At 63.2% G+C, this 224,041-nt stretch carries 226 protein-coding genes, 2 tRNA genes and 1 riboswitch (2 of these 229 only partly in view); of the genes, 105 read left to right on the plus strand and 123 right to left on the minus strand.

Features of this window, described 5'->3' with window-relative positions; genetic code table 11:
* Positions 1–968 carry the 3' portion of an ABC transporter ATP-binding protein gene (locus A4R29_RS25670; protein WP_013529417.1) on the plus strand. 115 nt of this gene lie to the left of the window's left edge, so the window shows 968 of its 1,083 coding nt (coding positions 116–1,083); its start codon lies beyond the left edge, outside the window; the stop codon is at positions 966–968.
* A gap of 36 nt (positions 969–1,004) precedes the next feature.
* Here the strand turns inward: A4R29_RS25670 and A4R29_RS25675 are convergent, their stop codons facing one another.
* The 4 genes from A4R29_RS25675 to ugpB all read right to left on the minus strand — a co-directional run bounded on the left by A4R29_RS25675 (position 1,005) and on the right by ugpB (position 5,320).
* Positions 1,005–2,066, minus strand: a complete 1,062-nt coding sequence (locus tag A4R29_RS25675; protein ID WP_013529416.1) for a sn-glycerol-3-phosphate import ATP-binding protein UgpC — start codon at positions 2,064–2,066, stop codon at positions 1,005–1,007.
* 7 nt (positions 2,067–2,073) lie between these two features.
* Entirely contained in the window at positions 2,074–2,922 is an 849-nt protein-coding gene (ugpE, locus tag A4R29_RS25680; RefSeq protein ID WP_013529415.1) for a sn-glycerol-3-phosphate ABC transporter permease UgpE, read from the minus strand.
* 9 nt (positions 2,923–2,931) lie between these two features.
* On the minus strand, positions 2,932–3,852 hold the full coding sequence (gene ugpA / locus A4R29_RS25685) for a sn-glycerol-3-phosphate ABC transporter permease UgpA (protein ID WP_050580468.1): 921 nt from the start codon (positions 3,850–3,852) through the stop codon (positions 2,932–2,934).
* A gap of 157 nt (positions 3,853–4,009) precedes the next feature.
* Entirely contained in the window at positions 4,010–5,320 is a 1,311-nt protein-coding gene (ugpB, locus tag A4R29_RS25690) for a sn-glycerol-3-phosphate ABC transporter substrate-binding protein UgpB (protein ID WP_063173148.1), read from the minus strand.
* Between the two features lie 361 nt (positions 5,321–5,681).
* On the opposite strand from ugpB, the gene A4R29_RS25695 reads away from it, so the two are divergent.
* Positions 5,682–8,114, plus strand: coding sequence for a sensor domain-containing diguanylate cyclase (locus A4R29_RS25695; RefSeq protein WP_063173149.1), 2,433 nt, complete (start codon positions 5,682–5,684; stop codon positions 8,112–8,114).
* A gap of 1 nt (position 8,115) precedes the next feature.
* Here the strand turns inward: A4R29_RS25695 and tlpA are convergent, their stop codons facing one another.
* Positions 8,116–8,805, minus strand: a complete 690-nt coding sequence (gene tlpA, locus A4R29_RS25700; protein ID WP_063173150.1) for a thiol:disulfide interchange protein TlpA — start codon at positions 8,803–8,805, stop codon at positions 8,116–8,118.
* Positions 8,806–8,840: 35 nt separating this feature from the next.
* On the opposite strand from tlpA, the gene argH reads away from it, so the two are divergent.
* The 6 genes from argH (at position 8,841) to A4R29_RS25730 (ending at position 16,218) form a co-directional block, all read left to right on the plus strand.
* Positions 8,841–10,241: an argininosuccinate lyase gene (gene argH, locus A4R29_RS25705; RefSeq protein ID WP_013529410.1), complete on the plus strand. Its 1,401-nt coding sequence runs from the start codon at positions 8,841–8,843 to the stop codon at positions 10,239–10,241.
* Positions 10,242–10,392: 151 nt separating this feature from the next.
* Entirely contained in the window at positions 10,393–10,599 is a 207-nt protein-coding gene (locus A4R29_RS25710) for a lipoprotein (protein ID WP_013529409.1), read from the plus strand.
* Positions 10,600–10,661: 62 nt separating this feature from the next.
* Positions 10,662–11,930, plus strand: a complete 1,269-nt coding sequence (gene lysA / locus A4R29_RS25715) for a diaminopimelate decarboxylase (protein WP_013529408.1) — start codon at positions 10,662–10,664, stop codon at positions 11,928–11,930.
* A gap of 39 nt (positions 11,931–11,969) precedes the next feature.
* Positions 11,970–12,911: a threonine/serine dehydratase gene (locus tag A4R29_RS25720; protein WP_027162900.1), complete on the plus strand. Its 942-nt coding sequence runs from the start codon at positions 11,970–11,972 to the stop codon at positions 12,909–12,911.
* A 237-nt stretch (positions 12,912–13,148) separates the two neighbouring features.
* Complete coding sequence (locus A4R29_RS25725; RefSeq protein ID WP_027162901.1) at positions 13,149–15,734, plus strand: TIGR02302 family protein; 2,586 nt, start codon at positions 13,149–13,151, stop codon at positions 15,732–15,734.
* Between the two features lie 112 nt (positions 15,735–15,846).
* Positions 15,847–16,218 (plus strand): glyoxalase superfamily protein, encoded by a 372-nt coding sequence (locus A4R29_RS25730; protein ID WP_027162902.1) that lies wholly within the window; start codon positions 15,847–15,849, stop codon positions 16,216–16,218.
* Here A4R29_RS25730 and A4R29_RS25735 read toward each other — a convergent pair.
* Complete coding sequence (locus A4R29_RS25735) at positions 16,197–17,078, minus strand: LysR family transcriptional regulator (protein ID WP_024503767.1); 882 nt, start codon at positions 17,076–17,078, stop codon at positions 16,197–16,199. The genes A4R29_RS25730 and A4R29_RS25735 overlap by 22 nt on opposite strands.
* Positions 17,079–17,300: 222 nt before the next feature.
* On the opposite strand from A4R29_RS25735, the gene A4R29_RS25740 reads away from it, so the two are divergent.
* A complete protein-coding gene (locus A4R29_RS25740; protein WP_063173806.1) occupies positions 17,301–18,248 on the plus strand; it encodes a DMT family transporter in 948 nt (315 codons plus the stop codon).
* Here the strand turns inward: A4R29_RS25740 and A4R29_RS25745 are convergent, their stop codons facing one another.
* From A4R29_RS25745 to A4R29_RS25755, 3 genes are all read right to left on the minus strand, one after another.
* On the minus strand, positions 18,249–18,620 hold the full coding sequence (locus tag A4R29_RS25745; protein WP_024503765.1) for a response regulator: 372 nt from the start codon (positions 18,618–18,620) through the stop codon (positions 18,249–18,251).
* A gap of 74 nt (positions 18,621–18,694) precedes the next feature.
* Entirely contained in the window at positions 18,695–19,237 is a 543-nt protein-coding gene (gene hpt, locus A4R29_RS25750; RefSeq protein WP_013529401.1) for a hypoxanthine phosphoribosyltransferase, read from the minus strand.
* 182 nt (positions 19,238–19,419) lie between these two features.
* The gene (locus A4R29_RS25755; RefSeq protein ID WP_063173151.1) at positions 19,420–20,064 is read right to left on the minus strand and encodes a hypothetical protein; all 645 of its coding nucleotides are present in this window, start codon (positions 20,062–20,064) and stop codon (positions 19,420–19,422) included.
* Between the two features lie 192 nt (positions 20,065–20,256).
* Between A4R29_RS25755 and ftsE the strand changes: the two genes are divergently transcribed.
* The 3 genes from ftsE to A4R29_RS25770 all read left to right on the plus strand — a co-directional run bounded on the left by ftsE (position 20,257) and on the right by A4R29_RS25770 (position 22,763).
* Positions 20,257–20,916 (plus strand): cell division ATP-binding protein FtsE, encoded by a 660-nt coding sequence (gene ftsE, locus A4R29_RS25760; protein WP_010911739.1) that lies wholly within the window; start codon positions 20,257–20,259, stop codon positions 20,914–20,916.
* Entirely contained in the window at positions 20,909–21,904 is a 996-nt protein-coding gene (locus A4R29_RS25765) for a cell division protein FtsX (protein ID WP_063173152.1), read from the plus strand. The genes ftsE and A4R29_RS25765 overlap by 8 nt, the downstream gene beginning before the upstream one ends.
* Positions 21,905–22,037: 133 nt before the next feature.
* Positions 22,038–22,763, plus strand: coding sequence for a YdcF family protein (locus tag A4R29_RS25770; protein WP_063173153.1), 726 nt, complete (start codon positions 22,038–22,040; stop codon positions 22,761–22,763).
* Here the strand turns inward: A4R29_RS25770 and A4R29_RS25775 are convergent, their stop codons facing one another.
* Both A4R29_RS25775 and A4R29_RS25780 read right to left on the minus strand, forming a co-directional pair.
* Positions 22,764–23,396 (minus strand): pyridoxamine 5'-phosphate oxidase family protein, encoded by a 633-nt coding sequence (locus A4R29_RS25775; RefSeq protein WP_063173154.1) that lies wholly within the window; start codon positions 23,394–23,396, stop codon positions 22,764–22,766. It lies immediately after the preceding gene.
* A gap of 24 nt (positions 23,397–23,420) precedes the next feature.
* A complete protein-coding gene (locus A4R29_RS25780; protein ID WP_063173155.1) occupies positions 23,421–23,891 on the minus strand; it encodes a nuclear transport factor 2 family protein in 471 nt (156 codons plus the stop codon).
* Between the two features lie 119 nt (positions 23,892–24,010).
* Between A4R29_RS25780 and A4R29_RS25785 the strand changes: the two genes are divergently transcribed.
* Positions 24,011–24,913 carry a LysR family transcriptional regulator gene (locus tag A4R29_RS25785; protein WP_063169094.1) on the plus strand — a complete coding sequence of 301 codons (903 nt, stop codon included), beginning with the start codon at positions 24,011–24,013 and terminating at the stop codon, positions 24,911–24,913.
* Positions 24,914–25,032: 119 nt separating this feature from the next.
* The gene (locus A4R29_RS25790) at positions 25,033–25,833 is read left to right on the plus strand and encodes a lysophospholipid acyltransferase family protein (protein WP_013529394.1); all 801 of its coding nucleotides are present in this window, start codon (positions 25,033–25,035) and stop codon (positions 25,831–25,833) included.
* Positions 25,834–25,858: 25 nt separating this feature from the next.
* On the opposite strand, the gene A4R29_RS25795 is transcribed toward A4R29_RS25790, so the two are convergent.
* The 3 genes from A4R29_RS25795 to A4R29_RS25805 all read right to left on the minus strand — a co-directional run bounded on the left by A4R29_RS25795 (position 25,859) and on the right by A4R29_RS25805 (position 28,165).
* Positions 25,859–26,485 carry a LysE family translocator gene (locus A4R29_RS25795; protein ID WP_063173156.1) on the minus strand — a complete coding sequence of 209 codons (627 nt, stop codon included), beginning with the start codon at positions 26,483–26,485 and terminating at the stop codon, positions 25,859–25,861.
* A gap of 90 nt (positions 26,486–26,575) precedes the next feature.
* The gene (locus A4R29_RS25800; protein WP_013529392.1) at positions 26,576–27,523 is read right to left on the minus strand and encodes an aldo/keto reductase; all 948 of its coding nucleotides are present in this window, start codon (positions 27,521–27,523) and stop codon (positions 26,576–26,578) included.
* Positions 27,524–27,643: 120 nt separating this feature from the next.
* On the minus strand, positions 27,644–28,165 hold the full coding sequence (locus tag A4R29_RS25805) for a gamma-glutamylcyclotransferase (RefSeq protein ID WP_013529391.1): 522 nt from the start codon (positions 28,163–28,165) through the stop codon (positions 27,644–27,646).
* 142 nt (positions 28,166–28,307) lie between these two features.
* On the opposite strand from A4R29_RS25805, the gene A4R29_RS25810 reads away from it, so the two are divergent.
* Positions 28,308–29,306: a DUF2125 domain-containing protein gene (locus A4R29_RS25810; protein WP_063173157.1), complete on the plus strand. Its 999-nt coding sequence runs from the start codon at positions 28,308–28,310 to the stop codon at positions 29,304–29,306.
* Between the two features lie 7 nt (positions 29,307–29,313).
* Positions 29,314–30,237 (plus strand): sugar kinase, encoded by a 924-nt coding sequence (locus A4R29_RS25815; protein WP_063173158.1) that lies wholly within the window; start codon positions 29,314–29,316, stop codon positions 30,235–30,237.
* Positions 30,238–30,244: 7 nt separating this feature from the next.
* Here A4R29_RS25815 and A4R29_RS25820 read toward each other — a convergent pair whose 3' ends face one another.
* Positions 30,245–31,180, minus strand: a complete 936-nt coding sequence (locus tag A4R29_RS25820; RefSeq protein WP_027162911.1) for a prephenate/arogenate dehydrogenase family protein — start codon at positions 31,178–31,180, stop codon at positions 30,245–30,247.
* 5 nt (positions 31,181–31,185) lie between these two features.
* Positions 31,186–32,295 (minus strand): histidinol-phosphate transaminase, encoded by a 1,110-nt coding sequence (gene hisC / locus A4R29_RS25825; protein ID WP_063173159.1) that lies wholly within the window; start codon positions 32,293–32,295, stop codon positions 31,186–31,188.
* 137 nt (positions 32,296–32,432) lie between these two features.
* A riboswitch (SAM riboswitch) is annotated at positions 32,433–32,510 on the plus strand.
* 114 nt (positions 32,511–32,624) lie between these two features.
* Here hisC and metX point away from each other — a divergent pair.
* The 4 genes from metX to A4R29_RS25840 all read left to right on the plus strand — a co-directional run bounded on the left by metX (position 32,625) and on the right by A4R29_RS25840 (position 35,618).
* On the plus strand, positions 32,625–33,794 hold the full coding sequence (gene metX, locus A4R29_RS25830) for a homoserine O-acetyltransferase MetX (protein ID WP_013529386.1): 1,170 nt from the start codon (positions 32,625–32,627) through the stop codon (positions 33,792–33,794).
* A gap of 58 nt (positions 33,795–33,852) precedes the next feature.
* Positions 33,853–34,467 carry a methionine biosynthesis protein MetW gene (gene metW, locus A4R29_RS25835; RefSeq protein WP_013529385.1) on the plus strand — a complete coding sequence of 205 codons (615 nt, stop codon included), beginning with the start codon at positions 33,853–33,855 and terminating at the stop codon, positions 34,465–34,467.
* 159 nt (positions 34,468–34,626) lie between these two features.
* Entirely contained in the window at positions 34,627–34,905 is a 279-nt protein-coding gene (locus tag A4R29_RS35145) for a hypothetical protein (protein ID WP_244506866.1), read from the plus strand.
* Positions 34,906–34,916: 11 nt separating this feature from the next.
* Positions 34,917–35,618, plus strand: coding sequence for a glycosyltransferase (locus A4R29_RS25840; protein WP_244506867.1), 702 nt, complete (start codon positions 34,917–34,919; stop codon positions 35,616–35,618).
* 30 nt (positions 35,619–35,648) lie between these two features.
* Here the strand turns inward: A4R29_RS25840 and A4R29_RS25845 are convergent, their stop codons facing one another.
* Positions 35,649–35,999, minus strand: coding sequence for a DUF1330 domain-containing protein (locus tag A4R29_RS25845; RefSeq protein WP_063173160.1), 351 nt, complete (start codon positions 35,997–35,999; stop codon positions 35,649–35,651).
* Between the two features lie 369 nt (positions 36,000–36,368).
* On the opposite strand from A4R29_RS25845, the gene A4R29_RS25850 reads away from it, so the two are divergent.
* Entirely contained in the window at positions 36,369–37,301 is a 933-nt protein-coding gene (locus A4R29_RS25850; RefSeq protein ID WP_013529382.1) for a glycosyltransferase family 2 protein, read from the plus strand.
* Between the two features lie 71 nt (positions 37,302–37,372).
* On the opposite strand, the gene A4R29_RS25855 is transcribed toward A4R29_RS25850, so the two are convergent.
* From A4R29_RS25855 to A4R29_RS25865, 3 genes are all read right to left on the minus strand, one after another.
* The gene (locus A4R29_RS25855) at positions 37,373–38,176 is read right to left on the minus strand and encodes a DUF1194 domain-containing protein (protein WP_063173807.1); all 804 of its coding nucleotides are present in this window, start codon (positions 38,174–38,176) and stop codon (positions 37,373–37,375) included.
* 83 nt (positions 38,177–38,259) lie between these two features.
* Entirely contained in the window at positions 38,260–40,086 is a 1,827-nt protein-coding gene (locus tag A4R29_RS25860) for an ABC transporter ATP-binding protein/permease (protein ID WP_063173161.1), read from the minus strand.
* A 132-nt stretch (positions 40,087–40,218) separates the two neighbouring features.
* Complete coding sequence (locus A4R29_RS25865) at positions 40,219–41,001, minus strand: class I SAM-dependent methyltransferase (RefSeq protein WP_013529379.1); 783 nt, start codon at positions 40,999–41,001, stop codon at positions 40,219–40,221.
* Between the two features lie 137 nt (positions 41,002–41,138).
* Here A4R29_RS25865 and gloB point away from each other — a divergent pair, with 137 nt between their 5' ends.
* On the plus strand, positions 41,139–41,906 hold the full coding sequence (gene gloB, locus A4R29_RS25870; RefSeq protein WP_063173162.1) for a hydroxyacylglutathione hydrolase: 768 nt from the start codon (positions 41,139–41,141) through the stop codon (positions 41,904–41,906).
* A 22-nt stretch (positions 41,907–41,928) separates the two neighbouring features.
* Entirely contained in the window at positions 41,929–42,357 is a 429-nt protein-coding gene (locus tag A4R29_RS25875; protein ID WP_063173163.1) for a cupin domain-containing protein, read from the plus strand.
* A 1-nt stretch (position 42,358) separates the two neighbouring features.
* On the opposite strand, the gene A4R29_RS25880 is transcribed toward A4R29_RS25875, so the two are convergent.
* From A4R29_RS25880 to A4R29_RS25890, 3 genes are read right to left on the minus strand one after another with little or no spacing between them, the layout of a single operon-like run.
* Positions 42,359–43,045, minus strand: coding sequence for a lysoplasmalogenase (locus tag A4R29_RS25880; RefSeq protein ID WP_024503745.1), 687 nt, complete (start codon positions 43,043–43,045; stop codon positions 42,359–42,361).
* Complete coding sequence (gene yddG / locus A4R29_RS25885) at positions 43,042–43,953, minus strand: aromatic amino acid exporter YddG (protein ID WP_063173164.1); 912 nt, start codon at positions 43,951–43,953, stop codon at positions 43,042–43,044. The genes A4R29_RS25880 and yddG overlap by 4 nt, the downstream gene beginning before the upstream one ends.
* A 34-nt stretch (positions 43,954–43,987) precedes the next feature.
* Entirely contained in the window at positions 43,988–44,776 is a 789-nt protein-coding gene (locus tag A4R29_RS25890; protein WP_063169105.1) for a DUF3108 domain-containing protein, read from the minus strand.
* 257 nt (positions 44,777–45,033) lie between these two features.
* On the opposite strand from A4R29_RS25890, the gene rpmB reads away from it, so the two are divergent.
* The 3 genes from rpmB to A4R29_RS25905 all read left to right on the plus strand — a co-directional run bounded on the left by rpmB (position 45,034) and on the right by A4R29_RS25905 (position 46,926).
* Complete coding sequence (gene rpmB / locus A4R29_RS25895; protein WP_013529373.1) at positions 45,034–45,330, plus strand: 50S ribosomal protein L28; 297 nt, start codon at positions 45,034–45,036, stop codon at positions 45,328–45,330.
* 184 nt (positions 45,331–45,514) lie between these two features.
* On the plus strand, positions 45,515–46,195 hold the full coding sequence (locus tag A4R29_RS25900) for a queuosine precursor transporter (RefSeq protein ID WP_063173165.1): 681 nt from the start codon (positions 45,515–45,517) through the stop codon (positions 46,193–46,195).
* A 59-nt stretch (positions 46,196–46,254) separates the two neighbouring features.
* On the plus strand, positions 46,255–46,926 hold the full coding sequence (locus A4R29_RS25905) for a spermidine synthase family protein (protein ID WP_063173166.1): 672 nt from the start codon (positions 46,255–46,257) through the stop codon (positions 46,924–46,926).
* 11 nt (positions 46,927–46,937) lie between these two features.
* Here A4R29_RS25905 and A4R29_RS25910 read toward each other — a convergent pair whose 3' ends face one another.
* The 4 genes from A4R29_RS25910 to A4R29_RS25925 form a co-directional block, all read right to left on the minus strand.
* Complete coding sequence (locus tag A4R29_RS25910; protein ID WP_063173167.1) at positions 46,938–47,966, minus strand: esterase-like activity of phytase family protein; 1,029 nt, start codon at positions 47,964–47,966, stop codon at positions 46,938–46,940.
* Complete coding sequence (cobT, locus tag A4R29_RS25915; protein ID WP_013529369.1) at positions 47,963–49,864, minus strand: cobaltochelatase subunit CobT; 1,902 nt, start codon at positions 49,862–49,864, stop codon at positions 47,963–47,965. Before cobT ends, A4R29_RS25910 begins: the two co-directional genes overlap by 4 nt.
* 11 nt (positions 49,865–49,875) lie before the next feature.
* Positions 49,876–50,862, minus strand: coding sequence for a cobaltochelatase subunit CobS (gene cobS, locus A4R29_RS25920; protein WP_013529367.1), 987 nt, complete (start codon positions 50,860–50,862; stop codon positions 49,876–49,878).
* A gap of 123 nt (positions 50,863–50,985) precedes the next feature.
* Positions 50,986–51,615 (minus strand): J domain-containing protein, encoded by a 630-nt coding sequence (locus A4R29_RS25925; RefSeq protein ID WP_013529366.1) that lies wholly within the window; start codon positions 51,613–51,615, stop codon positions 50,986–50,988.
* A 181-nt stretch (positions 51,616–51,796) separates the two neighbouring features.
* Between A4R29_RS25925 and A4R29_RS25930 the strand changes: the two genes are divergently transcribed.
* A complete protein-coding gene (locus A4R29_RS25930; protein ID WP_013529365.1) occupies positions 51,797–52,099 on the plus strand; it encodes a BolA family protein in 303 nt (100 codons plus the stop codon).
* Between the two features lie 15 nt (positions 52,100–52,114).
* On the opposite strand, the gene A4R29_RS25935 is transcribed toward A4R29_RS25930, so the two are convergent.
* Together A4R29_RS25935 and A4R29_RS25940 are read right to left on the minus strand one after the other, a co-directional pair.
* Positions 52,115–53,668 carry an acetolactate synthase large subunit gene (locus A4R29_RS25935; RefSeq protein WP_063173168.1) on the minus strand — a complete coding sequence of 518 codons (1,554 nt, stop codon included), beginning with the start codon at positions 53,666–53,668 and terminating at the stop codon, positions 52,115–52,117.
* 98 nt (positions 53,669–53,766) lie between these two features.
* Entirely contained in the window at positions 53,767–54,573 is an 807-nt protein-coding gene (locus tag A4R29_RS25940) for an alpha/beta hydrolase (RefSeq protein WP_063173808.1), read from the minus strand.
* A gap of 245 nt (positions 54,574–54,818) precedes the next feature.
* Here A4R29_RS25940 and A4R29_RS25945 point away from each other — a divergent pair, with 245 nt between their 5' ends.
* The 3 genes from A4R29_RS25945 to A4R29_RS25955 are packed head-to-tail and all read left to right on the plus strand — an operon-like array spanning position 54,819 to position 59,647.
* A complete protein-coding gene (locus A4R29_RS25945) occupies positions 54,819–56,768 on the plus strand; it encodes a PrkA family serine protein kinase (protein WP_063173809.1) in 1,950 nt (649 codons plus the stop codon).
* 17 nt (positions 56,769–56,785) lie between these two features.
* Complete coding sequence (locus A4R29_RS25950) at positions 56,786–58,096, plus strand: YeaH/YhbH family protein (RefSeq protein WP_063173169.1); 1,311 nt, start codon at positions 56,786–56,788, stop codon at positions 58,094–58,096.
* 9 nt (positions 58,097–58,105) lie between these two features.
* A complete protein-coding gene (locus A4R29_RS25955; RefSeq protein WP_024503737.1) occupies positions 58,106–59,647 on the plus strand; it encodes a SpoVR family protein in 1,542 nt (513 codons plus the stop codon).
* A gap of 24 nt (positions 59,648–59,671) precedes the next feature.
* On the opposite strand, the gene A4R29_RS25960 is transcribed toward A4R29_RS25955, so the two are convergent.
* The 3 genes from A4R29_RS25960 to A4R29_RS25970 are packed head-to-tail and all read right to left on the minus strand — an operon-like array spanning position 59,672 to position 62,306.
* The gene (locus tag A4R29_RS25960; protein ID WP_013529359.1) at positions 59,672–60,565 is read right to left on the minus strand and encodes an HlyC/CorC family transporter; all 894 of its coding nucleotides are present in this window, start codon (positions 60,563–60,565) and stop codon (positions 59,672–59,674) included.
* On the minus strand, positions 60,562–61,698 hold the full coding sequence (gene aroB, locus A4R29_RS25965; protein WP_063173170.1) for a 3-dehydroquinate synthase: 1,137 nt from the start codon (positions 61,696–61,698) through the stop codon (positions 60,562–60,564). Before aroB ends, A4R29_RS25960 begins: the two co-directional genes overlap by 4 nt.
* The gene (locus A4R29_RS25970; RefSeq protein WP_024503735.1) at positions 61,695–62,306 is read right to left on the minus strand and encodes a shikimate kinase; all 612 of its coding nucleotides are present in this window, start codon (positions 62,304–62,306) and stop codon (positions 61,695–61,697) included. The genes aroB and A4R29_RS25970 overlap by 4 nt, the downstream gene beginning before the upstream one ends.
* Before the next feature lie 209 nt (positions 62,307–62,515).
* Here A4R29_RS25970 and A4R29_RS25975 point away from each other — a divergent pair, with 209 nt between their 5' ends.
* From A4R29_RS25975 to A4R29_RS25995, 5 genes are all read left to right on the plus strand, one after another.
* On the plus strand, positions 62,516–62,668 hold the full coding sequence (locus A4R29_RS25975; RefSeq protein WP_013529356.1) for a hypothetical protein: 153 nt from the start codon (positions 62,516–62,518) through the stop codon (positions 62,666–62,668).
* Positions 62,669–63,586, plus strand: a complete 918-nt coding sequence (locus A4R29_RS25980; protein ID WP_063173171.1) for a site-specific tyrosine recombinase XerD — start codon at positions 62,669–62,671, stop codon at positions 63,584–63,586.
* 99 nt (positions 63,587–63,685) lie between these two features.
* Entirely contained in the window at positions 63,686–64,636 is a 951-nt protein-coding gene (locus A4R29_RS25985) for an acetyl-CoA carboxylase carboxyltransferase subunit alpha (RefSeq protein WP_063173172.1), read from the plus strand.
* Positions 64,637–64,853: 217 nt separating this feature from the next.
* Positions 64,854–66,152 (plus strand): L,D-transpeptidase family protein, encoded by a 1,299-nt coding sequence (locus A4R29_RS25990; protein WP_013529353.1) that lies wholly within the window; start codon positions 64,854–64,856, stop codon positions 66,150–66,152.
* An 8-nt stretch (positions 66,153–66,160) separates the two neighbouring features.
* Positions 66,161–66,397: a sulfurtransferase TusA family protein gene (locus A4R29_RS25995; RefSeq protein WP_024503732.1), complete on the plus strand. Its 237-nt coding sequence runs from the start codon at positions 66,161–66,163 to the stop codon at positions 66,395–66,397.
* A gap of 10 nt (positions 66,398–66,407) precedes the next feature.
* Here the strand turns inward: A4R29_RS25995 and A4R29_RS26000 are convergent, their stop codons facing one another.
* Both A4R29_RS26000 and A4R29_RS26005 read right to left on the minus strand, forming a co-directional pair.
* A complete protein-coding gene (locus A4R29_RS26000; RefSeq protein WP_027162928.1) occupies positions 66,408–67,517 on the minus strand; it encodes a CobW family GTP-binding protein in 1,110 nt (369 codons plus the stop codon).
* A gap of 3 nt (positions 67,518–67,520) precedes the next feature.
* Positions 67,521–68,684, minus strand: coding sequence for a D-alanyl-D-alanine carboxypeptidase family protein (locus tag A4R29_RS26005; RefSeq protein WP_013529350.1), 1,164 nt, complete (start codon positions 68,682–68,684; stop codon positions 67,521–67,523).
* Positions 68,685–68,897: 213 nt separating this feature from the next.
* Between A4R29_RS26005 and A4R29_RS26010 the strand changes: the two genes are divergently transcribed.
* The 3 genes from A4R29_RS26010 to A4R29_RS35150 all read left to right on the plus strand — a co-directional run bounded on the left by A4R29_RS26010 (position 68,898) and on the right by A4R29_RS35150 (position 72,685).
* Entirely contained in the window at positions 68,898–70,061 is a 1,164-nt protein-coding gene (locus A4R29_RS26010; RefSeq protein WP_063173173.1) for a M20 aminoacylase family protein, read from the plus strand.
* A gap of 83 nt (positions 70,062–70,144) precedes the next feature.
* Positions 70,145–70,221: transfer RNA gene (locus tag A4R29_RS26015), tRNA-Arg, on the plus strand.
* Positions 70,222–70,756: 535 nt separating this feature from the next.
* Complete coding sequence (locus tag A4R29_RS35150; protein WP_244506868.1) at positions 70,757–72,685, plus strand: coiled-coil domain-containing protein; 1,929 nt, start codon at positions 70,757–70,759, stop codon at positions 72,683–72,685.
* Between the two features lie 151 nt (positions 72,686–72,836).
* Here A4R29_RS35150 and A4R29_RS33395 read toward each other — a convergent pair whose 3' ends face one another.
* The 8 genes from A4R29_RS33395 to A4R29_RS26060 all read right to left on the minus strand — a co-directional run bounded on the left by A4R29_RS33395 (position 72,837) and on the right by A4R29_RS26060 (position 81,288).
* A complete protein-coding gene (locus A4R29_RS33395; protein WP_082827496.1) occupies positions 72,837–73,490 on the minus strand; it encodes a hypothetical protein in 654 nt (217 codons plus the stop codon).
* A gap of 449 nt (positions 73,491–73,939) precedes the next feature.
* Positions 73,940–74,293 carry a cupin domain-containing protein gene (locus A4R29_RS26030; protein ID WP_024503728.1) on the minus strand — a complete coding sequence of 118 codons (354 nt, stop codon included), beginning with the start codon at positions 74,291–74,293 and terminating at the stop codon, positions 73,940–73,942.
* A gap of 333 nt (positions 74,294–74,626) precedes the next feature.
* Positions 74,627–75,520 carry a sugar phosphate isomerase/epimerase family protein gene (locus tag A4R29_RS26035; protein WP_063173811.1) on the minus strand — a complete coding sequence of 298 codons (894 nt, stop codon included), beginning with the start codon at positions 75,518–75,520 and terminating at the stop codon, positions 74,627–74,629.
* A 64-nt stretch (positions 75,521–75,584) separates the two neighbouring features.
* Entirely contained in the window at positions 75,585–76,523 is a 939-nt protein-coding gene (locus A4R29_RS26040; RefSeq protein WP_013529341.1) for an ABC transporter substrate-binding protein, read from the minus strand.
* Between the two features lie 76 nt (positions 76,524–76,599).
* Complete coding sequence (locus A4R29_RS26045; protein WP_013529340.1) at positions 76,600–77,598, minus strand: ABC transporter permease subunit; 999 nt, start codon at positions 77,596–77,598, stop codon at positions 76,600–76,602.
* Positions 77,595–79,139: a sugar ABC transporter ATP-binding protein gene (locus A4R29_RS26050; RefSeq protein ID WP_063173175.1), complete on the minus strand. Its 1,545-nt coding sequence runs from the start codon at positions 79,137–79,139 to the stop codon at positions 77,595–77,597. Before A4R29_RS26050 ends, A4R29_RS26045 begins: the two co-directional genes overlap by 4 nt.
* Entirely contained in the window at positions 79,136–80,515 is a 1,380-nt protein-coding gene (locus A4R29_RS26055) for an acetate and sugar kinases/Hsc70/actin family protein (RefSeq protein WP_063173176.1), read from the minus strand. Before A4R29_RS26055 ends, A4R29_RS26050 begins: the two co-directional genes overlap by 4 nt.
* Positions 80,512–81,288 (minus strand): DeoR/GlpR family DNA-binding transcription regulator, encoded by a 777-nt coding sequence (locus A4R29_RS26060; RefSeq protein ID WP_013529337.1) that lies wholly within the window; start codon positions 81,286–81,288, stop codon positions 80,512–80,514. Before A4R29_RS26060 ends, A4R29_RS26055 begins: the two co-directional genes overlap by 4 nt.
* A 192-nt stretch (positions 81,289–81,480) precedes the next feature.
* Between A4R29_RS26060 and A4R29_RS26065 the strand changes: the two genes are divergently transcribed.
* The 3 genes from A4R29_RS26065 to A4R29_RS26075 are packed head-to-tail and all read left to right on the plus strand — an operon-like array spanning position 81,481 to position 84,654.
* The gene (locus tag A4R29_RS26065) at positions 81,481–82,524 is read left to right on the plus strand and encodes a class II aldolase/adducin family protein (RefSeq protein WP_027162934.1); all 1,044 of its coding nucleotides are present in this window, start codon (positions 81,481–81,483) and stop codon (positions 82,522–82,524) included.
* Positions 82,525–82,531: 7 nt separating this feature from the next.
* Positions 82,532–83,806: an FGGY-family carbohydrate kinase gene (locus A4R29_RS26070; protein WP_063173812.1), complete on the plus strand. Its 1,275-nt coding sequence runs from the start codon at positions 82,532–82,534 to the stop codon at positions 83,804–83,806.
* Positions 83,803–84,654 carry a TIGR01459 family HAD-type hydrolase gene (locus A4R29_RS26075; RefSeq protein WP_063173177.1) on the plus strand — a complete coding sequence of 284 codons (852 nt, stop codon included), beginning with the start codon at positions 83,803–83,805 and terminating at the stop codon, positions 84,652–84,654. The genes A4R29_RS26070 and A4R29_RS26075 overlap by 4 nt, the downstream gene beginning before the upstream one ends.
* On the opposite strand, the gene A4R29_RS26080 is transcribed toward A4R29_RS26075, so the two are convergent.
* A complete protein-coding gene (locus A4R29_RS26080; protein WP_063173178.1) occupies positions 84,641–85,651 on the minus strand; it encodes a sugar-binding transcriptional regulator in 1,011 nt (336 codons plus the stop codon). The genes A4R29_RS26075 and A4R29_RS26080 overlap by 14 nt on opposite strands.
* Before the next feature lie 155 nt (positions 85,652–85,806).
* On the opposite strand from A4R29_RS26080, the gene A4R29_RS26085 reads away from it, so the two are divergent.
* Complete coding sequence (locus tag A4R29_RS26085) at positions 85,807–86,604, plus strand: hypothetical protein (protein WP_063173179.1); 798 nt, start codon at positions 85,807–85,809, stop codon at positions 86,602–86,604.
* 14 nt (positions 86,605–86,618) lie between these two features.
* Here A4R29_RS26085 and ptsP read toward each other — a convergent pair whose 3' ends face one another.
* The 5 genes from ptsP to A4R29_RS26110 all read right to left on the minus strand — a co-directional run bounded on the left by ptsP (position 86,619) and on the right by A4R29_RS26110 (position 91,449).
* Positions 86,619–88,598, minus strand: a complete 1,980-nt coding sequence (gene ptsP, locus A4R29_RS26090; protein ID WP_063173180.1) for a phosphoenolpyruvate--protein phosphotransferase — start codon at positions 88,596–88,598, stop codon at positions 86,619–86,621.
* Between the two features lie 56 nt (positions 88,599–88,654).
* Complete coding sequence (locus A4R29_RS26095; RefSeq protein ID WP_013529330.1) at positions 88,655–89,035, minus strand: PTS glucitol/sorbitol transporter subunit IIA; 381 nt, start codon at positions 89,033–89,035, stop codon at positions 88,655–88,657.
* 108 nt (positions 89,036–89,143) lie between these two features.
* A complete protein-coding gene (gene srlE / locus A4R29_RS26100; RefSeq protein WP_024503717.1) occupies positions 89,144–90,145 on the minus strand; it encodes a PTS glucitol/sorbitol transporter subunit IIB in 1,002 nt (333 codons plus the stop codon).
* 16 nt (positions 90,146–90,161) lie between these two features.
* Positions 90,162–90,923, minus strand: coding sequence for a PTS glucitol/sorbitol transporter subunit IIC (gene srlA, locus A4R29_RS26105; RefSeq protein WP_013529328.1), 762 nt, complete (start codon positions 90,921–90,923; stop codon positions 90,162–90,164).
* 88 nt (positions 90,924–91,011) lie between these two features.
* Complete coding sequence (locus tag A4R29_RS26110; protein WP_013529327.1) at positions 91,012–91,449, minus strand: transcriptional regulator GutM; 438 nt, start codon at positions 91,447–91,449, stop codon at positions 91,012–91,014.
* A 196-nt stretch (positions 91,450–91,645) separates the two neighbouring features.
* Here A4R29_RS26110 and A4R29_RS26115 point away from each other — a divergent pair, with 196 nt between their 5' ends.
* The gene (locus A4R29_RS26115; protein WP_027162939.1) at positions 91,646–92,287 is read left to right on the plus strand and encodes a hypothetical protein; all 642 of its coding nucleotides are present in this window, start codon (positions 91,646–91,648) and stop codon (positions 92,285–92,287) included.
* Between the two features lie 94 nt (positions 92,288–92,381).
* On the plus strand, positions 92,382–93,056 hold the full coding sequence (locus A4R29_RS26120; protein ID WP_013529325.1) for an HAD family hydrolase: 675 nt from the start codon (positions 92,382–92,384) through the stop codon (positions 93,054–93,056).
* Here A4R29_RS26120 and A4R29_RS26125 read toward each other — a convergent pair.
* From A4R29_RS26125 to A4R29_RS26150, 6 genes are all read right to left on the minus strand, one after another.
* Positions 93,053–94,216 (minus strand): DUF930 domain-containing protein, encoded by a 1,164-nt coding sequence (locus A4R29_RS26125; RefSeq protein WP_063173181.1) that lies wholly within the window; start codon positions 94,214–94,216, stop codon positions 93,053–93,055. The two genes, A4R29_RS26120 and A4R29_RS26125, sit on opposite strands and share 4 nt — an antisense overlap.
* 108 nt (positions 94,217–94,324) lie before the next feature.
* Entirely contained in the window at positions 94,325–95,083 is a 759-nt protein-coding gene (locus A4R29_RS26130) for a 5'/3'-nucleotidase SurE (RefSeq protein ID WP_024503713.1), read from the minus strand.
* Complete coding sequence (locus tag A4R29_RS26135) at positions 95,080–96,246, minus strand: MBL fold metallo-hydrolase (RefSeq protein WP_063173182.1); 1,167 nt, start codon at positions 96,244–96,246, stop codon at positions 95,080–95,082. The genes A4R29_RS26130 and A4R29_RS26135 overlap by 4 nt, the downstream gene beginning before the upstream one ends.
* A complete protein-coding gene (locus A4R29_RS26140; RefSeq protein WP_063173183.1) occupies positions 96,246–97,325 on the minus strand; it encodes an ABC transporter ATP-binding protein in 1,080 nt (359 codons plus the stop codon). Before A4R29_RS26140 ends, A4R29_RS26135 begins: the two co-directional genes overlap by 1 nt.
* On the minus strand, positions 97,313–99,016 hold the full coding sequence (locus A4R29_RS26145) for an ABC transporter permease (RefSeq protein ID WP_063173184.1): 1,704 nt from the start codon (positions 99,014–99,016) through the stop codon (positions 97,313–97,315). The genes A4R29_RS26140 and A4R29_RS26145 overlap by 13 nt, the downstream gene beginning before the upstream one ends.
* Positions 99,017–99,108: 92 nt before the next feature.
* Positions 99,109–100,095, minus strand: coding sequence for an ABC transporter substrate-binding protein (locus tag A4R29_RS26150; RefSeq protein WP_013529319.1), 987 nt, complete (start codon positions 100,093–100,095; stop codon positions 99,109–99,111).
* A 258-nt stretch (positions 100,096–100,353) separates the two neighbouring features.
* Here A4R29_RS26150 and A4R29_RS26155 point away from each other — a divergent pair, with 258 nt between their 5' ends.
* Complete coding sequence (locus A4R29_RS26155; RefSeq protein ID WP_027162947.1) at positions 100,354–101,325, plus strand: sugar-binding transcriptional regulator; 972 nt, start codon at positions 100,354–100,356, stop codon at positions 101,323–101,325.
* Here A4R29_RS26155 and A4R29_RS26160 read toward each other — a convergent pair.
* From A4R29_RS26160 to A4R29_RS26185, 6 genes are all read right to left on the minus strand, one after another.
* Positions 101,322–101,690 carry a hypothetical protein gene (locus A4R29_RS26160; RefSeq protein WP_027162948.1) on the minus strand — a complete coding sequence of 123 codons (369 nt, stop codon included), beginning with the start codon at positions 101,688–101,690 and terminating at the stop codon, positions 101,322–101,324. The two genes, A4R29_RS26155 and A4R29_RS26160, sit on opposite strands and share 4 nt — an antisense overlap.
* Positions 101,691–101,804: 114 nt before the next feature.
* Positions 101,805–103,202 (minus strand): pyruvate dehydrogenase complex dihydrolipoamide acetyltransferase, encoded by a 1,398-nt coding sequence (locus A4R29_RS26165; RefSeq protein WP_063173185.1) that lies wholly within the window; start codon positions 103,200–103,202, stop codon positions 101,805–101,807.
* A gap of 3 nt (positions 103,203–103,205) precedes the next feature.
* Positions 103,206–104,204, minus strand: coding sequence for an alpha-ketoacid dehydrogenase subunit beta (locus tag A4R29_RS26170; protein WP_027163140.1), 999 nt, complete (start codon positions 104,202–104,204; stop codon positions 103,206–103,208).
* Positions 104,204–105,232 (minus strand): thiamine pyrophosphate-dependent dehydrogenase E1 component subunit alpha, encoded by a 1,029-nt coding sequence (locus A4R29_RS26175; RefSeq protein ID WP_027163141.1) that lies wholly within the window; start codon positions 105,230–105,232, stop codon positions 104,204–104,206. The genes A4R29_RS26170 and A4R29_RS26175 overlap by 1 nt, the downstream gene beginning before the upstream one ends.
* Positions 105,233–105,234: 2 nt before the next feature.
* On the minus strand, positions 105,235–106,563 hold the full coding sequence (locus A4R29_RS26180) for an NAD(P)H-dependent oxidoreductase (protein ID WP_024503031.1): 1,329 nt from the start codon (positions 106,561–106,563) through the stop codon (positions 105,235–105,237).
* A gap of 459 nt (positions 106,564–107,022) precedes the next feature.
* Positions 107,023–107,811 carry a 3-hydroxybutyrate dehydrogenase gene (locus tag A4R29_RS26185; protein ID WP_027163142.1) on the minus strand — a complete coding sequence of 263 codons (789 nt, stop codon included), beginning with the start codon at positions 107,809–107,811 and terminating at the stop codon, positions 107,023–107,025.
* A gap of 223 nt (positions 107,812–108,034) precedes the next feature.
* Between A4R29_RS26185 and A4R29_RS26190 the strand changes: the two genes are divergently transcribed.
* Positions 108,035–108,781: an acetoacetate decarboxylase gene (locus tag A4R29_RS26190; RefSeq protein WP_027163143.1), complete on the plus strand. Its 747-nt coding sequence runs from the start codon at positions 108,035–108,037 to the stop codon at positions 108,779–108,781.
* A gap of 47 nt (positions 108,782–108,828) precedes the next feature.
* The gene (locus tag A4R29_RS26195) at positions 108,829–109,989 is read left to right on the plus strand and encodes a patatin-like phospholipase family protein (protein ID WP_024503027.1); all 1,161 of its coding nucleotides are present in this window, start codon (positions 108,829–108,831) and stop codon (positions 109,987–109,989) included.
* 428 nt (positions 109,990–110,417) lie between these two features.
* Here the strand turns inward: A4R29_RS26195 and A4R29_RS26200 are convergent, their stop codons facing one another.
* Both A4R29_RS26200 and A4R29_RS26205 read right to left on the minus strand, forming a co-directional pair.
* Complete coding sequence (locus A4R29_RS26200) at positions 110,418–112,019, minus strand: inorganic phosphate transporter (RefSeq protein WP_013529309.1); 1,602 nt, start codon at positions 112,017–112,019, stop codon at positions 110,418–110,420.
* A gap of 124 nt (positions 112,020–112,143) precedes the next feature.
* A complete protein-coding gene (locus A4R29_RS26205) occupies positions 112,144–112,677 on the minus strand; it encodes a TetR/AcrR family transcriptional regulator (RefSeq protein ID WP_024503025.1) in 534 nt (177 codons plus the stop codon).
* A 145-nt stretch (positions 112,678–112,822) separates the two neighbouring features.
* Here A4R29_RS26205 and A4R29_RS26210 point away from each other — a divergent pair, with 145 nt between their 5' ends.
* Together A4R29_RS26210 and A4R29_RS26215 are read left to right on the plus strand one after the other, a co-directional pair.
* Positions 112,823–114,154 carry an efflux RND transporter periplasmic adaptor subunit gene (locus A4R29_RS26210; RefSeq protein ID WP_027163144.1) on the plus strand — a complete coding sequence of 444 codons (1,332 nt, stop codon included), beginning with the start codon at positions 112,823–112,825 and terminating at the stop codon, positions 114,152–114,154.
* Positions 114,151–117,234 carry an efflux RND transporter permease subunit gene (locus A4R29_RS26215; RefSeq protein WP_013529306.1) on the plus strand — a complete coding sequence of 1,028 codons (3,084 nt, stop codon included), beginning with the start codon at positions 114,151–114,153 and terminating at the stop codon, positions 117,232–117,234. The genes A4R29_RS26210 and A4R29_RS26215 overlap by 4 nt, the downstream gene beginning before the upstream one ends.
* A 199-nt stretch (positions 117,235–117,433) precedes the next feature.
* Here the strand turns inward: A4R29_RS26215 and A4R29_RS26220 are convergent, their stop codons facing one another.
* Positions 117,434–117,889, minus strand: a complete 456-nt coding sequence (locus A4R29_RS26220) for a L,D-transpeptidase (protein ID WP_013529305.1) — start codon at positions 117,887–117,889, stop codon at positions 117,434–117,436.
* Between the two features lie 353 nt (positions 117,890–118,242).
* Between A4R29_RS26220 and A4R29_RS26225 the strand changes: the two genes are divergently transcribed.
* Entirely contained in the window at positions 118,243–118,575 is a 333-nt protein-coding gene (locus tag A4R29_RS26225; protein ID WP_063173186.1) for a hypothetical protein, read from the plus strand.
* A 37-nt stretch (positions 118,576–118,612) separates the two neighbouring features.
* Complete coding sequence (locus tag A4R29_RS33400; protein ID WP_013529303.1) at positions 118,613–118,780, plus strand: hypothetical protein; 168 nt, start codon at positions 118,613–118,615, stop codon at positions 118,778–118,780.
* A 72-nt stretch (positions 118,781–118,852) separates the two neighbouring features.
* Here A4R29_RS33400 and A4R29_RS26230 read toward each other — a convergent pair whose 3' ends face one another.
* The gene (locus A4R29_RS26230; protein WP_013529302.1) at positions 118,853–119,554 is read right to left on the minus strand and encodes a response regulator transcription factor; all 702 of its coding nucleotides are present in this window, start codon (positions 119,552–119,554) and stop codon (positions 118,853–118,855) included.
* A gap of 46 nt (positions 119,555–119,600) precedes the next feature.
* Here A4R29_RS26230 and A4R29_RS26235 point away from each other — a divergent pair, with 46 nt between their 5' ends.
* Together A4R29_RS26235 and A4R29_RS26240 are read left to right on the plus strand one after the other, a co-directional pair.
* A complete protein-coding gene (locus A4R29_RS26235) occupies positions 119,601–120,374 on the plus strand; it encodes a response regulator (protein WP_174299078.1) in 774 nt (257 codons plus the stop codon).
* A 67-nt stretch (positions 120,375–120,441) separates the two neighbouring features.
* A complete protein-coding gene (locus A4R29_RS26240) occupies positions 120,442–122,529 on the plus strand; it encodes a sensor histidine kinase (protein WP_063173187.1) in 2,088 nt (695 codons plus the stop codon).
* A gap of 113 nt (positions 122,530–122,642) precedes the next feature.
* Here A4R29_RS26240 and A4R29_RS26245 read toward each other — a convergent pair whose 3' ends face one another.
* The 6 genes from A4R29_RS26245 to A4R29_RS26270 all read right to left on the minus strand — a co-directional run bounded on the left by A4R29_RS26245 (position 122,643) and on the right by A4R29_RS26270 (position 127,732).
* The gene (locus tag A4R29_RS26245) at positions 122,643–123,053 is read right to left on the minus strand and encodes a hypothetical protein (RefSeq protein ID WP_063173188.1); all 411 of its coding nucleotides are present in this window, start codon (positions 123,051–123,053) and stop codon (positions 122,643–122,645) included.
* 211 nt (positions 123,054–123,264) lie between these two features.
* Complete coding sequence (locus A4R29_RS26250) at positions 123,265–124,575, minus strand: flavin monoamine oxidase family protein (RefSeq protein ID WP_063173189.1); 1,311 nt, start codon at positions 124,573–124,575, stop codon at positions 123,265–123,267.
* Positions 124,576–124,673: 98 nt separating this feature from the next.
* Complete coding sequence (locus A4R29_RS26255) at positions 124,674–125,732, minus strand: dipeptidase (protein WP_013529297.1); 1,059 nt, start codon at positions 125,730–125,732, stop codon at positions 124,674–124,676.
* A 140-nt stretch (positions 125,733–125,872) separates the two neighbouring features.
* Entirely contained in the window at positions 125,873–126,172 is a 300-nt protein-coding gene (locus A4R29_RS26260; RefSeq protein ID WP_013529296.1) for a GNAT family N-acetyltransferase, read from the minus strand.
* A gap of 2 nt (positions 126,173–126,174) precedes the next feature.
* Positions 126,175–126,795, minus strand: a complete 621-nt coding sequence (locus A4R29_RS26265; protein ID WP_027163149.1) for an alpha/beta hydrolase — start codon at positions 126,793–126,795, stop codon at positions 126,175–126,177.
* 4 nt (positions 126,796–126,799) lie between these two features.
* On the minus strand, positions 126,800–127,732 hold the full coding sequence (locus tag A4R29_RS26270; protein WP_063173190.1) for a VOC family protein: 933 nt from the start codon (positions 127,730–127,732) through the stop codon (positions 126,800–126,802).
* A gap of 227 nt (positions 127,733–127,959) precedes the next feature.
* On the opposite strand from A4R29_RS26270, the gene A4R29_RS26275 reads away from it, so the two are divergent.
* Positions 127,960–129,531 (plus strand): alkaline phosphatase family protein, encoded by a 1,572-nt coding sequence (locus A4R29_RS26275; RefSeq protein ID WP_063173191.1) that lies wholly within the window; start codon positions 127,960–127,962, stop codon positions 129,529–129,531.
* 51 nt (positions 129,532–129,582) lie between these two features.
* Here the strand turns inward: A4R29_RS26275 and A4R29_RS26280 are convergent, their stop codons facing one another.
* Positions 129,583–130,902: a PRC-barrel domain-containing protein gene (locus A4R29_RS26280; protein ID WP_063169140.1), complete on the minus strand. Its 1,320-nt coding sequence runs from the start codon at positions 130,900–130,902 to the stop codon at positions 129,583–129,585.
* 251 nt (positions 130,903–131,153) lie between these two features.
* Between A4R29_RS26280 and A4R29_RS26285 the strand changes: the two genes are divergently transcribed.
* Positions 131,154–132,074, plus strand: a complete 921-nt coding sequence (locus A4R29_RS26285) for a diacylglycerol/lipid kinase family protein (RefSeq protein WP_063173814.1) — start codon at positions 131,154–131,156, stop codon at positions 132,072–132,074.
* 29 nt (positions 132,075–132,103) lie between these two features.
* Here A4R29_RS26285 and A4R29_RS26290 read toward each other — a convergent pair whose 3' ends face one another.
* Positions 132,104–132,307, minus strand: coding sequence for a hypothetical protein (locus A4R29_RS26290; RefSeq protein ID WP_013529290.1), 204 nt, complete (start codon positions 132,305–132,307; stop codon positions 132,104–132,106).
* A 206-nt stretch (positions 132,308–132,513) separates the two neighbouring features.
* Here A4R29_RS26290 and A4R29_RS26295 point away from each other — a divergent pair, with 206 nt between their 5' ends.
* The gene (locus tag A4R29_RS26295) at positions 132,514–133,989 is read left to right on the plus strand and encodes a sensor histidine kinase (RefSeq protein WP_063173815.1); all 1,476 of its coding nucleotides are present in this window, start codon (positions 132,514–132,516) and stop codon (positions 133,987–133,989) included.
* A gap of 13 nt (positions 133,990–134,002) precedes the next feature.
* Here the strand turns inward: A4R29_RS26295 and A4R29_RS26300 are convergent, their stop codons facing one another.
* The 3 genes from A4R29_RS26300 to A4R29_RS26310 all read right to left on the minus strand — a co-directional run bounded on the left by A4R29_RS26300 (position 134,003) and on the right by A4R29_RS26310 (position 135,689).
* On the minus strand, positions 134,003–134,461 hold the full coding sequence (locus A4R29_RS26300; RefSeq protein ID WP_063173192.1) for a hypothetical protein: 459 nt from the start codon (positions 134,459–134,461) through the stop codon (positions 134,003–134,005).
* Between the two features lie 11 nt (positions 134,462–134,472).
* A complete protein-coding gene (locus A4R29_RS26305) occupies positions 134,473–134,799 on the minus strand; it encodes an ElaB/YgaM/YqjD family protein (RefSeq protein WP_013529287.1) in 327 nt (108 codons plus the stop codon).
* A 128-nt stretch (positions 134,800–134,927) separates the two neighbouring features.
* Entirely contained in the window at positions 134,928–135,689 is a 762-nt protein-coding gene (locus A4R29_RS26310; RefSeq protein ID WP_063173193.1) for a Crp/Fnr family transcriptional regulator, read from the minus strand.
* A 227-nt stretch (positions 135,690–135,916) separates the two neighbouring features.
* On the opposite strand from A4R29_RS26310, the gene A4R29_RS26315 reads away from it, so the two are divergent.
* Positions 135,917–136,228: a response regulator gene (locus tag A4R29_RS26315; RefSeq protein ID WP_050580453.1), complete on the plus strand. Its 312-nt coding sequence runs from the start codon at positions 135,917–135,919 to the stop codon at positions 136,226–136,228.
* Between the two features lie 13 nt (positions 136,229–136,241).
* On the opposite strand, the gene A4R29_RS26320 is transcribed toward A4R29_RS26315, so the two are convergent.
* Together A4R29_RS26320 and A4R29_RS26325 are read right to left on the minus strand one after the other, a co-directional pair.
* Positions 136,242–136,793, minus strand: coding sequence for an RNA polymerase sigma factor (locus A4R29_RS26320; protein WP_013529285.1), 552 nt, complete (start codon positions 136,791–136,793; stop codon positions 136,242–136,244).
* A gap of 3 nt (positions 136,794–136,796) precedes the next feature.
* Positions 136,797–137,000 (minus strand): NepR family anti-sigma factor, encoded by a 204-nt coding sequence (locus tag A4R29_RS26325; RefSeq protein WP_032809255.1) that lies wholly within the window; start codon positions 136,998–137,000, stop codon positions 136,797–136,799.
* A gap of 213 nt (positions 137,001–137,213) precedes the next feature.
* On the opposite strand from A4R29_RS26325, the gene A4R29_RS26330 reads away from it, so the two are divergent.
* The 6 genes from A4R29_RS26330 to A4R29_RS26350 all read left to right on the plus strand — a co-directional run bounded on the left by A4R29_RS26330 (position 137,214) and on the right by A4R29_RS26350 (position 140,694).
* A complete protein-coding gene (locus tag A4R29_RS26330) occupies positions 137,214–138,008 on the plus strand; it encodes a response regulator (protein ID WP_013529283.1) in 795 nt (264 codons plus the stop codon).
* Between the two features lie 227 nt (positions 138,009–138,235).
* Positions 138,236–138,403, plus strand: coding sequence for a DUF1328 domain-containing protein (locus A4R29_RS33405; protein ID WP_013529282.1), 168 nt, complete (start codon positions 138,236–138,238; stop codon positions 138,401–138,403).
* 179 nt (positions 138,404–138,582) lie between these two features.
* Complete coding sequence (locus A4R29_RS26335) at positions 138,583–139,614, plus strand: sensor histidine kinase (RefSeq protein WP_063169141.1); 1,032 nt, start codon at positions 138,583–138,585, stop codon at positions 139,612–139,614.
* A gap of 123 nt (positions 139,615–139,737) precedes the next feature.
* Positions 139,738–139,917, plus strand: coding sequence for a hypothetical protein (locus A4R29_RS26340; RefSeq protein WP_013529280.1), 180 nt, complete (start codon positions 139,738–139,740; stop codon positions 139,915–139,917).
* A 121-nt stretch (positions 139,918–140,038) separates the two neighbouring features.
* Positions 140,039–140,365 carry a hypothetical protein gene (locus tag A4R29_RS26345; RefSeq protein WP_063173194.1) on the plus strand — a complete coding sequence of 109 codons (327 nt, stop codon included), beginning with the start codon at positions 140,039–140,041 and terminating at the stop codon, positions 140,363–140,365.
* An 83-nt stretch (positions 140,366–140,448) separates the two neighbouring features.
* Positions 140,449–140,694 (plus strand): YMGG-like glycine zipper-containing protein, encoded by a 246-nt coding sequence (locus A4R29_RS26350; protein ID WP_013529278.1) that lies wholly within the window; start codon positions 140,449–140,451, stop codon positions 140,692–140,694.
* Positions 140,695–140,789: 95 nt separating this feature from the next.
* On the opposite strand, the gene A4R29_RS26355 is transcribed toward A4R29_RS26350, so the two are convergent.
* The 4 genes from A4R29_RS26355 to xylF form a co-directional block, all read right to left on the minus strand.
* Positions 140,790–142,418 carry a CHASE domain-containing protein gene (locus A4R29_RS26355; RefSeq protein ID WP_063173195.1) on the minus strand — a complete coding sequence of 543 codons (1,629 nt, stop codon included), beginning with the start codon at positions 142,416–142,418 and terminating at the stop codon, positions 140,790–140,792.
* A gap of 127 nt (positions 142,419–142,545) precedes the next feature.
* Positions 142,546–143,346 (minus strand): ATP-binding cassette domain-containing protein, encoded by an 801-nt coding sequence (locus A4R29_RS26360; RefSeq protein WP_013529276.1) that lies wholly within the window; start codon positions 143,344–143,346, stop codon positions 142,546–142,548.
* An 11-nt stretch (positions 143,347–143,357) separates the two neighbouring features.
* Complete coding sequence (locus A4R29_RS26365; RefSeq protein ID WP_013529275.1) at positions 143,358–144,710, minus strand: sugar ABC transporter permease; 1,353 nt, start codon at positions 144,708–144,710, stop codon at positions 143,358–143,360.
* Positions 144,711–144,852: 142 nt separating this feature from the next.
* Positions 144,853–145,893 carry a D-xylose ABC transporter substrate-binding protein gene (xylF, locus tag A4R29_RS26370; RefSeq protein WP_013529274.1) on the minus strand — a complete coding sequence of 347 codons (1,041 nt, stop codon included), beginning with the start codon at positions 145,891–145,893 and terminating at the stop codon, positions 144,853–144,855.
* Positions 145,894–146,162: 269 nt separating this feature from the next.
* Here xylF and A4R29_RS26375 point away from each other — a divergent pair, with 269 nt between their 5' ends.
* Entirely contained in the window at positions 146,163–147,410 is a 1,248-nt protein-coding gene (locus A4R29_RS26375) for an ROK family protein (RefSeq protein ID WP_063173196.1), read from the plus strand.
* Positions 147,411–147,426: 16 nt separating this feature from the next.
* On the opposite strand, the gene phoB is transcribed toward A4R29_RS26375, so the two are convergent.
* From phoB to A4R29_RS26410, 7 genes are all read right to left on the minus strand, one after another.
* Entirely contained in the window at positions 147,427–148,116 is a 690-nt protein-coding gene (gene phoB, locus A4R29_RS26380) for a phosphate regulon transcriptional regulator PhoB (RefSeq protein WP_010911896.1), read from the minus strand.
* A 16-nt stretch (positions 148,117–148,132) separates the two neighbouring features.
* The gene (gene phoU / locus A4R29_RS26385; RefSeq protein ID WP_013529272.1) at positions 148,133–148,840 is read right to left on the minus strand and encodes a phosphate signaling complex protein PhoU; all 708 of its coding nucleotides are present in this window, start codon (positions 148,838–148,840) and stop codon (positions 148,133–148,135) included.
* 26 nt (positions 148,841–148,866) lie between these two features.
* Positions 148,867–149,685 (minus strand): phosphate ABC transporter ATP-binding protein PstB, encoded by an 819-nt coding sequence (pstB, locus tag A4R29_RS26390; protein WP_013529271.1) that lies wholly within the window; start codon positions 149,683–149,685, stop codon positions 148,867–148,869.
* Between the two features lie 17 nt (positions 149,686–149,702).
* Positions 149,703–151,019 (minus strand): phosphate ABC transporter permease PstA, encoded by a 1,317-nt coding sequence (gene pstA, locus A4R29_RS26395; RefSeq protein WP_063173197.1) that lies wholly within the window; start codon positions 151,017–151,019, stop codon positions 149,703–149,705.
* Positions 151,016–152,482, minus strand: coding sequence for a phosphate ABC transporter permease subunit PstC (pstC, locus tag A4R29_RS26400; protein ID WP_063173198.1), 1,467 nt, complete (start codon positions 152,480–152,482; stop codon positions 151,016–151,018). The genes pstA and pstC overlap by 4 nt, the downstream gene beginning before the upstream one ends.
* A gap of 96 nt (positions 152,483–152,578) precedes the next feature.
* Positions 152,579–153,607 carry a PstS family phosphate ABC transporter substrate-binding protein gene (locus tag A4R29_RS26405; protein ID WP_027163159.1) on the minus strand — a complete coding sequence of 343 codons (1,029 nt, stop codon included), beginning with the start codon at positions 153,605–153,607 and terminating at the stop codon, positions 152,579–152,581.
* 514 nt (positions 153,608–154,121) lie between these two features.
* Complete coding sequence (locus A4R29_RS26410) at positions 154,122–158,687, minus strand: PAS domain-containing protein (RefSeq protein WP_167355190.1); 4,566 nt, start codon at positions 158,685–158,687, stop codon at positions 154,122–154,124.
* A gap of 191 nt (positions 158,688–158,878) precedes the next feature.
* Here A4R29_RS26410 and A4R29_RS26415 point away from each other — a divergent pair, with 191 nt between their 5' ends.
* Entirely contained in the window at positions 158,879–159,229 is a 351-nt protein-coding gene (locus A4R29_RS26415; RefSeq protein ID WP_013529266.1) for a hypothetical protein, read from the plus strand.
* Positions 159,230–159,316: 87 nt separating this feature from the next.
* Here A4R29_RS26415 and A4R29_RS26420 read toward each other — a convergent pair whose 3' ends face one another.
* Complete coding sequence (locus A4R29_RS26420; protein ID WP_013529265.1) at positions 159,317–159,553, minus strand: hypothetical protein; 237 nt, start codon at positions 159,551–159,553, stop codon at positions 159,317–159,319.
* A 123-nt stretch (positions 159,554–159,676) separates the two neighbouring features.
* Entirely contained in the window at positions 159,677–160,591 is a 915-nt protein-coding gene (locus A4R29_RS26425; RefSeq protein ID WP_027163162.1) for a DUF2865 domain-containing protein, read from the minus strand.
* 306 nt (positions 160,592–160,897) lie between these two features.
* On the opposite strand from A4R29_RS26425, the gene A4R29_RS26430 reads away from it, so the two are divergent.
* Positions 160,898–161,110, plus strand: a complete 213-nt coding sequence (locus A4R29_RS26430; protein ID WP_013529263.1) for a hypothetical protein — start codon at positions 160,898–160,900, stop codon at positions 161,108–161,110.
* A gap of 15 nt (positions 161,111–161,125) precedes the next feature.
* On the opposite strand, the gene A4R29_RS26435 is transcribed toward A4R29_RS26430, so the two are convergent.
* The 7 genes from A4R29_RS26435 to A4R29_RS26465 all read right to left on the minus strand — a co-directional run bounded on the left by A4R29_RS26435 (position 161,126) and on the right by A4R29_RS26465 (position 165,039).
* The gene (locus A4R29_RS26435; RefSeq protein WP_063173200.1) at positions 161,126–161,494 is read right to left on the minus strand and encodes a hypothetical protein; all 369 of its coding nucleotides are present in this window, start codon (positions 161,492–161,494) and stop codon (positions 161,126–161,128) included.
* Positions 161,495–161,873: 379 nt separating this feature from the next.
* Complete coding sequence (locus A4R29_RS26440) at positions 161,874–162,731, minus strand: glutathione S-transferase family protein (RefSeq protein ID WP_063173201.1); 858 nt, start codon at positions 162,729–162,731, stop codon at positions 161,874–161,876.
* 22 nt (positions 162,732–162,753) lie between these two features.
* Entirely contained in the window at positions 162,754–163,335 is a 582-nt protein-coding gene (locus A4R29_RS26445; RefSeq protein WP_013529260.1) for a VOC family protein, read from the minus strand.
* 274 nt (positions 163,336–163,609) lie between these two features.
* Positions 163,610–163,786, minus strand: coding sequence for a Flp family type IVb pilin (locus A4R29_RS26450; RefSeq protein WP_013529259.1), 177 nt, complete (start codon positions 163,784–163,786; stop codon positions 163,610–163,612).
* A gap of 248 nt (positions 163,787–164,034) precedes the next feature.
* Positions 164,035–164,109 (minus strand) — tRNA-Glu (locus tag A4R29_RS26455).
* Between the two features lie 90 nt (positions 164,110–164,199).
* On the minus strand, positions 164,200–164,607 hold the full coding sequence (locus A4R29_RS26460) for a VOC family protein (protein WP_023810974.1): 408 nt from the start codon (positions 164,605–164,607) through the stop codon (positions 164,200–164,202).
* Between the two features lie 48 nt (positions 164,608–164,655).
* Entirely contained in the window at positions 164,656–165,039 is a 384-nt protein-coding gene (locus A4R29_RS26465; protein ID WP_063173202.1) for a hypothetical protein, read from the minus strand.
* Positions 165,040–165,066: 27 nt separating this feature from the next.
* Here A4R29_RS26465 and A4R29_RS26470 point away from each other — a divergent pair, with 27 nt between their 5' ends.
* Together A4R29_RS26470 and rpoH are read left to right on the plus strand one after the other, a co-directional pair.
* The gene (locus A4R29_RS26470) at positions 165,067–166,107 is read left to right on the plus strand and encodes an RluA family pseudouridine synthase (protein WP_027163164.1); all 1,041 of its coding nucleotides are present in this window, start codon (positions 165,067–165,069) and stop codon (positions 166,105–166,107) included.
* A 201-nt stretch (positions 166,108–166,308) separates the two neighbouring features.
* Entirely contained in the window at positions 166,309–167,220 is a 912-nt protein-coding gene (gene rpoH, locus A4R29_RS26475) for an RNA polymerase sigma factor RpoH (RefSeq protein ID WP_013529255.1), read from the plus strand.
* A 140-nt stretch (positions 167,221–167,360) separates the two neighbouring features.
* Here the strand turns inward: rpoH and A4R29_RS26480 are convergent, their stop codons facing one another.
* The 4 genes from A4R29_RS26480 to A4R29_RS26495 form a co-directional block, all read right to left on the minus strand.
* Positions 167,361–168,233 (minus strand): MBL fold metallo-hydrolase, encoded by an 873-nt coding sequence (locus A4R29_RS26480; protein ID WP_063173203.1) that lies wholly within the window; start codon positions 168,231–168,233, stop codon positions 167,361–167,363.
* 143 nt (positions 168,234–168,376) lie between these two features.
* Complete coding sequence (locus tag A4R29_RS26485) at positions 168,377–169,036, minus strand: peroxiredoxin (protein ID WP_063173204.1); 660 nt, start codon at positions 169,034–169,036, stop codon at positions 168,377–168,379.
* A 224-nt stretch (positions 169,037–169,260) separates the two neighbouring features.
* On the minus strand, positions 169,261–169,626 hold the full coding sequence (locus A4R29_RS26490; protein ID WP_013529252.1) for a cell division protein ZapA: 366 nt from the start codon (positions 169,624–169,626) through the stop codon (positions 169,261–169,263).
* Between the two features lie 11 nt (positions 169,627–169,637).
* Positions 169,638–169,910: a DUF4164 domain-containing protein gene (locus A4R29_RS26495; RefSeq protein WP_013529251.1), complete on the minus strand. Its 273-nt coding sequence runs from the start codon at positions 169,908–169,910 to the stop codon at positions 169,638–169,640.
* 263 nt (positions 169,911–170,173) lie between these two features.
* Here A4R29_RS26495 and tkt point away from each other — a divergent pair, with 263 nt between their 5' ends.
* The 7 genes from tkt to A4R29_RS26530 all read left to right on the plus strand — a co-directional run bounded on the left by tkt (position 170,174) and on the right by A4R29_RS26530 (position 179,639).
* Entirely contained in the window at positions 170,174–172,165 is a 1,992-nt protein-coding gene (tkt, locus tag A4R29_RS26500) for a transketolase (protein WP_063173205.1), read from the plus strand.
* Positions 172,166–172,323: 158 nt separating this feature from the next.
* On the plus strand, positions 172,324–173,334 hold the full coding sequence (gene gap, locus A4R29_RS26505) for a type I glyceraldehyde-3-phosphate dehydrogenase (RefSeq protein WP_063173206.1): 1,011 nt from the start codon (positions 172,324–172,326) through the stop codon (positions 173,332–173,334).
* 218 nt (positions 173,335–173,552) lie between these two features.
* On the plus strand, positions 173,553–175,457 hold the full coding sequence (locus A4R29_RS26510; protein WP_024502996.1) for a potassium/proton antiporter: 1,905 nt from the start codon (positions 173,553–173,555) through the stop codon (positions 175,455–175,457).
* Positions 175,458–175,602: 145 nt separating this feature from the next.
* On the plus strand, positions 175,603–176,799 hold the full coding sequence (locus A4R29_RS26515) for a phosphoglycerate kinase (RefSeq protein ID WP_013529247.1): 1,197 nt from the start codon (positions 175,603–175,605) through the stop codon (positions 176,797–176,799).
* 133 nt (positions 176,800–176,932) lie between these two features.
* Positions 176,933–177,958, plus strand: coding sequence for a class I fructose-bisphosphate aldolase (locus tag A4R29_RS26520; protein WP_063173207.1), 1,026 nt, complete (start codon positions 176,933–176,935; stop codon positions 177,956–177,958).
* A 164-nt stretch (positions 177,959–178,122) separates the two neighbouring features.
* A complete protein-coding gene (locus A4R29_RS26525; RefSeq protein WP_063173208.1) occupies positions 178,123–178,863 on the plus strand; it encodes a DUF899 domain-containing protein in 741 nt (246 codons plus the stop codon).
* 62 nt (positions 178,864–178,925) lie between these two features.
* The gene (locus tag A4R29_RS26530) at positions 178,926–179,639 is read left to right on the plus strand and encodes an SGNH/GDSL hydrolase family protein (protein WP_063173209.1); all 714 of its coding nucleotides are present in this window, start codon (positions 178,926–178,928) and stop codon (positions 179,637–179,639) included.
* A 21-nt stretch (positions 179,640–179,660) separates the two neighbouring features.
* On the opposite strand, the gene A4R29_RS26535 is transcribed toward A4R29_RS26530, so the two are convergent.
* Positions 179,661–179,822 (minus strand): hypothetical protein, encoded by a 162-nt coding sequence (locus A4R29_RS26535; protein WP_023810961.1) that lies wholly within the window; start codon positions 179,820–179,822, stop codon positions 179,661–179,663.
* 114 nt (positions 179,823–179,936) lie between these two features.
* Positions 179,937–180,884: a ring-cleaving dioxygenase gene (locus A4R29_RS26540; protein ID WP_027037111.1), complete on the minus strand. Its 948-nt coding sequence runs from the start codon at positions 180,882–180,884 to the stop codon at positions 179,937–179,939.
* Between the two features lie 310 nt (positions 180,885–181,194).
* Here A4R29_RS26540 and A4R29_RS33410 point away from each other — a divergent pair, with 310 nt between their 5' ends.
* The 4 genes from A4R29_RS33410 to A4R29_RS26555 all read left to right on the plus strand — a co-directional run bounded on the left by A4R29_RS33410 (position 181,195) and on the right by A4R29_RS26555 (position 183,365).
* Positions 181,195–181,362 (plus strand): hypothetical protein, encoded by a 168-nt coding sequence (locus A4R29_RS33410; protein WP_013529241.1) that lies wholly within the window; start codon positions 181,195–181,197, stop codon positions 181,360–181,362.
* 84 nt (positions 181,363–181,446) lie between these two features.
* On the plus strand, positions 181,447–182,037 hold the full coding sequence (locus tag A4R29_RS26545) for a DJ-1/PfpI family protein (protein WP_063173210.1): 591 nt from the start codon (positions 181,447–181,449) through the stop codon (positions 182,035–182,037).
* 75 nt (positions 182,038–182,112) lie between these two features.
* On the plus strand, positions 182,113–182,520 hold the full coding sequence (locus tag A4R29_RS26550; protein WP_063169160.1) for a hypothetical protein: 408 nt from the start codon (positions 182,113–182,115) through the stop codon (positions 182,518–182,520).
* A gap of 125 nt (positions 182,521–182,645) precedes the next feature.
* Positions 182,646–183,365 carry a helix-turn-helix transcriptional regulator gene (locus tag A4R29_RS26555; protein WP_013529238.1) on the plus strand — a complete coding sequence of 240 codons (720 nt, stop codon included), beginning with the start codon at positions 182,646–182,648 and terminating at the stop codon, positions 183,363–183,365.
* Between the two features lie 63 nt (positions 183,366–183,428).
* Here the strand turns inward: A4R29_RS26555 and A4R29_RS26560 are convergent, their stop codons facing one another.
* The 3 genes from A4R29_RS26560 to A4R29_RS26565 form a co-directional block, all read right to left on the minus strand.
* Complete coding sequence (locus A4R29_RS26560; RefSeq protein WP_013529237.1) at positions 183,429–184,124, minus strand: DUF1013 domain-containing protein; 696 nt, start codon at positions 184,122–184,124, stop codon at positions 183,429–183,431.
* A gap of 484 nt (positions 184,125–184,608) precedes the next feature.
* A complete protein-coding gene (locus A4R29_RS33415; protein ID WP_013529236.1) occupies positions 184,609–184,749 on the minus strand; it encodes a DUF1127 domain-containing protein in 141 nt (46 codons plus the stop codon).
* 161 nt (positions 184,750–184,910) lie between these two features.
* On the minus strand, positions 184,911–185,921 hold the full coding sequence (locus A4R29_RS26565) for an NAD(P)H-quinone oxidoreductase (protein WP_032808842.1): 1,011 nt from the start codon (positions 185,919–185,921) through the stop codon (positions 184,911–184,913).
* 123 nt (positions 185,922–186,044) lie between these two features.
* Between A4R29_RS26565 and A4R29_RS26570 the strand changes: the two genes are divergently transcribed.
* The 3 genes from A4R29_RS26570 (at position 186,045) to A4R29_RS26580 (ending at position 187,869) form a co-directional block, all read left to right on the plus strand.
* Entirely contained in the window at positions 186,045–186,236 is a 192-nt protein-coding gene (locus A4R29_RS26570; RefSeq protein WP_063173211.1) for a DUF1192 domain-containing protein, read from the plus strand.
* Positions 186,237–186,325: 89 nt separating this feature from the next.
* Positions 186,326–187,573: an MFS transporter gene (locus A4R29_RS26575; RefSeq protein ID WP_024502978.1), complete on the plus strand. Its 1,248-nt coding sequence runs from the start codon at positions 186,326–186,328 to the stop codon at positions 187,571–187,573.
* 32 nt (positions 187,574–187,605) lie between these two features.
* Positions 187,606–187,869, plus strand: a complete 264-nt coding sequence (locus A4R29_RS26580) for an ArsR/SmtB family transcription factor (RefSeq protein ID WP_063169162.1) — start codon at positions 187,606–187,608, stop codon at positions 187,867–187,869.
* 5 nt (positions 187,870–187,874) lie between these two features.
* Here the strand turns inward: A4R29_RS26580 and A4R29_RS26585 are convergent, their stop codons facing one another.
* Together A4R29_RS26585 and A4R29_RS26590 are read right to left on the minus strand one after the other, a co-directional pair.
* Positions 187,875–188,531 (minus strand): glutathione S-transferase family protein, encoded by a 657-nt coding sequence (locus A4R29_RS26585; protein WP_063173212.1) that lies wholly within the window; start codon positions 188,529–188,531, stop codon positions 187,875–187,877.
* 94 nt (positions 188,532–188,625) lie between these two features.
* On the minus strand, positions 188,626–189,462 hold the full coding sequence (locus tag A4R29_RS26590) for an alpha/beta fold hydrolase (RefSeq protein WP_063173213.1): 837 nt from the start codon (positions 189,460–189,462) through the stop codon (positions 188,626–188,628).
* 98 nt (positions 189,463–189,560) lie between these two features.
* On the opposite strand from A4R29_RS26590, the gene A4R29_RS26595 reads away from it, so the two are divergent.
* From A4R29_RS26595 to A4R29_RS26605, 3 genes are all read left to right on the plus strand, one after another.
* Positions 189,561–190,082, plus strand: coding sequence for a winged helix-turn-helix transcriptional regulator (locus tag A4R29_RS26595; protein WP_024502975.1), 522 nt, complete (start codon positions 189,561–189,563; stop codon positions 190,080–190,082).
* Positions 190,083–190,159: 77 nt separating this feature from the next.
* Positions 190,160–190,393 carry a hypothetical protein gene (locus A4R29_RS26600; RefSeq protein WP_013529228.1) on the plus strand — a complete coding sequence of 78 codons (234 nt, stop codon included), beginning with the start codon at positions 190,160–190,162 and terminating at the stop codon, positions 190,391–190,393.
* Positions 190,394–190,557: 164 nt separating this feature from the next.
* On the plus strand, positions 190,558–190,989 hold the full coding sequence (locus A4R29_RS26605; protein WP_013529227.1) for a GlcG/HbpS family heme-binding protein: 432 nt from the start codon (positions 190,558–190,560) through the stop codon (positions 190,987–190,989).
* Positions 190,990–191,252: 263 nt separating this feature from the next.
* Here the strand turns inward: A4R29_RS26605 and A4R29_RS26610 are convergent, their stop codons facing one another.
* From A4R29_RS26610 to A4R29_RS26620, 3 genes are all read right to left on the minus strand, one after another.
* On the minus strand, positions 191,253–191,654 hold the full coding sequence (locus A4R29_RS26610) for a hypothetical protein (protein WP_013529226.1): 402 nt from the start codon (positions 191,652–191,654) through the stop codon (positions 191,253–191,255).
* 233 nt (positions 191,655–191,887) lie between these two features.
* Positions 191,888–192,070: a 50S ribosomal protein L32 gene (gene rpmF, locus A4R29_RS26615; RefSeq protein WP_008834724.1), complete on the minus strand. Its 183-nt coding sequence runs from the start codon at positions 192,068–192,070 to the stop codon at positions 191,888–191,890.
* 140 nt (positions 192,071–192,210) lie between these two features.
* Positions 192,211–192,972 (minus strand): transglycosylase domain-containing protein, encoded by a 762-nt coding sequence (locus A4R29_RS26620; protein WP_013529225.1) that lies wholly within the window; start codon positions 192,970–192,972, stop codon positions 192,211–192,213.
* A 222-nt stretch (positions 192,973–193,194) separates the two neighbouring features.
* On the opposite strand from A4R29_RS26620, the gene A4R29_RS26625 reads away from it, so the two are divergent.
* The 3 genes from A4R29_RS26625 to A4R29_RS26635 all read left to right on the plus strand — a co-directional run bounded on the left by A4R29_RS26625 (position 193,195) and on the right by A4R29_RS26635 (position 197,519).
* Positions 193,195–194,112: a polyprenyl synthetase family protein gene (locus A4R29_RS26625; protein WP_027162476.1), complete on the plus strand. Its 918-nt coding sequence runs from the start codon at positions 193,195–193,197 to the stop codon at positions 194,110–194,112.
* Positions 194,113–194,258: 146 nt separating this feature from the next.
* Positions 194,259–195,065 carry a class I SAM-dependent methyltransferase gene (locus tag A4R29_RS26630; RefSeq protein WP_027162477.1) on the plus strand — a complete coding sequence of 269 codons (807 nt, stop codon included), beginning with the start codon at positions 194,259–194,261 and terminating at the stop codon, positions 195,063–195,065.
* Positions 195,066–195,179: 114 nt separating this feature from the next.
* Positions 195,180–197,519 carry a response regulator gene (locus tag A4R29_RS26635; RefSeq protein WP_013529222.1) on the plus strand — a complete coding sequence of 780 codons (2,340 nt, stop codon included), beginning with the start codon at positions 195,180–195,182 and terminating at the stop codon, positions 197,517–197,519.
* A 26-nt stretch (positions 197,520–197,545) separates the two neighbouring features.
* On the opposite strand, the gene A4R29_RS26640 is transcribed toward A4R29_RS26635, so the two are convergent.
* The 5 genes from A4R29_RS26640 to A4R29_RS26660 all read right to left on the minus strand — a co-directional run bounded on the left by A4R29_RS26640 (position 197,546) and on the right by A4R29_RS26660 (position 201,863).
* Positions 197,546–198,286, minus strand: coding sequence for a class I SAM-dependent methyltransferase (locus A4R29_RS26640; RefSeq protein ID WP_063173214.1), 741 nt, complete (start codon positions 198,284–198,286; stop codon positions 197,546–197,548).
* Positions 198,287–198,332: 46 nt separating this feature from the next.
* Positions 198,333–199,148 (minus strand): Stf0 family sulfotransferase, encoded by an 816-nt coding sequence (locus tag A4R29_RS26645; RefSeq protein ID WP_082827498.1) that lies wholly within the window; start codon positions 199,146–199,148, stop codon positions 198,333–198,335.
* Between the two features lie 87 nt (positions 199,149–199,235).
* A complete protein-coding gene (locus A4R29_RS26650; protein WP_013529219.1) occupies positions 199,236–200,090 on the minus strand; it encodes a lytic transglycosylase domain-containing protein in 855 nt (284 codons plus the stop codon).
* Positions 200,091–200,095: 5 nt separating this feature from the next.
* Positions 200,096–201,349, minus strand: a complete 1,254-nt coding sequence (gene ispG / locus A4R29_RS26655) for a flavodoxin-dependent (E)-4-hydroxy-3-methylbut-2-enyl-diphosphate synthase (protein ID WP_024502967.1) — start codon at positions 201,347–201,349, stop codon at positions 200,096–200,098.
* Positions 201,350–201,683: 334 nt separating this feature from the next.
* Positions 201,684–201,863 carry a YdcH family protein gene (locus tag A4R29_RS26660; RefSeq protein ID WP_013529217.1) on the minus strand — a complete coding sequence of 60 codons (180 nt, stop codon included), beginning with the start codon at positions 201,861–201,863 and terminating at the stop codon, positions 201,684–201,686.
* A gap of 239 nt (positions 201,864–202,102) precedes the next feature.
* Between A4R29_RS26660 and A4R29_RS26665 the strand changes: the two genes are divergently transcribed.
* The 9 genes from A4R29_RS26665 (at position 202,103) to A4R29_RS26705 (ending at position 210,783) form a co-directional block, all read left to right on the plus strand.
* The gene (locus tag A4R29_RS26665; RefSeq protein WP_013529216.1) at positions 202,103–202,306 is read left to right on the plus strand and encodes a YdcH family protein; all 204 of its coding nucleotides are present in this window, start codon (positions 202,103–202,105) and stop codon (positions 202,304–202,306) included.
* A gap of 394 nt (positions 202,307–202,700) precedes the next feature.
* Positions 202,701–203,690, plus strand: coding sequence for a TIM barrel protein (locus tag A4R29_RS26670; RefSeq protein WP_027162480.1), 990 nt, complete (start codon positions 202,701–202,703; stop codon positions 203,688–203,690).
* 41 nt (positions 203,691–203,731) lie between these two features.
* Complete coding sequence (locus A4R29_RS26675) at positions 203,732–204,784, plus strand: sugar ABC transporter substrate-binding protein (RefSeq protein ID WP_024502965.1); 1,053 nt, start codon at positions 203,732–203,734, stop codon at positions 204,782–204,784.
* Between the two features lie 68 nt (positions 204,785–204,852).
* Positions 204,853–206,367, plus strand: a complete 1,515-nt coding sequence (locus A4R29_RS26680; RefSeq protein ID WP_027162481.1) for a sugar ABC transporter ATP-binding protein — start codon at positions 204,853–204,855, stop codon at positions 206,365–206,367.
* A gap of 9 nt (positions 206,368–206,376) precedes the next feature.
* Positions 206,377–207,345 (plus strand): ABC transporter permease, encoded by a 969-nt coding sequence (locus tag A4R29_RS26685; RefSeq protein WP_013529212.1) that lies wholly within the window; start codon positions 206,377–206,379, stop codon positions 207,343–207,345.
* A complete protein-coding gene (locus tag A4R29_RS26690) occupies positions 207,342–208,217 on the plus strand; it encodes a MurR/RpiR family transcriptional regulator (RefSeq protein WP_063173216.1) in 876 nt (291 codons plus the stop codon). The genes A4R29_RS26685 and A4R29_RS26690 overlap by 4 nt, the downstream gene beginning before the upstream one ends.
* Positions 208,214–209,107, plus strand: coding sequence for a ribokinase (locus tag A4R29_RS26695; protein ID WP_063173217.1), 894 nt, complete (start codon positions 208,214–208,216; stop codon positions 209,105–209,107). The genes A4R29_RS26690 and A4R29_RS26695 overlap by 4 nt, the downstream gene beginning before the upstream one ends.
* 102 nt (positions 209,108–209,209) lie before the next feature.
* Positions 209,210–209,707: a 5-(carboxyamino)imidazole ribonucleotide mutase gene (gene purE, locus A4R29_RS26700; RefSeq protein ID WP_063169171.1), complete on the plus strand. Its 498-nt coding sequence runs from the start codon at positions 209,210–209,212 to the stop codon at positions 209,705–209,707.
* On the plus strand, positions 209,704–210,783 hold the full coding sequence (locus tag A4R29_RS26705; protein ID WP_063173218.1) for a 5-(carboxyamino)imidazole ribonucleotide synthase: 1,080 nt from the start codon (positions 209,704–209,706) through the stop codon (positions 210,781–210,783). Before purE ends, A4R29_RS26705 begins: the two co-directional genes overlap by 4 nt.
* A 6-nt stretch (positions 210,784–210,789) precedes the next feature.
* Here the strand turns inward: A4R29_RS26705 and A4R29_RS26710 are convergent, their stop codons facing one another.
* The gene (locus A4R29_RS26710; RefSeq protein ID WP_063173219.1) at positions 210,790–211,212 is read right to left on the minus strand and encodes a lysozyme inhibitor LprI family protein; all 423 of its coding nucleotides are present in this window, start codon (positions 211,210–211,212) and stop codon (positions 210,790–210,792) included.
* Between the two features lie 240 nt (positions 211,213–211,452).
* Here A4R29_RS26710 and ykgO point away from each other — a divergent pair, with 240 nt between their 5' ends.
* The 3 genes from ykgO to A4R29_RS26725 all read left to right on the plus strand — a co-directional run bounded on the left by ykgO (position 211,453) and on the right by A4R29_RS26725 (position 213,500).
* Positions 211,453–211,578, plus strand: coding sequence for a type B 50S ribosomal protein L36 (gene ykgO, locus A4R29_RS26715; RefSeq protein WP_006203764.1), 126 nt, complete (start codon positions 211,453–211,455; stop codon positions 211,576–211,578).
* Positions 211,579–211,690: 112 nt separating this feature from the next.
* Positions 211,691–212,296: a tetratricopeptide repeat protein gene (locus tag A4R29_RS26720; RefSeq protein WP_027162485.1), complete on the plus strand. Its 606-nt coding sequence runs from the start codon at positions 211,691–211,693 to the stop codon at positions 212,294–212,296.
* A gap of 139 nt (positions 212,297–212,435) precedes the next feature.
* Positions 212,436–213,500, plus strand: a complete 1,065-nt coding sequence (locus A4R29_RS26725; RefSeq protein ID WP_063173220.1) for an alpha/beta fold hydrolase — start codon at positions 212,436–212,438, stop codon at positions 213,498–213,500.
* A gap of 43 nt (positions 213,501–213,543) precedes the next feature.
* On the opposite strand, the gene pyk is transcribed toward A4R29_RS26725, so the two are convergent.
* Complete coding sequence (gene pyk / locus A4R29_RS26730) at positions 213,544–214,980, minus strand: pyruvate kinase (RefSeq protein ID WP_013529204.1); 1,437 nt, start codon at positions 214,978–214,980, stop codon at positions 213,544–213,546.
* Positions 214,977–215,465: a DUF1036 domain-containing protein gene (locus A4R29_RS26735; RefSeq protein WP_013529203.1), complete on the minus strand. Its 489-nt coding sequence runs from the start codon at positions 215,463–215,465 to the stop codon at positions 214,977–214,979. Before A4R29_RS26735 ends, pyk begins: the two co-directional genes overlap by 4 nt.
* A gap of 245 nt (positions 215,466–215,710) precedes the next feature.
* Between A4R29_RS26735 and A4R29_RS26740 the strand changes: the two genes are divergently transcribed.
* The 3 genes from A4R29_RS26740 (at position 215,711) to A4R29_RS26750 (ending at position 218,120) form a co-directional block, all read left to right on the plus strand.
* Positions 215,711–216,508 (plus strand): N-formylglutamate amidohydrolase, encoded by a 798-nt coding sequence (locus A4R29_RS26740; RefSeq protein ID WP_063173221.1) that lies wholly within the window; start codon positions 215,711–215,713, stop codon positions 216,506–216,508.
* 11 nt (positions 216,509–216,519) lie between these two features.
* Positions 216,520–216,828 (plus strand): DUF1244 domain-containing protein, encoded by a 309-nt coding sequence (locus A4R29_RS26745; protein ID WP_013529201.1) that lies wholly within the window; start codon positions 216,520–216,522, stop codon positions 216,826–216,828.
* Between the two features lie 116 nt (positions 216,829–216,944).
* Positions 216,945–218,120 (plus strand): MFS transporter, encoded by a 1,176-nt coding sequence (locus A4R29_RS26750; protein WP_063173222.1) that lies wholly within the window; start codon positions 216,945–216,947, stop codon positions 218,118–218,120.
* On the opposite strand, the gene A4R29_RS26755 is transcribed toward A4R29_RS26750, so the two are convergent.
* Entirely contained in the window at positions 218,084–218,992 is a 909-nt protein-coding gene (locus A4R29_RS26755; protein WP_063173223.1) for a LysR family transcriptional regulator, read from the minus strand. The two genes, A4R29_RS26750 and A4R29_RS26755, sit on opposite strands and share 37 nt — an antisense overlap.
* Positions 218,993–219,106: 114 nt before the next feature.
* Here A4R29_RS26755 and A4R29_RS26760 point away from each other — a divergent pair, with 114 nt between their 5' ends.
* Together A4R29_RS26760 and A4R29_RS26765 are read left to right on the plus strand one after the other, a co-directional pair.
* Complete coding sequence (locus A4R29_RS26760) at positions 219,107–219,316, plus strand: DUF680 domain-containing protein (protein WP_063173224.1); 210 nt, start codon at positions 219,107–219,109, stop codon at positions 219,314–219,316.
* 114 nt (positions 219,317–219,430) lie between these two features.
* Entirely contained in the window at positions 219,431–220,390 is a 960-nt protein-coding gene (locus A4R29_RS26765) for an SDR family oxidoreductase (RefSeq protein ID WP_063173225.1), read from the plus strand.
* Positions 220,391–220,447: 57 nt separating this feature from the next.
* Here the strand turns inward: A4R29_RS26765 and A4R29_RS33420 are convergent, their stop codons facing one another.
* The 3 genes from A4R29_RS33420 to A4R29_RS26775 form a co-directional block, all read right to left on the minus strand.
* Entirely contained in the window at positions 220,448–220,606 is a 159-nt protein-coding gene (locus A4R29_RS33420; protein WP_013529196.1) for a DUF3309 family protein, read from the minus strand.
* Positions 220,607–220,698: 92 nt separating this feature from the next.
* Positions 220,699–223,872, minus strand: a complete 3,174-nt coding sequence (locus tag A4R29_RS26770) for an efflux RND transporter permease subunit (RefSeq protein ID WP_063173226.1) — start codon at positions 223,870–223,872, stop codon at positions 220,699–220,701.
* Between the two features lie 80 nt (positions 223,873–223,952).
* A protein-coding gene (locus tag A4R29_RS26775) for an efflux RND transporter periplasmic adaptor subunit (protein ID WP_082827499.1) crosses the window boundary here: on the minus strand, positions 223,953–224,041 show its 3' end. 1,087 nt of this gene lie beyond the right edge of the window; only the last 89 of its 1,176 coding nucleotides appear in the window; the start codon falls outside the window, past its right edge; it ends in the stop codon at positions 223,953–223,955.

The following is a 224,041-nucleotide window of genomic DNA, read 5'->3' on the forward strand; positions in this document are numbered from 1 at the left end:
GTTGCGGAAAGACGACCCTGCTGCGGCTGATTGCCGGCTTCGAGGCTCCGGACCAGGGCCACATCACGCTCGACGGTGCCATATTGGCCAACGGCGGCGCTGCGGTGCCGGCATATCGCCGAGGCATCGGTGTGGTGGCGCAGGATGGTGCCCTGTTTCCGCATCTGACCATTGGCGACAATATCGGTTTCGGCATGGGCCGCGGCGAGGACAAGCGCGCTGAGCGCATCGTCGAGCTCGCCTATATCGTCGGGCTCGACAAGGCGATCCTCAAACGCCGCCCGCACGAGCTTTCCGGCGGCCAGCAGCAGCGTGTGGCGCTGGCCCGGGCCATGGCGATGAAGCCCAGGCTGATGCTTCTCGACGAGCCGTTCTCGGCGCTCGATACCGGCCTGCGCGCCTCGATGCGCAAGGCGGTGGCCGAACTTCTGGAGGCCGCCGGCATCACCACCATCCTGGTGACGCACGACCAGGCCGAAGCGCTGTCCTTCGCCAGCCAGGTCGCGGTGATGCGCGACGGCAAGTTCTCGCAAATCGGCACGCCGCGCGAGCTCTATCTCAAGCCGAAGGACAGGATGATCGCCGAATTCCTCGGCGACGCCATCATCCTGCCGGCCAAGATATCAAATGGCTTCGCCAACTCGCCGCTCGGCCGCATCGCGGTCGACACCCATGACAGCCGCGATATCGCCCGCATCATGCTTCGCCCGGAGCAGATCGCGCTGAAGAGAACGTCGCGCGAGGGTATGTCCGGCACCTCGGACATGCTGTTCGGCGAGGTGACGGAATCCGAATTCGCCGGCTCGATGTGCACGGTCGCGGTGCGGCTCTTGAACAATGCCGATCCGCCCGATGCGGCAGCGATCGGCAACACGCCGCTGGTCCTGCGCAAACCGGGCATGGACGCGCCGGCGGTCGGCGAGATCGTCCGGCTGACTGTATCGGGAAAGGCGCATGTCTTCGCCTGAACGCCGCGTGGGTGGAGCGTAGGCCTATCTTTCTGATTAGCCGACGCGCTTTCCGGCCTGATCGAACCAGTGCAGCTTTTCTGCCTTGGCAACCACGCGCAATTGGTTGCCAACCGTGGCGGTGGCGCGACCCGCGACCCGCACGACGATCCTGCTGCCACCTGCAGCACAGTGAAGGAAACTTTCGGCGCCTACCGGTTCGACTGCCTCGACCAGCGCCGGCAGAATGAGCGCGCCGGACGGTGCCTCGGCCCCGAAGGTGACGTCGGCATCCTCGGGGCGGAAGCCGAGCGTGACGGCGTTCGCAGGCGCAAATTCAATCGTCTTGCCATCAGCCAGCGCCGGACCAGCCGGGCCTTGCGAAAGGGGCAGGAGATTCATCGGCGGCGCGCCAATGAAGGAAGCGACGAAGGTCGAGGCCGGCCTTTCGTAGACGTCGAGCGGCGCCCCCATTTGCTCGACCAGTCCGGCATTCATGACGACGAGGATGTCGGCCAACGTCATCGCCTCGAGCTGGTCATGTGTGACATAGACCGACGTGACGCCAAGCGAGCGCTGCAGGTTCTTTATCTCGACGCGCATCTGGCCACGCAATTTGGCATCGAGATTGGAGAGCGGTTCGTCGAAAAGGAAAACCCTCGGATTGCGCACAATGGCACGACCCATGGCGACACGCTGGCGCTGGCCGCCGGAAAGCTCGCGCGGGCGGCGGTCGAGCAGCGCCGAAAGTTCCAGTATTTTCGCCGTCGCGCGGACCCGGCTGTCGATCTCATCTTTCGGCGTGCCGCGGTTGCGCAGCCCATAGGCCATGTTGTCGTAGACTTTCATATGCGGATAGAGCGCGTAGTTCTGGAACACCATGGCGATGTCACGCTCGGTCGGACCGGTTGAGTTTACGATCTTGCCGTCGATCGCAACTGTTCCCGAGGAGATGGTTTCAAGCCCGGCGATCATTCTGAGCAGCGTGGACTTGCCGCAACCCGACGGGCCGACCAGCACGCAAAGCTCCTTGTCGGGAACTGCGATTGAAACGCCCTTCACGGCCTCGAAACCGCTGGGGTAGACCTTCTTCACATCCTTCAGATCGACGGTCGCCATCAGCTTCTCACTTTTCGGAATCGACCAGGCCGCGAACGAACCAGCGTTGCATCAGCACCACGACCAGGATCGGCGGCACGATGGCCAGCATCGCTGTAACCATGACCAGGTGCCATTGCGTATCGGCATCGGCGAAGGAGACCATCTTTCTGAGCGCGATGACGATCGTGTTCATGTTGCTGCTGTTGGTGACGAGCAACGGCCACAGATACTGTGTCCAGCCATAAATGAAGAGGATGACGAACAGCGCCGCGATATTTGTCCGCGACAGCGGCAACAGGATGTCGAAGAAGAAGCGCCACGGCCCCGCACCGTCGACCCGCGCCGCCTCAACCAATTCGCCAGGAATCGTCATGAAGAACTGGCGGAACAGCAGCGTGGCGGTGGCCGAGGCGATCAGCGGGATGATCAGGCCCGCATAAGTGTCGATCATGCCGAGATCGACCATCACCTTGTAGGTTGGCAGGATGCGCACCTCGACGGGGAGCATCAGGGTGATGAAGATCAGCCAGAAGAAGGTCATGCGCAGCGGAAAGCGGAAGAACACGATCGCATAGGCAGACAGGATCGAGATGAATATCTTTCCCACCGCGATGCCGAGCGCCATGATCGTCGTGTTGAGCAGCAGCCTGCCGACGCTGACGCCGCCGATGCGGCCGACACCGCCGAACAATGCCTCGCTGTAATTGTTCCAGAACTGATCGCCGGGCAGGAGCGGCAATGGCGGCCTGAGGATCGTTTGCAGCGTCTGCGTCGAGGCAACGAACGTGTAGTAGATCGGGAAGGCGACGATCAATATGCCGAGGATCAGCATGGCGTGGGCGATGACGGTGCGGAGCGGTGACTGGCCGATCATCGCTCGCCCTCAGCCGTAATGGACTTTGCGTTCCACATAGCGGAACTGGATGGCGGTGAGCGAGATGACGATGATCATCAGGATGACCGACTGCGCCGCCGAGTCACCGAGGATCAGATTGACGAAGCCGTCATTGTAGACCTTGTAGACCAGCGTCTCAGTCGTCTTGCCCGGACCGCCCCCGGTGACGGCATGGACGATGCCGAACGTGTCGAACAGGGCATAGACGGTGTTAACGACCAGCAGGAAGAAGGTCGTCGGCGCAAGCAGCGGGAAGACGATGGTCCAGAATCGCTTGGTCTCGCCGGCGCCGTCCATGGCCGCGGCCTCGATCAAGGCTTTCGGCACCGCCTGCAGGCCGGCGACGAAGAACAGGAAATTGTAGCTGATCTGCTTCCAGGCAGCGGCGGACACCAGCAGGATCATGGCGTGGGTGCCATTGAGCAGTGGATCCCAGGCGATGCCGAAACTCCTCAGCATGTAGGCCAGCGACCCGATCGAAGGGTTGAAGAGGAACAGCCACAGCATACCGGCAATCGCCGGCGCCACCGCGTAGGGCCAGATCAAGAGCGTGCGGTAGAGACCTTTGCCGCGCACCACCTTCTCTGCCATGACCGCCAGCAGGAGCGCCACGCACATGGCGACGATAGCGGTCGCAAGGGAAAACACCACCGTGACCTTGATCGAGTTCAGGTAGGCCGGATCGGCAAGCACTTTCCTGAAATTGGCGAACCAGACGAACTTGGTCCTCAGCCCGAACGGATCCTGCCTGAGCATGGATTGGTAGAACGCCTGACCGGCCGGCCAGTAGAAAAAAACGAGCGTGATGGCCAGTTGCGGCGCCACAAGCAGGTAGGGAAGGACCTTGTTGGGGAACACGACGCGAGGGGTCACGGAGCCACTCCGAGGTGATGAGGCGGGGGGCACCATGCGGCACCCCTCTCCGCCAAGATGGCTTTGATGAGCGTTTCGGACTGGGCATCATCGACCATTGGCGAAATCGCAAAGGACGGCAAAACTCCCCTCACGAGGGGAGATGCCCGGCGGGACAGGTGGGTGCGCCGTAGAGCAAGGACCTGCGCTCGCTCTAATTCCCCAGCGCTTCCTTGATCGCGGCATTGCCACGCGTAACCGCATTGTCGAGCGCCTGCTGCGCGGTCTGCTGGCCGGCGAGCATCTTCTCGAACTCCTCGTTCTGGATATCGCGCACCTGCGGCAGATTCGGCAGACGTACGCCCTTGGAATTGTCGGTCGGCGTCTTACCCGTCATCTGCAGGATCGGGGTCTCGCGGCCGACATTCTTGTCATAGAAACCGGACTTCTTGGTCGCTTCATAAGCCGCCAGCGTTACCGGCAGATAACCCGACTTCTGGTGCAGGTATTCTTGCACCTCGGTCTTCGACAGGTAGGCGAAGAAGGCCGCGACGCCCTTGTATTCCTCATCGGATTTGTCCGCGAAAACCCACAGGCTGGCGCCACCCGGCGTCGTGTTCTGCGGCGCACCCTTGGCGTCGCTGTCATACGGCAATTGGCCAATGCCGTAATTCATGCCGGACTTGACGATATCGCCAAGTCCGCCGGACGATTCGGTCATGATCCCGCATTCGCCCGCAAGGAAGATCTGCTTGGCTTCGGAGGTGCGGCCGCCATATTTGAAGGTGCCGTCCTTGGCGAGGTCCGCCAGCGCCTGGAAATGGTTGACGAAAATCGGCGCGTTGATCTTGAGCTCGACATCGCCGCCGGCCAGACCGTTCTGCTGGGTGGCCCATGACACGTCATTCCAGGCCGCGAAATTCTCCAGATGTATCCAGGTCAGCCAGGTCGAGGTGTAGCCGCAGGCGGCCGCGCCGCTCGCCTTGATCTTCTTGGCGTCTTCCCACACTTCATTCCAGGTCTTGGGTGAGCTATCGACGTCGAGACCAGCCTTCTTGAAGATATCCTTGTTGTAATAAAGGATCGGCGAGGAGGAGTTGTAGGGGAAGGAGAGCATGGTGCCGTCCGGCTTCGAATAATAGCCGACTATGCCTGGCAGATACTGGCTCTTGTCGAAGGTCATTCCAGCGCTGGTCAACACATCGGCTGCGGGCTTGATGGCACCTTCGGCCGCCATCATCACGCCGGTGCCGACGTCGAACACCTGGATGATGTCTGGCGCCTGGCCCGCGCGGTAGGCGGCAATGCCGGCATTCAGCGTCTCGGGATACGTGCCTTTGAACACCGGAACGAGCTCATAGTCGCTCTGGCTGGCATTGAAATCTTTGGAGATCTTGTCGACGACTTCGGCATTGGCGCCAGTCATGGCGTGCCACCAACTGATCTGCGTGACGGCAAAAGCGGAGGTTGAGGAAAGCGTCATAAAGGTAGCGGCAACACCGGCCGCGAAGCCGAAGGACTTCATGTTTCATCTCCCGTTTGTCATTGGCGAAAGGGGGCACTCCCGCGAAGGCAATATGTGTCGCTCATGACAATCAGACAACGGTTTTGTTGCAGATCGACGAACTTCACCCTTTACCTGACGCAACGCTCGCCTCCGCTTGGAGGCATGGAGAGCGATACGGTTAGCCGGCTTAGCGCGACGACAAGCGCGCCAGGAAGCACCGTCGGGACTGTCAAGCTGGCTTTCGGCGCGTCAGCCCTGATTGCAGCCGCAGCAACCCGAAGAGACACGCCAAGGTTGCAGCCGACTTTATCGATCCCTCAACGGCAACGCGCTACTCAATCCTGCTGCCCTGTTTATTTCCAAAGATCAGGTGAAATAAATGCTGACGGTCTACAATTGTATCGTCAACGAACATGATCTGAGACTGGTCGCACTCGCCGCGCTGATCTGCGGAATTTCCTGCTTCTCTGCTGTCAACCTGCTTCAGCACATAAGCCGTTCCACAGATCGGAACCGGCTTGCCTGGCTGATGATCGCGGCCACTTCGACCGGCTTTGGCATCTGGGCAACGCACTTCATCGCCATGCTCGCATTCACACCGGGCATACCCAGTGCTTATGATCCGGCACTCTCCGTGCTTTCGCTCGCTGCTTCGGTCACTTTGACGGCAGCCGGCATGTGGATCGCCACCTTGCGGGATGAGTTCGACTATCATCTCGTCGGCGGCGCCGTGCTGGGCGGCGGTATCGCAGCCATGCACTACATCGGCATGGCGGCGTTCGAGGTTCAGGGCCGTATCGAGTGGAACCTCTTGCTTGTCGCCGTTTCCCTGCTGGCCGGCGTAACGCTCGCGGCGCTGGCGCTGCGTGTCGTGCAGCGCCGCCCCTCCTTGAAGGCGACATCCGGCGGCGCGGTGCTGCTGACGCTGGCGATCTGCACCCTGCATTTCATCGGTATGGGTGCCGTCTCGATCTTCCCCGATCCCTCGATCGTCATATCCGAATACACGATCGAGCCGACCTCGCAGGCTTTCGCGGCCGCCGCCGCCACACTGGTGATCCTGGTTCTGTCGGCATCGGCGCTGTGGATCGATTTGCGCTTCCGTCGCCAGAAGCTCGAGGTCGACCGCATGCACGGCCTGGCCAATGCCGCCGTGGAGGGGCTGATCGTCTGCGACGGCAACCGCATCATCAGTGCCAATGACAGCATTGCGGCACTGACGGGCATAGCAACAGCGACCCTGAACGGAATGCAGCTTGGCGATCTCTTCGGATCCGATATGTCGGGCTTCGGCGAACAGCCGCAGGAGGCCGAATTGAGCGGTCGCGATGGCACGAGCATTCCTGTCGAGCTGATCGCCAGGAGCATCGACTACTGTGGCAAACCGCACAACGTGGTCGCGGTCCGCGATATTCGCGAGCGCAAGAAGGCGGAACAGGAGATCCTGCGGCTTGCCCATTTCGATCCATTGACCGGACTGGCCAATCGCCGCAGCTTTTCCGGCCGGCTGGAGACGGAAATCGCTGCGATGGTCCGGACCAGGAAAGGCGGCCAGCTTGCGCTTCTGCTGCTTGATCTCGACCGGTTCAAGGAGGTCAACGACCTGTATGGGCACGGCGCAGGCGACGCCATGCTGCAGAAGGTTGCGCAGTGCGCGACCGGTATCCTTCGTCCAGGGCAGATGGTGGCGCGGCTGGGCGGCGATGAGTTCGCCATCATCGCGCCGAACCTGGCCGACCCGTTGGAGGCGGGCCGTATCGCCAACGCCGTGCTGACCGCCATGCGCGAGGAAAACCGGCTCTCGGTCGGCGGCGGCCTTGTGTCGGCAAGCATCGGCATTGCGCTGTATCCGTCGGATGCCGAAAACCAGGCCAGCCTGATAAGCCACGCCGATACGGCACTCTACCGGGCCAAGACCGAAGGCAAGGACACTTACCGTTATTTCGAAGCATCGATGGGGGCCGAGGCCCGCGACAAGCGCGTCATGGAGCACGAACTGCGCCAGGCGGTCGCACGCCAGGAGTTCTATCTCGTCTACCAGCCGCAGAAAGAGATCAGCAGCGGAAAGATGGTCGGCTTCGAAGCGTTGGTCCGCTGGCGGCATCCGACGCGCGGCGACGTGTCGCCGGCCATATTCATCCCGGTGGCCGAAGACAGCGGCGCCATTGGCCAGATTGGCGAATGGGTGCTGACGGCTGCCTGCGAGGAAGCCGCCCGCTGGGAAAATCCGCTGACAGTGGCCGTCAACGTTTCGGCGGTGCAGCTCCACAACACGAATTTCAGCCGCAAGGTCCACGAAACATTGCTGAATTCCGGCCTGGCGCCCGGCAGGCTCGAGCTTGAGATCACCGAGACGGCGCTTGTCAAGGACATGCCGCGGGCGCTGGCCACCTTGCGGCAGGTCAAGGCGCTGGGCGTGCGCGTGGCCATGGACGATTTTGGAACCGGCTATTCCTCGCTCTCCAACCTCCGCGCCTTCCCCTTCGACAAGATCAAGATCGATGGCTCCTTCATCAAGTCGGTCGACAAGAACGGCCAGGTCGCGGCGATCGTGCGCGCCGTCCTGGGACTTGGACGTGGTCTCGGCCTGCCGGTTCTGGCGGAGGGGGTCGAGACGCTCGGCGAACTGAAATTCCTGGACGCCGAAGCCTGCGAGATCGGCCAGGGCTATTATATCGGCAGGCCAGCTCTCATCGAAGAATTCGGCGAGCTGACCGGTGTCGTCGCACCCGCTGTCGGCAGCAAACCCGCTACCTTGCGCGACAGAAGCGTTCTGGCCTTCGCACCGGCACCTGCGCTAGCCACACGCTAGACTAGAGGCTCTCGGGCTTGAGTACCGTCTCGACCAGCCGCCTGGCGTCCGGCCCCGACCATTCGGCCGGGCCGTTCATATGGGCGATCAGGCAGCCCTCGCCGTCGACCAGCATGGTGACAGGAAGGCCTAGCGCCAGGCCGCGCTTCTTGAGGTCGTTGAACAGCGCCATCGTCGAATCCCGGTAATAGCCAAGCGTCGCGACGCCGGTATCGCTGAGGAACTTCTTCGGCTTCACATCGTCGCCGGCATCGACATTGACGGCGATCACTTGAAAGGCGTCGCTGCCCTTTTCCTTCTGCAGCGCATCGAGCGCCGGCATTTCGGCACGGCACGGCGCGCACCATGTCGCCCACAGATTGAGCAGCACCGTCTTGCCGGCATGATCGGCAATCGTCATCGGCTTGCCGTCCGGACCGTTGAAGGCAAGGCTCTTCAGGGATTGTGGCGGATCGGCCGGCAAAAGTGCCGCGACCTCACCGGTGGCCGAAGCCGCGACCTTCTTGGCGCGGTCGCTCTTGGCCGCGCAGGCCACGTCGTCCTTGCTCTCACCCACGGCAGCTTGTGCCGGTGCATTGTTGCCAGACCGGCTCTCGCTGACATATACCGCGACCGCGCCCGCCAGCGCGCCCGCCACCAAGGCGGCGAGGATCAGGCGCGGGGCCGGGAAGAATCTACTACCGTCTGCCATTTTCTCAAAACTGCTCCGAAGCACGGGTTATAGCCATGAGCGATAAGAAAACCAGCAACCAGATGTGGGGCGGACGTTTTGCCTCGGGTCCGGCCGCCATCATGGAAGCGATCAACGCGTCTATCTCCTTCGACCGCAAACTCTATGCGCAGGACATCAAAGGCTCGATCGCCCATAGCGAGATGCTGGCGCAAACGGGCATTATTTCGGCGGCCGATCAAGAAAAAATCGCTGACGGGCTGAACACGATCCTGAGAGAGATCGAGGCCGGCAGCTTCGAGTTCTCGACGCGGCTCGAAGACATCCACATGAACATCGAGGCGCGCCTTGCCGATCTGATCGGCCCGGCGGCCGGCCGCCTGCACACCGCCCGCTCGCGCAACGATCAGGTCGCGGTCGATTTGCGGCTCTGGGTCAAGGACGAGTGCTTTCGCGTCGCCGAGGCGTTGAAGGGGCTGATCAGGGCGTTGCTGGAGCGGGCCGAGGAGCATGCGGCGACCGTGATGCCGGGCTTCACCCATATGCAGGCGGCCCAGCCGGTGACCTTCGGCCATCACTGCATGGCCTATGTCGAGATGTTTTCGCGCGACCTGTCGCGTGTCCGCGATGCGATCGAACGCATGGACGAAAGCCCGCTCGGTGCCGCCGCACTTGCCGGCACCAGCTTCCCGATCGACCGCCACCGGACCGCCAAGGGGCTCGGCTTCCGCGAGCCGATGCGCAATTCGCTCGACAGCGTCTCGGATCGCGATTTCGCGCTCGAGTTCCTTGCCATGGCCGCGATCTGCGCCACGCATCTGTCGCGGCTGGCCGAAGAGATCATCATCTGGTCGACGCCGCAATTCGGCTTCGTCAGGCTGTCGGACTCGTTTTCCACCGGCTCGTCGATCATGCCGCAGAAGAAGAATCCCGATGCCGCCGAACTGGTGCGCGGCAAGACCGGCCGCGTCACCGGCCATCTGGTCGGCCTGCTGACGGTGATGAAGGGCATGCCTTTGACCTATGGCAAGGACATGCAGGAAGATAAGGAATCGGTATTCGACGCCGCCGAGACGCTCGACCTGATGCTGGCGGCGATGACCGGCATGGTCTCGGACATGACGGTCAACGCAGCCGCGATGAAGAAGGCCGCCGGCTCCGGCCACGCGACAGCAACCGACCTTGCTGACTGGCTGGTGCGCACGCTCGGCCTGCCGTTCCGAGAGGCGCATCATGTCACCGGCCGGGCGGTGGCGCTGGCCGAAGACAAGAAGGTGGGGCTGGAGAAGCTTTCGCTGGAGGATTTGCAGTCGATCGATCCCGGCATCACGGCCGACATATTCTCAGTGCTGGCGGTGCAGAACTCGGTCAAGAGCCGCACCAGTTTCGGCGGCACCGCGCCGTCGGAAGTGAGGAAGCAGATCCGCGCCTGGAAAAAGCGACTGGCGAAAGCGTAATGCCGGATGTTGCGCCAGCAATATCCCGGACATGCGACCAGCAATATCCGGACGTTGCGCCAGATATTGCGACGAGCAATATCTCGGGGTGCAATGCGCCGAGAACTCGGCTAAAAGCGGCGGCTGACAAACGTTTCGGACGGATGGATCGATGACCGGAAGCAGGATTTTGGTGACGCTGACGCTGCTGGTGGCGATCGCGGCCGTCTCGGCCTGCGGCAGGAGGGGCGGTCTCGACACGCCCTATGAGGCGGCCGTGCAGGCGCGCAAGGATGCCTCGAAGGCCCATCAGCCCGTGCCGCCGGAGCCAGAAAAACCGGTCAAGGACAAGAAGTTCATCCTCGACCCGCTGATCTAGGCCGACGAGAGCGGGGCCTTCCAACCCGATCTCATCTTGCCGCAACTTCCGGAATCACTCCCGTGAACCATTTCGACTACCGCGACGGCGTGCTCCATGCCGAGGACGTGGCGATACCAGATATCGCCGCACAGGTCGGCACGCCATTCTACTGCTACTCGACGGCCACCCTGACCAGGCACTACCGGGTGTTTGCCCAGTCCTTTGCCGGGCTCGACACGCTGGTCTGCTACGCCATGAAGGCCAATTCCAACCAGGCCGTCCTGCGGACGCTGGCGAAGCTCGGCGCCGGCGCCGACGTGGTTTCGGAAGGTGAATTGCGCCGGGCGCTGGCCGCCGGCATTCCGGCCGGCAAGATCCTGTTTTCGGGCGTCGGCAAGACTGCGCGCGAAATGGACTTTGCCCTTGCCGCCGGCATTCTCTGCTTCAACGTCGAGTCCGAGCCTGAACTTGAGCTGTTGTCGGCGCGAGCCGTTGCCCTTGGCAAGGTGGCGCCGATCTCGCTGCGCATCAATCCCGATGTCGACGCCAGGACCCACAAGAAGATCTCCACCGGCAAGGCCGAGAACAAATTCGGCATCCCGTGGCAGCGGGCGCGGCAGGTCTATGCCCGCGCGGCAACGCTTCCCGGCATCAGGATCACCGGCATCGACACCCATATCGGCAGCCAGATCACGGAGCTGCAGCCCTTCGACGACGCCTTCGCCCTGCTTGTCGATCTGGTCGGCGCGCTGCGGGCGGACGGCCATGCCATCGAGCATATCGACCTCGGCGGCGGCCTCGGCATCCCCTATCGCGTCGACAACAACCCGCCGCCGCTGCCCGATGCCTATGCCCAGATCGTCAGGAAGCATGTCACCAAGCTCGGGCTGAAGGTGATGTTCGAGCCGGGCCGGCTGATCGTAGGCAATGCCGGTATCCTCGTCTCGGAAGTGATCTTCGTAAAGGAAGGCGACGCCAAGAACTTCCTCGTCGTCGACGCCGCCATGAACGATCTCATCCGGCCGACGCTCTACGATGCCTTCCACGATATCCGTCCGGTCGTGCAGCCGCCGGCGGACACGCCGCGCATGATGGTCGACGTCGTCGGCCCGGTCTGCGAGACCGGCGATTATATCGGCCTGGACCGCGATCTGCCCAGGCTGAAGGCCGGCGACCTGATTGCCGTCTCCACCGCGGGCGCCTATGGCGCGGTGCAGGCCGGTACCTACAACACCCGCTTGCTGGTTCCGGAAGTGCTGGTCGACGGCGACCGGTTCCACGTCGTGCGCCCACGCCTGACCTATGACGACCTGATCGGGCTGGATTCCGTGCCCGACTGGCTTGCATAGAAGCGCCGGAAACACACCGACCCGTCACAGGGAGCAATCATGACGAACGGCATCACCGTCACACGCGAGCGCATTGCCGCGATGGAACCGCGCATCCGCCCCTATATCAGGCACACGCCGGTGCTGCGCGTCGACATGGCCGACTTCGATCGGCAGCCGCTGGCCGTCGACCTGAAGCTCGAATGCCTGCAGCATTCCGGCTCGTTCAAGGCGCGCGGCGCCTTCACCAACCTGCTGGAGCGTGCGGTCCCAAAGGCCGGTGTCGTCGCAGCATCGGGCGGCAACCATGGCGCGGCCGTCGCCTATGCCGCCATGCGGCTTGGCCACAAGGCGACCATCTTCGTTCCCGAAGTGAGCCCGGCGGCCAAGCTGGAACGGATCCGCTCCTATGGCGCCGAGCTGATCGTCGGCGGCGCCCGCTATGCCGAAGCGCTGGCCGCCAGCGAACGGTTCGCCGAGGAGACCGGCGCCTTGCAGATTCACGCCTTCAACCAGGAGGAAACGTTGGTCGGCCAGGGCACGCTTGGGCTCGAAATCGAGGCCGATTTGCCTCGGATCGACACGCTGCTGGTCGCTGTCGGCGGCGGCGGCCTGATCGGCGGCATCGCTGCCTGGTTCGCGGGCCGCATCCGCATCATCGCCGTCGAGCCGGAAGGAGCGCCGACGCTGCATCGCGCCTTCGAGGCCGGACACCCCGTCGATGCGCCGGCCGAGGGCATCGCCGCCGATTCGCTGGCGCCAAAGCGCGTCGGCGAAATGATGTTCCCGATCGCCGAGGCCTATGTCGAACGCTCGATCCTGGTCGGCGACGACGACATCGTCGCCGCGCAGAAGGCGCTGTGGAACCGAACCCGCATCATCTCCGAGCCGGGAGGTGCGGCCGCCTTTGCCGCGATCCTGTCGGGCCGCTATGCGCCGGCGCAGGGCGAACGGCTCGCCGTGCTGGTCTGCGGGGCGAATGCGGACCCCGCTACCTTCTAAAGGGCCTGCTGCCTTCTAAAGCGATGCAGGATGGAACTATAACGGTCCACTTCACGTTTTTTCGAACCGCCTCGCCTTTGCCGTGTTTGCTGGTATTCTTTGAGTCGTGAGGCGTCGGGCTATCTGCCCGCTCCACAGCATGATCCCGAAACATGGAATCCCTTTCGGAACAGATCATGCTCAAAGGGATAGGGCCGCATCCCGGTTTCGGGATGCCATAGGCTCAAGGAAGGGCCGATGACGCAACGACCCACCTTCAGCAGCGATCGCGGCCTCGCCGGGCGGCTGGCTTTGAGCAGGCTGGCCACGCGGGTCTCGATGGTGGTCGAGCGCGGCTGGCCGTTGCTGCTTCCCCTCGTCATCGTTGCCAGCCTGTTCCTCAGCATCTCCTGGCTCGGGCTATTCTCCCGGCTGCCGGATATGGCGCGCATCGGCCTGGTCGCTGCCTTTGCCATAGCAGCACTGGCCGCGCTTTATCCCCTGCGTTTCTTCCGCCTGCCGGGCGCCGGCGAAATCGACCGCCGCATCGAGGCAGCCAATCAACTGTTGCACAGCCCGGTGCTGGTGCAGACCGACCGGCCAAGCGGCCGGGAAAGCAGCTTCTCGCAGGCGCTATGGCGCGAACACCAGAAGCGCATGGCCGGAAAGCTCGACAACCTCGGCGCCGACCTGCCGCGCACGCGCGTGCCGGAGCGCGACCCTTGGGCCCTGCGCGCGGTAGCGGCCCTTTTGCTCGTTACCGCCTTCGCCTTCTCCTTCGGGCCGACGGGCGGCAGGATCAGCGACGGGTTCAATGCCCATGGCGCGCGCGATATCGTGCCGCCGCGCATCGACGCCTGGGTGACGCCGCCGTCCTACACCGGCAAGCCGCCGATCTTCCTGACGGCCGACGCCAACCAGGCCATCCCGACCTTTACGGTTCCCGAAGGCAGTGACGTTTCGCTGCGCGTGACGGGCGGCTCAGGCGAGGAAACGCTCGGCTACGCCGACAAGAATGGCAATTCCCGCGCCATCGACCCGGCTGCGCCGCAGGCCGCCGCCAAGCCGGCAAGCCCGGCGACGCCGTCCAAGGTGCGCCAGTTCACCAGCAAGCTGACCGGCGACGGCACGCTGACGCTGACGTCGGGCGAGGACCAGCTCGGCCGCTGGGCCTTCGCGGTCGTACCGGACAAGCCGCCGCAGATCCGCTTCGTCGGCGAGCCCAAGCGCGCCGCCAACGGCGCCTTCGAGCTCAACTACCAGATCGACGACGACTATGGCGCCGCCACCGCCAAGGCGGTGTTCGCGCTTGCCGATCCGCAGGCGCCGAATGCGCGTCCACTGTACGGTGCACCTGAAATGCCGCTGACGCTGCCGCGCCGCGGCGGCAAGTCGAACGCCGCCCGGACCTCGAAGGACCTGACCGAGCATGTCTGGGCCGGCAGCAGCATCAAGCTGACGCTGGTCGCCACCGACGATGCCGGGCACACCGCATCGAGCGAAACCAAGACGCTGCTGATGCCGGAGCGGCCTTTCGCCAATCCGCTGGCACGCGCCGTGATCGAACAGCGCCGCCTGCTGGCGCTCGACGCCAACGCCAAGCCGCGCGTGCTCGACCTGATGGACGCCATCACGCTGCGGCCGGAAGACACCTTCGACAACATGTCCCACTACCTGGCCATCATGAGCGCCCGCACCCGGCTGAAGATGGCCGACAGCGACGATCAATTGCGCAGCGAGGTCTCCTATCTCTGGGAAATCGCGCTCGGCATCGAGGAAGGCAATCTTTCGGCCGCCGAAAAGCGGCTGCGCCAGGCGCAACAGGCGCTGCAGGACGCCATCAAGAATGGCGCCAGCGACGCTGAAATCGAAAAGGCGATGAAGGAACTGCGCGAGGCGATGAACCAGTTCCTGCAGGAATTCGCGGAGCGCGCCAAGCAAAATCCCAACGCCCCGCAGATGCAGCAGAATGGCCAGGAACTGCGCCAGAGCGACATCGATCGCATGATGGACCAGATCGAGAACCTGGCGAAGTCCGGTGATCGCGACAAGGCCCAGCAATTGCTGTCGCAACTGCAGGACATGATGAACAATCTGCAGGCCGGCCGGCAGCAGCAAGGCGGCCAGCAGGACAGCGAGATGCGCCAGCAGATGGACAAGCTGGGCGAGATCCTGCGCCGTCAGCAGGAGATGATGAACGACACCTTCCGCATGGATCAGATGCAGCGCGGCGAGCGCCAGCGCGGGCAGAACCGTGACGAGCAGCTCGGCGAAGGCGGCCAGGATGAGGACAGACCCGGCGTCGGCGAAGACCGCGATCCGCTCGCCCGGCAAAAGCCGATGACGCCCCAGGAATTCGCCGATGCGCTGAAACAGCTGCAGCAGGGCCAGGGCCAGTTGCAGAGCGACCTCGAACAGCTGAAGAAGGGCCTCGAAGGCATGGGTATGGAGCCCAATGAAGGATTTGGCGAGGCCGGCAAGTCCATGGGCAATGCCGAACAGGCACTCGGCGAGGGCGAAGGCGATGCGGCCGTCGGCCATCAGGGCCGGGCGCTGGAAGCGCTGCGCAAGGGCGCCAAGGACATGATGAAGCAGATGCAGGCCATGCAGGGCGACCAGGGTGGCGGCGAGGAAGGCGGCCGCCAGCAGAACGCCGATCGCGATCCGCTCGGCCGGCCGCGCGCCAGCCAGGGTCCCGATTTCGGCGATTCGGTGAAGGTGCCCGACGAGATCGACGTGCAGCGCGCCCGCCAGATTCTGGAAGCGATCCGCAAGCGGCTCGGCAATGCGCTCAGCCCTGACATCGAACGCAGCTATCTGGAACGGCTGCTCGAGCTGAAATAGAGCAATTCCAGGAAATGTGTGAAGCGGTTTTCCGTCCGGAATTGCGAAAAAACAAGGGGATTGCCGCCCCCGTCCATCCCACCTGAAAACCCTCTCGCACGGTTGCACCACCATGCCCAGACTTGGCGCCGTCACACCCATCCTGCGCATCTTCGACATTGCCAAGGCGCGTGAATTCTATGTCGGCTTCCTCGACTTCAAGGTGCAGTGGGAACATCGCTTCGCCGACGACGCGCCGCTCTACATGGCGATCGGCCGCGACGGCTGCGTCCTGCATCTCAGCGAACATCATGGCGACGGTGCACCCGGCATCGCCGTGCGCATCGAGGTCGAGGACATCACGGCTCTTCATGGCGAGCTAACCGGCAAAAACTACCGCTTCGCCAGGCCAGGCGTGGAAGAGACGCCTTGGAAGACCCGCGAGGTATCGGTCGCCGATCCGTTCGGCAACAGGCTGCATTTCTACGAGGATGCCGCCGGCTGACTGAGCCTGTTGACGAAGGCTTCGCGGATCGCATCCTGCATGCCGTCGATCGCCTCGCCTGACGCGTTCGGGTTGCGGTGCATCACCACGTTCGAGGAATCGATGGCGCCGAATCCGTCCGCCGTGGTCAGTTCACGACAGCCGTCCGGAATGTTGCTGCGCGAGATCGGCGCGATCGCCAGTCCGGAGGTGACGGCGAGCTTGAGGCCGCCGGTGGTGTCGCTGGTATAGGCGACACGATAGGCAAGATCGCGCTGCTCCAACGATTTGATGGCGAAGTCCTTGCACCAGCCGGCCCGGTTGTAGAGCGCGATCGGCACCGGCTGTTCCTCATGCATGTGATGCAGGGACGATGTCACCCACACGGTCGGGTCGTGCATCAGCACTTCGCCGCCGGCGGGATCCTGCCATTCGAACACCACGCACAGATCCAGCTCGCCGGCAGCGAGCGCCGCCATCTGTGCCCCGGAATGGGCATAGCGCACGGTGACCTCGACCTGCGTATGACGCTTCGAGAAAGCGCCGAGCGCGCGCGACAGGATGGCGTGGCCATATTCCTCCGGAATGCCGATGCGCACCGGCCCGCCAAGCGGCGCTGCTGCCATCGATGCCGACGTCTCGTCGAGCAGCGAGACGATGCGGCGGGCGTTGACGATGAGTTCGCCGCCGCGCCGCGTCAACGCGACGCCGCGCGAACCGCGCTCGAACAGGCTGGCGCCGATCAGATCTTCGAGCTTCTTCATCTGCATCGACACCGCGGATTGGGTGCGGCCGGCCTGCTCCGCCGCCTTGGTGAAATTGCCGGTCTCGGCAATCGCCACGAAGGTGCGCAGGAGGTCGCTGTCGAGGGTCGGCCGCATGAAATCCGCCATAAGAGAATTTGATTGCTGGCATCATTCCAATTCGTTTGCAACATGTCAAACGGCGGATGATAGTCGCCTCACCCATTGGATATGCGGCTGCGAAATCAGCCGCGGACCAATCAAGAGTCCTCACTCGTGCCCGCTGCCCGAAACGGTGGCGGGTTCTTTTTACCCCGCAGGCGGCAGCTTCGGATCGTACGCGCAGGAGCCTGGATGCAGATGCAAAATCGGATGGTGGGCGGCATCCTGAGCCTGTGCCTCGGCGTGCTGGTCTTTTCGCTGCAGGATCCGCTCGTCAAAGCCGTGTCGAGCGGTTATCCAGTGACCGAGGTGATGGCGATCCGCTCGATCGTCGCTCTGCCGATCCTGATCGTTCTGGTGCATGCCGATGTCGGCTTGCGGGCGATCCTGTCGAAGCGATCCGGCATGCTGACGGTGCGCGCCTTCATCCAGTTCACCTCCTATACGATGTACTACCTGGCCATCGCCGCCTTGCCGCTTGCCGATGCGGTGGCGCTTTATTTCATGGCGCCGCTGTTCATCATGGTGCTGGCCGGGCCCTACCTTGGCGAGCGCGTCTCCTGGCAGACACTGGCAACCGTGCTGATCGGCTTGTTCGGCGTCCTCGTGATGCTGCGCCCCGGCGCAGGGCTGTTCGACTGGGCAGCGCTGCTGTCGCTGGGCTCGGCGGCGCTCTATGGTTTTTCGCAGCTGATGGCCCGCAAGATCGGCGACACCGAATCGTCCACCGTGATGGCCTTCTATCAGAACGGCGCCTATCTGGTTGGCGCCGCCGTGGTTGCCGGCGCGTTTCACCTTGCCGGCATAACCCACGCCGTCCACCCCAGCCTCGAATTCCTGGTACGGCCATGGCTTTGGCCGACGCTGCCGGATTTTCTAAAGATGGCCGCCTGCGGCTTCGTCGCCTCCGCCGGCATGATCCTGCTGTCGCAGGCTTACCGGATGGCGCCGGCCAACCGCGTTGCCACCTTCGAATATACCGGCATCCTGTGGTCGCCGCTGTGGGGTTTCCTGTTCTTCGCCGAGGTGCCGCGGTCGACGACCGTGATCGGTGCCGCCTTGATCATCGGCGCCGGCCTGCTGGCGCTCAGCACCGAACGGCGCAAGAGTACTCCACCTGTGCTCGCTGCCGCCGACCCAGCCTGATCAGGCGAAGCAGATCAGCGCCCGTTCGACACGCGAGCGGATTTCAGCCAGCGTGAAGGGCTTCTGCACGACATCGAGGATGATGCCGTTCAATTCCTCGGCGCGCTCGCGCTGGTCGGCATAGCCGGTCATCAGCACGATCTTGATGGCGGGAAACAATGCTGCCGCCGCTATCGCCATCTCGATGCCGTCCATCTCCGGCATGCGGATATCGGAGACGACGAGATCATAGCCGCCACGCGCGGCCTGGATCAGCGCAAGCCCCTGCGCGCCATCCGCCGCGATATCGATTGTGTGCCCGGCGCGTTCAAGCGCGCGGGCGGCCAGGGTGCGGACGGACTCATCGTCCTCGACGATCAGAAGCTTTGCCATGGCCGGCATATTTGGCCGCCAAAAGTTGACTTTTCCTGAAAGCGCTGAGGATCAGCAAACCTTTTTGCTGCCGCTCAGGCATCCCCTTTGACGACACCGACAAAGGGCAACTCGCGAAAGGCATGGGCTACATCCATGCCGTAGCCGACGACGAAATAGTCGGGGCAGTCGAAGCCGACATAATCGGCATTGAGTTCGGTCTGGCGGCGCATGCGCTTGTCGAGCAGCACGGCGATCGAACAGCTCTTGGCGCCCCGCGACAGCATCAGCTCCCGGGTGAAGCTCAGCGTCTTGCCCGATTCGAGAATGTCGTCGATCAGCAGCACGTCGCGGCCAGCGACCTCATTGTCGATGTCGCGCAGCACCCTCACCTCACCGCTGCTGGTGCCGGCGCCATAGCTGGAGATGAAGATGAATTCGACCTCCGGCGACAGGCCGACATCGTGCATGGCGCGGATGAGATCTGCGGCGAAGATGAACGACCCCTTCAGCACCGAGATCACCAGGAGGTCATGGTAGTCGTGTCCGGCAATCTCCTTGGCGAGTTCGAGATTGCGCCGCGCGATCGCCGATGCAGAAAACAGGACTTCGATGTCCTTGCCGCGTACAATTGGCATCTTTCGCCCCGCTGATTTTCTTGCCTAAACGCGTTCACGCCCAGCATGTGTTGAGATTCAGGTCAGGCTGAGTCGAAAACGGTGGTTTCCGAGAACCGGAGCGGAGCGTACTGAAGTACGTGAGCACCGGAAGCGCAGGAAACCGCCGTTTGCGGCCAGTCTCACCTGAATATCAGCACACGCTATTCGGCGAAGGTGACCGATACAGTTCTTACACCGTTTCTAGGCACGTCGAGCCGGCTGGCAAAGCCGAATCTTTCGCCAGAGGCCAGCGAACGGCCGGATGTCCCCAACGTATAGCGGGTGATGTGCCCGTCATTGCCGGTCACCCGGATTTCAAGCGGCGGCAGCTGCGCCGGTTTGGCGCCGTCATTGGCGGCCTCGCCATCGACGAACAGCGCAGGGTTCGGTCCGGAAGCATCGACGCGTGACGTGACGCCCGAAATGCTGAGCGCCGACGCTTGCGCGCTGGACAGGAACGGCACCTGGCGCACCAGCGCGTGCCCGCCCGAAACCCAGAAGGCGGCCAAGGCAGCGCCGATGCCGGCGATCCAGAAGATCGGCCCGCCGCGCGAGGCTGGCGGCCGCTCCGGCGGGGCTTCGGGCTTGCGCAGCATGTCCATGCCTTCGATAGATGGCATGACGATCGCACGCGGCAGCGGCGAAACGCTTTCCACGGCAGGTGCAAGGCGCGGCATCACCACGTAATCGGCATCGACGATGTCGGCGGCCGAACCGCGCATGAACCGGTCCGCCGCGGCAATTGCCGCCGGATCGGTCATGATTTCGCCGGAAACCGGGCGCGCGGTTCGATCGTCAGCCATCATGGCCCCAGCATTGCAGCACGTGTTCGCTTTTCGTTTCTTTTGCGTAAACACAAATGGTTAACGCTTCCCCACCGGAGCCCTCGTGACGAGTCGAAAGAGCCTAGGAATTAACCGCCGGTTAACCATGCCGGCCGATGGTCTTTACCCAGAACAGGCCGGCTCGCTGCCGTGCCGAATTTCAGGTCGTCGAAATTGATTCGCTTCGAAAATGTCGGCCTCCGCTATGGCATGGGTCCGGAAATCCTCCGCGACATCTCCCTGCACATTCCGGAGCGCTCCTTCCAATTCCTCAGCGGGCCTTCGGGCGCCGGCAAGACGACCTTGCTGCGCCTGCTGTTCATGTCGCTGAAGCCGACGCGCGGGCTGATCACCATCTTCGGCAAGGATCGCTCCCGCATTTCCCGCACCGAGCTGCCGCATCTCAGACGCCGGATCGGCGTGGTGTTCCAGGATTTTCGCCTGCTCGACCACATGACCACCTATGAGAACGTCGCGCTGCCGCTGCGCGTGCGCGGGCGCGAGGAGGCGAGCTACCGCACCGATGTCACCGAGCTGTTGAAGTGGGTCGGGCTGGGCGAACGCATGCATGTGCTGCCGCCGGTTCTGTCCGGTGGCGAGAAGCAGCGCGCCGCGATCGCGCGGGCGCTGATCGAGCAGCCGGAAATCCTGCTCGCCGACGAACCGACCGGCAATGTCGATCCGCCACTGGCGCGACGCCTGCTGCGGCTGTTCATCGAACTCAACCGTCTCGGCACCGCCGTGGTGATCGCCACCCACGACCTCGGCTTGATGGAGCAGGTCGACGCGCGCCGCATGATCCTGGCCGGGGGAAGGCTGGATATCTATGACTGAACTGTCCGCCGAACATTTTGTGGAAAGGGAGCAGGACGCCGAGGCGACCGAAGCAAAGCCGCGCGCCCAGCGCAGGATGGCGCCGATCGTGCCGGCGCAGAACATCGCCGGCCGGGCGCTGGTGCTGGTCATCGCCATCATGACCTTCCTGTCCTGCCTGACTTTCGGCGCGGTGACGCTGGTGCGCGACACAGCGTCCGTCTGGGAAAACCAGATTTCACGCGAGGCAACGATCCAGATCAAGCCGGTCGACGGCCTCGACATGGAAACGGCCCTTACCCAGGCCTCGCAGATCGCCGGCGAATTCCCCGGCGTCAAGGCGACCCGGATCATCGACCGCGAGGCGACCGCGCGGCTCCTTGAGCCCTGGCTGGGCTCGGGCCTCAACATCGACGAATTGCCGGTGCCGCGACTGATCATCGTCACCATCGACGAGAACAGCCCGCCCGATTTCGCCGCCATACGCGCCGCGATCACCCCGAAACTGCCGAGCGCATCGCTCGACGATCACCGCACCTGGGTCGACCGGCTGGTGGCGATGGCCCGCACCACGGTGACCATCGGCATCGCCGTGCTGGCGCTGATGCTGTCGGCGACGGTGCTGACGGTGGTGTTCGCGACGCGCGGCGCCATGGCCGGCAACGGTCACATCATCGAGGTGCTGCATTTCGTCGGCGCCGAGGCACGCTTTATCGCGCGCGAATTCCGCCGGCATTTCCTGGTCACCGGCATGAAGGGAGCGGCGGCCGGCGGTGCTGCGGCAGTGCTCGTGTTCATCGTCTTTTCCTGGTGGTCGTCGCGCAATATGGCGACGCCGCAGGCCGACCAGGCGACCGCCCTGTTCGGCAATTTCGCCATCGGTTCGGCAGGCTATCTCGGTGTCGTCTTGATGGTGCTGGTGATCGGCGGACTGACGGCGGCAACCTCGCACGCCACCGTCGTTGCCTATCTCAGCGACATCGATGTCCGCCAACCGGATGCAGGCTAATTCATGTCGCCCAAAAGTGGGAACCGGTTTTGGGACAACGACATGGATAAAACAGGGTGATCACGAATAGAGAATTCGCGTAACGCAAAGTGCGTCTTTTACCTACCCAAGGCCGCATTTCAGGATTAACCATATGGCGATGGACGCGCGGGATTCGACCGGTACGGCTGGGCAGATGCCAGTGGTGGTTGCACGTTCGCATGACCGCTGCGCTGTGAGCCGTCTAAGAGCCACGTTGCGCCTGTCCGCCCTCTCCGTCCTCATCCTCGCAACTTTGTTTGCCGGCGGTTTCGGTTGGTTCGCCAACAAGGTCAGTCACCTGACGACGCCCGCCAATCCGGCCAGGGCAGACGCGATCATCGTCTTGACCGGCGGCCAGTCCCGCCTCGATGCCGCGATGGATCTGCTGGCGTCCGGCAAGGGCGAACGGCTGCTGATCAGCGGCGTGCATCCTTCGGCCAGCCGTCGCCAGCTGCAGGCGGCAACCGGCGGCGACAAGAATCTGTTCTCCTGTTGCGTCGACATCGACCGCGCCGCGCTCGACACGATCGGCAATGCCGAGGAAAGCGCCAAATGGGTCGAGAGCCACGCCTATGGCACGGTGATCCTCGTCACCAACAATTATCATATGCCGCGCAGCCTGCTGGAAATGGGCAGGCTGCTGCATGGCGCCAAGCTCGAGCCCTATCCGGTGGTCAATTCCAACCTCGACAATGGCGGCTGGCTGACGAAGCCGCGGGCATTGCGCGTGCTGTTCACCGAATACAACAAATATCTGCTTGCGCTGGCGCGCGGCATCGTGCCTGTCAAGCCGACGCCCAACGGCATCGCGCTGGCCGAAACCGCGGCCGGCGGCTGATTATTCCCCTGCGGCCGCGCCCGAATTTCCCCTGAGCCGTGCGATCTCCTGCTCAAGGCGTTCGATGCGCTTGTCCCGCTCGCCGAGTGCCGCCGCGACGTCGGCTGCCTCGAACCGTTGCGGGATATGCTGCGGGCAATTGGCATCCCAGGCCGAGACCGTGAACAGGACGACCTGCTCGGGGCGCGCTCTGTAGTCTTGCGGCATCAGCTTCGCCATCAGTTCGGCATCGTTCTCGACGACGCGCGCGGTGCCCCAGAGCTTGATGCGCTGGCGGTGCATATAGTCGATCAGGAACAGGAACGCCCTTGGATTGTCGGCCAGATTGCCCTGCGTGATGAACTGCCGGTTGCCGGAAAAATCCGCGAAGCCGATCGTATGTTCATCCAGCACCTTGAGGAAGCCGGCCGGCCCGCCGCGATGCTGGACATAGGGCTGCCCCTCGCGGTTGGCGGTCGACAGGAAGACGCTGGTCTGCATTTCGATGAAGGCGGCAAGATCCGGGGTGATGCCGGCCTGCCAGCCGCCACGCTCCTCGACGCGGGCGTAGGACTGACGTGAGCCCTTGCGGGCCTGGATCGCCTTGACGGTCGGCGTGAAGGCGACGTCGCAGGTGACAGCATGCGCGTTCATGGAAAGCTTCCTTGCGGCAAGATGCTAAAGTCCGAGCTCCGACAGTGTCGGGTGGTCGTCCGGCCGCCGGCCGAGCGGCCAGTGATACTTACGATCGGCCTCGCCGATCGGCAGGTCGTTGATGCTGGCGATGCGCAGACGCATCAGCCCGTGTTCGTCGAATTCCCAGTTCTCGTTGCCGTAGCTGCGGAACCATGAACCGCTGTCGTCGCGCCATTCGTAGGCGAAACGCACGGCGATGCGGTTGCCGTGGAAGGCCCAGACCTCCTTGATCAGCCGGTAGTCGAGCTCACGGCTCCATTTGCGCGTCAGGAAGGCCTGGATGGCGTCGCGGCCTTGCATGAATTCGGCGCGGTTGCGCCAGCGGCTGTCCTTTGTATAGGCGAGCGCGACCCGCGCTGGATCGCGTGAATTCCAGGCATCCTCGGCCATGCGCGCCTTCTGCGCTGCGGTCTCGGCGGTAAACGGCGGCAGCGGCGGGCGGGCTTCGGACATGGCAACTCCTGTGCGAGGCCATGCTGCAGGCAGGGCCGACGGACTGGAATATAAGCCTTCCATCATTCAAAGGCAGGTGGCATATTCGTAACTTGTCCTTCCATTTTTCGGAAGAAGCTATGGATCGTCTCGAGGCCATGTCGCTCTTTGTCGCCGCGGTGGACGCCGGCAGCCTTTCCGCGGCCAGCCGCCGTTTTGGCATTCCGCTGGCGACGGTCAGCCGCAAGATTTCCGATCTCGAGCGCCATCTGAACACACGCCTCCTGAATCGTTCGACGCGACGGCTGACACCGACCGATGCCGGCCAGGCCTATCTTGCCGCCTGCCGCCGCATCCTGGACGACGTCGGCGAGGCCGAACGCACGGCCGCCGGCGAATACAGTGTTCCGACCGGCGAACTGGCCATCACCGCGCCGGTCGTCTTTGGCCGCCTGCACGTGCTGCCGGTCGTCACCGGCTTTCTCGCCGCCTATCCCGACGTGGACATCCGCCTGACATTGGCCGATCGCATAACCCAGTTGGTCGAGGACCATTTCGATCTCGCCATCCGCATCGGCCGATTGCCCGATTCGAGCCTAGTCGCCATCGGCGTCGGCGCGATCCGCCGCGTCGTCTGCGCCAGCCCGGCCTATCTGGCCGAACACGGCACGCCAACGACCCCGGAGGATCTGGAAACACACGATTGCATCACCTTCGAGGGGCTCGCCTCCGCCGCCAGTTGGAGCTTCATCAAGGGCAAGGCCGAAATCCCGGTTCGGGTCCGCTCACGGCTTCAGGTCAACACCGCCGAAGCGGCCATCGATGCCGCGATTGCCGGCGTCGGGCTGACGCGTGTGCTTTCCTACCAGATCGAAGCCGCGCTGCGGTCCGGCGCGCTGCGCGTCCTGCTGCAGGAATTCGAGCCGGCGCCATGGCCGGTAAGCCTGGTGCATGCGGGCCATGGCCTGCTGCCGGTCAAGCTGCGCGCCTTCCTCGATTTTGCCGCTCCGCGCCTGAAGGCGCGGCTGGCGCGGCTGATGTAGCGGAACCAGGCCAACCCATCGGTGGCCGTTCTTCGTCGCCACCCAAAGCGCCCTGCGGCCATTTCCTTTTTTCCCGCGCTTGGTGTAACCAACGCTCACCTCCTCACCGGGCTCCCCCAATGCTCTACATCAGATCGCTGACGTTCAATTTCGTCTTCTACGTCAACCTGATCGTCCAGATGATCCTCTGGACCCCCTACTATTTCCTGTCGCCCCGGCACCGCGCCTGGTTCGTGCCGAAATTCTGGTCGCGCACCTCGATGTGGCTTTACGAGAAGATCGCCGGAACGAAGAACGAGATCACCGGCCGGGAAAACCTGCCCGAAGGCTCCTTCATCCTGGCACCAAAGCACCAGTCGTTCTGGGACGCGATCGCCTTCTTCCCCTTCCTTCAGGACCCGCTCTACATCCTCAAGCGCGAGCTGACCTGGATCCCGTTCTTCGGCTGGTACATCATGAAGATGCGCATGATCCCGGTTCATCGCGGCAGCCGTTCGAAAGCACTGAAGGCCGTGGTCGCCGCGACCAAGGAAGAGATGGCGCGCAATCCCCGCCAGCTCATCATCTACCCCGAAGGGACAAGACGCGCGCCGGGCGACGAACCGGCCTACAAATACGGCATCGTCGAAATCTACACGCAGCTTGGTGTTCCGGTGGTGCCGGTTGCCCATGTCGCCGGCCTCTATTGGCCGCGCCGCAAATTCCTGCGCTATCCCGGCACCATCAAGGCGCGTTTCCTGCCGCCGATCCCACCGGGACTGAGCAAGGACGAATTCATGGCCCGGCTGATCGGCGAGACCGAAGCTGCCTGCGACCAGTTCCTGATGGATGCGGCGCGCGGCCCGAACCCGCCTGCCTTGCCGCCGACAGCGGTGAAAAGGCTGCAAGAGCTGGACAACGCCGCAAGAACCAAAGTCTGAACCGGAAGTCTCCGGCCGGCAGTTCTCAGCCGAACACCGCCAGCGCGGTGGTCAACGCCAGCGTCGCGGCAAAGACCAGGTTGATGATCCGCGAGGCCGCCGGCCGGCGCAGGAAGCGCGCGAACCCAGCCCCCGCGACAAGCCACAGAGCGTGGATGGCAACGATCATCGGGGCGAGAACCGCCAGCTTCAGCCATAGACCAGGCTCAGTGGCGCCCTGTTTGGACGAAGCACCGGCGAACACGGCGGCGATCGCCACATAGGCCTTTGGATTGGCGACCGCGAGAAGAAATCCAGCCAGCCATGTGGGACGCGAAGTCTCGGCGGCGCGGGCGGCCAGCGGCGGCGCCGTAGCGATCTTGAAGGCGAGATAGAGGATGTAGGCCGCGGAGGCCAAAGCCAGCAACGGCGCCAGCTTCGGCATCGAGGTGAGCACTGCCATGACCCCGGTCGCGACAACCAAAAGCACGGCGATCGTGCCCAGGATGATTCCCCAGGCATAGCCCAGGGAATGGCGCAAACCGAAGGCGGCACCAACGGCGGTGACGCTTATCGTTGCCGGCCCCGGGCTGCCCATGACGACGGCTGAGGCAAGCACGAGCGCGCACAACTGGCGCCAAAGATCCGGCTGCAAAAGAAGCGGCTCAGTCATCTCACCCTCTGTCTTGCCCCGTGCGAAGGAGGCTATGGCAAGACAAGAGGGTCGTCTTGGACGTTCGTGCGAGGAGCGGCCGCCGAAACTTCAGTCGCTCGCTTTGTCGAGTTCGGCCATGTCGGCGGCGCTCAGCTTCAGCGACGCCGCCTTGATCAGGCTGTCCATCTGCTCGGGCTTGGTGGCGCTGGCGATCGGCGCGGTGACGCCCGGCCGAGCGATCACCCAGGCAAGCGCGACTTCCGCCTGCTTGGCCGAATGCCTTGATGACACCGCGTCGAGTGCCGCAAGGATGCGCATGCCGCGCGCATTGAGATAGTCCTTCACGCCGCCGCCACGCGGGCTTTGGCCGAGATCGGCCTCGCTGCGGTATTTGCCGCTGAGGAAACCTTTGGCCAGGCTGAAATAGGTGATGACGCCGATGTCCTCGGCCACGCACAGATCGCGCAACGGCCCGTCAAAGGATGAGCGATCGTAAAGATTGTATTCCGGCTGCAGCACCTCGTAGCGCGGCAGACTGCGCAGGCTCGCCACATCGAGTGCCGCACGCAACTGGCCGGCGTCGAGGTTAGAGCACCCGGCATAGCGAATCTTGCCCTTGGCGAGCAGCTTCTCGTAGGCGCCAAGCGTTTCCTCATAGGGCGTCGCAGGATCCGGCCAATGCGACAGATAGAGATCGATGAATTCGGTCTGCAGCCGCTTCAACGATGCGTCGACGGCCTTTTCGATGTAGGCGGCGGACAGGTCCTTGTGCCCCTGTCCCATATCCGAACCGACCTTGGTGATCACCACGACCTTGTCGCGATTGCCACGGTCTTTCATCCATTTACCGATGATGGTTTCCGATTCACCGCCCTTGTGGCCTGGAACCCAGCGCGAATAGGCGTCCGCCGTATCGATGGCGTTGAGGCCGGCGCCGACGAAGCGGTCGAGCAGGTCGAACGAGGTTTTCTCGTCGGCAGTCCAGCCGAAGACGTTGCCGCCCAGAACCAGCGGCGCGATGGACAAGTCGGTGCGACCGAGACGACGTTTCTGCAAGGCGGATCTCCGGGATGATTGGGCGGGCAACTGGCGCCCGCGGGCTGAGGGTTGGAGCCTAACCTAGGTCTTGCCTGAACGAGGTCAAAGGCCTGGCGGCCTTTTTCCGCAGAGCCAGCTTCACAAAGGCGCGACCTGCAGCGCCACCTCTTCCAGCCAATGATCGCGAATGCCCAGCGCCTCGAGATGCTCCAGCGTGCTCAGCACATAGTCCTCGTTGTTGCCGGACTGGCCGACCGCACCGCGCACCACGGCCGCCGCATCTGCAGCGTCGAGCGCTCCGGCATATTGCTCGTGCTGGCGGTCGACAATGTAAACCACCGCGTCGACCGTACCGCCGCCGTCGAGGCGAACCTTGAGCAGACGCTCCAGATAGACATTGGTGACCAGCTCGCGCTCGCGCAGATAGGCCATAACCTCGTCGCGCAAGTCGCCGGGGACGCGGAATGCGAGGCCGACGCAGGACCCGCCACGATCGAGGCCGAGCACCAGCCCCGGCCGCTCGCGCGTGCCGCGATGCACGAAGGAATAGACGCACAGCGAGCGCCGGTAGCCATGCAGGCGGGCACGCTGTGTTTCGACATGCGCGAATCCCGGCCGCCAGATCAGCGAGCCATAGCCAAACACCCAAAAATCGCCCATATCGCCGCGCCTGATTGCAAAAGATGCCAACACCGCACCCGGACCGGTGTTTTTTCCGCCCGTCCCGTCTAACTATTCGTCTGTCCACCTGGCGGAATCGACTACCCGTCCGCAATACCCATGCGTTAACGAGAGCCAAAGCATGACGTCAAGTGACGAACGCCAGCCGAACAAACGTCGCCGCCTGATCTGGCTTGCAGCATTCATCGTCGTGCTGTTCGCCCTCTACAGCGGCGGCTGGTTCTATCTGGCTGACCGCGTCAGGAGCGAGGCCGACAAGGCGGTTGCCACGCTCAACAAGAATGGCGTCCAGGCCGGCTGCGCCAATCTCCAGGTCAGCGGCTATCCCTTGAGCTTTACCGTCTCCTGCGACAACCTCGCCTATGAGGACGATGCCAAGAACATTGCGGCCTCGGCCGGCAGTTTCAACGCAGCCGCCCAGATCATCCAGCCTCTGTCGCCGGTTGCCAATCTGCGCGGCCCGCTCAGGACCTCCGTGCCGGACATGGTGCCGCTGTGGATCGACTGGGACAATCTGCAGGCCAATTTCAAATTGTGGTGGCCGCTGCCGCGGCGGATTTCGCTGGAGGCAGAGGGCCTTTCCGGCCAGACCGATCCGGCCGACGATACCGATCCGGTGCAACTGTTCAGTGCCGGCAAGGCATCAGGTCAGTTGCAGCCCAACGGCGAGGATATCGACTATCTCGGCAGTTTCGGCGATCTCGAGGTCGACCCCGACGCAATTGGAGGGCGCGTGCTTCCGGCGCTCGATGCCAGCGGCGACGTGACATTGAAGAACGGCGTCGCACTGATCGGCACGCGGGTGAAGAGCCTTCGTGGCCAGGCGATCGAAATCCGCAACCTTGACCTGTCGTCGGGGACGGCGCGCATCACCGTTTCGGGACCGCTCTCGGTCGATGCCGAGGGCCTGGTCAACGCCGACCTGATGATCAGGTTGAAGGACCCGAAGGCGGTGGCGGCCATCCTCGGCACCGCCATACCCGAGCAGAAAAGCCAGATCGAGCAGGGTTTTTCTGCCCTGGCGGTGCTCGGCAACGAACCGTCCATGCCGCTGAAGGTGGTCAGGGGCAAGGCCTCGCTCGGCTTCATTCCGCTGGGCAAGATCAAGCCGGTCGAATAGCTCAGCCATGGCAAAACCCGTGAAGCTGCTGAGCGTTGGCGCTTTGACGCTGGACACCATCCTGCACGTCGAGACGCTGCCCATGCATCAGGGCAAGTTCATGGCCTCCGACGGCGTCCAGATCGCCTCGGGCATGGCCACCAGCGCCGCCTGCGCCGCCCATCGCCTGGGCGCCGAGGTATCGCTGTGGGCGAGTGCCGGCGACGATGCCGTCGCCGACCAGCTCATCGCCGGCATAGAGGCCGAAGGCGTCGATTGCACCTTCGTGCGGCGCGTCAGAGGTGCCCGCTCGGCGCTGGCCTCGATCCTGGTCGACGCGCATGGCGAGCGCATCATCGTGCCGTTCTATGACAGGCTTGCCCAGGCCGATCCCGACGTCCTGCCGGTCGCCGACCTCATGGCATTCGATGCCGTTCTGGTCGATGTCCGCTGGCCGGGTGCGGCGGCACTCGCCCTGAAGGCGGCGCGCGCCATCGGCCGTCCGGCGATCCTCGATGCCGACACCGCGCCGCTGGAGGTCCTTGAGCAGTTGTTGCCGCTCGCTACGCACATCATCGCTTCGGAGCCGGCAGCGCGCATCGTCTGCGGCCAGGCGCTCGATCCGGAAACGGCTTGCGCCGATCTCGCCAGCCGCAGCGACGCTTTTGTCGCAGTGACAGGCGGCGCGGCGGGCAGTTGGTGGCACGACCGTCGCGCTGGCTGCGTGCGCCATGTCGCGGCGCCGAAAATCAAGGCGGTCGACACGCTCGCCGCCGGCGATGTCTTTCACGGCGCCTTCGCCGTCGGGCTGGCGGAAGCCATGCCGGTCGAGCAGGCTTTGCGGTTTGCCAGTGCGGCCGCGGCGCTCAAATGCCTGCGCTTCGGCGGCAGACTTGGCGCGCCGAACCGAGCCGAGACGCTGGCCATGGTTGCGCAGACCTGGCCTGCCTGAGACAGACCTAGCCCTTCGCGGGGTGCTCGACCGCCTGACGGCCGAAATCGGGAACGTCGATGTCCTGGCCGGCTTCGATGATCGAGCGGCGCACGGCGCGGGTGCGGGTGAACAGGTCGAAGAGTTTTTCGCCGTCGCCCCAGCGGATTGCGCGCTGCAGCGAGGCCAGATCTTCCGAGAACCGCGCCAGCATTTCGAGGATGGCGTCCTTGTTGTGCAGGCAGACATCCCGCCACATGGTCGGGTCGGAGGCGGCAAGGCGGGTGAAGTCGCGGAAGCCGGAAGCCGAATATTTGATCACTTCGGATTTGGTCACCGACTGCAGATCATCGGCGGTGCCGACGATGTTGTAGGCGATGATGTGCGGCAGATGCGAGACGATGGCCAGCGTCATATCGTGATGCTGGGGATCCATCGTGTCGATGTTGGCGCCGCAGCGCCGCCAGAACTCCGACAGCCTCTCCAACGCGTCCGGGTCGGTGTCGGGCAGCGGCGTGAAGATGCACCAGCGATTGTCGAACAGGTCGGCGAAACCGGCGTCGGGGCCGGATTTTTCTGTGCCCGCCAGCGGGTGGCCGGGAATGAAATGGACACCTTCAGGCACATAAGGCTGCATTTGCGCAATGACAGACGCCTTGGTCGAGCCGACATCGGTGAGGATCGCGCCCGGCTTCAGCGCCGGCGCGATTTCCTCGGCAACCGTGCCGGACGAGCCGACCGGCACCGAAATGATGACCAGGTCGGCATCGCGGACAGCTTCTCTCGCATCGGTGCTATAGCTATCGCCCAGCCCAAGCTCCTCGGCCCGTGCCAGCGTCGCCGCACTGCGGGTCGAGATGGATACGTGGCGGGCGAGGCCCTCGCGGCGGATGACGCGGGCCAGCGACGAGCCGATCAGGCCGATGCCGACCAGCGCGATCTTTTCAAACATCGGTGATGTCATGGTTTCTAGCTTTTCAGGAATGTCGTGAGAGCGGCGACAACGCCGCGATTGGCCTCTTCGGTACCGACGGTCATGCGCAGCGCGTTGGGAAAGCCATAGCCCGAAACGCGCCGCAATATATAGCCGCGCGCCGTCAGATAGTCGTCCGCCGCCGCTGCCGAATGTTTCTGGTCCTCGGGAAAATGAATGAGGATGAAATTGCCGACGCTGGGCGTCACCCGCAACCCAAGCTTTGTGAATTCCTCACTCAGCCAGGCCAGCCAGGTCTCGTTGTGCGCCACGCTGCGCTCGACATGGGCGCGATCGCGAATGGCGGCGATGCCGGCCTCGATCGCCGTCGCATTGACGTTGAAGGGGCCGCGCACGCGGTTGATGGCGTCGACAATGTGCATCGGCCCGTACATCCAGCCGATCCGCGCCCCGCCAAGGCCGATCTTGGAGAAGGTCCGGGTCATCACCACGTTCTCTGCGCTGCCGACCAGTTCGATGCCGGCCTCATAGTCGTTGCGGCGAACATATTCGGCATAGGCCGCGTCGAGCACCAGAAGCACGTGCCTGGGCAGACCGGCATGCAGCCGGCGCACCTCCTGGAACGGCACATAGGTGCCGGTCGGATTGTTGGGATTGGCGAGGAACACGATCTTGGTACGCGGCGTGACGGCGGCCAGGATGGCGTCGATATCGGCGCGCTCGTCTGTTTCCTTGATCGTCACCGGAACGGCGCCCGCCGACTGGATGTAGATCTTGTAGACCATGAAGGCGTGCTCGGTGATGACGGCCTCGTCGCCGGGCGCCAGATAGGTCTGCGCCAGCAGGCCGAGGATCTCGTCGGAGCCGTTGGAGCAGATGATGTTCTGCGGGTTGAGGCCATGCACCTCGGCGATCGCTTCGCGCAGCCGCCTGGCGGTGCCGTCGGGATAGACGTCAAGCTTTCCGGCAATCTCGCGCGCGGCTTCGATCGCCTTCGGCGAGGGCCCGAGCGGGTTCTCGTTGGAGGACAGCTTGTGGACCTTGGCGACGCCGGCAGGCGCCGTGCTCTTGCCCGGCACATAGGCGTCTATGTCCATGATGCCCGCGCGCGGGGTTGGACGTGCCTGGTCCGGTGTCTGGCTCATGTCGCAAAATCCGTCGAGAACGCTTCCTGAGGGAAGCCGCAGCGGAAATACAAGCCGTGGCCTGCAATGTCGAGAGGCGACAGCCTCCCGCCCAAGGCAGGCCGTTGACGCCGGCGCGCCACAGCCCTAGAAGGGGAGTGAACTTCCGTGGTGATTTGGCCGGTCGGCTTGCAGCCACGTTAAACAACTTGCTAAAGGGCCGTTTGCATCCTGTAACCGGCTTTGCGACCGCAATGCCGGTTTTTTGTTGTCCGCGCCGGCCGGACACCCGTATCGGCATCGACTTTCGACGAGCGCGATGCGTGGGCTCAAAGTGTGAGATGGATGTCATGGCCGTTCTGCGTGCCCGCAAAACCAACAACGAGGTCGACCAACCGTCGAGCCCGGTTTTGCGTTTTGGATCCGACAAGCCGCTCAAGCTGGACGCCGGCACGCTGCTGTCACCGTTCCAGATCGCCTACCAGACCTACGGCACGCTGAACGATGCCCGCTCCAACGCCATCCTCGTCTGCCATGCGCTGACCGGAGACCAGCACGTCGCCAGCACCAATCCGGTGACCGGCAAGCCAGGCTGGTGGGAAGTGCTGATCGGGCCCGGCAAGATCATCGACACCAATCGTTTCTTCGTCATCTGCTCCAACGTCATCGGCGGTTGCCTTGGCTCCACCGGCCCGGCCTCGACCAATCCCGCCACCGGCAAGCCCTATGGGCTTGACCTGCCGATCATCACCATCCGCGACATGGTGCGGGCGCAGCAAATGCTGATCGACCATTTCGGCATCGAGAAACTGTTTTGCGTGCTCGGCGGCTCGATGGGCGGCATGCAGGTGCTGGAATGGGCGTCGAGCTATCCGGAGCGCGTCTTCTCGGCGCTGCCGATCGCCACCGGCGCGCGCCATTCCTCGCAGAACATCGCCTTTCATGAGGTTGGCCGGCAGGCTGTCATGGCCGATCCGGACTGGCATGGCGGCAAATATTTCGAGCACGGCAAACGCCCGGAAAAGGGCCTGGCGGTAGCCCGTATGGCCGCCCACATCACTTACCTGTCGGAAGCCGCCCTGCACCGCAAGTTCGGCCGCAATCTGCAGGATCGCGAAGCGCTGACCTTCGGCTTCGACGCCGACTTCCAGATCGAAAGCTATCTGCGCCATCAGGGCATGACCTTCGTCGATCGCTTCGACGCCAATTCCTACCTCTACATGACGCGGTCGATGGACTATTTCGACCTCGCCGCAGACCATGGCGGCCGGTTGGCCGATGCCTTCGCCGGCACGAAAACCCGCTTCTGCTTGGTGTCGTTCACCTCGGATTGGCTGTTCCCGACCGAGGAGAGCCGCTCGATCGTGCATGCGCTCAACGCCGCCGGCGCATCGGTATCCTTCGTCGAGATCGAGACCGACCGTGGCCACGACGCATTCCTGCTCGACGAGCCGGAACTGTTTGCCGCGATAAACGGCTTCATCGGCTCGGCGGCCCGAGCGAGAGGGCTGAGCGCATGACCCGGAAAAATTGCAGGCTTTTCGGATCGGGATCATGCGCCAGGCGGGAGGCGAAGCCATGAGCGTCAACCGCGACCAGCGCGTCGACCTCGAAGTCGTCGCCAACCTCATCCCGCCACAGTCGCGCGTGCTCGATGTCGGCTCGGGCGACGGCTCGCTGCTCGAACTGCTGCAGGACACCAAGCAGGTCGACGGCCGCGGACTCGAGCTGTCGCAGCGCGGCGTCAACGAATGTGTGGCGCGCGGCCTCTCGGTCATCCAGGGCGACGCTGACAAGGATCTCGAATTCTATCCCGACAAGGGCTTTGACTTCGTCGTCCTGTCGCAGACGCTGCAGGCCACCCGCAACCCGAAGCTGGTGCTCGACGAACTGCTCAGGATCGGCAACCGCGCCATCGTCTCCTTCCCCAATTTCGGCCATTGGCGTGTGCGCCTGTCGCTGTTCCTCAACGGCCGCATGCCGGTGACCAAGGACCTGCCCTATTCCTGGTACGACACGCCCAACATCCACTTCTGCACCATCCGCGATTTCGTCAATCTGTGCGACGAACTCGGCGCGACAGTCGAGAAGGCAACCGCCCTCGACGCCGCCGGCCAGAAGATCGGCTTGTCGATGCCGTGGTGGTTCTGGAATTTCTTCGGCCAGCAGGCAGTGTTCTTGCTGAAACGGTAATTTCCTCACCGATCAAAGACCCGACTCGCCAAGCAACAGTGTGTTTGGCGCCGAGCAAAGTCGCCCTGTATGACGATCGCGAACCAGTGTAAATGGCGTCGACTGTTTGACAGCGGGCTAGTGCGGCTATAGCCACACTGACGGCTCGGGGGGGCAAAAATGGTCGAAGAACGCGCAACTTATTCACTCGTCGTCGAAATGGAGAATGCAAAGTCGATCGACTGGGACGAGATCGGCGTTGGGATGAAGGCCTTGGCTCGGGAAATCTCATCGGTTTCAGCAACCGGTTCAGCGCGACCAAGGATCGTCATCTCTCACGGCGGAGCAGAGTCGGACAAAGAGGCGTTGCGTCGTGAGATTCGAATGAGGCCCCGCAGCTCGGTCAGGTTGCCGAACTCGTCTTCACAGCTTTCCCTGGTGGCCGATATTACGACCTGAAGAACAACGGTATGCTGGCATCGGACGGAGATATCGTCATCTTTCTGGATTCCGACGTGGTCGCGGAACCAGGATGGCTATCAGGACTGCTTGAACCCTTTGAAAACTCTGAAGTTATCTGCGCAAACGGATATACATACCTTTCATACGACGACTTCTTTTCAAGAACCTTTGCGTTGATCTGGTTTTTCCCGATGGCCCGTGGAGACGGTCGATTTGCCTCGAAGCGAGCGATCAACGCCAACAATGTAGCGTTTCGACGCGAGTGGATCCTCAGCCACCCTTTTCCAAAACATAACGGCTTCAAGGTTTCCTGCACTTTGCTGATGCGCGAACTGCTGCGGGAAGGCCACAAAATTCATAATGTCAACGCACGCGTTTATCACTATTCGCCGCGGGGCTGGCGGTTCTTTTACTGGCGCGCCCTGGTTACAGGTCGCGACGCCGACCGGAAGTTCGTTGCGCTCAATTCGCCGAGCCGCACGCGACGGATAGTCAAGTCCTTCAGCCGGTGGCTCACCATGTCATGGCGCACGACACGACGGATCGTAGGCCATGCCCGGGAAACCGGGATGCCGCTTTGGCAGGTTCCCTTTTCTCTGATTGTCGGTCAGGCATTTTATGGTTTGGCGTTTTGGGGCCAGTTCAGTTTCGCAACTGGCATGGTTCGCGACAAAATCGAAACGGTGCCAGACTATGTTGGGCATAGCTAGACGCTGTACCGCCATTCCTTGAACCGCAGTTCAGCGTCCAATTGATCCTTGATCCGGCGATTGCTCCAGAACATCCGTGGCCTTGTGCGGATGTTCGACGCCGTCGACGAACACCACATCGGCCTCCGAATTGTCCGTGCGCAGCGCCAGTATCGCTTGGTAGGCCGGCGAATTGTACCAGCCATGCACATGCTGCCTGTCGGGAAATTCTATGATGATCAGATGGCCAGGCCAGTCGTTCTCGATCGCCTCCACATCGCCGCCATGGACCAGAAAACGGCCGCCGAAAGGTTCCAGCGTGGCATCTATCCTATGCAGATATTCGACGATCTGCGGACCCATTGTGGCTTGGCGCATATGGGCGACGGCGTAAGCGGCCATGACTGAACTCCCTTGTCATCGAAGCCGAGTTGCCGGCCTCTGCATGGGCAATCTGACCAAAGGCCGAGCGCTAAGCGATTACGTCTGAGGTAATGGGATGTATGCTATCTGTCATGATGGGTTGCTTCCACGGTGATTCGTAATGCTATGTGCGGCGGTGCTGTTGCAATTGGAACGCTAAGAGCGGGGATTCGTTGTCTCGCCTGGATTGAGTACCGGCACGGTGGGTGACAGGGGCAGTCGTTTTTTATAGCGTCGCGCCGACTGTGATGTGGTGTAGAGAAAGGGAAGTCCAATCCATTCGACCGTTCTGAAAATCGAAAAGTCCTGGACAGACGCGCAACCCTGCGCAGGAAACAGCTGACAGACATGGCCGGGATCGATCCAGTACCTCTCATCACGGTCATTACGCCGACCCACAACCGACGCGAAACAGTGTTGCGCGCCGTGGAAAGCGTATTCTCCCAGAGCATGTCGAGGTTTGAGCACATTGTCGTCGACGATGGTTCGACCGATGGGACCGAAGCGGCGCTGGCCCGCATCCAGGACCCGCGGCTGATCTATGTCGGGGCGAAATGGCGAGGCGCCAACGCCGCCAGGAATGCCGGCATCGAGCGGGCGCGGGCACCGTTGGTGACGTTCCTCGATTCCGACGACATCTACTTGCCGCACCGGCTTGAACGAACCCTGACCTGGTTCGATGAAAATCCTGCACTGCAAGTGCTGATCAGTTCGTTCGTGTCCCTGAAGGGCAATCGCATCACAAACTGCGCCAACCCAGAGGCATTCGTGAGCCCCGCAATGCTTGAGCGGACGCTGGTTGGGCAGACCATCTTCATCGCCGGCTCCGCGATCACTGCTCGCCGTGAAGCCTTGCTGGCCATCGGCGGCTACGACAGCGACATCACCCGCATGCAGGATCGCGAATTGCTGCTGCGCCTTGCCCGGCGCTTCGGTGCGCAACTGTCCGAGGACCTCGACTGGACGAAATACAATTCGGAGAACTCGATTTCCGGCCGCCGTGACGGCTATGTCGAGGCCTATGCGAACCTGATGGGCAAACATCCTCATATTGCCCACGCCTACCCGCACATTCCGCCTTACATGATCTCGCGGCAGCTCATCGCCGATATCCTGCGAGGCAGGATACCGGAGGCATTCCAGGGCTATATGGCCAACCGATCGTCGAAAGCGCTTGGCTACTCGCTGCCGGAATTGATGCAAGGCTATGTCCATGGCCGACGCTGGCGCCGCGATCTCTCCAACGAGTTTCGCAACCAATGTGGCGCCCGGCTCGCCTGAACCCAGAGCAACTCCAGGAAAATCGTGGAACGGTTTTCCCTCCGGATTGCGTGAACCGCACTATCGAGAGCTCAGCGGTCAAGTTTGGGAAAATACGGATCCGATAAAAACCGCCTGTCCCGTTCGCCCTGCAGGCAGTCTATCGGCTTGGCCGCGTCGACGGGGGTGATTCTCGCCTTGTCCCGAATGCCGCTCACTTCGAGGATCAGCTTGCGCCGGATGGCTGTCGAAAACTCCGCGGCGGCATAGATGGGCAGCACGAAGGAACCGGGCCCGCCGGTCACGCACTGCGCGTAATACTGGTCGAGATGGCTGAAGGTGGGCGACGGGCTGATCAGGATCGGCAGGCCGTTGACGACGATGCCTTTGGCAGTCGCCGCATCACGCGTCGCGGTGACTGGCGGCCCGATATTGTTCGGTCCGTCGCCCGAAATGTCGATGACGCTACGTTCGCCCTGGAAAGACGTGCGGTCGAAAAGCTCGGCACCGAAGGCCAGCGCGCCGGAAATCGAAGTGCCGCGAAAGCTGCGGAACGGGCGCGCCGCGACCTCGTCGGCAAAGCTGTTGGCGCTCTCGGCACTATCGATGATCTGCCAGCCGATGACCGCGTCGTCGCGCACCGTGCCGGCCCACTCGAAATAGGTCAGCGCTATGCGGCCCGTGGCGCCGGCGCGGACAGCCTTGATGAAGTCGGGATGCCGCAGCGCCTCGACATAACCGGCGCGCTGCAGCGCGAACTCCTTCTCGTCCATCGACAGCGAGATGTCGACTGCCAGCACCAGCTCGACGTCGACGGCGAGCGCATCCCGCGGCGAGGCGGCGGGAGCAGCCTGGGCGCAGGCAAGACAGGCAAGCAGGCGCAGAGCATCAAGCATGGCCGTCACCAGGTTGTTCTCCCGAAGAGCTTCCCTCGCGATCACGGCAAAATAAAGCTTTGCTTCCCCGTCCGGATATCAGCTCATTTCTTGCGGCGGGCGGCGACTGGCGGCGGTTCGATCGCGCCGGCTCTGACGCGGGCGGGCTTCAGCGCTGGCGCACCGGAATCCTTGACGATCGTCAACGCGCGCGGGAAGAAGTGGTTGTTGTGCTGGCCGCGCCCGATGTTGAGGATCGCTGTCGCCGGCAAACGCTTCTCGAGCATCGACAGCACGCGTCTTAGCGATGGGCCGTCGAATGCATCCAGCGCCTCGTCGATGATCACCCATTTCGGCTGCCGCAACGCGAGCCTGGCGAAGGCCAGCGAGCGCTGTTCGTCATCGCCCAACTCATGGTCCCAACGCCCGGCGCGGTCGAGCGATGAGGATAGCCGTCCCAGACCGACCTCGGCCAGCACCGCCGAAATGTCGGCATCGTCCGCCGGCGCGGGGCCGTTCGGGTGATCGAGGACTTCGCGCAATGTGCCGACTGGAAAATAAGGCACGCGCGGCACGAATATGGGGGTTTCTCCCGGCGGCAGGCCGATCCGGCCGCTTCCCCATGGCCACAGGCCGGCAATGGCACGAAAGAACAGCGTCTTGCCCGCACCGGGATCGCCGGTGATCATGACGCGCTCGCCGGGGCGGATTTCGACATGCGGGTCGGCGAGCCTGGTGCAGCCCTCCGGCGAGGCCACTTCGAGCTTCTCGAAAGTCAGGCTGCCACTGACGTTTTGGCCGAAGGCGATGCGCTTTTCGGTGTCGTGCAGCGCATCGGTTTCATCGAGCGCGATGCGGAAATCGGCCACGCGCATCAGCGTGGCGCGCCAATCGGCAATGCTGCCGATGTTGTTAATGAACCAGCGCAAGGAGGAGTGGACCTGGTTGAATGCGCCGGCCGCCATCATCAGCCCGCCAAAGCTGATATCACCTGAGAAATAGACAGGCGAAGCAACCAGTATGGGCGCCACGACGGTGATCCAGCCATAGGTGTCGGTCACCCAGGACAGGTTGATCTGGGCGGTGTAGATGCGCCGCATGGCGCCCAGCACCGTGCCGAGATCGAGTTCGAGCCGCCGCCTGGCGTCGGCCTCGCCATGATACAACGCAATGGCATCGACATTCTCGTTGACGCGCACCATCGAGGAGCGCAGCTCGGCTTCGCGTGTATAGCGGTCGCTGTTCAGGCGGATGAGCGGCCGCCCCACCAGCCAACTCAGCCAGGAGGCGATGCCGGCGTAAAGGATGGCGGCCCAGACCATGTAGCCCGGTATGGCCAGCGAGGTCCCGCCGATGTGGAACACGAAGCCCGAGGACAGCTCCCACAGCACGCCGACGAAGGACACGAGCAGGATGCACGACTGCAGCAGGCCGACGCCGAGATCGGTTGACAGATCGGACAGATGCGCGGCGTCCTGCTGCATGCGCTGGTCGGGATTGACGCCGATGGCGCCGGCATTGGCCAGCCGGAAGGCGCGCGCCGGCCGCATCCATTGATCGATCAGATCCAGCGTCAGCGCCTCGCGCAGCTTGAGCCTGATCATCTGGTTGAGCCAGGTCTGGCCGATATTGAGCACCAGAAGTCCCCCGGCTATGGCCGCGAAGACGAGGAGCTGGTGCAAAAAGGCCGCCATGTCGCGGCGGGCAAGCGCATCGTAGAAAGGCTGGTTCCAGCGGTTGAGCAGAACCTGGCCGATCGACGTTGCGATGATCACGGCCATGATGCCGACCGATGTCCACAGCAACCATCTGCGAACCGGCGATCCCGCAAGCGCCCGCCGGATCGTCATCACCTGATCGTGCAGGCTGCTGGCCTCGACCGCCACGGCAACCGGCTGAACGGCGGCGGCATTGTCCGGTTGATCAGCCATGGCCGAGGTCCTTGCGTCAGTGCTGCAACCGGATGGAGAAACTTGACAGGCGTTCGTATGGGCTGCCGGATGGGCTGTCGGTCTGCTTGCGACAGATAGGCAGGGAAACGACGTCAGGCACGCTTGCCGCGATCACGAAGCCGTCACCCGCGCAGCCAAGGGCTTGGCATCCGCTTTGTGACGGCCAAGCCGGGTGGCGCCATGCGGCGACAGCACCGGCACGAAGACGCGGCGCGATGCGCGCTGCGCCACCGGCACGCCTTGATAGAGCCGCTTCTGCGCCTCGACCACGATGACCCCGGAAAAGATCGGCCACAGCCGCCGGCCGGCGCGCTCCAGTACATTGTGGAAGCGCATCATGAAACGGCGCCGCGATGGCGGAAAGAACAGCGCATCGGACCAGGCGGCGGGCGTGAAATTGGCCTCGCGCAGCAGTTCCGTAAGCTGGCCGCGCGAAAAGGGCCGGCCGTTGCCGAATGGGGTGTGCTCGAAGCGCGCCCAGACACCGCGCCGGTTGGGCACGACGATGACCACCCGGCCGGCCGGCGACAGCACGCGCCAGATCTCGTTCAGCGTCTCACGCGGGTTCTCGACATGTTCGAGCGAATGGACGAGCAGCATGCGGTCGATGCAGGAATCGACCAGCGGCAGTTCCTCGTCGAAGACCAGTGCCGTCGCCGTCGGCCCCGTCGCCGGCCACACCACCGCGCCTTGCGTTGCCGGCATGAAGGCGAAGACCCGCTCGGCGTCGCTGCCGAACCGCTCCAGCCACGGCAAGGTGTAGCCCAGACCAACCAGCCGCTCGTTGGGAACGGCCGCCCATATCGACGACAACGCCATGGTGATCGAACGCTCGGCGAACCGGCCGAGCGTTGTCGAATAGAACGAGCGAAGATCGACGATGTCGGAATGCATGGCAGGGATGTAGCCGTGATGTCGCCAGGTTTCAACAAAAGGCCGCGACGACCCGACATTCCGGGAATGTCATTCGACATCCGGGATGACATCGACCCGCAAGCGCCCTATGTCTGCGGCCATAACGGAGAGATGTGATGCCGGTCGAAATCGAACAGTTCATGTGCCGCAGCGACAATTTCGGCGTGCTGGTTCATGACCCCAAAAGCGGCCAGACCGCGATCATCGATGCGCCCGAGGAAGCGCCAATATTGGCCGCGATAAAGCGCACCGGCTGGACGCCGACGATGATCCTGGCCACACATCATCACATGGATCACGTTGAGGCCAATCTGGCGCTGAAGGAGCGCTTCAAGCTGCGCATCGTCGGTCCAGAGGCCGAAAAGGCCAAGATCCCCGGCATAGACGAGACCGTCGAAGACGGCTCGGTTCTCCATCTTGGCGATGAAAGGATCGAAGTCATCGCCACCCCCGGCCACACTGCCGGCCACGTTTCCTATTATTTGCCGGCCTCGAGCGTGGCGTTCACCGCCGACACGCTGTTTGCGCTGGGTTGTGGGCGGCTGTTCGAATGCAAGCCGCCGGTAATGTATGATTCGCTTAAGAAGCTGGCTGCACTTCCAGCTGAAACGGCCATCTATTGCGGCCACGAATACACGCTCTCCAACGCCCGTTTCGCGCTGACCGTCGACCCGTCCAATTCAGCATTGAAGGAACGCGCCGCCAGGATCGAAAAGCTGCGCGCCGAGAACAAGCCGACGCTGCCGACGACGATCGGCGAGGAACTGTCGACCAATCCCTTCCTGCGCTGGCACGATCCGGCGATCCGCAAGCATCTTGGGCTGGAGAAGGCTTCCGACGCCGAGGTCTTTGCCGAAATCCGCAAGCGCAAGGACAACTTCTAGAGCCCGTGATATCGTCGACGCCATGACCAGCTCCGCCGAAATCATCGCGACGCTCGGGCTGAAGCCGCATCCGGAAGGCGGCTGGTATGCCGAGACCTTTCGCGATGGCACTGGCGGCGCGCGCGGCCATTCGACCGCCATTTATTTCCTGCTTGAGGAGCATCAGGTTTCGGCCTGGCACCGGGTCAAGGACGCCGCCGAGGTCTGGCATTTCCATGCCGGCGCCCCGCTGGCACTGGCAATGTGGGAAGAAGGCAGCACCGTTGCGGAGCAGGTGCTTGGAATCGATCTCGCAGCCGGTGAGCGGCCGCAGATCATCGTGCCGGCGGGCTGGTGGCAATCGGCGCGCAGCCTCGGCGAATGGACGCTGGTCGGCTGCACCGTCGCGCCGGGCTTCGAGTTTGCCGCCTTCGAACTGGCAGCACCCGGCTGGCAGCCGAAACAACCGTAGCTCAATAAGAGCCCGGATATAGCAGGGACCCAAGCGTGATCGCGAGTTGGGCGGCGTAGTACAGCGCCCAGACGGCGAAGCGCATCCAGGCGCGGTGCGGCGAGATGGCGGCCACCAGGAATTTCTCCGTGGCGAGCAGCCCGTCGGATGCCATGAACAACAGCGCGCCGCCGATCACGGAGACGTTGCTGGTGGTCAGCGCCGAGATACCCATTGCCAGGATCGCAGCGACATAGACGGCGATCGGGATACGCAGGCCGGGACCGACGCGCCGCCACAGCGCCGCCAGCATGACGGCCGCAAACACCGCCATGGCGAGCGCGATCGCTCCGCGCCACGACTCGGCGCCAAGCACCCCCAACCCGCCACCGCTGCGCAGGAACAGCGCGACATAGACGATGTGGGCGACAAGAAAACTGGCCAGCCCGCCGAGGAAGGCCTTTTCACCGTCGCGCGACAGGAATGCGTCGCCAACGGCGCTGAGGGCGAGCGCGGCGGCGAGCAGCAGCGGGCCGCCCTGCAGCCCGGCCAGCACGGCAAGCATCGCCACGGCGAGCGTCTTTGCCGCCGAGCGGGCGAGCGTTGGTGGCATGCCAAGCGTAAAGGCGTAGATCACCGCCGCCGCCAGCGAAAAGATCAGTGTCGCATTGGCATTTGCGTCGATGCCGCCGGCAAACGGCATCGTCATGCCCCGGCCCTGCTTTGGGATGCCCTGGCTCCGCTCTCAGCCGCTGGTTTGCGCAGGAACAGCGACTTCGCTGCAAGTGCGGCCCCGCCGGTGATGAGCACGCAGGCGGCGAGGATGCGCGGCGACGGCTCGGCGACGCCGGCCGCGATCAGCACCAGCGTCGACAACAGCGGTGCGGCGTAGCTTGCAGCACCCAGCACCTGGATGTTGCCGCGCTTGACGCCGATGTCCCAGGCATAGAAGGCCGCCCCCACCGGCATCAGGCCAAGGCCGAGCACGGCCAGCCACTGGCCGGCACCGTCAGGCAGAACCGTCTGTTCCAGCGCCAGGTGGCAGGCGAGCGACAGCACCGCGGTCGCTGCGCAGAACCAGGTGACGATGCTGGTCGGCACCGACGGGAAGCGCCGCGACAACAGCGAATAGGACGACCACAGCACGGCACAAACGGCGGCCATCGCATAGCCGAAGGCGTAACGGGCGTCGAAGGCGAGGCCCCCGCCCTTGGTGACGATCAGCACGGTGCCGGCAAGGCCGAGCAGCGCGCCGACGACATGGTTCCAGGCCAGTTTTTCGCCCGGCATCAGCGCCGAGCCGAGCACGATCAGCAAAGGCCATAGATAGGCGATCAGGCTCGCCTCCACCGCCGGCGCATTGCGCAGCGCAGTGAAATAGAAAAAGTGGTAGCCGAACAGCCCGGCAATGCCGATCAGCCACACCTGCGGCGGTATCTTCTGGCTCTTGTCGGGTGCCGGCATGAACAGCCGCGCGACCAGCCCGACACCGGTGCCGATCGAGAAGGTGATCGCCGACAAGAGGAACGGCGGCACCTGGCCCGACGCATCGGTGAGCAGTGCGAGCAGCGCCCACATGGCGACCGCCGAAAAGCCGATCAGTGTTGCGCGCCCCATTCTGTCTCCAGTGGCGCGCCAATTCTGCGCCTGGCTATTGTACCGCTTCGAAACGTCCGGCGCTGATGGTCAAGGTGCCGATCTGCGTGCCCACCGTGGCATGGATCGGCGCATATACGCCGGTTTGGCCGAGCGGTGCAAACGTCACCATCATGCGGCTTTTGCTCTTGAGATAGTTGAGCGCCTTGCGGCCCTTGCGATAGCCAGCCACCGGCTCGAAGCCCATCCGGCAGGTAACCGTGTCGCCCTTGTAGCCCGGCACCGAGATCGTGCCCTTCGAAGCGTAAGTCAGCGTCAGATCGGCGCGCATCTCGCCGTCGTAGAACTTTACCGTGCGGCCGCAGACCTGGTCGAGGCTGTCGGCATGGATGACGGTGGCAGCCATCGGATCGAGCACCGATGCCAGGTCGCCGGCACCGAGCGGCACCCAACTCTTGGGGTCGCGCTTGCCCGGCGCCGGGACGACCTGCGTCGAGGTGACCCTGCCATTTGCAAAGCGGATGTCGACCACCGATGCCTTCTTGCCGGAGGTGTAATCGGCGCGGAATGCCTGCGGCACCATCCTCTTGCCCGCAATCGTGCCTTTGGACGAGATCGTGCCACGCGTGTCGTCGAACAGTTTTGCCAACCCTGCCGCGCTGACGCTGCCTTCGATCGCGTAGGCGCCGTTCTCATAACGGCTGGAAAACGTTGATTTCGCTATCGAAAGTCCAAGGAACGATACCGTATACTCGCCCTTGAACGACTGCGGCGAGGCAGCAGACGCGGCGGACGGCAAGGCTGCGGCAAGCATGGCGGCAAAGGCATGTGACGAACGAAGCATGGCGGGATCGGTCCTTGATTTTCGGCCGGAGGCGGGCAACTCCGGTCTGGCATGTCCCTATGAGACCGCTTATAGGATGAATTCCGGCCTTAATATGAAAATGCCGGGCGCGCCGTGGGCAATGCAGGAGCTTGACACCTCGGCGAAATGCAACTATGGAACGCCAACTTTTTCCATAAGGCCGCCTGACCAGAACCGCGCGCCACCCGGCGTGGGCTTGAGTGTTTGGCAGACCCCGAGAACTGAAGGTTAGAACAATGTCCCGCACCTGCGAACTCACTGCCAAGGCAGTCATGTCCGGCAACAATGTGAGCCACGCCAACAACAAGACCAAGCGTCGCTTCCTGCCGAACCTCGTCAATGTGACGCTGATTTCGGAAGCGCTGAACCAGAATGTGCGCCTGCGCATTTCGGCCAACGCACTGCGTTCGGTCGAACATCGCGGCGGTCTCGACGCCTTCCTGGCCAAGGCCGACGTCAAGGAATTGTCGCAGCGCGCCCGTCTGCTGAAGAAGCAGATCGCCAAGAAGACCGCCGAGCAGGCTGCCGCTTAAACAGTTCAAAGGCGGGGGACGACCGCCCTGGCCAACATCTTGTTGGCCTCTGGCCAACATCTTGTTGGCCTTGGAGCATCGGATCGAAGCCGCAAGGTTTTGGCAATCCGGTGCCCACATACGAAGGCGAGCATCGCCCGCATGGGCATGATGCTTGGCTGGTTCCATTACCCAGGATAAAAAAATGACTTCCTTCTCGCGGTATTTGCCCTTCGTGGCCGCCATGGCGCTTGTCGTCGTGGCATCGAACATTCTCGTGCAATTCCCGATGCAGGGCCAGATCGGGGGCCTCTCGCTGGCCGACCTTCTGACTTGGGGGGCCTTCACCTATCCCTTCTCGTTCCTGGTCACCGACCTCGCCAACCGCCGCTACGGACCCACTGTGGCGCGCCGGATCGTCCTTGTCGGCTTCATGACGGCGGTGATCTGCTCGATCCTTGTCCCGCCCTTCCTGTTCCGTCACGGCCTGATTGAATTCGAGACCGCCGCCGACCGGCTGGTGCGTATCGCGGCCGCGTCCGGAGCGGCGTTCCTTTCCGCGCAACTGCTCGATGTCACCGTGTTCAACCGGCTGCGCCGGCAGAGCTGGTGGCGGGCGCCGATCATCGGCACGCTGGTCGGGTCGGTGTTCGACACCGCCGTGTTCTTCACCGTCGCTTTCTCAGCTGCCTTTGCCTTCGCCGGACCAAACGACGGCTTTGCGTTGGAAAACGCACCCTTGATGGGCGTCTTCCATGTCGAGGCGATGCGCTGGATCTCCTGGGCGCTTGGTGATCTCTCGGTGAAGCTGATCATCGCCGTCGTCGCACTCATACCCTACCGGCTGCTCGCTGCCCGTTGGAGCCAGTCCGCGGTTGCGGCTTAAACCATGATCCCGAAAAGTGGGACCCAGTTTTCGGAAAAGATCATGGTCGGACAAAGATCATGATCCCGTGGATCCAGCTCGATTCGGCGAAGACCCCAGACGGCGGACAAGAACTTCGCCTCAAGCGGCGCGGCACCGAATTCTCGATCATGCTGGGCACCAACGAGCTCATGAACAGCCGCCTCAGCGGTTCCGAGGAAGCGCTGGCAAAACTGTCCTGCGGGCGGATTGCCGGCAATAGCCAGCCAACAATCCTGATCGGTGGGCTTGGCATGGGTTTTACCTTGCGCGCCGCGCTTGCAGAATTGGCCAATGATGCCGGAATCGTCATCGCTGAACTGGTGCCGGCCGTTGTCGCCTGGGCGCACGGTCCGATGGCCGAAATCTTTGGCGGCTGTCTCGACGATCCACGCGTCACCATCCAGGAGACCGATGTCGGGCAGCTGATACGCTCGCAGCCCGCGGCCTGGGACGCCATCCTGCTCGATGTCGACAACGGCCCGGAAGGCATCGTCCACAAATCCAACGACGCGCTCTACAGCCTGCAGGGCCTCGCAGCCGCACGCAGCGCCCTCAAGTCGGGCGGCGTGCTGGCGGTGTGGTCGCAAGGCCCCGACATCGGCTTCACGCGGCGGCTGAAGCAGGCAGGCTTCGGGGTCGAAGAGGTCAGTACGCGCGCCAACGGCAAGCGCGGCGCGCGCCATATCATCTGGATCGCCACCAAGACGTAAAGCCGGCGGGCTCAATCCTGGTGCAGGATGAATTCCAGATAGAGGTTGCGCTGCAGGATCGAGTGGTTGTCGTCGGAGATCAGCGACACCATCAGCGCGCCGTCGTCGCGGGTCCAGACGTCGAGCCCTTCCATATTGTCGATCTGGTAGCCCATGTCGGCCTCCAGCAGCACCGGCCCGTCGGCGACCGCGCCCTTCTCGACGCTTTCGCCACAGATGCGCCGCAGCCGCATCTTGACGCCCCTCGCCATCGAGAAACTGCGCTCCAGAAGCAGCAGATCCCCATCCGGCAGGAAGGCGCCGTCGGTGATGTCGAAATCGCCGTTGCGCTTGACAGTAAAGACGCCCTTGTGTGGCCCTTCGATGATGGCGGCATAGATGTTGCCGGCCTTGTCGAGGCTCTTTTCGGAGACCACGACCAGGCCGCCCTCATGCTGACCGTTGGCATTGGCGTGGGTGACGGTCTCGAAGCCGCGATTCTGGCGCAGCTCCTGGGCCGGAACGACGAAATCCAGCGGCTTGAACGGCGCCTTCATGTCGTTGGGGTCGATCTTGAACTGGGCGACGCGGTGGCTGCGCTCGAAGCCGACGGTGGCAATGCCGTCCTTGACCGCGAGGCCTTCCGCATCGACCTCCCATTTCCTGTCGATCGGCCGGCCGGTCTCGTCGACCATCTGCTGCATGCGGAAATTCTGGATGCCGGAGGGCCGCTTTTCCGCGTCGCGGACCACCGTGCCGAAGAACCAGAAGCCGGTGTCGGCAACGCCGATGAAGTCACCGCCGGCCTTCAGGAAGCGGAAGGCCGACAGCGCGCCGAAATCGCGTGTCGGCGAGGTCATCTCCAGCCCGCCGACGAATTCGAAAGGGCCGAATTGCTTGTCGGCACGGCCAATGTGAAATTCGGTGATCGGGCGGGCCGAGATTTCGACCGGTTCGACAGAACCAGAGTCGGGCGAACCGGCTGCCGCCGAAGCCACACCGGAAAGCAGGGCGATGGCGGCGAAAAGCGTCTGCTGAAAGCCGCCGCGCCTGGAGATCATCCGGCGCGCCGCATACCACCGCCGCGCCGCGTATCCTTCGCGCTTTCCTCGGCAAACAGCGAAGCCAGCTGCTCGGTCATGGCGCCAGCCAGCTCCTCGGCATCGACGATGGTGACGGCGCGGCGGTAGTAGCGCGTGACATCGTGGCCGATGCCGATGGCCAAGAGTTCCACCGGCGAACGCGTCTCGATCAGCTCGATGACGGCGCGCAGATGGCGTTCGAGATAATTGCCCGGATTGACCGACAGCGTCGAATCGTCGACCGGCGCGCCGTCCGAGATCATCATCAGGATCTTGCGCTGCTCGGGCCGGGCGATCAGCCGGTTATGCGCCCACAGCAGCGCCTCGCCGTCGATATTTTCCTTGAGCAGGCCTTCGCGCATCATCAGGCCGAGATTGCGCCGTGCCCGCCGCCACGGATGGTCGGCCGATTTGTAGATGATGTGGCGCAGATCGTTGAGCCGGCCAGGATTCGGCGGCTTGCCGTCCTTCAGCCATTTCTCGCGCGCCTGCCCGCCCTTCCACGCCCGCGTGGTGAAGCCGAGGATCTCGACCGAGACGCCGCAGCGCTCCAGCGTGCGCGCCAATATGTCGGCGCAGGTGGCGGCGACCGTGATCGGCCGGCCGCGCATCGAGCCGGAATTGTCGAGCACCAGCGTCACCACCGTGTCGCGGAACTTGGTGTCGCGCTCCTGCTTGAACGACAGCGGCTGCATCGGGTCGATGACGACCCGCACCAGCCGTGCCGGGTCGAGATAGCCCTCTTCCAGGTCGAAGTCCCAGGAGCGGTTCTGCTGCGCCATCAGCCGGCGCTGCAGGCGGTTGGCCAGCCGCCCGACGACGCCGGACAGGTTGGCGAGCTGCTTGTCGAGGAAGGCGCGCAGCCGGTCGAGCTCTTCTTCTTCGCACAGCTCCTCGGCGCCGACCGTCTCGTCGAAAGCGGTGGTGAAGACCTTGTAGTCGATCTCTTTCGGCAGATTGGTGAAGGGATTGTCGTTGCGGCGCGCTTCGCCGGGTGTTTCGGCATCGGCGTCGTCATCGTCGGACAGATCGTCGGCGGTGGCGTCGGAGGCTTCCGTCTCGGCCGACTGCTCGTCATCGGCCGAAGCTTCGGCATCCTCGGACTGCGACTGCTCGGAGCCGGAATCCTCTTCGCCGCCCTCCTCGCTCTGCTCCTCGCCTTGCGGCTGGTTGTCGTCATTGTCCTCGGAATCTTCCGTCTCCTGGTCGTCGCCGAGTTCCTCGGCCATCTCCATGGAGGCGAGCATCTCGCGCACGACCCGGGCGAACGCCTGCTGGTCGCCGAGCTTGGCCGACAATCCGTCGAGGTCGGCCTTGGCCTTCTCCTCGACCCAGGGGCGCCAGAGCTCGACCAGCCGCTCGCCGCTTTTCGGGACCGGACGGCCGGTCAGCTTCTCGCGCACCATCAGGGCAAGAGCTTCCTCGATCGGCGCGTCGGCCTTGTCCTTGATGTCGACGAGGTTGGCCTTGGCGTATTTGTCCTCCAGCATCGAACCGATATTGTCGGCGACGCCCTGCATGGCGCGAGACCCGATCGCCTCGACGCGGGCCTGCTCGACCGCGTCATAGATGGCCCGCGCCGCCTTGCCTTCCGGCGCCAGCTTGGTGTGGATGCGCACATCGTGGCAGGCGCGCTTCAGCGCCATGGAATCGCCGAGGCCGCGGGTGATCGCAATATCGGTCTTCGACGCCTTCTTCGGCAATTCGGGCAGACGCGCACGGCTGCCGGCGAGCGCCGGCCGGTCCTTGGCGAAACCGACTTCCAGTTCCTTGTCGCCGGCAATGGCGCGCATGCAGACGGTGACGGCACGCTTGAAGCTGTCGGCTTCAGACCCCGTCTTCGACTTGTTGCGCGTGTTGTCGCCCGGCCCCGCCATTGAGACTGTGCTTACCCCAGGACCACGTTGGCGGCGCTCTCGGGCAGATCCTCGCCGAAGGCGCGCTGGTAGAACTCGGCCACCACCGAGCGCTCCAGTTCGTCGCACTTGTTGAGGAAGGTCAGCCGGAACGCCATGCCGATATTGCCGAATATCTCGGCATTCTCTGCCCAGGTGATCACCGTGCGCGGGCTCATCACGGTCGACAGATCGCCGTTGATGAAGGCCGAGCGCGTCATGTCGGCGACGCGCACCATCTTGTTGACGATGTCCTTGCCCTTGCCGTCGCGATAGTGCTTGGCCTTGGCCAGCACGATGGCGACTTCATTGTCGTGCGGCAAATAATTCAGCGTGGTGACGATCGACCAGCGGTCCATCTGGGCCTGGTTGATCTGCTGGGTGCCGTGATAGAGGCCGGTGGTGTCGCCCAGGCCGACCGTGTTGGCGGTCGAGAACAACCGGAAGGCCGGATGCGGGCGGATAACCCGGCTCTGGTCGAGCAGCGTCAGCCGGCCTGACGATTCCAGCACGCGCTGGATGACGAACATCACATCCGGACGGCCGGCATCATACTCGTCGAAGCACAGCGCGACATTGTGCTGGTAGGCCCAGGGCAGGATGCCGTCGCGGAATTCGGTGATCTGCAACCCGTCCTTGACCACGATCGCGTCCTTGCCGACGAGATCGATACGGCTGACATGGCTGTCGAGGTTGACGCGCACGCAGGGCCAGTTGAGGCGGGCGGCTACCTGTTCGATATGGGTCGACTTGCCGGTACCGTGATAGCCCGACACCATGACGCGGCGGTTGTAGGCAAAGCCCGCAAGGATCGCCATCGTCGTGTTCTTGTCGAACAGATAGTCCGGGTCGATGTCGGGCACATGCTCCGATGTCACCGAATAGGCCGGCACCACCATCTTGGATTCGAAGCCGAATTTCTCCTTCACCGACACCGTCGTGTCGGGCAGGTTGGCGATGTCGCGATCGACCTTGTTCATATCTCTCAACGTCTCCACGGGCGAAACGTCTGATTTCGCCGGCAATCGATTTTGTCCGGGGGCGGTCTTAAAGCCTTTTCCAACCTTATGAAAGTTGGAAAACGACACGAACCGTATGGTCGCTCAGCACAGGCCCGCCTGTTTGAGCACGCGATAGGCTTGCAGCACATCGCGGAACCGGTCTTCCGAACCTCTGTCGCCACCATTCGCATCCGGATGGTGTAGTTTCACCAGTTCCTTATAGCGCGCCTTGATCTCCTTGCCAGTCGCCTTTGTATCAAGACCAAGCGTTTCCAGCGCCTTGGCCTCAAGCGGCTTGGCCTTGCGCTCGCGCGCCTCGCGCGGATCCTTGGGTCCCTTGAACAGGTCGAACGGGTCGCGCATGCGGTTATAGTAGCCGGCGCGGCCGGAACGCATCTGGGCCATATCGGGCGACGACCGGGTCGAGGCCCCGTTGGCGCCCATCTTCCAGGTCGGCCGGTGCCCGGTCATGGCTTCCTTCTGGAAGCGCGCGACCTCGGTGTCCGGCACGCCGGAAAAGTAGTTGAAGCCCTTGTTGTACTCGCGCACATGATCGAAGCAGAAGTGGAAATACTCACCCTCCTTCATGCGCCCGACCGGCGCACGATGGGTGCCCGCTTCCTTGCAGCCGTCCCACTGGCAGATCGGCGAGTGCGACTTCAGCTCCGCGTCCTTGTCGGGGCGGACGCGAATCTTCTCGAAATATTTGGGGTACGGCTTCATCTTACCCATTTATGGGGCGTTCGCAGATGCGAAACAAGAATTGACATTTTCGCGATCATCGCCCTAACCGCTGAATCGCGGCATAAAGCAGGCGAATGGCGGATTTTGTTGCGCGGCGGCGGCCCCTCGCGAAACCGATTTTCGGTTTCCAGGCCGAGACGCCAACGATATGTGGTGAAGGGAGATGGCGATGTCCATACAGGCGACCATGGAAGACAAGCTCAACAAGGCATTTTCGCCGGACAGGCTGGTTATCATCAACGAGAGCCATCTCCATGCCGGCCACCACCATCACGGCTCCGACCATCACGGCACTTACGACGGCACCGGCGAGACGCATTTTCGCGTCCGCGTCGTCGCTTCCGCCTTTGCCGGCATGAGCCGCATCGACCGTCACCGCGCCGTCAACGAACTGCTTGCCGACGAACTGAAGGCCGGCGTGCACGCGCTGGCGATCGAACCCGCGGCTCCCGGCGAAAAGACCCGCTGGTAGGTCGCTTCCCCGCGCTCAGAGCACCGCTTCGATGAGGAACGGCCCGCGCCGTGACAGCGCACTGTCCAGCAACGCGTCGAAGCGCTCGCACGTATCGGCGCGAGCCGCCTCCACGCCCATGCCTTTGGCCAGCGATACCCAGTCGAGCGAGGGATGGTCGAGGTCGAGCATGCGCCTGGCGTTCTCGCCGATGGCGCCGACGCCGACATTCTTCATCTCGCCATGCAGGATCGCATAGGTTCGGTTGGAAAACACGATCGTCACTACGTCGAGCTTTTCCCGCGCCTGCGTCCACAGTCCCTGCACCGTGTACATGCCGCTGCCGTCGGCTTCGAGATTGACCACCTTGCGGTCGGGACAGGCGATTGCCGCCCCGGTCGCCATCGGGATGCCGCCACCGATCGATCCGCCCGTGCCCATCATGTAGTCGTGCGGCGCGGCAAAGGCCGACAGCGCGAAGAAACGCCTGGCCGAGGTGACCGCTTCATCGCAGACGATCGCATCGGCCGGCAGTTTGCGCGCCACCGAAAGTGCGACGGCATCTTCCGTCAGCTTGCCGTTCGGCGTTGCCTCGTCGGGAAAAGCGGCCGCCAGCACCTTGTGTTGCGACGGCTTGATGCCAAGTTCGTCGCGAAGCGCCTCCAGCGCCGCATGCAGATCGTCGCCATGGGCGGCCAATGTCAGCACCTCGCAGCCTTCCCGGACAAGCCGTCCCGGTTTTCCCGGATAGGCGAAGAAGGCAACCGGCTCCTTTGCGCCGACCAGGATCAGAACATCGACGTCGCTCAGCACAGCCATCGCCGCATCGACCGGATAGGGGATGCGGGTCGGCGCGACACGCCCGCGCCCGCGTTGCATCCGTGCGATCAGAACCTCGCCGAACAGCCGGACGTCGCTGCCCGTCGAGATCTGCCCGGCGATGGCGAGCGCATCGGCGCGCGCGGCCTTTCCGCGAACGATCATGCCGGCCCGGCCCGGAGCGGCACGGATCGCCGCGGCGATCTTGCGTACCGCGTCCATATCGACGGCCGGCGTCGGCGCCAACGTCACCTTGCCGGGCAAAACCGCCTCGACTTCGCCCCAGGCGGCATCCGCCGGCAGGATCAGGGTCGCGACGCCGGGTGGTGTCAGCGAGGCGCGAAAGGCCGCTTCAGCTGCCGGCACGACATCGGCCGGACCCTTGACGCGGCCGACCCAGTTGGACATCGGCGCCGCAAGGCTCTCGATATCGCTGGTGAGTGGGGCATCGAGCGGCAGATGGTAAGAGGCGTGGTCGCCGACGATGTTGATCATCGGGCTGAAGGCACGCCGGGCATTGTGCATGTTGGCCAGCCCATTGGCCAGGCCGGGACCGGTATGCAGCAGCGTCGCGGCCGGCCGATCGGTCATCCGCGCATAGCCATCGGCGGCACCCGTCACCACGCCTTCGAACAGCCCGAGCACGCAACGCATGTTCGGCTTGCGGTCAAGCGCTGCAACGAAGTGCATTTCGGAGGTGCCGGGATTGGCGAAGCAGACCGTCACATCATTGGCCAGAAGCACGTCACACAGGACATCGGCGCCGTTCATGCAATTCCCTCCCGCTCAAGATCGCAGAGCAGTTGCACCCGCGAGCACCTGCAGCAATGTCTTGCCGCTACTTTTGATCTAATCCAGTGCCGTAAAGATCAGCCAACCGTCGATTTCAGGAATGCCAGCGCGGCCGCGGTCAGCGCGTCGCCCTCCTCGCCGAAATCGCGATTGATCGACATATGCGTATAGGCGCTGCCGTCGAACAGCGTAACCTTGGTGCCCGTCGAGCGCAGGCGCTCGGCAAAGGCCTTGGAGTCCTCGCTCCGGCCCGATGCCCGCGAATAGGCGATGAAAGTCGGCGGGTGCTTGCGGCCGTCGACATAGCTGGCCGGCGAAAGTGCCGCCCATTGCGCGGGATCGGAAAAGACGCGGGCATAGGCCCGGACCATACCGCCATTCTTGGCAAGTGCTGCAAGATCATAGGCCCTGGTGTCGTCGAGGATGAGCGCGGCTATGCCCGGCAATCCGCCGCGCATGCCGGTCAGCGCAACCAGATGGCAGCCGGCCGAATGGCCCATGCCGACGATGCGGCTGGGATCGCCGCCATGCCGGGCGATGTTGGCCCTGATGTAAGCATAGGCCTTTTCGACGTCACCAGCCTGGGTGGCGACATTGGCCTGCGGCAGCATGCGGTAATCGATGGAGACGAAGCAGAAGCCGTTGGCGAGCAGGAAGGCCGGTTTGGCGTCCACCTGACTGCGTTTGCCAAACTGCCAGGTGCCGCCATGAACGAAAAACACGACCGGCAGGCCGATTGCACCATCGGGCGCATAGATGTCGAGCTTGGCCGGCCCGTAGTCGAAGGTTTCTGGCGTGGGCCGGCGTGTTTTCCACGCGGCCGACGCTTCCAACGGCAGCATCGCCGCCATGGAGGCCATGATCAGGCTTCGTCGATCGATCATCATTGTCTCCTGGCAAGGCAAGACTGCACGCGGCCGCCCCAGCCGTCCAGTCAGGGGTTCTTCGCAACACACCCGCTACCCGCGCTGAATACCGCTCCGCAACGAGCGCCTTGATCTCGCGGAGTAGCCTCAATCCTTAAGATCGCGGCCACCTCTTCACATGAAGGGAACAAACGGTACCCCCCGGCAGTTGAATGCGAGACGAGCCGAATGGAAGCCACAGCGGCTCCGAGGGCAAAAGCATCATGCGAGAGAACCAGTCTGACGTCTTCGATCTCTTTTCGGAAATTTACACCAACGCGGCGCAGGAAGAGATCAGCATCCAGCAATATCTCCTTGCCTGCCGCGAGGACAAGTCGATGTATGCCTCGGCGCCTGAACGGATGGTCGAGGCGATCGGCGAGCCGAACCTGGTCGACACCAGCAAGGATGAGCGGCTCGGCCGTATTTTCTCCAACCGGACCCTGAAAGTGTACCCCTCCTTCGCCGATTTCTACGGCATGGAGGATACAATCGAGCGCATCGCCGGCTATTTTCGCTATGCGTCCCAGGGGCTCGAGGAGCGCAAGCAAATCCTCTATTTGCTCGGCCCGGTGGGCGGCGGCAAATCCTCCCTTGCCGAGCGGCTGAAGAAGTTGATGGAACAGCGCCCGATCTACACGCTGAAGGTCGGCAACCAGGTCAGCCCGGTTTTCGAATCGCCGCTTGGCCTTTTCCATCCCGATCGCATGGGCGACCTGCTGGAGGATAAATACGGCATTGCACGACGCCGCTTGAACGGGCTCATTTCGCCATGGGCGGCCAAGCGCCTCGACGAACTTTCCGGCGACATTTCCAAGTTCAGCGTCGTCAAGCTGATGCCGTCGCGACTGCGCCAGATCGCCATCGCCAAGACCGAGCCCGGCGACGAGAACAATCAGGACGTCTCGGCCCTGGTCGGCAAGGTGGACATCCGGCAATTGGAAAACTTCAGCCAGTCCGATCCGGACGCCTATTCCTATAGCGGTGGACTGAACCGGACCACCCAGGGCCTGCTTGAATTCGTCGAAATGTTCAAGGCGCCTATCAAGGTCCTGCATCCGCTGCTGACGGCCACCCAGGAAGGCAGCTACAACGGCACCGAAAATTTCGGCGCCTTTCCCTACCAGGGGATCATCGTGGCCCATTCCAACGAGTCGGAATGGCTGCAATTCAAGAACAACAAGAACAATGAGGCTTTCCTCGATCGCATCCTCGTCGTCAAGGTGCCGTATTGCCTGCGGATAACCGAAGAGCGGCAGATCTACGAGAAACTGTTGCGGGAGAGCGAATTGGCCGCCAGTCCCTGCGCTCCAGAGGTGCTGGACATCCTCAGCCGGTTTACCGTCTCGACCCGCTTGGCCGAGCACGACAATTCGCCGCTCTACACCAAGATGCGCGCCTATGATGGCGAGAACCTCAAGGAAGTCGACCCCAAGGCAAAGTCGGTTCAGGAATATCGGGACGCCGCCGGCGTCGATGAGGGCATGGCAGGCGTCAGCACGCGCTTTGCCTTCAAGATCCTGTCGCAGACCTTCAACTACGACACCGAAGAGGTGGCCGCCGACCCCGTGCATCTCATGTACATCCTGGAGGAGGCAATCAAGCGCGAACAGTTTCCGAAGGAGACGGAAGCCGCCTATCTGGAGTTCATCAAGTCCGAGCTGGCCGCGCGGTATGCCGAATTCATCGGCCATGAGATCCAGAAAGCCTATCTGGAATCCTACAGCGAGTACGGCCAGAACCTTTTCGACCGCTACATCGCCTATGCCGACGCCTGGATCGAAGACCAGGACTACAAGGATCCCGACACAGGCCAGATCCTCAACCGCGAGGTTTTGGACAACGAGCTTTCACAGGTCGAAAAACCGGCCGGCATCGCCAATCCCAAGGACTTCCGCAATGAGGTGGTGAAATTCACCCTGCGCGCCCGTGCAAGAAACCATGGCCGCAACCCGGCGTGGACAAGTTACGAAAAGCTGCGGGAAGTCATCGAAAAACGCATGTTCGGCCAGGTCGAGGACCTCCTGCCGGTGATCAGTTTCGGCTCCAAGCAGGACAGTGTCACGGAAAAGCGGCACAATGAATTCGTGCAGCGGATGGTCGAGCGCGGCTACACCGAGCGGCAGGTGCGTCGCCTTGTGGACTGGTACATGCGGGTGAACAGGGCGGGTTAGAGAACCCGGATGGTTCCATGCCGATCTTCATCGACCGCCGCCTGAACCCGAAAGACAAAAGCCTCGGCAATCGCCAGCGCTTCCTGCGACGCGCGCGCGAGGAATTGAAACGCAGCATACGCGATCAGATCCGCACCGGCAGGATCGCCGACGCGGATTCCGAGCATGCCGTGCGCATGCCCGAAAGAGGCACAAGCGAGCCGAGCTTCAACAACGCCCGCGACAGCGGCAGGCGCCAGCACATCTTGCCGGGCAACAGGCATTTCTCCGCTGGAGACCTGATCCCCAAACCCGGCGGGGGCGGCGGGGGAGCATCGTCGCCGGGAAACAAGGCATCTGAAGACGACTTTCGTTTCGTGCTGTCGCGCGAGGAAGTGCTCGATCTTTTCTTCGAGGATCTCGAGCTCCCGGACATGGTCAAGCTCAACCTCAAGGAGATCCTTGCCTTCAAGCCGCGCAGAGCTGGCTTCGCCGCCACAGGTTCGCCGACCAACATCAATGTTGGCCGCACGATGCGCAACAGCCACGGCCGCCGCATTGCGCTGAGGCGCCCCAAGCAGGTCGAACTGGATGCGATCCTCGAGGAGATCGCCTCGCTCGAGTCGGCGCCATCCAGCGCCGACGCGCGCCAGCGTATTGCGGCATTGCGCGAAGAGCTCGACCGGCTGGAACGCCGCCGCCGCCGGATTGCCTATGTCGATCCGGTCGACATCCGCTTCAACCGCTTCGATTCCCGGCCGGTGCCGAACGCCAATGCCGTCATGTTCTGTCTTATGGACGTGTCCGGGTCCATGGGCGAGCGCGAGAAGGATCTGGCCAAGCGCTTCTTCGTCTTGCTGCACCTGTTCTTGAAACGGCGCTACGACCGCATCGAGATTGTCTTCATCCGCCACACGCACCTGGCTCAGGAGGTCGACGAGGAAACATTTTTCTACAACACCCAAAGCGGCGGCACCGTCGTTTCCACCGCGCTGGAGGAAATGCACCGTATTATCACCAGCCGCTACCCGGCCCATGACTGGAACATCTATGCCGCCCAGGCCTCGGACGGCGACAATTTCGCCGGCGATTCGGAGCGATGCATTTCGCTGCTCAATGGCGAGCTCATGCGGCTGTGCCAGTATTTTGCGTATGTCGAGATCATCGACGAGCGTGAAGCTCATATTTTCGGCTCGACAGAAAACGGGACATCGCTGTGGCGTGCCTACAACTCCATCGACCAGAAATGGCCGAACTTCCAGATGAGCCGCATCGCCACACCCGCCGATATCTATCCGGTTTTTCGCCAGCTCTTCGGCAGGCAACCGGCCGCCCTCAAGAGGGCATGAGGGTTCCCGATGGCCAGACAAGCGAGCAAATCCAGCCTGCTTTTTTCAGGGTCCGACTGGGATTTCAAAACATTGTCGCGGGCCTATGACGCTATCGAGGCACTTGCGGTCGAAGAGCTTCATCTGGACACCTATCCCGTTCAGATGGAGATCATCTCGTCGCAGCAGATGCTCGACGCCTATTCGTCCATCGGCATGCCATTGATGTACCGTCACTGGTCTTTCGGCAAACATTTCCTCCACCAGGATCTGCTCTATCGCAAGGGCGGGCGGGGGCTTGCCTATGAACTGGTCATCAATTCCAATCCCTGCATCGTCTATCTGATGGAGGAAAACACCATGGCCCTGCAGGCCCTGGTGACGGCCCACGCAGCGCTCGGGCACAATCATTTCTTCAAGAACAATCAGCTGTTCAAACAGTGGACGGATGCGGGTGCGATCCTCAGCTACCTGGACTTCGCCAAGGGCTACATAGTCCGCTGCGAGGAGCGGCACGGCCTCGCCGCCGTCGAGGCTGTTCTCGATTCCGCCCACGCGCTGATGGATCAGGGCGTGTTTCGCTATCACCGGCCGCCGAGGTTGTCGTCGGAACGGCAACGCGAAGGAATTCGCGAGCGTCTCGAATACGAGGAGCGCTCCTACAACGACTTGTGGCGTACGCTGCCGGCCTCGCAGCAAGCGGCCAACGACAAGGGCCAGGACCCAGAGTGGAAGAAATCGCTCAATCTGCCCGAGGAAAACCTGCTCTATTTCCTGGAAAAGAACAGCCCAGTCCTGGAGCCCTGGCAGCGCGAGATCATCAGGATCGTTCGTGTTATCGCGCAATATTTTTACCCGCAACGGCAGACACAGGTGATGAACGAAGGTTGTGCCACTTTCGTGCACTATACGCTGATGAACATGCTGTTCGACCGCGGCCAGATCAGCGAAGGCGCCATGCTCGAAATCCTGCGCAATCATTCCAACGTGGTCTTCCAGCCGGCCTTCGACGATCCGCGTTTTTCAGGCATCAACCCCTATGCTCTCGGCCTCGACATGATGCAGGACATTCAGCGCATCTCGACCGAACCCACGGCCGAGGACCGCGATTGGTTCCCCGACATGGCCGGCCAGGGCAACTGGCGCGAGGTCCTGCTGGACGCCTGGGCCGAGCATCGCGACGAATCCTTCATCCGCCAGTACCTCAGCCCGGCCTTGATCCGGAAATGGCGGTTTTTTGTGCTCGGCGACGCTGCCGACCAGCCGCATTGCCTGGTCGCGTCCATCCACGATGAGCGCGGCTACGCCAAGATACGCGCCGCGCTCGCCAACAGTTATGATCTCGGCGCGAACCGGCCGGACATTCAGGTGGTGGATGTCGATCTGCTCGGCGACCGCCATTTGCGGCTGCAGCACAAGGTCAATGACGGCATCCTTCTCGAGGATGCCAGCCGCGACGCCACGCTTCGTCACATCCGCAGGCTTTGGGGTTATGAAGTCAGCCTGGCGGCCATGGATGCCGAGACCGGCGCGACGATCCACGAACGCTCGACGAGCCAGATCGCGGGATGACGGCACCCGGTCTCCCGGCGCACATCAGGCGTCGCCGGCTGGCCTGATCCTCAGCCTTGCGATCCGGTTCTTGTCGCGTTTCATGACGATGAAGCGCTTGCCGTGGAACGTAAAAGCCTGCTTCTCCTCGGGGATCGATTGCGTCTCGTGGATGACGAGGCCGGCAATGGTGGTTGCCTCCTCATCCGGCAGGTTCCAGTCGAGAGCCCGGTTGAGGTCACGGATCGGCACCGTACCGTCGACGACCACGGAGCCGTCGGCCTCCTGCTTGACGCCCTGTATGTCGACATCGTGCTCGTCGGCGATCTCGCCGACGATCTCCTCGATAATGTCCTCCAGCGTCACCAGCCCTTCGACCTCGCCATATTCGTCGACGACGACGGCGAAATGCGCCTTGCGGCGAAGGAAGGCGTTGAGCTGTTCCTGCAAGGTCGTGGTGTCGGGCACGAACCAGGGTTTCGAAGCGATCTTCATCACGTCGATCCTGGAGAAATCGTTGCCGACTTCGTTCAAGGCGCGCAGCAGATCCTTTGCATGCAGCACGCCGACGATGTTGTCGAGCGAGCCTTTCCACAGCGGCATGCGGGTGTGCGGGCTTTGCAAAATCTCGCGCACCACCGCTTCCGGCGCATTGTCGGCATTGACCGAGCGCATGTTGGTGCGGTGGACCATGATGTCGGAGACTTCGAGCTCGGCGAGATCGAACAGGCCGCCGACGCGGTCGCGATCCTCGCGCACCACCTGGCCGTCGCGGCGGAAATCGTCGACCGCGCCGCGCAATTCGTCCTGGCTGGAACGCTGCGGCTCGATGCGCGAAAGCTCGTACCCGAACATGGCAAGCAGGCGCGTGCGCACGGCAACGAGCAGCACGATGAGGATGGCAAGGACGGCGACAACGATCCAGCCGGGCTCGTTCATCTCCGGTCGCTTTCCTTTGGGTGGTTTTCCCTCAGAAACGACAGCACTTCCGATGCCGGAACATCCTTGGCAATGAAAGCCTGGCCGACGCCGCGCGTCAGGATGAAGGTCAGCGCGCCGCGCGACACCTTCTTGTCCTGGGTGATAAAGGCAAGCAGCGCCTCGGCGTCAGGCAGATCGCCCGGGATGTCGGCTATTCGCCAGGGCAGGCCGACGGCGCGCAGATGCGCCTCGACGCGCGCGGCATCGTCGGGGCTGGCCAGATTGAGCCGCGACGAGAACCGGTAGGCCAGCGCCATGCCGATGGCGACCCCTTCGCCATGGACGAGGCGGCTTCCGTCATATTGGGTGGCGGCTTCCAGCGCGTGGCCGAATGTGTGGCCGAGATTGAGCAGCGCGCGGTCGCCGGTCTCGAACTCGTCACGCGCAACCACGTCGGCCTTGGCGCGGCAGGCTTCGGCAATCGCCTGCGCCCTCTCCGGCCCGCCGGCAAAAACCTGGACCCAATTCTTTTCCAGCCAGGCGAAAAATTCCGGCCGGTCGATGAGCCCGTATTTGGCGAGCTCGGCATAGCCGGCGCGGAATTCCCGGATCGGCAGCGTGTCGAGCACCCCTGTGTCGGCCAACACCAGTTTCGGCTGATGGAAGACGCCGACAAGGTTCTTGCCGCGTGGGCTGTTGATGCCGGTCTTGCCGCCGACCGAGGAATCGACCTGCGCCAGCAGCGAGGTCGGAATCTGCACGAAATTCATGCCGCGCCGCACGATGCCGGCGGCAAAGCCGGCAAGGTCGCCGATAACGCCGCCGCCGAAGGCGATGACGATGTCGCCGCGCTCCAGTTTCGCAGCCAGCACACCGTCGACCACCTCTTCGAGATGGGCAAAACTCTTGGTCTTCTCGCCAGGCGGCAGGGTGATCACCGCAGTCTGGATGCCACCCGTTTCGAGGCCTGCCTTCAGCGCACCGAGATGCGCTGCAGCGACATTGGCGTCGGTGACGACCGCGGCGCGTGTGCCCGGCAGGCGGCGCGCAATCTCCGCACCCGCGCGGGACAACAATCCCGAGCCGATCAGAATCTCGTAGGTCCGGTCGCCAAGGCCTACTTCGACGACAACGGGTGCCTCGATGCTCACTGTTCCACCTCGCCCGTCGCAGCCGCCTGATCAATGCCGAAATGCCGGCACAGCGCGTCCACCACCTCGGTAGCGATGACTTCCTTGCGGTCGTCGCGGGTCGGCACTGTGACGTCCGATGTCGCGTAGACCGGATAGCGCTCGCCCATCAGCCGCTCCAGCACGGCGCGCGGGTCGGCGCTTTTCAGGAGCGGCCGGTTCTGTTTCTTGGCGACGCGATCCATCAGAAGGTCGAGTTCGGCCTTCAGCCACACCGAGACGCCCTGCGCTGCAATCGCCTCGCGCGTCTGCGCATTCATGAAGGCGCCGCCGCCGGTCGACAGCACCTGCGGGCCGTTTTCCAGCACGCGCAGGATGACGCGCTGCTCCAGCGCCCTGAATTCGGTCTCGCCGTAGCGCTCGAACAGTTCCGGAACGGTCATGCGCGAGACGCTTTCGATCTCCTGGTCGCTGTCTATGAAGGGCAGCGCCAGCATCGTCGCCACCTTGCGGCCGATCGCCGTCTTGCCGGCGCCCATCAGTCCGACGAAGACGACGGAACGGCTGCCCAGCCTGCCGAGCAACGCGGCGTGGTTCTCGTCTGGAGGATTTGCTGGCAGCGCGTTCATCGGATGTTTCGAAGGCCCTCTTTGCCGGCGTATCGACATGAAAAGCCCGTTTGCGTCAAGCGTGGCAAGTGCCTTGAACCCGATATGGACCGGCAGGGTCTGCATCAGAAGTTGCTAACAGGCCCAGCTTCTTCCTTGAATTGGCCGGATTGGCGTCCCATAAGGGGACAGGGTTTGGAAACGCAGAACAAGAAGACGGGCGAAAATTGATGCCGACACTGTTTCGCTTTGTCGTGGTAACGGCGATTCTGGCTGGCATTGCCTATGGTACGATGTTTGCACTGGTGATGTTCGTCGAGCCAAAGAAGGGGGAAATGAGCGTGCGCATCCCTCCGGAAAAGCTCAATCCCAAGAAAAGCTGAATGAACAGCGCGGCCCGCATCGAAGCCTTTCTGGAAATGATGAGCGCCGAGCGGGGCGCGGCCGAAAACACGCTTTCCTCCTACCGCCGCGACCTCGAGGACGCTTCCGGCGCGATCGATGGCGGGCTGGCCGGTGCCGCCGCCGCCGATATCCGCGCCTATCTCGACGACATTGCCGCCCGCGGCTTTGCCGCCACGTCGCAGGCGCGCAAACTGTCGGCGATCCGCCAGTTCTTCAAATTCCTCTACGCCGAAGGCCTGCGCGGCGATGACCCGACCGGCACGCTGGACAGCCCGAAAAAGGGCCGCCCGCTGCCCAAGACGATGAGCGAGGCCGACACCGGCCGGCTGATCGACCGTGCAGCAATTGAAGCCGGCGATGTCTCGTCGGGCGATGGGGACAGCCTGGCATCACTGCGCCTGCATGCGCTGGTCGAGGTGCTTTACGCCACCGGCCTGCGCGTTTCCGAGCTGGTCGGCTTGCCGGTGACGGTGGCGCAACGCGACGACCGCTTCTTCATGGTGCGCGGCAAGGGCGACAAGGAGCGCATGGTGCCGCTCTCCGCCAAGGCACGCGCGGCGATGAAGACCTGGCTTGCCGCCCGCGCCAAGGTGCCAGCCTTGGCCGACAGTCCGTTCCTGTTTCCGGCCGCCTCCGACAGCGGCTATCTCTCGCGCCAGGTCTTCGCGCGTGACCTGAAAGGGCTGGCGGCAAGGGCCGGCATTGCCTCGGCGAAGATCTCGCCGCACGTGCTGCGCCATGCTTTCGCCAGCCATCTCCTGCAGAACGGCGCCGATCTGCGGACCGTGCAGCAATTGCTTGGCCATGCCGACATATCGACGACACAGATTTACACCCATGTGCTGGAAGAGCGGCTGGTGCGGCTGGTCAACGATCATCATCCGCTTGCCGACTAGGCCTCATATCGCTATGTGAGGACGACATTTCACCGCCCGGAGCCTTGGATTCAAGGGTTCCGTCAGCCACTGCCTTCCGACGTATCGGTCCGCTCACGCATGTATAATTACCTCGATTTCGAAAAGCCGGTGCAGGACCTCGAGGGCAAGATCCTCGAGCTGAAGAAGCTTGCCGAGAATGGCGAGGCGGTCGATGTCGGCGACGAGATCAGCCGTCTCGAGAAGCGCTCCCGCGACGCATTGCGCGATGCCTACAAGGCGCTGACGCCTTGGCAGAAGGTGCAGGTGGCGCGCCATCCCGACAGGCCGCATTGCGTCGACTACATCAAGGGCCTGTTCACCGATTTCACGCCGCTGGCCGGCGACCGCAATTTCGGTGAGGACCAGGCGATCGTCGGCGGTTTCGCCCGTTTCCGCGGCGAACCCATTGCCATCATCGGCCAGGAAAAAGGTTCCGACACAGCCAGCCGCCTGAAGCACAATTTCGGCTCGGTTCGGCCGGAGGGCTACCGCAAGGCGGTACGGCTGATGGAACTGGCCGACCGCTTCAAGATCCCGCTCCTGACGCTGGTCGACACGGCCGGCGCCTATCCCGGAGTCAACGCCGAGGAGCGCGGCCAGGCGGAGGCTATCGCCCGTTCAACCTCGACCTGTCTCGGCCTGAAAGTACCGTCGATCTCGGTGGTCATCGGCGAAGGCGGTTCGGGCGGCGCCATTGCCATCGCCACCGCCAACCGCGTCTACATGCTCGAACACGCCATCTATTCGGTGATTTCGCCGGAAGGTGCCGCCTCGATCCTGTGGCGCGACACGACACGATCGAAGGACGCGGCGACCAACATGAAGATCACCGCGCAGGATCTTCTGGAACTGAAGATCATCGACGCCATCATCCCCGAGCCGCTCGGCGGTGCGCATCGCGGCGCCGAAACCGTGATCGCCGCGACCGGAGACCTCATCGCCAGGACGATGAAGGACTTCGCCGGCGCCAACACCGATTTCCGCGAACAGCGCCGCGAAAAATACCTGGCCATGGGCCGCAGTCTCTGACCACAGGCACCCTTGGCCGCAACAATGTGGCGGAGCGGAGCATTTTTGCCACAAAAATGCCGCTGCATTCGGCTCAATGAGACTGCCGCAGGGGGATGCGTCGGCACTTGCGGTAAGGAATTTATTAGGGTTAACGGGCTTAGGGTCCGTCGATGCGCAGTGTAGCAGCCGGGGCAGGAAACGTCCTGGCGCCAGAGAAAAGACGATATCCGTAGCCATGTTTGTCAAGCTTGCCCGCACCGGAATCCTGATCGCTGCCCTCGGCGTTGCCGGCTGCAACAATTCGTCGATGAAGGATTTTGCCCCGGAGGCCAACAAGCCGCTGCCCGACAAGATCCTCGCCGACATGAGGGCCAAGGGCATGGTCCGCACCTCGTCGGTGATGGCCCGCATCTTCAAGGAAGAAGGCAAGCTCGAGATCTGGAAGGCCAAGACCAACGGCCGCTATGACATGGTCGCCAGCTACGACATCTGCAAATGGTCGGGCAAGCTCGGGCCGAAATACACCGAAGGCGACCGCCAGGCGCCGGAAGGCTTCTACACGGTGCGCCCGGCGCAGATGAATCCGCGCTCGAACTACCATCTGTCCTTCAACATCGGCTATCCCAACGCCTATGACCGCGCCAATGGCCGCACCGGCTCCAATTTGATGGTGCACGGCGCCTGTTCGTCGTCGGGCTGCTATTCGATGACCGATGCGCAGATCGAGCAGATCTATGCCTTCGGCCGCGACGCCTTCCAGGGCGGCCAGACCGAGTTCCAGATCCAGGCGTTTCCGTTCCGCATGACCGCCGCCAACATGGCGCGCTACCGCAACGACCCGAATTACGACTTCTGGAAGATGCTCAAGGTCGGCTACGACAATTTCGAGATCACCAAGGTGCCGCCGAAGGTCGATGTCTGCGAGAAGCGTTATGTCTTCAACCAGGTAGCCGCCGACGGTCAGACATTCGATCCGACTGGCGCCTGCCCGGCGACGACGCAGCCTGATTCGCTGAAGAGCGCCTACAATTCCTACATGAGCACCTATGACGCGGCGTTCAGCGGCGCGGTCAAGGCCAGCGTGCCGGCGCCCAAGCCGACCATCGCCGGTATCAAGGAAGCCAGCATCGTCTCCGACTGGTCCAAGCGCCGCGCACGCGGCGAACGCGTACCGATCGATCCGCCGTCGCTCAACAATGACGGCTCGGTCACCGAGACGGCACGCATGGGCCGCATCGATTCGCCCGCCGGCCGCAAGATGGCGGCTCTTGACGCCGAAAAAGCTGCCAAGCAGAAGGCCGAGGAGCAGAGGCTGGCTGCCATTGAGGCGGCCAAGCAAGCCAAGGAAGCCGCCAAGGCCCAGGCTCTGGCCGAAAAGGAGGCCGAGAAGGCCGCCAAGGAGGCCCCAGTCGCCACCGCGACCATCGCGGCCCCTTCGGAAGCGGCGCCAATGGCTGAAACGCAAGCGGCGAGTGCCGACGAAAGCCGCGTGACGAAGCTGAAGAACAAGCTGCTCGGCATGTTCGGCGGTTGATATCGCCCGTGGCTGATCGCGCCGCTATTTATGACCTCAAGGGGCTGAACTGCCCCTTGCCCGTGCTCAAGGCCAAGAAGCGCCTCGCGGGGATGCAACCGGGCAGTCGGCTCTGGTTGGAGACCACAGACCCGCTCGCCGTCATCGACATTCCGGCATTCTGCTCCGAGAGCGGCCACCAGTTGATTGAAACGGCCGCGGTCTCCGGCGGCCATCGCTTCCTGGTCGAGCGCGGCGCGCCGTAATCGTTGGGGGCTACCGCCCGGCGATCGCCAGCGGATTGTTTTCCAGCGCCGCGCGGTCGGGCGTGTCAACCGACGGCCGGTCGGTGAAGGCGGCGAACAGCCTGCGGATATAATCTTCCGGCATGTCGAGCGTGATCAGCACCAGCCGCGTGCCACGCTGGCCATCCGGCCAGGACGGCAATTGCACCGGCGGATGCAGGATCTTCTGCACGCCATGGATCACCAGCGGCCGCGACGGGTCTTCCCTGAGCTCGATGACGCCCTTCATGCGCAGCAGGCGCTCGCCATGGGTCGAACGCAGCAGGTCGAGGAACATCTCGATCGCCGAAAACGGCACCGGGCCGTCATGCACCAGCGAATAGGAGCGCACGCGCTGATCGTGACGATGGCCGTGGTCATGGCCATGCTCGTGATCATGACCAGCATGATGGTGATGATCGTGCGCCGCTTCCTCGCCAAGCCAGCGCCGCACGTCGGCGGATTTGGTTGCCGGGTTGTAGAGGCCGCAATCAAACAGCGCCGCCACGCCTGTCTCCGTGTCGCCGGCATCGAGCAGTTCGGCGCCCGGATTGATCTGCCGCAGGCGCGCCCGCAGCATTTCCAGCTCATTGGGGTCGGTGGCCAGATCGGCTTTGCTGAGCACGATGCGGTCGGCGACGGCAACCTGCTTTACCGCCTCGACATGGGCATCGAGCGTGGCGTTGCCGTTGACGGCATCGACCAGCGTGATGACGCCGTCGAGCCGGAAGGCCTGGATCAGCGCCGGATGCGCCATGATCGACTGCAGCACCGGCGCCGGGTCGGCAAGGCCGGTGGTTTCGACGATGACGCGGGCGAGCCGGGCGATGCGGCCGGTCTGCAGCCGGTCGACCAGGTCGGCCAGCGTATCGACCAGTTCGCCGCGCACCGTGCAGCACAGGCAGCCGTCCGACAGCTGGATGATGCCGTCGGAAGACTGCTCGACCAGCAAATGGTCGATCGCCACCTCGCCGAACTCGTTGATGATCACCGCGGTGTCGGCCAGCGCCGGATCCTTGAGCAGCCGGTTGAGCAGCGTCGTCTTGCCGGCGCCGAGGAAGCCGGTCAGCACCGAGACTGGGATCGGGAAGCCGCTGCCCATTGGCTAGTTCGCAACCTTGACCGGCTGGTCGCCCTGCGCGGCGGAGCCGGCAATCTTCGGGCCGGTGCCGGCCGGTGCCGGCCTGTCGGGCCGCCAGCTCGGGATCGGCACATCGGCAAATTCCTGCGCGCCCTGGTCGAGGATGGCCTTCGGCGCCGGACCGGTGGCGCCGCCAAGGCCGACGGCAACCAGCGTCGGCACATGGTCGAGCTTTTCCTGATAGGGTGATTTCGGCACGTTCTTGGCGGCGGCCGGCGGCGCCTCGGACTGCTCCTGCGGCGTCTTCTTCTTGCAGACCTCGTCCTGCATGTCGTTGGGTGAGACCGTGTCGCCATAGGGCGCCAGCGTGGTGACGGTGGCCGAGCCGGCGACAGGCGTGTCGAACCCCTGATCGAGCAGTTTTGCCGCCGTCTCGGCGCGGGTGACCGCCGACTTCTCGCCAAGCACAACCGCGACCAGCGTGCGCCCGTTGCGCGTCGCCGAACCGATCATGTTGAAGCCGGAGGGGCAGACAAAGCCGGTCTTCATGCCATCGGCGCCGGGATAGCGGCCGATCAAGAGATTGTAGTTGGGGATCGCCTTCTTGCCGACGGCAAGGCCCTCGATCGAGAACCACGGCACATATTGCGGAAATTCGCGGCGGATCGCCATCACCAGCACGGCGAGGTCGCGCGCCGTCGTGTACTGATCCGGCGAATAGAGCCCGTTCGGATTGACGAAATGCGTGCCGTTCATGCCGAGCCGGGTCGCCTCGGCGTTCATCCGGTCGGCAAAGGCCGCCTGCGAACCGCCGACATTTTCGCCGACAGCCATGGCAATGTCGTTGGCCGATTTGACCAGCATCATCTTCAGCGCATTGTCGAGCCGCATCACCGAGCCCGGCTTGAAGCCCATCTTGCTTGGCGGCTCGGCGGCGGAGTGTTTGGTCACCTTGATCGGCGAATCGAGCTGTACCTCGCCGGCCGCGATCGCCCGAAAGGTGACGTAAGCGGTCATCAGCTTGCTCAGCGATGCCGGATACCAGCGCTTGAACGCATCCTGATGCTGCAGGATCTTGCCGCTGCCGAGGTCGAACACGACCACCGGATTGGCCAGCGCCGGCCCGGCCACAACCGACAGCGCGATTGTGCCAGCCGAGAATAGTTTGAGGAAATGCCTGTACCGCATGATCAAATCCGAAATCGCCTCTTGCCGTAGTCGCCCCTGGCTCCGTAAGATTTCATTACGCGATCGCCAGCATATGGTCCGACCCTCAAAACCCGGACCCCATTGTTGCGGTGCTATTTACTCTATGTGACGCCAAGATGGCAAAGTGCCTGGCGATCACAATTGCAAGGCAGCGGCCAACACCCGCCGTCCCAACAGCGAGATGGAACCATCATGCCAATCCTGAACCGTGCCGCCGAAATGCAGGACGAAGTTGCCGGCTGGCGCCAGCATCTGCACCAGACGCCAGAACTGAACTTCGACGTCTTCAAGACCGCCGCCTTCGTCACCGAGAAGCTGAAGGCTTTCGGCTGCGACGATGTGGTCACCGGGCTCGGCAAGACCGGCGTGGTCGGCATCATCCGCGGCCGCCAGGGCGAAGGCCCCACCATCGGCCTGCGCGCCGACATGGACGCGCTGCCGCTCAACGAGATATCAGGAAAGCCCTACGCCTCGACCATCCCCGGCAAGATGCATGCCTGCGGCCATGACGGCCACACGGCGATGCTGCTGGGTGCGGCCAAATACCTCGCCGAGACGCGCAACTTCACCGGTTCGGTGGCGGTGATCTTCCAGCCGGCCGAAGAGGGCGGCGGCGGCGGCAACGAGATGGTCAAGGACGGCATGATGGAGCGTTTCGACATCTCCAGGGTGTTCGGCATGCACAACATGCCGGGCCTGCCTGTCGGACAGTTCGCCATTCGCCCGGGCCCGATCATGGCGGCGACCGCCGAATTCACCATCACCGTGCACGGCAAGGGCGGCCACGCGGCGATGCCGCACGGCACGATCGACCCGATCGTCATCACCAGCCAACTGGTCGGCGCCTTGCAGACGATCGCCTCGCGCAGCACCGATCCGGTCGAGGCCGTGGTGGTGTCGGTGACCAAGTTCCACGCCGGCGATGCCTACAACATCATTCCCGAAACCGCCGAAATCGCCGGCACCGTGCGCACCTTGCGAAAAGAAATCGCCAAGAAGTCCGAAGAGCGCATCCGCAGCATTTGCGACGGGCTGGCGACCGCGTTCGGGGCCAGGATCGAGGTCGACTACCAGGCGAATTACCCCGTGACCTTCAACCACGCGGAAGAGACGGTGTTTGCCGGTGACGTCGCGATGAGTGTCGCCGGCGACGCCCATGTCCACCGCGGCATCCAGCCGGTGATGGGCGGCGAGGATTTCTCCTACATGCTCGAAGCCCGCCCCGGCGCCTTCATCTTCATCGGCAATGGCGACACCGCCGGCCTCCACAACCCGGCCTACGATTTCAATGACGAGGTCATCCCGCACGGCATGAGCTACTGGGTGAAACTGGCTGAAACCGCGCTGGCCGCCTGACAGCGGCAGCGCAAAGCCGGCCGAATTGCCTTCGGCCGGCCTCTTGGCGAAACGATCCGAAGCGGCTATGTGTCTGGCCGCGTGGTCCCGTAGCTCAGTAGGATAGAGCGGCAGATTCCTAATCTGTAGGTCACAGGTTCGATTCCTGTCGGGATCACCATGCTTTGCATCAGCTTAGCAAATTGACGTCGTACTTTTCGCGAAACAGTACGACGAATTCTAATCTCGGCGGGAATGCATCACCGAACAAGGAACGATCAGCTTCGCTACGAAGAGCGGGCACTACAATGGCCCTTTCGTCTGGCCGAAGGCTGCCTGCAGGATCATTAGGAGCTGATGGTTGACCGTGGTGCGCTGTGACCTAGCTTAAAGTTCATGATGGACAGTCCTAAGCCCGGAAATGGCGAATTGTCCGCACCGGCGAACTCTCGCGAGGTTGCTATGCAGAGGCGCAAACCGGCGTTTCAGAGCCCTGCATGCGTCCTTGGTCGGCCATTGCCCGCTACGGAATATCAACTGCGGCGATCTATCGGCACGCGACCGGCGCCCCGCCATCCGCAACAATTCGCAAGGACCAGAAGGATCCCGAAGAAAGCGACGCTCCGAGAGCGGTAAGGCCTTGGCGAATACCAAGGCGAATGACCAGACATCGCTTTATGAACTTGGCAATACACCCAGAACGCACGGGCACGGCAATGCCAAATTATCTTGCCGAAATGTATGCAAACGACGTAAATCTGGCCATTCTGAGCGCAGTGGTGACGCTTGCATCGGTGGGCGTCTATCTTGTGCTCCGGCGTATCCTTGCCGCGGTGCGACGGCGCCGCCTTGCAGCGTTTGACGAAGGCAGATCCGGTTTCGCCGACGAGGCTTCTTGGGAATGGGAAAGCCCGGCCGGACTTGTCGCCGGGCCTGCTTCTTCCAAGGCTGCCAACCCCTTGCATGCGGTCGGCCTGGATGTTCGGGCTCAAAATACCAACTACTCTCGGTTCGGAGTGCGAATCGAACATTTCGCCGCGACATCCGAACCCAGCGGGAGCTCGTCAGTGGTCGAGACCGGTGCTCCTGCACCGAACAGAGTGCAGTCTGGCCGGCTTGCAGCATCCATCAGCGCGATCGCGGAACGTGGGAAGCGGATTTGCGGGTCGGCATGGAACCGATTGCGCCATAAGGCTTCACCGCCAAAAACTGCTCCGTTGGCCTATGCTGCGGATCGCGGTTTGAATTTCACAGCTCAGTTGAGAGATCCCGACCCGGCCATGGCGCCTGCCTCAAACCCTGTCGTTCGCAGGCCGATCGTTCTTGTATCGCGCTTGGGTCTCGCCGCCATTTGTCTGGCCGCGCCGATTGGCTATGCGATGACGAGACAAATCTGGGTCGAAAGCGCTTCCGCCATCTCGCAAACCCAAGATCAGGCCCATCGAGACCTTTCGCGCCCGCTGGGACTTCAGGCGAGTGCCGAATTGCTTGGCCCGGATCTCACGGCTAACCAGGCGCAAGCCGGGACGGATCGTGCTCAGGCTGCCGCTGCAAGACAATTGGCCGACCAGGAGCACCGGGCGGCGGAAGGCGAGCGTGCCAGGAGCGCCGCTCTGCAGGGAGCGCTCCTCGAGGCGAGCAAGCAGATCCACACGCTGAGGGCAAGCATGGCAGCTGCCGATGACGCGCGCGAGGAGCGGTTGCGCAATGAACTCGCGGCAGCCCGCACCCTTGACGCGTTGCGGCGCATTGCGGGAGAGGCCGGCACGATGCTGAGCGAGGGCGCCAGCTATGTCCTTAAGGAGATGCCCGCTGCTCATCTCGAGCAGGAGCAAGCCCAAAGGCAGGCGCGCGATTTATCGCAAGCGCGCGTCCAAATTGAACAGCTTGAGACCGAGGCCGCCAAGGATCGCGCCACGGCCAAGGCTTCACTGGTGCAGGCGAGCGGCATACTCGACGACGAGCGCCGGAAGACGGAGCTGCTTCGTGGCGATCTCGCCGAAGCGAAACTGGCCAATGCCGCACTCATGAAGCGTACGGCTGCGGCTGAGCGGGAACAGACCGACGCGGTCACAGCGAGGCGACAAGTGGAGCGGACCGCAGCTGACACGGAGCGAACGCTCGCACGAGAACGCGCTGCAGCAGCAGCGGCTGTTGAGGAGCTGAAAGAAGCTCGCGTCGAGCGCCAGGCGGCTGAACTGGAGCGAGCCAAGGCAGTCTCAGCGAAAGAGCGTGCCGAGCAGGCCGCAACCGAGACGGCACAGGCTCTGGCACGGGAACGTACTACAGCCGTCATGAATCGTGAGGATCTCGACAGAGCACGCATCGAGCGCGAAGCCGCCGCCCAAGCTCTTTTGGTGCGTGTCGCTAAGCTTCAGGAGGCTCTGGACGAGCAACGCCAGGCCACTGTTTCTCTTGCCCGCGACTTGGCTGCGGCGCGCGGGGACAACGACAGGCTCAGGACCGAGCGCCGCAGCGCGCAGATCGAACCGCCCCTGAAGCCGCGTTCTGGCCGCGCGGCAGCCAGCCAGGTGAAGGCCGTCAGCAAGAAGATTGGCAAGGTTCGCAACCCTTCGCGGATGACCCGGGTGCGTTCGATCACACTTCCTTATTCGCTCTTGCCAAGACACGTGACACCGCAGTGATTTCCGACTGCGCGGTCGCTTCCGTGGAAGGCCATTTTTGATGCCCCGCACCCCTTCGTAACGCACCCGAGGCCTGCTGCCATTTCGGCCAAAGATGAATGGCCTCTCGAATTCGCCCTGCTTCATCAGCGAGAGTGTTCTGCGCGGTGCGCTATGTCAGACCGATCACGCTGCCTGTCGCGTCCAATTCGCATTGGATCGCCGCCTGCCGCGTTTCCACGCTGCCTTGCCGCACATAGTCGATGCTGACCTCGATGGGGGCCGAGATCGTCGCCCGACTCGACTGATGTACGAAGCCCGCGCTGGTGACGCGCACGCTGGTCGCTCCCAACGGAGCGGCGGCCGACTCGATGGCATCATGGCAGGCCCGAACGACTTTATCCGGGACGCCCGGCAGCGCCTCGGTTCGGCTGACTGTTGATTGAGTTTTGCTGTCGCCGGGAGGCTGGAGAGCGGCCGGGAGGTCGAGCGACTGTCCGCCCCTTGCGGACGCAACAGCAGTAGCGGTGGCCGAACCTACCGTCCCCGGGGCTGTCGTAGTGCCGCTTGTGCTGGTCTCGCCGTCGTCCGCCGACGAACTGGAGCCGCCGGGATCGTCGCCAGTCCCTTTGTGCGAGCCGCCCTGGTTGCCGCCGGCGTCATGACCTCCGCCGCCACCATGGCCACCAGAACCATGGCCGCCGTTGCCATGCCCTCCGCCTTGCTGACCACCCGTTGCAGCTCCTGCGCAAACTGCCGCGATCGAGCAAGCTAAGACGAAATACGCACAGGTGAATCCACGCGATTGACGCACGACGACCTCCATGGATGCGTCGGTCCAACCGTCTTTCCGCGGCGTGCAGTCAGAACGGCGCGAACCGCCGCTGCCCCCGAGGCAACCTCGCGATTGCCGCGCCCCCGAAAGAACTAGGGGATCAATCCGGTGTATCAAGGATACTTGGCCGGTAAGCACCGATGAGAGATCGCTTGGCTGGCGAGTGCCGTATCATTCATGTCGAGGCCGACCGTCTGGATGACGCCACAGACGCCTTCATGACCCAATGACCGGAGTCCGAGGAGTGGCCTGGCCGAGGCCCCGGCGAATGCAGAGATCAGCGAATACGCTTACCGCGCCCAGGTCAGCGCACCTCCTCCGAGCCATCGGCAACACCCAGGCGATGTCGGGTGGGATGGCCTCCAAAAGGCCCCCGGTGGCACGAAAAAGCTTCGCTTGAGCACTCGCCGCGATGGCGCGGCCAGACGGATCACCCCGCTTCAGCCGACCCGCACGACAAAATGCTTCGTCACCGGCTCGATGATCTTCCAGGTTCCCTTGAAATCCGCTTCCACGACGAAGGCATCGCCGGGGCCGACCTCGACCGGCGTGCCGCCGTCCGGCGTGATGATGATGCGGCCGGCGATCATGTGCACGAACTCGTAGTCGGTATAGGTGGCGTGATAGGTGCCGGGCGTCGCCCGCCAGGTGCCCGACAGCACCTTGCCGTCCTCGGTCGTGTGCTGGACGGCGGTTTGCATGGTCGGCCTGCCCTCGACGACGATCCAGCCAGCCAGATCGCCTGCGTCCGCGTGTTCGACGGTGCCGAATTTGAGGATTGTCTCGCGTGTCATGTGCTGAACTCCGTTTGGGGATTGCGTGGCGCTGTTTGCCTGGCCGGTCAGATAACCGATGCACCTGCCGCGAGCAATGCCGCCGCCATACGGCCGGCACCTTGGCTGACGGTGCATCAAACAAAAACCCGCCTGTGCGGCGGGTCACTGGCGCAAATCAGCACCATAGGCAAAAATGTACCATAGCTGAGGTCACCGAGTCAAGAAAAAATTCCTATCGCGAAAAAAGCTGGCGGCGCAAAAGCTGCCAGCACTGGCTGCCATAAGGCCGTTTGTTGATTTGAAGTCAGAGCCCTGCCATGCGGCGCACGCCGCGCCCTCTCGACGGGCGGGTTAGGGTTTGTGGCGCGCCGAGACGAGTTCCGCCTTGCGCCTTGCCGTCTCCAGCCCGAGCCCGATGAAGGCGCGCGCGTGCTTGGCCAGCGCCATGTTGTCCGTCCACAGATTGCGCCAGATGGCGGTCTTCTTCGACAGGTTCTCATCGACGATTTCCGAAGAGAAGGATTCGAAGCTGAGATCGTCGCTGTAGCCGATCGCCGTCAGCGCATCGAAGATCGCGGCGAAATCGATATTGCCGGTGCCGAGGAAGCCGCGATGGCTTTCGCCGATATGGACATAGCCGATCTTGTCCGCGGCTTGACGGATGGCCAGCCCGACATCGGCCTCCTCGATGTTCATGTGGAACGTGTCGAGATGCAGGAAGATGTTGTCCGAGCCAGTGTCCTCGATGAAGGCCAGTCCTTGCGCGGCGGTGTTGAGCAGATTGCTTTCGAAGCGGTTGACGATCTCGAGGTTGAGCGTGACGCCGGCCGCCTTGGCTGTCTCGGCAACCTTGGCCAGCGTGCCGGCACTGCGCTGCCATTGATCGCGCGTCGGCGCCTCGACCTGCAATCCGTGGCTGGTCGAGAGAATGCCGGCGACCTTCCGACCGCCGAGGTCACGCGTCAGCGCGATGGTATCGTTGAGGATTTCGACGCCGCGCGCGGCAATCGCCCTGTCGGCGCTCGAAATATCGCCGTCAACAGGCAATCCGATGCTGATCGCCACGCCGAGGCCAAGATCGGCGATGCGCCCCGCAAGCCCGCCGATGTCGACATTGGCGGGGTCGAGATAGGAGAATTCGATGAGGTCGAAGCCGGCCTCCCTGGTGTTGGCCAGCGTGCGCTCCAGATCGGCCTGAGCCGAGCTCGCCGACCAGACGAAAGAATGGATTCCAATACGCGACATCATCGTCTCCGGTGCTGACAAGGTGCGGCCGGGTCATCCCGGCCGCACCGGCCTTGGGAAGAATTTAGCGGGCTGCGGTCCAGCCCTTGTAGTCCTTCAGGTTCTCGGCCGTGATCAGCTTCGGGTCGAGCAGAACGGTCGGCTCCGCCGGCTTCTTGCCGGCCAGCAGTTCGGCCGCCATCGTCAGTGACTGGCCGGCCATCACATAGGGATCCTGCGAGGCCGAGGCCTTGATCATCGAGGTGCCGGAAGAGAGTTCCTTCTCGATATCGGGCGCGCCGTCGACGGCGGTGAAGATGAACTCCGAACGGTTGAGCTGCTTGGCCGCGAGCTGGGCGCCGATCGCCGTCGGGTCATTGATGGCAAACACCGCATCGATCTTGTCGAAGCGGGTGAGCAGCGACTGAAACACCTTCAGGCCGCCGTCGCGCGAGCCTTCGGCATTCTGGTCGTCGGAGAGGATCTTGATGTCGGGATGCTGCGAAAGCACGTTCTTGCAGCCCTTCACCCGCTCCAGGATCGAGGACGATGCCGGTCCGTTGAGGATGACGTAGTCGCCCTTGCCGCCGGTGTGGTCGACCAGATACTGGCAGGCCTCTTCGCCGGCCTTGACGTTGTTGGTCATCACGGTGACGTCGGCGCCCGGAGCCGAAACGTCGAAGGCGGCAACGACGATGCCCGCGGCCTGTGCCTTCTTCACCGCCGGCGCGATCGCCTTGGCGTCGACGGCATTGAGCATGATCACGTCGACACCGGCGGCGATGAACGAATCGACCTGCGAGACCTGCTTGTTGAGGTCATAGTCGGCCGATACCGAGGTCACCTCGACTTTCGGGTTGATCTTCTTGGCCGCGTCCTCGATGCCCTTGATGGTGGCGACGAAGAAGGGATTGCCGAGCAGGCCGACCGAGATACCGACCTTGTTGAGGTCCTTGGCCGAAGCAGGCGCGATGGCGAGCGACGCGAGTGCGACGCCGCAGAGCAGTTTGGCGATGGTCTTCATTGCTTTCCTCCGATTGCCCCGCGCCTCTCACGGTGCGTTACACAAACCGGTCGTTGACGCCGGCGACTAAGGTCAATCACGTTCTTGCTCCTGCCTGGAGCCTGTAGCGGTCGAGGGCGACCGCCACGATGATGACCAATCCCTTGATGATGTACTGCCAGATGTCCGAGACACCGGCCAAGATGAGCCCGTTGGAGAGCACCGCGATGATCAGGCCGCCGATCAGCGTTCCCCAGATCGAGCCGACGCCGCCGACGAAGCTGGTGCCGCCGAGAATGACCGCGGCAATAGCGTCGAGTTCGTAGGACTGGCCCAGCTGCAAGCCGTTGGCGGCGTAGAGCCGGGCCGCCGACATGGCGCCGCCGAGGCCGGCCAGCAGGCCGGAAACGCCATAGACGAAGAGCAGCACCAGCGGCACCTTGATACCGGTCAGCCGCGCCGCTTCGGCATTGCCGCCGACGGCGTAGATCCAGGTGCCGAGCACGGTGCGCTTGAGCACCAGCCAGGACAGCACCACCACCGACAGTGCGATGATGACCAGCCACGGGATGCCGAACAGCGAACCGTTGCCGATGAAATCGAACGGCAGGTCCGAATTGAACACCGTGGTGTCCTGGCCGAGCAGGCGGGCGACACCGCGCACCGCGGTCAGCGAACCCAGCGTGACGATGAAGGGCGGCAGCTTGATGTAGGCGATGAGCAGCCCGTTGATGAGGCCGAAGCCGAGGCCGACCAGAATGGCCGCCGGCACGCCGAGCAGACCCCAGTCCGGCACCAGCGATACGATCACCGCCACCATCGCCGATGCGGCGAGGATGGCGCCGACGGACAGGTCGATGCCGCCGGTGAGGATGACGAAGGTCATGCCGGCCGCCAGCACGATGTTGATCGACGACTGCTGGGTGACGATCAACAGGTTGGTCTCGGTCAGGAAGCGCGGGTTCAGGAACTGGAAGCCGGCCGCCAGCAGGATCAGCACCGGCAGCATGCCAAGGGCAGCGAAAGCCGTGCGCAACCGTCGGCTCGTGCCGGTCGCCTGGCCGACTGCGCTGATCTCGGTCGCCTTGTCGGTCATTGCTGGGCCGCTCCCGTTGCAAGTTCCATGATTTCCTCCTGGCTTAGCGGTTCGCCTTGCGATGCCGTCACCTCGCCCGATATCGTGCCGTCGCGCATCACCAGCACCCGGTCGGCGACGCCGATCACCTCGGGCAGTTCGCTGGAGATCATCAGGATGGCGATGCCCTGCTTGGCGAGATTGTCGATCAGCCGGTAGATTTCCGATTTCGCTCCGACATCGACGCCGCGGGTCGGCTCGTCGAGGATGACGACCTTCGGCTCGGTCTCGAGCAGGCGGGCGAGCAGCACCTTCTGCTGGTTGCCGCCCGACAGCGAGCCGGCATTGGCCTGCACCGAACTGGTGCGGATGGAGAGATCGGCAACGGCCTTGGAAGCACGCCTTTCGGCGGCCGCGAAGTCGCGCAAGCCGCCGGCACGCGAATCCCGCGCCAGCACGCCCATGCTGATATTGTCGGAGATCGACATGTCGAGGAACAGGCCGAGTTCCTTGCGGTCCTCGGTCAGATAGGCGATGCCGGCATCGAGCGCCTCGCGCGGCGAGCCGATGGTTACAGGTTTGCCGTCGAGTTCCAGCGTGCCTGAAATGTGCCTGTCGGCGCCGAAGATCAGCCGCGCAAGCTCTGTGCGGCCGGAACCGACCAGACCCGCCAGCGCCAGCACCTCGCCCTTGTGCAGGTCGAACGAACAGTTTTTCAGGAGACGGCCGTCGGACATGGCGCGCACCGAGAGCGCCACCGCGCGCTTTTCATCCGGCGGCCGATGATCCTTCTTGTAGAAAGCCGACAAATCGCGGCCGACCATCATCGAGACGAGGCGCGAGGCACTGAGGTCGGCACGCTCGAGCGTGCCGACATAACCGCTGTCGCGCAGCACGCTGACGCGGTCGGCAAGCTGGTACACCTCTTCCATGCGGTGGCTGATGTAGATGATGGCGATGCCTTGCGATTTCAGCGTCGCGATGACCTCGAACAGCCGGTCGGTCTCGCGCGAGGTCAGCGACGTGGTCGGCTCGTCCATGACGATGATGCGCGCATTGGTCGATAGCGCGCGGGCGATCTCGACCAGCTGGCGCTCGCCGAGCGACAGGCTGGAGACCATGTCGCGGGCCGAAAAGGAAACGCCGAGCCGCTTGATGATCTCGCTGGCGCGCCGGGTGCACTGGTCGCGATCGACGATGCCGAAGCGTCGCGGCTCGTTGCCGAGGAAGATGTTCTGCGCCACCGTCAGATTGGGCGCCAGCGACAGCTCCTGATAGATCACCGCGACGCCGCTGGCGCGCGCCTTGATCGGATCGCCGGTCGCAGCCGGCATGCCGTCGATCAGGATCTCGCCGCCGGCATCCGGCCGATAGGCGCCTGAAAGCACTTTCATCAATGTCGACTTGCCGGCGCCGTTCTCGCCCATCAGGGCGTGCAGCTCCCCGGCATGGACGCTGAGCGAGACATCGTGCAAGGCTCGGATCGCGCCGAACGTCTTTGAGATGTGGCGCATCTCCAGCACCGGCTGACGCGCCGTCTCGGCCTGGGCAATCGCACTCATCGCGCACCTCCCACTGCCGCACCGGCGACGCCCCGGTCCATCGTGGCGTCACGCCAGTTGCTGCGATAGCCTGCCAACCCGGTGAAACGCGACGCGTGCACCGGCTCTGGAACTTCGGCGGCGAATTCGCGCCCGACGCTCTCGAAGGCGAGCGCCGCTGCACCCGTGGCGCTGCCCTCCAGCGTGGCGCCCTGCAGGAAAGCCTGGCCGGGACGCAACTGCGCCAGCAGTCCGGCCAACACACCGCCTGTGTTCAGCCCGCCATCGACGATCACCGTGTTGTTCGAATGGATGAGGTCGAGCGACAGATCGACCATCAGCGCGACGTAGAGCAGCGCCGCCGCCGCGCGTTCCTCGGCATCGGGCGTGCGCCCCACCAGCCGGCCGGACTGACTGGGCATCGGCCCACCTGGCGCGAAGCTCGGCAGCGCCATGATGCCGGCATCGATCACCCGCTGCACCACCGGACCGGCGATCTCGCCTTGCCAGCCGCCGCTGATGGTTGCGAATTCGCGCCCGCCCATGAAGCGAATGGTCGGCACCGGGCCGCCATCGACATCGACGTTGACCAGCATGTCGCGATCCCGGTCGAGCGTGTCGAGCGGGCAGTCCGGATTGAGCACGACGACCCAGGTGCCGGTCGAAACGACGGTGACCGGGCCAAGCTCCTGCCGGCGATAGGCATAGAGCGCCGCATTCGAATCATGGACGCCGTTGTGGATGGCGATCGGTCGCGCCGCAGCGTCGAGGCGGTGCTCGCCGATAACAGTGCCGGCGCGCTCGAAGCCAGGCATCCGGCCACGCCAGCCCTGCGCGTCGACCAGCGAGGAAAAGTCCTGGCTCCGCGGCGCCCACAGATGCGAATGGCAGCCGAGATAGGACACTTCCGAGACCGCCCGCCCGCCAAGGCGCCAGCTCCAGTATTGCGGATAGCCGAGGATCGATTTCGACGTAGCGAACGCGTCGGGATCGACCTCCTGCAGCCACAGCATGTGGCGGCCGTAGTTGAAGCCGAGCGGCAGCCGCGGCGAAAAGGTCTCGGAAAAGTCCGGAATGCGGCGATCGATCCGCGCGGCAATCTCGGCCGGCGGCTCTTGCTCGTAATCGAGGATCGGATGCGTCAGCGCCGCTTCGTCGACCAAGGCAAAGGTGCAGCCATGGCCCGACACCATGACCCCTTCCATTCCATGACCGTCGACCGCATCGGCAACGGCGCTGAGCGCCCAATGGTGGAGCGCCGCCTCGTCGAGCACGCTGAAGCCGCCTTGGCGCATCCATTTCGGCTGTGTCCGGCGCTCGTCGATGATCCGCCCGTCCTGGCCGAAGACGAACAGCTTCGAATTGGTCTTGCCGAAATCGAGGACAGCCACCTTCACTGGATGGCTCCCGAGGCTATCCGCACCATGACGCCGGCGTCTTCCAGCATGCGCGCATCGGCGTCGGAGAGACCGTCGTCGGTGACCAGCGTGCCGATGCGGGAAAGCGGCAGCGCGACGTTGCGCGCGTGGATCGACAGTTTGCGGCTGTCGGCCAGCACCACGATCTGGTCGGCGCAAAGGCTGAGATCGACGATCGAGCGTACCAGCAGCGGGTGCGATTCCATCACGCCTTCCTGGCCAAGGCCTTGCGCGCCGAGAAAGAATTTGGAGGCATAGAAGGGCACGGCCTGGCTGAGCGAATGAATGATGCCGGGTTCGCGATGCAGATCACCGCCCGCAACCGTCAGGCTGCAATGGCCGTGGTCGCTGAGATAGGCCGCCAGCGGCATCGAGTTGGTGTAGAGGCGGATGTTGCGCTCGGCGAGCTTGACGCCCAGATGGAAGCAGGTCGAGCCGCCATGCACGATGACGGCGTCGCCGTCGCGCACCATGGTCGCCGCGAGAGCAGCGATCTGCCGCTTGGCCTCGACCGCAAGGTCGCGGTTCTCGTCGTAAGGCCTGGCGTAGGCAACACCGGCCTGGGAAGCGCCGTCGAGCGCCGAGATGCCGCCATAGACCTTCCGCGCTTCGCCGGCCTCGTCGATCCTGTCGATATCGCGCCTGACCGTCGCGGCTGAAACGCCAAGCCGCTCCTGCAACTCGCGCACCGAAGCGAACGGACGATCCCGCAACAGTTCGACGATCTGACGCTGACGGCCGGAGTCGCTCAATTCTTTCCTCCCGGATGCCATTTTCCATGGCAATTGGCGTAACTTACTCAACATTAGTCGGATTGCAAGCGTGTTTGATGACAGTAGATCACTATTGACGTAGATCACTCGTTTCTGCGATATCAGCGCCAATTCGATCCCGGCAACGGGATTTCGCGCAGGACACGGCCGAGCCGTTGGAGGAAAAGCGCCATGGCGACCCAAGCTGACGCGCAGGAACTGGCGGCCTTGCGGGCGCTTTCGGCCAGCATCGGGCGGAGCCCGCATCTCACCCAGGCGGCAGGCGGCAACACCTCGCTGAAAGCCGGCGACACGCTGTGGATCAAGGCCTCCGGCACCTGGCTGAAAGACGCGCTCGTCGATGACATCATGGTGCCGGTGGCGATGGCGCCGCTGCTGAAAGCCGTCGAACAGCGCGATCGCGCCGCCGACCAGCCGCAGGGTTTCACCATTGCAGCGCTCAACCCGCGCGGCCTGCGGCCATCGATCGAGACCACGGTGCACGCTTTGATGCCGCAGCGCGTCGTTCTGCATGTCCATTGCGTCGACACCATCTCGCTTGCCGTGCAGGCCGATGGCGAGGCCGAGGTCGCCAAGCGGCTCGATGGCATCGAATGGGCCTATGTGCCCTATTTCCGGCCCGGCCTGCCGCTTGCACGCGGCATTGCCGAAAAACTGCGGCCTGGTGTCGACGTGCTGATCCTTGGCAATCACGGGCTGGTCGTCGCTGCCGAAACCGTCGCCGGGGCGGAGCTTCTGCTGCGCCGTATCAGGTCATTGCTGGCCCGGCCGGCGCGCGCGACCGCCGCACCCGACCTCGACGCCTTGGCCGCGCTTGCCGGCGACAGCGGCTACAGATTGCCGGCCGATGTCGAAGCGCATGCGGTTGCGCTCGACCCTGAGAGCCGCCGCATGGCGCAGGCCGGCAGCCTCTATCCGGACCACGTCATCTTCCTCGGCCAGGGCTCCGTCGTGGCGAAGCCAGGCGAGGCCGTGGCCGATGTCGTTGCGAGACTGGGCACGCCGCCTGCGGCGATCCTGTTTCCCGGCGCAGGCGTGCTGATGCGCGGCGACGCCAGTGCCGGCGCCGATGCCATGCAACGCTGCCTCGCCGACGTGACGGCGCGTGTCGACATCGCCGCGCGGCTGAACTATCTCACCGCTTCCGAGAATGACGAGCTGGTCAACTGGGACGCCGAGCAGTATCGCCAGAAGCTCAACGCGGCTGGCGGCTAGCATGGACATGATGCCACTTGTCATCGGCATCGACATTGGCACATCAGGTGCGCGCGCCGTCGCCATGCGCCCTGACTTTTCCATAGCCGGGCATTCGGCCGTCCCACTCGACAGGTTTGGCGGCGATGGCCGAGCCCCCACGGCGTGGCGGCAAGCGGTGAAGGCGGTGCTGACGGAGCTGCTTTCCGGCATCGACCGCACGGCGGTCCGCGCCATCGCCGTCGACGGCACCTCCGGCACGCTGCTGCCGGTCGACGCCGCCGGGCGGCCGCTGGCCGAACCGCTGATGTACAACGACAAGGTCGATGACGACGACATCCTGGCCGCGATCGCCCGCACCGCGCCGGCTGCAAGTGCAGCGCACGGAGCGACATCCGGCCTCGCCAAGGCCCTGCGCTTCCAGCATCTGCCGGGGATTGCAATGGTGCTGCATCAGGCCGACTGGATTGCCGGAAACTTCTCCGGCCGCTTCGACGTCAGCGACGAGAACAATGCCCTGAAGACAGGTTATGATGTCGAGGCCCGCCGCTGGCCGGAATGGATCGCGGCGACCGGAATGCGCATGGAGTTGCTGCCGCGCGTGGTCGTGCCGGGCGAGGTCACGGGCGCCCTCACCGCGGAAGCCGGGGAACTGTTCGGCTTGCCGCGCGATGTGGCCGTCGTCGCCGGCACCACGGATGGCTGCGCCTCGTTCCTGGCGACCGGTGCTGCCGCGATCGGCGACGGCGTCACTGCGCTGGGATCCTCGCTGACCATCAAGATCCTGTCCGACCGGCCGATTTCGGCGCCGCGCTTCGGCATCTACAGCCACCGGCTCGGCAACGCCTGGCTGGCGGGCGGTGCCTCGAACTCAGGCGGCAAGGTGCTGGCCCAGCACTTTCCGCTCGCCCGTATCATCGAACTCAGCGCGACAATCGACCCGGAGACGGGCACCGGCCTCGATTACTATCCGCTTCCCGCCACGGGCGAACGGTTTCCGATCGCCGATCCGGCGCTGCCGCCTCGCCTTGCGCCGCGGCCGGCGGACGACGCCGATTATCTGAAAGCGATGTTCGAAGGCATCGCCGCGATCGAAGCGCTCGGCTATGACAGGCTTGCCGAACTCGGCGCGCCCACGCTGATATCGGTCAGGAGCGTCGGAGGCGGGGCAGCGAACCCGGCCTGGACGGCAATCCGGCGTCGCAGGCTCGGCGTCGATTTCCTGCCCGCGCTTTCCGACGAGGCCGCCGCCGGCACGGCGCGGCTGGCGCTGATGGGTGCAAGCCGGGCAGGACTCCTATGAGCGCGAAAACGATCGAACGTCTCGACGGCCTCGGGCCGCTGGCGGAGCGCTATAATGTGTTCCTGCTCGACCAGTTCGGCGTGCTGCACGACGGCACGCGGCCCTATCCAGGCGCGGTGGCAGCGCTATCGGCGCTGAAACGCGCCGGCAAGACCGTGGTGCTGGTTTCGAACTCCGGCAGGCGGGCTCAACCCAATGAAAGCCGGCTCATGAAACTCGGCTTCGAACCGGGAAGCTGGGATCATTTCGTTTCTTCCGGGGAGGTGGCGTGGCGATCCTTTGGGGAGATGGCGGCGTCGGGAAAGCTGCGCCCGGGGACAAAATGCCTGCTGATCAGCCGCGACAATGACCGCTCCGCGATCGAAGGCCTGCCATTTGCGCTGACCGGGTCCGGCGATGAGGCCGAGCTGGTGCTGATCGCGGCCAGCGAGGGTGACCGCTTTGACTTTGACCATTATCGCAGGCTGTTCGCGCCGGCGGCGGAGCGGCGGGTGCCGTGTTTCTGCACCAATCCCGACATCATCATGCTGACGGCCGTTGGCCCTCGCTTCGGCGCCGGCCGGCTGGCCGATCTCTACGAGAGCCTGGGCGGCAGCGTTACCCGCATCGGCAAGCCCGACACGGCGATTTTCGAAGCCGCGCTGGCGCTGGCCGGCGAGCCGGACCGTCGCACCGTGGTCTGCGTCGGCGACAGCGTCGAACACGACATATCGGGGGGAAACAGCACCGGCCTCGCCACCGCGCTGGTGCTGAGCGGAATACTGGCGGACACACCGGATCTCGCCGCTGTTTTCGACGAACAGCAGGCGTGGCCGGACTACATCATGGACAGCTTCAGCTTCCGCTGACCGCTTCCAGCATGCGCCGCGCGCTCTCCTCGTCGGTGATCAGGATGGTTGGGGCGATGAGGGTCATGGCGCCGAGCAGCGCTTCGGTCTTCTCCTCGCCACCGGAGGTGAGGATGCGGATCGGCGCCTTGCGCAGACGGTCGACATCCACCGACATCACGTGGCTGTTGACGGGATGGTCGACCAGATCGCCGTTGCGGTCGAAGAAATGGAACAGGAGGTCACCCACGGCGCCACGCGCAAGCAGGGCCTCCCGATCCGCCTCCTTGAGGAAGCCACCACGAGAGAAGGTGGTGGCCGAGGCGATCCCGCCGACGCTCAGCAGAACGGCATCGAGCACGTCGGCCATTTCGAAAATCTCCTGCAGGCCGCAGCGCTCGATCAGGGCGATCTTGGTCTCGACGCTGTCGACCACGGCTGGTGTCGGCATCAGATAGCCGTCGCCCTGGAATATCTGAGCGAAGCGCCAGGCGAACTCGGCTGGGTTGACCCGGCGCACGACGCCGACACCGCCAAGCAGCGAAATCACCTTGAAGTCGGTGAGCGACTTGGCGCTGATGAAGGGCAGGCTCGAGAACAGCGTCTGCCCCCAGCCGACACCGACCCGCATGCCGGACTTCATCGTGTCCGACAGGAAGCTGCCGGTTTTGGCGCTGATCGCTGATATGGGATCGGCATCGGCTGCCGAAAGCGGCGCCACCAGAGCCTGCTGCAGCCCGAACGTCTTCTCCAATGCGCGCTCAAGCCGCACGATTTCCGACAATTCGCTCTCGATGGTGATCTTCACTTCGTTGCGCGCCCGGGCATCCGCCAGCATGCGCACGATGGTGACGCGACCGACGCCGAGCACGTCGGCGATCTCGTTCTGCGTCATCTGCTCGACGAAATACATCCAGGCGGCGCGAATCCTGAGGCGATCCGTCCGGCTTTCGCTAGCGACCAGCTCGGTTGCCTCGCCTCGACCGTCTTCGCTTTCGCCCTGTCGTCGTCTGCCCAAGTCTGTCTCTCCCCCTGCGGCGACGGACGAGGGCGCCGCCGCCGATTCTGCATGCTGGTCTAGTATCGCCTATTGATCTACCTATCGATAGGAACAATGTAGAGAGTGGCGGCTGCCCGGTCGGCTATCCGCAGCAAATTTCAAGGCGATCCGCGATGCTCCGACAAATCTCCGAAGATGTCCGCGTCAATCTGAAGGACCGGCTGCGGGAAGTCCGCGAAATCATCCGCCAGAGCCGCCATGACGGCAGCGGCCATGCCAGTATCCTGCGCGAAGCAACCAGCCATCTGCCGCCGTTTCCAGGCAAGGGCATCGAAGGCCTGCTCAGCCATGCCGCGAGTGCCGTCGACGAAGCACTGTCGGTCGCCGAAGCTTTCGTCCCGCATGAGCGCCCGATCAAGGTGGACGGCACCACGGTGAAGGGCCTCGGCACCTATTTCCCGGTCGGCAACGAGGATCGCCAACTGGACGCCGAGCGCCTGTTCCGGCGCGATATGTATTATCTGACCAAAGCGGTGCTTGCCGGCCTGAACATCGACAATGCCCGCATCCACGAAGCCGATTTCGCGGCCGTCCATGCCACGATGCGCAAGCGGCATGGCGATCTCCTGGCCGCATTGGCCGCGCCGGGTGCCGGACTGCAGGCAGTCGCGGCCACCTGCTCGGCGCTGCTGGTCGAGTGCCTCAATCAGCGTCCCGTTCGCTTTGCCGAGACCGTGCCGGGAACGCCGGCGGGCGGCGGGGCGCTCGACATAAGCTGCCTGGCGCCGCTCGCTTTGGCCTGCGGCCTGGCGACCACCGGCAGCGACGGCGCGCCGGAGCCGGACATGCTGGAGATCGCGATCCTGGCGGCGGATATTCGCCACGATCGCATCGTTCAGGCTTGCGCCAAGGCAAACCCGATCAGTGAATTGACACCGGTCTTCGCCACCTTGCTTGCCCATCTGCCGTAGTCAGCCGGCCTGGGCTAGCCTTCGGCGGCCATGGCCATAATCGCTTTTTTGGCGCGCTGGATCGAAGCCGGGCTCATCGAGAGTTCGGTCAGCCCCATCTTCACGAAAGTCGCAATCAGATCCGGACGGCCGGCCGCCTCACCGCACATGCCGACCATGATACCGGCGGCGACGCCGGCTTTTGCCGTCATTTCGATCGCCGACATGACGGCCGGATTGGTGACATCGTTGAGCTTGGCGACGGTCGGATTGAGCCGATCGGCGGCCATGATGTACTGGGTCAGATCGTTGGTGCCGATCGAGAAGAAAGCGACCTCCTTGGCCAGCGCCGGGGCGATCAGCACGGCGGCCGGGGTTTCGATCATGACGCCGAGATCGAATGATGCGTGCGGCACGCCTTCGGCTTTCAGCTCGGCCGTGCATTCGTCGACCAGCACGCGCGTCTGCCTGACCTCCGAGATGTCGGACACCATCGGCAGCATCACCTTGATGTTGCCGTGCACGGCTGCGCGCAGCAGCGCCCGCAGTTGGCGCTTGAAGATGTCGGGCCGGTCGAGACACATGCGGATGCCGCGCCAGCCGAGGAAGGGATTCTCCTCGTCGGGAAATTCGATGCCGGCAATCGGCTTGTCACCGCCGATGTCGAGCGTGCGCACAATGACCGGATAAGGCGCAAAAGCCTTGGCCAGCGCCGCATAGGTCTCGGCCTGCATGTCTTCCGAGGGCAGATGCATATGGCGCATGAACAAAAGCTCGGTGCGGAACAGGCCGATGCCCATGGCACCAGCCTCTTGCGCCGCTTCGATTTCCTCGAGTGAGCCGATATTGGCCGCCACCTCGATGATCCTGCCGTCGGCGAGCTTCGGCGTCACCGTCTTGAAGACGGTCAGCCCGGCGCGCTCCTTTGCCGCCGCTTCGACGCGGCCGGCGAAATCGGCACGGGTCGCCTCGTCGGGGTCGATGATCACATGGCCGGCATTGCCGTCGAGCGCGACGTCTCGCGCGGTACGCAAGGCATTGACCTGGTCGCCGAGGCCGAGCACGGCCGGAATGCCGTGCGAGCGCGCGATGATGGCGATGTGCGAGGTGGCGCCGCCATGACCGCACACCACGCCGCCGATACGCTTCAGCGGCGCGCGTGCCAGATCCCAGGCGCCGATGTCGTCGGCGATCAGGATAGCGCCTTCGGGGATGTTTTCGAGGCTGACATCGTCTTGGCCCAGCAACACCAGGCAAATCTGCCGCCCAACGGCGTGGACATCATCCGCCCGCGCGTTGAGATAGTGATCGTCGACGGCGCTGAATTCGGCGGCAATGGTGGAGGCGGCGGTGATGACGGCGGAAACCGCGTCGTTGCCGCCCTTGATCAGGCCCTCGGCCTCACCAGTCAGGCTGTCGTCGGCGGCGATATCGCGCAGCGCGGCGACGATGCCGCGGTCTCCAGCCGACAGGCTGTCCTGCGCCAACGCATGATCCATGCGGGCCTGGACCGCGCCGACAGCCGTGCGGAACCTGTCGATCTCGCCTTCTATCTCCTCGGCCCGCAACATGCGGCCCTGTCCAGCGATATCGGATGGGAAATGCGCAAAGGCCGGGCCGATGGCGAAACCTTCGCTGGCCGCCACGCCACGCAAGCGGTTTGCCCCGCCAGGTGCCGCCGGCACGGATCCCGGCGCGGGTGCCGCTTCCTGCCCGGCATCGTTGGCCGGGCTCTGCGCTTCCGCCTCGTCATCGAGGCCGGCCCGCGGATTCTCGAGATAGCCGATCAGCGCCTCGAGCGCCTCGATGGCATCGGCACCATTCGCCCGCACCGTGACTTCCTGGTTCTCCTTGACCGCCAGCAGCATCAGCTTGACCGAACTCTTGGCGCTGACCGCCTTGCCGTCCTTGACCAGTTCGACGTCGGATTCGAAGCCCTTGGCGAGCTTCACGAACCGCGTCGCGGGACGGGCGTGCAAACCTTCATGCACTCTGACGATGGTCGAGCGTTCCATGGCAAATACTCTGGTTTTGGGCGCCGCTCCCAATATAGGCCGCGGCGCGAATGCTGTCAGGCGGCGATGGTGATGATCGCGCCGGTCTTCAGGGCGGCCACGAGCGCTTGCGGATCGACTTGCGACGCACAGATCTCGCCCGGTCTCTCGGCCTCGGTAGCGCCGTTGAACGAAATGACGACATGACCCATTTCCAGCACCTTGCTCCACGCGCTGGAGCCGACCGCTGTGATAACAGCGGCAACCGGGCCGAGGGTGATCGAAGCGCCCTTGGCGGGCGCTCCGTCACTTGGTCCCTGCTCCGCCTTGTGGAGCACCGAAACCTCGGCAAGCTCCGGCGGCGAGCCATCCGCAAACAGGATGACCACGCCCCCTTCGGCAAGGTCCGCCACTTCGGGGCCGATGGCAGTGACCCGTGTTCTCAAAAGAACCGTCATATGGCGAACCTCATTTTCTCAACTTTCCCTAGAGCGGTGAACCGCTCTATCTCTTTGTTTTGACGCAGTTTCCAAGGGAAAGCATTGTGCGCTTTTCCCGGAATTGCCTTAGAACACGATCAGGCTGACGACCCAGGCGATCAGCACCGAGACCGGCCCCATGATCTGGCGGCTGATGAGCACCGCCGGAACGCCGATTTCGATCGTCTTAGGCTTGGCCTCGCCGAGCGCCAGGCCGACGGGGACGAAGTCGCAGCCCACCTGGGTATTGTAGGCAAACAGCGCCGGCAGTGCCATTGCCGGCGAAATCGTGCCGTTGGCGATCTGCGGGCCGATGATGGCGACGCCGATGACCTGCGCGATGACAGCGCCTGGCCCGAGGATGGGCGACAGGAACGGTAGGCCGCAGATCGCCGAGATGATCAGCAGGCCGACGATGTTGTTGGCCAGCGGACCCATCGGCTGCGCCAGCACATCGCCGATGCCGGTATACAGGATCAGACCGATGAGCATGGTCACGAAGGCCATGAACGGCAGCACGTTGCGGATGACCTGGTCGATGGTGCGGCGGCCGGCATTGAAGAAGATGCCGACGATACGTCCCATGACGCGGCCGATCGTGCTGATGAGGCCGATCAGCCCACCTTCGCTCGGCAGCGGCTGTGGTGCCGCGGTCGCATTGTTGCTTGAACTCATCGCTGCTGCTCCCCCTGCAGTCGTGATCGTTTCGGATCCGTCCGCCATTGTGATGTTGGCCGGCTTCACGCCCGAAACGTAGATGTCCTCGGTGATGAACTGGGCCAGCGGCCCGGATTGACCGACCGGCGTCAGATTGACGGTCGGGATACGTTTGCGCGGATAGACGCCGCATCGTGCGGTGCCGCCGCAATCGACGACGACAACCGCCATCTCGCTTTCGATCGGCGGTGCCCTGAAGCCGTCGACGGCCTCGGCGCCGGTCATGTCGGCGATGAGCTGCGCCACCGGGTGAATGCCACCACCGGTGACGGAAACCACCTTGCTGCGTTGTTCGGTCGGCTCGATGATGAGCGGGCCACCCCAGCCGGTTTTGCCCTGGGAGATCTTTACGGCTTTATATGTCTTGGCCATGATGTCCTCCCCGCCCTTACAGCTCGACGCCTTGGCGGCGTGCCATGATCGCGGTGATGCGTTCGGTCAGCATGCCCTTGAGCAGGATGACGACGAGGCCGACGATGGCGTACCAGATCGCCACCTTGACGTGGTAGCCGGCGACGACGACGCCCTTCTTTTCCAGCTCCAGCAGCGCGACGAGAATGCCGCCCCAGACGAAATACTCGCCGGGATTGATGTGCGGGAACAGGCCGAGCGGCGGGTGCACATAGGACACGGCCGCGTCATAGAAGGCTGGCTTGTGCTTTTCTTCCAGGAACGATCCGAACGTATAGGCCATCGGATTGGTGAGGAAGAACACCGCCAGCAGCGGCAAAAGCGTGTAGCGCGTCAGCGCGATCCGGCCGGCGCCGCGCGCCAGGCCATGCACGCGCTCTTCACCGACCAGTTCGGTGACGGCATAGAAGGCCGTCATCAGCACCACCAGCGTCGGAATGATGCCGGTGACGAAGCCGGCGAAGACCTCGCCACCCTTCTGGAAGATGCCGATGAAGTACTTGCCGATGGCGGTCAGCCAGCCGAGCTGCTCTTCCTGCTGGACGTCCTTCAGCTTTTCCTTGAACTGATCGACGGTGATCGGTCCGCTGTCCGCTTGTGCGAGGACAACGAGATGGTCGGAGGCATGCTCGACAGCGAGCTTGCCATGCAATGCGGCATCCGAAACCATGGCACCTGCGACATGCAGATTGTGCACGGCCATGTCGGCATGCTGCGCCAACAACGAAAATACAGACATTTCTCCTCCTTATGCCACCCGCCGGTTGATCCCAGTCGGTGCGCGGCGTCCTCTATCCCTTTGATTTAGAGCCCGAAATCATCCGGCTCTAAGCCCTTGCTACGTTCAAACCGGACAGGCCCGGCTTCTTCCCCGGCTCCGACCGTGTTTTGTCGATCTGCTCGATCGCCCGTTTCACGGCCTCGGCCACACCGGGTTCCCCCTCCCCCATGATTGCAGGGTTGGACCGGAGTCGATCGAGGGGAACACCCTCGAATTCTTCATGTCTCTTGAACTTGGTGAAGACGGAACGGCCGCTCATCACCATCAGGCGGCGCACGACCAGATCGGGCGTCACCACGACGAGCGCGATGGTGCCCTTGGCCAACCGGCCGCGAAAATTGCCGGCTCCGACGAAGCCGTCCTTGTACTGGTCGGTGACGCCCCTGAAGACATCCGAATAATGCCGCATCTGCAGCCAGACGCCGAGCGACTGCAGTGCCCACACGATAACCAGCAGAAGCAGTCCCCACTGCCAAATCGCCATTCGGTTCTCCTCCCGAAGCCTCAGTTGAATCGCACCTTGGACCGGCGCGTGACAACAGCAAAGTGAGAACATTTGTTTCCGAGAATGTCAATATGTATGATATTGGCCTCTGAAGCGGTCATCCACAGGGCCGCTGACAGATTTCGGCGGCGGCGCCCTTGTGCTAGGCTGACCGGGAAACAGGATACGAGGAAACATGGACCTGCCCTTCAGGGACGAACTGGCCTTGATGCCCGATCTTCGCCATCGGCTGCGGCAGTTGCGCTGGTTCCGCGCCACCTTTCGCGGCAGCGCCAAGGTGGTCTCGGACACGTTCGGCGTGCGCTTCGAGATCGACGAGGCCAAGCTCACCAGGGCCTTTCTCGACTGGGTCGAGATCATGGAGGCGCAGAAGCGCTTCGCCGCGATCGACCGCGCCGACTTCATCGTCTTTGCCGCCGGCCTCGTGCTGCGTGAGCTGATAAAACAGGCGCCGGCCAGGGAAATCTCCGGCCTCACGCAGCTGATCGAGACGGAAACGAACGCCGGCACGCTGGAAATCGTCCGCTTCTGGCCGGAGGGTTTCCTCTACACCAACTACTGCGTCTCGGTGATTTCGGCGATCCACGAGCAGGAATTCGGCACGGCACCCGGCATCGACAAATGCGCCGACGATTTGCGCACCTGGTGGTCCTATCGCGAGAATGTGACCGAGATGCCGGCCTATGCGGTGGCTTTCCTCGACCGCTTTCTCGGCGCCGAACCGAACTGGATCACCCCGGATCGCGCGCAGTCCCGGCAAGCCATGCAACGGGCGCTCGGGTCTTCCCGTGCGAGCGATGCGTTGCGCCAGCTTTGAGCCCGCTCTTCGCGTCCCCAAAAACGCACGCGCTATTGAACATTTGACTTTTTGCCGATAGCGATGTGCGAAAATTGACTCGAGAGGGAAACGCGTGGCGCGACCAAGGCCTATTATTTTCGATTGCGACGGCGTTCTTGTCGACAGCGAGCCTCTGGCCGCCCGCGCCTATGAGCGCGTCTACGAAAAGCACGGCATGCCCGGCGTCAACACCAGCATCATCGCCCAATGCATCGGCATGAAGCAGTCCGATATCATCGCCAGGATCAAAGATTTGACCGGCCACCAGTTTCCGGCGGCGGCGGACGGCGACATCTGGGCCGAGACCAAGGTGCTGTTCTCGCAGGAATTGAAGCCGACACCGGGAATCACTGCCTTTCTGGAGGCGCTTGCAGGCGACCGCTGTGTCGCCTCGTCCTCCTCCGTCGAGCGCATAAACCACAGCCTTGCGGTGACCGGGCTGGCGCGTTTCTTCGGCGATGCGATCTACAGTTCCTCGATGGTCAAGAACGGCAAACCCGCGCCGGACATCTTCCTCTTCGCGGCGGACAAGATCGGCGCCAATCCCGTTGACTGCATCGTCATCGAGGACTCGCCCTTCGGCATCCAGGGCGCGATCGCCGCCGGCATGACGGCGATCGGCTACACCGGCGGCGGCCATACCTATGCCGAGCACGCCGCGCGGCTGACGGCTGCCGGTGCCGATTTCGTCTGCGCCGACTGGCAAGAAGTTAGCCGGCAATTGGCTAGGTTTGGTGTGCCGGCCTAGTTTAGACGATACTTTGTGAATCCACGGCTGGCCCATTCGCCAGGCGGCACGAGTGAGCCCACACGGAAGTTGAAGGACAGGACCCTCGTCGCATCGGCGTCGACTTCGCATCGGAAATTTAGGTTGTACCAAGCGTTTCTGGTGCTGAAGGCGGCCTGCGGAGGATTGAGAACATTGCCTTTGTCCAGCGCAATGGTTGGCACCCATTTGACCGTATAGTCGGCACTTTGCAGTTCCCGGCTCAGAACGTTGCCGCAAAGGGTGGCTACCCGCTGACCGCGCGGCACATTCTCCATGGAGCTTGTAGCGAACGCATTGCCGGTTGCCCCTTGCGAGTAAAGCTTTCTGACGCCCGGAAGGCCGGAATAGATTGGTGATCCTGCAACGTCGTTGTTGGTGGGATTTGACCTTCCAGCATTCCCGATCGGCGCTTTGAAAGCTCTTGCGGGTTTGAACGTCATTGTCTTGGCAGGTTTGGACTTTGCCTTTCCAGTCGAAGCTGGAGGCGCCGGCTTGTCACCGGTCTCAGCCGTCAATGGCCTTGGCGTCACGACGGCTTGCTTTTCGTCAGGTTGCGGTGCGAGTTCTTGTTTGTCCGGCTGCTGTTTGTCGGTGTCCTCGGTCGCCTGCTTTTCCTCGCCTTGCGCGGGCTTTTCGTCCGGCGCAACGGTGGCCGGCTTCTCGTCAGGCTTGCTGGGGTCTGCCTTCTGCTGTGGCGTTGCAGCCGGGGCGGGCTCCGTCGGCGCGGGTGTCGGCGCGACAGGCGGCTTTGCAGCCTCATCCTTGGCCGGCGACGGCGTGTTGGGTTTAGCGCTGCTTCCGTCGAGCGATTTCTCCGGCCCGGTATCTTTCTGGCCGTACTGGAAAACGCGCTTCAGAACCTGGTCGTCTGGCGGTTTCGGCGGCGGCGGCTTTTGTTCAGGCGGCTTTTCAGCCTTCTTTTCAGGTGTCGGTTCCGGCGGCTTTGGAGCAGGTTTCGGCTTGGGCTTCTCGGGCGGCGGCACGATCGCGACATTGACGGGCTGTTCCTGCTGAACCGGCTGCTGCTCGGGTCTCGGCAGGCCATAGATCAGAAACGCTGCGATGAGCGCATGCAGGATCAGCGATGCGGGCAAAGCCCACAGCAGATGCCGCCGCCGTTCTCCTGTTTCGCCCTTCATCCGCACCGATGTGGAATGAAATAGCGGCGGCTTCAAGCAGAGGTAGTGGATTGGCTTGATTTAACCGCTGACAGGTTGGTGATCGGATGACGACGCGCAGACCTCAGGTCAGCCAGTTTGCCGCTGGCGCGGGATCCCGTCCAGAAACCGTTCGTCCAGCCGCGTCTCGCCAAGCCAGTTCAGCCGGTTGATGCTGATGAAGCCGGCATCGATCGCGTCGTTCTCGTCGCCCGGCTGGCTGTCGTGAGCCCGCCCGCGCGGCACGGTGATGACCGTGCGGTCGCCGTCGCTCTCCACGATCTCGGCCTTGCGGGCGATCTTGTCGCGACCGATGCGCGGCTGGCGGATTTCGGCCGGCAGCGAGGTCGGCAGGTTGATGCTCAGCCAATGACCCTCAGCGGCCCAGTCGGCGCGCGATTGCCACAGGGACACGATCAGCGCGCCAAGCCATTGGTCGTCGCCATCGGTGAAATCAGGATTTTTCACGCGTGAGAAGCCAATGGCCGGAACGCCCCAGAAAGTGGCCTCTCGCGCAATGCCGAGCGTGCCGGAATAGGCAAGGTCCTCGGCAACGTTGCGGCCATCGTTGACACCCGACAGCACCAGATCTGGCTTCTTTGTATCGGCGAACAACCAGGTCATGGCGCTTACCACGCAATCGGCCGGGGTGCCGGAACAGGCGTACCAGTTCGGTTTGAGGCGCCGCATGGTCAACGGCCTGGCAATCGTCAATGACGAGCCGGCGGCGGTGCGCTTGCCGTCGGGCGCGACCACCCAGACATCGTCGCACAACGCGCTTGCCGCATTGACCAGACGGGCAAGCCCCGGCGCTTCGATGCCGTCATCGTTGCAGATCAGAATTCTCATCGTTTTCTTGCCTCCGACACCACTATGCGCTGGCCGGTGCGGCATTGCGTGCGCAGCGACGGGATGTGGGTTTGCAGGTCGCCGAGAAGATCCGGCGTGCAGGAATGGCCGAGTGCCGCGGGACGGCCGGCCTTCTCCCAGATATCGACATTGCCCGACAGCGTCGGATGGGTCGGCATGCGTACCCAGTCCGCCCGGCCGGCCTTGTGCAACACATCGCCCGGCGAACCTGACGGCAGATGCCCGGTAAGCAGCACCGGAAAACCGGCATGGTCGGCACGCGGCAAGAGGCGCGACGATGGGCCGGCTTCACCCATGCCGTCATCCGCCAGCAGCGGCATGGACGGCAGGGGATCGGCATCGGTCCAGTCGGCTGCGTCTTGCAAGCGGCGGCGCAGCAACGTTGAAACGCCCGGCAACAGGGCTGCCGTGGCGCCGATCTGCGCTTCCAGGGACGAGCGCATGCCGGCATGGATGGCGAACGGCCCTGGCAAGGCCGCGATCAGCTCCAGCGAGCGACCAGAGAGCGGCGTCGGCAAAAGACACCCGTCCGAATGCCTCGCAACCCATTGCGAGATTTCGAGCGCCCGCGCCGCCCCCGGCACCGGATCGGCGCCATAGGAAGCATCGAGGACAAGCAGGTCGCAGTGCGGGATCGTGTCCATGACGAAGACATTGCTGTCCGGCACCACATCGGCGGAATAGGCGACGCGGCTCTCGCCATCGTCGACGGCAAACCACACGCCGCCCACGACATGTCCGGAGCGTCCCGTCCAGATCGTAAGATTGCCGCTGTTCAACGTGTCGCCGGGTTCGAACAATTCGATGCGATCTTCGGGAAAAGGAAACCGCCTGAAATCCTCGGGCTCAGCATAGCCCGCGAGCGTGGCAGGCGCCTCGTCGCGGGTCTCGGCCGTCATGAAGATCGGGCCGGCATAGCCGCGCGACAGCAGCCAGCTCAGCGCGCCGATATGATCCTCATGGGCATGCGAGACGAACAGCGCATCGATGTCGGCGACCGAGCCGTTCAGCGCCGGATAGTAGTCCGCCCCCGAGGCGCCGACCTTGATGCCGACGTCGAGCAGGATGCGATCCTTGCCGCTGCTGACAGCAAGGCTGGTGCGGCCCTTTTCGCCAAAGCCGCCGAGCAGGTCGAGCATCATCACGATGCCGCCCCCGCCGCCGGGATCAGCCAGCCGGAGCGTATCCGCAGGCGTGCCTGGGCTCCGCTCTCCAGCGCGACCGGATCGGGCTGTTCGAAATGCAAGGTGAGGTCGGGATTGGTCCAAGGCGTGAATTCGATGCGCGCCGAGCCACCCTGGTAGATCACCCGCTTGACCAGGCCATCGAAGCCGGGGCCATCCGGCGATACGTCGAGATCGGCCGACCGGCAGCAGACCTTTGCCCCGGTTCGCGGCCGCTCGCCTGGCCGGCAGCGGACAACCAGTTCCGCGCCGAGAACGCGGACCTTGCAGTGCCCTCTTTCTTCCGCGCTCAACACATCCGCAGGCAGCAAAATGCCCTGCGAAATGAAGGAAGCCACCATTTCATTTGCCGGCTCATGATAGAGTTCGCGTGGCGTCGCCAGCTGGGCAAGACGCCCGCCATCCATCACCGCGATCCGATCGGCCAGCGCCATCGCCTCGGCCTGGTCATGGGTGATGTAGACGATCGTCGTGCCCGTGCGCTTGTGGAAGGACGCGAACTCGTCCTCCATCGAAGCCCTCAGATGCACGTCGAGATTGGCCAGCGGCTCGTCGAACAGAACCAACGAGGGCGCGGCGACAAGGCAGCGCGCCAATGCCACGCGCTGGCGTTGGCCGCCGGACAGATTGGCCGGCCGACGCTCGCCCAGCCCTTGCAGATTGACCAGGGCGAGTGCGTCTTCAACCTTCCGGCGGGCGACGGCCTTGTCGAGCTTCGCCACCTTCAGCGAATAGCCGATGTTTTCGGCGACCGTCATGTGCGGCCACAGCGCGTAGTTCTGGAAGACGATGCCGACGCGCCGCTTTTCCGGCGCGACGCTGCCGCCCTTGCCCGACACGACCTCGCTGCCGATACGGATCTCGCCTGACGTCACCCTCTCGAATCCGGCAACGAGCCGCAGCAGCGTGGTCTTGCCGCAGCCGGACGGCCCGAGCACTGCCAGGAACTCGCCGTCGCCGACATCGATCGATACGTCCTTGACGGCATCGAAATTGGCGAAGCTCTTGGTCACATTGTCCAGGCTCAATCGCGCCATGGCAGCACTCCGGTCGGAAGGTAGGGGGCAAGCAGATTGGTCACCAGCATCAACAGGAAAGTGACCGCCACAGTGATGACGGACATCGCCGCCGCATAGTTGGAATCGCCGCCCTGCTCGAAGGAAAACATCACGACACCGATCGTCTCCGACCCGGACGACCACAGCAGCGCCGAGACGGTGAGTTCGCTGAGCGCCGTCATGAAGATCAGTAGCCCGCCGGCGATCGCCGCCGGTGCCACCAGCGGAAAGATGATCGTGCGCATGCGCGTGAACAGCCCGGCGCCGGCCACTTGCGCCGCCTCCTCCAGCGCCCGGTCGATCTGGTGATAGCCGCTGATGGTTGGCCGCAGCGCCAGCACCAGGAAGCGGGCGAGATAGGCGTAGAGGATGATCCAGACGGTGTTGTAGAGCTGGATGCCGGTGAGCGGGATCGGCCGCAGGAACATGAGCAGCGAGGCGATCGCCAGCACCACGCCGGGCAAGGCATAGGGCAGTTCGACCGACAGATTGAGCAGCCGCACCCAGCGCTGCTTGCCCCAGGCGATCAGATAGCCGATCGGCACGGCGACGAGGACCGCGAAGAAGGCCGCCGCGATCGACAGCCAGAAGCTGTTGAAGAAAGCCCTACTGGCGGCATCATGCTCGAACAGCACGAAGCGATAATTGTCGAGCGTCGCCGTCTTGGCGGTGAGCGCAATGCCGTAGCCCGGCACCAGCGATGTCAGAACCAGCCCGAACAGCGGCAGGACCAGCACCACGATGATCAGCAGCCACATGCCGGCGTGCACGGCGGGCCGCCAGCGGCCGAGCTCATAGGGCTCGGCCTGAAGCGACGTGGAGCTGATGCGATAGTCGCGGCGGCGGCTCATGATCTCCTGGGCAAGGATGCCCGCCATGGCGATAATGCCGATCAGCACCGACAGGAACGCGGTTTCGCCGAGCACGGCGGGGCCGCCGCCGGCCAGCTTCTGATAGATCAGCGTCGGCAGCACGAGATAGTTGGCGGGAATGCCGAGAAAGGCCGGAATGCCGAAATTGCCGACGCATGAGACGAAGGCGAGAGCAGCGGCCGCCATGATCGACGGCGTCATCAAGGGCAGCACGATGGTGACCAGCACGGTGAACCAGCCGGCGCCGCCCGCCCGCGCGGCTTCGACCAGCTCGCGCGGCAGCTTGCGCAGCCCGGCGCGCACCAACAGGAAAACCAGCGGGCCATACTGCACGCCGAGCAGCAGGATGATGCCCGATGTCGAATAGAGCGGGTTCCTGGTACCGAGCGGCGGTGCCGCCCCAAACAGCTTGAGGAACGGGCTTGCCGGGCCGAACAATTGCAGCCAGGCCAGCGCCGTCACCTGCGGCGCGATCATCAAGGGCATGACGTAACAGAGCACCATGGCGCTGCGAGCGCGGATATCGGTCAGAGTGACGAGGACGGCCACCAGCGTTCCAGACAGCACCGCAAGCAGGGTGCCGCCGATACCGACGACCAGTGTGTGCCAGGTGGCGATCCAGGTCGCCGGACTGGCGAGCCCCGCCTTTATCGCGACGGTCGACAGCGTGCCGCCGGGCGCCACGATCTCCTTGATCAGGCGCAGCATCGGCAGCAGGGAAAGCAGGACGATGACGATGGCTACCGCCGCCGTCAGGACCATTTCCTGGCCCCGGCTTTCCCTGATCCGTGTTGACATGATTGCGTTTCCTGGGGTCGATCAGCCGAGGCGATCGGGGTTTTGCCCGTCAGGGATACCGCTGGGACGGCACCCCTGACTGGATTGCCGGCTCAGCCGCCGAACAGTTCCGAGAACTTCGCCTTGTCGGCGTCGGTTTTGGCGACGATTGCCTTGGTGTCGAACGGCATCACCTTGACCTGGACGCCTTCCGGCAGCCATTCGGGGCGGCCGACCGAGGCGCGCGCCGGCAGATAGCCCATCGAAAGCGCAAGCTTCTGGCCGTCATCGGAAAGAATGAAGTCGACGAACTTCTTGGCGCCGTCGACATTCCTGGCAGTCTTCATGATGGCGACCGGTTCGGTCACTGCCGGCACACCTTCCGAGGGGAACACGAACTCGACCGGGGAACCCTTCTTCTTGGCGTTCATCGCCATGAAGTCGACCAGGATGCCATAGGGCTTTTCGCCCGATGCCACCGACTTCAGCACCGCACCATTGCCGCGCACGCTGACGGTGTTGTTGGTCTTCAGCTTCTGGAAGAAATCCCAGCCATAATTGGCGTCGCCGACGAAGCCCGAAAGCAGGTAGGCGGCGGCACCCGAATAGAGCGGGCTCGGCATGACCAGGCCATCGGCATAGGCGGGCTTGGCAAGATCGGCCCAATGCTGCGGCTTCTCGGTCGCAGCGGTGTTGTAAACGATGCCGGTGGTGATCAGCTTGCTGCCGAAATAGGTCTTGTCGGCGTCATAGGCATCCGCTTCGATGCCATCGAGCTTTGCCTCGGGATAGGGCAGTAGCCGGTCGTCCTTCTTCAACAGCTCCATCGAGACCGCATCGGCGATCAGAAGCACGTCGGGCTGCGGGCTGCCGGCGGCAAACTCGGCCGCCATCTTGGTCAGGATGTCGCTCGTTCCGGAGCGATAGATATTCACATCGATACCCGGCTGCGCCTTCTTGAAGGCATCCACGGTCTTGGCCGCGTCGGCTTCCGGCTGGGACGTGTAGAGCGTCAGTGTTTCGGCGTTTGCCACGCCGGCAAACAAAGTTGCTGCGAGCGCCAGCTGGCTGGCCAGCAGCTTGATGAAGTGCGTCTTCAATGAGACCTCCTGTCTTTCTGTGCATGACCGGTCCGGCTCTGGCCGGCTCCCCGTCTCTTCCTCCCTGCACGGCGCATATGACTGGTGGATGACACAGCGCGTGAAACCCACAAAATATGTTCATATGTACGATGTCAATTACAAATGAACAGAAATGTGCGACAATCGACACGCCGCAGATCCGGCATCAGTTGACATCCGGCCGGTATTTCCTTGATGAGCACCGGTCAGGCCACGGCTCATGAGGGACAGGAACCGATGACCACAGAAAAACCCAGACAGGCTCGCCTGCCGATGGTCTCGTCGGACCTTACCGTCAAGACGGCATGGCTCTACTATGTCGAAGGTTTTACCCAGGAACAGATTGCCGAAAAGCTCGATGTCTCCAGGGTGAAGGTCATGCGTACGCTGGCCTCCTGCACCGCCGAGGGCATTGTCGTCACCATGATCAACGCGCCGACCGCCGGGCAGGTGGCGCTCGAGCGGGGACTGGAAAAGCGCTGGGGTCTGAATGCCGCCGTCGTCATCCCGACGCCTTCGGCGCATGACCATCTGGAGAAAGCCATCGGCCATGCCGTCGCGGCCTATCTCGGCGAGCAGATGCAGGACGGCATGACGCTCGCCATCGGTGGCGGCGCGACCCTGCATGCCAGCCTCGGCTTCCTTGCCCGCCGGCAGCTGAAGCGTGCCTGTGTGGTGGCGCTCGTCGGCAGCCTGCCGCACTCGCAATGGATCAATCCGTCCATCGTTGCCGCCAAGGTAGCCGATGTCTTCGAGGTCGACAGCTACCAGATCACCGCGCCGGTCACGGTCGACAATTCCTCGCTGCGCGATCTCCTCTGGGCGCAGCCGACCCTGCAGGATGTACGCCAACGCGCGGCCGCCGCCGACATCGCGCTGCTCACCGTCGGCGACATGTCGCCCGACGCCACCATCTTCCGGCATGGCATCGTTCCGTCATCGCTGATCGCTCCGTTGAAAGCGAAGGGCGCGGTCGCCAACATGCTGTGCTATTTCGTCGATGCCAATGGCCGTTTGGTGGACCACGAGGTCAACGGGCGTGTCATGGCCATCGATCTCGATGTGGTCGGCAAGGTGCCGAATGTGGTTCTCGCCGCGGGCGGCAAGCGCAAGGTCGCGGCGATCCTCGCCGCACTGAAAGCAGTCGACACCAATGTGCTGATCACTGACAGCGACACCGCCACGGCGCTGCTTGCCAAGGGCGGTTAGATGAGCCCGCGCTCGCGCAAAAAATCCTCGACGCCGACATGGGTCATGGATTCGAATTCGGCGATCGCCTCGGCCACCCGCTTGCGCTGCGCCGCCAACAGTGTGAACACCTGCTTCATCTCGCCGGAAACACCAAAACGGCTCCACCGCTCGGCGATATGCGTGGGCAGACCGATGTCGGCGCAGAACGCGTCCAGACTGTCATAGCCGAGGCTGGTGACGAGCTGCCTGGTCTCCTCCGCCGACATGCGAGGCTCGAAGGCGTGGTCGTGCAGGCGCTGCGCCACCAGCTTGATGTCGGATGGCGACGCACCCATGACCTTGCCGAACAGGGTTTTGACGTCAGATGGGTCGAATGCAGGCATATTTGGCCTCCCTGGATCGCAATCCAGATAGAACATGGGTCAAGGGTCAGCGCCTGACAAGTCGTTTCTGTCGCAAGCCGGCGCATCAGTCGGCGCCGGCTTCTGCTTGGTGGATCAGACCAGCAGGCCCATCGGATTTTCAAGGAGGTTCTTGAAGGCGACCAGCAGTTCGGCACCCAGCGCACCGTCCACGGCGCGGTGGTCGGTCGACAGCGTCACCGACATCACGGTGGCTATTCTGATCTCGCCGTTCTTGACCACCGCCCGCTCCTCGCCGGCGCCGACCGCCAGGATGGTCGCGTGCGGCGGGTTGATGACCGCGGCAAAATCCTTGATGCCGAACATGCCGAGATTGGACACCGCCGTGGTGCCGCCCTGATACTCTTCCGGCTTCAGCTTGCGGCTGCGCGCGCGACTGGCCAGATCCTTCATCTCGTTGGAGATGGTGGACAGCGTCTTTTCGTCGGCTTTGCGGATGATCGGTGTGATCAGCCCGCCGGGGATCGACACGGCAACGCCGACATCGGCGTGCCTGTGCTTGACCATGGCGCTTTCGGTCCACGAGGCATTGGCATCGGGCACCGCCTTCAGCGCCATCGCCATCGCCTTGATCACCATATCGTTGACCGACAGCTTGTAGGCCGGAGCATCACCCTTGTCGGTCTTCTTCACCGGGGCTGCCGCATTGATCTGCGTGCGCAGCGCCAGCAGCGCATCGAGCTCGCAGTCGAGCGTCAGGTAGAAATGCGGAATGGTGGTCTTGGCCTCGACCAGGCGGCGCGCAATGGTCTTGCGCATATTGTCATGCGGGACGAGGTCGTAGGAGCCCTGTTCGAACAGTTTCAGCACCTGATCGTCCGACATCGCCTTCACCGCAGGGGCAGCGGCAGCCGGAGCCACTGGTGCGCCAGCGGGCGCTGCCCTGGCGGCAGGCTTTGCGCCGCCACCGGCAATGGCCGCGTCGACATCGGCCCTCACCACCCGGCCATACGGGCCGGTGCCAGATACGGTCGAGAGGTTCAGGCCGGCCTCACGGGCCAGGCGTCGGGCAAGCGGTGTTGCACGGCCGGCCGATGGCGATTGGCCGATCTCCCCCCTTGTGGGGGAGATGCCAAGTGGCGGCAAAGAGGGCAGGGCAGAGGGGTGAGTGACAGAATGAGACGTTGGCGCGACAGCGCCCCCCTCTGTCGACTTCGTCGACATCTCCCCCACGGGTGGGGAGATTGGCGCCTTGTCCTGCTTGGCCGCAGCAGCATCAGCCCCATAGGCCTCACCGTCGGCATAGATCCACGCCACGGCAGCGCCGACCGCAATATCGACACCCTCTTTGCCGGTGACATCGCGCAGGACGCCGCTGGCCGGCGCATCGATTTCCATCGCCGCCTTGTCGGTCTCGATCTCGAACAGCACATCGCCCTTCTTGACGTGCGCGCCCTCCTCGGCAAACCAGCGCGAGATCTGTCCGGTCGCCATGTCCATGTCGACCTTGGGAAGAATGACTTCGGTCGGCATGGGCTAGCGGACCCCTTTCACGAGGTCGCGCGCGGCGGTGATGATGTCCGGAATTTGCGGCACCGTCGCCTTCTCGAGTTCCGGATTGTAGGGGATCGGCGTTTCGGCGCCGCCCAGCCGCACGATCGGCGCGTCGAGATAGTCGAACGCTTCGCTCTCGGCGATCATGGCGCTGACCTCGGCGCCGATGCCCAGCGTCTTGACCGCTTCGTAGACGCATAGCAGCCGCGACGTCTTCTTGACGCTGTCGATGACGGTCTGCTTGTCCATCGGCCGGATGGTCCGGAGATCGACGACTTCGACGTCGATGCCTTCGCTCTCCAGCACGGCCGCCGCGTCGAGCGCCTTCTGCACCATGATCGAGGTGGCGACGATGGTGAGATCCCGGCCCTCGCGGCGGATATCGGCCTTGCCGATCGGCACGGTGTAATAGCCTTCGGGCACCGGGCCCTTCATCTTGTAGAGCAGCTTGTGCTCGAAGATCATGACCGGATCGGGATCGGCGACCGCCGCCAAAAGCATGCCCTTGGCATCATAGGGGGTCGCCGGCTGGATGACTTTCAGACCCGGCACATGGCCGAGCCAGGCTTCGAGGCTCTGGCTGTGCTGAGCCGCCGCACCGGTGCCGGAACCGGCGGGAAAGCGCATCACCACGGGAACCGAAACCTCGCCGCCCAGCATGAAGCGCATCTTGGCCGCCTGGTTGACGATCTGCTCCATGGCAAGCGTGGCGAAATCGGAAAACTGGAACTCGAAGATCGGCCGCATGCCGGTGAGGGCAGCGCCCACCGCGACGCCCGCGCCGCCCAGTTCCGAAATCGGCGTGTCGATGACGCGGTCAGCGCCGTAACGTTCGACCAGGTCGCCGGTGACCTGGAAGGCGCCGCCATAGACGCCGATATCCTCGCCCATCAGGAAAACGCGTTCGTCCATGTCCATGGCGATCGCCATGGCTTCCTGGATCGCCTGGGCGTAGCTCAGTTCACGCACCATCGCGTCCATCACGCCTGCTCCGTATACACGTAATTTCCCGTCTCGCTGATATCGGGCGAAGGGCTCGCCTTGGCGAACTCGATGCCCTCGGCGATCTCTTGCGCCACGGCATCGCGAATGGCCTCGATGCCCTTGTCGTCGATGAAGCCGAATTCCCTGAGCTCGCTTTCGAACAGGGTGATCGGATCGCGGTTCGACATCCAGTCCTCGATCTCTTCCTTGGTGCGATAGCGGTTGCGGTCGCTCTTGGAATGGCCGCGATGGCGGTAGGTCTTGGACTCGATCAGCGTCGGCCCCTCGCCGGCGCGGGCTCGGGCAACAGCCTGATGAGACGCCTCGGCGACCTCGGAGAAGATGTTGCCGTTGACGATGACGCCCGGCATCGAATAGGCGGCGGCGCGCTCGGCGATGTTCTTGACCGCGGTCGAGCGGGCTGTCGATGTCGACATGCCGTAGCCATTGTTCTCGCAGACGAAAATGACAGGCAGCTTCCAGACCGCCGCCATGTTGAGCGCCTCGTGGAAAGCGCCTTCATTGTTGGCGCCATCGCCGAAGAAGGAGACCACGACCTTGCCGGTCTTCATCATCTTGGAGGACAATGCCGCCCCGACGGCGATCGGAATACCGCCACCGACGATGCCATTGGCGCCGAGATTGCCCTTGCCGACATCGGCGATGTGCATCGAGCCGCCACGGCCCTTGCAGTAGCCTGTGGTCTTGCCGAAGAACTCGGCGAACATGCGCTTGACCTCGGCGCCCTTGGCAATGCAGTGGCCGTGACCGCGATGCGTCGAGGTGATCTGGTCATCCTCGGCAAGCGGCATGCAGATGCCCATGGCGCTGGCTTCCTGGCCGATCGACAAATGCATGGTGCCGTGGATGAGGCCGCGCGTGTAGCACTCCTCCGCGCCCTCTTCGAAGCGGCGGATCAGGTACATCTTGTGGAGCACCTGCTTGAGCTGCTCGGCGCTGTACTGGCGGTAGACGAAGGGCAGATTGGCGCGACTGTTAGTGACGGCTTTGCTGGCTGTGGCCATGATCACGCTCCCACGGTCCCATAGACGAGCTTGTCCTGGCGAGCGCGCAGTTCGGCGATCTTGGAGCCCGCCGCGGGCGCTGCATTCGCATAGGTTATGAGTTCACCCTTCTTGATCGGCGCGGTGACCGAGCCGCCCTGCAGCAGGCCGCAGGGAATGGCCTTGGCGGCGCGCGCCTCGGGCGTCGTCATGATCCAGGCGCGGTAGCAATATTCGCCGATCGCATCGAGCTTCTCGCCGGGCTTCATGTCCTTCTTGGCCACGGCGGCGACTTCGGCCACCGGCTTGGCCAGCGGCACCATGTCGGCCTTGCCGTAGAGTACGACGCGCGCGCAGGTCAGCGGCACTTCGAGCGAGGTCAGGTGATAGGGACGATGGAAAGTGAAATACGGGCCTTTGCCCATCTTCAGATCTTCCATGCGCTCGGAGATGCGCGGATGCGACATGTCGGCAACGACGAAGACGCCGGGCGCGACACCCTTGCCGATCGAATAGTCGACGACGCCGACCTTCGACAGAACGCCGCCATCCTTCTGCGGCACCAGCACCTTGGACAGTTCGCCAAGCGTCGCCGCCGGGCCATGCATGCCAGCCTTGTCTGGAACCAGGCCCGTGGCATTGGCGATTGCCGCCATCTCGACCATAGTCTTGGAGCCGTCGACGAATTCGACCAGCATGCGGACATTCATGTGCCGGCGCTTGGCTTCCTCCTCATAGTCCGGGGGAATGGCGTCGATGTTGAGCGGATTGTTCTTGCCCTTGCCGGCGGCAACGATCGGGTGACCCATGGCCGAGACGAACTCGATCAGCTCCATGCAGGAGGACGGCTCATCGCCGGCGCCCAGTGAATAGGTGACGCCGAGCCGGTCGGCCTCGCTTTTCAGATAGGCGCCGATGGTGACGTCGGCCTCGACATTCATCATCACCAGATGCTTGCCATGCTCCATGGCGCGCAGCCCGATCTCGGCGCCAACGGCGGGAACCCCGGTGGCATCGATGACGACGTCGATCAGATCATTGTTGATGACAAGGTCGGCGTCGTTGGTGACCGCGACCTTGCCGGCTTCCATCGCCGACGTCATAGCCGAAGCATTCGACACTTCGCGCGCATGCCCGGTTTCCTGGAAAGCGATATCGACGGCCTTGCTGGCAGCCGGCAGGTTCAGTTCGGAAATGGCGCCGATCTCGATGCCCGACATATGGGCGACACGAGTGACGATGTCGGTTCCCATCTCGCCCGAGCCGATCAGGCCGATGCGGATAGGCTTGCCCGACTTTGCGCGTTCCTCGAGATCGCGGGCAAGACCCGTCAACGAAACATTGGAAGCCATACCGCTCGTTCCTCCCATAATGCAGGCTTGTTCGATTGCCTGACGCGTATTGAACATCTGTATTTCTGTCAAGACTAATGTCCATATTCCCGTGCTTTTTGGACACTTTCACCGTAGTCCGGCGGGACGAGAAAGAGGCTGGGAAACCCGATGCCGCGCAGTCGCCGTCAGTGCGCGGATGGGCATCGGTTGGGATCGTTCAGCTCAGCAACGGCGCAGCCTGTTGCGTTGCCGTGCAATAGGCCGGCACATGCGACTGGCGGCATCTTGGCCCTCGCGGGAAGTCTTGCTCAGTGTCCCGCGAAGCCTGCCGGAGACGGGCAACCCGCCGCGTCGATCGGAAAATCATGGAAATGCACGACCACGCCATCCGCATCGATTAAGATCACGGCATAGCCGGGTGCTTTTCTGCCAGCGCCCAGCGGCACCAGCAGGCAAACGGAACGCTTGGATTACCCTCTACTGTGCCGTCCAGCCGCCATCCATCGGCAAGGTGGTGCCGGTGACCTGCCTGGCCGCGTCCGAACACAGGAACAGCGTCAGCGCGGCGAGCTCGTCGACGGTGACGAATTCCTTGGTCGGCTGGGCGGCGAGCAGCACATCGTGCTTGACCTGTTCCTCGGTCATGCCGCGCGCCTTCATCGTGTCGGGAATCTGCCTTTCGACCAGCGGCGTCCAGACATAGCCCGGCGCGATCGCATTGACGGTGACGCCGTCGAGCGCTGCTTCGAGCGCTACCGTCTTGGTGAGGCCCGCAATGCCGTGCTTGGCCGACACATAGGCCGACTTGAACGGCGAGGCGACCAGCGCATGCGCCGAGGCGGTGTTGATGATACGGCCCCATTTGCGCGTCTTCATGCCCGGCAGTGCCGCCTTGATGGCGTAGAACGCGGCGAGCAGATTGATGCGGATGATGGCTTCCCACTTGTCATCGGGAAACTCCTCGATCGGCGCGACATGCTGGATGCCGGCATTGTTGACCAGGATATCGAGACTGCCGAAGGCAGCCTCGGCCTCACGCACCATGGCGCTGACCGCCGCGCCATCCATCATGTTGGCACCGGAATAGCGGCACTTGACGCCGAAATCCCTCTCGATGCCGGTGCGCTCCTGCTCGATGGCAGCCGCATCGCCAAGGCCGTTGATGGTGACATTGGCGCCTTCGGCGGCAAAGGCGCGGGCGATGGCCAGGCCGATGCCGCTGGTCGAGCCGGTGACGAGGGCGTTCTTCGAAGACAGGAAACCCATGATGATCTCGCAAGAGGTGGGAGGGAACGAACGGGGCCGCCTTTGTGCGCCGCACCATGACAGTGCCATAGCCATATGTCGGTGCGATTACAGGGTTGAGACGGCCGTCGACAGGCCTCTTGGGCGGCTGTCAGGCGGCTGACACGGCACTGTCATGGTGCCGTGCAACATAATCCGGAGCGCATTCGCGCAGTCATTCCTGAACCAAAATGGGGCTACAGCCTTGCAGATCGCCGATGTCGTGAAGCGCGCCTATGCGATGCCGCTGACCAACCCCTCCTTTCCGCCCGGGCCGTACCGTTTCTTCAACCGCGAATACGTCATCATCACCTACCGCACGACGCGCGAGGCGCTAGAGGCTGTCGTGCCGGAGCCGCTGGAGATCGACGAGCCGCTGGTCAAATACGAATTCATCCGCATGCCTGACTCGACCGGTTTCGGCGACTACACCGAGACCGGCCAGGTCATCCCGGTGCGCTACAAGGGCCAGCACGGCGCCTACGTCCATTCGATGTATCTCGACGACGACGCGCCGATCGCCGGCGGCCGCGAACTGTGGGGCTTTCCCAAGAAGCTTGCCAATCCGAAGATCGTGCATGAAGGCGAGGTCATCGTCGGCACGCTGCACTATGGCAGCGTTCTGTGCGCCACCGGCACGATGGGCTACAAGCACAAGGAAGCCGATCACGGCTCTGTCCTCGCTTCGCTGGCCGCGCCCAATTTCCTGATCAAGATCGTCCCGCATGTCGACGGCACGCCGCGCATCTGCGAACTGGTCCGCTACCACCTCACCGACATCACGCTGAAGGAAGCCTGGACCGCGCCCGCCGCACTCGATTTGCGGCCGCACGTCATGGCCGACGTGGCGCGGCTGCCGGTGCTCGACATCGTGTCCGCTGTCCACTTCACCGCCGACCTGACGCTTGGGCTGGGCGAAGTGGTTCACGATTATCTCGCCGACCGCACCTGAGCTGCACAAGCCTTTCAGAGCCCAAACAGAAGTCGGAGACCAAAGCCGTGCTCGAACGCAATCGCAACAAGGAGGCCACCGCCACCATCGCGGAGATCTCGGCGCAGTATGACCGCGTCGCGCTGGTGTTTCAGGGAGGCGGCGCGCTCGGCGCCTACCAGGCTGGGGTGTACCAGGCATTGGCAGAGGCCGGCTGCGAGCCGAGCTGGCTTTCCGGCGTGTCGATCGGCGCCATCAATGCGGCGATCATCGCCGGCAATGAATCGAGCCGCCGGCTGCAGCGCCTCGAGCAATTCTGGCAGACGATTTCGGGTCGCAAGATCTGGGCCTATACGCCAGAAGGCGACATCTACCGTGATATCCGCAATCGCACCAGTTCGTGGATGACCATGGTCATGGGGCAGCCGGGCTTCTTCAAGCCGCGCAATCCTAACCCCTGGATGGAGCAGCCCGGCGCCGAGGGCGCCACCAGCTTCTACGACACGGCCGAGCTGAAGGAGACGCTGCAAAGCCTGATCGACTTCGACATCCTCAACGACGGCAAGAAGCGGTTGAGCGTCGGCGCGGTCAACGTCCGGACCGGCAACTTCGTCTATTTCGACACCGACAAGGTCCGCATCGAACCGGAGCACATCATGGCCAGCGGCGCGCTGCCGCCGGCGTTCCCGTCGATCCGCATCGAAGGCGAATATTACTGGGACGGCGGCATCGTCTCCAACACGCCGCTGCAATATCTGCTCGACCAGGAAGAGGACCGTTCCTCGCTGGTTTTCCAGGTCGACCTGTTCAGCGCGCGAGGCGTCCTGCCGCGCAGCATGCCGGACGTGCTGTCGCGCCATAAGGACATCATGTATTCGAGCCGCACACGGCAAAACACTGACAATTTCAAACGCATCCACGGTCTCAAGATGCGCCTGCTCGATGCACTGAAACGGGTGCCGAAGGAGTTGCGGACGCCGGCCGAGGAAGCGCTGATCGAGGACTATTCGGACGCCGGCACCGTCAACATCGTGCACCTGATCTATCAGCACAAAGGCTATGAGGGTCACGCCAAGGACTATGAGTTCTCAGGCACCTCGATGCGCGAGCATTGGGAGACAGGGTTGGAGGACACGCAGCGCACCTTGCGCCATCGTGAGTGGCTGACGATGCCGACCAATGTCGACGGTGTGGCCATCCATGACCTGCATCGCGAAGACCCGACGTAGCCAGGCCGGTTATGCCCAACGGTTCAGCGTGTTGGCCAGGATTCGTTTGAACGGCCATCGCCGACGCTCGAGATTGGCCGACGCCTCCAAACTTCGTCATCCTTGGGCGAAGCAGGAGCGAAGCTCCGTCGCGGAGACCCTGGGATCCATGCCGTGACCTTTGCCACGGAGTGCAGCGGAGCAGAATTCTGCACCGCGGCAACGCTCAGGAGTCGCGGCATGGATCCTATGGTCTGCGCCGCGTCGCTTCGCTCCTTGCTCCGCCACAGGATGACGAAGCGAAAGGCGTTTCGGCCAATTTCCTAGGCATGTTCCACGTCAACAGAAACGAATACGTCTTCGCCCCTTGAACGCAGTGCTCACTTAAAGAAAAAAGGCAGCGCCGGTCACCCGGCGCTGCCTTTTCTTTGGACGCTTATACGCTCGGCTCAGAACACCTGGCGGAAGATGATGAACAGCACGAAGGCCAGCGTGATCGAGCACGGCAGCGTCAGCACCCAGGCAAGCAGCAGATTGCGCACCGTCGCCCATTGCAGCCCCGAACCGTTCGCCGCCATCGTTCCGGCAACGCCCGACGACAGCACATGAGTCGTCGACACCGGCAGTCCCAGCCGATCGGCCATGCCGATGGTCACCATCGCCACGAGTTCGGCCGCCGCACCCTGGCCGTAGGTCAGATGGCTCTTGCCGATCTTCTCGCCGACCGTGACGACGATGCGTTTCCAGCCGACCATGGTGCCGAGGCCGAGCGCCAGCGCGACGGCGACCTTCACCCAGATCGGGATGAACTTCGTCGCGTTGTCGACGGCCTTGTGATAGTCGGTGACCGCTTTCAGATCGGCCGCCTCCATCGGCAGCAATTGCTTCTTGTCGATCAGCTTGAGCGCTTCGCCGATCAAATAGATGTCGTTGCGGGCGTTGCTGACCAGATCGGTCGGCACCGTCTCGACCGAGGCATAGGGCTGCAGGCCAGCCGTCGTGTTGTGGATGTAGGTCTGCAGCGCAACCGTCGTCTGGTCGTTCCAGGTCCTGGTGCGCACGGCATCCTGGACGGCGGCCTTGGCATCGGTGACGGTGACCCCGGGCTTGGCATATTTGCCCAGCGCCGTTTCGACGCTGACCGAGGCAGACTTGTAGGCTTCGAGATAGTTGATGTCGGGGGTGCGGTTCAGCGCATAGGCCGTCGGCACGACGCCGATCAGGATCAGCATGATCAGGCCCATGCCCTTCTGTCCGTCATTGGAGCCATGCGCAAAGCTGACGCCGGTGCAGGTGAAGATGAGCAGGCCACGGATCCACCATGGCGGCGGCGTGTTGCCCTTCGGCGCCTCGTAGAGCGCCGGATTGCGCACCAGCAGCTTCATTACATAGAGCAGGATCGCCGCGGCGAAGAAGCCGATGATCGGCGACACCAGCAGGGTGACGCCGACATTGGTCGCCTGCGACCAGTCGACGCCGCTGGTGGCGCTGCCGGCGGGCGCCATGAACTGGTTGGCAAGGCCGACGCCGATGATCGAACCGACCATCGTGTGCGAGCTCGACGCCGGCAGTCCGAGGAACCAGGTGCCGAGATTCCACAGGATCGCCGCCACAAGCAGCGCGAACACCATGGCGAAGCCCGAGGACGAGCCGACCTGCAGGATCAGCTCGACCGGCAGCAGCGACAGGATGCCGAAAGCGACCGCGCCGCTGGAGGTGAGAACCCCCAGGAAATTGAAGGCGCCCGACCACATGACGGCGAATTCGGCCGGCATCGAGCGCGTGTAGATAACCGTCGCCACTGCATTGGCGGTGTCATGGAAGCCGTTGACGAACTCGAAGCCGAGCGCGATCAGCAAGGCGATGCCAAGCAGGATCCACGGCACAGTCTTGGCCACCGCAAGATCCTGGCTGAGCGCGTAGCCGACATAGGCGATGCCGACGAGCACCAGCACGCCGAAGGCCGGCAGGAACCACTTCGCGCTGCCCGATTGATCCAGCGGATGATCCGGTCTCGGAATGCCCGCCTCGCTAGAAACTATGTCCACCATGTCCCACTCCAGATGCATTGCAGCAAAGAACTGGGAAGACGCTATGTCCGCACGATGAACCCTGTGTGACGCCGGCGAACGCCGCGTTCACGAACAGGCCCGCCGAAAAGCGGGTGGGCGGCGCCTATTTGGCAATCTCGAGCAGCGACGATACCAACAACTGGCGCTCGTCTTTCGACAGGACATCCGAATCGAAGAGGTTCATGCTGCGCAATCCCTCGATGGCGAGATAGCAGATCAACAGCGATTTGAGATCCGGCGTCTCGCCCTTCAGCCGCTCGAAAAGCTGCCGCTTGAAGGTCTTTATCGGCATCATGAAATCGGGATCCTCGGCGATGGCCGAGAAGATCCAGGACGCCGACGGCTGCTTTTCCTCGCAATCATTGGCCGACAGCCTGATGTAGACGGCCAGGGGATTTTCGTCTTTGTCATTTGTGCTGGCGGCTTCCAGCGCGTGCTCGAACTCGCGCAGATAGCCTTCGACCAAACCTTGCATCAATTTGGCCTTGGTCGGGAAATTGTAGAGGAGCCCTCCCTTCGACACGCCGGCACGGCTGGCGACGGCATCCAGCGACAGGCTGCCTGGTCCGGATTCCCGGGCAACATCAGCCGCCGCGGCGAGAATCTTCTCGCGCGAATTCGGTCTTTGGGCTCTCATGGTGCCTCCCATCGCAAGCTTAGGCCCAATTGACAAGACCGTCCAGACGGTACAGGAAGACCGCCATTATTTGAAATCGGGACCCGCAGTCGGTATGTGTCCCGATATCCGCGCTTCGCGCCGGATTTCGACTGAGGGGACTTCCTTGTTCAAGCGCATACTCCGTATCTTTATCATTGTTCTGGTTCTGGCCCTGCTCGTCGTCGTGGTCGGCGGCATCGTCGGCTTCAACTTCCTGCGCGACAACGGCATCAAGCAGTACTTCGCATCGATGAAGCCGCCGGCGGCAACCGTTTCGACGACCATCGCCAAGCCTTCGGCCTGGACGCCAGGCGTCGAGGCGATCGGCACGGTCAAGGCGGTGCGCGGTGTCGACCTGACGGTCGAGACTACCGGTATCGTCAAGGACATCCTTTTCCATGCCAACCAGAAGGTGGCGGACAATGCGGTTCTGCTGCAACTCGATGACGCCGTCGAGCGCGCCGACCTCGATGCACAGAAGGCGCAGGCCGCGCTAGACCAGACCTCACTTGCCCGCGCCATCGAACTGACCAGGCGTGGCGTTGGCTCCGACTCGACGCTGGACACGGCGCGTGCGGCGGCCTCGGCCTCGGCATCCCAAGTCACCAAGCTGCAGGCCGTGCTCGACCAGAAGCAGCTGACGGCGCCTTTCGGCGGCACAGTGGGTATCCCGAAGATCGATGTCGGCCAGTATCTGGCGCCCGGCACCGCGGTGGTGACATTGCAGGACCTCGACACGATGCGGGTCGATTTCACGGTTCCCGAACAGCAACTCGCCTTGCTCAAGATCGGGCAGACGATTCGATTGGGCTTTGGCGGCGAGGACAGGCCATTCGCAGGCGCCATTCGTGGCATAGACCCGAAGATCGACTCGTCCAGCCGGCTGGTGAACATCCGGGCGGAAGTCGCCAATCCCGATGGCAAGCTGACCCCCGGCCAGTTCGTGCAGGTGCGTGTCGAGCTGCCCGAAGAGCAGAACGTGCTGACCCTGCCGCAGACGGCGCTGACGACAAGTCTCTATGGCGACTACATCTTCGTGGTGCAGCCAGCCAAGCCCGCCGAGACAGCGCCAGCTGCCAAGCCGGAGGAAAAACCCGCTGCGCCGGCAGCCGACAAATCGGCTGACGCCAAGCCTGCGGACACCCAGCCGGCCGATGCCATGAAGCCGGCGGCTGATGCAGCCAAGCCTGCCGCCGATGCGGCAAAGCCAACTGATAAGGCTGCCGATGGGGCCAAGCCGGCGGCGGAAGGTGACAAGCCCGCGCTCGTGCTGTCGCAGGTGTTCGTCAAGCCCGGCCGCCGCAATCAAGGCATGGTCGAGATCGTCGAGGGGCTGAAGGCCGGCGACGAGGTCGTCACCGCCGGTCAGAACCGCCTCTTCAACGGCATGTCCGTCGTTGTGGACAACACCATCGACCCGACCAAATCGGCGAACAAGCAGGCCGGCCAGCAATGAGCTTTTCAGATCTCTTCATTCGCCGGCCTGTTCTTTCGACGGTCCTTGCTTGCATGATCCTGCTCCTGGGTTTCCAGGGCATCTTCAACCTGTCGATCCGGCAGTATCCGAAGGTCGATGAAACGGCCATCACGATCACCACGGCCTATCCAGGCGCCAGCGCCGATCTGATCCAGGGCTTCATTTCCGCCCCGATCGCCCGCGCCGTCGCCTCGACCGAAAACATCGACTACGTCACCTCGTCCAGCCGCCCGTCCTCCAGCACCGTGACGGTGCAGATGAAGCTCGGCTCGAACCCCGACGTCGCGCTGACCGAAGTTCTGTCCAAGGTCCAGGGCGTGCGCGGCACTTTGCCGGACGCGTCGAAGGACCCTGTCATCGTCAAGGGCACCGGCCAGCAGTTCGCGATGATGTACATCTCGATGCAGAATCCGAACATGACGAAGGAGCAGCTGACGGAGTATATCGAGCGCGTCATCAGACCGCGCATGTCGACGGTCGAAGGCGTCGCCGACGTGCAGATCTTCGGCGCCCAGGAATACTCGATGCGCGTCTGGATCGATCCGGTCAAACTTGCGGCGCGCGGCGTGACCGCCTCCGAACTGCTGACGGCGATCAACAATTCCAACTTCCTGTCGGCGCCCGGCAACACCCAGAACGAGTATGTCGTCTCCTCGATCACGGTGCGCTCGACATTGCAGACGCCGGAGGCATTCGCCGAGCTGCCGCTGCGCTCGACCGACGGCAATGTGGTGCGGTTGCGCGACGTGGCTCGCGTCGAACTCGCCGCCGAGAACACCGACACCAGGGTCTCGTTCAACGGTAAGCCAGGCACCTTCCTCGCCATCTTCCCGACGCCGGCGGCCAATCCGCTGACCACGGCGGCTGCGCTCACCAAGCTGGTGCCGCAGATTCAGGAGACACTGCCGAAAGGCATGACGATCGAGGTCGTCTACGACGCGACCGGGCAGATCAGCGCCTCGATTGAAGAGGTGTTCAAGACCATCGGCGAGGCGGTTGCCATCGTCGTCGTCGTCATCCTTCTGTTCCTTGGCTCCTTCCGGTCGGTGATGATGCCGATCATCACCATCCCGTTGTCGCTGATCGGCGTCTGCTTCCTTTTGTTCGCGGTTGGCTACTCGATCAACCTTCTGTCGCTGCTGGCCATGGTGCTGGCGATCGGCCTGGTCGTCGACGACGCCATCGTGGTGGTGGAGAACATCCACCGTCACATGGAAGAAGATCACATGTCGCCGATGCAGGCTGCGTTCAGCGGTATGCGCGAAATCGCATCAGCCATCGTTGCCATGACCATGACGCTGGCCGCCGTGTTCGCACCGCTGGCATTTACCGGCGGCCTGACCGGCGCGCTGTTCCGTGAATTCGCGGTCACGCTCGCCGGCTCGGTGGTGCTGTCGGGTGTCATCGCCATCACCATCACCCCGATGATGTCGGCACGCCTCTTGAAGTCCGGCACGCCGGGCCGTTTCCAGCGCATTGTCGACGGCACCTTCGCGCGCGTCGAGCATGTCTATGAACGCGCCGTCACCGGATCGCTGAACTATCGCCCATTGACGCTGATCATCGTGCTTGCGCTTGTCGGCGTCACCGGCTTCATGTTCACCAAGACCTCGAGCGAACTTGCGCCGGAAGAGGACCAGGGCTTTCTGCTCTCGATTGTGACGGCGCCGCGTTATGCGACGTCCGATTACACCGAGACATACGTCAACCAGATCCTCGGCCTGGTGAAGGATATTCCCGAAACACGGGCGCAGTTCTCGGCCGTCGCCTTCGGCGGCACGACAAACAGCGCCTTCGTCGGCTATGCCTTCAAGGACTGGGCGGAACGCAAGCGCAATTCGAAGGAACTGCAGGCTGACATTACGGCCCGTATCGCCAAAGTGGCCGGTGTCGAGGCCTTCGTCTTCGCACCGCCGACGCTGCCGGGCTCCGGCGGCGGCCTGCCCATTTCCATGGTGGTGCGATCGACCGGCGCTTCCTCGGAAGTGTACGAGGTGGCCGAGCAGATCAAGAACAAGGCGCAGGCCTCCGGCCGCTTCATCGTCGTGCAGAATTCGATGGCCTATGACGCACCGGAGGTGACGGTGACCATCGACCGCGACCGCGCCGCCGCGCTGAACCTGCCGATCGCCGATATCGGCCGCACGCTGACCTTGCTGGTCGGCGGCGCCGAAGTGGCGCAGTTCGACCGCGATTCCAACAGCTACGACATCATCCCGCAGGTGCCGCAGGAGTTCCGCGACGACCCCGACAAGCTCGGCGAATACTTCGTGCGCAGCGTGACCGGCGAGATGGTGCCGCTATCGGCGGTGGTCAAGATTTCGACCAATGCGGCGCCGGCGGCAATCGAGCAGTTCAACCAGCTGAATTCGTCGACGATTTCGGCGCTTCCGCTGCCCGGCGTCACCACCGGCGACGGGCTGAAGGCGCTGGAGGACATCGCCAAGGAGAGCCTGCCCGACACGTTCTTCATCGATTATTCCGGTCAATCGCGACAGGAAAAGGAACAGGGCAACACCATCCTGATCGCTTTCGCGGCCGCAGTTGTCGTCATCTATCTGGTGCTGGCGGCGCAGTTTGAAAGCTTCCGTGATCCGCTGATCATCATGATGGCGGTGCCGTTGTCGATCTTCGGCGCGATCGTGCCGCTCAATCTGGGCCTCGGCACGCTCAACATCTACACGCAGGTCGGCCTGATCACACTGATCGGTCTGATAACCAAGCACGGCATCCTGCTGGTCGAGTTCGCCAACCAGCAGCGTGAAAAGCATGGCATGCGGCGGCGCGATGCCATCATCGCCTCGGCCAAGGTGCGCCTGCGGCCGATCCTGATGACGACGGCGGCGATGGCGCTCGGCGTTGTGCCGCTGATCACGTCCAGCGGCGCTGGTGCCGCGGCCCGCTATTCGATGGGCCTGGTCATCTTCACCGGCATCCTGGTCGGCACCATGTTCACGCTCTTCGTCGTGCCCATGTTCTACACCTTCATCGCCAGCAAGGACCTGCCTCATCTGGCGGAGAAGCCGGACCCCAAGCTGATGCCGGCACTGCCGAGCTAGGACGGTCGAGGGAGTCCCGCCCAGAAATGCGCGGGGCAGATTGATGGAAACAAAAGAAAAGAGGCCGGGAAATTCCCGGCCTCTTTTCTTTTTGGCTGGGCTCGATACCGCCGGTTTGAACTGTACGCAATACCGCAGCGTTTTCCGGAGGGAGCTTTGAGGCGCGGCAGCATGCTGCCACGCCACCGTTTCCAGCCTGCTACTTGACGATGACGATGCTGGTGTTGGTCGCCCCGAAGGTTTCGACGAGCTGGTAGAAATCGGCGGCGTTGTCGGGGTGCAGCCGCACGCAGCCATGCGAAGCCGGCTGGCCGAGGCGCTTGATCGCATAGGTCGCGTGCACCGCATAGCCGCCGCTGAAGAAGACCGAGTGCGGCATCGGGGCGTTGTCGTATTTCTTCGAATACCACATTTCATGCATGCGGGTCGGCTTGAACGAGCCGGTCGGCGTCACATGGGCCCGGTCGCCGGTGGAGACTTTCCAGGCGAAGGTCGGCCGGCCGTCGACGGAGACTTCCATGATCTGCTGCGAAAGCGAAACGCGGGCCACGATCTTGTTGGCGGCATGCGCGGCGCCCGAGCCGAACAGCAGTGCGGCACCGGTCAGAGCGGCGGCGGCGATGTTGATGAGCTTGGCGGAAATGGCGGTATGCATGAAGAAAATCCCCTCTCTCTGCCGGTCCAGCCGGCTCCAATTCGATGGCTGCTTATCCCAACGTCATGTTTCGGAGAGATTTCGCAAAATGCTCATTTGTGTTTCGAATCTGTTTCCACTGGTTAACAAACGGCAACCCCATTAGAGCCGTCGGTGGCCCGCCAGCGAGACCCTAGCAAGACCAAGGTCAGGAACATGGGTATCCGTCGCTAAACGAAAGTGCGAATTAGCAGTATTCGAAAGGACCGCCGTAGATCTCGAAACCAAACTGCAACAAAGCGAGGTTTCAAGCGGCATGATCCGGATACGGGCCGCAAGCAAAGTTGACGCAACGAAAACAGCCGGTAACGAACATGGGAACGAAATCGAACGCGCTGTCCTGGCTTTTCAGGATCAGCATCGCGGCAGCGGTCATCGGCGGCGTCGGCACGGTTGCCGGCACCCCGCTGACAAGCCTCGGCGCGATGACTTCAGGCGAGATTTCGACCCTGCACGCCGCACTGTTTTTCGCCACGGTCTGGATTGTTTCCAGCCTGCGCATCGCCCGGCTAAAGGCCCTCTGGCGGGTCGGCCTTAGGCTGACGGGTTTGAGCGGCGCCTCCGGCAACTTGCTGCCGAGAGGACCGAAGGCCCGCGCCGAGACGGGGGGTTCCGTGGGCGGCGCGGGCGCTTCGGGGGTATCCTGAAGCGACCCGCAACAAACCATTTTGGGGAATTGGTACGATGAAAACGAAATTTGCCGCTTCGGTGCTTTCCGCACTGCTTTACGCCCAGGGCCTGCTCGGCTTTGCCGGCCTTGCCACCGTGCTGCTCAGGGACCGCGCCCACGCTGGCGAGCTGACCATGGGCAGTGACATGCCGGTGGGTCCATCGCTTCTGCTGGTACGCTGAGCGCCAAGAGCGTCGGGGCCGGAGATGGAAAATCCGATGCCCGAAACCAGAGACTGCGTCAGTGCCCGGCAATCAGTCCGCGAATTGCCGCGGCGGATCGAACCGGTAGCCGGCGCCGCGTATGGTGGTGATGGTTTCGGTGTCGAGTTTGCGGCGCAGCCGCACGATGCGCGAATCGATCGAGCGATCGAAGGCATCGGCGTTTTCGGCCGGCGCCGCGGCGATGATGTCGTCGCGCGTCAAAACCTTGCGCGGACTGGCCAGGAACAGCCTGAGCAGCGCCACCTGACCGGGCGAAAGCTGTTCCTCCGTGCCGGAGCGATGCATGACCATCGCCGATCTCAGATCGACGGTCGCGTTCTCCAGCACGATCAGTTCCTGGGTGCCCCTGCCGCGGCGCGAAAGCAGGCCGCCGACACGGGCGGCCAGTTCACGGACATTGAGCGGGCTCTCGACGACGTCGGCCGCACCAAGCTCCAGCGCCAGCACCTTGTCGACAAGATCGGCCGGGCGGCAGATCAGAATGAAATCCGGTCCGCCCTCACCGCCTCCTCCTTGGCCGCCATAACGTCTGAGCAGGTCCCGCCCCTCCGCCTGGCTGAGGCTGTCGCCGACGACGACGACGTCAATGCCCTTTCCCGACAGCAGCGATTCGGCCTCCCAGGGCTGGCGTGCCTGATGCACGTCATGGCCGCGCCGTTCAAGATGGTCGGCGAGTTCGGTCGCGACCACTTCGGCTACCGAAACGAGCGCAATGACGGATCGTGCGGCCATGTTTTCCAACCGTTCCCTGGCAACCCCGATATGAGTGCTGGACATGATGTTTATACCCAATCTACTTTCCACTGAAAGTGGGAGCGAAAGCATCGTGCGGGCAAGAATTGTCATCGTCGAGGATGAGCCCGACCTGAGGGACGCTGTCGCCGAATACCTTGGCGCCGCCGGATATGACGTGGCCACCGCTGAAAGTGCGGCCGCCGCGCGCAGCCTCGTTGAAACGCAGTCGTTTCATCTTGCCATTCTCGACATCGCCATGCCCGGCGAGGACGGCCTCTCGCTTGGCCGCTGGCTGCGTTCGAAACTGCCGATCGGCATCATCTATGCGACCGCGGCCGGCACCGCGCTCGACCGCATTGTCGGGCTGGAACTCGGTGCCGACGACTACATCGTCAAGCCTTACGAATTGCGCGAGGTGCTGGCCAGGGTGCGCAGCGTGTTGCGCCGGGTTCCCCAGCCCAAAGAGCTGCAGGACAAGAGGGCCGGGGCGGATCGCCGTTCCGTTGCCTTCGGCCCCTTCCAGGCCGATCTCGACGGCAGGCTGGTCACCGGCGCCAATGGCGTGGTGATCGACATGGCCAAGAGCGAGTTCGACGTGCTGGAGATTTTCCTCACCCGCGCCAACCGGCTGCTGACCCGCGCCGCTATCTCCGAGGCGATCGGTTTCACCGAAGATCCGGAATCGTCACGCGCGGTCGACATTCGCATCATGCGGCTGCGCAAAAAGATCGAGGCCGATCCCGCCAATCCGAAATTCCTGCGCACGGTGCGCGGCGAGGGCTATATCTTCTCGCTGCCGGCCGGCGACGGCAACTGAGCACCGGGCCAGAAGGATGTGGTTGCTCGCCGGCCGAATTGGCGCGACTCCGGAATGACAGCACAAGATGATCGCTGAAGCAGCAAGCACCGATATGCAAGGGTTCCGGCAGGGCGCGGCGATGGCGGCCGTGCGCGTCGTTCGCCGGCTGCGCGAGGCCGGCGACTGGCAGCGCGAGATGGACGGCATACTGGAAACGCTCTGCCGGGCCATGGATTGCCAGCGCGGCATCCTGTTTCGCTTGCGCGAACTGCCCGGCCAGGGCTTCGCCCAATCCGTCGCCGCCTACTGGATCGACCCTCTTTTCGGCGGCGAACTGGCATCACCGACCGTCATCATGCAATCGATCGTCAATTCCGACCCGCTCCTGGAGCGGCTTGCCGAGGACGAGAGGCAAGGCAAGATCTTCGCCGGTCATACGCGCGACCTCGAAGGCTTCCTGAGGACCGATTTCGAGAAGCAGAACATCAAATCGTTCCTCTCGGTCTCGGTCTTCGCGCACGGCCATCTCTGGGGCACGCTGGCGGTCAATGACTGCATCAACGAGCGTGCATGGACCGACGAGGAAGAGGCGACGCTGCACATCATCGCGCTGGCCATCGGCGACGCCATCGAGCGCTCGCCCTCCGACGCCCACGCCAGCGAGGTCATTCGCCGCACCATGCTGCAGGCCTCGCTCGACGCCATTGTCGTCATCGACGAGACCGGCTCGATCATCGAATTCAATCCGGCTGCCGAGAAGATGTTCGGCTTCCAGCGCAGCGACATCCTCGGCAAGGACCTGCTCGATACGATCGTGCCGATCTACTACCGCAAGGGCTATGCCTCAGGAGCCGAATACATGTCCGGCCGCGGCGCGCCGATGGTCGGCCAGCGGCTCGAGACGGTGACCCAGAATGCCGCCGGCGAAGTGTTCCCGATCGAGCTGACGGCCACCGAGATGCGGGTTGCCGACCGCCGCCTGATCTTCGGCTCCATCCGCGACCTGCGCGACAAATTGCGCGCCGAGGAGGAAATCGGCCGGCAACGCGAGAAGCTGCACCAGAACGAGAAGATGGCGGCCATGGGTTCGTTGCTGGCCGGTGTGTCGCACGAGCTCAACAACCCGCTGGCCGTGGTTGTGGCGCAATCGACGCTGCTGCACGAATTCGCCTCCGATCCGCAAACCAAGGTGCGCGCCGAAAAGGTCCGCGCGGCCGCCGAGCGCTGCGGCCGCATCGTCAAGAGCTTCCTGTCGATGGTCCGCCTCCATCCCGCGGCACAAGCCGAGACCGACCTCAACCAGGTGATCCGGGCGGCACTTGAAGTGACCGCCTATGGCGCGCGCTCAAGCGGCATCATCATCGACACTGATTTCGCCGCAGGCCCGCTGCTGGCCATGGCCGACGCCGACCATGTGACGCAGGTGGCGGCCAATTTCCTCATCAACAGCCAGCACGCTTTGGCTGGCATTGCCGGGGACCGGCTGATCAAGGTGCGGACGTTCCGCAGCGACCGGGATCATCCCTGCTTCTCGGTCGAGGACAATGGGCCCGGCGTGCCGGAAGCGATCCGCGGCCGCATCTTCGAATCCTATTTCACCACCAAGCCGGTCGGCGTCGGCACCGGCATCGGCCTGTCGATCTCGAAATCGATCATCGAGCGGCACAATGGCAATGTCTGGTTCGAGGAAGTGCTCCCGAGAGGCGCGCGTTTCGTCGTCCAGCTGCCGGCCATCGTGGCCGGCCTCGCCACCGCCGGCGACAACCAGCCGCGATCGAGCGGCCTGCGCCATGCCTTGATCATCGACGACGAGCCGGATGTCGCCGGCTCGCTCTCCGACATCCTCGAACTGATGGGCATCAAGTCGCGGATCGTGCCGGTCTGGGAATCGGGCGCCGCCACCTTGAGCGGCCACATGCCGCCGGACATCGTTTTTTCGGACCTGCGCATGCCCGGCGTCAGCGGCATATCGATCTATCGTGAGCTGCTCGCCGAAAAGCCCGATTTGGCGCGGCGTTTCGTGCTGGTCACCGGAGACCTGATCGGTGCCAAAGCCGAAATCGAAGCCTTGCCGGCGCACCAGCGACCGCAGATTCTGGAAAAGCCGTTCAGCACGCTGGATGTGCGCAGCGTGCTATCCGCCATCGCCGAACAGGCGGCCTTGAAAGGATAAAAAAGAGGCTCCCGGGGGCGGGAGCCAAAAGGAGCGCACTGGAGGGCGCTCGGGGAGGTCAGAGCATGATCCACAAAACGGGAACGGTTTTCGGGACCATGCTTCGACGGAAATCAGAAAATATTCGGCGTGCCGGTCAACGGCGCAGCATTGGCGATCATGCGGATCGCGCGGCTTTTGTGTGTTCCGGACTGTTCGGCGATGGCGCGCAGGCAATCCATGCTCTCGGCACCCCAGGCCTGGCCCTTGCAGGCGAAGTCGGTCACCGGCACCGGCAGACGCGCGGTCCTGGTCGTCGTCTGCGCGCCGTCGATGAGATTGGCCGGCGGATTCAACGAAGCGAAGGCCGGCCCGATTGTCGGCGTGAACGCCATGCCGACGAAGGCGCAAGCAGCCAGCACCATGAACATCGCCATGGGGTGGTCGCTGGCCCGCTGGCGCAGCGCCAGTTTCGGACGGCGGTCATTGCGCTCTGGAGCCTGAAGGCGCCCCTCGCCGCGGATCGTCTGGATTTTCGCATGCATTACCTTCCCCTTCGCTGAGTTTCTTTTGGCGGTGAAATGAACTTATCCGCGCTTTGTAACGGTGATGGGGTGGCGAAGGATTGGCACTGTAACGAATTCGAAACAGCATTTCGGGCGAAGTCGGGCAAAATCGGGCATGGCTTTGACGGCGCCGAGGGCTCGAGGCGCAACTTGACCGATCTTGCCAAACAGTCTTTCGAAAAGATCAGGCTCAGCCCGGAGCTTGAAGCTCGGCAATGATCTTGTGCGCGGCGATGCGCCCGGCAATGATGGCGCCCTCGACATACCCCGGAAACGATGGCGAGAGTTCTGAAGAGGCGAGATACACCGGCGGTGCGCCGGCAAGGATTGTTCGCTCGGCGTCTGTCGCTGTAACATCGACAATAAGATCGCTGTACGCGCCGCCGCTCCAGCGATCTCCTGTCCAGTCACGCAAACTGAAATCGATGACGTCACCGGCATCCGGACCAAGGGCTGCCTCCAGCCGGCCGGTCACCTCCGCACGCAGTTCCGCCTCGCCGAGGTCGCGCCAACGCAGCGCGAGCGAGCCGCCGGCGAACACGACGAGCGCCGCATGCTCCGCATCCTTGCCGGCGTCGCAGGCAAACAGCCCCGGCGGCTCGAGCCACATCACCATGCCGCTCAAATCCCGCGCCCGCCAAAACGGTTTGGCATAGCGCACCAGGATCTTGATAGCCGCGCCGCTTTCCCAGGCGCCGAGCGCCCGCCCCAGTCCGGCCGGCAAAGCGGGGGCAAAGGCGAGCTCCGTCACCGTCGCCGGCGGGACGGCCACCAGAACCGTGCGCGCCTCGACGGCACCCCCGGCCGAAACGACAAGAACACCTTGCGAACTGTGCTCGATGCGCGTGACCGGCTCGCTTAGCCGCAACCGATCGCCAAGGTCGCGGGCCAGATCGTCGGCCAGCGAATGCATGGTTTCGCGCACAGAATATTGCAGTTCCGTCACCTCGTTGGTGACCCGCCGGTCATTGCCGATCAAATACCAGAGAGGAATCTGGTCCAGCGCCATGCACCAGAGACCTTCGATCATCGAACGGAAAGCCATCCTTGCATCGGCCGAATCGTGCTGGCAGGCAAGCCAGTCGGCGACGGTCTGTTCGGCAATCGAGGCATCGTCCGGATCGATCCCGTTCATGCGCTCGCGGATCGCCATCGCGGCATGATAGGTCCGCTCTGCTCGTTGTGCGGATATCGTCGGCTGGGTGATGAAGTCGCCATCGACATAGGTTTCAACCAGCGTCTTGCCGCGCGCCTCGACCATGGCCATCAATTCCGGCATGTCCTCGCACAGGAACTGGCCGCCACTATCGATGCGTTCGCCAAGTCCGTTCAGTCGGGACTCGACGCGTCCGCCGACACGGTCGCGTGCTTCGAGCAGGATGAAATCGATGCCGGCCTTCTTCATCTCAAGCGCCGCCGACAGGCCGGTGAAACCCGCACCGACGATGACGACATCGGTTCGCTCGAATTCGCCGCCCTCATCCGTGAAGGTCTTCAGCATTGCCGGCTATCCACCCAATCGTATCCGGCTTCCACCGACGAACTATGTCCTTGTCGACATATGCCGGCGGGCCGAACACACCATGCCGCAGGCTGTCTCTAACCTATCGTTTTCTCGAGCATATTGAGCCAGTTGCGATAGGCGATTTTTTCGATCAGCGCGCGGCCGAAACCGCGTGCCGCCAATGCATCGATCAGCTTCGGCAGGCCGGCGACATCGCCGATGACGGCCGGGATCATGGCGCCGTCGAAATCGGAGCCAAGACCAACGCCATCCTCACCCAGCGCCTGCAGCAGCGAATCGATATGGCGCACCATGATATCGAGGCTGGTGTCGGCATTCATGCGACCGTCCTCGCGCAGGAAGCCGGTTGCGAAGTTCAGCCCGACCATGCCGCCGGTTTCGCGGATCGCGCCGAGCTGCCAGTCGGTCAAGTTACGCGAATGGCCGCAGATCGCGTGCACGTTGGAATGGGTCGCCACCAGCGGCGCATCGCTGAGTGCGGCTACATCGCGAAAGCCCTTCTCGTTGAGATGCGACAGGTCGATCATGATCTTCAACTGGTTGCAGGCCTTGACCAGCGCCTTGCCGGCATCGGTCAGGCCAGGGCCGGTGTCGGGCGAAGACGGGAAGCGGAACGGCACGCCGTGGCCAAAGGCGTTCGGACGGCTCCAAACGATGCCGAGCGAGCGCAGGCCGGCTTCATGCAGCACGTCGAGCATGGTGAGCTCGGGATCGATCGCCTCGACCCCTTCGATGTGGAACACCGCGGCGATCGACCCTTGCGCCATGGCATTGCGCACATCGCCGGCGCTGCGGCAGACGGTGAGCGCTCCGGCCCGTTCCAGCCTGAACAGGATCGAGGCCATCGCGATGGTCGAGGTCAGCGCCTCATTGCGCGGAACCTCGGGCGGCAGCGGTTCGGCGGCGCCCGGCGCCAGGGGCACGGCGCCGCGCCTGGATTTCTCGACAGGCGGCGGAAAGATGGCGAACATGCCCCCGGCGAAGCCGCCGGCTTTCGCGCGTGGCAGGTCGATATGGCCGCCCGATTTCCCCTCGATGAACAGTTTTTCGACGTCCGTGTCTTTCGACTGATGGAGCCTGAGCAACGTATCGTTGTGGCCGTCGAAGACGGGAACGAGATCGGTTTCGGTCATTGGGGGATCATTCGGTTCGTTTGTCGGCGCGGCTAAGATATATCCTATCTACTTAGGCAGGATGCGCCACCCGCGCAAATGCCAAAGCCGCCCCGGTGGGATGGCAGCCGCTTGCCGCGCCGTTTCCAAGCAACGAATCCCTACCGCTTCAGCACGTCGGCCCATTCCTGATGGCGGCGGAACTGGGCGTTGGCGAACGGGCAGAGCGGGATGATCTTCTTGCCCGCCGCACGCGCATCCTCGACGGCGCGGGTGACGAGCCGAAGCCCGGCACCCTGGCCGCGAAAGACGTCCGGCACTTCGGTGTGGTCGATGATGATCTGGTGCTCACCGATCTTGGTGAAAGTCATCTCGGCCTCGGCGCCATCGGGTCCACGCAGGACATAGCGGCCCTTGGAACCGCGATCCTCAAGTTCGATCTCCGGCAGTTGGTCAGGCATTGCTATGCTCCTTGGGCAGTATCGGCAAAGAACCGCCGTGCCGCCTCGATTTCGTTTGGCCGCACCTCGTGCCCGCCATCGTGCCATTCCACTGTGACATCGGCGCCGTCGGCACGCAAATAGGCCTCGAGCCGCGTGGTCAGGTTCGGTGGGCAGATCGGATCGCGCTTGCCGGCGGTCACCAGGATATGGCGGCCGGCGAGGCTGCCCTTGACCTCAGGTTCGAACGGGATCAGCGGATGCATCAGCACCGACGCGTCGAACAGCGCTGGAACCGCGAACACCACCGAGGCCAGGACATTGGCGCCGTTGGAATAGCCGAGACCCAGCACGGCCGATGGCTTCGCTGCTTCAACATGGGCCTTGACGAAGCCCGCCATCTTGGTCGTCGCCCGCGCCAGGTCGTCCATATCGTAGATGCCCTCGGCGGCGCGGCGAAAGAAGCGCGCGGCACCTTGTTCCGACACATCCCCGCGCGGCGAGACGATGGTTGCCTGGGGCGCGAGATCGCGCCCCAGCGACAGAAGCTGATTCTCATCGCCTCCCGTGCCATGGAAGACGAACAGCAATGGACCGCCCGGCGAACCGGGCAGCACCTTGTGGATGTAAGCGTCCTTGCTCATGGTCTCAGCCTTCCAACTTCTGCAGATGCTGTTCGAGATAGGGCCGCAGGTGCTGGTGCTGCGTCGGCAGCTTCAGCGCCTCGCCCAGATGAGCGGTATCCTCGTCGCGATCGAATCCCGGCTCGTTGGTGGCGACTTCGAACAGCACGCCACCCGGTGTGCGGAAATAGATCGCCCAGAAGTAGTCGCGGTCGATCACCGGCGTCACTCCATAGCCGGTATCCATCAACGCCTTGCGCACTTCGAGCTGCCTGGCGCGGTTCTCGACCGCGAAGGCGACGTGATGGACGGAGCCGGCACCGAGATCGGCGAAGGCCGTGCTCGGCAGCGATTCGATGTCGATGACATCGGCGCCATTGCCGTTCTTCACCGCCAGCCGCCTGAGATTGCCGGACTTGTCGACTTCCTCATAGCCCATGAACTTCAGCAGCTCTTCCGTGGCGCCGCCATCCTTCAGCCTGAGCGACACGGAATGAAAGCCTCGGATCGCCTCATCCGTGGGAACGCCGCCTTTCGACCAGGGTGCTCTGCTGTCGCTCTTGCACTCGACCAGCGCGAAGCCGTCACCATCCGGTCCGGCAAAAGCCAGGCGCTTCTCACCGAAGGTTTCTTCGCGCGAGAGGCCGGTGACGCCCTCATCGGCAAAGCGTTTTTCCCAATAGCCAAGCGTGCCTTCCGGCACCGAGTAGACGGTGGTTCCGACTTCCCCGACCCCATGCCGGCCCTTGCCGATGTCGGGGAAGGGGAAATAGGTCATCACCGAACCCGGCGTACCGGCCTCGTCACCGTAATAAAGGTGATAAACATCGGGCGCGTCGAAATTGACGGTCTTCTTGACCCGGCGCTGACCGAGTTTCCTGGTGAAGAAATCGTTGTTCTGGCGGGCATCCCTGGCCATCGACGTGACGTGATGCAGGCCCTTGATCTGGTCGAGCATTGTCTTGCTCCTTCCCTTGGTACATGTGCGGCCCTCGCCGCTGTCCACGCCAATATGAGGACCAGGGCAGTTTCCGCAAAGGCGGCAAACACAGAATGGACTGTGTCATAAAAAGTGAACGATGGAGCAAGATTCGTTCACCAATTGGCTCGCAGGTCAGACTTGCGCCATGGCCAGAATTCGGTTCCATAAACGGCGTTCGACATCCCGGGACAAAGGTATCGTGAGTGACTGGAAAAGCCAGGCGGCCTAACATTCTCCTGATCACATGCGACCAGTGGCGCGGCGATTGTCTGTCCGCCGCCGGTCATCCGGTCGTGCGAACGCCGAATGCCGACGCTTTGGCCGCGGAGGGCGTGCTGTTCAAGCGGCATTATGGCGGCGCGGCGCCCTGCTCGCCCGCCCGCGCCTGCCTCTATACCGGCCTCTACCAGATGAACAACCGCGTCTGCCGCAATGGCACGCCGCTCGACGCTCGCCACGGCAACATTGCGCTTTCGGCTCGCGCCCTGGGCTATGATCCGACGCTGTTCGGCTACACCGATGTGTCGCTCGATCCGCGCCTGCTGGCGCCGGGCGATCCGCGGCTGCAAAGCTATGAAGGCGTGCTGCCGGGCTTTACGGTGCGCCAGCTGCTGCCCGAGCATCAGAAGCAATGGCTATCCTGGCTGGAACTGCAAGGTGTCGACGCCAGCGCCGGATCCCCCGACATCCATCGCCCGGTGGCCGACGGCGCGGTCGGGACCACTGTCGGCAACGCGCCGCCCGTCTACTCCGGGCAACAAACTCCGGCGGCCTTCCTGACCGGCGAATTCGCGCGTTGGCTTGGCGAACAGGAGCACGCCGCGCCGTGGTTCGCGCATGTTTCCTTCATCAGCCCGCACCCGCCCTTCATAGTGCCGGAGCCCTACAACACAATGTACGATCCGGCTGACGGCCCGGCCTTTCGGCGCGCGGCAAGTTGGCAGGAGGAGGCGGAAAACCATCCCTATCTAGCCTATGATCTCGGCCGGCAGAAACAGATGAAATTCCGCCCCGACGCCAGCGGCAAGGTGCGCGACTGGAGCGAAGACGATTTTCGCGTCCTCCGCGCGATCTATTACGGCATGATTTCCGAGGTCGACGCCCAGCTCGGCCGCATCTGCCAAGCGGTCAAGGCGGCCGGCGCGTGGGACGACACCATCATCGTGCTGACCTCGGACCATGCCGAGATGATGGGCGACCATTTCATGCTGGGCAAGGGCGGCTATTTCGACGGCAGCTACCACATTCCGCTGATTATCCGCGATCCGCGCCACGGCAAGGCGGCCGGCGGCAAGGTAGACAGCTTCACGGAAGCGGTCGACATTTTGCCGACGTTTCTCGACCTGCTCGGCGAAGAGCCCGCGTCGCATCTCGACGGCAGGTCGCTGAAGCCGTTCCTGAGCGGGGAAACCCCTGCGGCGTGGCGCGATGCCGCGCATTGGGAGTTCGATTTCCGCTCGGTTGCCGCGGGCGAGGCCGAACGCCATTTCGGCATCGCCTCACGCCAATGTAATCTCGCCGTTATCCGCACGGAGCGTTTCAAATATGTGCATTTCGGCGGCAACCTGCCGCCGCTGCTGTTCGATCTGGAAAATGACCCGGACGAATTGGACAATCTCGCGGCCGACCCCAGCCATCTCGCCGTGCGTCTGGAATTCGCCGAACGGCTGCTCGCCTGGCGAGCCGAACATCTCGACCAATCGCTGGCACTGGCCGAATTGACCGAGAACGGCCTCGTCGGCCATGCCGCTGGCCTGCCTCCACGCCACACATGAATACAGGCCCGCATCGTTGCCGGCGCGGGCCTGTATCCGACTGGGCGGAAACTACCTGACGATCATGCGCTGCTGATCGCGCTTCTCGGCATAGCTGCCCTTGTCATAGGCGGTTTGTGCCTCAAGCTGTTCCTTGGTGAAGGTCGTGTACAGATATTTGTTGCCCGCCTTGTCGGTCATGAATTTGAGATTATCCATGCCGACCGCGACTTCCTTCTCGCCAATGCCGAGGAAGCCACCGACGTCGACGATCACCGCATCGGCCTTCTTGTCGGGCGCAAGCACGACATCGCCGATCTCGCCGACCTTGGCGTCGTTGGCGCCATAGACAGTCGTGCCCTTGAGGTCATCGGCGCGAATCTCACCAACCGGCATCTCGGTCAGCGTCGACTTGTCGATGGCTGCGGTCTTTGTCTGGTCCGGAGCCGAGGCATCGGGGGTCGTGGGCGCCGGAGCCTGTGCCGTCTTGTCGGACGGAGCGACGGCAGGGGCTGCGGCGGGCGCGACTGCTGCCGGCGCATTCGAAGCCGTCGTTGCCGGCGCCGGGTCATAGGCCTTGCGGTTGAAATCCGGCTGCGCCTGCAATTCTTCCTTGGTGGTCTGGGCGACCAGCCAGCGGTCGCCATTCTTCTCGGCCCACTGCGCCTTCGAGAAGTCATAGGTGACGTTCTTGGCGCCAAGGCCTAGGAAACCGCCGACGCCGATGACCAAGTACTGCGCCTTGCCATCCTTGGTCAGCACAATGTCGTTGACGTCGCCGATGTTCTGGGCGTCATCGCCGGTGCCGTTGTAGACGTTTTCCCCGATGATGTTGGTGGCGAGATTGCCGTCGGCGCGCTTGACTGGTTCTGCCGAAGCGGCGTTCATGTCGACAGGCTTTTGCGCTGTGTCCGTCGTCGCGGGTGCTGCCGGCGCTGTTGCGTCGGTCGATGCCGCAGGTGCTGGGGTCGGGCTGTAAGGCTTTTTATCGAATTCTGCCTGCGCCGTCAGTTCGTCCTTGGTCGTCTGGGCCACCAACCAGCGGTCGCCATTCTTTTCGGCCCACTGCAGCTTGCCGTAATCGAAAGCAACGCTTTTGGCGCCGACACCCAGAAAACCGCCGACGTCGATGACAACGGATTTCGCCTGCCCATCCTTGTCGAACACGACGTCGCTGACCTTGCCGATGTTTTCGGCATCGTCGCCGGTGCCGTTGTAGACGGACTCACCGATGATGTTGGTGACGATGCTGCCCTCTGCGCGTGCCACAGGAGCGGCGGCGGGCTCCTGGACGGCGGGCGTGGCAGGCGCCGTATTTGTTGCGTTCTGCGCATAGGCGCCGGTCGCGACAAAGGTTGCGAGCGCCGTCGTGGCTAAAAGATTGCGGATCATGGTAGTCTCTCCTCGTGCCTGATCTCATGCGCCGCGTCTTCCTTGGGGAACGCGGCATCTACAGGTTCACAACGTCGTGACCGGGTCAGTTGTTCCGACAAAGCGCTGCGGTCCGGGGACGAAACCACGGAAATTATTGAGCCGCTGGGGTAGTCACCCCGTGGCAATAGGAACCTTTCTGTCGACGCCGCGTTTCAGCCGTTGGCTGGGTATATCCCGGCCGCCTTTTGGCCGACCTGGTGGAGCGGGGCATGAGATTTGCAGCGGTGCTGAACCGGGACGGCGGCACTTTGCGCACCACCGACCTCGCCGCTTTCTCCGACAGGATGCATCAGACGTTGGAAACGGCAGGCCACTCGCTCAGCATCGAAATTGTCGCCGGCAAGGATGTGGTGGAGACGCTGGACAACGCCGCTTCGCGTCGCTCGGTCGACATCGTGCTGGCAGGTGGCGGCGACGGGACCATTTCCGCCGCGGCCGCCCGACTGATGGGCACGAAGAAGGCGCTTGCCATATTGCCAGCCGGCACCATGAACCTGTTCGCACGCGGGTTGGGCATTCCGCAGTCGCTCGACGGGGCGCTGAAATCCTTCGCCGACGGCGAAATCATTGCTGTCGATGTGGCGACGGCCAATGGCCAACCTTTCGTGCACCAGTTCTCGATCGGCATGCACGCGAAGATGGTGCAACTGCGCCAGAAGATGGAGTTCGGTTCGCGGTTGGGAAAGATCCGCGCCTCGGCCAAGGCGGCTTGGGCAACGATCAACAATCCACCTGCGATGAATGTGACGCTCAGCATCGGCGATGCCGAAATGGCGGCACGCATCACCGGTATCGGCATCACCAACAACTTATTCGGTGAAGGCCATCTGCCTTATGCCGACAATCCTGCGGGCGGCGTGCTCGGTGTCTATGTCACGGTGGCGAAGCAGCGCGCCGAACTGGTCAAGTTCTTCTTCAACATGGCGCGCGGCAAATGGCGCGACAACGAACATGTCGAAATCCACCAGGCAAACAGAACGGTGCTGAAAATCCATTCGGGCAGCAGCAAATTTCGCGCCGTCATGGACGGCGAACTGGTCAGGCTTGACCGTGAAACGGTAATCGAGATCCAGCCTGGCGCACTGAATGTATTGGTTCCGGCGAGCGCGGCCCAGTCGAGAGCCGCCTGATGAGGTGCGACGCAACGGACAGACCGGCTTTACCCGGCAGGAGCCTGCTCGGTGGTGTTGGGCGGTGTGGGGACATGCTGTTCATCGCTGTTAGGCGCCTTGATCAACACACCATAGATCTCGGCAATGCCCCATGCAGCAAACACCAGAAGCAGTGCGGCGATCAGGATCCGAAATCCATGCCAGCCCCATCGCCCCTGCCGCGCCTTGTTTTCTGGAATGATCTTGGCCATGCTCGATCCCTGTCTCATTCTGCACCAACTGGCGCGCCCGGCAAATCATGGTCGGGTAACGGTTCCTCGCTAGGATGGTTCCGGAAAAGCGTGCTGGCCTTGCACCAGCGCAAGCATGCGGCGACGAAGACCGGGACGAGGCAATTGGGGTGATTGGCAAGACGCAAACAGCACCCGATCTGCCGGCCGAAGTTGCGCTAGCAGTCATGGATGTCGACCGGCTGGCCGTGCTGCACGGATTGGAGATGCTGGATACGGCGGCCGACCCCGATTTCGACCGCGTCAGCAGCCTTGCCGCAGCGGTGATGCAGGTGCCGATGGCCCTGGTCACACTCGTCGACCTTGAACGGCATTGGTTCAAATCCTGCTTCGGCCTGGACCAGACCGAAACCGCGACCAACGTCTCCTTCTGCGCCCATGCGATTGCCGCCGGCGACGAGCCGATGGTGGTCGTGGATGCAACGGCGGACCCCCGTTTCAAGACCAACCCGCTGGTCACCGGAAAGCACCATGTCCGCTTCTATGCCGGCGCGCCGATGATCGTGGCAGGTGCCCGCATCGGCACGCTGTGCGTGCTCGACCGCGAGCCGCATGGTTTTCCATCCCGAGCCGAGCTCGACCAGTTGAAGGCGCTCGCCGGCCTCGCCGCCAGCCTGTTCACCCTAAAGGACGCAACCCGCAGCGGCGCGATCGCCGAGGCCGCACTTGCGCGCGAGGAAAAACGACGCGCCATCGCACTCGATGCGGCCTCGCTCGCCAGCTGGGCATGGGATATCCGCACCGATGTCATCGAATGCGACACATTGATGTCGGAGCTGTTCAACCTGCCGCGCTCCAACCGGCTGCGCGCACGCGACATCCTCACCGCCATCGATCCGCGCGACGTCTACCAGACCGAAACCCGCTTTCGCGACGCCTTGACCGGCAGCGACGACTATTTCGGCGAATACCGGGTGAAGGGCTTTCACCCGCCGCGCTGGCTCGCCACGCGCGGCCGTGTGATCGAGCGTGACGGCGACGGCAAGCCGACATTGATCTTCGGCGTCAATTACGACATCTCCGAGCGCAAGCTCGGCGACGAACGGCAACGGCTGCTGCTGCGTGAACTCAACCATCGCGTCAAGAACACTCTGGCGACCGTCCAGGCGCTGGCAACCCAGACCGTGCGCCATGCCCGCCAGCCAAGCCAGTTCCTCGAGGCCTTCGGCGCCAGGCTTCAGGCCTTGGGCATCGCCCACAATCTGTTGTCGGACCGCGAGTGGCGTGGCATCGGCATCAGTGAACTCGTCCAGATCGAGGTCAGACCTTTCGAAACGGCCGAGCAGCCGCGCATGACGATCTCCGGCGACGACCTGCTGCTGTCGCCCGACCAGGCAGTCGGGCTTGGCCTGATCCTGCATGAACTCGCCAGCAACGCGCTGAAATATGGCTCGCTGTCGGTGCCGTCAGGCAGGGTCGACCTCGGCTGGAGGACGCAAGGCAGGAAGGATGCCCGGCGTCTTGTGCTGACCTGGCGCGAAAGCGGCGGGCCGCAAGTCGCTCCGCCGGATCGGCAAGGCTTCGGCTCTATCCTCATTCGCCGCAGCCTGGCCAAGGTCATTTCCAGCGAAGTGACCCATGAATTCCGGCCGGAAGGCGTGTTTGCCGAAATATCGATGCCCCTGGAAGAGCTGTCGAAGTGATCTCCCAACAGCTCTATGTCCGCTCGCTCTCATCCGGATCGTCGGATTTCACATTCTCGCGGTAGATGGCGTAGGCCGCGAGCGCCACGGCCGGCCCCAGAATGGCGCCGAGACCGCCTTTTCCCTTGAGCAGGCTCGGCAGCACGGCGAGTGCGGCGGTGACGCCGATTGCCTTCATGTCGGCATTGCGGCGCTGCGCCCGGCGCCGGGCGCGCGAACCTGCGGATATCCGGTAGATCAGCAGGATAAGTCCGGCGAGCACCAGGAAACCGGCGCCAAACCCGAGCGCGGCGGCAAGCGAGCCGTAGCGCATCGCCGTCCAGATATAGGCGGCCCCGACCAGAAAGCCGAGACCGCAAAGCGCAGCGGCAATGGCGATCACATAGACGATTGCCGCCGTGCGCGCCCGGTGAACGGCGGCCACGGTTTCCCCCGAGGCGAGGCCCGAGATCAGGGTTGCCAACATTCCCATCTATAGCGCGACTAGCGACGCGCGATGAGCGCGAAAAGGAAGCCGACGCCAGCGGCGATTGCCAGTGACGTCACCGGCTTTTCACGCACGCTTGCCATCATCTGCGCTTCGATGTCCTTGGCATTGCTGCGCAAGCTGTCAAAGGCTGCTTCGCCCTGCGCGCGCAACTGCTCGACCCCTTCTGTCGCTGCACGGCGCGCGGTGCCATAGCCATGCTCGCCGGTCTTGGCCAGTTGTTTGGTGAGCTTGTCGATGTCGGCCTTCAACTGCCTGATGTCGGCTTCCAGGTCCGCATTTGCACGGGCGTCGGTTGCGGTCTTTCCTGCGGCAGTGGCCATGGCTTAACTCCTTGTGATTGCTCGGTTTCAAACGCGCTGCGCGCCTCATGGTTCCGGCACTGCGGACAAAGTAGCCGAAAACGCATCAGCGCGCACCCGATCCGCCGGCTTCGCAAAAAGACGCTTCCTCAGATTAGTGGCCGGCGCGCCTCGCCCAGCCCTTCCCAGCCGGCGAGCCGCTTGAGCCCTTCATTGTCGGAGACCGCGCAGCCGCCGTCGCGCCAGACGATCAGCTTGCGATCCATCAGCTTGCGGATCGTCTTGTTGGTGTGAACCAGCGACAGGCCGAGCGTATCGGCAATGTGCTGCTGCGTGATCGGTATCTGGACGGATTGGCTGCCATTCAGTCCGACGACCTTTGCCCGGCTGCCGATGAAGGCGATGAGATAGGCGGCGCGCTCGATCGCACTGCGGCGCCCGAGGCTGAGCAGATTCTCGTCCAGCATCCGCTCCTCGCGCGATGCGATCCAGGTGATGTCGTAGGCCAGCCCGGGATGATTGCGGTACAGCTCGTGCAGATATTCGCGCTCGAAAACACACAGCAGCATCGGTGAGAGTGCCTCGACGGAATGCTGCATCTCGCCCATCACACTGCCTTGCAGGCCGATCAGATCGCCGGGCATGAGATAATTGAGGATCTGGCGACGGCCATCCCGCAGCAGCTTGTAGCGAAACGCCCAGCCGGAGAGCACGGTGTAGAGATGGGCGCTATGGCTTCCCTCCACCAGCACCGTGTCGCCCTTGTCGACCGCGAGTTCACCCTTCTTGAATTTGCTGATGAAGGCCAGCTCCTGTTTTTCGAAGTCGCGGAAAACCGGCAACGGCCGCAATGGGCAGTTCTCGCAAGGATATTGGCGGCTGGAGAAAGCGTTATTGTTCTGGACTGACATTTCGCCCCCTTCGAAAGCCCGCTCGACCCCTTCGAAAGCCGCTCTTGGAGAGCCGCGTTTCAACGCGTTGCAAGGATTGAGGTTCCGCCCGCTGGCCACATGTCTTTTTTAAATGACAGCGAGCCAATTAGCGATCATGACTCCGGCGTTTCAAGGAGTCTTTGCCCGTGCCCACATTGCTTGACGGATTGCGGATTCTCGTTTTGGAGGACGAATTTCTCATCGCCATGGATGTCGAGCAACTTTGCCGCGATCATGGCGCCGATGAGGTGGTGATCGCCCGTGACCTGACCGAGGTCGATGGCCGGGAAGTCGCCACGCGATTCGATGCAGCCATTGTCGACTTGATGCTGGGCGGCGCCTCGACGATCGATTTCGCTTCCGGGCTGCGCGCGGCAGGCATACCTTTCGTGTTTGCGTCCGGCTATTCGGATGCGGATGAAATCAAGGCATCGTTTCCGGGCGTCAGGCTGGTTGGCAAACCCTATTCAGGTGAAGACCTGGTGCAAGCGGTCGCGGCGGCCTGCGGACGCGCTTGAGACGCGATCGCGGTCAGCTCGCCGGCGAACTCGTTACCTGGGCCGAAATCGCGTCCGGACCATACTCGTCCTCACCTGATATTTTCAGGATCTCCTGCAAGCGGGTACGGGCTCGGCTGACGCGGCTCTTGATCGTCCCCACCGCGCAGCCGCAGATCTCCGCGGCCTCCTCGTAGGAGAAACCAGATGCGCCGATGAGGATGATGGCTTCGCGTTGGTCCTCCGGCAACTGCTCCAGCGCCCCGCGAAAGTCCTTCAGGTCGAGTTGACCGTGCTGGGCCGGATGAACGGCAAGCCTCGCCGTCATGATACCGTCGCTGTCCTGCACTTCGCGCCCGCGCTTGCGCATTTGCGAATAGAACTCGTTGCGCAGGATGGTGAAAAGCCAGGCCTTGAGATTGGTGCCGGGCTGGAAGCTCTCATGCTTGTCCCAAGCCTTGACGAGTGTTTCCTGGACGAGGTCGTCGGCTTTATCGGCATTTTGCGTCAGCGACACGGCAAACGCGCGCAGACTTGGGATTGCCCCAAGCAGATCAGTCTTGAAGCCTTGTGAGACCGCGGCCATGCCTCAGTCCTTCTTCTGTGCGGGTTCAGCCTGTTCCAGTTGGCTAAGCAACTGGGAAAAGCGATCCGGCACATCGTCGGAGACCAGCGCGTCGTAATATTGTTTGAGTTTGCGTCCGATTTCGGAGTTCGGCCCAAGAGCGTCACCAGAACCGTTCCGGCGCCTGCTCTCGGCGCCAGTCAGAATATCTTTCGTCATATCCTTCATTTTGCCCTTGTATTCCCAGCGCTCAAGCCGCTCTTACCGTACTCAACACAACGCAAGCGGCGCCCTCGTCTGGTTGCCCATCCCCACCACAAACGCCACTCCCCGGCTTTTGTTCCGTCGAGGTGGAACTTTTTCAAAAAATCCGCGTTATCAGGGCTTGCAGTCAGCTTGACCTGCTACGCAATCGCGTCATTCTGAGGGAGACGTCTTACCATGAGCTTATCCGCCACCATCGCACCACATCTGCCCTTCCTGCGCCGCTTCTCGCGGGCTGTTTCCGGGTCGCAAGAGAGTGGTGACGCGCTGGTCGCTGCGATGCTTGAAGCCATCATCGCCGATATCGAGATATTTCCCGAAGCATCGAGCGACCGCATCGCGCTGTACAAGGTTTTCGCCAAGCTTTTCACATCGGTCGCCATCCGCGTTCCACAGGAACAGGCGCAATCGGCGTGGGAACAGCGCACCGCCGCCAATCTGAATGCGATCGCGCCGCGGCCCCGTCAGGCCTTCCTGCTCGTGGCGGTCGAAGGCTTCAGCGAGGAGGAAGCGGCTGAGATCCTTGACGTCGGTGATCAGGAGTTTTCAGAGTTGCTTGCCCAGGCGAGCAACGAGATATCCCGTCAGGTGGCAACCGACGTTCTGATCATCGAGGATGAACCGCTGATCGCCATGGATATCGAAGAAATGGTCGAGAGCCTCGGGCACCGCGTCGTTGGAACGGCGCGCACCCATGCCGAGGCAGTGATGATGTTCGGCAAGACGCGGCCGAAGATGGTGCTGGCCGACATCCAGCTTGCCGACGGCAGTTCCGGCATCGAGGCCGTGAACGAAATCCTGTCATCGACGTCGGTGCCGGTCATCTTCATCACCGCCTTCCCCGAGCGCCTGTTGACTGGTGAACGACCGGAACCGGCCTTCCTGGTCACCAAGCCGTTCAATCCCGACATGGTCAAGGCGCTGATCAGCCAGGCACTGTTCTTTGACCGGCAGGCGAAAGCCGCCGCATAGTGGGGAATTGGGAGTGGAGGAATTGACGAACCCAAGGCGATAGCCTCGCTCCCGAATCTCTCCAGATGATCAATTCGTCACTTCGTGCCGCCTGATGCACCCGGGCGGCGACGGTGAATTCCTGCGGTTCCGCTCGAACGATTTGCAAGCACGGTCTTTTTCGGCAAAGGGTGGGAACAAACCGCAACCACCCACGTTTTCATCGCACCATTCGAAGGAGATGGATCATGCTTTACTGGGCGCTCGTATTTCTCGTCGTTGCCATCATCGCCGGCGCGCTTGGTTTCGGCGGCATCGCCGGTACCTCCGCCGGCATAGCGCAGATATTGTTTTTCATCTTCCTCGCCTTCCTGGTCATTTCGCTTCTTGCGGGCCTGTTCAAACGGGCTTCGTAAGGACGGACGGCCGAACACTGGAAGCCGCACCCCTCAAACGGTTTCCAGCCACCGCCGGGCGGTGTCCCTCAAAGGACGCCGTCCGGCGGACCGTTTTTGGCGGCGGGTTTTCCGGAAACCTGTTTGGAACTCATTCAACGATGAGCCGTTCAGCCTGAATTGGGTGGACAGATTGGCCGATGGGTTCCAGGACCGGAAACAGGAAAGACGCCGTGCAAAGCGATGAAGTCATCGCCCTCCATCCCGCCGACAGCGGCATGCAGCTCGGCCGTGCTCTTCTTCACGCGTTGCACAATGCCGGCATTTCCGTTCTCTACCAGGATCGCGAGATGAAAACCGTATGGGCGCGCAACATGCGTGCGCCTTGGGTTTCGGACACCGCCGACAGCATCGGCATCCTGCCGGAGGCGCAGGCCGACCGCATCGGCGCGGCCAAGCGCGACGTCATTGCATCCGGCAACCCCCAACGTCTCGAAATCAGCGTTCCCGTCGAGGATGGCAGCCGCTGGTTCGAGGTGTGGATCGATGCCGATCACGGCGATGGTGGCACCGTGCAAGGCGTCGTCACCACGATGGTCGAGACGACGGAGCAGAAGCGCCGCGAGCAGACCCTGACGACGCTGTTGCGAGAGGTGAGCCATCGCTCGAAAAACCTGCTGGCGATCATCCAGAGCATAGCCACCCAGACCGGCCGCTACTCCGACAGCATCGGCGATTTCCTGACACGCTTTCGCGGCCGGCTGCAATCGCTGGCTTCGTCCCAGGATCTCGTGACCTCTTCCAACTGGCGGGGTGCAGCACTTCGCGAACTCGTATCGGGCCAGGTTGGCCGCTATGGCGGCGATCCGGTTCGCAGCCTGAGGTTTCAGGGGGCAAACCCCTATCTCAATCCCAACGCTGCCTTGCATATCGGCCTTGCGATGCATGAACTCGCCGTCAATTCGGTGAGCTACGGCGCCCTGTCGCGGCCCGGCGGGTACGTCAATGTTACAGCCAACCTGACCGCCGACGACACGGGAACCTCCCTGTCCCTGACATGGGCGGAGGCAATCGGCGCCAGTGATGTCAGGCGTAGCGAGAAGCGCTTCGGCAGCGTCGCACTCGAACGGGTCGTGCCGGCGTCACTGAACGGAACGGCGACGCTCGAAATCGCGGCTGGCCGCCTTGAATACCGCCTTGTCGTTCCGCACGGCAATTTCGAGACGGATTGAGCGACCTTCCTTAACCCGCCGTTCACCATAAAAGCAGATGCTGTTTTTCCCAGATACCGCTGGAACTTGTTGCGTCACCGAACATTTCCGCAGCAGGATTTGCAGCATGGTGGGAGGAATGCCTTGACGGTTGCCGACATGAACAGACTGGAGCAGGCCGCCCGGATTTCCATGGGCGAGTTTGAGGACTCCGAGGCTTCCGCGCCACCGCTGGCTCCTGTTCCCAACGGAGCTTTGCGCCTAGTTGCGCTGGCCTTGGTGGCGGTGATCATGGCGGTCGCCCTGCACCAACTGGTCTACTAGGCCACGTCGTTTCGGCCGGTGGCCGAAACGGCTGTAGCGCCGTCTTATTTCCCCGGCCGATCAAGCCAGCCAGGAACTTTGGCGAATGTAGACCGTTACTATGGCGAGAGGACTTCTCGCCATGGAACATATCGCTGCATTGTTGCTGGTCATCGGTTGCTCGAACACGATGGCCGACTGCCGTGAACTCCAGGTGCCCGTAAGCGTTTTCGCGACGGCCGAGCAATGCGTGGCCGAACGCCCATTCGTCTTGGGCGACGTGCAAGGGCAGGCTGACCACATCGTCGCCAAATGCCTTGCGGTCGATCCGGCGCTTGAGGACGACTATGATCAGATCGTCTGGAATGTGCGCGCCGATGGTACGCTTGACGCGTCTTTGGCAATTTCCACCCTGGTAATGGCATCGAACACGATACGCCCAGAAAAAGACTATCTTCACCAACAATAGATTGCAGCAGCAAAGGCCGTCATTTCATGCTAAATGGCGGCTGGAGCTTACTAAAGTGAGGACACAAAGTGAGGAGTGACTCTATGCGGAAGATGATTATTGCCCTGGTTGCGGTGGTCGCGGTCAGCGGCTGCACCTCGACTGAGAAGGACGTGGTTGGCGGCGGCTTGATCGGCGCCGGTGTCGGCGGCTTGGTCGGCGGCGGTAAGGGCGCGCTGATCGGCGCGGCCGTGGGTGCCGGTTCCGGCCTGCTGGTGCGCAACCTGCGCAACGGCTATTGCCAATATCGCGATCATCGCGGCCGGATCTACACGGCTCGCTGCAACTAATTCGGCGATAATCGAAACGTCGATCCGGAGGCCGGTCCGCCGGCTTCCGGGTTTTTGATGTCTGGATGCTTCCCCCTTGTCGGCAACGGTCGCGCTCAATTGGCGAGTGGAATTTTGATTTCCACGTTCAGCCCATTGGCTTGGTAATCCCGTTTGATCGTACCGCGCAATTCGCGCGTCACGTTGAGGTCGATCAGCTTGGTGCCGAATCCGGTCTCGGCGGGCGCTTCAAGTTTCTTCTGCCCGTTTTCGCGCCAGTTGAGAGCCAGCATCCTGTCGCGCCCTCGGCCTTCGAGCGACCAGTCCACCTTCAGCGCCCCAACGGAATTGCCGGCCTCGCCGTATTTCAGCGCATTCGTCGCCAGTTCGTGGAAGGTCAGGCCGAGCGCTTGCGTCGTGGTTTCGTCGAGCAGCACCTGTGGTCCCGACAACAGCTCATCGGGCAGCTCCTTGCCGAACACCTGACCCAGCTCGATGCGCAGGAGATCGCCAAGATCGGCCTTCTGCCAGCGTGAGCGCGTCAGCATGTCCTGGGAGGCCGCCATCGCCTGCAGCCTAGCCGAGAAGGACGCTGAAAACTCGTTGACGTCGGTCGCCCGCGATGCCGTCTGACGCGCGATCGCCAGCACCCTGGTGATCGAATTCTTGATGCGATGCTTCATCTCCTGCAGCATCAGGTCTTTTTCGATCAGGCTCTTTTCCGTCGTTTCGTGCAATCGCGACGCTGCCTCATAGGCCCGCTCCTGATAGCGCGCCACAAGCGCGATTGCGCCCGCCAACAGCAGGCCGAACAGCCCCAGCATCACCGGAATGGCGCGCGACGACGGCTGCGAGAAGGCGCTTGTCGGCCGGAACAGGACAGTCCATGGCTGTCCGGCGACGATGATCTTTCGCGTGACCAGCAGCCTGTTCCCGAAAGTGGAAGCCGGCGGCGTCTCCGACCGGAACAACAGATTGTCGCCGTTCACGGCACCATCGCCATCATAGATTTCGGTGTTGACCGGCAAAAGCGGCGACCGGCTGAGCGCGGTCTGGAACAGATCGCGAGCCCGAAAGGCCGCATAGAGAAAACCTGATGTCGAGGATCTCGAAGCATTGATGACGTCGGGAGCGGTTTCGACATTGAGCCGCACGAAAACGAAGAAGCCGGTGAACGTCTGCGCGGCGCCCGTGTCCTGGCCCAGCTGCACCAGCCCGCTGGCATGCTGCTGGTCGTCGGACATCGCCTTTTCGATCGCCGCACGCCGCACCGGTTCGCTGAACATGTCGTAGCCGATGCCGGCTTGATTGGATGGATCCAGCGGTTCGAACAGCACGATAGGGGTGCGCCAGGGTTGCGTGGTGTCCGGGTAGATTGGATGACTGACGCCATAATCGTGCAGCATGTCGCGTTCGACCGTCGCCTCGTCGCCCGCCTTTGCCAGCCTGAGGAAGCCGATACCGCGCAAGCCGGCGAAATTCTTGTCGACATCGAGCGCGGTGAAGAAGGCCTTGAACTCATTGCGAGAAATACCGCCATTGCGGGCGTCGAACAGGGCCTGCGTCGAGCGCAGCAGCGACAGATGCAGGTCGATGCGGCTCTCGATCCGGTTGAGCGCATCGTCGGCAGTCGCCTCGAACTTGATGCGCGCGGCTTCCTGCGTGGCGAAGTAGGCAAAACCTGCCATCACCATGCTGATCAGCGCGACGGCGATAAAGGCGATGATCGGGAAAAGCTTCTTCAACGGATCGTGCGGTCCCTGAGCAATGTCGGACCTTTATGCGCAAGTCGCCCTGCCAACACAATGCCAAGGCCAAGCCATCCCTACGGCTGGCATATCACGTGTCCGGCAACCGCGATCTGGCTTGATCTCAGGCCGCGATCTTCAGCGCGCCCGGTCCGGGAATGGCGCCTGGCGGGCATTTGCCCAGAATGATCATGCCCAGCACCTCGTCCTGGGTGACATCAGTGGTGCGGGCGGTGCCGACCACCTGGCCGTTCTTCATGACGCAGACCCGGTCGGCAAGCTCGAACACATCGTGGATGTCGTGGCTGATCAGGAAGATGCCGATGCCGTCGGACTTCAGCTGCTTGACCAGTTCGCCGACCTGCGCCGTTTCCTGCGGACCAAGTGCGGCCGTCGGCTCGTCCATGATCAGGATGCGGGCGTTGAACAGGATCGCACGCGCGATCGCCACCGATTGCCGCTGGCCGCCCGACAGCTTGATCACCGGCTCCTTGAAACGCTGGAACCGGGGATTGAGCCGACCCATCACCTTGCGCGCCTCGGCCTCCATGGCAACGTCGTCGAGCGTGCCCCAGGCGGTCATCAACTCGCGGCCGAGGAACAGATTGGCGGCGGCGTCGACATTGTCTGCCAACGCCAGCGTCTGGTAGATCGTCTCGATGCCGTATTTCTTGGCGTCGCGCGGGTTGGAGATTGATGCCTCCTCGCCGTTGACGAAGATCTGGCCCGAATCGCGCTTGTAGGCGCCGGACAGGATCTTGATCAATGTCGACTTGCCGGCGCCATTATGGCCGAGCAGCGCCACGACCTCGCCGGGGAAAAGATCGATCGAGGCATCGTCGACGGCACGGATGCCGCCAAACGCGATCGAGATGTTCCTCATGTCGATCAGCGCGGTGGCTGCAGGAGCAGTCTTGTCAGTCATGGCATGCCCTCCTAGACGCGCTTGCGATAGACGGTGTCGAGCCACACGGCGATCACCAGTACGGCGCCGACGACGATGCTCTGCAGCGGCGAGTCGACACCAAGCAGCACCATGCCGGACTGCAGCGATTGCATCAGCAGGGCGCCGAGCATGGCGCCGATGATCGTTCCCGACCCGCCGGCTAGCGACGTGCCACCGATCACGGCGGCTGCAATGACGAGCAGCTCGTCGAGCGTTCCAAGCACGTTGGTGGCCGAATTCTGCCGGGCCGAGGAGATCGCCGCGGCAATCGTGGCCAGCACGCCCATGATCATGAACACCTTCATGGTGATCCAGCGCGTGTTGATGCCGGCGAGATTGGCCGCCTCGGGATTGCCGCCGATGGCGAAGACATAGCGGCCGAAACGGGTGCGGTTGGTGATGAAGGTCATGACCAGCCCGACGGCGACCGCCATCAGCACCGGTATGGCGATACCGTGGGCGATGAACAGGCCGCCTTCGGGAACGGTGATGTTGTTGGCGGCCGCATATCTGTTCACGATGCCGATCGGCCAGGGGTAGGAGTTGGCGAGCCAGACCGCACCCATGATGGCGCCGCAGGTGACGACACCGAGCAGCGCCTCGGCCCAGATCGGACGTAGCGGAAAACGGAAACGCTTGCGCTGCACCCGCCCGTTGAACAGCCCAAACACCACGGCGAGGCAGGCGACGATCCCGACAACCCAGCTCCAGGTTGCGCCGATCGATCCCGCCGGCCCGCCGCCCATCAGCTGAAAGGTGGCGTTAAGCGGCGCCACGGTCTGGCCTGATGTGACCCACCAGGCAGCACCGCGCCAGACCAGCAGGCCGCCCAGCGTCACGATAAAGGCGGGCACTTCGAGATAGGCGATGACGAAGCCTTGAAAGGCGCCGATCAACAGGCCGAGCGCCAGGCCGATGACCAGCGCCAGGACCCAGATCCACGGATTGCCGAGTTCGAGCCCGACAAAACGCACCAGGAAATGCACCTGGGCAAATCCCATCACCATGCCGATCAGGCCCTCGGCGGAACCGACCGACAGGTCGATGTTGCGCATGACGATGACCAGCACCATGCCGCAGGCCATGATGGCGACCGCGGATGTCTGCACCGACAGGTTCCACAGATTGCGCGGCGTGAGAAAGGTGCGGCTGTCGAAATCGAGCGGGTTGACGCCGAGGCGCAGGCTGGAAATGACATGCAGCCCAATCCAGATGACCAGCAGCGCGCCGATCATGCCGAGCATCCGGGTGTCGATCTCGGTCGCCTTCAGGAACCGGGCGACGGCGCCGAGTTCCGACGCGCGCGCCGTATCGGCCTGCGGGTTGGACGTCGTGTCGGTCATGATTTCCTCCCACCGGCTGGCCGTCTGACGCGCATGCCGGAGCCCAGCCTAGAAGCTATCCGCATGATGCGGAAACACAATTCTTTGAGAAAACGCCGCGGCTTTTGGGCCGCGGCGTTCAGATATTTCGAAGTGGTCCGGATCAGTTACAGGCCGCGACGGTGCCGGCAGCGACACCCGCGCAGACTTCGTCCTTCTTGATCCAGCCAGCGTCGATGACGACGTTGAGATTGTCCTTGGTGATGGCAACCGGAGTCAGGAACAGCGACTTGACGGTGTTGCCGCCCGGCGTCGTGAAGTCCTTGGCGCCGGCGATGTCGCTCGTCTTCTTGCCGTCGGCCAGTTGCGAGGCGATCTCGGCGGCATTCTTGCCGAGCTCGCGCGCGTCCTTCCACACCGACACGGTTTGCGTGCCCAGGGCGATGCGGTTCAGCGCGGCGTGGTCGCCGTCCTGCCCCGAGACCGGCACGGTGCCGGCCAAGCCTTGAGCCGTCAGCGCCGCGACGACGCCACCGGCAGTGCCGTCATTGGCCGCGACCACCGCGTCGACCTTGTTGTCGTTGGCGGTCAGGAACTGTTCCATGTTCTTCTGGGCGTTGGCGGGCAGCCAGCCATCCGTGTAGGCTTCGCCGACATTCTTGATCTTGCCGCTGTCAATGGCTTCCTTGAGCACTTCCATCGAGCCCGAGAACAGGAAGTCGGCATTGGGATCGGCACCGGAGCCCTTGATGAAGACGTAGTTGCCTTCCGGCTTGACCTTGAACACTTCGCGGGCCTGCATACGGCCGACTTCCTTGTTGTCGAAGGTCAGGTAGAAAACATCCTTGTTCTCGATCAACCGGTCATAGCCGACGACCGGAATGCCTTCGTCCAGCGCCTTCTGCACGGCCGGGCCGATGGCCGAAGCATCCTGCGCCAGGATGATCAGGGAATTGGCGCCCTGCGAGATCAGGCTTTCGACGTCGGTAAGCTGCTTGCCGGGATTGGACTGCGCATCGGCGGAGATGTACTTGTCGCCGGCGGCCTCGATCGCCGTCTTCATGGCGGCCTCGTCGGTCTTCCAGCGTTCCTCCTGGAAGTTGGACCACGAAACGCCGACGACCTTGTCCTTCGCCTGCGCGACAGACGCGAGCGTCAGCGACATGGCGGCACCCGCCAGGATGGCGGCTGTGAATCTTTTCATATTATCCTCCCTGCGCCGCGTATGGCGCGACCAAACTGGCCCGAGGGCCGGCACAGAGGCCCTATTTTTTCGAGCCTCGAAAAAATACTGGGCCAACGCCCGAACGCTGTCAACATCGATTCTGATGGATTTTGATGTCGTCTCGAATTTTTTTCGGGCCTCGGAATAAAAAAATGACACGGCGCGCGGCTTCTGCCAGTATTTGACCGCGTCACCGACAGCGTTCCAGGGCAGGAAGAACCGCGGCGACCGGGAGGATATGAAAGAGCATGTCGGTCGGAATCCGCCACGACGATTTGCGCCGCCGCAACCGCGCGATGGTGATCGCGGCGGTGCGCCGCGCCGGACAGCCGTCGCGCACCGAGATCGCCGCAACCACAAGCCTCAGCCATTCGACGATCTCGGCGATCTCATCCGACCTGATCGTCGAAGGCATCCTGACCGAAAGCAAGCCGAGCGAGGCCGGCTCGCTCAAACGCGGCCGTCCGCAGGTCGGCCTCAGCCTCAATCCGGAAGCGGCCGCGGTAATGACCGTGGTGCTGTCGCTGAACTTCCTCTCGGTCGCCGTCATCGACTATGCCGGCCAGGTAATATCCGAGGAACAGCGCCGGCTCGACACGCTGACGATGTCGCGCGACTCGCTGATCGGTGAGTGCACGGCAATCGTGCGTCGCCGCCTGGAAGATCCCGACCTGGACGTGCGCAGCATCGCCCGTATCGCGCTGGCCGTCCAGGGCATCACCGACACCCGTGCCCGCGCCATGCTGTGGTCGCCGATCACGCCGCACACCGACATCGCCTTCGCCGACCTATTCGAAGACGAGTTCGGCATCCCAGCCATTATGGAGAACGACTGCAACATGATGGCGGTGGCGCTGCGCTGGCGCGACCCCGATCGTTACCGCGACGATTTCATCGCTATCCTTTTGTCGCACGGCATCGGCATGGGGCTGGTGCTGAAGGGCGAATTGTTCACCGGCACCCATTCCTCGGGCGGCGAATTCGGCCACATGATTCATCGGCCGAACGGGGCGCTGTGTCGCTGCGGACGGCGCGGCTGCGTCGAAGCCTATGCCGGCAATTATGCCATCTGGCGCAACGCGCGGCAGATGGGCGAGGATGCAGAACCCGTCGCCGATGTCAGCGATGCCGACATGCGCGCCCTGGCTGCCGCCGCCCGCGAAAGGGACGGACCCGAACGGGAAGCCTATCGCAAGGCCGGCGAAGCGCTCGGCTACGGCCTCGGCAGCCTGTTCGCGCTGATCGATCCGGCGCCGGTCGCCATGGTCGGCGTCAGCGCCGCCGCCTTCGACCTGATCGAGCCGGCATTGCGGCAAGCGATTGCCCAGACCGCCGGCGGCCAGCATTCCAAGTCGATTTCCTTCGACACCGAGCCGAACGAACTGCCGCTGATCCGCGAAGGCTGCGCCATGCGGGCGCTGATCTTCGTCGATCAGGAGATTTTTGCGCCGGGCGTGCAGGCGAGATCCGGTTTCGGCGGCAAGAACGTGGCGTGAGTTCAAACGAGGGAGTTCAGTCCTCGCGAATGGCGTAACCCGCCCCACGGATGGTGCGAATGACATCGGGCATGCGGCCGTTGTTGACCGCCTTGCGCAGCCGGCCGACATGCACATCGACCGTGCGTTCGTCGATGTAGATCGTCTCGCCCCAGACATTGTCGAGCAGTTGGCTGCGCGAGAACACGCGGCCTGGATGGCGCATCATGAATTCAAGCAGGCGGAATTCCGTCGGCCCGAGCCGGATCTCGCTCTTCTTGCGATAGACGCGGTGCGACTCGCGATCGAGCACGATATCGCCGACCTTGAGCACGCTGGACAGCACTTCCGGCTTGGCCCGGCGCAGCAGCGCCTTGACCCTGGCCATGAACTCCGGCGTCGAGAAAGGCTTGACCAGATAGTCGTCGGCACCGGTCGAGAGGCCGCGCACGCGGTCGCTTTCCTCGCCTCGCGCGGTCAGCATGATGATCGGCAGCCGCTCGGTCTCGGGACGCATCCTTAGCCGGCGGCAGAGTTCGATACCGGAAACCGCAGGCACCATCCAGTCGAGCACCAGAAGGTCTGGAACGTTCTCCTGCAGCCGGATTTCGGCCTCGTCGCCGCGCGTCACCACTTCGACCTGATAACCTTCGGATTCGAGATTGTAGCGGAGCAGCACGCCTAGCGGCTCCTCATCCTCCACCACCATGATGCGTGGCGCGATCATCGGCTGGTCACCCCTGTCATGCCGCTGGCGCGGACATTGCCGTCTCGTCCTGCTTCGGACGATTGGCTGGCAACTGCGTGCCGGTCAAAACATAATAGGCATTTTCGGCGATGTTGGTCACGTGGTCGCCGATCCGCTCGAGGTTCTTGGCGCAAAACAACAGGTGCGTGCACGCCGTGATGTTGCGCGGATCTTCCATCATGTAGGTCAGCAGTTCGCGGAACACCGATGTGTATTTGACGTCGATGCGTTCATCATTGTTTCTGAGCGTGGCAAGCGCTGCCGCGTCAGCGGCGGCATACTCGTCGACGACCCCCTGCACCTGGATCAGCACCAGCTGCGCCATTGCGTCGATCGAATGCGAAAGGTCGTGCGGCGTGACGCTCAGCCCGACAGTGCCGACGCGCTTGGCGATGTTCTTGGCAAGGTCCCCGATGCGCTCGAGGTCGCCGGCCATGCGGATCGAACCGACCACCGCACGCAGATCGTTGGCCATCGGCTGGCGCTTGGCGATCAGCGTGATGGCACGATCGTCCAGCTCGCGCTGGCGTGCATCCATGATGGCGTCATCGGAAACCACCCGCTGCGCCAGCGCATTGTCCGAATTGAGCAAAGCCCTGGTCGAGCCACCGACCATCGAGCGGGCGAGATCGCCCATGTCGCGGATCAGCTGGCTGATCTGCTCCAGATCCTCATCGAAAGATGCGACGGTATGTTCACCCATGATCTTCGTCCCTCATATGCCAGAGATCAGCCGAACCGGCCGGTGATGTAGTCCTGGGTGCGTTTGTCGTCGGGGGTGGTGAACATCTTGTCGGTGGCGCCCTCCTCGACCAGATAGCCAAGATGGAACATCGCGGTGCGCTGCGACACGCGCGCTGCCTGCTGCATCGAATGGGTGACGATGACGATCGTATAGTTCTGACGCAGTTCGTCGATAAGTTCCTCGACGCGAGCGGTGGCGATCGGGTCGAGCGCCGAACACGGTTCGTCCATCAGGATCACCTCGGGTGACACGGCGATGGCGCGTGCAATGCACAGGCGCTGCTGCTGGCCACCGGAAAGACCCGTGCCAGGTTCCTGCAAACGGTCCTTGACCTCGTTCCAGATCGCCGCCTTCTTCAGGCTGGACTCGACGATCTGATCCATGTCGGCCTTGCGCTTGGCCAATCCGTGGATGCGCGGACCATAGGCGACGTTCTCGTAGATCGACTTTGGGAACGGATTGGGTTTCTGGAACACCATGCCGACGCGCGCCCTGAGTTCGACGACATCGATGTTCTTGTCGTAGATGTCCTCTTCGTCGAGCGTGATCTTGCCGGTTACCCGTGCTGAATCGATGGTGTCGTTCATGCGGTTGAGGCAGCGCAGGAAGGTGGACTTGCCGCAGCCGGAGGGGCCGATCAGCGCCGTCACCTGGTTCAGGCGGACGTCGAGATCGACGTCGAACAGCGCCTGCTTCTCGCCGTAGAACACGCCGACCTTGTCGCCGCGCATTTTGATCACTTCGTTCGACTTCATCTTGTCGCCCACTGCGTTTTCAAGGGACTGTTCGGTCATGATGTTCATACCAAAATGCCTTTTTTCTACCAGCGCCGCTCGAACCGACGCCGAAGCACGATCGCGGTGATGTTCATGGCCATGAGGAAGACGAGCAGGATGATGATGGCGCCGGACATACGCTCGACGAAGGCGCGTTCGGCCTCGTTCGCCCACATATAGATCTGCACCGGCAGCGCGGTGGCCGGATCGAAAGGCGTCGTCGGTGGATCGGCGACGAAGGCGACCATGCCGATCAACAGCAGAGGCGCGGTTTCGCCGAGCGCGCGCGCAAGACCGATGATAGTGCCGGTGAGGATGCCGGGTGCGGCAAGCGGCAGGATGTGCTGGAACACCATCTGCATCTTGGAGGCGCCAAGGCCGAGAGCTGCCGAGCGGATCGACGGCGGCACCGCGGCAAGCGCGGCGCGCGTCGCGATGATGATCGTCGGCAGCGTCATCAGCGTCAGCACCAGGCCACCGACGAAAGCGGCGGAGCGCGGCATGCCCAGGAAATTGATAAACACCGCGAGGCCGAGCAAGCCGAAGACGATTGACGGCACTGCGGCCAGATTGTTGATGTTGACCTCGATAAGGTCGGTGAAACGGTTCTTCTTGGCGAATTCCTCCAGATAGATGGAGGCGGCGACGCCGATCGGCAGCGCGAGCAGCAGCACGATCACCATCATATAAAACGAGCCGATGATCGCCACGCCCATGCCCGAGGTTTCCGGGCGGCTGGAGGCGCCGTAGGTGAACAGGCCGCTGTTGAAGTGCTCGGCCATCGCGCCCTCGGCCTTGAGCTTGTTCATCCAGGCGATCTGCTGGTCCGAGACCTTGCGTCGCGCTTCCTCGACACTGAGGTCGATCTGGCCCTTGAAAGCCGAGTCGAGATTGGCGGCGGCGAGGATGTTGACGTCGCGTGTCGTGCCGATCACCGAGGGATCGGCGGCAACGATGTCGCGCAACTGGACGCGGGCGCCTTCCGAAAGGAAGCCCTTGAGCTTCTGGATCATCGGCTTGTCATCAGGAGAAATGCCGAGCTTGGCCACCAGCGCGTTTTCTGCGAGCTTGGGATAATTCGCCTTGATCAGAACGCTCGGATCGGTTGCGCGCTTGCCGGAAGGATCGATCACCTTCTCGTCGAACGTGATCGGCAGCGATACCGTCGTCTGCCAGAAGGCGGTGTAGCCTTTCGAGACGATGGTGATCAGCATGATTGCCAGGAACGCCAGGCCTACGGAAATCGCCACGACGCCATAGATGCGGAAACGGCGTTCGGCGGCGTAACGGGCCTTCAGGCCGATGTCGCGGCGCGGATGGGCCGCCGGCCTGACCATCGTATCCATGGGAATGTCGGTCATTCGTACTGCTCCCGATATTTGCGCACGATGTAGAGCGCGACGATGTTCATCACCAGCGTCAGCGTGAACAGCGTCAGCCCGAGCGCGAAGGCGACCAGCGTCTGCGGCGAATTGAACTCGAGGTCGCCGGTGAGCTGGTTGACGATCTTGACGGTGATGGTCGTCATCGCCTCGAACGGGTTGATGGTGAGGTTGGCGGCGACGCCCGCCGCCAGCACGACAATCATCGTTTCGCCGATGGCGCGCGAGGCAGTCAGCAGGATGGCGCCGACGATGCCGGGCAGTGCCGCCGGCAGGATCACCCGCTTGATCGTCTCGGAGCGGGTCGCGCCGAGGCCGAGCGACCCGTCGCGCATGGCGCGCGGCACCGCGGTTATGATGTCGTCTGAGAGAGAGGAGACGACCGGGATCAGCATGACGCCCATGACCAGGCCGGCGGTGAAGATGCTCTGGCCCTGGATGAACGGCGAGCCGCCGGTCAGCGCCGCGGACAGGTCGCGCAGGAACGGCCCAAGCGTGACGACGGCGAAGATGCCGTAGACGATGGTCGGTATGCCGGCCAGCAGTTCAAGCGCCGGCTTGACCACCGAGCGCACCCTGGGCGTTGCGTATTCGGCCATGTAGACAGCCGACATCAGCCCGACCGGCACCGCAACCAGCAGCGCGACGGCGGCGATATAGAGCGTGCCGGCAAGAAGCGGGATCAGGCCGAACTGGCCCTGGCTGCCGCCCGAACCGGCAGCGGCAAAACGCGGATCCCAGACCGTGCCGAAGAAGAAACTCATCGGCGAGACGCTCTCGAAGAAGGTGATCGTCTGGAACAGCATCGAAAGCACGATGCCGACGGTGGTCAGGATGGCGATGGTGGAGGCGGCAAGCAGCCCCCACAGCATCAGCCGCTCGACATTGTTGCGCGCCCTGGCGCGCGGCTCGATCTGCCTGAGCGCATAGAAGGCGCCGGCGATCGAGGAAGCCAGAATGACAATGGCACCGAACAGGCCGAGCCGGTCCTGGACCTTGTTCGCCTCGACAGCGATCGGGATCATGTAATCCTGTGTGTCGCTCGCCAGTGCCACGCCCTTGGCGGCGAGCAGCGGCTGCAACTCGGCAAAGCTGGCAGGCATTGCGGCCAGTGTGCCAGCATCGAGTTTGCGCAGGCCCCTGGCGAGGCTCTTTACCAGGCTGACATCCAGTGCCTCGCTGGCAACCTTGCTGTCGACGGTACGCTCGGGCAAGGCAGCGTGGATGTGCCGGTCAAGATAGACCGAAGAACCGACGGCCCAGACGGCAAGCAGCAAAAGAGCAGGCAGGACGGCGAGCAGGAACGCCCACCAGCCGTGATAGTGGGCACGCGAATGCGGCTTGACCTTGCCATTGTCCTGGGCCGCGGCACGCTGCCGGCCGATGAAAAAGGCAACCAGGCCGAGGGCAACGACGATGGCCAGTACGAGCAAGGACGACATGGACCCACCCCAAGGGAAATTCTAACGCAGCCGCCATTGCGGCCTGCGGTGAAACCGGGGCGCGGATTTGACCCGCACCCCGGTTCGGCAGCTTGATTACATCGACTTTCCGGCGGCGAAAGCGTCACGCTGGGCCTGACGCTCGGCATCCGGAGCAGCAACGAGGCCGTATTCGGCGAGCGGGCTTTCCGGGCCAACCATCTGGTCGTCGAGGAAGAACTCGACATATTCCTTGAGGCCGGGAACGACGCCCAGATGCGCCTTCTTGACGTAGAAGAACAGCGGGCGCGAGACGGGATACTTGCCGCTGGCAATCGTCTCGGTCGAAGGCACGATACCTTCCACGGTGGCGACCTTCAGCTTGTCGGCATTGTTCTCATAGAAGGCGAGGCCGAACACGCCGACGCCGGTCTTGTTGGAGTCGATGCGGGCGAGCGTCTCGGTATAGTCGCCATCGATGTCGACGGCCTTGCCGTCCTTGCGGATGGCAATGCAGGTTTTGCCGATTTCCTTGTCGTCGGCAATGCCGGCGGCCTTGAGAGCAGCCTTGTCACAGCCGGCATCGAGGAGCTTGGTCTCGAACACTTCGCGCGTGCCGTGCTTTTCGCCCGGAATGTAGGCGGCGATGTCCCAGTCGGGCAGCTTCGGATTGACCTGGCTCCACTTGGTGTTCGGATTGTCGACGAGCTTGCCGTCGACGACCAGCTTGGCCGCGAGCGCCTTGTAGATGTCGGCGGGAACCAGGGCCCAGTCCGGGCCCTTGATGTCGGTGGCGAAGACGATGCCGTCATAGCCGATCCGGACTTCCTGGACTTCCTTCACGCCGGCGGCGGCGCAGGACTTGAGTTCGTCCGCCTTGATCGGACGCGACGAGTTGGCGATGTCGATCGTGTCTTCGCCGACGCCCTTGCAGAATTCCTTGATGCCGGCGCCGCTGCCGCCGGATTCGACGACCGGGGTCTTGAAGTTGGTGAACGTTTCGCCGAACTGCTCGGCAACGATCTTGGCATAAGGTAACACGGTCGATGATCCGGCGACCTGGATCTGGTCGCGCGCGGCGGCGAAGCCGGACGACGCGGCGAGCGCAAGCGCAGCGGCCGACGCCGTATAGAGGAATTTCTTCATGTGGCCTGCTCCTGTTCGGAAGATGGTCTCTCGGCGCTCGTCAGTCGGCGCCCGCTGAGGCCAATAGCCTTCGATTATAACAGTCGCATGACAGTTTGATGTCACCCCGGTAACGCGTCATCGCGAGGAGCAAAACGCCGCCTGGCCGGCACTGACCACGCAGCCCGGCTTTGTCCCCGGAATCAGAGACTTGCTCCGCTTGGGGGCCGAGATTGGCCGGCGATTTGGGGTTAGCCGGCCTTTACGAAAAAAAGCCGGACGGGAGCGCGTTGCTCTCAGCCAGACGGTGTCATGGCCGGGCCATCGCCGAAAACAGGTCCGTTGGGGTAGGTTGACGCTGTCTCATGCCGGCGGTCGCTGCTCCCGCCCGTAACTGGAAAGGGAGGAATCGAACGCCGCCATTGTCTCGACTGGATACAACCTTTGATATGGTGCGATCGCACCATAGTCTTTGGCCGCTGGCAGGGCGCGAATCTTCGCCGTATTTCCGGCACTCGGACAGGCAGGACCGGCCCTACCCGGCGTTGCGCTGAGCCTGCCGGCTGGCGCCGACCCAGCGCTCGACCTTCTCGAGCAGCGCCCGGGGACTGATCGGCTTGGGCAGATAGTCGTCCATGCCTGCCTCCAGGCAGCGCTCGCGGTCGCCCTTCAGCGCATGCGCGGTGACGCCGACGATCGGCACATGCGTGCCGGTTTCTTCCTCCAGCCGGCGAATGGCGGCGGTCGCTTCGAGACCGTTCATCTCCGGCATGGAGACATCCATCAGGATCATGCACGGGTTGAGCCGGCCGAAGGTGTCGAGCGCCTTGCGGCCATTGCCGACGATCTCGAAACCATAACCGGTCTCGCCGAGGATCTGGGTGAACACCATCTGGTTTACCTCATTGTCCTCGGCCACCAGTATGTCCAGCCTGTTGCCACCAGCCGCCACCGGTGGCCGGGGGCGAATCGAAGGCGGCTGCAGCAGCGCCCGCTGTTCGGACGGTGCCGAGGGCTGCGGCCGCGTCACATTGCTCGCAGCGACGTCGGCCGCGAGCGGCTGCGCGTCGCTGCCGCCAGTGTTGTGGCGATGCCGCTGGATGGTGGCGACCAGCGTTTCCAGCAGCACCGAAGAGCGCGCCGGTTTGATCAGCTGGGCATCGATGCCGAGATCGCGATAGCTGGTGTTGGCGAGCGACTGGTCGACCGAGGTCAGCATGATGATCGGCGTTCCGGCAAGGCCAGCGGTGTTGCGCACGATCCGCGCCATTTCGGCGCCGCTCATTTCAGGCATCTGGTAGTCGAGCACGACGCAATCGACCGGCACGCCATAGGCGGCAGCGGCGATCAGCACCTTGAGGCCTTCGGCGCCGCTTTCGGCCGCGCAGGAATCGAACGTCCATGATGTCATCTGCTCGGTCAGGATCGCCCTGTTGACGGCATTGTCGTCGACGATCAGCACGCGCGCGCCGGTCACGTCGATCGGCATGATGCGTTGTCCGTTCTGCTGTCCGGCCCTCGGCAGCGTCACCGAGAACCAGAACGTCGAACCCTTGCCTTCGGCGCTTTCGACCCCGATGTCGCCGCCCATCAGCTCGACGAGCCGCGAGGTGATGGCGAGGCCGAGGCCGGTCCCCTCGTGCCGCCGCGTCGATGAAGTGTCGACCTGGCTGAATTTCTCGAACACCAGTTTCAGTTTTTCCTCGGGGATACCGATGCCCGTATCGGTGACCGAGATGGTGAGCTTCGTTCCGGTTGGAACCCTCTCGCCGGTGACGTCGACCAGCACATGGCCCTCATCGGTGAATTTCACCGCATTGCCGAGCAGGTTGGTGACGATCTGCCTGATGCGGCCGACATCGCCGATGAATAGGCTCTCGAGCCGAGGCTCGACACGTACGATCAGCTCGAGGTCCTTCTCCTTGGCGCGCGTCGACACCAGCGTCGCCACGTCCTCGATCGCCTCGGCCAGATTGAAGGGCGCCGGATCGAGCACCAGCTGACCGGCATCGATCTTGGAGAAGTCCAGTATGTCGTTGATGATGGTGAGCAGCGCATTGCCCGACTTCACGATGATGTCGGTAAACGTCTTCTGCTTCGGGTCGAGGTCCGATTTGGCCAGCAGTTCGGCCATGCCGAGCACGCCGTTCATCGGCGTACGTATCTCATGGCTCATATTGGCGAGGAATTCCGACTTGGCGCGGTCGGCGAGCACGGCGCGCTGCCGCGCCTCGCGCAGTTCGGCCTCCCGCATCTTCAGCTCGGTGATGTCGGTGGTCGAGCCGATCAGGTAGAGCGAACCGTCGGAGGCGATCATCGCGCCCTTGCGGGCGAATTGATGCCTGACGCTGCCGTCGGCCAGCGTCACCGTCTCTTCGACCTCCTGAGTTTCGCCGGTGCGCAGCACGGCGAGGTCGCCATTGACGAAGGCCTCGCCATCCGGCCCGAAAATCTCGATGTCGGTCTTGCCGATGGCCTCTTCCTTGCTGAAGCCCGTCAGATCGCACCAACCCTTGTTGACATAGAACTGCCTGAGATCGGAGCGCTTGGCGTAGATCGATACCGGTACATTGTCGATCAGGCTGCGGAACACCTCGTTCTCGCGCATGCTTTCTTCCAGCGCACGCTCGCGTGCCTTGACGTCGGTGATGTCAGTGCTCGAACCGACCAGATGCACCGACCCGTCCAGCGCCACCAGGCGGCTCTTGCGGGTCATCAACTGCCGAACCGTGCCGTCGCGATGGGTGACGGGTTCCTCGACCTCCTTGACGACGCCCGTCACGGCGACTTGCGTGTCGTCATGGCTGTAGCCATCCGCGTCCTGCGCGCCGAACAACTGCCGGTCGGTGCGGCCGATGACATCCTCCTTGGCCAAGCCGGTGATCGCGCACCAGGCCTTGTTGACGAATTCGATGCTCAGGTCCTGCGCCTTGATGAAGGCGGCCACCGGCAACTCGTCCATCACATGCCGGAACAGGTCGATCTGGCGCATGGAATCGCGCAATGCCGCCTCGCGGCTCTTGATCTCGGAGATGTCGACGCGAACGCCGATGAAGGTGCCGTCGTCGGTCCGCATGTCGTAGACCTGATACCAGCGGCCATCGGGATTGTGACGCTCGTAGGAGGAACTGGGCAAGCGGTAGCGGGCGAGGATCGCGTCCAGCCAGCGGTCATGATCGCTGTCGTAGAGCTGGTCGATTTGCGGATCGCCGCTGCAGCGGAAATAGCCGTTCGCATGACCCAGCACGAGTGCTTCGCGGAATGTACAGCCGGGCTGCCACGCCGGCTTCAAGGCCGGCAGCGTATCCTGGATCTTGCGGTTGGCGAAAACGAACCTGTCGTCGCGATCGTAGATGATCACGGCGGCCGGCAAGGATTCCAGCACGTTGGCGAGATGCTTGCGCGCGTCCTGCGCCTCCGTCTCGCGGCGCTTCATGTCGGAAATGTCGAACAGGAAGCCGGCAACGTAGTTGCGGCCGCTGGCCATGCCGACGCGGCTCTTCCTGACGATGCGCGATCGGCTGGCGCCGTCGACCTCGAAATTCTCTTCCACTTCGTACGGCCGCCCGGTGGCAAGGACGTCACGTTCGCTCTGCTCGAAAAGCGCGACCGCGTTCGTTGGGAGGAAATCGCCGCCGGGCTTGCCGAGCATGGCTTGCGGCGTCTGGCCAAACAGAGCGGCGAACGCCTCGTTGACGAAGACGAAACGCAGATGGTCGTCCTTGACGAAGATCGGATCCTTGACGGCGTTGATCACCGCTTCCGCCAGCCGCGCTTTCTCCAGCGCCTCGGCAAGTTCGGCCTCCCGGTCCTTCATGTCGGTGACGTCGACATAGGAGATCAGCCGCTTCCCGCCGGCCAGCGGCGCCATCGACGATATCAGCGTGCGGCCGTCATTGCGCGGGAACTGCCGCGATCCGGCGATCCCGGCCCTGATTTCCGCCTCGCGCTCGGCGACATGCCGCTGCCATGACGCATCGTCGGCACCAAACGGATCGATGTCGCGGCTGGCGTCCATCAGATCGCGGAAGCTGCAGCCGATCTCGGCGCGCCGGGCGTCGATCTGCCAGAAATCATAGAAAGCACGGTTGATGATCTCGGCGCGCATATCGGCGTCGAGCACGAGGACACCGATCGGCATCTGGTCGACCATTGTGCGGAGACCGGCGAAGGTCTCGGCATTCCTGGCATTGGCGTTTTTGATCTCCGCATCGCGCTGCTTGATCTCGGTGACCTCATAGTAGGTCAGCAGCCGCCTGCCCCCGGACAACGCCGTCACCGAAAACATCATCGTCCTGCCGTTGGCATGGGCAAATTCGCGCGGCGCGACGGATCCGGCGCGAATCTCGTCGAGGCGAGTAGCGAGGTAGCGCTGCCATTGCTGTTCGTCGATGTCGCCATAGATGCCGCTGCGGCGGTTGAGCTCCATCAACAGGCTGAACGGAGCGCCGACGGCAACAGCACCGTCCGGAATCTTCGAGAGGTCGCGATAGGCCTTGTTGACGATCAGCGTGTCGAGCCTGGCATCGAGAAGCACGACGCCCATATGCATGGCGTCCATCGTCCGCTCGAGGTCGGCCAGATGCTGGTCGGGCTCGCCATCACCCGATGGTTCCCGCCCCAGATTTTTGAAGGCGCCGGCCAGAGCCGTGACGTTGCGGCCGATGCCGCGATAGCCGGCAAATCTTCCTTCGTCGTCGAACTTTGGAAAGCCTGACGTCAAAACCCAGCGACAGTCGGCGCTGCCAGCCTTGAGCTCATAGACGAAGTCGCGAAAAGGCCGGTGCGCCTGCAGATCCTCCAGATGCGCCGCGCCACTGCGATCGCCGTTCAGGACCTGGTTGAGGAAGTCGAAGCGGAACCGGCCAAGCACGTTTGCCGGATCGATGCCGGTGGCGGCCTGGTAATTTTGCGAAAGCCAGGAGAAGCGCAGTTCGGCGTCCGTTTCCCAGACCCAATCCGAACCGGCTTCGACGAGTTGGCGAAGCGCATCGTTCGAATCCATGCAAGAGGCGGACGATGAGGCATCGTCGCCATGCACTGTGGATCTGCGAGGCCCGCGCTTGCCGCGCGCGCCGATTGTTTCGTCCGCTTCCGCCATGCCGTCCCCACCCCGAAAACCAAGGCCGAACCCTCCTCCGCGGTTCGTCGGCGGAATCTGCCCCAGAAGCATTAAGGATCCGCTAACCTTAACGGTCGGTTGGACAGGATTGCGCGGCGCGGTCTGCTTCATTCCGCCCGGTTGTCGGCGGGGTCGAACCCGCTATATAAGCAACGGCAGGGGTATTGCTGATGCTTGGACGGATTGTGCCTTTTTTCATGGGGCTGGCGCTGCTTTTCGGCGGCGGTTGCTCGCGCAGTTATGACGGCACGGTCGTCATCCCGAGACCGCTTGATGTCCGGCGATTCTGGGATCGGCCGCCACCGAATGTCGACTATGGGCAATCCGAGGTCGAGAACGGCGCTTTTCCTGTGGCGCCGCAGCCGGACCGGCGTTTTTCCGAGCGCAAGGTCAGCCATGCCGCACCGAGACGGCACCAGACGAGGTTGCCTGCGTCCGCTTCCCTATCGGCGCCAGCGAAACCGCTGACCTGCAGGAACGTCAGCGAGCCTGGCAAGAGAGCTCGCATGGTCTGCGATTAGATCGGAGCGGGTCCCTAAAAGCGGGACCCGGTTTTCGGATGGGATGCGATCAAGACGCGATCCGGGGATAGCTTCGGTGACCCGGCCTCACAGTGAAGCAGCGCCCTTTTTCGGCTCCTTCGCACCGAGCTTGTCGAGTGCGAGACGAACCTGACGCAGATCTTCCTGCCAGCCGTCATCGTCGTCCATCGGACCCTCCGAGGCAGCCCGCTGCAGCCCACGCGCCTCGGATTCGATCTCGCGCAGTTCGGCGATTTTCTGTTCGGTGGTCAGCGAGTCATCTTCGACGATCTCCAGCACCCGCATTTCCCGGAACGTAGCCACGGCGTTTCTCCCGGCTGATGTCGATCACAACGCCGTGAGCGCCTCTCTGTTCCAGCCGGATCAGGCAACCGCATCGCAGCAGGCACGCCGCAGCCGGTGATCGCCAATTGGGGAAGCCGGCGATCATTCGGCCGGGAAAAACGCCGGGCCGACCACGCGCACCGACCGCTTGCCGGCCTCGATCGAAAGGTGCTGGGCGGCACCTGGCGCTTCGGCATCGATTCCAGGGACGGCCGCAACGGTGCCGAGATCCGGCTTCGCCGTCGGCAGCGGAATAATGGCATTGCGCATGTTGGCGGGCGTCACAGTCCTGGCTCGCAGTTCGGTGACCCGCTGGTAGTATCGCTTGACGTCGCATGCCTTGAAATTCGCATCATCGCGATATCTGAAGGCTGCCGGCAGTTCGGTATAAGGCTTGCGCGTGTCGAGCGCGACCATCTGGTCGGTTTCGAGGCTGGCATCGCTCAACGTGTAGAGGTCGACGCTGGGGTCATCGCAGATGTAACGGCATTGATCGGCCGTCTCCTTCAGATCACCGCTGGCGGCGAATTGCGACTTTGGCGCCGGGAAGAAATACCCGTCCGACAGACGCACGCAAAACAGCATCGCATTGCCGCCGAACGTGGTGCTCGCCGATTGGGTGCCGGGCGCGGCGCGCGCAGACCGTTGCTTTGCCGAAGGCGCGCAGCCAAGCGCCACGAGGCGCGCTTGCAGACCCGCCGTGTCGCGGCCTGAATTCCCGGCGGCAGCGATCCGGCGCTGCACATCCGAGCGGCTCCTGGCGAGATCGGCGCAAGCGTTGAAGAGACCACCAAGCGAACTTTTCGCCGTGCACTGGCGCTGTCTCTCGATAGTCTGGATGGCTGCAAGTTGCCGGCGCAGTTGAGCAAGCTCCGGGTTCGCCCCGTTGCTGCGGCCACCCGAAAGCAACTGGCTTCTGATCGCGCCGCAGCTGTCCGCGTAGGACGAAAGCGTCCCGAACAAAATTGCCGCCAGTGAAATCAATGCGACCATCATGGAAGGCCAGAAACGGATCATCGGGACAACTCGGTCCTTTTTGCGGAGAACCCGGAATTACAGTCCATAACTTACACAAGCTTCAGCTATATGAGTAAACTCTAATTGTCTCAAGAACTTCAGCCGGAGTAAGCTTTTGTCTATTGCATTATGTCATCTCGTGTAAATTCGATATTACATTTTTATTTCAAGATTGAGACGAACCTCGAAGGAAAGCGCAAGCCCGACCCTCGCCGCGGACCTGCAACGAAACGGACCGCCATTATCGCCAGGCGTTCGAAACCTTTGCCCGGTCTTCCGCGTTGAAGGACCAAAGGGAGAACGCAGATGTCGATCCACTTCACCGTCTCGGACCTGACAAGAAACCTGTTTCACTCGCTGGGGCTGGATCAGCGCGCGCCAAGGCCTCTCAATCCCGAACAAAGCCTGTTGCTGGAATGCTATCTGGCCGGTCAGGTTCCGGAATCGGCCTGGAACGACTACGTCTTCGAAACGCCCGATCTTGCCCGGCATGCCGCGGCAAGGCGCAGTCACCATTGAGCCGGCGGCGGGTGCCTACTTGGGAGAGGCGAATTGCAACGTGAACACGTTGCCGGCGATGCCTTGCGCCAGTTTCGCTGAGAAAGTCAGGGGCAGACAATTCTGCAAGGCGGTCGTTGCGGCGTCGACAAAGGACTTCTTCGCCTTGGCATCGCCTTCCACCTTGATGGCTGTCGGCCTCGGTGGGCCGATCAGCGTGCCGTCCCGCTTGAAGCTGAAGCTCAAGGTGACGCTGGCGGTTCCCGCTCCCGCCGGCGGTGTCCAGCAAGCCTGGATCGCGGCCCCAACATCGTCCATCGTGTTGAGTTCAGTTGCACTTGACGCATGAACAGCGCCCGCCAGCATCACGCCCGCAACCGCAATCCGTCTCGCAACGCTTTTCATCGCCAGCCCTCATCTCACGCCTGACCACGGTCCATCTGGGACGCTCAATGGATGGTAGGGCCAACGTCGGCAATGGCAATATCTCTCGGCAAACTTGACGCCGAAAAAGCGACACCTGACTGGGCTTGCGCGGTCTGATCGCTGCTCGATCGCGCCTGGCGATAAAGCAATGCCGGTTAAGTGTGAAACGGTTTTCCCGGAAAGGCGCATAACGCTTTTCCCTTGGGAATTGCGTCGAACAAAGCGTGCGAAAAGCAAAAGGCCGGCATTGCGCCGACCTTTCCTATCGCTGCGACGTTCTGCGCCAGTACATCCGTGGTCGCGGGCCGAAAGCGAATTGCCTGCAGTAGACAGGGCCTTGGTTAACGAACCCTTAAGCTCAGGCCTTGGCCTGGGACTTCACATGGGCGATATAACCGCGCACGTCGCCGGCCGGCTCGCTATAGGCCTTGCCGAGCTTCTCCTCGATCGCCGCCACATAGTCCTTCGCCCATGTGGGCAAGGCATAGTCGATGACGGCCAGAAATTCGAGCGTCGCCGCCAGCCGGATATCGGCGATCGACGGATGCTTGCCGCCGATGAACGGCTTGCCGTCCCTGAAGAAGCTGTGAAACACTTCGAGCGGCTCGGCGATCGCGGTCATCGCCGCCTTCTGGGCTTCGGACTTCTTGTCGGGATGGGCGTCGCTGTGGCCGACCTCGCCGGCATAGTGCGGGAAGCCGAGCGCCGGATAGGTGGCGCGCGCCACATAGGGGTAGAGCGTGCCGATCAGGTAGAACATCGCACTGTCGACCATCGCCCGCTTGGCCGGCGCCTTCGGATAGAATTTCTCCAACCCGTGCTTGTTGGCGAGATACTGCATGATAGCGCAGCTTTCCCACAACACGCCTCTGGGCAGGCCCTTGTCCTCGATCATCGGTGTCAAATGGGCGGGATTTCGCGCCATGAACTCCGGCGAACGGGTGTGGCCCCAGGCATCGGTCTCGGCGTGGTCGAAACCCGCCGCGCGCGCAAACACCCGCACGGTCATGTTGTTGACGCTGGGCTTCAGCATGCTGAGCTTCAGCGCCGGCTTCTTGGCCGGCTTGGCCTTGGCCCTGGGCGCGGCTTTTGCCGTCGCCTTCACCGCAGGCTTGGCGGCCGCCTTGGCTTTTGGCTTTGCCGCAGCTTTCGCCGCCGGCTTGGCGGCAGCTTTGACCGCGGATTTCCCGGCAGTCTTCGTCGCTGTCTTGGCCATCTTGTTCCTCCCTCTGGTCTGTTCAGTATGGGTTCTTCGGCGCCCGATCGTCCGACAGGGTGGCACGGGAACGCTCTACGAGCGTCTGGATCGCATCGGCGAGATGCACTTCGGCGATGTTGTAGTCGCCGCGCCCGACCCGCAGCCTGTGCGCTTCCATCAGCACATCCGCATGGGTGAAGCCCGCCGGCGGTTCGAAGCGGTAGGACGCCAACTCGATCAGCAAGCCGAGCGGATCCTCGAAATAGATCGAATCCATGAAACCGCGATCCTTGACGCCGCTGTGCTTGATGCCGCGCTCGTCAAGCCGGGAGACCGCCTGCAGGAAGGTGACGCGCGACACCGAAAAGGCGATGTGGTGAACACAGCCCGGATCGGTCGGCGTGCGCCGCTTCTCCGGCGTCCGGCTCTCGTCGGTGAAGATAGTGATCAGCCGGCCGTCGCCGGGATCGAAATAGAGGTGGCTTTCCCTCGGCTTGTCGAGATTGGGCTGTTCGAAGATGAACGGCATGCCGAGCACGCCTTCCCAGAAATCGATAGAGGTCTGGCGCCCGGCGCCGACCAGCGTGATGTGATGGACGCCCTGCGATTGCAGCTTCTGCATTGGCCTTCCTCCCCCATGGATCAACTGGCCTTACGGACAGCGCGGCGTTCTGCGCGCCGCTGGAGCCGTACCCCAGGATCCATGATGTGATGCTAATGCAAACAGCTCCGCGGCGCCAGAAGCGACGAACGCGGTGACGCAACGGATAAAGCCGACTGATGGAAAGTGCGCCGTCCGCACTTCCGATGCCCGGCATCGGAAGCACGTACGCGCTGCGCTTTGGAGGCTGAGATCGGCGAATCCGGCCGATAGCCGACCGAATTGATGTACCGACTTACGAGCCGCTGCTGTTGACCGTAGTGCCGACGGTCGTGAAGATCCCGTTGAGCGAATTGCCAACCGCCCCGGCGCCGGTGATGATCGCGAGCGCGATGAGAGCCGCGATCAAGCCATACTCGATCGCGGTCGCGCCAGACTCGTCCCAAGCGAAACGACAAGCTATTTTCTGCATTTCAACCTCCTACAGCTACTAAAGCGAAAACTAATATTCGCCGTGAGTTGCGGGGACGTTAAGGTTCTCGGTTTCGCGTCCGTTAACATTTGCCAGACGAATGAAATAAAGGCCGGGTTGGTTGGTGCCACTGGGAGTTTTTAAGGCTGCGGCTACCTGTGCAGAGCGGGTTTCCCGGACGCCACAGTATCGAGGCTCCGCGACTTCAGAAACGAAATCGACGGCATCCTGCAAAGTTGTCGAAAACTTGGTACGCCCAAGGGGAATCGAACCCCTGTTCCCGCCGTGAGAGGGCGGTGTCCTGACCGCTAGACGATGGGCGCGTTCAAGAACCGGCGATATAGGCTGAGCGCTGGGAAAAAGCAACTGGGGTTAGGCCGCTTTCCCCGGTCGAGGAAAAGCCGGCCGTCAGCCTATCGTTTCGGTTCGATCAGATCCCAGAGATTGCCATGCAGATCGGCGAAAACCGCCACCGTGCCGTAGGGCTCGAAGCGCGGTGCTTCGCGGAATTCGACGCCTTTCTCCAGCATCGCCGCGTGGTCGCGGGCAAAGTCGTCGGTTTCCAGGAACAGGAAGACACGCCCGCCGGTCTGATTGCCGATACTTTTGCTTTGCGCCTCGTCGGAAGCCTCGGCCAGCAGCAGCCTGGCGCCCTGCCCGTTGGCCGGCGCCACTGTGACCCAGCGCTTGCCGCCGCCGAGATCGACATTTTCGACGAGCAGGAAACCCAGCCTCTCGACATACCAGGCAATCGCCTCGTCATAATTGGCGACGACCAGGGCGACCGTGGCGACGCGACGATGTTCGGCGAACCCGCTCATCCCCGAGGCTTGCTCATGGGCCTGCTGCCGTTCATCGTTGCGGCTCGGTCACTTGTTGCGGATCGCAAAGCGGCCGATCAGGCGTCGCTCAGTGATGTCGTAGACGAAGATCGTGCGGCTGCCGTCGGCAAGCTCGGCGTCGATCGAGACACGGTTGCCGGACAGCGACTGGCTGACCACCTTGGCCCCAACCGGCAGCACGATGTCGCCGCTGACCGGTTCGCCGGCGAGTGTCTGGATATCCCCGGCCAGCGGCGGGTTCGCCGGCGGTGCATTGCGCGCTTTGTAGACAAGGGCGCCGATCACCACCATAAGGGCGAGGAACAGCAGGCCGAGATTGATCCCGACGAAGCGGACGAGTTTCCTGCGCACCTTTTCGACCTCGGGGTCGAGCGGCTTATCCTGGTCTTCTTCGGCGATCGGGCTGGCCATGGCAAACAGTTCCGGAACGGTTTTTCAATGAGCGCTCATAACGAAGAGGCCCCTGAATTGATAGAGGCGGTACCGACCGTGCTGGTGGCGGATGCGGACGCGGCCGGTCAGCGCCTCGACCAGTGGCTGGCGGCAAGGCTTGGTCCGGACATGTCACGCAGCCGCGTGCAGATGCTGATCAGGCAAGGCGCGGTCTCGGTCGACGGCAAGCTGATCGATGAGACCAAGCGCAAGATGGCGCCGGGCGAAAGCGTATCGATTACCATGCCGGAGCCGGAGCCGGCGGAGCCGCAGGGCGAGAACATCGCACTCGATGTGCTTTATGAGGACGACGAGCTGATTGTCATCAACAAGCCGGCCGGGCTTGTCGTGCATCCCGGAGCGGGCAACTGGACCGGTACGCTGGTCAACGCGCTGATCCATCATTGCGGCGACAGCCTTTCCGGCATTGGCGGCGTGCGGCGGCCAGGCATCGTCCACCGCCTCGACAAGGAGACCAGCGGCGTCATGGTGGTCGCCAAGACTGACCGCGCCCACAAGTCACTCTCCGAGGCTTTCGCCGATCACGGCCTCACCGGCGATCTCGAACGTGCCTATCTGGCGCTGGTCTGGGGCATACCGCAGAGGCCGACCGGAAGGGTCGACGCGCCGCTCGGCCGCGCCGCCGACCGCGTGCGCCGTGCCGTGGTGCCGGAAGGACGCGACGACGCCCGCCATGCGGTCACCCACTTTGCCGTGCAGGAGCGCTTCGGCGAGAGCCAACAGGAGTTCGCCACGGCCAGCATGGTCGAATGCCGGCTGGAGACCGGCCGCACCCACCAGATCCGTGTCCACATGGCGCATATCGGTCATCCGGTGATCGGCGACCCCGATTATGGCCAGGCCTTCCGCACCAAGGCCAACCGGCTGCCGGAACCGCTGAAAAGCCAGGTCAAGGCATTTCCCCGGCAAGCTTTGCATGCCTGGCTCCTTGCATTTCGCCACCCCACTACCCATTTAACGATGAGGTTCGAGGCGCCGTTACCGAGGGACATGGAGGAACTCGTCGGCGGCTTCCGCAAACTCTGAACCCGTCACCGACAAGCCATCAAAAAACCTGACTGACATTGTTCACTTCACCGTGACACACTGTTTCGTGTTGAACAAATGCCTGTCTTTTCTGGTTTTGTTCCTGTATAAGATCCGATGTCGCGGGCGAGCCTTTTGGTGCTCGCGTCACATGCCCGCCGCGTTTCGGGGGCATCACTCCAATAGAGAGGGGGCGCTATCATGGCCCAGTCACTACCCAGTATCGTTTCCGGCGAAGGCGGCCTCAGCCGCTACCTGGAAGAAATCCGCCGCTTTCCCATGCTGCAGCCGCAGGAAGAGTACATGCTCGCCAAGCGTTATGCCGAGCATGAAGACACCTCCGCTGCGCACAAGCTCGTCACCAGCCACCTCAGGCTCGTCGCCAAGATCGCCATGGGCTATCGCGGCTATGGCCTGCCGATCGGCGAAGTGATCTCGGAAGGCAATGTCGGCCTGATGCAGGCCGTCAAGAAATTCGAACCCGAGCGCGGCTTCCGCCTCGCGACCTATGCCATGTGGTGGATCAAGGCCTCGATCCAGGAGTACATCCTGCGCTCGTGGAGCCTGGTCAAGATGGGCACGACCGCCAACCAGAAGCGCCTGTTCTTCAACCTGCGCAAGGTGAAGGGCAAGATCCAGGCGCTCGACGACGGCGACTTGAAGCCCGACCAGATCGCCGAGATCGCCACCAGGCTGAACGTTTCCGAAGCCGAAGTGGTGTCGATGAACCGCCGCCTGTCGGGCGATGCCTCGCTCAATGCCCCGATCCGGGCGAGCGAAGGTGAGTCCGGCGAGTGGCAGGACTGGCTGGTCGACGACCACGAAAGCCAGGAAGAGATGCTGATCGAGCAGGACGAGCTGGAAAACCGGCGCGGCATGCTGTCGGGCGCTCTTGCCGTGCTCAACGAGCGCGAGCGGCGCATCTTCGAGGCCCGTCGCCTCGCCGAGGAGCCGCTGACGCTGGAAGAGCTTTCGTCCGAATTCGACATCAGCCGCGAGCGCGTGCGCCAGATCGAGGTGCGCGCCTTCGAGAAGGTACAGGATGCGGTCAAGGCCGCCGCCAAGCGCCAGACCCAGGCGCTGCGCACTATTGAGGCGCAGCCCGCAGCCTAAAGCCGGCTAAAGGCCACAAGATCTAAAGGCGGCGCCAGGAAACTGGCGCCGCTTTTTTTCTTGTGTGGTTGGCGAAAGCGGAGACGACATCCGATCTCCCCCGCAAGGGGGGAGATTGCAGCTTCGCCGGCAGCGATCTCTCAAAGCCCATCCAGCGGAAACTTCAGGTACCGCCGGCCATTCGCTTCGGGTTCGGGCAGCCTCCCGCCATTCATGTTGACCTGCAGCGCATGCAGGATCAGCCTCGGCATCGGCAGCGTCCTGTCGCGCGCTTCGCGCAGGGCGACGAACTCGGCCTCGCTGCGGACGGCGGCAAGATGGGTGTTGGTCGCCTTCTGTATGGCGACCGTGCTTTCCCACAAGGGTTCGCGGCCGCCGGCCTGATAGTCATGACCGACGAACAGCCGCATCTCGTCCGGCAACGCCAGTATGTCCTGGATCGAGCGCCAGAGCCGCGCGGCACTGCCGCCGGGAAAGTCCGTCCTCGCTGTGCCGCTGTCGGGCATGAACAGCGTGTCGTGGACGAAGGCGGCATCGCCGATCACATAGGTGATCGACGCCAGCGTATGGCCGGGCGAGAACAGCACCTTGACCGGAAGCGTGCCGACCGTGAAGGTTTCGCCTTCACCAAACAGCCTGTCCCACTGCGAACCGTCGGCGGGAAAATCCGGCCAGTTGTAGATCGCCTTCCACAAATTCTGGACGTCGACGACCCTGTCGCCGATCGCTGTCGGCGCTCCGGTCTTCTCCCTCAGATAGTGCGCCGCCGAGAAATGATCGGCGTGCGGATGGGTGTCGAGGATCCATTCGACGCTCAGCCCCTGCTCGCTGACGAAGTCGAGCAGGATATCGGCATTCGTCGTTGCCGTAGCACCGGATTTCTCGTCGAAATCGAGAATCGGATCGATGATGGCGCAGCGTTTCGTCGCCTGGTCGGCGACGACATACTGGATGGCCCCGGTCGGCTTGTCGTAGAAGCCGCTGACCTGCGGCCTGGCCAAAGCTACGTCCAATTCTGGCTTCCCCAACTCTCGGTCGTCAGGAATGATTTTCTCTGACGACACCCGAGAGGAGCATGGTTGTCCGCTCGGGTGAGCCAGTCAAGTATCATTTCGCTCGCGGCGACAGGAAAGCCAAAAACTGTTCCGAGGAGCGGTCAGGCAGAGGGCTGCTTGGTCTTCCGCAGATACGGCAGGATGGTCTCATAAGCGCCGAAGCGGTTGATCGCGTCCTCGTTGGAGACGGCAGCGGTGATGATGACGTCCTCGCCCTGCTTCCAGTTTGCCGGCGTCGCCACCTGATGCTTGGCGGTCAGCTGCATGGAATCGACCGCACGCAGGATCTCATCGAAGTTGCGGCCCGTGGTCATCGGGTAGGTCAGCACCAGCTTGATCTTCTTGTCCGGTCCGATGACATAGACCGAGCGCACCGTGGCATTGTCGGCCGGCGTGCGGCCTTCCGACGTCTCGCCGGCACCGCCCGGCAGCATGTCGTAGAGCTTGGCGACCTTGAGGTCCTTGTCGCCGATCAGCGGGTAGTTCACCGAATGGCCGGTCGCCGTCTTGATGTCGTCCTGCCACTTGCCGTGGCTTTCGACCGGATCGACCGAAATGCCGATGATCTTGACGTTGCGCTTCTTGAATTCGCCTTCGAGCCCCGCCATCGTGCCAAGCTCGGTCGTGCAGACCGGCGTGAAATTCTTGGGATGACTGAACAGGATCGCCCATCCGTCCCCGATCCAGTCGTGGAATTTGATCGTCCCTTGCGTGGTCTCGGCGGTAAAATCCGGCGCAATGTCGTTGATACGAAGGCTCATGATACATCTCCCCTGTAAACGGAACCCGTCGGCAGCGAGGAACGACAAGCGGCAACCCGTGCCGCCATCGAGCTGCCCCGCCCGGGCATCGTTGCATCTTAGCGCAAAAATCGTGACTGCAAGATAATATGAAACTCTTGTCGGCGGCACGCGAGCATTTTTATGCTGCCGAATGCTCGGCACGCGGATGAGAGCCTGTTGAGCTGGACAGGAGAGATCCTGCCTCAGCTCTTGTTGACCGCCATTGTCACAGTCAGGTCTTCCATGCGCTGTGCCAGCGCGCTGAGCGCGTTGGTCAGCACGCTATCGCTCTTGTCGGCCTTGGTCAGAGCCTCGTCGCGGGTCTTGCGCAAGGTCAGCACTTCGCTTTCCATGCCCTTGACGCGTTTTTGCAACTCCGAGAGTTCATCCATCACCATGATGCCGGCCATCACGGTCAGCCGCTGATCGCCGATCTCGCCGAATGAATCCTTCAGGTGCGAAACATAGCGGTCGAAGCGCTCGGCAAGGTCGATCAGATGCTCTTCCTGGCCCTCGTCGCAGGCCATGCGATACTGCTTGCCGTCGATTGAAACCGTGACCTGTGCCATCGGGCCAGCTCCTATCTGTCCAACACGGCGCGGATGGTTTCCATGGCAGTCACCAAACGTCGCGAGACTTCCTTGTTGGCATCTTCCAGCCGTTCGGCGCGCGCTTCGGAATTATCGAGTTCCTGCGCCAGCCGCGAGCGATCGGCATTCATCCGCTGCACCTCGGCCTCGGCTTCGGAGTAGTCGCGTTCATGCTCGAGCTTGGCCGCGACGGCGTTTTCCAGCCCCTCGATGGCCTTGCCCAGCCTCGCGATGACTTCCTTGAGTGTGGCTTCCCCGGTCATGGCCTTCGTCCTGTGCCCTGCCCATCACCGAATCGTTCACGTTCAGAACGCGTTATCCCTGAAACATTAGGCACCGGGTGAAGGCAACGTCAACAAAGCTCTCGCGACTGTCCCCCGCTAACGCTAATGTAGGTCCGCCGCCGGCATCACAAGACCGGCAAATATGCACCCGATTTGTTGACTAAAAGCCCGCGCCTGCTATGTGTCGCGCACCCTTTTCAAGGGCTCTCCCAAGCCCCCAAACCCCCACTTCTGGAGGAACCATGACGTCGCGTGAACAACATGACCGGATGGCCAATGCGATCCGCTTTCTCTCCATGGACGCCGTCGAGAAGGCAAACTCCGGCCATCCCGGCCTGCCCATGGGCTGCGCCGACATCGCCACGGTGCTGTTCACGAAGTTCCTGAAATATGATCCGAAGGCCCCCCATTGGCCCGACCGGGATCGCTTCATCCTGTCGGCCGGCCACGGTTCGATGCTGCTCTATTCGCTGCTGCACCTGACCGGCTACGAGGACATGACGATCGACCAGATCAAGCATTTCCGCCAGTTGGGCTCGAAGACCGCCGGCCATCCCGAATACGGCCATGCCACCGGCATAGAGACGACCACCGGCCCGCTCGGCCAGGGTCTGGCCAATTCGGTCGGCTTCGCGCTCGGCGAGCGCATCATGAACGCAGCCTTCGGCAACGACCTCGTCGACCATTACACCTACGTACTGGCCGGTGACGGCTGCCTGATGGAAGGTGTTTCCCAGGAAGCCATCGCGCTTGCCGGCCATCTCAAGCTCAACAAGCTGATCGTCTTCTGGGACAACAACAACATCTCGATCGACGGCCCGGTCTCGCTTGCCGACAACACCGACCAGGTCGCCCGCTTCCAGGCCTCGGGCTGGAACGCCAGCCACATCGACGGCACCGACCCGGAAGCCATCGCCTATGCCATCGAAGCCGCTCGTCACTCCGACAAGCCGACGATGATCGCCTGCAAGACGACCATCGGCTTCGGCGCTCCAACCAAGGCCGGCACCAACAAGGCGCACGGTTCGCCGCTCGGCGCCGACGAGATCGCCGGTGCGCGCAAATTCTTCAACTGGGACTCGCCGCCCTTCGAGATTCCGGCCGACATCCTTGACGCATGGCGCGCCGCCGGTAAAACCGGCGCCAAGCCGCGCACCGACTGGGAGGGACGTCTGGCCAAGGCCGAGCCCAAGTTGAAGGCCGAGTTCGAACGCCGCCTCGCCGGCAAGCTGCCGTCGAATTTCGACGCCGTCATCGCCGACTACAAGAAGAAGCTGTCGGCCGACAAGCCGAAGGTCGCCACCCGCAAATCCTCGGAAATGGCGCTGGAGGTCATCAACGGCGCCGTGCCGGAAACCATAAGCGGCTCCGCCGACCTGACCGGCTCCAACAACACCAAGACCAGCCAGACCAAGAACATTACGCCCGACGATTACGGCCAGCGTTATGTCCACTACGGCATTCGCGAACATGGCATGGCGGCCGCCATCAATGGCTTGACGCTGCATGGCGGCCTCATCGCCTATGGCGGCACCTTCCTGTGCTTCTCCGATTATGCCCGCCCGTCAATGCGTCTTGCTTCGCTGATGGGCATCCGCTCGATCTTCGTCATGACCCATGATTCCATCGGTCTGGGCGAAGACGGCCCGACCCACCAGCCGGTCGAGCATCTGGCGGCATTGCGCGCGATCCCCAACCACAATGTCTTCCGCCCGGCCGACGCGGTCGAAACCGCGGAATGCTGGCAGATCGCCCTGGAGTCGGAAAAGACGCCGTCGACCTTGGCGCTGACCCGCCAGAACCTGCCGACGGTGCGCACCGAATTCACGGCCAAGAACCTCAGCAGCCAGGGAGCCTATGAGCTGGCCGCCGCCAGCGGCGAGGCGGCGATAACGATCTTCGCCACCGGCTCCGAGGTCGAGATCGCACTTGGCGCGCGCGAGCTGTTGGAAAAGCACGGCCATCCGGCCCGCGTCGTCTCGGTTCCCTGCTTCGAACTGTTCGACCAGCAGAGCGACGACTACCGCAAGAAGACGATCGGCAATGCGCCGATCAAGATGGCGATCGAAGCCGGCATCCGCCAGGGATGGGATCATCTGATCGGCTCCGACGGCATCTTCGTCGGCATGACCGGCTTCGGCGCGTCGGGCACGATCGAGCAACTCTATCCGCATTTCGGCATTACCGCCGAGGCCGCGGCCAAGGCGGCGGAAGCCCGCCTGCACGCCAAGTAAGATTCCGGGCCAGTTCGGCGAAACCGCGAAAACGGCTTCGCCGGGCTGGCTCGACTTAATCGATTTAAATCCACGCCAGTGCGGCTGGATTCTTTCTGCTTCCGCCGCTATGAAACTGCAGACCCCTCGTCCGCCCTCCAACTCCCAGGGAGAGAATTATGACCGTCAGAGTTGCCATCAACGGATTTGGCCGCATCGGCCGCAACATCCTGCGCGCTATCCATGAATCCGGCCGCAAGGACATCGACGTCGTCGCCGTCAACGACCTCGGCCCAGTCGAGACCAATGCGCACCTCTTGCGCTATGACAGCGTGCACGGCCGCTTCCCGCATGAAGTCTCGGTATCCGGCGACCAGATCACCGTCGGCAAGGAGACGTTCAAGGTCACCGCGATCAAGGACCCGACGCAGTTGCCGTGGAAGGAACTCGGCATCGACATCGCGCTCGAATGCACCGGCATCTTCACCGCCCGCGACAAGGCAGCGGCACACCTGACCGCCGGCGCCAAGCGCGTCGTCGTTTCGGCCCCTGCCGAAGGCGCCGACCTCACCGTGGTCTACGGCATCAACCACGACCAGTTGACCAAGGATCATATCGTCATCTCGAATGCCTCGTGCACCACCAACTGCCTGGCGCCGCTGGCAGCCGTGCTGCACGAAACGGTCGGCATCGAAAAAGGCATGATGACGACGATCCACTCCTACACCGGCGACCAGCCGACGCTGGACACCATGCACAAGGATCTCTACCGCGCCCGCGCCGCCGCGCTGTCGCAGATCCCGACCTCGACCGGTGCCGCCAAGGCGATCGGCCTGGTGCTGCCCGACCTCAAGGGCAAGCTCGACGGCATCTCGATCCGCGTGCCGACCCCGAACGTCTCGGTCGTCGATTTCAAGTTCATCGCCAAGCGGTCGACCACGGTGCAGGAGATCAACGAAGCGGTGATCGCCGCCTCCAACGGCAAGCTCAAGGGCATTCTCGGCGTCACCCATCACCCGAACGTGTCGATCGACTTCAACCACGATCCGCGCTCCTCGATCATGGCGCTCGACCAGACCAAGGTGATGGACGGCAACTTCGTATCGGTGCTGTCCTGGTACGACAATGAATGGGGTTTCTCCAACCGCATGGGCGACACATCGGTCGCCTTCGGCAAGACCATCGCCTGATCACAAAGCTCTCTTTTCGAGACTTGGAACGCCCGGCTTTGCCCGGGCGTTTTTCATGAGCGCAGCTTGCGCCTTCCCAAATTGTGTCCCGGGCGCCAAAACATCCGAAAATCAGCGGCATAGGCCAAAAAGCCACCCTGCCGCCTTGCACTGGTCACGTCTTCGCCCCACTCTCTCGCAAAGCAGGAGACAGACGAATTTGAGGGGCTGATTTCAGGATGGAGCATGCGATCTATCTCGTCACGCTGGTCGGCACAGCGCTTGTCGTCGCCGCCGCGTTTTCGAGCCTGATCGCCTTCCGCTTCGGCGCCCCTCTTCTGCTCCTGTTCCTCTGCATTGGCCTCGCCACCGGCACCGACGGTCTCGGCATCCAGTTCGACAATGCCCGCATCGCCTATTTTGCCGGCTCACTGGCGCTGGCCGTCATCCTGTTCGATTCCGGCTTCGGCACGCCGCTCAACGCCTTGCGGCAGGCAGCCGGCCCGGCGTTGTCGCTGGCGACCTTCGGCGTAATTCTGACCACCGGCCTGTTCGGCGCCGCCGCCCACTATCTGCTCGACCTCACCTGGCTGGAATCCTTCCTGCTCGGCGCCGCAGTCGCCTCCACCGATGCGGCCGCCGTGTTCTTCCTGCTGCGTGCCGGCGAGATCAATCTGCGCGAACGCGTGCGCTCGACGCTCGAGGTGGAATCCGGCACCAATGACCCCATCGCCATTTTCCTGACCATCACGCTGGTCGAGATCATCGCCGCTCATGCCAATCCCGAGACCAACGTCCTGGTCACCAGCCTTTTCCTCGGCTTCCTGCTCAACATGGGCCTTGGCGCTGTCGTCGGCGTGCTCGGCGGCCTCGCCATCGTGCGTCTCGTCGACCGGCTCAATCTCGACCATGGCCTGCTGCCGATCTTCGTGCTGACCTTGTCGTTGATGGTCTTTGCCGCCGCCGGCGCCATTGGCGGCTCGGGCTTCCTGGCGGTCTATATCGCCGGCCTCATCTCGGGCAATTCCGATATCCGCGCCGTCACCATCCTCAAGCGCTTCCAGGACGGCATGTCATGGCTGGCACAGATCATCATGTTCCTCATCCTCGGCCTGTTCGCAACGCCCTCGCAATTCCCGGCGATCATGGTGCCGGCGGTGCTGCTCGGCCTGTTCCTGATGTTCGTGGCGCGGCCGGTCGCCGTCTGGCTCTGCCTGATCCCGTTCCGCATGCCGCGCCCCGAAGTCGCCTTTGTCTCGTGGGTCGGCCTGCGCGGCGCGGTGTCGATCCTGCTTGCCATCACCCCGCTGCTCGGCGGGCTGGAAAATGGCCGTGTCATCTTCAACACCGCCTTCATCATCGTTCTGGTTTCGCTGGTCATCCAGGGCTGGACGGTCGGACCGCTGGCGCGCCGCCTCGGTTTGATCGTGCCGGCGCGGCTCGGACCGCTGGACAAGGTCGAGCTGGAATTGCCGGGTTCGGCCCATCACGAGCTTCTCGCCTATCGCGTCGCACCCGGCAGCCCGGTGGCGCGCGGCGAGCGCATCCCACGCTGGGCGCGACCCTCGCTGGTGCTGCGTGACGGCCGTTCGATGCGCTTCCAGGACATGGGCCGGCTCGCCGCCGGCGACCAGGTCTACATTTTCGTCCCGGATCGCTATCCGCGCCTGCTCGACAAGCTGTTCGCCAGCCGTGCCGTGGTCGATCCCGAAGATGCCGATTTCTTCGGCGCCTTCGCCGTCGATCCAGCGCGCCCCGCCGCCGAACTGGAAGCAGCCTATACGCCGGGCCTGACCGAAGCGGAGCAAAAGCTCACCGTTGGAGCGCTGGTCACGGCGCGGCTCGGCGGCCATGCCGAATATGCCGACCGCGTCCTGCTCGGCCCGATAGAACTGATCGTCCGCGACGTCGACGACAAGGGGAAGATCATAGGCCTCGGCCTGTCGTTCGAGCCGACCGCGCCGGTGGCGCGGGTGCCGGTCTTCCTCAGCGCCGGAGAAATCGGCGACCGTCTTTCCGCCTTCATCCGCAATTGGCGCAAGCCGACCGAGGCGCAGGCGGACGAGGCGCGGGCGGACGAGGCGCGGGCGGACGAGAAACCGGCCCCGGAGCCAGCGCCGGAAAAGGCAGCAACCGAAAGCTGATAAACCCGCTATTGAGCGCTGCCATTCATCCGCCCGCCAGTGCAAGATCGTGCCCACTTCAAAATTTCGGTTCGAGCGCGCCCTAAGCCTTGCATCGTCGCCGATGCGGGGTATGGTCCCCCGGTTTTTCGCGAAAGGAACCCGCATGGCCGCCTTCAAGACACTCGACGATATCGGCAACATCAGCGGCAAGCGCGTGCTGGTGCGCGTCGACCTCAACGTGCCTGTCACTGAGGGCAAAGTCACCGACGCCACCCGCATCGAACGCATCGCACCGACCATCGCCGAGCTATCGGCCAAGGGCGCCAAGGTCATCCTGCTCGCCCATTTCGGCCGACCCAAGGATGGGCCTTCGCCCGAATTCTCGCTGGAGCCGATCGCCAAAGCCACGGCAGAAGTGCTCGGCCGCCCCGTCGGTTTCGCCTCGGATTGCGTCGGCGACACGGCCGGAAGCGCTGTCGCCGCCATGAACAAGGGCGACGTGCTGCTGCTCGAAAACACTCGCTTCTACAAGGCCGAAGAAAAGAATGACCCGGCCTTCACCGAAAAACTCGCCGCCAATGGCGATATCTTCGTCAACGACGCCTTCTCGGCCGCGCACCGCGCGCATTCTTCGACCGAGGGACTGGCGCATCTGTTGCCGGCTTTTGCCGGCCGCACCATGCAAGCCGAGCTTGAGGCGCTGGAGAAAGGTCTGGGAAAACCGGTCCGTCCGGTCGTCGCCATTGTCGGCGGCGCCAAGGTCTCGACCAAGATCGATCTGTTGATGAACCTGGTGAAGAAGGTCGACGCGCTGGTCATCGGCGGCGGCATGGCCAACACCTTCCTCGCCGCGCGCGGCACCGATGTCGGCAAATCGCTGTGCGAGCATGATCTCGCCTCAACCGCCAAGCAGATCATGATCGAGGCGGCCGAGGCCGGCTGCGCCATCATCCTGCCGGTCGACGGCGTCGTCGCCAGGGAGTTCAAGGCGGGCGCGGCCTGCGAGACCGTCGCCATCTCCGATGTGCCGGCCGACGGGATGATCCTCGATGTCGGCGCCAAAACCGTGACGACCATCGGCGAATGGATCGACCGCGCCGCGACACTGGTCTGGAACGGCCCGCTCGGCGCCTTCGAGATCGCGCCCTTCGATCATGCGACGGTGGCGGCTGCCAAGCACGCGGCGTCGCGCACCAAGGAAGGCAAGCTGGTCTCGGTTGCAGGCGGTGGCGATACGGTCGCGGCGCTCAACCACGCCGGCGTCGCCGACGACTTCACCTATGTCTCGACCGCCGGCGGCGCCTTCCTGGAGTGGATGGAAGGCAAGCCGCTGCCCGGCGTCGATGTGTTGAAGCGCTGAGGCTCCGAGGCGATCAACACTCGGAGAGCGAACAAGGCCGCCCGAGGCTTCAATCGATTCGAGCTTTCCGATGCCATTCCTTTGGCGGTAGACTTCCGTTAAGCGCGGAACAACCGTTTCAGGAGAAGCAACAATGAGCGAACGTCTCGAAGACATTGCCGCTGCGATCGTCGCCGATGGCAAGGGCCTGCTGGCCGCCGACGAAAGTTCCGGCACCATCAAGAAGCGCTTCGACGTCATCGGCGTCGAATCGACCGCCGACAGCCGCCGCGACTACCGCGAGATGATGTTCCGCACCAGGGAGGCGATGACCCGCTACATTTCCGGTGTCATCCTCTATGACGAGACGATCCGCCAGAAGGCCGCCGACGGCACGCCGCTGGTCGACATCATCAAGGCCGCCGGCGCCATCCCCGGCATCAAGGTCGATGCCGGCGCCAAGCCGCTGGCCAGGTTTCCCGGCGACACCGTCACCGAAGGCCTCGATGGCCTGCGCGAACGGCTTGCCGACTACTACAAGCTCGGCGCCCGCTTCGCCAAATGGCGCGCGGTGATCGACATCGATATCGCCAAGGGCGTCCCTTCGGCGACCTCGATCGGCTCCAACGCTCATGCGCTCGCCCGCTATGCCGCCCTCTGCCAGGAAGCCGGCATCGTGCCGATCGTCGAACCGGAGGTGCTGATGGACGGCGCCCACGACATCGACACTTGTTACGACATCTCGAAGGCAACGCTGACCAAGCTCTATGACGAGCTCCATGCGGCGCGCGTCGTGCTGGAAGGCACCATCCTGAAGCCCAACATGGTGCTGGCCGGCAGGAAATCGGGCAAGGTGAGCAGCCCCGAAGAAGTCGCCGAAAAAACCATAAAACTGTTCCGCGAGACAGTGCCGGCAGCGGTGCCGGGCATCGCCTTCCTTTCCGGCGGCCAGGAAGACGAAGAGGCGACCGCCAATCTCAACGCCATCAACGCCATCGGGCCGCACCCGTGGAAGCTGACCTTCTCCTATGGTCGCGCGCTGCAGGCCGCGCCACAGAAAGCCTGGAGCGGCAAAGCCTCGAACGTTGCCGCCGGCCAGGCCGCCTTCACCCATCGCGCCCACATGAACCATCTGGCAGCGCTCGGAAAATGGAAGGCGAGCCTGGAACAGGCCGCCTGATCACAGTCCTTTCTTCTTCCTTCGAACCCGGGCCGATGCGCCCGGGTTTTTTGTTTGTGACTTGCAGGGCTTGGGGCGGAGCCTCTCCGTCCTTATTTCCTCTCCGGCGATGTCGGATTGCGCCCATCCCCAACGTCCTTGGGATGACATTCAGGGAGAGGTTCATGCATCGCAACAAGATCGTTTCGCGCGAAGACTGGTTCCAGGCGCACAAGGCACATCTGGCGCGCGAGAAGGAACTGACGCGGTTTCGCGAGCGGATCGCCGCGGAACGGCGTGAACTGCCCTGGCTGAAGATCAGGAAAGACTATGTCTTCGAGACCGAACAAGGGCCAAACAGACTGACCGACCTGTTTGGCACTAACAGCCAGCTGATCGTCTATCACTTCATGTTCGGGCCGGGCTGCACCCATCATTGCGAGGGCTGCTCATTCCTTGCCGACCATATCGACGGCGCCAATCAGCATCTGCGGCATCACGACGTGTCGCTGGTCGTGGTTTCGCGCGCTCCACTGGCGGAACTTCTGCCTTACAAGCAGCGCATGGGCTGGAAGTTCGACTGGGTGTCGTCCTATGCCTCGGATTTCAACTTCGACATGCAGGTCTCCTTCACCGACAAGCAGATCGCCGACGGCTGCACCACCTACAATTTCGAGACCCGTCCACGGACATCGAAGGAGCTTCCCGGCACCAGCGTCTTCTACAGGGACGAGGCCGGCGACATCTTCCTGACCTTCATGTCGCGCGCCCGCGGCGGCGAGGCGCAGATCGGCGCCTACGACTATCTCGACATGACGCCGAAGGGCCGCAACGAGAACGGCCCCTATCACGGCCTGATGGATTGGGTGCGGCTGCACGATGAATATCAGGGCAAGCAGGCGGGGCAGGCAAGTTGCTGCGATTGAAGATCGTTCCCGTCGGCCAAAACATGCGCTAAGGCTGCCGCTGATCGTTTAACGGTACTGCCATGCGCTTCCCGGCCCTACTCACCTGGCTCGCCTTCCCGGTCTATATCTGGCAGGGCCTCGGCGTGCGACGCCGCACCACGCGCATGCTGCCGGCGCAAGGGCCGGTCATGCACGAAATATCAGGCGCAGCACCGGCAATCTCGCTTCTGGTGCTGGGCGATTCCTCCGCCGCTTCGGTCGGCATCGGCAATTCGGAAGACGGACTTGCCGCGCAACTCGCCGTGCTGATTTCACAAAGCACCGGCCGCGCCGTGCGCTGGCGGGCGGCCGGCTTCAATTCGGCAACGTCCGGCCAGATCCGCGACCATGTGCTGCCCAATCTGTCGGCCGATCCGTGGACGCATATCGTGCTGGCCATCGGCACCAACGACACCAAGAATTTTCACTCCGTGCCGCGCTTCAAGAAGGAGTTCGGTGGCCTGCTCTACGGCCTGCGCGCCAAATGGCCGGAAGCGCGCGTGGTGTGGTCGCCGGTGCTGGAGTTCACGCGGGCGCCAGCCATGCCGCCGCTGCTCGGAAAGATCCTTGAGATCCGCGCCACCGACATGAACCGGATGGGCGAACGCCTTTGCCTGGAGCGCGGCGCGGTGCCGGCGCCGCGCCTGCCGATCACCAATCCGGAAGCCGGCTTTGCCTCGGACGGCTTTCACGCCTCGGAAGCAGGCTACCGGGCCTGGGCCGAGCATCTGGTCGGCCCGGTGCTTGGCCATTGAGCAGCGACGACAAGTGCCGTCCTACGTCAAATGCCCGAGCACGGCCGCCAGTGAAATCGCGGCCATGGCGAGCAGTGCCAGCTTCCAGAAATCACCGCGTCGCTTGAGGCCTGGCCAGCCAAGCGGCTTGATCAGTTGAATGACCATGAAACCGACGATGACAAGGGCGAGGAATTTCGTCATGCCGCCTTTGACCAGCAACGCGCCCGGCTGTCAAAGCACGTCGTTCATTGCCTGAGAAAGAACGGACGCCGAGATCCCGAACCGGAACGCGGCGCCCTTTGACCGGCAAACGATCTACTTCAGCGGCTTGAGGCCAGCCTCGATCGAAGCGCGCTTCGGTTCGAGGAATGGCGGCAGGGCGAGGCTTTCCCCCAGCGTTTCCAGCGGCTCGTCGGCGGTGAACCCCGGACCGTCGGTTGCGATCTCGAACAGGATGCCGTTCGGCTCGCGGAAGTAGAGCGAACGGAAATAATAGCGCTCGACCTCGCCGCTCGACGGCAGCCGGAACTCGGCCAGCCGCGCCGTCCATTGATGCAGCGTTTCCTGGTCCGGCGCCCTGAAGGCAACATGGTGAACCGCACCGGCACCTTGCCGTGCCGGCGCCAGTCCAGGCTGCACCAGGACATGCAGCTCCGCCGCCGGCCCGCCCTCGCCCATTTCGAAGACGTGAACCTGGCCCTCCGGCGAGGCATAGTCGCGCGCCTTGCGCATGTTCATCACCGTGGTCACCACCGCCTCGGTGTTGGTGATGTCGGGAACGCTGATGACGATCGGCCCGAGCCCGCGGATCTGGTGCTCGGCCGGTACCGGGCTTTGCGCCCAGGGATGGCTGCCGCCCTTGCCGCCATCGCTGACCAGGCGCAGACGCTGGCCCTCGGGATCTTCGAAGTCCAGTGACGCATAACCGCCGATGTCGGCGATCTCTCCTGTTGCCAAGCCTTCGTCGGTCAAGTGTTGCTTCCACCAGGCAAGGCTCTCCTGGCTGCCGACCCTGAGGCTGGTCCGCACGATGCTGTGCGTGCCGCGCCGCTCGCGGCCGACCGGCCAGTCGAAGAAGGTAAGGTCGGTGCCCGGTGTCGCTTCGCCGTCGGCATAGAAGAGGTGGTAGGCCGAGGTGTCGTCCTGGTTTACGGTCTTCTTGACCAGCCGCAGACCCAGCACCTTCGTATAAAAATGAAGATTGCCAGGCGCATTGGCGGTGATGGCGGTCAGATGGTGGATACCTGTCAGTTGCAAGCTCATCGTCGTCTCCCTGCTGTTGGGGAACAATTTTCTCCCTCCATATCAGAACTGCGGCCACCCCGCTGAAGGCCGCGTATTCCGACAGTCCGTCGCCGGAAACTGAACAGCGGCGCCCAGAGCACGTCTTCGCTATGAACAATCGGAAGTCGCGAACCTGCCTTTTGGCACCGTTCGATGCGGCGAAAAGCGATGCCTTGCCTGCGGTGCGCGCACTGGTCGCAACTATCGTCTCGCGCCTGACATCCTCCTGACAGACTGCTGTCAGGAGGGGTATGCGATAGTACCTCCATACAGAGAGAGGAGACTGGCCATGAACGGTTACACCATTCTGCGCGGCATGCAGCACTATGTCGGCAAGATCCGCACGATGCGCAACGAGATCCGCACCCAGCGGTTCATGAACTCGCTGCCGGCGGATATTCGCAAGGATATCGGCTGGCCGGACATGTATGCGGACCGTGGCCCTCGCGGCAATTGAAGCCAATTTTTCGACCCGGCGATTGGATGTGGGCGCGTCAACGCCCAGATAACAGGTCCGGTGCGTGAGGATGGGAGCGAGCTTGTGCCCGAACAGAAGACGATCGGTTTCCTTTTCATCGAAGGTTTTGCCGACTGGGAGTATGGGCTGCTGGCGGCCTCGGCGGTCGAATGGTTCGGTGCCCGTGCCGTGTCGCTGACGCCTGATGGCAACCCAGTGACCGGGATCAGCGGCTTTCGGCTGACGCCCGATCGATCGGCCGGGGCGGATGAGAATGATGATCTCGACGCCATCGCCGTGATCGGCTCCGATGAGTGGGCCGGCAAGGCACCGCCGGAAGTTGCTAATCTGCTCAATGCTGTTGCATCGCGCGGCGGCGTGGTCGGCGGCATCTGCGCCGGCACGCTGGCGCTAGCCCGCGCCGGCCTGTTCGAGAAGGCCAGGCATACGAGCAATGGCCGCGACTGGATCAATGGTCATGAGGCCGGCTATGCCGGCGACAACCTCTATCAGGATGTGCCGCATGCCATGGCCGACGGCAAAATTGTTTCCGCGCCAGGCTCGGCGCCGGGCACATTCGCGCTCGCCTTTCTGAAGACGCTCTACCCCGAAAGAGGCAGCGATCTCGCTCGGATGCGGACGCTGTTTGCCAAGGAGTATGCTGAAGCCTCCTGACAGTATGCTGTCAGGAGGGCCGTGCAATGGTGCCAGCTTCGGGCACCCGTGCATCGGCGGTCGAAAGGACGATCGATGAAGAGTTGGAACGACAGACTGAGCACACCAGGCATCAACGGCGTCAAGCCGACGCCGCGCACGATGGCCGATGTCGTCGAAGGCCAGCCTATGCTGGTGCCGACAGCGCGCCAGGTCGATGATTTCATCCGCTCGATTCCCGAAGGCGTCGAGATGGATGTGCGTGCGCTGCGTACGGCACTTGCCGTCGAGCATGGCGCCGAAGTGACATGCCCGGTCACCATAGGCTATCATCTGCGCACTGTTGCCGAAGCCGCCAACGAGGACCTCCAGCGCGGCATGACGCCGAGTGACGTGGCACCGTTCTGGCGCGTGCTCGATGCGAAAACGCCGACGACGAAGAAATTGTCCTTCGGCGCGGAGTTCGTCGCCGCGCAGCGCAAGCGCGAAGGGCTGAAACCATGAGGCATGCCGCCCAAAAGTGTTCTGCGGTTTTGGGATAACGGCATGCGCGAAAACACGATGCATGCCACCCAGAGGTGGACCGGTTTCGGGCGACATGCATAGAGACAACGCCGAGGGACCATACGATGCGCCGCGCCGACAGGCTCTTCCAGATCGTGCAGCATCTGCGCGGTGGCCGACTGGTCACCGCCCAGAAGCTCGGCACATGGCTCGAGGTTTCCGAGCGAACCATCTATCGAGACATTGCCGATCTGCAGTCAACCGGGGTGCCGATCGACGGCGAGGCCGGCGTTGGCTACATGATGAGGGAGGGTTTCGACCTTCCGCCGCTGATGTTCACGCGTGACGAGATCGTCGCGCTGGTCGCCGGCGCCCGCATGGTGCGTGCCTTTGGCGGTGCCGCCATGGCGCGGGCCGCCGACGAAGCGCTGGTCAAGATCGGCGCCGTATTGCCCGATGCGGAGAAAGACCGCATCGCCCGCACCGAGATCCACACACCGATGTGGGTGGTCAGCGACGCCGCCCGCGAGGCGATCGACCTGATCGAGCGCGCGGTCGAAAAGCGCCAGGTGCTGACCATCGACTATTCCGACGAGGCCGGCCGCGGCACCGCCCGCGATATCCGCCCGCTCGGCCTGTGGTTCTGGGGCAAGGTGTGGACGCTGGTCGCCTGGTGCGAGATGCGCGACGATTTCCGCGCCTTCCGCATCGATCGCATCGCCTCGGTGGTCATCGCCGGCCGCATCTTCAAACCGGAGCGCGGCAAGCAACTTGCCGACTTCTACCGCGCAGTGGAGCGCAGCGAGGACTATGGCATGGCGCCGGATCGCGCCGCGCGCAGCTGAGACCTGGCGCAGCTACAAAAAAGCCCGCTCGAAGCGGGCTTTTTCTTGGAATATCAGACAACCTCACTCGTCGTCGTCATTGTCCGTGTTCTTCGACTTCAAGGCCGAAAGCTTGGCGAACACGGCGTTGGCGTCGAGTTCGGCGTCCTCGTCCTTCGGCTTCTCGGGAGCCGGCACCAGCCGCTCGGTCAGGGCCGCCGGCAGCAGCGTGTCGCCCACCGGCTGCGCCTGTTCGCGGCCGCGCGAGGCGCGGTTGACTTCCATGTCGAGGTCGATCTGCGAGGCGAGACCCAGCGTCACCGGGTCCATCGGCTGCAGATTGGCTGAGTTCCAGTGCTTGCGCTCGCGGATCTGTTCGATCGTCGACTTGGTGGTGCCGACGAGGCGCGAGATCTGCGCGTCCTTGAGCTCGGGATGGTTGCGCACCAGCCACAGAATCGCGTTCGGCCGGTCCTGGCGCTTCGACAGCGGCGTGTAGCGCGGACCCTTGCGCTTGGATTCGGGCACCCGCACCTTGGGGTCCGAAAGCTTCAGGCGCTGGTTCGGATCCTTCTCGGCACGGGCGATCTCGTCACGGGTCAGCTGTCCGGTCATGATCGGGTCCATGCCCTTGATGCCTTGCGCCGCTTCGCCGTCGGCGATTGCCTTGACCTCGAGCGGATGCAGCCCGCAGAACTGCGCGATCTGCTCGAAGGAAAGTGCGGTATTGTCGACCAGCCAGACGGCGGTCGCCTTGGGCATCAGCAGCGTATTGGCCATTTTACAAATCCTTCTCGTTCGCCCGCGTTCCCGCGCGGGCGGTGGTTTAGAGCCACCAAAATGGGAAATTCGCGGTCTGTATAACCGCTCTCGGGGCGTTTCGCAACGTTTTTGGAGCAAAGACCGGAAGCCGTGGGTACTTACCGAAAACGTTCCGCGCTCTTGAGCAGAACGACAAGCTGGCTTTGCTGGCGAGTTCCGGTCTTGGCAAAGATCGGTTGAGATAGGGGCACCCCGGTCATGCCGGAGCCGCTGCTTCCATCAGGGTTCGCCCTTGTGAAAGCGCCGAGCCAAGATGCCATGCAGGAAACTGAGGTCAACCCTGCTCGATGGCCGGTATCGGTTGGGACGGTCGTTGATCTCCCGCCCAAAACGACAAAACCCGCCGGACTGGGTCCAGCGGGCTCGGAACCGCGACAAAGTTCGTCTGGTGCGGCTCTGGCTTCCACGGCTTGGGTCCGCCGGAGCGGACCAGGACGTGGCTTTAGATAGCCCTGCGGGCGATCTTTTCGATGTCGGCGCGGTTGATGCCGAGATCGCTGAGCTGACGTGCGTTGAGACGGTTCAGTTCGCGGACGGTCTCGGTATACATACGCCAGTTACGGAAAGCGCGGATCGGGTTCATGGTAGTCCCTCCAGAATGATGTTCGTTTCGATGGTGCTCAAATAGGCGTCATCGATGAGGACTTGAATGGCTGATTTTGCATAGCAATGATGCAAATGCTGCATTGCAGCATTAAGCTTCTGTTCATCTTGTGGGCAGCGAGGCGCTGACCTCGCGCGCTGTCAGCCTATGTCGAGCACGATCTTGCCGATATGCTCACCCTCTTCCATGCGCTCATGCGCCCGCCAGGCTTCGCTGAGCGGGAAGATCATGTCCATCACAGGGGCAACCTTGCGCGTGCCGAGCAGCGGCCACACCTGCGCTTCCAGCGCCGCCGCGATCGCCGCCTTGAACTCGACGGTTCGCGGCCTCAGCGTCGAACCTGTGTGGGTAAGCCGCTTGACCATGATCTTCGAAAAGTCCGCGCTTGCGACAGCGCCGGCCTGAACGGCGATCTGGACGATGCGGCCTTCGACCGCCGCGGCTTCGTAGTTGCGCGCCACATAGTCGCCGCCGACCATGTCGAGGATGACATTGGCGCCTTTGCCACCCGTTGCCTCCTTCACCGCGGCGACGAAATCCGCCTCGCGATAATTGATCGCCCGGTCGGCGCCGAGCTTCAGGCAGGCGTCGCATTTCTCCTTGCTGCCGGCAGTGGTGATGACATAGGCGCCGAAGGCGGAGGCAAGCTGGATTGCTGTCGTGCCGATGCCGGACGAGCCGCCATGGACGAGCAGCGTCTCGCCTTTCTTGAGGCCGCCACGCTCGAACACATTGTGCCAGACGGTGAAGTAATTCTCCGGCACCGCCGCGGCTTCGGTGTGGGTGAAGCCGGCGGGCAACGGCAGCACGCTCCCTGCATGGACCTTGACATATTCGGCATAGCCGCCGCCGGGCGTCAGCGCACAGACGCGGTCGCCAATGCGCCAGCGTGATATGTCGTCGCCAAGGGCCGCCACTTCACCCGATGCCTCGAGGCCCGGCAGGTCGGATGCGCCGGGCGGTGGCGGATAGGCGCCTTTGCGCTGCTGGACGTCGGGCCGGTTGACGCCGGCGGCATGCACCTTGATCAGGATCTCGCCGGGGCCGGGCTGCGGCACGTCGCGTGTTTCCGGCTTCAGCACCCGAGGGCCACCCGGCTCCGAGATCGCAATGGCCGTCATCCTTGCCGGAATTTTCTGTCCGCTCGCCATGAGATTTCCCGTCTTTCCTCGCCGTTATCCGACCGGCTGTTTGCATCGACGCCCCTGCCCTATGTATGCTGATTGCCAAATCAGGCAAATGGCCAATCTGGTCTTGGCGGAGGAGGAGCGACGATGGCGATCTTCGACGACGAACCCAAGAAGGCCCGCCCGCACGAGATCGGGCAGGACCTGTCATTGCTTTCCGTCAGCGACTTGACTGAGCGGATCGGCATCCTGCGCGACGAAATCGCCCGCCTGGAAGCCGAGCTCAAGGCCAAGGACACCACCAAATCGGCGGCCGAAGCACTGTTCCGCCGCGGATAGGCGCTCGGGCGTAAAGCCCGCCGCCGAAAAGCCCGAATGCGACTGTCTTCAGACGCAGCGTCCCCGCCAAACCTGAGCCGGATCAACCAATGTTCGCAACCTACCGACCGATCCTCTCGCTGCTTCGCGGCACCGCTTTCCTGCTCGCGGCATCTGGTTTGCATGGGCTGCTTCTGCCCCTGCGCGGTCAGTTGGAAGGCTTCTCGACCGCATCGCTCGGCCTGATGGGCACGGCCTGGGCCGGCGGCTTCGTCACCGGCTGCTTCTTCGCACCGCGCATCGTGCGCCGCGCCGGCCACGTGCGCGCCTTTGGCGCCTTTGCCGCATCCGGCGCCATCGTGGCGCTGCTCACCGGGCTGATCATCGACGAGTATGTCTGGATCCTGCTGCGCGCCTTCACCGGCTTCACCATGGCCGGCGCCTTCATGGTCATCGAAAGCTGGTTGAACGAGAAGGCCACCAACGAGAACCGTGGCACCGTCTTCGGCCTCTACATGATGGTGACTTATGCCTCGATCATGGGCGGGCAGATGATCGTCGCCGGCGGCGACGTGAAGTCCGCGTCGCTGTTCATGATCACCGGCATCCTGTTTTGCCTGTCGCTCATTCCGACGGCGGTCTCGACCGCCTCCCACCCCAAGCCGCTGCAGGATGTCTCACTTGATGTCAGGGGCCTTTATGCCAATTCGCCGGTGTCGGCGGTCGCTTGCGTGTTGATCGGCATCGCCAACGGCGCCTGGGGCACGCTTGGCGCGGTCTATGGTGCACGCATCGGCATTTCCACGGCCGAGATCGCCCTGATGATGAGTCTTGTGGTCGTTGCCGGTGCCGCCATGCAGCTTCCGGCCGGGCGCCTGTCCGACAAGACCGACCGGCGCTTCGTGCTGGCGGGGGCGGCTTTCGGCGGGGCCTTCTTCGCGCTCATGATCTTCCTGTTCGAGCCACGCTCCGGCGTCTTCGTCATCGTCTTCACCGCCGCCTATGGCGCCTTCGCCTATACGCTCTATTCCATCGCCGTGGCGCATGCCAACGACCACGCGCGCTCGGAGGATTTCGTCAAGGTATCTGGCGGGCTGTTGCTGCTCTATGGCTTCGGCACGATGATCGGACCTTTGCTTGCGGCTGCCCTGATGGGCTGGATGCGCCCGGAAGGTCTGTTCCTGGCGACCGCCTTCGCGCATCTCTGCCTGGCGGGCTACACGCTGCTGCGCATCAGCCGCCGCGCGCCGGTGCCGATCGGGGATCGTGACGCCTTCAAGACGCAGCCGGCCGACCGCTCGGTCACCCCGGAAGCATTGCGGCTTGATCCCAGAAGAAAAGCAGAAGCAGACGGTTGAGATTCGAAAGGCTTTGCCTCACTAATACAGGCATGATGTTTTCCGACGCCTTCATGGCGATTGCCGATCCTAACCGGCGCCATCTTCTGGAAGAACTTCGCCGCGGCCCGAAAACCGTCACCGAACTGGCCGCCGGCTTGCCGGTCTCGCGCCCAGCCGTGTCGCAACATCTGAAAGTGCTGCTCGATGCCGGCCTGGTCCACGCCAAGCCGGAAGGAACAAGGCGCGTCTATACGGTGAGCGGCACTGGCTTCCTCAAACTCAACATCTGGCTCGATCAGTTCTGGGAAACCTGACCCGATCAACCGTTGTTGTAGGGGAAGAACTTGAAGTAGGGCTGCGCCTCCCCGATCACCCGAGCGAAGGCGGGGCGCTGCAGCAGGCGGTCGTGATAGCGCTTCACAGCCGGGTACCTGTCGCCCAACGGCTCGACCTTGTTGGCATAGAACAGCGCGGGGGAGGCTGCGCAATCGGCCATGGTGAAGCTGTCGCCCATCGCCCAGATCTTCGACTGCATGTCCTGTTCGATGATGGCGTAGGAATTGCGCAACCGGTCGCGAGCCTGCTCGACGCCGAACGGGTCGGTCTTGTCGCCGGGGCGCAACCGGTCGCCGACAATCTTCTGCATCGGCTCCTGCACATAGCAATCATAGAAACGATCGGCCTGGCGGACGGCCAGCGCCAGATCGATGTCGGCGGGAACGAGGTCGACCGGCCCCGGATGGTGCGCGGCCAGATATTCGACGACGATGGTCGATTCCAGCACCGTACGGCCACGCGCGTCATCGCGCAGCGCCGGCATCTTGCCGGTCGGCGAAATCTTCAGGAAGGCCTCGCGCGATTCAGCATCGCCAAGGTCGACGATGACAGGCGTGAACGGCGTGGCGTTCTCGTAGAGCGCGATCAACGGCTTCCAGCAGAAGGAGGCCAGCGGATGGAAATGAAGTGTCAGGGACATTTTTTGCTCGTCTGTTTCGTGGATTGTCGGTGGCCGCTACCATGCGGCACGCCTGTTGCGGTTAGCCTTGTCCGTCAAACCAGCCTATGCTGCTTCAACCGGCTTGGACATGCGCGATGATCGCTGCGGATATCTCGGCCCAGTCGTCCGGGTGCAGCTCATGGCCGCCGCCTCCGATCCGGAGAATTTTCGCGCCGGTGACCGTCTCGGCCAGCGCCTCGCCGTGTTCGACCGGAAAGATCGGATCCGCCGTGCCGTGAATGACCAGCAGCGACGCCGCGATCTCGTGCAGGCGGCCCTTCCAGGCGGCGCCGCCCTTGAGCATGAAATGGTTGGTCGCGCTCAGGAAGCCGCCGGAGCGGTCGTAATCCTGCTCGACAAAGGCCCGTATCCCCGCCGCATCGAATGGATGCGTGGTGCTGGCGATCGCCCGTGCATCCCTGACGATGAAATCGACCACCTGACCACGGTCCGACCAATCGACTTTGGCGCCCTCGGCCGAGTGTTCCATGTAGGCTTCGGTCGTCCCGGGAAGGCCGGATGTGTCGATTCCCACCGGCGAACTGCTGATCACAGTCAGAGATACGACACGCGAGGGATGTTTCAACGCCACAAGCTGCGCGATCATGCCGCCCATCGACATCCCGACGACATGCGCCTTGCCGATGCCGTGATCGTCCAGAACATGCATTGCATCGTCGGCCATATCATCGAACGTGTAGGGCGGCTCTCCCGGCTTGTATTTCGTCGAACGGCCGGTATCGCGATTGTCGTAGCGGATCACGAACAGGCCGGCACCGGCCAGTTTCCGGCAGAACGCCTCCGGCCACCACAGCATTGAGGCCATCGCTCCCATGATCAGCAACAGCGGCGGGTTCGCCGGATCGCCAAAGACTTCGGATATAATCTCAGGGCGTTCGGTGGTCCTCATCACGCAGTCTCCTCTCTGCAAAACTGATTGCATTTTGCAATCGGTTGCACGATAATAAAACTGCTACGATAATGCAACCGGTTTTGGAGAAAAATCTCATGAGCATGGATCGCCGGTCCGGGTGCCCGATCAATCTGTCGCTGGAAGTCTTCGGCGACCGCTGGAGCCTGATCATCCTTCGCGACATGATCTTCGGCGGCAGGCGCCATTTTCGCGAGCTGCTCAACGGATCGATGGAAGGCATCGCCTCCAACATCCTCGCCGACCGGCTGAAGCGCCTGATGGAGCTGGGCATGCTGACCAAGGCCGACGATCCCTCGCACAAGCAGAAGGCGATTTACAGCCTGACCGAGATGGCGATCACGCTGGTTCCGATCCTGGCCCATCTCGGCGCCTGGGGCCGCGTCTGGCTGCCGGTCAGCGACGAATTGTCGATCCGCGCCGAACTTCTGGAAAAGGGCGGACAGCCTATGTGGGACAAATTCATGGACGAGTTGCGGCACGAGCATCTCGGCATGCCGCTCGATACAATGTCTGGCCTTTCTGTCCGCGCGACCTTGCAGGCCGCCTACGAGGCGGTGGTTGCCAGCAAGGCCCTCGCCGCCAGCCCGGCCGCGTAACCAACTTATTTTCCCGTTTTGGGGCCGGCTCTGCTAGAAGAAGCGGAAAATCACAATTCACGGGATTGGATAAGGTCTTGGTTGAGAACTCTCGGGATGCTGCCCGCGCACGCGCCGACCTGCGCTTCAAGAAGCAGGAAGAGGCGGCAACCGTCCGCCAGAAGGCGATGGCCGAATACGCCGCCGAGAGCGATGCCCGCCAGGCCAAGACCAACAAGCTGCGGGCACTGCGTCTCGCCAAGGAAGCGGAAGACCTCGCCAACGCGCCGGCGGAACCCGCCAAGAAACCGGCCCGCGCCAAGAAGAAGTAGCCCAGCCACGTCTGGAGCCATACAAGCGGCAACGCTTATCCGGATGAGCGGGCGAAGGCTGCTTTCCATCCTGCCTTTTCACGCAAAGCAATTTCAACCGGAACCGGGATGTTATCTCACCCGCCGACGATCGATGATCGACGCGTTTCAAACAGGAGACCGCCATGACCGCACTGCCGCTCGAAAAAGCCAGGCAAATCATCGAAACCGCCTTTGCCAAGGGCTCCGATCTCAAGCTCAAGCCGCTCGGCGTCTCGGTGCTCGACGCCGGCGGGCATCTGGTCGCCTTCCAGCGCCAGGACGGCGCCTCGTTCCTGCGTCCGCAAATGTCGGCCGGCAAGGCCTATGGTGCGCTCGCCATCGGCATGGGCTCGCGCAAAGTCGAGGCCTTCGCCAAGGAGCGCCCGCATCTCGTCGCCGGCATCTCGGACGTCTCGGGCGGGCGCGTGCTGCCGGTCGTCGGCGGCGTGCTGATCCGCGACAAGGCCGGTGCCATCATCGGCGCCGTCGGCATTTCAGGCGACACGTCGGACAATGACGAAGCCGCGGCAATCGCCGGCATCGAGGCCGCCGGTTTCACCGCCGATCCGGGGTGAGGTCGGGAACTTCGTCATCCGCGGGCGGAGCAGGAGCGAGGCTCCGTCGCGCAGACCCGAGGATCCATTCCGTAACATCAGCCGTAGAGTGCAGCGGAGCAGAATTCTGGACCGCTGAAACGCTCACGTGTCGCGGCTTGGACCCTGGGGTCTGCGCCGCGTCGCTACGCTCCTTGCTACGCCCTGGGATGACGACGTTAGGGGCGTTTGCGCCAACTGTCAGCGCAAGCGCCCGTCAAACTTCCGCCTTCCGCGCCGAGGACCTAATTCAAATTGATGTCCCGGCTGGCCGACCGCATCGACACCGCGAATCCGGCCAGCACGTCGAACAGCGCGATGACCATCAGGGTGAAGAAGACGGAATGGGCCGCACCCTTCACCAGCAGGAACTCGACCAGGAAGGCCACGAAGACCAGCGTCGACAGAAGATGGTCCATGATCGAGGCGTTGGTGGTGCGCACCGACTTCGCCATTTCGAGGAACAGGAAGATCAGCCCGATCAGCACCATCAGATCGCCAAGCGTCATCGAGAACACGCCACCCGACATCATGCTGAATGAGAAGACCTCGCTTGCCCACGGATCGTCACCGCTGCCGAATATTCCCAGCAGTCCGAGATTGTAGAGCACGAAAGGCACGATCAGCAGCGGAATGGCACCGAACATCTGGCGTCTCCATGTGGGGGCAATCCTTTGTAGAATGCGCCACAGGCACGCCGTCAAGATGTTTCGATGGCAGCGTTGAACACGGTCGAAGACCGCACGCAACAACAATGTCAGCCGGTTGCCTGCAACGATTGCCGCCCACGCGTCGAGATGCGCGCCACCCCGCCCCCCAAACGCAAAAGGACCGGCCACCGGCCGGTCCTTTTGGAATTCAGACCTTTGGAAGGCTGGTCTCAGCTTTCCTTGGGCGTCAACACCTGGCGACCGCGATACATGCCGGTCTTCAGGTCGATATGGTGCGGACGGCGCATTTCGCCGGAATTCTTGTCCTCGACATAGGTCGGGGCCTTGAGGGCGTCGGCCGAGCGGCGCATGCCGCGCTTGGACGGAGAGGTTTTACGTTTCGGAACGGCCATGGATATGCTCCACTACATGGTCAAAAGCCCCGCCCGCCCTCGTGAAAGGGCCATGTCGGGGCCTAAATCTGAGAAAGTCGGGTGCCTATACACGCCCTGTGCCGTTTTGGCCAGCACTGGCGCGAATTTTTTTGGATCGGCTAGCGGAGACAACCGACATAGGCCCCCGAGCGGCCGGCTCGCCGCTCGATCAGATTGGCAAGCCGCCTCAGGCCAGGCCCGGGCTTGGCCGGATTGCGGGCGATCGGATTTGGCAAAGAGACCGCAAGCAGGGCGGCCTGCCGTCGCGACAGCTGTTTTGCCGAGACGCCGAAATGGTGCTGTGCCGCGGCCTCGATGCCGTAGATGCCCGGCCCCCACTCGGCGATGTTGAGATAGATTTCCATGATGCGCCGTTTCGACATCACCGCATCGAAATAGACGGCCAGCGGCAATTCGACCACCTTGCGCACCGAGCCCAGCGGCCGCGACCAGAGATACAGGTTCTTGACCGTCTGCATGGTGATGGTCGAGGCGCCGCGCGTCGCTTCGCCGGCCAGCGCATCGTCGACGACGCCTCTCAGCTCGCCAAGATCGACGCCACGATGAAAGCAGAACTGCCCGTCCTCCGACATGATGACGGAATTGGCCAGCACCGGCGACACGTCGTCGATCGACACCCAGCGGCGGTCGTAACCGGAGAAGGTCGCCAGGTCCTTCAGCATCAGCGTCGAGACAGGATGCACGAAGAACGGCAGGTACAGAAACGTCAGCACGACCGGAATCAAAGCCAGCACCGCGGCCACGACGATGCCGCGCCGGACCCAGCGCTTGAGACCACGGCGGTTTACGCCCCGCGATCTCGTCGCCATGTCCAGCTTTTCGGTTTCATGATCGACGATCGGTTCCGCCAAGCCGCCCAACCCGTGCCAGAGAGCTCGTTTTGAAACGCGCTCCTGTGAGTCATGTGACGGTGTTTTCGAGAACCGGAGCGGAGCGTACATTAGAGTACGCAAGCACCGGAAGCGCAGAAAACGCCCTCAGATGACCGCAGGAGTAGAGTTTCCGAACGGGCTCATACTGCTCCGGCATAATGGCGCTTGCCTTCTTGCGCAACGTCTGAGTGTCGGCTACCGGTCCCGGCCATGACGAATGACGACCAAATGGCGTTCGAAATGGCGCTGATCAGGCGGGCAGCCGCCGTCGAGGTGCTGCTGCGGCGACTGCTCGACGACCGCGCGCTTTCGGGCGAGATCGCCCGGCCGGACCGGCTGATGGCGGCGATGCGCCATGGCGTGCTGAACGGCGGCAAGCGCCTGCGGCCCTTCCTGGTCATGGAAAGTGCCGCCCTTTTTTCCGCCGACGGCGAGGCGGCACTGCGTGTCGCCGCCGCACTTGAATGCGTGCATTGCTATTCGCTGATCCACGACGATCTGCCCGCCATGGACGACGACGACCTGCGTCGCGGCCAGCCGACCGTGCACAAGGCCTTCGACGAGGCAACCGCGATCCTGGCCGGCGACGCCCTGCTGACGCTGGCCTTCGACATCATTGCCGGCGAGTCGACCGCGCTGCCGGCGGAGCGGCGGGCAGCCCTGGTGCTGGCGCTTGCCCGCGCCGCCGGAGCAGGCGGCATGGTCGGCGGCCAGAAGCTCGATCTCGAAGCCGAACAGACGCCGCCGGACGAGGCCGGCATCATCCGGCTGCAGGCGATGAAGACCGGCGCGCTGATCCGCTTCGCCTGCGAGGCAGGCGCCCTCATCGCCGGCGCCCCGGCCGATGACCGCGAGCGGCTGGCCGAATTCGGCTCGGCGATCGGTCTTGCCTTCCAGCTTGCCGACGACCTGCTCGATTTGACCGCCGACGCCAGCCAGATGGGCAAGGCGACCGGCAAGGACGCCGCCGCCGGCAAGGCGACGCTGGTGGCCTTGCATGGTGCAAATTGGGCACGCGGCCAGCTGCACGGCCTCGTCGCGCAGGCGCATGCGCTGCTTGAGCCCTATGGCGACGATGCCCAGTTGCTGAAAGAAGCGGCGACATTCGTGGCGGCGCGTAACAGCTAAGGTTGGTGCCAGCCGGAACATCGAACTGATTGCACGCACGTCCCCGCCGGCCGGTTCTGAAATAGAACTTGAGCGGAAGCCTGCCGAGGCAGAGGATTGACATCCGCACGGCAAGCACGCGGTGCGGATAAGAGTTGGAGGATGCCATGTCGACCACCGACAAGCTGTTCAGCGGTTCCATTCCCGAGATCTACGACCGGGCGATGGTGCCGCTGATCTTCGAGCCATATGCGCGGGATCTGGCGGAGCGGGTGTCGAAGCTCGGGCCGCAATCGGTGCTCGAAGTGGCGGCGGGCACCGGTGTGGTGACACGTGCGCTCGCAGCAAAGCTGCCGGCGCAAGCGCGCATCGTGGTCACCGACCTCAACCAGCCCATGCTCGACCACGCACGCACGCGGATGGTGGACGATCCTCGCATCACCTGGCAGCAGGCCGATGCTCAGGCGCTGCCCTTCGAGGACGCACAGTTCGACGCCGTGGTCTGCCAGTTTGGCGCGATGTTCTTCCCCGATCGGGTGGGCGCCTACGGGCAAGTTCGGCGCGTGGTGCGGCTGGGCGGGCACTTCCTGTTCAACGTCTGGGGTGCCATCGAAGAGAACGAGTTTGCCGATGAGGTGACGCGTGCGCTCGGCCATTTTTTCCCGGCCGATCCGCCTCGCTTCATGGCAAGGACACCGCATGGCTATCACGATGCGGACGTCATCCGCGCCGACCTGCATGCCGCCGGCTTCCGTAACATCACCATAGAGCCGCTGGATGCCGTCAGCGCCGCTTCCTCGCCATATGAGGCGGCCACGGCCTATTGCCAGGGCACGCCCCTGCGGGCCGAGATCGAGGCGCGCGGTGGCTCGCTGGAGGAGGTGACGCGATACGTGGCGAATGCCCTTGGGAAACGGTTCGGGGAAGGCCCGGTGAGTGGCCGCATCCGCGCCCTCGTCGTGGACGCGGCCTAGGCGCGCTGTCCATCCGGCGGCTCGCACGGCTCGCCTGCCCGAACGAACGAAATTTTAATGTAAATGAAGCGTAATCCCGGCCATTAAAATGGTGCGTATGTGTTGGGGTTGCGCATGCCTGAATATTCGTCCTTCATCCGGTCGGTCCGGATCCGCTATATTTCAGGGTTGCTGATCTTCGCGCTGGCTTCCGCAGGCATCGTGATTGCGCTTGATCGCGTCAATTCCTTTCGCCGCGACATCGATGCGCTGAGCAGCAATCTCGTCATCTTCACCCGAGACCTGCGCAACGCGACCAGCTTTGCCGAGACGACCGGCACCGCCTGGCGGGCGGAGACACGCGATGCCCTGACCACATCGGCGCGCGGCCATTCGGAGCGCCTGACCGGCGAGATCGAGACGCTGACCGCCCAGCTTGCGGCGATCAAGCCGCGGCTGTCGATCAAGACCGTCGACGAACTCCAATCCGCTTCAGTTAACGGCGATCTGTTCTGGTCGCCGCGCGACATGGTGCGCAATTTCAACCTGATGTCGGTGGCGCAGAAGGTCGATGAGTGGAGCTATCGCGAAATCCGCAACCAGAATGACCTGTTCGCCCAACCCATGCTGGTTCGCGTCCGCACCGCCATGGATGATGAGCGCCATCTGGCCGATGCCTCCAGCGACAGGCTGTTGTTGTGGGCCAGCGGGATCCTGTTCGCGGCCCTTGCCATCGTCGCCTTCTGGATCTTCCGTCCGATGGAAGTGGCGATCCGCCGCGCCTTTGCCGAATCCGCCGAATCCCTGTTCAAGGCCGAGGCCGCCGACCGCGCCAAATCGGAATTCCTGGCCAATATGAGCCACGAAATCCGCACGCCGATGAACGGTGTGCTCGGTATGGCCGAACTGCTAGCCAAGACCGATCTGACCCCACGCCAAAAGACCTTCACCGACGTTATCGTGAAGTCCGGCAACGCGCTGCTCACCATCATCAACGACATCCTCGATTTCTCCAAGATCAATGCTGGCCAGCTCACCCTCGACCCTGCTCCCTTCCGCCTTTCCGAGGCGGTCGAGGACGTGGCGACGCTGGTCTCGGCTCGCGTCGCCGAAAAGAACCTCGAACTGATCGTGCGCGTCGATCCGCGCCTGCCGGCCCATGTCGTCGGCGACGCCGGCCGGTTCCGGCAGATCATCACCAACCTGCTCGGCAACGCAGTGAAGTTCACCGAGAAGGGTCACGTGCTGATCGACGTCGGCGGCGAGATCGTCAACGACGTGGTCCAGCTCAAGATCCGCGTCGAGGACACCGGCATCGGCATACCGGCCGAGAAACTGCAGAACGTGTTCGAAAAATTCGCGCAGGTCGACGGCTCGTCCACCCGCCGTCACGAGGGCACGGGGCTGGGCTTGGCCATCGCAGCACGCCTCGTCGACCTGATGGCAGGCAAGATCGGCGTCGAGAGCGAGATCGGCCGCGGCTCGGTGTTCTGGTTCGCGGTGCCGCTGCCCGCGCATCAGGCCGCGGCGCGCGACGAGATCGTGCCGGTCGACGTCACCGGCGCGCGCGTGCTGGTCATCGATGACAATCCGGTCAACCGCGAAATCCTGCTCGAGCAGCTCAGAAGCTGGAGCTTCGACTGTGCCGCCGCCGAAAGCGGCGCCGTCGGCCTGGCCTTCCTCGATCGCGCCTTTCAGTTGGGCGCCGCCGTCGACTGCATCATCCTGGACTACCAGATGCCCGGCATGAACGGCGCCGACGTCGCCAGAGCCATTGCTTCCGACAGCCGGCTGTCCTCCATCCCGGTGGTGTTGCTGACCTCGGTCGACCAGGTCGATTTCGGCAAGATGATCATCGACTTCGGCATTGCCGCGCATTTGACGAAGCCGGCGCGCTCCGCGGTCCTGCTCGGCACCGTTATTTCGGTCGTGCAGAAGGCCCGTTCGCAGGTCGGCAAGGCGCAGTTTGTCCGCGAACCGATCGTCCAGGCTCCCCCGGCAGCGCCGCCCGCCTTTACCGTCATCCGCGGCCCGGCGCTGCCAGTCGCGGCAGCACCGGAATCGACAACCACGCCGAACGGACCGATCGACATCCTGATTGCCGAGGACAACGACGTGAACCAGCTGGTGTTCGGCCAGATCCTCAATGGGTTGGGCTTGAGCTACCGCATCGCGGGCAACGGCCGCACGGCGGTCGAGATGTACCGGGCGCTGCGCCCCAAGCTGATCCTGATGGACGTCTCGATGCCGGAGATGAATGGCTACGAAGCGACCCGCGCGATCCGGGCCATGGAGACTTCGACGGGCACCCATATACCGATCATCGGCGTCACCGCGCATGCGCTGAAGGGCGATCGCGACAAGTGCATCGAATCGGGCATGGACGACTATCTGCCGAAGCCCGTTTCGCCCGACCGCCTGGGCACCAAGATCGGCACCTGGCTCAGCGAGACCGTGGTGGCCAAGACGGCGTAAAAGCCGGCCCTATTGGTCAGGCCGGATCAGCGCAACCGGCCGATCGGGATGATTTCCGGCGAGGTCACACCATAAGGTGTGCCCTGCCAGTCACCCAGCCACTGCTCGACCAACAGGCCAGTCTCGTCCAGCATCCCCGCAAGATCTTCCTTCTTGGGGAACGCGATCTTGGATTCGGCGCCCAGAACAGGTCTACCGCCCGGAATGTCATAGAAGGTCGAGTAGGTGACGATGCCGGTAGCGGCATCGTGTTCGGCATCATACCAGGCTTTGACCGTGCCGAGGCCGGGATGCGTAACTGCCCGTTCGGAGCGCTGCGGTGTCCATTCCAGCCATTCCTCCTCGGCGGGATTTCGTGTGTCGAAAATGAAGAGCCCGCCGGGAGCGAGATGCTCGGCGATGGTGCCCAGCACCGCCATCTGATCCTCGCCTGTCAGGAAAACCTGGAACGCATGCCCGGTGAGCAGGACCAGGTCGAAACGCCGCCCGAGCCGAACAGTTCGCGCGTCGGCCTCGACCCAGTCGACCCTGTCGCCGCCGGCCCTGCGCCGCGCCACGTCGAGCATCGCCGATGCCGGATCAACGCCAGTGACATTATGCCCCTCGGCAAGTTCGGCAGCCAGTTGGCCAGTGCCACAGCCGAGATCGAGGACCGAGCCGCGATTTACGGCAAGACCGATACAGTAATCAAAATCGGCACGGCCGCTTTGATTCTCGATATCATAGAACTGGACGAAGTCGGGATCGCTGTAGATAGGGTCGGTCATAGTCGCTGCCCATACTCCAAATTTCCAGCTGCAGCCCATCAATGCATCAGGCGGCTGCGTCGAGGCGATAGCGGCGCATCCAGTCGAGGCTCGTGTCGTCGGAGAGCTTTGCAACGCCGGGCCTCACGTCATCGGCATTCGGCGCTTGAACGCCCAAGACTTCGCAGATGCCTAGCAATGTCGCCGCCGGATTGCTCGAAAGGCGCTCGTAGCCAACCCGAAGCGGGGTTATGCCTTGCTCAGCGAACCAGATGTTCCATGCCGCATCATAGGTCTCGAGTACCTCGACCTCACGCCTGATCCGCTCGAAATCATATTGGGGCTCTTTCGGCGGTGCGACCCTTTCGATCTCGGTGCCGTCGGGAGCGATATGCCAAAGACCGGTCTGCTCTGCCTTGATCAGGGAGACAGCCTGCGCAAGCTTGTCCTCCCGCGAGAGGTGTATGTAGAGAACATTGCCGAATGCTCTTTCGAACCGTGCTCTGTCGGATGGCAGTTTTGGGAAAATCCGGCCGAGGATCGCCGAAAGCTCATCCAGATTTTCGCGCATCAAGCGGAGACCGAAGAGGCCGGTCCCACCCTTGCCAGCGGCGATCGTAGCATTGAGGTAAGCGGCATCGAATTCGAGCTCGCTCATCGCGGCGCGATCGGGCAGCTTCCACTCTTCGGCCCACTCCACCACGTCCTGGCGCCGATAAAACGAATGTGGATCGCCGGCGGTCTTGGTGGACGCCAGGAGCTTGCACAGCAGCGTGCTTCCGGTCCTCGGTGTGCCGCAGATAATGTATCCATCGAACATGTTGTGCCCACGCGGCTTGTCAAAGGCAGGGGCTGTCGCTCCTGGTAAGATGACCGCCGCCATAGCTGAAATCCTTGGTGGATGCGACGTCACGGCTGTCGCTTTCTAAATGCCTCTCTCAGACAAAATACCCTGCCGGCAGGGGTCAAATCACCGGTTGCGCACCACCACGCATGCCCCACCGATGCTTTGCAATTTCTGGCAGATGACGTTTGCATCGGCGCGGTGGTCGACACCGATCCTGACCGCATAGATACCCCGCCGGCCGATCGGCGTGCGCACCCGGCTGACCACTGGATCGTGCCCGTTGAGCAGGGCCGGGAACCGGCTCCTTACCCTGAGCCACTGGTTGATCGCGGCACTGCGGCGGAAATTGCCGGCCACCTGGATGCCCCACGGCTTTACGTTGATCGAGGCCATCGCCACGGTCCGCGACATGATCACCGGCAGTTTTCGGCAAGCGACGGCAAAATCCGCCTTAGCGTCGAGCGGTTCGACCCTTCCGGCATAGGCTCGGTCGGTGAACTTGTCGGCTGGTTCGCCCATGATGTCGAAGACATAGCTTTCGGTTTCCATCGGCAGGAAACCGCCGGAACTGAGCCAGCGCGACACCCGGCTCTCGCCGGCATTGTAGGCGGCGGCCGCCAGGCCGAGATTGCCGTAGCCGGTTTTCATTTCGGCGAGATATTTCGCCGAAGCCGGGATCGCCTGATTGATGTCGAAGGAATTGGCAAGCCCGCGCATCTTGGCGGTTCCCGGCATGAACTGGGCAATGCCTTCGGCGCCGACGGGACTGACGGCGTTGGGATCGAAACGGCTCTCCTTCCAGATCAGCCGGGCGAAGAAATCCCTGGGCAAACCATTCTGGTCGGCATGCGCCTGGATCAGGTTGCAGACCTTGTCGATAAGCCGTTGCTTGGCGGATTGCGGCGGATCGGCCTGAGCCAGTGTCGACCAGACTAGCCCACACAGCAGGACCAGCGTCGCCCACAGGAAACGCTGCATTTGACCTACTCTGCCGCGGCCTTGCCGCCGCGACCGAACCGCTGTTCGATATAGTCGGCGACCATTTTCTCGAAATCCGCCGCGATCGACGGTCCGCGCAGCGTCGCCGCCTTCTTGCCGTCGACGAAGACAGGCGCCGTCGGCGTCTCGCCGGTGCCGGGCAGCGAAATGCCGATATCGGCATGCTTGGACTCGCCCGGGCCGTTGACGATGCAACCCATCACCGCGACCTTGAGGTTCTCGACGCCGGGATATTTGTCGCGCCACACCGGCATGTTCTTCCTGAGATCTGCCTGGATGTTCTGAGCGAGCTCCTGGAACACGGTCGAGGTCGTGCGGCCGCAGCCGGGACACGCGGCGACGATCGGCACGAACTGCCTGAACCCCATCGTCTGCAGCAATTCCTGCGAAACCTGCACCTCGCGCGTGCGGTCGCCATTCGGCTCCGGCGTCAGCGAGATGCGGATGGTGTCGCCGATGCCTTGCTGCAGCAGGATGCCCATGGCGGCCGACGAAGCGACGATGCCTTTCGAGCCCATGCCGGCTTCGGTCAGGCCGAGATGCAGCGCATGGTTGGAGCGGGTGGCGAGCTCGGCATAGACGGCAATCAGGTCCTGCACGCCGCTGACCTTGGCCGACAGGATGATTTTCTCGCGGCCAAGGCCGATCTCTTCCGCCATCTCGGCCGAGAGAATGGCCGACTGCACGATCGCCTCGCGCATCACCTCTTGCGCCGTCAGCGGAAAACCCTTGTCCTGGTTGTCGTCCATCAGCCGGGTCAAAAGCTCCTGGTCGAGCGAGCCCCAGTTGACACCGATGCGCACCGGCTTGTCATGCCTGATCGCCATCTCGACGATATCGGCGAACTGCCGGTCCTTCTTGTCCTTGAAGCCGACATTGCCGGGGTTGATCCGATATTTGGCCAGCGCCTCGGCGCAGGCCGGGTGATCGGCCAAGAGCTTGTGGCCGATATAGTGGAAATCGCCGACCAGCGGCACGTTGATGCCAAGCCGCTGAAGCCGCTCATGAATGCGCGGTACGGCGGCGGCACTCTCGTCGCGATCGACGGTGATGCGCACGATCTCGGAGCCGGCCCGGTGCAGTGCTGCGACCTGCGCGACGGTCTGGTCGATATCGGCCGTGTCGGTGTTGGTCATCGATTGGACGACAACGGGCGCGCCGCCGCCGACGACCACGCCGCCGACATCGACGCCGACCGAGGTGCGGCGGGGGAAAGGAGAGGAAAAATATCCGGTCATGCCGGCAGCCTTTTGTCTCTGGAGCATCTTGTGTCCTGCATGGGCGCACAACGACGCCCCGGGCCGATGCGCTGAGGTCCGGGCATGAGGTGGAGGAGCAAAGATGGCTTGTCAATGGCGACAGGTCGCCACTGGCCGGAATCGGCACGCCGCCAACGACCAAAAACAATCGATGATCTGGCGAACGGGCGACAGCCGAAGCGGATATTAAGCCGGGTGCAAGTCCAGCTTCGGCTGACAGACCGGTGCTGGGAAATCAAACCCCTCCACGCCGGCGGCGGGGAGCCGCCGGGAAAAGAGGCCGCGGATACCGGGCGGCTATGTCAGGAGGGCATCAATGCGTGGTCGGTTTTCCTCTTAGTTTTTCAATCTCGTCCTTGAGTGCCAGCTTGCGTCGCTTAAGATTCACGATTTCGAGGTCGTCGACCGATGGATGATTCATCGCGTCATCGATTTCACGTTCGATGTCGCCGTGTTTCCGCTGCAACTCATCAAGATGGGATGCAAGAGACATGATTGGTTCTCCCTTTCATGGTTTTCCTCGATTGCAACCGTCACGGCGCGTCCACCGCAGGTTCGCTTCTGTGACGGCACGGTGACAGTGTGTCACCTTCCGCGGGCGATGTCGAATGATCCGTGGTAGCATTCCACGACACTGTGAAATGTGATATGGGCTGCACGCCGGTGACAAAACACCCGGCCCCGCCCAATCAGGCCCAGCTTTGGGCGCCGCAGACGTGCAGACGGTAGAGAATGTCCGATCAGGAACAGGCCGATATTCGCCTCGAATTTTCCCGCCTGAAGCAGGAACACGCCGATTTCGATGCAGCCATCAACGCGATGATCGCCATGGCCTGCGATCCGCTGCAGATCCAGCGCATGAAGAAGAAGAAGCTGTTCCTCAAGGACCGGCTGATGGCGCTGGAAGACAAGATCATTCCCGACATCATTGCTTGAACGATGTGAAGTACTGACGCTGATCGAGCGCCAGGCAGCGGCGATCTGCATCTCCCTGCGCGGTCGTGTGACGGTGCCTTTGGCCGGTCAATCGTTGGGCTCTTTTTCGCCGGCGCACTAGCCGCGAAGGCGCCTCCTGCCGGGCGATCTCGCACATGGAGCACCTCGAACTCGACGGCTTCGTCGCACGTTTCCGCAAAACGGCGGCTGAGGACGGTCCTCCCCAGTCACTGATCCCACCGTTCTGACGGATTGTCCGGTGACGCCGCTGGAAAACCTGCGCCTTCGCGCGGCTCAGCCCCGGCCGTCGACACAGCTCACCGTCCGCCCCTCAAAACAATGACTTTACAAATATTTGTGTTTATGTGAAGTCATGACGATTGAAGGATCGACCATGACAGCCACTCGTTTCGCCACGCGCCTGAATTCCTTTGCCTCGCAGCCGCAGGCCGAATGGCCTGATCTTACCGGCAAGCCGTCGCTGCTGCAGATGGCGGCGCGCGCCGCCAAGGTCGGCGGGCTTACCGATCTCGACCTCAACTTTCCCGACCATGTCAGTGAAAAGCCTGCGGAAATCGCCCTCAAACTGGGCGATCTCGGGCTTTCCATCAATGGCTTTGCCATGCGCTACTACTCCAACCCCGCCTTCAAGCTCGGCGCATTCACCAATCCGGATCCGGCGGTGCGCCGCGAGGCCATCGACCTGACCAAAGCCGGCATCGACGCCGTGCGTGAGGCCGGCGCCAGCCTGATGACGCTGTGGCTCGGCCAGGATGGCTTCGACTACGCCTTCCAGGCCGACTATGTGACGCTTTGGCAACACGAAATCGATGGGATTCGTGAAGTAGCCGCGCATGATCCCGACTGTCAGATCAGCCTTGAGTACAAACCGAACGAACCACGCTCCTACAGCCTGATGCCGGATGCGGCGACGACCTTGCTGGCGATCCGCGATGTCGGCCTGCCCAATCTGGGCGTCACCCTCGATTTCGCCCATGTGCTCTATGCCGACGAACAGCCGGCCTTTGCCGCGGCCCTGGTGGCGCGCCACAGCAAGCTGCTCGGCGTGCATCTGAACGACGGCTACGCCAAGCGCGACGACGGCCTGATGGTCGGCGCGGTGCACACGCTGCAGACCATCGAGCTGCTCAGGCAGATTCGCCGCGACGGTTACGCCGGCGCCATCTATTTCGACACGTTCCCCGACATGACCGGGCTCGATCCGGTGCGCGAGTGCGAAGTCAACATCGCCACCGTCAAGCGCATGCTGCGCGTCGTCGACCGGCTGGGGCAGGACAATCGCCTGTCCGCCGCCATGGACAGCCAGGATGCGGTGACGTCGCAGGCCATCATCCAGGAAATCATGCTCGGGCCGGATAGCTGAGGCATGCGCACCATTATCGTTTTCAACAAGGGAGGAATACAATGAAACTTCTGCTTGCCACGGCTACCGCCGCACTGATGGCGCTGTCGATCGGCTCTGCCTTTTCGGCCGACCTCGCGCCGCTCAATTCCGACACGGAAAAGGACCGCATCGACTGGTCGCAGGTCGAGGCCAAATTCGGCGCGTTCCCCAAGCTGCCCGAAGGCACCAAGGCAGGCGCCGTCTCCAAGACGCTGACCAATGAATACTGGCGCTCGCTGGGCGAGGGCTACACGGCATTCGGCGCCAAGGTCGGCGTTCCCGTCGTCTATCAGGCAGCGCAAAGCGAGGGCGACCAGCTCGGCCAGCTCACCATTGCCGAAGGCCTGGTGACGCAGGGCTACAACGTGCTGCTCGTCTCGCCGCAGACGGATGCCAATCTGCAGCCGATCATGGAGCAAGCCAAGGCCGCCAACGTGCCGGTGGTCAACGTCAATGACGCCGTGATCCCGCAGGCCGAACATTATGTCGGCAATGTCCAGCGCGACAATGGCGTGCGCGTCGCCAAATGGTTCATCAAGAACCGTCCGGATGGCGGCAAGGTCGCCATCGTCGAAGGCCAGGCTGGCGTCTATGCCGCCGTGCAGCGCACCGACGGCTTCAAGTCGACCATCACCGAGGCAGGCAAGTTCGAGGTCGTCGCCAGCGTTCCCGGCAACTGGGACCGCCAGACCTCCTATGATGCGGCCACCAACATCCTGCAGCAGCACCCCGACCTGATCGGCTTCTATGCCAACAATGACGGCATGGCGCTCGGCATCGTCGAGGCAGTCAAGGCCGCCGGCCTGCAGGACAAGGTTGCGGTCTTCGGCACCGACGGCATTTCCGACGCCTATGCCTCCATACGGGCCGGCGAACTGACCGGCACGGTCGACAGTTTCCCGGTGCTGACCGGCGAAGTGGCGTTGGAAACTGCTCTGCGTCTCGTCGCGGGACAGAAGCTGCCCCGCGTCGTCGCCACGCCCCAGGCACTGATCACCAAGGACAATGCCGACCGCTATTCCGGCGCCGGCGCGCGCAAGGCACTGCTCGAGGACGCGGCTGCGGGCCAGTAAGGCCAATCGGCGAGTGCCGGCCAGAGCAATTCGCTCCCGCCGGCACCGTTGCCCGGAGATAGAACCCAATGTCACCCCGGCTGCAATTCCAGGGCATTTCCAAGCTGTTTCCGGCCGTGCGGGCGCTTGACGGCGTGTCGTTCTCGGTAGGTGCCGGTGAAATCCACGGCCTGCTCGGCGAAAATGGCGCCGGCAAGTCGACGCTGCTGCGCATCCTGTCTGGCGTCCACACGCCGACAGCGGGAAGCGTCCTCATCGACGGCAAGCCGGTTACACTCGCCAACCCGGTCGCCGCACGCGCTGCGGGCGTCGCCATGATCCATCAGGAATTGCAGCAGGTACCACGCCTTAGCGTCGCCCAGAACATGTTCCTAGGCCATCCGCTGACGCGCGGCGCCATCTTCGTCGCCCGGCGCGAACAGGAGCGCCGTGCTGCGGAGGCTCTTGCGGCCATCGATCCCTCCATCGATCCGGCTGCACCCCTCGGTACCCTGAAGGTGGCGCAGCGGCAGATTGTCGAGATCGCCCGCGCGCTGCTCGATCGCGCCCGCATCGTTGCCATGGACGAGCCGACATCGAGCCTGACGCCGAGCGAATTCGAACGGCTGGCGCAAGTCATCACCGGCCTCGCCCGCGACGGCGTCGCCGTCGTCTATGTCTCGCACAAGCTGGACGAGGTGTTCGGCATCTGCCGGCGCGCCACCATCATGCGCGATGGCGTCGTCGTCGATTCCGTCGATCTGAACGACCTGTCGGAGAAAGCGGTCGTGGCGATGATGGTCGGCCGCGAACTGGCGCAGGAACAGCATAATTCCCATGCCACGAACAAGGTCATGCTGAGCGCGCGTGGCCTCTCCTCGGCGACGAAGGTGCGCAACGTGTCGTTCGATCTGCATCGCGGCGAGGTGCTGGGCATTGCCGGCCTGGTCGGTTCCGGCCGCACTGAACTGCTGCGGCTCTTGGCCGGCGCCGATCGCGCCACGGCCGGGACGATTGCAATCGACGGCAAGGCGGCACGGTTCTTCAGCCCGCGTGACGCGATTGCCGCCGGCGTCGGACTGGTGCCGGAGGAGCGCAAACGCGAAGGCATCGTGCCGCTGCGCTCGATCACCAGCAATATGGCGCTGGCCTCGATGGCCGTGTTCGCGCCGCGCGGCCTCATCGATCACGCCAGGTTGAAACAGGTGGCGGCCGAGAAGATGAGCCGCGTCAATCTGCGCCCATTCCTGCTCGACCGGCCGATCCGCCTGTTCAGCGGCGGCAACCAGCAGAAGGCGATCATCGGCCGCTGGCTGGCGGCGGGAACACGCATCCTCTTGTTCGACGAGCCGACGCGCGGCATCGATGTCGGCGCCAAGGCGGAGATCTATCATCTGATCGAGGAACTCGCCGCCGAGGGCCATGCGGTGGTCGTCGTCTCCTCCGAACTGCCCGAGGTGATCCGGCTTGCCGACCGCGTGTTGGTCATGCGCGACGGCACCATCGCCGCCGAACTCGATAGGGCAAATCTCTCAGAACAGGCGATCGCGGCGCACGCCATCCCGCAAACGCAAACGCCGGCCGCACAGCCGGCAAGGCAGTAGGTGACGGATATGTCGGATGCCACTCTGGTGCGGCCCCAGGCCGAATTCCTGCGCGGTGTTTCCATGCGCGACGCCGGCACGCTGATCGGGCTTGTCGTGATCCTGGCCGTGTTCGGCGCGCTGGTGCCCGGCTTTTTCGCCGAGCGCAACCTGATCAACATCCTGCAGCAGTCGAGCATCAATGCCTGTCTGGCGCTGGGCATGACGCTGGTCATCATCTCCGGCGGCATCGACCTGTCGGTCGGGCCGACGGCGGCACTCTCGGCCGTCATCTCGGCCTCTATGATGGTCGCCGGCGTGCCGTTTCCGCTGGCCATCGCCGCCGGCTTCGCCATTGGTCTTGCCTGCGGCCTCGTCAACGGCGTGCTCGTCGCCCATGTTGGGCTGCAGCCCTTCATCGTCACGTTGGGAACACTCAGCACCTATCGGGCACTGGCGCTGATCTACACCGGCGGCAATCCGGTCCTCGGCCTGCCCCCAGGCTTTCGCGCCGTCTTCAACGGTTCGCTGTTCGGACTGCCTCTGGCGGTCGTCATCGTCGCCTGCGTGGCTGTCGTCGCCTGGGTCGTTTTGAAGAAGACGCCCTTCGGCGAATATCTGCTCGCCGTCGGCGGCAACGAGGAGGCGGCCTACATCGCCGGCGTGCCGATTGCCCGCACCAAGATCGCCGCCTACATGATCTCAGGCCTGCTGGCGGCGCTTGCCGCGCAGATCCTGATCGGCCGGTTGGGCGCCGCCGAACCCATCCTCGGCAATCTCTGGGAGCTCGACGCCATCGCGGCTGCCGCCATCGGCGGCGCCTCGCTGATGGGCGGCAAGGGCAGCGTCGTCGGCACCATCCTGGGCGCCGTCATCCTCGGCGCCATGCGCAACGGTTTGACGCTGATGAACGTCCAGTCCTTCTATCAGCTTCTGGCAACTGGTCTTATAATCCTCGCCGCGATGCTTATCGATCGCGTGACGAGGGGGCGTGGATGACCTTGAGCGGGCTGGACCTGAAAGCGGTAGGACCGCGCATCCGCATGATGATGCCGCATCTCACTCCGCTGGAGGCGAAGGTGGTGGAAACCGTCTTCGGCCGGCGCGGCTTCGACGAGAGCATTCCGCTGAAGCAGATCGCCGAGGAATCCGGCGTGTCCGAGGCGATGGTGGTCAAGATCGCCAAGAAGCTCGGCTTTTCCGGCTATCGCGACTTCCGCACCGCCGTCTATGAGTACAGTCGCCTGCCGACCGCCGAGATGCACCAGGAAGTGTCATCCGACGACAGTTCGGCCGAGATCGTGCAAAAAGTGTTCCGCACCTCCATCCAGGCGCTGGAGGAGACGCTGGCGATCCTTGACATCGAGGATTTCGACCGCGCCGCCGAGCTGCTCTTCCGTGCCAAGAACCGGGATTTCTATGGCGTCGGCGGCTCGGCGCAGATCGCGCGCGACGTTTCGCACAAATTCCTGCGCATCGGCATCCGCGCATCCGTCTACGACGATTCGCACATGATGCTGATGTCGGCCTCGCTGCTCGGCGGCGACGACATCGCCGTCGGCTTCTCGCATTCGGGCAACACGTCGGCCGTTATCGACGCCATCCAGTTGGCCCGCAAGAACGGTGCCCGCACGCTGGCCATTACCAATTACGACAACTCGCCCCTGGCCGCCGTCGCCGATATCGTTCTGTGCTCGACCGCGCAGGGCTCGCCGCTGATGGGCGAGAATGCAGCGGCCCGCATTGCCCAGCTCAACATTCTCGACGCGTTGTTCGTCGCGGTGGCGCAGCGCGACTATCAGGCGGCGGAGCGCAATCTCGGCCGCACCATGTCGGCGGTGACATCGAAACGAAAAGACCGGGGCTCATGACGACAACGCCGCTGGTGACCGTGTTCGGCAGCCTGCATTACGACATTATGGTCGACGCGCCCGACCGCCCGCGCAAGGGCGAGACGGTGACCGGCCATGCCTGGCACCCCAAATGCGGTGGCAAGGGCGGCAACCAGGCCGTCTCGGCGGCGCGGGCCGGTGTGTATGCGGCGATGATCGGCGCCGTCGGCGACGATGATTTCGGGCGGGCGTTGCTGGCCAATCTCGATCGCGCCAAGGTCGACCGCCGCTTCGTGCGGGTGGCCGCTGGCGCCGGCTCCGGCATGAGCGTGGCGATCTTCGACCAAGGCGGCGACTATGGCGCGGTGATCGTCTCGGGCAGCAATCTGACACTGGGCCATACCGACAGTGCCTCTGCTTCCGATGTGGTGGGACAGACGGCGGTGCTCCTGCTGCAGAACGAAGTGCCGGAAGCCGCCAACATTGCCGCCGCACGCGCAGTCAAGGCACGGGGCGGTCGCGTCGTGCTCAACGCGGCCCCCGCGCGCAAACTCTCCGAGGCGTTGATCGCCCTGGTCGACATATTGGTGGTCAACGCCATCGAGGCGGAATTCCTGGCTGGCACAGCAGTGGTCGAGACACTCGACGGGGCCGCGCAAGCCGCACGGCTATTGGCCGATCTCTATCCCGTGGCGATCGTCACGGCGGGCGGCGAAGGTGTCGCCTGTTGCGACCGGAGCGGCGAGGCCTTTGCGCTGTCCGCCATCCCGGTCAAGGTCGCCAGCACGCATGGCGCCGGCGATGAATTCGTTGGCGCGCTGGCCGCGGGACTTGCCCGTGGGCAGACCATGCGGGCGGCCATCACCGCCGCCAACGCGGCTTCGGCCTTGCTGGTCTCGACGCCAGAGGCCGAGCGCGACGGCATCTGACCGGCTGGTTTCCGTCTTGCCAGACCGCAGCAGCGGCCGCCTATCCTTGCGGCCTCGCGCGAATTCCGCTAAGGCGCGCCTTTGTCGCCGGGGAACACGGACTTGGACGATCAACGCGCCGACGTCGCCATCATCATGGGCAGCCAGTCCGACTGGGCGACGATGCGCCATGCCGCCGAAACGCTGGAAGCACTTGGCATCCCGCACAAGCGGCTCATCATCTCCGCGCACCGCACACCGGACCGGCTCTATGATTTCGCCAAGGGCGCCAAGGCGGCCGGTTATCAGGTGATCATCGCCGGCGCCGGCGGTGCAGCACACCTGCCCGGCATGACGGCGGCGATGACGCCATTGCCGGTGTTCGGCGTGCCGGTGGAATCGAAAGCGCTTTCCGGGCAGGATTCGCTGCTGTCCATCGTCCAGATGCCAGCCGGCATTCCCGTTGGAACGCTGGCCATAGGCAAGGCTGGGGCCGCCAACGCAGCCCTTTTGGCCGCCGCCGTGCTGGCCCTGAACGATGACAGCCTTGCCGTCCGTCTGGATGCCTGGCGCGCCGCGCAGACTGCCAAGGTCGCGGCTGAACCGACGGATACGCCGTGAGCCTGCCCGCCGGATCGACCATCGGTATCATTGGCGGCGGCCAGCTCGGCCGCATGCTGGCTGTTGCTGCCGCCCGTCTCGGCTACCGCACCGTGGTGCTGGAGCCGCAAGCGGATTGCCCGGCCGCACAGGTCGCCAACCGGCAGATAACAGCCGCCTATGACGACCCGGCCGCCCTTGCCGACCTGGCAGCGTCAAGTTCCGTCATCACCTACGAGTTCGAGAACGTCCCGGTCGCGGCGGCCAGCGCGCTGGCGGCCAAGGTTCCGGTCTATCCGCCGGCGCGTGCGTTGGAAGTGGCGCAGGACCGGGTGGACGAAAAAACATTCCTCAACGGCATCGGCATTGCCACCGCCGATTTCCACGCCGTCGACAATGATGACGAGCTGGCGGCGGCGCTGAAAGCATTCGACGGCAGCGGCATCCTGAAGACCCGGCGCATGGGATATGACGGCAAGGGCCAGCGCGTCTTCCGCAACATGGAAGCCGGCGGTTTTGCCGGCACATGCGAGGCGATGGGCAATGTGCCGCTGATTCTGGAGTCCTTCGTGCCGTTCGAGCGCGAGATATCGGTGATCGCGGCGCGTGGGCTGGACGGTGCGGTTGTCGCCTACGATCCAGCCGAGAATATCCATCGCAACGGCATTCTCCACACATCGACCTTGCCGGCCGCCATTATGCCGGAGACGGCGCAAGCAGCCCGAACGGCCGCATCGAAGATCCTTGCGGCGCTCGACTATGTCGGTGTCATCGGCGTCGAGTTCTTCGTGCTGGCCGATGGCTCGCTGCTGGCCAACGAGATCGCGCCGCGCGTGCACAATTCCGGCCATTGGACGGAAGCCGCCTGTGTCGTTTCGCAGTTCGAGCAGCATATCCGCGCCATCGCCGGCCTGCCGCTCGGCGGCCCGGACCGCCATTCCGACTGCGTGATGGAAAACCTGATCGGCGACGATGTGATACGCGTCCCGGAGCTTCTCGCCGAGCCCGATCTGATGCTGCATCTCTACGGCAAGGCCGAAGCGCGGCCCGGCCGCAAGATGGGTCATTTCACTCGGATCAGACGTCGCGCCTCATAAGGTTGCCTACTGCGCGTCGTCGCTCTCGTCCTGCCCTGGATTGGCGCAACTCCCATCGCCTTCCTCGCAATTGGCCGCGGCAGCGAGCTGCTTGACGCGGTCATTGGTCAATCTGGTCAGGCATTGCGAAACTTCCATCGAATGGATCGATCCGCCTTCGCTGGCGGCGGTGGAATGCGCGCACTCGGCATCGCGAAAAGTGATCCAGGCGCGTTGCGCCACCTGCAGCAATCTCTTGCCGTTGGCATCGTCCGAGCTGATGAGGTTCTGATAGGCCGTGTTGAGCCTGGCGTCAGCCGCCTGGTAGTCCTCGCCGGCACAGATGTTCATCATTTGCTGGCTGTCGTCGCTGCGGTCGCATTCCTGCGCGCGCGCAACCGAAGCTGCCGCCAGCAGGACAAGGCAGGCGGCCAGGAACCTCCGGCGCATAGTCGTCTCCAAATCATTTCACGGCGACCGCATCATCCCAGCCGGCCCAGGGCCGCGCAATGCCGCAAGGCAGACATGGCGGATAATTGATGACAGGGATGATTCACAGCCGCTATGGAGCACGCTTGCGGTTGACAGGGACAAGGCTCCTCGTTTATGAGCCACCCACAGTTCAAAGGCGCGTCTTCTGGCGCGCCTTAAAATTTCGACCCAACCGGGTCCACACCGACAGGCAAGACCATGAAGATCAAGAATTCGCTCAAGGCGCTGAAGGCGCGTCACCGCGACAACCAGCTGGTTCGCCGCAAGGGCCGCATCTACATCATCAACAAGACCGCCCCGCGCTACAAGGCACGTCAGGGCTGAGTTTTCGGGCAGGAGGCTGTCGCCTCCGCCCATTTGATGCTTGTCGCCGTCTGCCGGCCTTTTCACGCCAAATTCAGTTTGACGTTCTCTCGCCCGGGACTAGAGTCCGGCGATGCGGATTCCTTTTGCATTTTTGACATCTCTGCTTGTTTCCGGCGTCATTTATGGCCCGGCATGGGCGGATGGTGCTGTCGCGCCGCCGGCCACTCAGGATGCGCCGCCCGCCGCAACGACGAAACAAGCCCGCCTCGATCAGCTGTTCAGCGACTTGAAACGCGAACGCAACGAAAAGGCGGCGGAGCGCATCGCCGGCAACATCTGGAGCGAGTGGTCGCAATCCGGCAGCGCCTCGATCGACCTGATGATGCAATGGTCGCAAAAAGCCGTCGAGGGCCAGAAGTTCGACGTCGCGCTCGATTTCCTCGACCAGGTGGTGACTTTGCAGCCGACTTATGCCGAAGGCTGGAACCGACGTGCCACCGTCCATTTCATGATGAAGAACTACGGCAAGTCGATGTCCGACATCGACCATACGCTGCAGCTCGAGCCGCGCCATTTCGGTGCGCTGTCCGGCCTGGCGCAGATCATGGCGCTGACCGGCCACAAGCAATCGGCGCTCGAGGCCTGGCAAAAGGTCCTGGCCATCTATCCGATGATGCGCAGCGCCCAGGACCAGGTCGGCACGATTTCGGAGGAACTTGCCGGTGAAGGCATTTGATTGCTCTAGGGGAGTAAGGGAATAGGGCAGTAAGACAGTAGGGGCAGATTGCACCTGCGGAACACACACCCTACTCCCCTACTCCCCTACTCCCCTACTCCCCTACAACTTACCCTCCTCCACCTCCGTATCTTCCCCCATGAACCTGATCTACGCCGCCCTTGCCTTCCTGATGGCGCTTGTCTTCGGCTTTGTCGGCATCACCCGCGTCGGCTCATGGCTGATCGAGCACCGCGATCCGCCGTTCGGCGAATTCGCCGACATCGACGGCGCCCGCATCCACTATGTCCATGTTCCGGCACCCGCCAACGCCGAGCTGCCGCCGATCGTCTTCATCCACGGCGCCAGCGCCAATCTCAGGGACCAGATGCTGCCGCTGCGTCCCTTGCTCGAAGGCCGCGCCGAAATGCTGTTCTTCGACCGGCCAGGCCACGGCTGGTCGGGTCGCGGCACCAACAACGAGAACCCGTCGGCGCAGGCCAACACCATTGCCGCATTGATGGACCATCTCGGCATCAGGAAGGCTGTCATCGTCGGCCATTCCTTCGGCGGCGTGGTGACATCGGCCTTTGGCCGCGAGCATCCAGACAAGACACTTGGACTGGTCTTCCTCGCACCGGCGACCCATCCATGGCCGGGCGGCGCAACCGCCTGGTACTACGATCTGACCACCATGCCGGTGCTCGGCTGGCTGTTTTCCGAAACGCTGACCTATCCGGCCGGTACACTGCAGATGGCCGACGCCACCACCTGCGTTTTCTCGCCCAACAAGGTGCCGGACAATTATCTCGGAATGGCCTCTATCCCGCTGGTGCTGCGACCAAAAGCCTTTCGCGCCAACGCCACCGATGTCGCCGGGCTCTATCGCTATGCCCTCGACGCCGCACCGCGCTACAACGAGATCAAGGCGCCAACCGTGGTCATTTCAGGCGATCGCGACAAGGTGGTCTATGCACATATCCATTCGGTCGATCTGGCGCGCGACATTGCCGGTGCCGAACTCGTCTGGGTGCACAATCTCGGTCACAAGCCAGACTGGATCGCGCCCGACCTGACCGTCGGCGCCATCGAGAAGGTCGCCGGCAAGAGTATCGACCTGCAGGCGATGGCCAGGACCGTGGAGGCGCGCATCGCCAGCGACGCCTACGGCGCCGGCAGATGCGCCGATATCAAGGTACCGCAGGCCGAACTCGCGCCGACCTAAAGCGGGTCGCCCGAACCGTTCAGAAGCGACACGCTTTGGGAATCTAGCGGCTGACTTGTGTGTCCGACCCGATATAGGCGATGCGCAGCATGTTGGTCGAACCCGGTGTCCGCAGCGGTACGCCCGCGGTGATGATGACGCGGTCGCCTGGCTTGCCGAAGCCTTCGTCGAAGGCGATGCGGCAGGCGCGGTTGACCATGTCGTCGAGGTCGACGGCGTCGGGCGAGACAACGCAATGCGTGCCCCACAAAAGCGACAGCCGCCGCGCCGTGTTGAGGATCGGCGACAGCGCGATAACAGGCACTTGCGGCCGCTCGCGGGCGGCGCGCAGGCCTGTGGTGCCTGATGCGGTGTAGGTGATGATCGCCGACAGCTTCAGCGTTTCGGCGATCTCGCGCGCGGCCAGCGAAATGGCGTCGGCGCCGGTCGCTTCCGGCTCGGAGCGCTGGGCGTTGATGATGCCGGCATAGGTCGGATCGGTCTCGACCTTGGTGGCGATACGGTTCATCATTGCCACGGCCTCGACGGGATAGGCACCCGCCGCCGATTCCGCCGACAGCATGATGGCATCGGCGCCTTCGAAGACGGCGATCGAAACATCGGACACCTCGGCGCGGGTCGGCACCGGTGCCGTGATCATCGATTCCAGCATCTGCGTTGCAACCACCACCGGCTTGCCGGCGCGGCGTGCGGCGCGCGTGATCTGCTTCTGGATACCGGGCACCGCCTCGAGCGGCATCTCGACGCCGAGATCGCCGCGGGCGACCATCAGCGCGTCGGACAGTTCGATGATTTCGGCCAGCCGGGCGACAGCCTGCGGCTTCTCGATCTTGGCCATGATCAGCGCCCGGCCGCGTGCGATCTTGCGCGCTTCGGCCAGATCCTCCGGCCGTTGCACGAAGGACAGCGCCACCCAGTCGACGCCTGTGGCCAGCACGGCATCGAGGTCCTTGCGGTCCTTCTCGGTCAACGCGCCGACCGGCAGGTCGGTGTCAGGCAGGCTGACGCCCTTCTTGTCGGAAATCGTGGTGCCGGCGACGACGGTGCAGACGATCGACTTGCCGTCGCTCTTCACCGCCTTCAGCTCGAGCTTGCCATCGTCGATCAGCAGGCGATGGCCGGCTTCGACCGAGCTCAGGATTTCCGGATGCGGCAGATAGACCCTGGTCGAGGTGCCGGGCTCGGGATTGTCGTCGAGCGTGAAGGTCTGGCCTTGCGTCAGCACTTCCTTGCCGTTGGCGAACTTGCCGACGCGCAGCTTTGGCCCTTGCAGATCGGCGAGGATGCCGATCGGCCTGCCAACGGCTTCCTCGACAGCGCGGATGCGTCCGACCAGCGTGCGCATCAGTTCATGGTCGGTATGGCTCATATTGATGCGGAACACATCGGCGCCCGCTTCGAACAGTTTCTTCAGCATCTCCTCCGAGGAGGAGGCAGGACCGATGGTGGCTAGGATCTTGACCTTGCGGCTACGTCTCATTGACTGTTTGTTCCCGGGGTGGCTGGAGCGCCTCCCGTTGTGGACTCATCGGTCAGCTGGACCATCCAGCTTGCCTGTTCGCCCGTGTCATATTCCTGGAATCCGGCGCGCTGAAAGCCCCGGGCGACGCAGTCGGTTACGCCTGCGATCTTGAACTCTTTTTCAGCCACGCACATGTTGATCGGGCCGTCCCAGCGTCCACCGCGTTCGGCGTCTTCTGCATAAAGATAGTAAAACCTTGATGACAGCGGCCCTTCGATCAGCGTCTTGCAACTCGATCCCTCGATGTGCCACCAGCCTTCGGTGATCCAGCCGGCCTTGGCGCGATAGCCAATGCCGACACCAACCAGGTTCTGCGTGGCGTTGCAGACGCGGAAATCGGCACGCGCCGGCGAAGCCACGACCATGGCCGACAGGCCGATGGCAAGAGTGAGGAGCGGCATGGCAAAGGCAGAGCGCATGCGCTGCCCGCCGGCGGAACTCATCCGAAAACCCCTCAAAAACCACATCAGCATCTCTCTGCGCCCCTTTTCGGAAAAGTCCGGGCGCATGTCAACGCACCGTTTTGTCCAATTCCAATCGATTTAGAAAGGCTCCGGCGCACAATTCGCCGACTTGTGCCAGATTTCCCGGGAAACCTTGGCCAAACAACGGCATTGCGCAAGCGTCGTCTTCGTGGAATGACGATAGCATCCTCCCCGGAAGCCAGCGAACAGACCATTTCCCGCCAATGACCCGATCCACAGTTTTCGCGCCTTTCGACATCGTCGAGGGCGACCGCAAGCGAGGCATCGTGCTGTTGGGCGATCATGCCCGTCGCGACCTGCCCGACGACTATGGCAGCCTCGGCCTGCCCTCAGCGGAGTTCGACCGCCACATCGCCTATGACATCGGCGTCGAGGGCGTGACGCGCGAACTGGCTGCCCTGCTCGGCGTGCCGGCGGTGCTCGCCAATTTTTCGCGGCTGCTGATCGATCCCAATCGCGGCGAAGACGACCCGACGCTCATTCGCCAGCTTTATGACGGCACTGTCGTACCTGGGAATTACCCCATCGCTGCCGAGGAGCGCGAGAGGCGGCTCGACGGGTTCTACCGGCCCTATCACGACGCCGTCAGCGCCATGATCGCCTCGGTCGCACAGGCTTCCGCCCAGGCGCCCTTCATCTTCTCGGTGCATTCCTTCACCCCGGCCATGCAAGGAATCCAGCGTCCTTGGCACGTCGGCATCCTGTGGGACCTCGACGACCGCGTGGCGCGGCCGTTGATAGACATGCTGGCGCAGGACAGGAACCTCGTCGTCGGCGACAACGAACCCTATGACGGCGCGCTGCGCGGCGACACCATGTACAAGCACGCCATCGTCAACGGCTTCGCCCATGCGCTGATCGAGATCCGACAGGATTTGATATCGGACCAGAAGGGCGCGCTCGCCTGGGCCGAACGGCTGGCGCCGATCGTTGACGCCATCGACCGCCGTCCCGATATACATGTGGTGAAGATGTTCGGCTCGCGCACCGGGCCGCTATGACGGAGGTTTCGATGACCGAACTCAGCGACGAGCAGCAACGCGATTTCGAGGCGGCCGCCTTCCGCCGGCTGGTCGAGCATCTGCGCGAACGCAACGACGTGCAGAACATCGACCTGATGAACCTCGCCGGCTTCTGCCGCAACTGCCTGTCGAACTGGTATCGCGAGGCAGCCAATGCCGAGGGCGTCGATCTCACCAAGGATCAGTCGCGCGAGATCGTCTACGGCATGCCCTATGCGCAATGGCAGGCGCTCAACCAGACCGAGGCCTCCGACGCCAAGAAGGCCGAATTCGAGGCAAGGCGCCCCAAGGACCATTAAGGCCAGCGATCACTCAAGGCTGTGTTTGGCTCAAAAATGCTTCCCGAAAGAGCCTTGACTGAAAATTGAATCGATCTAATTTGCCGCGCGAAGCCATTTCTTGCGGGATTCGCCTCATGAACGCGTCAACTGCCAAGCTGACTGCCATTCGCGGACGATGGGCGCTCGCGGCCATTTTCCTCGCCAACGGCTTCCTGACGGGCAGCTGGGCGCCGCAGATTCCGGTGTTCCTGACCCGGCTGGAGATTTCGAAGTTCACGCTCGGTCTGCTGATTCTCTTGTTTGGGGTCGGCGCCGTCGTCGCGATGACCTGGTGTGGCCATTTGATCTCCAGACATGGTTCGCGCACCGTACTGCGTTGGTTCGCCCTGTGCGGCAGCCTCGGTCTCATGGTCGTGGCGCTGGCGCCCGACGTACCCTTGGCGGCCGCGGCCATGATCATCTTCGGCGGCTCGATCGGTGGCATGGACGTTGCGATGAATGCCAACGCCGTGGTGGTCGAACGGCGGCTCTCCCGCGCCGTCATGTCGTCTTCGCACGGCTTCTGGAGTCTCGGCGGTTTTGCCGGTGGCGGCCTCGGCGGCTTTGCCATCCAGCATTACGGCCACCTCGTCCACGCGGCGGCGGTAACGGCGTTTGCCTTCGCGGTGATCGCGGTGGCCGTTCGCCATCTCCTCGCCGAAGACAGACCGCAGGCGGCCGAGCACCACAAATTCGCACTGCCGGCAAACCCGCTGGTTTATCTGATCGGGCTGATGGCGTTGCTGGCGATGATCTCGGAAGGCGCCGTGCTCGACTGGGCAGCCCTGTATCTGCGCCAGGAGCTCGGCGCCGATCTCGCCGTCGCCGGCCTCGCCTACGCCGGATTTTCAGGCGTCATGGCGGTTACGCGGTTCTTCGGCGACGGCATACGCAATCGCTTCGGCGCGGTGACGACGCTACGCGCGTCGGCCCTCGTAGCCGCGGTCGGCATGCTGGTGGCTGGCCTGGCGCCCTCGCCCTGGCTCGCCATTGCAGCCTTTGCCTTTTGCGGCTTCGGCATCGCCAATATGGTGCCGATCATCTTTTCGGCCGGCGGCAACCAGGAAGGCATGTCTTCCGGCACCGGCATGAGCGTGGTCACAACGATCGGATACTGCGGCATACTGGTGGCGCCGTCGGCGATCGGCTTCGTTGCCGAGCATTCCAGCTTCGGCCCGATCTTCATCACCATGTCGGGACTGCTGATCATCGTGTTGCTGATGGCCGGGCTCGCTCACCGCGCCGAATTCGCGCCAGCACCCGCCGAATAGCGTTTCAGCTCCTCGTGAAGGAAATCCACCACACGGCGGATGCGCACGCTGGTACGCACGTCGCGATGCATCGCCAGCCACACCGGCAGAACTGGCAGCGGCAGGTCAGGCAGCACCTTCTCAATCAAAGGATCCCTGTCGGCCAGCGGCTCCTGGCCAAGACCAATGCCGTTTCCCGCCCGCACCGCTTCCCACAAAACGATCTGGTTGTCGGCCCTGAAGCGGAAGCTGCTCCGGGTGACGGGGATGCCGTGCCGGGTAAAACCCCTGATGATCTCGTCGCCGCGGTCGAAGCCGACCAGATCGTGGTCGACAAGATCGGCAGGCTTCAGCGGACGGCCGCGCCTGTCGAGATAGGATTTGGCCGCGCAGGCGCAGAGCTCGATGTCGCAGACCTTGCGTGCCATCAGCTCGTTCTGCGCCGGCTTGACCATGCGGATGGCGATGTCGGCATCTCGACGCAGCAGGTTCTCGACCTGATTGGAGGCGACGATCTCGACCTCGATGCCGGGCTCCTCGATCCCCAGCCGCATCGTCATCTCAGGCAGGACATAGGCCGCCACGACCTCGCTGGCGGCGATACGCACCGTGCCTTCGATAGCCTCAACCGAACCCAGTGCCAGGAGTGAGAAGGCGCTTGCCTGCTCGCTGACCGCCTTGCCGCGTTCGAACAGCGTGCTGCCGGCCTCCGTCAGTTCGTAGCCGTGCCGTCCTCGACGGAACAGCGTGACGCCCAGCGCCTGTTCCAACTCGCCGATGTGACGGCCAAGCGTCGGCTGGCTGGCCGAAAGCTTCCGCGCGGCAGCCGACAGGCTGCCGGATTCCGCCACGGTGACAAAGCTCTTGATCAGGTTCCAGTCGATTTCTGTCATTCATTTATGAATATCAGAACGCCATCTGTAGTCAATTTCCATTCGCATTCGGAGCGACCATATTCCAGCTGCAGACACCAACACGGACTGCAAACACCAACCAGGAGAACTCAGATGACCAAGATCGCTCTCACCACCGCCGCTATCCTCATTTCCATCAGCGCCGCTTTTGCCGGCAGCGACAAGTTTGGTTCGAACGACGCCAGCCAGCCGGCTGTCACCAGCACCGACAACACGACCCCCGCTTCGATTCACAACCCCGGTGCGGCCATCCGGAAGCCGGTCACACAGGGCAGCAACCGCGATCTCTTCGGCAGCCGCTGATCCCGATCGCGCTTGTCGCTGATCCCGATCGCGCCTGTCGCTGATCCCGATCGCGCTTGCCGCTGATCTCGATCGCCCGACCGACCACCTAAATCCCAACCAGGAGTGCTTCCAATGACCAAGATCGCAATTCTCGGTGCCGGTGGCCGGCTCGGCCGCGTGGTCGCCAAGGCCTTCATCGACGCGGGCTACGAGGTCCGCGCCGTCACCCGCAACGGCAAGGTGCCGGCCGAACTCAAAGGCGCCACGGCCGTTGCCGGTGACGCTCTCGACCGCGAGGCCCTCATCCGCGCCACGCAAGGTGTCGATATCGTCTTCAACGGCCTCAACCCGATCTACACCGACTGGTGCAAGTGCCTGCCGATGGCGCAGAATGTCATGGCCGCCTGCCATGCGAACTGCGCACTGCATCTCTTCCCCGGCACCGTTTACAATTACGGCTCGCCGATGCCGGCGGTGATATCGGAAGACACACCCTTCCACCCGACCACGCAAAAGGGCCGCATCCGCTGCGCCATGGAGGAATTGTTTCGTCGCGAGGCCGACGCGGGCCGCGTCCGCACCATTCTTCTGCGGGCCGGCGATTTCTTCGGCGGCACCGGCAGCGGATCATGGTTCGACCTGATCGTTGCCGCCAAGATCAACAAGGGTATCTACACCGCGCCTGGCCCGGTCGACCTCGTGCATGAATGGGCCTATCTGCCTGACTTCGCTATGGGCTTCGTCGCGCTGGCGCGCAATCTGGACAAGCTCGGCTTCTATGAAGCGCTGAACTTTCCGGGCCACGCGGTCACCGATCTGCAGATCAAGGCCGCTGCCGAGAAGGCTATTGGTCGTCCGCTCAAGATGACTTCGATGCCCTGGTGGGTGCTGCGCGCTGGCAGCCCGTTCGTGGCGATGTGGCGCGAGATCGTCTCCATGTCCTACCTGCGCTTCGAGCCGCATCAGCTGGCTTCGATACGCCTGGAAGGCATCGTCGGCGAGATCCCGCACACGCCGTTGGATCAGGCGGTTGCTGAAGCTCTTGGCGATATCGGCATTGCCACCGTGGATGGCGTTGCGAAAGCTGCCTGACTCCCGCGATCACGGGCGCCGCCCCTCTGCACACTGAACAATCCACGAGAGGGCGCCTCAGAGCCGTCCCATCAACAGCAACACCATGAGCACCACCAGCACGACGCCGACAATACCCGACGGCCCATAACCCCAGGAGCGCGAATGCGGCCAGGCCGGCACCGCGCCGATGAGGACAAGGATCAGGACGATGATGACGATGGTGGTGATCGGCATGAGAAGCCCTCGCTTCGACGTTTCGCTCAGAGACAATGCAAAGGCCGCCCGGTTGTTCCGGGCGGCCTCTGCGGTCAAATCGGCGATGGGGTCTATTCGGCGGCTTTCGGAAAGGCGATTTCCGGTTCGTCGCCTGCTTCCTGGCCAGGCCTGTCGGTCGGCGAAACCGTTCCCTTGCCGCGCCGGAACAGCCGGCGGAAAAACGCATCGAAGCGGCTGTTCTTGCTGCGCGTGAAAATCATCAGCATCGACGGCGTCACCACCAGCGTCAGCAAGGTGGCGAAGGACAGGCCGAAGACGATCGCCGAGGACAGCGAAATCCACCATTGCGTCGACGGCGCGTTGATCGTCGTCTCGTGATGGAAGATTTCCAGCCCAAGGCCGAAGGCGATCGGCAACACGCCGAGGATCGCCGACACCGCCGTCAGCACCACCGGCCGGGCGCGCTCGCGGCAGGTCTGCAGCACCGCGTCCATCTTGTCCCAGCCTTCTTCGCGCAGCCGGTCATAGGTGTCGATCAGCACGATGTTGTTGTTCACCACCACGCCGGCCAGAGCGATGACGCCAATGCCCGACATGACGATGCCGAAGGTCTCGCCTGTGATCAACAGCCCCAGGAACACGCCAACCGTCGCCATGACCACGCAGGACAGCACCATCAGCACGCTGGTGAATTTGTTGAACTGCATCAGCAGCACCAGGAAGATCAGGAAGATCGCCGCCCCGAAGGCCTTGCCAAGAAAGGCGCTGGCCTCGGCGCTGTCTTCGTTCGAGCCGGCCAGCTTCCAACGTATGCCGCTGCCGAGATCCATCCCGGAGACAGCCTTGGTGACCTCCGCCTGCACGGCCGCGACCTGGGCGCCTGCGGCAACGTTTGCCTGGACGACCACCGTGCGCGCGCCGTCGATACGGTTGAGGATACCGACCGTCGGCTCCGGCTTGCGCACGACGAAATTCGAGATCGGCACCGAGCCTTGCGAGGTCTGCACCCTGAGCTCGTCGAGCGTCGACAGCGTGCGCCGGTCTTCCGGCAGACGCAGCCTGATGTCGACGGCGTCGTCGGCGCCGGCAGGCCGGTATTCCGAAAGCTTCAGCCCGTTGGTCACCAGTTGCACCACTGTGCCGACAGCGGTTGGGCTGATGCCATATTGCGCTGCCTTGGCACGGTCGACCTCGAGCGCCCAGTCGACGCCGGGCGGCGGGAGGCCGTCGGAAATGTCGATGACGCCAGGCACCTTGCCGATGCGTGCCGCAACCGCGCGCGCTTTGTCGTCGAGCCCCTTGGGGTCGACGGCCGAAAGCCTGATCTGGATCGGCTTGCCGGTCGGCGGACCGGCCTCCGGCACGCGCACCTCGACATCGACGCCGGGAATGCCGGCCATGACGCCGCGCAAATCGTTCAGGATCTGGTTCGCCGACTTGCGCTCGCGCCAATCTATGAATTCGTACTGGATGACGCCGACGACGTCTTCAGGGACATCCTGGCCGCCGCCTTGTGTCTTGCCGACGCGGGTGTAGACCGACTTGATGCCGGGCCAGCCGAGCATCCTGTTTTCGGCAATCTTGGTCGCCGTATCCATTTCGGCCAGCGAAAGGTTGCCGCGCGCGTGCACGTAGAGCAGGCCGTAGTCGGGCTCGACACTGGGGAAGAATTCGACACCGGCGCCATATTTCGAATAGGCAAAGCCGACGCCGAACAGCAGAGCGACCGTCAGCAAAACCACCGTAATCGGAAACCGCACCGCCTGCTTGACGATCGCCATGTACCAGCCGTCGCGATTATCATCCTCATGATGCTCCGGCGCCTTGGCGAAGATCGCCCCCAGCGTCGGCGCGAACACCAGCGCATAGAGCATCGAGGCCGATAGCGTGACGATCAGGGTGATCGGCATGTACTTCATGAAGTCGCCGATGATGCCCGGCCAGAACAGCAGTGGCGAGAAGGCGGCTATGCGCGTCATCGTCGCGGCAATGACCGGACCGGCCATGCGCTTGGCGGCCAATGCGAAGGCTTCCGCCTTCGGCATGCCTTCGCTCATCCGCCGTTCGGCGAACTCGGTGACGATGATGGCATCGTCGACCAGCATGCCGACAGCCAGGATCAGGCTGAACAGCACGATCATGTTGATCGTGTAGCCCATCATCGCCAGCAGCAGGATGCCGATCAGGAAAGACGACGGAATGGCCAGGCCGATCAGCAGCGAGGCACGACCCGACAGCGCGTAGAGGATGACGATGAACACCAGGATGACGGCGATCATGACGTGGTTCTGCAGATCGCCGAGCAACTGGTTGACGAAGACCGACTTGTCCTGCGTGTAGGTGACGTTCAAGCCTTGCGGCATCGTCTTGACGTAGGCGTCGGACACCTCCCTCACCTTGGCGAGCGTGTCGATCAGATTGGCGCCGATGCGCTTCTTGACTTCGATGGCGATGGCCGGCTTGCCATTGAGGCGCGTGATCGTCGTGGCATCGGCGAAGGTCGAGCGGATCGTCGCGATGTCCTTGGCCTGCACCACGGCATTGGGGCCGGCGACCACGGGCAAGGCCGCCACGTCCTCGGGCGTCTCGATCAGTGACGGCACCTTGACGGCGTATTTGCCTTCCGAGCCTTCGATATTGCCGGCGGCGACCAGACTGTTGGAGGCTCCGACAGCGCCGATCAGCTGATCGAGTTGCAACCCGTAGGACGACAGTTTCATCGGATCGATGACGACTTCGACAAGATCGTCGCGCGAACCCTGCAACGAGCCCTCCAGGACGCCTGGCACTTCCTCGATACGGTCGCGCAGTTCGCGCGCGGCGGCGGTCAGCACGCGTTCGGGCAATTCGCCCGACAGGGTGACGACGAGGACGGGGAATTCGGAGATGTTGACTTCGGTAACGACCGGCTCTTCGGCCGCCTGCGGCAGGTCGGCCTTGCCGTCCTGCACCTTGGAGCGCGTGTCCTGCAAGGCCGTCGCCAGATTTGTCTGCGGCTGGAACTCGACCAGCACATAGCCGCCGCCCTGGAAGGCGGCCGAGCGCATTTCCTTGAGGCCTTTCAGGCTCTTCAGCTTGCTTTCCATCGGCCGCAGCAGAAGGCGCTCCGAATCCTCAGGCGAAATGCCCTGATAGATCAGGCTGATATACATCATCGGAATCGGAACGTCGGGCTCGGCTTCCTTCGGCGTCGACTGATAGGCGACCCAGCCGGCGAGCAGAAGGAAGACGAGGACCGAAATGGTCAGGCGGGCATTGTTGATTGCGAGTCTGACGATATCCATGGCTAACGCCTGTTCTTGAATTTCACGAGCTGCGTCGCAGCCAAGTGTCCCCGCCCGGGGTCTGTCCGCCGTACCCCATGCTACTGCGTGCCGGCGGTCGCTTCGCCCAGCAGTTTCTGGATGGTTGCCTGGTCGGCTTCGACCGGCTTGACCTCATCGCCTTCCTTCA

The sequence above is a fragment of the Mesorhizobium ciceri biovar biserrulae genome (assembly GCF_001618845.1).
GTDB lineage: Bacteria > Pseudomonadota > Alphaproteobacteria > Rhizobiales > Rhizobiaceae > Mesorhizobium > Mesorhizobium ciceri.

Bases quoted from the DNA above. Each gene is read 5' to 3' on its own strand.
- A4R29_RS26550 (WP_063169160.1), top strand. From the start codon at position 182,113: ATGAAGAGTTGGAACGACAGACTGAGCACACCAGGCATCAACGGCGTC.
- A4R29_RS33395 (WP_082827496.1), bottom strand. From the start codon at position 73,490: ATGGAGGTCGTCGTGCGTCAATCGCGTGGATTCACCTGTGCGTATTTC.
- A4R29_RS25985 (WP_063173172.1), top strand. From the start codon at position 63,686: ATGTATAATTACCTCGATTTCGAAAAGCCGGTGCAGGACCTCGAGGGC.
- A4R29_RS26580 (WP_063169162.1), top strand. From the start codon at position 187,606: ATGATGTTTTCCGACGCCTTCATGGCGATTGCCGATCCTAACCGGCGC.
- A4R29_RS26010 (WP_063173173.1), top strand. From the start codon at position 68,898: ATGCCAATCCTGAACCGTGCCGCCGAAATGCAGGACGAAGTTGCCGGC.
- A4R29_RS26495 (WP_013529251.1), bottom strand. From the start codon at position 169,910: ATGACCGGGGAAGCCACACTCAAGGAAGTCATCGCGAGGCTGGGCAAG.
- A4R29_RS26645 (WP_082827498.1), bottom strand. From the start codon at position 199,148: ATGGCGGCGGTCATCTTACCAGGAGCGACAGCCCCTGCCTTTGACAAG.
- A4R29_RS25775 (WP_063173154.1), bottom strand. From the start codon at position 23,396: ATGAACGCGCATGCTGTCACCTGCGACGTCGCCTTCACGCCGACCGTC.
- A4R29_RS26320 (WP_013529285.1), bottom strand. From the start codon at position 136,793: ATGGCCGCGGTCTCACAAGGCTTCAAGACTGATCTGCTTGGGGCAATC.
- A4R29_RS26035 (WP_063173811.1), bottom strand. From the start codon at position 75,520: ATGTCGCGTATTGGAATCCATTCTTTCGTCTGGTCGGCGAGCTCGGCT.
- A4R29_RS25860 (WP_063173161.1), bottom strand. From the start codon at position 40,086: ATGGCTGATCAACCGGACAATGCCGCCGCCGTTCAGCCGGTTGCCGTG.
- A4R29_RS25810 (WP_063173157.1), top strand. From the start codon at position 28,308: ATGACGTCAAGTGACGAACGCCAGCCGAACAAACGTCGCCGCCTGATC.
- A4R29_RS35150 (WP_244506868.1), top strand. From the start codon at position 70,757: ATGCCAAATTATCTTGCCGAAATGTATGCAAACGACGTAAATCTGGCC.
- A4R29_RS25945 (WP_063173809.1), top strand. From the start codon at position 54,819: ATGCGAGAGAACCAGTCTGACGTCTTCGATCTCTTTTCGGAAATTTAC.
- A4R29_RS26670 (WP_027162480.1), top strand. From the start codon at position 202,701: ATGACAGCCACTCGTTTCGCCACGCGCCTGAATTCCTTTGCCTCGCAG.
- A4R29_RS26135 (WP_063173182.1), bottom strand. From the start codon at position 96,246: ATGATGCTCGACCTGCTCGGCGGCTTTGGCGAAAAGGGCCGCACCAGC.
- A4R29_RS26740 (WP_063173221.1), top strand. From the start codon at position 215,711: ATGACCCGATCCACAGTTTTCGCGCCTTTCGACATCGTCGAGGGCGAC.
- A4R29_RS25940 (WP_063173808.1), bottom strand. From the start codon at position 54,573: ATGATCGATCGACGAAGCCTGATCATGGCCTCCATGGCGGCGATGCTG.
- A4R29_RS26555 (WP_013529238.1), top strand. From the start codon at position 182,646: ATGCGCCGCGCCGACAGGCTCTTCCAGATCGTGCAGCATCTGCGCGGT.
- A4R29_RS25740 (WP_063173806.1), top strand. From the start codon at position 17,301: ATGCAAAATCGGATGGTGGGCGGCATCCTGAGCCTGTGCCTCGGCGTG.
- A4R29_RS25845 (WP_063173160.1), bottom strand. From the start codon at position 35,999: ATGGCCGCTTACGCCGTCGCCCATATGCGCCAAGCCACAATGGGTCCG.
- A4R29_RS25955 (WP_024503737.1), top strand. From the start codon at position 58,106: ATGGCCAGACAAGCGAGCAAATCCAGCCTGCTTTTTTCAGGGTCCGAC.
- cobT (WP_013529369.1), bottom strand. From the start codon at position 49,864: ATGGCGGGGCCGGGCGACAACACGCGCAACAAGTCGAAGACGGGGTCT.
- A4R29_RS26250 (WP_063173189.1), bottom strand. From the start codon at position 124,575: ATGCTGAAGACCTTCACGGATGAGGGCGGCGAATTCGAGCGAACCGAT.
- A4R29_RS26725 (WP_063173220.1), top strand. From the start codon at position 212,436: ATGAACCTGATCTACGCCGCCCTTGCCTTCCTGATGGCGCTTGTCTTC.
- yddG (WP_063173164.1), bottom strand. From the start codon at position 43,953: ATGGGGCGCGCAACACTGATCGGCTTTTCGGCGGTCGCCATGTGGGCG.
- A4R29_RS26720 (WP_027162485.1), top strand. From the start codon at position 211,691: ATGCGGATTCCTTTTGCATTTTTGACATCTCTGCTTGTTTCCGGCGTC.
- A4R29_RS26085 (WP_063173179.1), top strand. From the start codon at position 85,807: ATGCTCCGACAAATCTCCGAAGATGTCCGCGTCAATCTGAAGGACCGG.
- A4R29_RS26625 (WP_027162476.1), top strand. From the start codon at position 193,195: ATGACGAATGACGACCAAATGGCGTTCGAAATGGCGCTGATCAGGCGG.
- A4R29_RS26300 (WP_063173192.1), bottom strand. From the start codon at position 134,461: ATGGGAATGTTGGCAACCCTGATCTCGGGCCTCGCCTCGGGGGAAACC.
- ispG (WP_024502967.1), bottom strand. From the start codon at position 201,349: ATGACCGGATATTTTTCCTCTCCTTTCCCCCGCCGCACCTCGGTCGGC.
- ptsP (WP_063173180.1), bottom strand. From the start codon at position 88,598: ATGGAACGCTCGACCATCGTCAGAGTGCATGAAGGTTTGCACGCCCGT.
- A4R29_RS33410 (WP_013529241.1), top strand. From the start codon at position 181,195: ATGAACGGTTACACCATTCTGCGCGGCATGCAGCACTATGTCGGCAAG.
- A4R29_RS26445 (WP_013529260.1), bottom strand. From the start codon at position 163,335: ATGCAGAAGCTGCAATCGCAGGGCGTCCATCACATCACGCTGGTCGGC.
- argH (WP_013529410.1), top strand. From the start codon at position 8,841: ATGAGCGATAAGAAAACCAGCAACCAGATGTGGGGCGGACGTTTTGCC.
- hisC (WP_063173159.1), bottom strand. From the start codon at position 32,295: ATGAGCCAGACACCGGACCAGGCACGTCCAACCCCGCGCGCGGGCATC.
- A4R29_RS26310 (WP_063173193.1), bottom strand. From the start codon at position 135,689: ATGTCAGTCCAGAACAATAACGCTTTCTCCAGCCGCCAATATCCTTGC.
- A4R29_RS26690 (WP_063173216.1), top strand. From the start codon at position 207,342: ATGACCTTGAGCGGGCTGGACCTGAAAGCGGTAGGACCGCGCATCCGC.
- A4R29_RS26490 (WP_013529252.1), bottom strand. From the start codon at position 169,626: ATGGCACAGGTCACGGTTTCAATCGACGGCAAGCAGTATCGCATGGCC.
- A4R29_RS35145 (WP_244506866.1), top strand. From the start codon at position 34,627: ATGGTCGAAGAACGCGCAACTTATTCACTCGTCGTCGAAATGGAGAAT.
- A4R29_RS26465 (WP_063173202.1), bottom strand. From the start codon at position 165,039: ATGGCCAGCCCGATCGCCGAAGAAGACCAGGATAAGCCGCTCGACCCC.
- tkt (WP_063173205.1), top strand. From the start codon at position 170,174: ATGACGTCGCGTGAACAACATGACCGGATGGCCAATGCGATCCGCTTT.
- rpmF (WP_008834724.1), bottom strand. From the start codon at position 192,070: ATGGCCGTTCCGAAACGTAAAACCTCTCCGTCCAAGCGCGGCATGCGC.
- A4R29_RS26750 (WP_063173222.1), top strand. From the start codon at position 216,945: ATGAACGCGTCAACTGCCAAGCTGACTGCCATTCGCGGACGATGGGCG.
- A4R29_RS25675 (WP_013529416.1), bottom strand. From the start codon at position 2,066: ATGGCGACCGTCGATCTGAAGGATGTGAAGAAGGTCTACCCCAGCGGT.
- A4R29_RS25935 (WP_063173168.1), bottom strand. From the start codon at position 53,668: ATGAACGGCGCCGATGTCCTGTGTGACGTGCTTCTGGCCAATGATGTG.
- A4R29_RS25720 (WP_027162900.1), top strand. From the start codon at position 11,970: ATGACGAACGGCATCACCGTCACACGCGAGCGCATTGCCGCGATGGAA.
- tlpA (WP_063173150.1), bottom strand. From the start codon at position 8,805: ATGGCAGACGGTAGTAGATTCTTCCCGGCCCCGCGCCTGATCCTCGCC.
- A4R29_RS26050 (WP_063173175.1), bottom strand. From the start codon at position 79,139: ATGAGTGCGATTGCCCAGGCCGAGACGGCGCGTCAGCCGGTGCTGGAG.
- A4R29_RS26570 (WP_063173211.1), top strand. From the start codon at position 186,045: ATGGCGATCTTCGACGACGAACCCAAGAAGGCCCGCCCGCACGAGATC.
- A4R29_RS33400 (WP_013529303.1), top strand. From the start codon at position 118,613: ATGAAAACGAAATTTGCCGCTTCGGTGCTTTCCGCACTGCTTTACGCC.
- A4R29_RS26585 (WP_063173212.1), bottom strand. From the start codon at position 188,531: ATGTCCCTGACACTTCATTTCCATCCGCTGGCCTCCTTCTGCTGGAAG.
- A4R29_RS25975 (WP_013529356.1), top strand. From the start codon at position 62,516: ATGCCGACACTGTTTCGCTTTGTCGTGGTAACGGCGATTCTGGCTGGC.
- A4R29_RS26710 (WP_063173219.1), bottom strand. From the start codon at position 211,212: ATGCGCCGGAGGTTCCTGGCCGCCTGCCTTGTCCTGCTGGCGGCAGCT.
- A4R29_RS26760 (WP_063173224.1), top strand. From the start codon at position 219,107: ATGACCAAGATCGCTCTCACCACCGCCGCTATCCTCATTTCCATCAGC.
- A4R29_RS26440 (WP_063173201.1), bottom strand. From the start codon at position 162,731: ATGGCCAAGACAGCGACGAAGACTGCCGGGAAATCCGCGGTCAAAGCT.
- srlA (WP_013529328.1), bottom strand. From the start codon at position 90,923: ATGTCTGTATTTTCGTTGTTGGCGCAGCATGCCGACATGGCCGTGCAC.
- A4R29_RS26045 (WP_013529340.1), bottom strand. From the start codon at position 77,598: ATGACCGACAAGGCGACCGAGATCAGCGCAGTCGGCCAGGCGACCGGC.
- A4R29_RS26410 (WP_167355190.1), bottom strand. From the start codon at position 158,687: ATGGCGGAAGCGGACGAAACAATCGGCGCGCGCGGCAAGCGCGGGCCT.
- A4R29_RS26565 (WP_032808842.1), bottom strand. From the start codon at position 185,921: ATGGCGAGCGGACAGAAAATTCCGGCAAGGATGACGGCCATTGCGATC.
- A4R29_RS26325 (WP_032809255.1), bottom strand. From the start codon at position 137,000: ATGAAGGATATGACGAAAGATATTCTGACTGGCGCCGAGAGCAGGCGC.
- A4R29_RS26605 (WP_013529227.1), top strand. From the start codon at position 190,558: ATGACCGCACTGCCGCTCGAAAAAGCCAGGCAAATCATCGAAACCGCC.
- A4R29_RS26510 (WP_024502996.1), top strand. From the start codon at position 173,553: ATGGAGCATGCGATCTATCTCGTCACGCTGGTCGGCACAGCGCTTGTC.
- A4R29_RS26425 (WP_027163162.1), bottom strand. From the start codon at position 160,591: ATGATCCGTTTCTGGCCTTCCATGATGGTCGCATTGATTTCACTGGCG.
- A4R29_RS26185 (WP_027163142.1), bottom strand. From the start codon at position 107,811: ATGGGTTTCCTGTCTTCGAAGAACGCCCTCGTCACCGGCTCGACCAGC.
- A4R29_RS25850 (WP_013529382.1), top strand. From the start codon at position 36,369: ATGGCCGGGATCGATCCAGTACCTCTCATCACGGTCATTACGCCGACC.
- A4R29_RS25905 (WP_063173166.1), top strand. From the start codon at position 46,255: ATGATCCCGTGGATCCAGCTCGATTCGGCGAAGACCCCAGACGGCGGA.
- ugpA (WP_050580468.1), bottom strand. From the start codon at position 3,852: ATGGTGCCCCCCGCCTCATCACCTCGGAGTGGCTCCGTGACCCCTCGC.
- A4R29_RS25950 (WP_063173169.1), top strand. From the start codon at position 56,786: ATGCCGATCTTCATCGACCGCCGCCTGAACCCGAAAGACAAAAGCCTC.
- A4R29_RS26540 (WP_027037111.1), bottom strand. From the start codon at position 180,884: ATGAGCTTGCAACTGACAGGTATCCACCATCTGACCGCCATCACCGCC.
- A4R29_RS26155 (WP_027162947.1), top strand. From the start codon at position 100,354: ATGACCACAGAAAAACCCAGACAGGCTCGCCTGCCGATGGTCTCGTCG.
- A4R29_RS26665 (WP_013529216.1), top strand. From the start codon at position 202,103: ATGTCCGATCAGGAACAGGCCGATATTCGCCTCGAATTTTCCCGCCTG.
- A4R29_RS25890 (WP_063169105.1), bottom strand. From the start codon at position 44,776: ATGCTTCGTTCGTCACATGCCTTTGCCGCCATGCTTGCCGCAGCCTTG.
- A4R29_RS26305 (WP_013529287.1), bottom strand. From the start codon at position 134,799: ATGGCCACTGCCGCAGGAAAGACCGCAACCGACGCCCGTGCAAATGCG.
- A4R29_RS25875 (WP_063173163.1), top strand. From the start codon at position 41,929: ATGACCAGCTCCGCCGAAATCATCGCGACGCTCGGGCTGAAGCCGCAT.
- metW (WP_013529385.1), top strand. From the start codon at position 33,853: ATGAGCGTCAACCGCGACCAGCGCGTCGACCTCGAAGTCGTCGCCAAC.
- A4R29_RS26180 (WP_024503031.1), bottom strand. From the start codon at position 106,563: ATGGCTTCCAATGTTTCGTTGACGGGTCTTGCCCGCGATCTCGAGGAA.
- A4R29_RS26265 (WP_027163149.1), bottom strand. From the start codon at position 126,795: ATGAGCAAGGACGCTTACATCCACAAGGTGCTGCCCGGTTCGCCGGGC.
- metX (WP_013529386.1), top strand. From the start codon at position 32,625: ATGGCCGTTCTGCGTGCCCGCAAAACCAACAACGAGGTCGACCAACCG.
- A4R29_RS26350 (WP_013529278.1), top strand. From the start codon at position 140,449: ATGCGGAAGATGATTATTGCCCTGGTTGCGGTGGTCGCGGTCAGCGGC.
- A4R29_RS25770 (WP_063173153.1), top strand. From the start codon at position 22,038: ATGGCGATGGACGCGCGGGATTCGACCGGTACGGCTGGGCAGATGCCA.
- pstB (WP_013529271.1), bottom strand. From the start codon at position 149,685: ATGAACATCATGACCGAACAGTCCCTTGAAAACGCAGTGGGCGACAAG.
- A4R29_RS26590 (WP_063173213.1), bottom strand. From the start codon at position 189,462: ATGAGGACCACCGAACGCCCTGAGATTATATCCGAAGTCTTTGGCGAT.
- A4R29_RS26255 (WP_013529297.1), bottom strand. From the start codon at position 125,732: ATGACCGAAACCGATCTCGTTCCCGTCTTCGACGGCCACAACGATACG.
- A4R29_RS26170 (WP_027163140.1), bottom strand. From the start codon at position 104,204: ATGGACGCGATGGTGCGTGAACTGAGCTACGCCCAGGCGATCCAGGAA.
- A4R29_RS25805 (WP_013529391.1), bottom strand. From the start codon at position 28,165: ATGGGCGATTTTTGGGTGTTTGGCTATGGCTCGCTGATCTGGCGGCCG.
- A4R29_RS25730 (WP_027162902.1), top strand. From the start codon at position 15,847: ATGCCCAGACTTGGCGCCGTCACACCCATCCTGCGCATCTTCGACATT.
- A4R29_RS25735 (WP_024503767.1), bottom strand. From the start codon at position 17,078: ATGCGGCCGACCCTCGACAGCGACCTCCTGCGCACCTTCGTGGCGATT.
- A4R29_RS26200 (WP_013529309.1), bottom strand. From the start codon at position 112,019: ATGGTGGACATAGTTTCTAGCGAGGCGGGCATTCCGAGACCGGATCAT.
- A4R29_RS26405 (WP_027163159.1), bottom strand. From the start codon at position 153,607: ATGAAGAAATTCCTCTATACGGCGTCGGCCGCTGCGCTTGCGCTCGCC.
- A4R29_RS26005 (WP_013529350.1), bottom strand. From the start codon at position 68,684: ATGCGGTACAGGCATTTCCTCAAACTATTCTCGGCTGGCACAATCGCG.
- A4R29_RS26330 (WP_013529283.1), top strand. From the start codon at position 137,214: ATGAGCTTATCCGCCACCATCGCACCACATCTGCCCTTCCTGCGCCGC.
- A4R29_RS26125 (WP_063173181.1), bottom strand. From the start codon at position 94,216: ATGAAGGGCGAAACAGGAGAACGGCGGCGGCATCTGCTGTGGGCTTTG.
- A4R29_RS26435 (WP_063173200.1), bottom strand. From the start codon at position 161,494: ATGAAAAGCGTTGCGAGACGGATTGCGGTTGCGGGCGTGATGCTGGCG.
- A4R29_RS26110 (WP_013529327.1), bottom strand. From the start codon at position 91,449: ATGGCGATTTGGCAGTGGGGACTGCTTCTGCTGGTTATCGTGTGGGCA.
- A4R29_RS26215 (WP_013529306.1), top strand. From the start codon at position 114,151: ATGAGCTTTTCAGATCTCTTCATTCGCCGGCCTGTTCTTTCGACGGTC.
- A4R29_RS26575 (WP_024502978.1), top strand. From the start codon at position 186,326: ATGTTCGCAACCTACCGACCGATCCTCTCGCTGCTTCGCGGCACCGCT.
- pstA (WP_063173197.1), bottom strand. From the start codon at position 151,019: ATGACCGACATTCCCATGGATACGATGGTCAGGCCGGCGGCCCATCCG.
- A4R29_RS25900 (WP_063173165.1), top strand. From the start codon at position 45,515: ATGACTTCCTTCTCGCGGTATTTGCCCTTCGTGGCCGCCATGGCGCTT.
- A4R29_RS25930 (WP_013529365.1), top strand. From the start codon at position 51,797: ATGTCCATACAGGCGACCATGGAAGACAAGCTCAACAAGGCATTTTCG.
- A4R29_RS25925 (WP_013529366.1), bottom strand. From the start codon at position 51,615: ATGGGTAAGATGAAGCCGTACCCCAAATATTTCGAGAAGATTCGCGTC.
- A4R29_RS26145 (WP_063173184.1), bottom strand. From the start codon at position 99,016: ATGTCAACACGGATCAGGGAAAGCCGGGGCCAGGAAATGGTCCTGACG.
- A4R29_RS26290 (WP_013529290.1), bottom strand. From the start codon at position 132,307: ATGGCCAAGATCATTCCAGAAAACAAGGCGCGGCAGGGGCGATGGGGC.
- A4R29_RS26220 (WP_013529305.1), bottom strand. From the start codon at position 117,889: ATGCATACCGCCATTTCCGCCAAGCTCATCAACATCGCCGCCGCCGCT.
- A4R29_RS26675 (WP_024502965.1), top strand. From the start codon at position 203,732: ATGAAACTTCTGCTTGCCACGGCTACCGCCGCACTGATGGCGCTGTCG.
- A4R29_RS26745 (WP_013529201.1), top strand. From the start codon at position 216,520: ATGACCGAACTCAGCGACGAGCAGCAACGCGATTTCGAGGCGGCCGCC.
- A4R29_RS26235 (WP_174299078.1), top strand. From the start codon at position 119,601: ATGTTTATACCCAATCTACTTTCCACTGAAAGTGGGAGCGAAAGCATC.
- A4R29_RS26030 (WP_024503728.1), bottom strand. From the start codon at position 74,293: ATGACACGCGAGACAATCCTCAAATTCGGCACCGTCGAACACGCGGAC.
- A4R29_RS26535 (WP_023810961.1), bottom strand. From the start codon at position 179,822: ATGACGAAATTCCTCGCCCTTGTCATCGTCGGTTTCATGGTCATTCAA.
- A4R29_RS26245 (WP_063173188.1), bottom strand. From the start codon at position 123,053: ATGCATGCGAAAATCCAGACGATCCGCGGCGAGGGGCGCCTTCAGGCT.
- A4R29_RS25710 (WP_013529409.1), top strand. From the start codon at position 10,393: ATGACCGGAAGCAGGATTTTGGTGACGCTGACGCTGCTGGTGGCGATC.
- A4R29_RS26295 (WP_063173815.1), top strand. From the start codon at position 132,514: ATGGATGTCGACCGGCTGGCCGTGCTGCACGGATTGGAGATGCTGGAT.
- A4R29_RS25725 (WP_027162901.1), top strand. From the start codon at position 13,149: ATGACGCAACGACCCACCTTCAGCAGCGATCGCGGCCTCGCCGGGCGG.
- A4R29_RS25970 (WP_024503735.1), bottom strand. From the start codon at position 62,306: ATGAACGCGCTGCCAGCAAATCCTCCAGACGAGAACCACGCCGCGTTG.
- A4R29_RS26280 (WP_063169140.1), bottom strand. From the start codon at position 130,902: ATGATCCGCAATCTTTTAGCCACGACGGCGCTCGCAACCTTTGTCGCG.
- A4R29_RS26635 (WP_013529222.1), top strand. From the start codon at position 195,180: ATGCCTGAATATTCGTCCTTCATCCGGTCGGTCCGGATCCGCTATATT.
- A4R29_RS26515 (WP_013529247.1), top strand. From the start codon at position 175,603: ATGGCCGCCTTCAAGACACTCGACGATATCGGCAACATCAGCGGCAAG.
- gap (WP_063173206.1), top strand. From the start codon at position 172,324: ATGACCGTCAGAGTTGCCATCAACGGATTTGGCCGCATCGGCCGCAAC.
- A4R29_RS25785 (WP_063169094.1), top strand. From the start codon at position 24,011: ATGGATCGTCTCGAGGCCATGTCGCTCTTTGTCGCCGCGGTGGACGCC.
- A4R29_RS26630 (WP_027162477.1), top strand. From the start codon at position 194,259: ATGTCGACCACCGACAAGCTGTTCAGCGGTTCCATTCCCGAGATCTAC.
- A4R29_RS26140 (WP_063173183.1), bottom strand. From the start codon at position 97,325: ATGGCGCGATTGAGCCTGGACAATGTGACCAAGAGCTTCGCCAATTTC.
- A4R29_RS26130 (WP_024503713.1), bottom strand. From the start codon at position 95,083: ATGAGAATTCTGATCTGCAACGATGACGGCATCGAAGCGCCGGGGCTT.
- hpt (WP_013529401.1), bottom strand. From the start codon at position 19,237: ATGCCAATTGTACGCGGCAAGGACATCGAAGTCCTGTTTTCTGCATCG.
- A4R29_RS26375 (WP_063173196.1), top strand. From the start codon at position 146,163: ATGTCGGTCGGAATCCGCCACGACGATTTGCGCCGCCGCAACCGCGCG.
- phoB (WP_010911896.1), bottom strand. From the start codon at position 148,116: ATGATCGCGCCACGCATCATGGTGGTGGAGGATGAGGAGCCGCTAGGC.
- A4R29_RS26695 (WP_063173217.1), top strand. From the start codon at position 208,214: ATGACGACAACGCCGCTGGTGACCGTGTTCGGCAGCCTGCATTACGAC.
- A4R29_RS25790 (WP_013529394.1), top strand. From the start codon at position 25,033: ATGCTCTACATCAGATCGCTGACGTTCAATTTCGTCTTCTACGTCAAC.
- A4R29_RS26095 (WP_013529330.1), bottom strand. From the start codon at position 89,035: ATGACGGTTCTTTTGAGAACACGGGTCACTGCCATCGGCCCCGAAGTG.
- A4R29_RS26525 (WP_063173208.1), top strand. From the start codon at position 178,123: ATGCATCGCAACAAGATCGTTTCGCGCGAAGACTGGTTCCAGGCGCAC.
- A4R29_RS26485 (WP_063173204.1), bottom strand. From the start codon at position 169,036: ATGAGCCTTCGTATCAACGACATTGCGCCGGATTTTACCGCCGAGACC.
- phoU (WP_013529272.1), bottom strand. From the start codon at position 148,840: ATGGGTGAACATACCGTCGCATCTTTCGATGAGGATCTGGAGCAGATC.
- ykgO (WP_006203764.1), top strand. From the start codon at position 211,453: ATGAAGATCAAGAATTCGCTCAAGGCGCTGAAGGCGCGTCACCGCGAC.
- A4R29_RS26365 (WP_013529275.1), bottom strand. From the start codon at position 144,710: ATGACCGACACGACGTCCAACCCGCAGGCCGATACGGCGCGCGCGTCG.
- A4R29_RS26770 (WP_063173226.1), bottom strand. From the start codon at position 223,872: ATGGATATCGTCAGACTCGCAATCAACAATGCCCGCCTGACCATTTCG.
- A4R29_RS26610 (WP_013529226.1), bottom strand. From the start codon at position 191,654: ATGTTCGGTGCCATTCCGCTGCTGATCGTGCCTTTCGTGCTCTACAAT.
- A4R29_RS26075 (WP_063173177.1), top strand. From the start codon at position 83,803: ATGAGCGCGAAAACGATCGAACGTCTCGACGGCCTCGGGCCGCTGGCG.
- A4R29_RS26470 (WP_027163164.1), top strand. From the start codon at position 165,067: ATGAGCGCTCATAACGAAGAGGCCCCTGAATTGATAGAGGCGGTACCG.
- A4R29_RS25695 (WP_063173149.1), top strand. From the start codon at position 5,682: ATGCTGACGGTCTACAATTGTATCGTCAACGAACATGATCTGAGACTG.
- A4R29_RS26335 (WP_063169141.1), top strand. From the start codon at position 138,583: ATGGGTTCCAGGACCGGAAACAGGAAAGACGCCGTGCAAAGCGATGAA.
- rpmB (WP_013529373.1), top strand. From the start codon at position 45,034: ATGTCCCGCACCTGCGAACTCACTGCCAAGGCAGTCATGTCCGGCAAC.
- A4R29_RS26595 (WP_024502975.1), top strand. From the start codon at position 189,561: ATGAGCATGGATCGCCGGTCCGGGTGCCCGATCAATCTGTCGCTGGAA.
- A4R29_RS25910 (WP_063173167.1), bottom strand. From the start codon at position 47,966: ATGATCTCCAGGCGCGGCGGCTTTCAGCAGACGCTTTTCGCCGCCATC.
- A4R29_RS25840 (WP_244506867.1), top strand. From the start codon at position 34,917: ATGCTGGCATCGGACGGAGATATCGTCATCTTTCTGGATTCCGACGTG.
- A4R29_RS26115 (WP_027162939.1), top strand. From the start codon at position 91,646: ATGGACCTGCCCTTCAGGGACGAACTGGCCTTGATGCCCGATCTTCGC.
- A4R29_RS26685 (WP_013529212.1), top strand. From the start codon at position 206,377: ATGTCGGATGCCACTCTGGTGCGGCCCCAGGCCGAATTCCTGCGCGGT.
- A4R29_RS26530 (WP_063173209.1), top strand. From the start codon at position 178,926: ATGCGCTTCCCGGCCCTACTCACCTGGCTCGCCTTCCCGGTCTATATC.
- A4R29_RS26735 (WP_013529203.1), bottom strand. From the start codon at position 215,465: ATGAGTTCCGCCGGCGGGCAGCGCATGCGCTCTGCCTTTGCCATGCCG.
- A4R29_RS26520 (WP_063173207.1), top strand. From the start codon at position 176,933: ATGAGCGAACGTCTCGAAGACATTGCCGCTGCGATCGTCGCCGATGGC.
- gloB (WP_063173162.1), top strand. From the start codon at position 41,139: ATGCCGGTCGAAATCGAACAGTTCATGTGCCGCAGCGACAATTTCGGC.
- A4R29_RS26640 (WP_063173214.1), bottom strand. From the start codon at position 198,286: ATGACCGACCCTATCTACAGCGATCCCGACTTCGTCCAGTTCTATGAT.
- A4R29_RS26650 (WP_013529219.1), bottom strand. From the start codon at position 200,090: ATGCAGCGTTTCCTGTGGGCGACGCTGGTCCTGCTGTGTGGGCTAGTC.
- A4R29_RS26270 (WP_063173190.1), bottom strand. From the start codon at position 127,732: ATGCTCGACCAGATCAAGGGCCTGCATCACGTCACGTCGATGGCCAGG.
- A4R29_RS26040 (WP_013529341.1), bottom strand. From the start codon at position 76,523: ATGAAGACCATCGCCAAACTGCTCTGCGGCGTCGCACTCGCGTCGCTC.
- A4R29_RS25795 (WP_063173156.1), bottom strand. From the start codon at position 26,485: ATGACTGAGCCGCTTCTTTTGCAGCCGGATCTTTGGCGCCAGTTGTGC.
- A4R29_RS25780 (WP_063173155.1), bottom strand. From the start codon at position 23,891: ATGTCCGAAGCCCGCCCGCCGCTGCCGCCGTTTACCGCCGAGACCGCA.
- cobS (WP_013529367.1), bottom strand. From the start codon at position 50,862: ATGAACAAGGTCGATCGCGACATCGCCAACCTGCCCGACACGACGGTG.
- A4R29_RS26755 (WP_063173223.1), bottom strand. From the start codon at position 218,992: ATGACAGAAATCGACTGGAACCTGATCAAGAGCTTTGTCACCGTGGCG.
- ugpB (WP_063173148.1), bottom strand. From the start codon at position 5,320: ATGAAGTCCTTCGGCTTCGCGGCCGGTGTTGCCGCTACCTTTATGACG.
- A4R29_RS33415 (WP_013529236.1), bottom strand. From the start codon at position 184,749: ATGAACCCGATCCGCGCTTTCCGTAACTGGCGTATGTATACCGAGACC.
- A4R29_RS25980 (WP_063173171.1), top strand. From the start codon at position 62,669: ATGAACAGCGCGGCCCGCATCGAAGCCTTTCTGGAAATGATGAGCGCC.
- A4R29_RS26240 (WP_063173187.1), top strand. From the start codon at position 120,442: ATGATCGCTGAAGCAGCAAGCACCGATATGCAAGGGTTCCGGCAGGGC.
- A4R29_RS25745 (WP_024503765.1), bottom strand. From the start codon at position 18,620: ATGGCAAAGCTTCTGATCGTCGAGGACGATGAGTCCGTCCGCACCCTG.
- srlE (WP_024503717.1), bottom strand. From the start codon at position 90,145: ATGGCCAAGACATATAAAGCCGTAAAGATCTCCCAGGGCAAAACCGGC.
- A4R29_RS26160 (WP_027162948.1), bottom strand. From the start codon at position 101,690: ATGCCTGCATTCGACCCATCTGACGTCAAAACCCTGTTCGGCAAGGTC.
- A4R29_RS26225 (WP_063173186.1), top strand. From the start codon at position 118,243: ATGGGAACGAAATCGAACGCGCTGTCCTGGCTTTTCAGGATCAGCATC.
- A4R29_RS26000 (WP_027162928.1), bottom strand. From the start codon at position 67,517: ATGGGCAGCGGCTTCCCGATCCCAGTCTCGGTGCTGACCGGCTTCCTC.
- A4R29_RS26360 (WP_013529276.1), bottom strand. From the start codon at position 143,346: ATGACTGACAAGACTGCTCCTGCAGCCACCGCGCTGATCGACATGAGG.
- A4R29_RS26205 (WP_024503025.1), bottom strand. From the start codon at position 112,677: ATGAGAGCCCAAAGACCGAATTCGCGCGAGAAGATTCTCGCCGCGGCG.
- A4R29_RS26315 (WP_050580453.1), top strand. From the start codon at position 135,917: ATGGATGTCGAGCAACTTTGCCGCGATCATGGCGCCGATGAGGTGGTG.
- A4R29_RS26680 (WP_027162481.1), top strand. From the start codon at position 204,853: ATGTCACCCCGGCTGCAATTCCAGGGCATTTCCAAGCTGTTTCCGGCC.
- A4R29_RS26285 (WP_063173814.1), top strand. From the start codon at position 131,154: ATGAGATTTGCAGCGGTGCTGAACCGGGACGGCGGCACTTTGCGCACC.
- A4R29_RS26430 (WP_013529263.1), top strand. From the start codon at position 160,898: ATGTCGATCCACTTCACCGTCTCGGACCTGACAAGAAACCTGTTTCAC.
- A4R29_RS26175 (WP_027163141.1), bottom strand. From the start codon at position 105,232: ATGGCCACAGCCAGCAAAGCCGTCACTAACAGTCGCGCCAATCTGCCC.
- A4R29_RS25755 (WP_063173151.1), bottom strand. From the start codon at position 20,064: ATGATGGCTGACGATCGAACCGCGCGCCCGGTTTCCGGCGAAATCATG.
- rpoH (WP_013529255.1), top strand. From the start codon at position 166,309: ATGGCCCAGTCACTACCCAGTATCGTTTCCGGCGAAGGCGGCCTCAGC.
- pyk (WP_013529204.1), bottom strand. From the start codon at position 214,980: ATGAGACGTAGCCGCAAGGTCAAGATCCTAGCCACCATCGGTCCTGCC.
- A4R29_RS33405 (WP_013529282.1), top strand. From the start codon at position 138,236: ATGCTTTACTGGGCGCTCGTATTTCTCGTCGTTGCCATCATCGCCGGC.
- A4R29_RS26560 (WP_013529237.1), bottom strand. From the start codon at position 184,124: ATGGCCAATACGCTGCTGATGCCCAAGGCGACCGCCGTCTGGCTGGTC.
- A4R29_RS26070 (WP_063173812.1), top strand. From the start codon at position 82,532: ATGATGCCACTTGTCATCGGCATCGACATTGGCACATCAGGTGCGCGC.
- A4R29_RS26765 (WP_063173225.1), top strand. From the start codon at position 219,431: ATGACCAAGATCGCAATTCTCGGTGCCGGTGGCCGGCTCGGCCGCGTG.
- pstC (WP_063173198.1), bottom strand. From the start codon at position 152,482: ATGTCGTCCTTGCTCGTACTGGCCATCGTCGTTGCCCTCGGCCTGGTT.
- A4R29_RS26415 (WP_013529266.1), top strand. From the start codon at position 158,879: ATGCTTGGACGGATTGTGCCTTTTTTCATGGGGCTGGCGCTGCTTTTC.
- A4R29_RS26260 (WP_013529296.1), bottom strand. From the start codon at position 126,172: ATGCCTGACCAACTGCCGGAGATCGAACTTGAGGATCGCGGTTCCAAG.
- A4R29_RS25815 (WP_063173158.1), top strand. From the start codon at position 29,314: ATGGCAAAACCCGTGAAGCTGCTGAGCGTTGGCGCTTTGACGCTGGAC.
- A4R29_RS25865 (WP_013529379.1), bottom strand. From the start codon at position 41,001: ATGCATTCCGACATCGTCGATCTTCGCTCGTTCTATTCGACAACGCTC.
- A4R29_RS25990 (WP_013529353.1), top strand. From the start codon at position 64,854: ATGTTTGTCAAGCTTGCCCGCACCGGAATCCTGATCGCTGCCCTCGGC.
- A4R29_RS25880 (WP_024503745.1), bottom strand. From the start codon at position 43,045: ATGACGATGCCGTTTGCCGGCGGCATCGACGCAAATGCCAATGCGACA.
- A4R29_RS26065 (WP_027162934.1), top strand. From the start codon at position 81,481: ATGGCGACCCAAGCTGACGCGCAGGAACTGGCGGCCTTGCGGGCGCTT.
- A4R29_RS26230 (WP_013529302.1), bottom strand. From the start codon at position 119,554: ATGGCCGCACGATCCGTCATTGCGCTCGTTTCGGTAGCCGAAGTGGTC.
- A4R29_RS33420 (WP_013529196.1), bottom strand. From the start codon at position 220,606: ATGCCGATCACCACCATCGTCATCATCGTCCTGATCCTTGTCCTCATC.
- A4R29_RS25820 (WP_027162911.1), bottom strand. From the start codon at position 31,180: ATGACATCACCGATGTTTGAAAAGATCGCGCTGGTCGGCATCGGCCTG.
- A4R29_RS25765 (WP_063173152.1), top strand. From the start codon at position 20,909: ATGACTGAACTGTCCGCCGAACATTTTGTGGAAAGGGAGCAGGACGCC.
- A4R29_RS25960 (WP_013529359.1), bottom strand. From the start codon at position 60,565: ATGAACGAGCCCGGCTGGATCGTTGTCGCCGTCCTTGCCATCCTCATC.
- ugpE (WP_013529415.1), bottom strand. From the start codon at position 2,922: ATGATCGGCCAGTCACCGCTCCGCACCGTCATCGCCCACGCCATGCTG.
- A4R29_RS26660 (WP_013529217.1), bottom strand. From the start codon at position 201,863: ATGTCTCTTGCATCCCATCTTGATGAGTTGCAGCGGAAACACGGCGAC.
- A4R29_RS26460 (WP_023810974.1), bottom strand. From the start codon at position 164,607: ATGAGCGGGTTCGCCGAACATCGTCGCGTCGCCACGGTCGCCCTGGTC.
- A4R29_RS25855 (WP_063173807.1), bottom strand. From the start codon at position 38,176: ATGCTTGATGCTCTGCGCCTGCTTGCCTGTCTTGCCTGCGCCCAGGCT.
- A4R29_RS26450 (WP_013529259.1), bottom strand. From the start codon at position 163,786: ATGCAGAAAATAGCTTGTCGTTTCGCTTGGGACGAGTCTGGCGCGACC.
- xylF (WP_013529274.1), bottom strand. From the start codon at position 145,893: ATGAAAAGATTCACAGCCGCCATCCTGGCGGGTGCCGCCATGTCGCTG.
- A4R29_RS26165 (WP_063173185.1), bottom strand. From the start codon at position 103,202: ATGCCGACCGAAGTCATTCTTCCCAAGGTCGACATGGACATGGCGACC.
- A4R29_RS26345 (WP_063173194.1), top strand. From the start codon at position 140,039: ATGGAACATATCGCTGCATTGTTGCTGGTCATCGGTTGCTCGAACACG.